193 protein-coding genes and 1 tRNA gene (1 of these 194 only partly in view) are annotated in these 193,667 nt (G+C 52.0%); 95 read left to right on the plus strand and 99 right to left on the minus strand.

All coding sequences use genetic code 11. The annotated features are described in order from the left end of the window. Positions 1 to 732, minus strand: the 5' portion of a protein-coding gene (locus tag V7676_RS05795) for an undecaprenyl-diphosphate phosphatase (protein ID WP_335658691.1). The gene continues 63 nt to the left of window position 1, outside the view; the window shows 732 of its 795 coding nt (coding positions 1-732); the start codon lies at positions 730 to 732; the stop codon falls past the left edge of the window. A 275-nt stretch (positions 733 to 1,007) separates the two neighbouring features. Here V7676_RS05795 and V7676_RS05800 point away from each other — a divergent pair, with 275 nt between their 5' ends. The 5 genes from V7676_RS05800 (at position 1,008) to V7676_RS05820 (ending at position 8,728) form a co-directional block, all read left to right on the plus strand. Then, a complete protein-coding gene (locus V7676_RS05800) occupies positions 1,008 to 2,462 on the plus strand; it encodes an NAD(P)-dependent oxidoreductase (RefSeq protein ID WP_335658692.1) in 1,455 nt (484 codons plus the stop codon). Between the two features lie 36 nt (positions 2,463 to 2,498). Beyond that, the gene (gene gltB, locus V7676_RS05805) at positions 2,499 to 7,025 is read left to right on the plus strand and encodes a glutamate synthase large subunit (protein WP_335658693.1); all 4,527 of its coding nucleotides are present in this window, start codon (positions 2,499 to 2,501) and stop codon (positions 7,023 to 7,025) included. Between the two features lie 39 nt (positions 7,026 to 7,064). Next, a complete protein-coding gene (locus V7676_RS05810) occupies positions 7,065 to 7,394 on the plus strand; it encodes a VOC family protein (RefSeq protein ID WP_335658694.1) in 330 nt (109 codons plus the stop codon). Between the two features lie 124 nt (positions 7,395 to 7,518). After that, positions 7,519 to 7,956: a hypothetical protein gene (locus V7676_RS05815; protein ID WP_335658695.1), complete on the plus strand. Its 438-nt coding sequence runs from the start codon at positions 7,519 to 7,521 to the stop codon at positions 7,954 to 7,956. Between the two features lie 100 nt (positions 7,957 to 8,056). After that, a complete protein-coding gene (locus tag V7676_RS05820) occupies positions 8,057 to 8,728 on the plus strand; it encodes a glutathione S-transferase family protein (protein ID WP_335658696.1) in 672 nt (223 codons plus the stop codon). A 61-nt stretch (positions 8,729 to 8,789) separates the two neighbouring features. Here the strand turns inward: V7676_RS05820 and V7676_RS05825 are convergent, their stop codons facing one another. Further along, positions 8,790 to 9,233, minus strand: coding sequence for a GNAT family N-acetyltransferase (locus V7676_RS05825; protein ID WP_335658697.1), 444 nt, complete (start codon positions 9,231 to 9,233; stop codon positions 8,790 to 8,792). After that, positions 9,233 to 10,006 carry a bifunctional 2-polyprenyl-6-hydroxyphenol methylase/3-demethylubiquinol 3-O-methyltransferase UbiG gene (ubiG, locus tag V7676_RS05830; RefSeq protein ID WP_335658698.1) on the minus strand — a complete coding sequence of 258 codons (774 nt, stop codon included), beginning with the start codon at positions 10,004 to 10,006 and terminating at the stop codon, positions 9,233 to 9,235. The genes V7676_RS05825 and ubiG overlap by 1 nt, the downstream gene beginning before the upstream one ends. Positions 10,007 to 10,077: 71 nt before the next feature. On the opposite strand from ubiG, the gene V7676_RS05835 reads away from it, so the two are divergent. From V7676_RS05835 to V7676_RS05855, 5 genes are all read left to right on the plus strand, one after another. After that, positions 10,078 to 11,343 carry an aspartate kinase gene (locus V7676_RS05835; protein ID WP_335658699.1) on the plus strand — a complete coding sequence of 422 codons (1,266 nt, stop codon included), beginning with the start codon at positions 10,078 to 10,080 and terminating at the stop codon, positions 11,341 to 11,343. 58 nt (positions 11,344 to 11,401) lie between these two features. After that, the gene (locus V7676_RS05840) at positions 11,402 to 12,406 is read left to right on the plus strand and encodes an NAD(P)H-dependent flavin oxidoreductase (RefSeq protein ID WP_335658700.1); all 1,005 of its coding nucleotides are present in this window, start codon (positions 11,402 to 11,404) and stop codon (positions 12,404 to 12,406) included. A gap of 87 nt (positions 12,407 to 12,493) precedes the next feature. Beyond that, on the plus strand, positions 12,494 to 13,042 hold the full coding sequence (locus V7676_RS05845; protein WP_335658701.1) for a PH domain-containing protein: 549 nt from the start codon (positions 12,494 to 12,496) through the stop codon (positions 13,040 to 13,042). Beyond that, on the plus strand, positions 13,039 to 14,565 hold the full coding sequence (locus V7676_RS05850; RefSeq protein ID WP_335658702.1) for a PH domain-containing protein: 1,527 nt from the start codon (positions 13,039 to 13,041) through the stop codon (positions 14,563 to 14,565). Before V7676_RS05845 ends, V7676_RS05850 begins: the two co-directional genes overlap by 4 nt. A gap of 84 nt (positions 14,566 to 14,649) precedes the next feature. Beyond that, positions 14,650 to 16,425, plus strand: coding sequence for a DUF885 domain-containing protein (locus V7676_RS05855; protein WP_335658703.1), 1,776 nt, complete (start codon positions 14,650 to 14,652; stop codon positions 16,423 to 16,425). A gap of 27 nt (positions 16,426 to 16,452) precedes the next feature. On the opposite strand, the gene V7676_RS05860 is transcribed toward V7676_RS05855, so the two are convergent. The 9 genes from V7676_RS05860 to V7676_RS05900 form a co-directional block, all read right to left on the minus strand. After that, complete coding sequence (locus tag V7676_RS05860) at positions 16,453 to 17,106, minus strand: hypothetical protein (protein ID WP_335658704.1); 654 nt, start codon at positions 17,104 to 17,106, stop codon at positions 16,453 to 16,455. Between the two features lie 54 nt (positions 17,107 to 17,160). After that, entirely contained in the window at positions 17,161 to 17,655 is a 495-nt protein-coding gene (locus V7676_RS05865; RefSeq protein ID WP_335658915.1) for a demethoxyubiquinone hydroxylase family protein, read from the minus strand. Positions 17,656 to 17,692: 37 nt separating this feature from the next. Beyond that, entirely contained in the window at positions 17,693 to 18,178 is a 486-nt protein-coding gene (locus V7676_RS05870; protein ID WP_335658705.1) for a disulfide bond formation protein B, read from the minus strand. Positions 18,179 to 18,188: 10 nt separating this feature from the next. After that, entirely contained in the window at positions 18,189 to 19,565 is a 1,377-nt protein-coding gene (locus tag V7676_RS05875) for a S41 family peptidase (protein WP_335658706.1), read from the minus strand. A 114-nt stretch (positions 19,566 to 19,679) separates the two neighbouring features. Beyond that, positions 19,680 to 20,876 carry a murein hydrolase activator EnvC family protein gene (locus V7676_RS05880; RefSeq protein ID WP_335658707.1) on the minus strand — a complete coding sequence of 399 codons (1,197 nt, stop codon included), beginning with the start codon at positions 20,874 to 20,876 and terminating at the stop codon, positions 19,680 to 19,682. A 3-nt stretch (positions 20,877 to 20,879) separates the two neighbouring features. Further along, positions 20,880 to 21,302, minus strand: coding sequence for a 23S rRNA (pseudouridine(1915)-N(3))-methyltransferase RlmH (locus tag V7676_RS05885; protein ID WP_335658708.1), 423 nt, complete (start codon positions 21,300 to 21,302; stop codon positions 20,880 to 20,882). Between the two features lie 21 nt (positions 21,303 to 21,323). After that, on the minus strand, positions 21,324 to 21,650 hold the full coding sequence (gene rsfS / locus V7676_RS05890) for a ribosome silencing factor (protein WP_335658916.1): 327 nt from the start codon (positions 21,648 to 21,650) through the stop codon (positions 21,324 to 21,326). Between the two features lie 95 nt (positions 21,651 to 21,745). Further along, positions 21,746 to 22,387, minus strand: a complete 642-nt coding sequence (locus V7676_RS05895; protein WP_335658709.1) for a nicotinate-nucleotide adenylyltransferase — start codon at positions 22,385 to 22,387, stop codon at positions 21,746 to 21,748. A 10-nt stretch (positions 22,388 to 22,397) separates the two neighbouring features. After that, on the minus strand, positions 22,398 to 23,651 hold the full coding sequence (locus V7676_RS05900; protein ID WP_335658710.1) for a glutamate-5-semialdehyde dehydrogenase: 1,254 nt from the start codon (positions 23,649 to 23,651) through the stop codon (positions 22,398 to 22,400). Positions 23,652 to 23,909: 258 nt separating this feature from the next. On the opposite strand from V7676_RS05900, the gene V7676_RS05905 reads away from it, so the two are divergent. Both V7676_RS05905 and V7676_RS05910 read left to right on the plus strand, forming a co-directional pair. Continuing rightward, entirely contained in the window at positions 23,910 to 25,106 is a 1,197-nt protein-coding gene (locus tag V7676_RS05905) for a M23 family metallopeptidase (RefSeq protein WP_335658711.1), read from the plus strand. After that, positions 25,099 to 25,524 carry a bactofilin family protein gene (locus tag V7676_RS05910; RefSeq protein WP_335658712.1) on the plus strand — a complete coding sequence of 142 codons (426 nt, stop codon included), beginning with the start codon at positions 25,099 to 25,101 and terminating at the stop codon, positions 25,522 to 25,524. The genes V7676_RS05905 and V7676_RS05910 overlap by 8 nt, the downstream gene beginning before the upstream one ends. Positions 25,525 to 25,833: 309 nt before the next feature. Here the strand turns inward: V7676_RS05910 and V7676_RS05915 are convergent, their stop codons facing one another. Then, complete coding sequence (locus V7676_RS05915) at positions 25,834 to 27,342, minus strand: YifB family Mg chelatase-like AAA ATPase (RefSeq protein WP_335658713.1); 1,509 nt, start codon at positions 27,340 to 27,342, stop codon at positions 25,834 to 25,836. 191 nt (positions 27,343 to 27,533) lie between these two features. Between V7676_RS05915 and V7676_RS05920 the strand changes: the two genes are divergently transcribed. The 9 genes from V7676_RS05920 (at position 27,534) to dapE (ending at position 34,367) form a co-directional block, all read left to right on the plus strand. Further along, positions 27,534 to 28,274: a hypothetical protein gene (locus tag V7676_RS05920; protein ID WP_335658714.1), complete on the plus strand. Its 741-nt coding sequence runs from the start codon at positions 27,534 to 27,536 to the stop codon at positions 28,272 to 28,274. 164 nt (positions 28,275 to 28,438) lie between these two features. Beyond that, the gene (locus tag V7676_RS05925; protein ID WP_335658715.1) at positions 28,439 to 28,765 is read left to right on the plus strand and encodes a hypothetical protein; all 327 of its coding nucleotides are present in this window, start codon (positions 28,439 to 28,441) and stop codon (positions 28,763 to 28,765) included. A gap of 127 nt (positions 28,766 to 28,892) precedes the next feature. Beyond that, on the plus strand, positions 28,893 to 29,027 hold the full coding sequence (gene rpmH, locus V7676_RS05930; protein ID WP_335658716.1) for a 50S ribosomal protein L34: 135 nt from the start codon (positions 28,893 to 28,895) through the stop codon (positions 29,025 to 29,027). Between the two features lie 105 nt (positions 29,028 to 29,132). After that, complete coding sequence (gene rnpA, locus V7676_RS05935) at positions 29,133 to 29,471, plus strand: ribonuclease P protein component (protein ID WP_335658717.1); 339 nt, start codon at positions 29,133 to 29,135, stop codon at positions 29,469 to 29,471. Between the two features lie 6 nt (positions 29,472 to 29,477). Further along, the gene (gene yidD, locus V7676_RS05940; RefSeq protein ID WP_335658718.1) at positions 29,478 to 29,690 is read left to right on the plus strand and encodes a membrane protein insertion efficiency factor YidD; all 213 of its coding nucleotides are present in this window, start codon (positions 29,478 to 29,480) and stop codon (positions 29,688 to 29,690) included. 64 nt (positions 29,691 to 29,754) lie between these two features. After that, positions 29,755 to 31,626 (plus strand): membrane protein insertase YidC, encoded by a 1,872-nt coding sequence (gene yidC / locus V7676_RS05945; RefSeq protein WP_335658719.1) that lies wholly within the window; start codon positions 29,755 to 29,757, stop codon positions 31,624 to 31,626. Positions 31,627 to 31,738: 112 nt separating this feature from the next. Then, positions 31,739 to 32,359, plus strand: coding sequence for a ribosome biogenesis GTP-binding protein YihA/YsxC (yihA, locus tag V7676_RS05950; RefSeq protein WP_442955398.1), 621 nt, complete (start codon positions 31,739 to 31,741; stop codon positions 32,357 to 32,359). A gap of 93 nt (positions 32,360 to 32,452) precedes the next feature. Further along, positions 32,453 to 33,118 (plus strand): glutathione S-transferase family protein, encoded by a 666-nt coding sequence (locus tag V7676_RS05955; RefSeq protein ID WP_335658721.1) that lies wholly within the window; start codon positions 32,453 to 32,455, stop codon positions 33,116 to 33,118. 106 nt (positions 33,119 to 33,224) lie between these two features. After that, positions 33,225 to 34,367 (plus strand): succinyl-diaminopimelate desuccinylase, encoded by a 1,143-nt coding sequence (dapE, locus tag V7676_RS05960; protein ID WP_335658722.1) that lies wholly within the window; start codon positions 33,225 to 33,227, stop codon positions 34,365 to 34,367. A gap of 3 nt (positions 34,368 to 34,370) precedes the next feature. On the opposite strand, the gene V7676_RS05965 is transcribed toward dapE, so the two are convergent. From V7676_RS05965 to V7676_RS05980, 4 genes are read right to left on the minus strand one after another with little or no spacing between them, the layout of a single operon-like run. After that, positions 34,371 to 35,081, minus strand: a complete 711-nt coding sequence (locus V7676_RS05965) for a ZIP family metal transporter (RefSeq protein ID WP_335658723.1) — start codon at positions 35,079 to 35,081, stop codon at positions 34,371 to 34,373. Positions 35,082 to 35,101: 20 nt separating this feature from the next. Then, positions 35,102 to 35,662 carry a Smr/MutS family protein gene (locus V7676_RS05970; protein ID WP_335658724.1) on the minus strand — a complete coding sequence of 187 codons (561 nt, stop codon included), beginning with the start codon at positions 35,660 to 35,662 and terminating at the stop codon, positions 35,102 to 35,104. Between the two features lie 5 nt (positions 35,663 to 35,667). Next, the gene (mltA, locus tag V7676_RS05975; protein ID WP_335658725.1) at positions 35,668 to 37,008 is read right to left on the minus strand and encodes a murein transglycosylase A; all 1,341 of its coding nucleotides are present in this window, start codon (positions 37,006 to 37,008) and stop codon (positions 35,668 to 35,670) included. Continuing rightward, positions 36,998 to 37,687, minus strand: coding sequence for a Tim44/TimA family putative adaptor protein (locus V7676_RS05980; protein WP_335658726.1), 690 nt, complete (start codon positions 37,685 to 37,687; stop codon positions 36,998 to 37,000). Before V7676_RS05980 ends, mltA begins: the two co-directional genes overlap by 11 nt. Before the next feature lie 307 nt (positions 37,688 to 37,994). On the opposite strand from V7676_RS05980, the gene secB reads away from it, so the two are divergent. The 4 genes from secB to murA all read left to right on the plus strand — a co-directional run bounded on the left by secB (position 37,995) and on the right by murA (position 42,505). Further along, positions 37,995 to 38,507, plus strand: a complete 513-nt coding sequence (secB, locus tag V7676_RS05985) for a protein-export chaperone SecB (protein WP_335658727.1) — start codon at positions 37,995 to 37,997, stop codon at positions 38,505 to 38,507. Between the two features lie 28 nt (positions 38,508 to 38,535). Then, complete coding sequence (gene murJ, locus V7676_RS05990) at positions 38,536 to 40,128, plus strand: murein biosynthesis integral membrane protein MurJ (RefSeq protein WP_335658728.1); 1,593 nt, start codon at positions 38,536 to 38,538, stop codon at positions 40,126 to 40,128. Between the two features lie 3 nt (positions 40,129 to 40,131). Further along, positions 40,132 to 41,127, plus strand: coding sequence for a tryptophan--tRNA ligase (gene trpS, locus V7676_RS05995; protein ID WP_335658729.1), 996 nt, complete (start codon positions 40,132 to 40,134; stop codon positions 41,125 to 41,127). A gap of 94 nt (positions 41,128 to 41,221) precedes the next feature. Further along, a complete protein-coding gene (murA, locus tag V7676_RS06000) occupies positions 41,222 to 42,505 on the plus strand; it encodes a UDP-N-acetylglucosamine 1-carboxyvinyltransferase (RefSeq protein ID WP_335658730.1) in 1,284 nt (427 codons plus the stop codon). A 103-nt stretch (positions 42,506 to 42,608) separates the two neighbouring features. Here murA and V7676_RS06005 read toward each other — a convergent pair whose 3' ends face one another. The 3 genes from V7676_RS06005 to V7676_RS06015 form a co-directional block, all read right to left on the minus strand. After that, positions 42,609 to 43,367: a hypothetical protein gene (locus tag V7676_RS06005; RefSeq protein ID WP_335658731.1), complete on the minus strand. Its 759-nt coding sequence runs from the start codon at positions 43,365 to 43,367 to the stop codon at positions 42,609 to 42,611. Between the two features lie 114 nt (positions 43,368 to 43,481). Beyond that, entirely contained in the window at positions 43,482 to 43,919 is a 438-nt protein-coding gene (locus V7676_RS06010) for a DUF1330 domain-containing protein (RefSeq protein ID WP_335658732.1), read from the minus strand. Positions 43,920 to 43,956: 37 nt separating this feature from the next. Continuing rightward, positions 43,957 to 44,508, minus strand: a complete 552-nt coding sequence (locus V7676_RS06015) for a GNAT family N-acetyltransferase (RefSeq protein ID WP_335658733.1) — start codon at positions 44,506 to 44,508, stop codon at positions 43,957 to 43,959. A gap of 89 nt (positions 44,509 to 44,597) precedes the next feature. Between V7676_RS06015 and V7676_RS06020 the strand changes: the two genes are divergently transcribed. Further along, positions 44,598 to 44,819 carry a hypothetical protein gene (locus V7676_RS06020; protein WP_335658734.1) on the plus strand — a complete coding sequence of 74 codons (222 nt, stop codon included), beginning with the start codon at positions 44,598 to 44,600 and terminating at the stop codon, positions 44,817 to 44,819. Between the two features lie 116 nt (positions 44,820 to 44,935). Beyond that, positions 44,936 to 45,853, plus strand: a complete 918-nt coding sequence (gene rarD / locus V7676_RS06025) for an EamA family transporter RarD (protein ID WP_335658735.1) — start codon at positions 44,936 to 44,938, stop codon at positions 45,851 to 45,853. A 6-nt stretch (positions 45,854 to 45,859) separates the two neighbouring features. On the opposite strand, the gene pyrC is transcribed toward rarD, so the two are convergent. Continuing rightward, a complete protein-coding gene (pyrC, locus tag V7676_RS06030; protein WP_335658917.1) occupies positions 45,860 to 46,897 on the minus strand; it encodes a dihydroorotase in 1,038 nt (345 codons plus the stop codon). 53 nt (positions 46,898 to 46,950) lie between these two features. Between pyrC and ygfZ the strand changes: the two genes are divergently transcribed. Continuing rightward, the gene (gene ygfZ / locus V7676_RS06035) at positions 46,951 to 47,709 is read left to right on the plus strand and encodes a CAF17-like 4Fe-4S cluster assembly/insertion protein YgfZ (protein ID WP_335658736.1); all 759 of its coding nucleotides are present in this window, start codon (positions 46,951 to 46,953) and stop codon (positions 47,707 to 47,709) included. A gap of 63 nt (positions 47,710 to 47,772) precedes the next feature. Here ygfZ and V7676_RS06040 read toward each other — a convergent pair whose 3' ends face one another. From V7676_RS06040 to hisS, 4 genes are all read right to left on the minus strand, one after another. Continuing rightward, positions 47,773 to 48,549 carry a DUF4167 domain-containing protein gene (locus tag V7676_RS06040; RefSeq protein WP_335658737.1) on the minus strand — a complete coding sequence of 259 codons (777 nt, stop codon included), beginning with the start codon at positions 48,547 to 48,549 and terminating at the stop codon, positions 47,773 to 47,775. A 236-nt stretch (positions 48,550 to 48,785) separates the two neighbouring features. Continuing rightward, positions 48,786 to 49,625 carry a peptide chain release factor N(5)-glutamine methyltransferase gene (gene prmC / locus V7676_RS06045; protein ID WP_442955412.1) on the minus strand — a complete coding sequence of 280 codons (840 nt, stop codon included), beginning with the start codon at positions 49,623 to 49,625 and terminating at the stop codon, positions 48,786 to 48,788. A 1-nt stretch (position 49,626) separates the two neighbouring features. Next, entirely contained in the window at positions 49,627 to 50,703 is a 1,077-nt protein-coding gene (prfA, locus tag V7676_RS06050) for a peptide chain release factor 1 (RefSeq protein WP_335658739.1), read from the minus strand. Then, complete coding sequence (hisS, locus tag V7676_RS06055; RefSeq protein WP_335658740.1) at positions 50,700 to 51,950, minus strand: histidine--tRNA ligase; 1,251 nt, start codon at positions 51,948 to 51,950, stop codon at positions 50,700 to 50,702. The genes prfA and hisS overlap by 4 nt, the downstream gene beginning before the upstream one ends. 161 nt (positions 51,951 to 52,111) lie before the next feature. Here hisS and V7676_RS06060 point away from each other — a divergent pair, with 161 nt between their 5' ends. The 8 genes from V7676_RS06060 (at position 52,112) to V7676_RS06095 (ending at position 59,577) form a co-directional block, all read left to right on the plus strand. Further along, positions 52,112 to 54,103, plus strand: a complete 1,992-nt coding sequence (locus V7676_RS06060) for a M61 family metallopeptidase (protein WP_335658741.1) — start codon at positions 52,112 to 52,114, stop codon at positions 54,101 to 54,103. A gap of 16 nt (positions 54,104 to 54,119) precedes the next feature. Beyond that, positions 54,120 to 54,653, plus strand: a complete 534-nt coding sequence (gene ppa / locus V7676_RS06065; RefSeq protein WP_335658742.1) for an inorganic diphosphatase — start codon at positions 54,120 to 54,122, stop codon at positions 54,651 to 54,653. Next, the gene (locus tag V7676_RS06070) at positions 54,650 to 54,964 is read left to right on the plus strand and encodes a hypothetical protein (RefSeq protein WP_335658743.1); all 315 of its coding nucleotides are present in this window, start codon (positions 54,650 to 54,652) and stop codon (positions 54,962 to 54,964) included. The genes ppa and V7676_RS06070 overlap by 4 nt, the downstream gene beginning before the upstream one ends. A gap of 131 nt (positions 54,965 to 55,095) precedes the next feature. Next, a complete protein-coding gene (sucC, locus tag V7676_RS06075; RefSeq protein WP_335658744.1) occupies positions 55,096 to 56,295 on the plus strand; it encodes an ADP-forming succinate--CoA ligase subunit beta in 1,200 nt (399 codons plus the stop codon). Between the two features lie 132 nt (positions 56,296 to 56,427). Then, complete coding sequence (locus tag V7676_RS06080) at positions 56,428 to 57,174, plus strand: electron transfer flavoprotein subunit beta/FixA family protein (RefSeq protein WP_335658745.1); 747 nt, start codon at positions 56,428 to 56,430, stop codon at positions 57,172 to 57,174. Further along, on the plus strand, positions 57,174 to 58,103 hold the full coding sequence (locus V7676_RS06085) for an electron transfer flavoprotein subunit alpha/FixB family protein (RefSeq protein WP_335658746.1): 930 nt from the start codon (positions 57,174 to 57,176) through the stop codon (positions 58,101 to 58,103). The genes V7676_RS06080 and V7676_RS06085 overlap by 1 nt, the downstream gene beginning before the upstream one ends. A gap of 122 nt (positions 58,104 to 58,225) precedes the next feature. After that, the gene (locus V7676_RS06090) at positions 58,226 to 58,942 is read left to right on the plus strand and encodes a hypothetical protein (RefSeq protein WP_335658747.1); all 717 of its coding nucleotides are present in this window, start codon (positions 58,226 to 58,228) and stop codon (positions 58,940 to 58,942) included. Between the two features lie 8 nt (positions 58,943 to 58,950). Beyond that, on the plus strand, positions 58,951 to 59,577 hold the full coding sequence (locus V7676_RS06095; protein WP_335658918.1) for a DUF5677 domain-containing protein: 627 nt from the start codon (positions 58,951 to 58,953) through the stop codon (positions 59,575 to 59,577). Between the two features lie 38 nt (positions 59,578 to 59,615). Here V7676_RS06095 and V7676_RS06100 read toward each other — a convergent pair whose 3' ends face one another. The 11 genes from V7676_RS06100 to acs all read right to left on the minus strand — a co-directional run bounded on the left by V7676_RS06100 (position 59,616) and on the right by acs (position 69,253). Then, positions 59,616 to 59,978: a HesB/IscA family protein gene (locus tag V7676_RS06100; RefSeq protein WP_335658748.1), complete on the minus strand. Its 363-nt coding sequence runs from the start codon at positions 59,976 to 59,978 to the stop codon at positions 59,616 to 59,618. Positions 59,979 to 59,980: 2 nt separating this feature from the next. Continuing rightward, positions 59,981 to 60,481, minus strand: a complete 501-nt coding sequence (locus V7676_RS06105) for a GNAT family N-acetyltransferase (RefSeq protein WP_335658749.1) — start codon at positions 60,479 to 60,481, stop codon at positions 59,981 to 59,983. Further along, a complete protein-coding gene (locus tag V7676_RS06110; protein ID WP_335658750.1) occupies positions 60,478 to 61,011 on the minus strand; it encodes an SUF system Fe-S cluster assembly protein in 534 nt (177 codons plus the stop codon). Before V7676_RS06110 ends, V7676_RS06105 begins: the two co-directional genes overlap by 4 nt. 9 nt (positions 61,012 to 61,020) lie before the next feature. Then, entirely contained in the window at positions 61,021 to 62,232 is a 1,212-nt protein-coding gene (locus tag V7676_RS06115; RefSeq protein ID WP_335658751.1) for a SufS family cysteine desulfurase, read from the minus strand. Then, positions 62,229 to 62,987, minus strand: coding sequence for a SufD family Fe-S cluster assembly protein (locus tag V7676_RS06120; RefSeq protein WP_335658752.1), 759 nt, complete (start codon positions 62,985 to 62,987; stop codon positions 62,229 to 62,231). The genes V7676_RS06115 and V7676_RS06120 overlap by 4 nt, the downstream gene beginning before the upstream one ends. Continuing rightward, positions 62,984 to 63,136: a hypothetical protein gene (locus tag V7676_RS06125; protein WP_335658753.1), complete on the minus strand. Its 153-nt coding sequence runs from the start codon at positions 63,134 to 63,136 to the stop codon at positions 62,984 to 62,986. Before V7676_RS06125 ends, V7676_RS06120 begins: the two co-directional genes overlap by 4 nt. Beyond that, complete coding sequence (gene sufC, locus V7676_RS06130; RefSeq protein ID WP_335658754.1) at positions 63,136 to 63,885, minus strand: Fe-S cluster assembly ATPase SufC; 750 nt, start codon at positions 63,883 to 63,885, stop codon at positions 63,136 to 63,138. Before sufC ends, V7676_RS06125 begins: the two co-directional genes overlap by 1 nt. A gap of 150 nt (positions 63,886 to 64,035) precedes the next feature. Then, the gene (gene sufB / locus V7676_RS06135) at positions 64,036 to 65,496 is read right to left on the minus strand and encodes a Fe-S cluster assembly protein SufB (protein WP_335658919.1); all 1,461 of its coding nucleotides are present in this window, start codon (positions 65,494 to 65,496) and stop codon (positions 64,036 to 64,038) included. Positions 65,497 to 65,555: 59 nt separating this feature from the next. Further along, the gene (locus V7676_RS06140) at positions 65,556 to 66,014 is read right to left on the minus strand and encodes an RrF2 family transcriptional regulator (protein ID WP_335658755.1); all 459 of its coding nucleotides are present in this window, start codon (positions 66,012 to 66,014) and stop codon (positions 65,556 to 65,558) included. A 95-nt stretch (positions 66,015 to 66,109) separates the two neighbouring features. Beyond that, on the minus strand, positions 66,110 to 66,952 hold the full coding sequence (locus V7676_RS06145; RefSeq protein WP_335658756.1) for a DUF6597 domain-containing transcriptional factor: 843 nt from the start codon (positions 66,950 to 66,952) through the stop codon (positions 66,110 to 66,112). A gap of 363 nt (positions 66,953 to 67,315) precedes the next feature. Beyond that, a complete protein-coding gene (gene acs, locus V7676_RS06150; protein WP_335658757.1) occupies positions 67,316 to 69,253 on the minus strand; it encodes an acetate--CoA ligase in 1,938 nt (645 codons plus the stop codon). A 187-nt stretch (positions 69,254 to 69,440) separates the two neighbouring features. Between acs and V7676_RS06155 the strand changes: the two genes are divergently transcribed. Genes V7676_RS06155 through V7676_RS06165 form a run of 3 tightly spaced genes read left to right on the plus strand, consistent with a single transcriptional unit; the run spans position 69,441 to position 73,222 of the window. After that, positions 69,441 to 71,354: a DUF3604 domain-containing protein gene (locus V7676_RS06155; RefSeq protein ID WP_335658758.1), complete on the plus strand. Its 1,914-nt coding sequence runs from the start codon at positions 69,441 to 69,443 to the stop codon at positions 71,352 to 71,354. Positions 71,355 to 71,402: 48 nt separating this feature from the next. Further along, a complete protein-coding gene (locus V7676_RS06160; RefSeq protein ID WP_335658759.1) occupies positions 71,403 to 72,224 on the plus strand; it encodes a peptidyl-prolyl cis-trans isomerase in 822 nt (273 codons plus the stop codon). Continuing rightward, entirely contained in the window at positions 72,221 to 73,222 is a 1,002-nt protein-coding gene (locus tag V7676_RS06165; protein ID WP_335658760.1) for a HupE/UreJ family protein, read from the plus strand. Before V7676_RS06160 ends, V7676_RS06165 begins: the two co-directional genes overlap by 4 nt. A 141-nt stretch (positions 73,223 to 73,363) precedes the next feature. Here the strand turns inward: V7676_RS06165 and V7676_RS06170 are convergent, their stop codons facing one another. The 3 genes from V7676_RS06170 to V7676_RS06180 form a co-directional block, all read right to left on the minus strand. Then, positions 73,364 to 74,128, minus strand: coding sequence for an SDR family oxidoreductase (locus V7676_RS06170; protein WP_335658761.1), 765 nt, complete (start codon positions 74,126 to 74,128; stop codon positions 73,364 to 73,366). Between the two features lie 159 nt (positions 74,129 to 74,287). After that, entirely contained in the window at positions 74,288 to 75,328 is a 1,041-nt protein-coding gene (locus tag V7676_RS06175) for a phytase (RefSeq protein WP_335658762.1), read from the minus strand. Further along, on the minus strand, positions 75,328 to 78,195 hold the full coding sequence (locus tag V7676_RS06180) for a TonB-dependent receptor (protein ID WP_335658763.1): 2,868 nt from the start codon (positions 78,193 to 78,195) through the stop codon (positions 75,328 to 75,330). Before V7676_RS06180 ends, V7676_RS06175 begins: the two co-directional genes overlap by 1 nt. A gap of 247 nt (positions 78,196 to 78,442) precedes the next feature. Between V7676_RS06180 and V7676_RS06185 the strand changes: the two genes are divergently transcribed. The 3 genes from V7676_RS06185 to V7676_RS06195 all read left to right on the plus strand — a co-directional run bounded on the left by V7676_RS06185 (position 78,443) and on the right by V7676_RS06195 (position 81,175). Then, entirely contained in the window at positions 78,443 to 79,039 is a 597-nt protein-coding gene (locus V7676_RS06185) for a phosphoribosyltransferase (RefSeq protein WP_335658764.1), read from the plus strand. Next, positions 79,036 to 80,070 (plus strand): adenosine deaminase, encoded by a 1,035-nt coding sequence (locus V7676_RS06190; protein ID WP_335658765.1) that lies wholly within the window; start codon positions 79,036 to 79,038, stop codon positions 80,068 to 80,070. Before V7676_RS06185 ends, V7676_RS06190 begins: the two co-directional genes overlap by 4 nt. Positions 80,071 to 80,161: 91 nt before the next feature. Continuing rightward, positions 80,162 to 81,175 carry an SDR family NAD(P)-dependent oxidoreductase gene (locus V7676_RS06195; RefSeq protein WP_335658766.1) on the plus strand — a complete coding sequence of 338 codons (1,014 nt, stop codon included), beginning with the start codon at positions 80,162 to 80,164 and terminating at the stop codon, positions 81,173 to 81,175. 15 nt (positions 81,176 to 81,190) lie between these two features. Here V7676_RS06195 and V7676_RS06200 read toward each other — a convergent pair whose 3' ends face one another. Next, entirely contained in the window at positions 81,191 to 81,760 is a 570-nt protein-coding gene (locus V7676_RS06200) for an NADPH-dependent FMN reductase (protein WP_335658767.1), read from the minus strand. Between the two features lie 182 nt (positions 81,761 to 81,942). Between V7676_RS06200 and V7676_RS06205 the strand changes: the two genes are divergently transcribed. From V7676_RS06205 to V7676_RS06220, 4 genes are all read left to right on the plus strand, one after another. Next, the gene (locus tag V7676_RS06205) at positions 81,943 to 83,103 is read left to right on the plus strand and encodes an acyl-CoA dehydrogenase family protein (RefSeq protein WP_335658768.1); all 1,161 of its coding nucleotides are present in this window, start codon (positions 81,943 to 81,945) and stop codon (positions 83,101 to 83,103) included. A 156-nt stretch (positions 83,104 to 83,259) separates the two neighbouring features. Further along, on the plus strand, positions 83,260 to 84,474 hold the full coding sequence (locus tag V7676_RS06210; RefSeq protein WP_335658769.1) for an acetyl-CoA C-acetyltransferase: 1,215 nt from the start codon (positions 83,260 to 83,262) through the stop codon (positions 84,472 to 84,474). A 49-nt stretch (positions 84,475 to 84,523) separates the two neighbouring features. Then, positions 84,524 to 86,713: a 3-hydroxyacyl-CoA dehydrogenase NAD-binding domain-containing protein gene (locus V7676_RS06215; protein ID WP_335658770.1), complete on the plus strand. Its 2,190-nt coding sequence runs from the start codon at positions 84,524 to 84,526 to the stop codon at positions 86,711 to 86,713. A gap of 189 nt (positions 86,714 to 86,902) precedes the next feature. Next, the gene (locus tag V7676_RS06220) at positions 86,903 to 87,706 is read left to right on the plus strand and encodes a TIGR03084 family metal-binding protein (RefSeq protein ID WP_335658771.1); all 804 of its coding nucleotides are present in this window, start codon (positions 86,903 to 86,905) and stop codon (positions 87,704 to 87,706) included. Between the two features lie 16 nt (positions 87,707 to 87,722). On the opposite strand, the gene V7676_RS06225 is transcribed toward V7676_RS06220, so the two are convergent. Further along, positions 87,723 to 88,814 carry an NAD(P)/FAD-dependent oxidoreductase gene (locus tag V7676_RS06225; protein WP_335658772.1) on the minus strand — a complete coding sequence of 364 codons (1,092 nt, stop codon included), beginning with the start codon at positions 88,812 to 88,814 and terminating at the stop codon, positions 87,723 to 87,725. 92 nt (positions 88,815 to 88,906) lie between these two features. Here V7676_RS06225 and V7676_RS06230 point away from each other — a divergent pair, with 92 nt between their 5' ends. After that, positions 88,907 to 89,815, plus strand: a complete 909-nt coding sequence (locus V7676_RS06230; protein WP_335658920.1) for a diacylglycerol/lipid kinase family protein — start codon at positions 88,907 to 88,909, stop codon at positions 89,813 to 89,815. Positions 89,816 to 89,833: 18 nt separating this feature from the next. Here the strand turns inward: V7676_RS06230 and V7676_RS06235 are convergent, their stop codons facing one another. The 10 genes from V7676_RS06235 to V7676_RS06280 all read right to left on the minus strand — a co-directional run bounded on the left by V7676_RS06235 (position 89,834) and on the right by V7676_RS06280 (position 101,365). Next, positions 89,834 to 90,724 (minus strand): alpha/beta fold hydrolase, encoded by an 891-nt coding sequence (locus V7676_RS06235; RefSeq protein ID WP_335658773.1) that lies wholly within the window; start codon positions 90,722 to 90,724, stop codon positions 89,834 to 89,836. 74 nt (positions 90,725 to 90,798) lie between these two features. Beyond that, positions 90,799 to 93,540 carry a carboxypeptidase-like regulatory domain-containing protein gene (locus V7676_RS06240; protein ID WP_335658774.1) on the minus strand — a complete coding sequence of 914 codons (2,742 nt, stop codon included), beginning with the start codon at positions 93,538 to 93,540 and terminating at the stop codon, positions 90,799 to 90,801. Positions 93,541 to 93,594: 54 nt separating this feature from the next. Then, a complete protein-coding gene (locus tag V7676_RS06245; RefSeq protein WP_335658775.1) occupies positions 93,595 to 94,434 on the minus strand; it encodes a fimbrial biogenesis chaperone in 840 nt (279 codons plus the stop codon). 242 nt (positions 94,435 to 94,676) lie between these two features. After that, positions 94,677 to 95,171: a DUF4402 domain-containing protein gene (locus tag V7676_RS06250; RefSeq protein WP_335658776.1), complete on the minus strand. Its 495-nt coding sequence runs from the start codon at positions 95,169 to 95,171 to the stop codon at positions 94,677 to 94,679. A gap of 266 nt (positions 95,172 to 95,437) precedes the next feature. Further along, complete coding sequence (locus V7676_RS06255; protein WP_335658921.1) at positions 95,438 to 96,394, minus strand: ParB/RepB/Spo0J family partition protein; 957 nt, start codon at positions 96,392 to 96,394, stop codon at positions 95,438 to 95,440. 2 nt (positions 96,395 to 96,396) lie between these two features. Further along, positions 96,397 to 97,179 (minus strand): ParA family protein, encoded by a 783-nt coding sequence (locus V7676_RS06260; protein WP_335658777.1) that lies wholly within the window; start codon positions 97,177 to 97,179, stop codon positions 96,397 to 96,399. Between the two features lie 43 nt (positions 97,180 to 97,222). Further along, positions 97,223 to 97,840: a 16S rRNA (guanine(527)-N(7))-methyltransferase RsmG gene (gene rsmG / locus V7676_RS06265; RefSeq protein ID WP_335658778.1), complete on the minus strand. Its 618-nt coding sequence runs from the start codon at positions 97,838 to 97,840 to the stop codon at positions 97,223 to 97,225. Positions 97,841 to 97,847: 7 nt separating this feature from the next. Then, positions 97,848 to 99,713, minus strand: a complete 1,866-nt coding sequence (gene mnmG, locus V7676_RS06270) for a tRNA uridine-5-carboxymethylaminomethyl(34) synthesis enzyme MnmG (RefSeq protein ID WP_335658779.1) — start codon at positions 99,711 to 99,713, stop codon at positions 97,848 to 97,850. A 74-nt stretch (positions 99,714 to 99,787) separates the two neighbouring features. After that, positions 99,788 to 101,083 carry a tRNA uridine-5-carboxymethylaminomethyl(34) synthesis GTPase MnmE gene (gene mnmE, locus V7676_RS06275; RefSeq protein ID WP_335658780.1) on the minus strand — a complete coding sequence of 432 codons (1,296 nt, stop codon included), beginning with the start codon at positions 101,081 to 101,083 and terminating at the stop codon, positions 99,788 to 99,790. Between the two features lie 18 nt (positions 101,084 to 101,101). Then, positions 101,102 to 101,365, minus strand: coding sequence for a DUF6489 family protein (locus V7676_RS06280; RefSeq protein ID WP_335658781.1), 264 nt, complete (start codon positions 101,363 to 101,365; stop codon positions 101,102 to 101,104). 137 nt (positions 101,366 to 101,502) lie between these two features. Here V7676_RS06280 and V7676_RS06285 point away from each other — a divergent pair, with 137 nt between their 5' ends. Next, positions 101,503 to 102,201 (plus strand): dienelactone hydrolase family protein, encoded by a 699-nt coding sequence (locus V7676_RS06285; RefSeq protein ID WP_335658782.1) that lies wholly within the window; start codon positions 101,503 to 101,505, stop codon positions 102,199 to 102,201. Then, a complete protein-coding gene (locus tag V7676_RS06290) occupies positions 102,198 to 102,599 on the plus strand; it encodes a nuclear transport factor 2 family protein (protein WP_335658783.1) in 402 nt (133 codons plus the stop codon). The genes V7676_RS06285 and V7676_RS06290 overlap by 4 nt, the downstream gene beginning before the upstream one ends. Before the next feature lie 5 nt (positions 102,600 to 102,604). On the opposite strand, the gene V7676_RS06295 is transcribed toward V7676_RS06290, so the two are convergent. The 5 genes from V7676_RS06295 to hemE all read right to left on the minus strand — a co-directional run bounded on the left by V7676_RS06295 (position 102,605) and on the right by hemE (position 106,536). Continuing rightward, complete coding sequence (locus V7676_RS06295) at positions 102,605 to 103,327, minus strand: TerC family protein (RefSeq protein WP_335658784.1); 723 nt, start codon at positions 103,325 to 103,327, stop codon at positions 102,605 to 102,607. Continuing rightward, the gene (locus V7676_RS06300; protein WP_335658785.1) at positions 103,324 to 103,620 is read right to left on the minus strand and encodes an antibiotic biosynthesis monooxygenase family protein; all 297 of its coding nucleotides are present in this window, start codon (positions 103,618 to 103,620) and stop codon (positions 103,324 to 103,326) included. Before V7676_RS06300 ends, V7676_RS06295 begins: the two co-directional genes overlap by 4 nt. 18 nt (positions 103,621 to 103,638) lie before the next feature. Further along, complete coding sequence (rho, locus tag V7676_RS06305) at positions 103,639 to 104,895, minus strand: transcription termination factor Rho (RefSeq protein WP_335658786.1); 1,257 nt, start codon at positions 104,893 to 104,895, stop codon at positions 103,639 to 103,641. Between the two features lie 166 nt (positions 104,896 to 105,061). Next, the gene (locus V7676_RS06310) at positions 105,062 to 105,505 is read right to left on the minus strand and encodes a CopD family protein (RefSeq protein WP_335658787.1); all 444 of its coding nucleotides are present in this window, start codon (positions 105,503 to 105,505) and stop codon (positions 105,062 to 105,064) included. Beyond that, positions 105,502 to 106,536, minus strand: coding sequence for a uroporphyrinogen decarboxylase (gene hemE / locus V7676_RS06315; protein WP_335658788.1), 1,035 nt, complete (start codon positions 106,534 to 106,536; stop codon positions 105,502 to 105,504). Before hemE ends, V7676_RS06310 begins: the two co-directional genes overlap by 4 nt. A 302-nt stretch (positions 106,537 to 106,838) precedes the next feature. Here hemE and V7676_RS06320 point away from each other — a divergent pair, with 302 nt between their 5' ends. The 11 genes from V7676_RS06320 to V7676_RS06370 all read left to right on the plus strand — a co-directional run bounded on the left by V7676_RS06320 (position 106,839) and on the right by V7676_RS06370 (position 113,986). Next, complete coding sequence (locus V7676_RS06320) at positions 106,839 to 107,684, plus strand: pyruvate, water dikinase regulatory protein (protein WP_335658789.1); 846 nt, start codon at positions 106,839 to 106,841, stop codon at positions 107,682 to 107,684. Positions 107,685 to 107,700: 16 nt separating this feature from the next. Continuing rightward, a complete protein-coding gene (locus V7676_RS06325) occupies positions 107,701 to 108,294 on the plus strand; it encodes a Maf family protein (protein ID WP_335658922.1) in 594 nt (197 codons plus the stop codon). Further along, positions 108,291 to 109,109 carry a shikimate dehydrogenase gene (gene aroE, locus V7676_RS06330; RefSeq protein WP_335658790.1) on the plus strand — a complete coding sequence of 273 codons (819 nt, stop codon included), beginning with the start codon at positions 108,291 to 108,293 and terminating at the stop codon, positions 109,107 to 109,109. Before V7676_RS06325 ends, aroE begins: the two co-directional genes overlap by 4 nt. Positions 109,110 to 109,117: 8 nt before the next feature. After that, a complete protein-coding gene (coaE, locus tag V7676_RS06335; protein WP_442955413.1) occupies positions 109,118 to 109,705 on the plus strand; it encodes a dephospho-CoA kinase in 588 nt (195 codons plus the stop codon). A 27-nt stretch (positions 109,706 to 109,732) separates the two neighbouring features. Continuing rightward, a complete protein-coding gene (gene dnaQ, locus V7676_RS06340) occupies positions 109,733 to 110,431 on the plus strand; it encodes a DNA polymerase III subunit epsilon (RefSeq protein WP_335658792.1) in 699 nt (232 codons plus the stop codon). 44 nt (positions 110,432 to 110,475) lie between these two features. Next, a complete protein-coding gene (gene hpf / locus V7676_RS06345; protein ID WP_335658793.1) occupies positions 110,476 to 111,048 on the plus strand; it encodes a ribosome hibernation-promoting factor, HPF/YfiA family in 573 nt (190 codons plus the stop codon). 154 nt (positions 111,049 to 111,202) lie between these two features. After that, positions 111,203 to 111,670 carry a PTS sugar transporter subunit IIA gene (locus V7676_RS06350; protein ID WP_335658794.1) on the plus strand — a complete coding sequence of 156 codons (468 nt, stop codon included), beginning with the start codon at positions 111,203 to 111,205 and terminating at the stop codon, positions 111,668 to 111,670. A 2-nt stretch (positions 111,671 to 111,672) separates the two neighbouring features. Further along, positions 111,673 to 112,152: a PaaI family thioesterase gene (locus tag V7676_RS06355; RefSeq protein WP_335658795.1), complete on the plus strand. Its 480-nt coding sequence runs from the start codon at positions 111,673 to 111,675 to the stop codon at positions 112,150 to 112,152. Between the two features lie 23 nt (positions 112,153 to 112,175). Next, on the plus strand, positions 112,176 to 112,484 hold the full coding sequence (locus V7676_RS06360) for a DUF1491 family protein (RefSeq protein WP_335658796.1): 309 nt from the start codon (positions 112,176 to 112,178) through the stop codon (positions 112,482 to 112,484). A gap of 218 nt (positions 112,485 to 112,702) precedes the next feature. Then, positions 112,703 to 113,365, plus strand: coding sequence for a cell wall hydrolase (locus V7676_RS06365; protein WP_335658797.1), 663 nt, complete (start codon positions 112,703 to 112,705; stop codon positions 113,363 to 113,365). A gap of 78 nt (positions 113,366 to 113,443) precedes the next feature. Further along, positions 113,444 to 113,986, plus strand: coding sequence for an MmcB family DNA repair protein (locus V7676_RS06370; RefSeq protein WP_335658798.1), 543 nt, complete (start codon positions 113,444 to 113,446; stop codon positions 113,984 to 113,986). Positions 113,987 to 114,002: 16 nt separating this feature from the next. Here the strand turns inward: V7676_RS06370 and V7676_RS06375 are convergent, their stop codons facing one another. Then, positions 114,003 to 114,659 carry an ankyrin repeat domain-containing protein gene (locus V7676_RS06375; protein ID WP_335658799.1) on the minus strand — a complete coding sequence of 219 codons (657 nt, stop codon included), beginning with the start codon at positions 114,657 to 114,659 and terminating at the stop codon, positions 114,003 to 114,005. A 91-nt stretch (positions 114,660 to 114,750) separates the two neighbouring features. Between V7676_RS06375 and V7676_RS06380 the strand changes: the two genes are divergently transcribed. From V7676_RS06380 to V7676_RS06390, 3 genes are read left to right on the plus strand one after another with little or no spacing between them, the layout of a single operon-like run. After that, a complete protein-coding gene (locus V7676_RS06380) occupies positions 114,751 to 115,368 on the plus strand; it encodes an SCO family protein (protein ID WP_335658800.1) in 618 nt (205 codons plus the stop codon). An 8-nt stretch (positions 115,369 to 115,376) separates the two neighbouring features. Next, positions 115,377 to 115,802, plus strand: a complete 426-nt coding sequence (locus V7676_RS06385) for a YcgN family cysteine cluster protein (protein ID WP_335658924.1) — start codon at positions 115,377 to 115,379, stop codon at positions 115,800 to 115,802. Continuing rightward, entirely contained in the window at positions 115,789 to 116,538 is a 750-nt protein-coding gene (locus V7676_RS06390) for a M48 family metallopeptidase (protein ID WP_335658801.1), read from the plus strand. The genes V7676_RS06385 and V7676_RS06390 overlap by 14 nt, the downstream gene beginning before the upstream one ends. Before the next feature lie 21 nt (positions 116,539 to 116,559). Here the strand turns inward: V7676_RS06390 and V7676_RS06395 are convergent, their stop codons facing one another. Then, the gene (locus V7676_RS06395; protein WP_335658802.1) at positions 116,560 to 118,683 is read right to left on the minus strand and encodes a transglycosylase domain-containing protein; all 2,124 of its coding nucleotides are present in this window, start codon (positions 118,681 to 118,683) and stop codon (positions 116,560 to 116,562) included. 90 nt (positions 118,684 to 118,773) lie between these two features. Next, on the minus strand, positions 118,774 to 119,172 hold the full coding sequence (msrB, locus tag V7676_RS06400; RefSeq protein WP_335658925.1) for a peptide-methionine (R)-S-oxide reductase MsrB: 399 nt from the start codon (positions 119,170 to 119,172) through the stop codon (positions 118,774 to 118,776). A 356-nt stretch (positions 119,173 to 119,528) separates the two neighbouring features. On the opposite strand from msrB, the gene V7676_RS06405 reads away from it, so the two are divergent. Continuing rightward, on the plus strand, positions 119,529 to 120,077 hold the full coding sequence (locus tag V7676_RS06405; protein ID WP_335658803.1) for a DUF4402 domain-containing protein: 549 nt from the start codon (positions 119,529 to 119,531) through the stop codon (positions 120,075 to 120,077). Positions 120,078 to 120,083: 6 nt separating this feature from the next. Here the strand turns inward: V7676_RS06405 and holA are convergent, their stop codons facing one another. The 4 genes from holA to V7676_RS06425 form a co-directional block, all read right to left on the minus strand. Next, positions 120,084 to 121,112 carry a DNA polymerase III subunit delta gene (gene holA / locus V7676_RS06410; RefSeq protein ID WP_335658804.1) on the minus strand — a complete coding sequence of 343 codons (1,029 nt, stop codon included), beginning with the start codon at positions 121,110 to 121,112 and terminating at the stop codon, positions 120,084 to 120,086. Between the two features lie 38 nt (positions 121,113 to 121,150). Next, entirely contained in the window at positions 121,151 to 121,669 is a 519-nt protein-coding gene (lptE, locus tag V7676_RS06415) for an LPS assembly lipoprotein LptE (protein ID WP_335658805.1), read from the minus strand. Further along, positions 121,666 to 124,224: a leucine--tRNA ligase gene (leuS, locus tag V7676_RS06420; protein WP_335658806.1), complete on the minus strand. Its 2,559-nt coding sequence runs from the start codon at positions 124,222 to 124,224 to the stop codon at positions 121,666 to 121,668. The genes lptE and leuS overlap by 4 nt, the downstream gene beginning before the upstream one ends. A gap of 74 nt (positions 124,225 to 124,298) precedes the next feature. Next, a complete protein-coding gene (locus V7676_RS06425) occupies positions 124,299 to 124,733 on the minus strand; it encodes a DUF3576 domain-containing protein (protein WP_335658926.1) in 435 nt (144 codons plus the stop codon). A gap of 423 nt (positions 124,734 to 125,156) precedes the next feature. Between V7676_RS06425 and V7676_RS06430 the strand changes: the two genes are divergently transcribed. Continuing rightward, a complete protein-coding gene (locus V7676_RS06430; RefSeq protein WP_335658807.1) occupies positions 125,157 to 125,900 on the plus strand; it encodes a hypothetical protein in 744 nt (247 codons plus the stop codon). Positions 125,901 to 125,903: 3 nt separating this feature from the next. On the opposite strand, the gene V7676_RS06435 is transcribed toward V7676_RS06430, so the two are convergent. Further along, complete coding sequence (locus tag V7676_RS06435) at positions 125,904 to 126,461, minus strand: thiamine phosphate synthase (protein WP_335658808.1); 558 nt, start codon at positions 126,459 to 126,461, stop codon at positions 125,904 to 125,906. 61 nt (positions 126,462 to 126,522) lie between these two features. Here V7676_RS06435 and V7676_RS06440 point away from each other — a divergent pair, with 61 nt between their 5' ends. Beyond that, complete coding sequence (locus V7676_RS06440; protein WP_335658809.1) at positions 126,523 to 127,185, plus strand: YggS family pyridoxal phosphate-dependent enzyme; 663 nt, start codon at positions 126,523 to 126,525, stop codon at positions 127,183 to 127,185. Here the strand turns inward: V7676_RS06440 and V7676_RS06445 are convergent. Genes V7676_RS06445 through pdeM form a run of 5 tightly spaced genes read right to left on the minus strand, consistent with a single transcriptional unit; the run spans position 127,182 to position 132,848 of the window. Then, positions 127,182 to 129,038, minus strand: coding sequence for a cation:proton antiporter (locus V7676_RS06445; protein ID WP_335658810.1), 1,857 nt, complete (start codon positions 129,036 to 129,038; stop codon positions 127,182 to 127,184). The genes V7676_RS06440 and V7676_RS06445 overlap by 4 nt on opposite strands. Positions 129,039 to 129,065: 27 nt before the next feature. Further along, on the minus strand, positions 129,066 to 130,325 hold the full coding sequence (locus V7676_RS06450; protein ID WP_335658811.1) for an adenosylmethionine--8-amino-7-oxononanoate transaminase: 1,260 nt from the start codon (positions 130,323 to 130,325) through the stop codon (positions 129,066 to 129,068). Next, entirely contained in the window at positions 130,322 to 130,951 is a 630-nt protein-coding gene (gene bioD, locus V7676_RS06455; RefSeq protein ID WP_335658812.1) for a dethiobiotin synthase, read from the minus strand. The genes V7676_RS06450 and bioD overlap by 4 nt, the downstream gene beginning before the upstream one ends. Further along, positions 130,948 to 132,090 (minus strand): 8-amino-7-oxononanoate synthase, encoded by a 1,143-nt coding sequence (locus V7676_RS06460; RefSeq protein ID WP_335658813.1) that lies wholly within the window; start codon positions 132,088 to 132,090, stop codon positions 130,948 to 130,950. The genes bioD and V7676_RS06460 overlap by 4 nt, the downstream gene beginning before the upstream one ends. A 17-nt stretch (positions 132,091 to 132,107) precedes the next feature. Then, on the minus strand, positions 132,108 to 132,848 hold the full coding sequence (gene pdeM / locus V7676_RS06465) for a ligase-associated DNA damage response endonuclease PdeM (RefSeq protein ID WP_335658814.1): 741 nt from the start codon (positions 132,846 to 132,848) through the stop codon (positions 132,108 to 132,110). Positions 132,849 to 132,908: 60 nt separating this feature from the next. On the opposite strand from pdeM, the gene trhO reads away from it, so the two are divergent. Both trhO and V7676_RS06475 read left to right on the plus strand, forming a co-directional pair. Next, positions 132,909 to 133,868 (plus strand): oxygen-dependent tRNA uridine(34) hydroxylase TrhO, encoded by a 960-nt coding sequence (gene trhO / locus V7676_RS06470; protein ID WP_335658815.1) that lies wholly within the window; start codon positions 132,909 to 132,911, stop codon positions 133,866 to 133,868. A 2-nt stretch (positions 133,869 to 133,870) separates the two neighbouring features. Next, the gene (locus V7676_RS06475; RefSeq protein ID WP_335658927.1) at positions 133,871 to 134,527 is read left to right on the plus strand and encodes a glutathione S-transferase; all 657 of its coding nucleotides are present in this window, start codon (positions 133,871 to 133,873) and stop codon (positions 134,525 to 134,527) included. On the opposite strand, the gene V7676_RS06480 is transcribed toward V7676_RS06475, so the two are convergent. Together V7676_RS06480 and V7676_RS06485 are read right to left on the minus strand one after the other, a co-directional pair. Next, a complete protein-coding gene (locus V7676_RS06480; RefSeq protein WP_335658816.1) occupies positions 134,517 to 135,491 on the minus strand; it encodes a retroviral-like aspartic protease family protein in 975 nt (324 codons plus the stop codon). The two genes, V7676_RS06475 and V7676_RS06480, sit on opposite strands and share 11 nt — an antisense overlap. A gap of 91 nt (positions 135,492 to 135,582) precedes the next feature. Further along, positions 135,583 to 138,018: a ligase-associated DNA damage response DEXH box helicase gene (locus tag V7676_RS06485; RefSeq protein WP_335658817.1), complete on the minus strand. Its 2,436-nt coding sequence runs from the start codon at positions 138,016 to 138,018 to the stop codon at positions 135,583 to 135,585. Positions 138,019 to 138,162: 144 nt separating this feature from the next. Between V7676_RS06485 and V7676_RS06490 the strand changes: the two genes are divergently transcribed. After that, the gene (locus V7676_RS06490) at positions 138,163 to 139,281 is read left to right on the plus strand and encodes an AI-2E family transporter (RefSeq protein WP_335658818.1); all 1,119 of its coding nucleotides are present in this window, start codon (positions 138,163 to 138,165) and stop codon (positions 139,279 to 139,281) included. Between the two features lie 15 nt (positions 139,282 to 139,296). On the opposite strand, the gene V7676_RS06495 is transcribed toward V7676_RS06490, so the two are convergent. From V7676_RS06495 to V7676_RS06515, 5 genes are all read right to left on the minus strand, one after another. Continuing rightward, a complete protein-coding gene (locus tag V7676_RS06495) occupies positions 139,297 to 139,989 on the minus strand; it encodes a pentapeptide repeat-containing protein (RefSeq protein ID WP_335658819.1) in 693 nt (230 codons plus the stop codon). 63 nt (positions 139,990 to 140,052) lie between these two features. Then, positions 140,053 to 141,462, minus strand: coding sequence for a phosphoglucomutase/phosphomannomutase PgmG (gene pgmG, locus V7676_RS06500; protein ID WP_335658820.1), 1,410 nt, complete (start codon positions 141,460 to 141,462; stop codon positions 140,053 to 140,055). Positions 141,463 to 141,570: 108 nt separating this feature from the next. Further along, positions 141,571 to 142,005 (minus strand): J domain-containing protein, encoded by a 435-nt coding sequence (locus V7676_RS06505; protein WP_335658821.1) that lies wholly within the window; start codon positions 142,003 to 142,005, stop codon positions 141,571 to 141,573. 3 nt (positions 142,006 to 142,008) lie between these two features. Continuing rightward, positions 142,009 to 142,821 (minus strand): division plane positioning ATPase MipZ, encoded by an 813-nt coding sequence (locus V7676_RS06510; protein ID WP_335658822.1) that lies wholly within the window; start codon positions 142,819 to 142,821, stop codon positions 142,009 to 142,011. A 164-nt stretch (positions 142,822 to 142,985) separates the two neighbouring features. Continuing rightward, positions 142,986 to 143,168: a DUF1674 domain-containing protein gene (locus V7676_RS06515; RefSeq protein WP_335658823.1), complete on the minus strand. Its 183-nt coding sequence runs from the start codon at positions 143,166 to 143,168 to the stop codon at positions 142,986 to 142,988. Positions 143,169 to 143,251: 83 nt separating this feature from the next. On the opposite strand from V7676_RS06515, the gene V7676_RS06520 reads away from it, so the two are divergent. The 6 genes from V7676_RS06520 to V7676_RS06545 all read left to right on the plus strand — a co-directional run bounded on the left by V7676_RS06520 (position 143,252) and on the right by V7676_RS06545 (position 152,323). After that, positions 143,252 to 144,157, plus strand: coding sequence for a M48 family metalloprotease (locus V7676_RS06520; protein ID WP_335658824.1), 906 nt, complete (start codon positions 143,252 to 143,254; stop codon positions 144,155 to 144,157). Positions 144,158 to 144,255: 98 nt separating this feature from the next. Next, positions 144,256 to 145,539 carry an RsmB/NOP family class I SAM-dependent RNA methyltransferase gene (locus tag V7676_RS06525; protein ID WP_335658825.1) on the plus strand — a complete coding sequence of 428 codons (1,284 nt, stop codon included), beginning with the start codon at positions 144,256 to 144,258 and terminating at the stop codon, positions 145,537 to 145,539. Positions 145,540 to 145,654: 115 nt separating this feature from the next. Beyond that, positions 145,655 to 146,317: a ribulose-phosphate 3-epimerase gene (gene rpe / locus V7676_RS06530; RefSeq protein ID WP_335658826.1), complete on the plus strand. Its 663-nt coding sequence runs from the start codon at positions 145,655 to 145,657 to the stop codon at positions 146,315 to 146,317. After that, positions 146,314 to 148,104, plus strand: a complete 1,791-nt coding sequence (locus V7676_RS06535; protein WP_335658827.1) for a heparinase II/III family protein — start codon at positions 146,314 to 146,316, stop codon at positions 148,102 to 148,104. Before rpe ends, V7676_RS06535 begins: the two co-directional genes overlap by 4 nt. Positions 148,105 to 148,114: 10 nt before the next feature. Beyond that, positions 148,115 to 149,707 (plus strand): bifunctional phosphoribosylaminoimidazolecarboxamide formyltransferase/IMP cyclohydrolase, encoded by a 1,593-nt coding sequence (gene purH, locus V7676_RS06540; protein WP_335658828.1) that lies wholly within the window; start codon positions 148,115 to 148,117, stop codon positions 149,705 to 149,707. Positions 149,708 to 149,947: 240 nt separating this feature from the next. Beyond that, the gene (locus tag V7676_RS06545; RefSeq protein WP_335658829.1) at positions 149,948 to 152,323 is read left to right on the plus strand and encodes a TonB-dependent receptor; all 2,376 of its coding nucleotides are present in this window, start codon (positions 149,948 to 149,950) and stop codon (positions 152,321 to 152,323) included. A 204-nt stretch (positions 152,324 to 152,527) separates the two neighbouring features. Here V7676_RS06545 and V7676_RS06550 read toward each other — a convergent pair whose 3' ends face one another. From V7676_RS06550 to purE, 8 genes are all read right to left on the minus strand, one after another. Next, complete coding sequence (locus V7676_RS06550) at positions 152,528 to 152,935, minus strand: DUF3035 domain-containing protein (protein ID WP_335658830.1); 408 nt, start codon at positions 152,933 to 152,935, stop codon at positions 152,528 to 152,530. A 79-nt stretch (positions 152,936 to 153,014) separates the two neighbouring features. After that, entirely contained in the window at positions 153,015 to 153,515 is a 501-nt protein-coding gene (gene lspA, locus V7676_RS06555; protein ID WP_335658831.1) for a signal peptidase II, read from the minus strand. Positions 153,516 to 153,621: 106 nt separating this feature from the next. Next, positions 153,622 to 156,555 (minus strand): isoleucine--tRNA ligase, encoded by a 2,934-nt coding sequence (ileS, locus tag V7676_RS06560; RefSeq protein ID WP_335658832.1) that lies wholly within the window; start codon positions 156,553 to 156,555, stop codon positions 153,622 to 153,624. A gap of 148 nt (positions 156,556 to 156,703) precedes the next feature. Beyond that, positions 156,704 to 157,624: a bifunctional riboflavin kinase/FAD synthetase gene (locus V7676_RS06565; RefSeq protein WP_442955414.1), complete on the minus strand. Its 921-nt coding sequence runs from the start codon at positions 157,622 to 157,624 to the stop codon at positions 156,704 to 156,706. Positions 157,625 to 157,634: 10 nt separating this feature from the next. After that, positions 157,635 to 157,763: a hypothetical protein gene (locus V7676_RS06570; RefSeq protein WP_335658833.1), complete on the minus strand. Its 129-nt coding sequence runs from the start codon at positions 157,761 to 157,763 to the stop codon at positions 157,635 to 157,637. Between the two features lie 186 nt (positions 157,764 to 157,949). Next, positions 157,950 to 158,444 carry a dihydrofolate reductase gene (locus V7676_RS06575; protein ID WP_335658834.1) on the minus strand — a complete coding sequence of 165 codons (495 nt, stop codon included), beginning with the start codon at positions 158,442 to 158,444 and terminating at the stop codon, positions 157,950 to 157,952. Between the two features lie 35 nt (positions 158,445 to 158,479). Then, entirely contained in the window at positions 158,480 to 159,550 is a 1,071-nt protein-coding gene (locus tag V7676_RS06580) for a 5-(carboxyamino)imidazole ribonucleotide synthase (RefSeq protein WP_335658835.1), read from the minus strand. Positions 159,551 to 159,559: 9 nt separating this feature from the next. Further along, on the minus strand, positions 159,560 to 160,072 hold the full coding sequence (purE, locus tag V7676_RS06585) for a 5-(carboxyamino)imidazole ribonucleotide mutase (RefSeq protein WP_335658836.1): 513 nt from the start codon (positions 160,070 to 160,072) through the stop codon (positions 159,560 to 159,562). Positions 160,073 to 160,400: 328 nt separating this feature from the next. Between purE and V7676_RS06590 the strand changes: the two genes are divergently transcribed. Then, complete coding sequence (locus V7676_RS06590) at positions 160,401 to 160,880, plus strand: GGDEF domain-containing protein (protein ID WP_335658837.1); 480 nt, start codon at positions 160,401 to 160,403, stop codon at positions 160,878 to 160,880. Between the two features lie 12 nt (positions 160,881 to 160,892). Here the strand turns inward: V7676_RS06590 and gpmA are convergent, their stop codons facing one another. Beyond that, positions 160,893 to 161,579, minus strand: coding sequence for a 2,3-diphosphoglycerate-dependent phosphoglycerate mutase (gene gpmA / locus V7676_RS06595; protein ID WP_335658838.1), 687 nt, complete (start codon positions 161,577 to 161,579; stop codon positions 160,893 to 160,895). Positions 161,580 to 161,966: 387 nt separating this feature from the next. On the opposite strand from gpmA, the gene V7676_RS06600 reads away from it, so the two are divergent. From V7676_RS06600 to V7676_RS06620, 5 genes are all read left to right on the plus strand, one after another. Continuing rightward, positions 161,967 to 164,561, plus strand: coding sequence for a TonB-dependent receptor (locus tag V7676_RS06600; RefSeq protein WP_335658839.1), 2,595 nt, complete (start codon positions 161,967 to 161,969; stop codon positions 164,559 to 164,561). A 124-nt stretch (positions 164,562 to 164,685) separates the two neighbouring features. After that, positions 164,686 to 165,846 carry an iron-containing alcohol dehydrogenase gene (locus tag V7676_RS06605; RefSeq protein WP_335658840.1) on the plus strand — a complete coding sequence of 387 codons (1,161 nt, stop codon included), beginning with the start codon at positions 164,686 to 164,688 and terminating at the stop codon, positions 165,844 to 165,846. Continuing rightward, complete coding sequence (locus tag V7676_RS06610; RefSeq protein ID WP_335658841.1) at positions 165,836 to 166,279, plus strand: acyl-CoA thioesterase; 444 nt, start codon at positions 165,836 to 165,838, stop codon at positions 166,277 to 166,279. The genes V7676_RS06605 and V7676_RS06610 overlap by 11 nt, the downstream gene beginning before the upstream one ends. 55 nt (positions 166,280 to 166,334) lie before the next feature. Further along, the gene (locus V7676_RS06615) at positions 166,335 to 167,258 is read left to right on the plus strand and encodes a DMT family transporter (RefSeq protein WP_442955399.1); all 924 of its coding nucleotides are present in this window, start codon (positions 166,335 to 166,337) and stop codon (positions 167,256 to 167,258) included. 7 nt (positions 167,259 to 167,265) lie between these two features. After that, positions 167,266 to 168,432 carry a winged helix-turn-helix domain-containing protein gene (locus tag V7676_RS06620; protein ID WP_335658842.1) on the plus strand — a complete coding sequence of 389 codons (1,167 nt, stop codon included), beginning with the start codon at positions 167,266 to 167,268 and terminating at the stop codon, positions 168,430 to 168,432. A gap of 26 nt (positions 168,433 to 168,458) precedes the next feature. Here the strand turns inward: V7676_RS06620 and V7676_RS06625 are convergent, their stop codons facing one another. Beyond that, positions 168,459 to 169,025: a hypothetical protein gene (locus V7676_RS06625; RefSeq protein ID WP_335658843.1), complete on the minus strand. Its 567-nt coding sequence runs from the start codon at positions 169,023 to 169,025 to the stop codon at positions 168,459 to 168,461. 252 nt (positions 169,026 to 169,277) lie between these two features. Here V7676_RS06625 and V7676_RS06630 point away from each other — a divergent pair, with 252 nt between their 5' ends. The 4 genes from V7676_RS06630 (at position 169,278) to V7676_RS06645 (ending at position 176,997) form a co-directional block, all read left to right on the plus strand. Further along, on the plus strand, positions 169,278 to 171,434 hold the full coding sequence (locus V7676_RS06630) for an autotransporter assembly complex protein TamA (RefSeq protein WP_335658844.1): 2,157 nt from the start codon (positions 169,278 to 169,280) through the stop codon (positions 171,432 to 171,434). Next, the gene (locus V7676_RS06635) at positions 171,434 to 175,624 is read left to right on the plus strand and encodes a translocation/assembly module TamB domain-containing protein (protein ID WP_335658845.1); all 4,191 of its coding nucleotides are present in this window, start codon (positions 171,434 to 171,436) and stop codon (positions 175,622 to 175,624) included. The genes V7676_RS06630 and V7676_RS06635 overlap by 1 nt, the downstream gene beginning before the upstream one ends. Positions 175,625 to 175,687: 63 nt before the next feature. Beyond that, positions 175,688 to 176,527 carry a pantoate--beta-alanine ligase gene (gene panC / locus V7676_RS06640; protein WP_335658846.1) on the plus strand — a complete coding sequence of 280 codons (840 nt, stop codon included), beginning with the start codon at positions 175,688 to 175,690 and terminating at the stop codon, positions 176,525 to 176,527. A 173-nt stretch (positions 176,528 to 176,700) separates the two neighbouring features. Beyond that, positions 176,701 to 176,997 (plus strand): hypothetical protein, encoded by a 297-nt coding sequence (locus V7676_RS06645; RefSeq protein ID WP_335658847.1) that lies wholly within the window; start codon positions 176,701 to 176,703, stop codon positions 176,995 to 176,997. Positions 176,998 to 177,001: 4 nt separating this feature from the next. On the opposite strand, the gene V7676_RS06650 is transcribed toward V7676_RS06645, so the two are convergent. From V7676_RS06650 to V7676_RS06670, 5 genes are read right to left on the minus strand one after another with little or no spacing between them, the layout of a single operon-like run. Continuing rightward, on the minus strand, positions 177,002 to 178,168 hold the full coding sequence (locus tag V7676_RS06650) for a GNAT family N-acetyltransferase (protein WP_335658848.1): 1,167 nt from the start codon (positions 178,166 to 178,168) through the stop codon (positions 177,002 to 177,004). Between the two features lie 14 nt (positions 178,169 to 178,182). Then, positions 178,183 to 178,962 carry a glycerophosphodiester phosphodiesterase family protein gene (locus V7676_RS06655; protein ID WP_335658849.1) on the minus strand — a complete coding sequence of 260 codons (780 nt, stop codon included), beginning with the start codon at positions 178,960 to 178,962 and terminating at the stop codon, positions 178,183 to 178,185. Then, positions 178,934 to 179,401, minus strand: coding sequence for a RidA family protein (locus tag V7676_RS06660; protein WP_335658850.1), 468 nt, complete (start codon positions 179,399 to 179,401; stop codon positions 178,934 to 178,936). The genes V7676_RS06655 and V7676_RS06660 overlap by 29 nt, the downstream gene beginning before the upstream one ends. Before the next feature lie 13 nt (positions 179,402 to 179,414). Next, a complete protein-coding gene (locus tag V7676_RS06665) occupies positions 179,415 to 180,089 on the minus strand; it encodes an HAD family hydrolase (protein ID WP_335658851.1) in 675 nt (224 codons plus the stop codon). Beyond that, positions 180,086 to 180,373 (minus strand): DUF3572 domain-containing protein, encoded by a 288-nt coding sequence (locus V7676_RS06670; protein ID WP_335658852.1) that lies wholly within the window; start codon positions 180,371 to 180,373, stop codon positions 180,086 to 180,088. The genes V7676_RS06665 and V7676_RS06670 overlap by 4 nt, the downstream gene beginning before the upstream one ends. Before the next feature lie 53 nt (positions 180,374 to 180,426). Between V7676_RS06670 and V7676_RS06675 the strand changes: the two genes are divergently transcribed. Then, positions 180,427 to 180,795 carry a response regulator gene (locus V7676_RS06675; protein WP_335658853.1) on the plus strand — a complete coding sequence of 123 codons (369 nt, stop codon included), beginning with the start codon at positions 180,427 to 180,429 and terminating at the stop codon, positions 180,793 to 180,795. Between the two features lie 38 nt (positions 180,796 to 180,833). Here the strand turns inward: V7676_RS06675 and rpmG are convergent, their stop codons facing one another. Next, the gene (rpmG, locus tag V7676_RS06680; RefSeq protein ID WP_066741431.1) at positions 180,834 to 181,001 is read right to left on the minus strand and encodes a 50S ribosomal protein L33; all 168 of its coding nucleotides are present in this window, start codon (positions 180,999 to 181,001) and stop codon (positions 180,834 to 180,836) included. 206 nt (positions 181,002 to 181,207) lie between these two features. On the opposite strand from rpmG, the gene V7676_RS06685 reads away from it, so the two are divergent. The 3 genes from V7676_RS06685 to V7676_RS06695 all read left to right on the plus strand — a co-directional run bounded on the left by V7676_RS06685 (position 181,208) and on the right by V7676_RS06695 (position 182,716). After that, a complete protein-coding gene (locus V7676_RS06685; RefSeq protein WP_335658854.1) occupies positions 181,208 to 181,543 on the plus strand; it encodes a hypothetical protein in 336 nt (111 codons plus the stop codon). Between the two features lie 11 nt (positions 181,544 to 181,554). Next, the gene (locus V7676_RS06690; RefSeq protein WP_335658855.1) at positions 181,555 to 182,121 is read left to right on the plus strand and encodes a TMEM165/GDT1 family protein; all 567 of its coding nucleotides are present in this window, start codon (positions 181,555 to 181,557) and stop codon (positions 182,119 to 182,121) included. A gap of 130 nt (positions 182,122 to 182,251) precedes the next feature. Continuing rightward, positions 182,252 to 182,716: a Dps family protein gene (locus tag V7676_RS06695; protein ID WP_335658856.1), complete on the plus strand. Its 465-nt coding sequence runs from the start codon at positions 182,252 to 182,254 to the stop codon at positions 182,714 to 182,716. Positions 182,717 to 182,864: 148 nt separating this feature from the next. Here V7676_RS06695 and V7676_RS06700 read toward each other — a convergent pair whose 3' ends face one another. Both V7676_RS06700 and V7676_RS06705 read right to left on the minus strand, forming a co-directional pair. Further along, positions 182,865 to 183,545 (minus strand): cold-shock protein, encoded by a 681-nt coding sequence (locus tag V7676_RS06700; RefSeq protein WP_335658857.1) that lies wholly within the window; start codon positions 183,543 to 183,545, stop codon positions 182,865 to 182,867. A gap of 189 nt (positions 183,546 to 183,734) precedes the next feature. Next, entirely contained in the window at positions 183,735 to 184,097 is a 363-nt protein-coding gene (locus V7676_RS06705; protein ID WP_335658858.1) for a DUF4870 family protein, read from the minus strand. Between the two features lie 149 nt (positions 184,098 to 184,246). Here V7676_RS06705 and V7676_RS06710 point away from each other — a divergent pair, with 149 nt between their 5' ends. From V7676_RS06710 to rpoN, 5 genes are all read left to right on the plus strand, one after another. After that, complete coding sequence (locus V7676_RS06710) at positions 184,247 to 184,864, plus strand: ribonuclease D (protein WP_335658859.1); 618 nt, start codon at positions 184,247 to 184,249, stop codon at positions 184,862 to 184,864. Between the two features lie 57 nt (positions 184,865 to 184,921). Further along, positions 184,922 to 185,566 (plus strand): LPS export ABC transporter periplasmic protein LptC, encoded by a 645-nt coding sequence (gene lptC / locus V7676_RS06715; protein WP_335658860.1) that lies wholly within the window; start codon positions 184,922 to 184,924, stop codon positions 185,564 to 185,566. Further along, positions 185,567 to 186,115: an LptA/OstA family protein gene (locus V7676_RS06720; protein WP_335658861.1), complete on the plus strand. Its 549-nt coding sequence runs from the start codon at positions 185,567 to 185,569 to the stop codon at positions 186,113 to 186,115. It begins immediately after the preceding gene. A gap of 212 nt (positions 186,116 to 186,327) precedes the next feature. Beyond that, the gene (gene lptB / locus V7676_RS06725) at positions 186,328 to 187,122 is read left to right on the plus strand and encodes an LPS export ABC transporter ATP-binding protein (protein ID WP_442955400.1); all 795 of its coding nucleotides are present in this window, start codon (positions 186,328 to 186,330) and stop codon (positions 187,120 to 187,122) included. A 19-nt stretch (positions 187,123 to 187,141) separates the two neighbouring features. Beyond that, positions 187,142 to 188,665, plus strand: a complete 1,524-nt coding sequence (gene rpoN / locus V7676_RS06730) for an RNA polymerase factor sigma-54 (protein ID WP_335658862.1) — start codon at positions 187,142 to 187,144, stop codon at positions 188,663 to 188,665. A gap of 5 nt (positions 188,666 to 188,670) precedes the next feature. Here rpoN and V7676_RS06735 read toward each other — a convergent pair whose 3' ends face one another. From V7676_RS06735 to V7676_RS06755, 5 genes are all read right to left on the minus strand, one after another. Then, positions 188,671 to 189,195, minus strand: coding sequence for a GNAT family N-acetyltransferase (locus V7676_RS06735; RefSeq protein WP_335658863.1), 525 nt, complete (start codon positions 189,193 to 189,195; stop codon positions 188,671 to 188,673). 18 nt (positions 189,196 to 189,213) lie between these two features. Beyond that, positions 189,214 to 189,429: a DUF5818 domain-containing protein gene (locus V7676_RS06740; protein WP_335658864.1), complete on the minus strand. Its 216-nt coding sequence runs from the start codon at positions 189,427 to 189,429 to the stop codon at positions 189,214 to 189,216. Continuing rightward, on the minus strand, positions 189,426 to 190,553 hold the full coding sequence (gene ald / locus V7676_RS06745; RefSeq protein WP_335658865.1) for an alanine dehydrogenase: 1,128 nt from the start codon (positions 190,551 to 190,553) through the stop codon (positions 189,426 to 189,428). Before ald ends, V7676_RS06740 begins: the two co-directional genes overlap by 4 nt. An 85-nt stretch (positions 190,554 to 190,638) precedes the next feature. Beyond that, positions 190,639 to 191,604, minus strand: coding sequence for a peptidylprolyl isomerase (locus tag V7676_RS06750; RefSeq protein ID WP_335658866.1), 966 nt, complete (start codon positions 191,602 to 191,604; stop codon positions 190,639 to 190,641). Between the two features lie 118 nt (positions 191,605 to 191,722). Next, on the minus strand, positions 191,723 to 192,694 hold the full coding sequence (locus V7676_RS06755) for a peptidylprolyl isomerase (protein WP_335658867.1): 972 nt from the start codon (positions 192,692 to 192,694) through the stop codon (positions 191,723 to 191,725). A gap of 105 nt (positions 192,695 to 192,799) precedes the next feature. Between V7676_RS06755 and V7676_RS06760 the strand changes: the two genes are divergently transcribed. After that, positions 192,800 to 192,887, plus strand: a tRNA-Ser gene (locus V7676_RS06760). The last annotated feature ends 780 nt before the right edge of the window (positions 192,888 to 193,667 follow it).

Genomic DNA, 193,667 nt, shown 5'->3' on the forward strand with positions numbered 1-193,667 from the left:
TGCGTTTCGCAGGAACTTCATAAGGAAGGTCATTGTTGCGAAAGCCGCGACAAAGGTCAGCGTGCCGGTTATCAATGCTTCTTTCAGCAATTCACTGCTGGCGCCCATTAGATCTGGTATGATCAAAATACCCGCACCGGCGACAGCGGGTATCGACAGCAAAAATGAAAATCGCGCTGATTCTACACGGCTATAACCCAGGAAACGTGCCGCGGACATGGTAATACCGGAACGGCTGGTACCGGGGATGAGCGCAAGCGCCTGAGCCAGACCGACAATTATGCCGTCTTTCAAGCTCATATCTTCAAACGATTTAACCTGCGCCCCAACCCGGTCTGCAATGCCCAAAAGCACGCCGTAGATGATCAGGTTAATGCCTACCAAAGTAGTGCTGCGAAACCCTTCGAGATAGCCGCCGGTTTTCAAGAATAGCCCAAAGATAACGGCAGGAATTGTTCCAATGATAATCCACCAGAGCAGTCGCCGCTCCGCATCTGCTTTGCCAATGCCGATGGTAGCTAAGCCGCCCTTGCCAAGCGCCATCACATCTTTGAAGAAATAGGTGATAATCGCTAATAACGATCCGACATGTACGGCTATGTCGATCATCGGACCTTGATCCGCGTAGCCGGTGAAAACCGGGAGCAAGATCAGGTGTCCGGAGGAAGAAATCGGCAAAAATTCGGTAACGCCTTGCACAATCGCCAGGAGCAGCATTTGAATAAATGTCATGATGGGATCCGGAAAGATTTTAGGAATTTCGCTTATAGAAGCGACATTCTTCTTTGTCGTCGAGAATTTTAGGTCCGATACAATACTATTATTATCGAGTGAGCAGAATGGGGCATCGATATTGACTCGTCATCCCTTCATAAAGGTCATAGTTAATGTCCTTTTAAACTATTTTTGCGTGACTCTTCCCGCCGTTTCGACTATCTCGAACCCATAAGCCCGGTCAAAAGGGCATGGTCACCATAATCGAAAAACACAAGAAGCGAGCAATCTGCATGCCAAAAGGCACGAAAAAATTAGATATGTTGCAATTTGTCGATGTCGGGCAAACTTATCCAGAAAAACGGGCGCCAGGTTTGCGCGCCGAAGATTTTCAGGAAATTGCCGACCGCTATGCGCCCGAAAAAGCTGCGGAACAGGCCGCGCGCTGCTCTCAATGCGGCGTGCCCTATTGCTCGACCCATTGTCCGCTCCATAATCATATTCCGGACTGGCTGCGCTTAACCGCAGAAGGCCGTGTTCGCGAAGCGTATGAAATGTCGAACCTGACATCGACCATGCCCGAAATTTGTGGGCGTATCTGTCCTCAGGACCGCTTATGCGAAGGCAATTGCGTCATTGAATTTTCCGGTCATGGGGCAGTGACCATCGGTGCGGTGGAAAAATATATTACCGATACCGCATGGGAAGAAGGTTGGGTCGAACCGCTGGCCCCCGGAGCATCGCGCGGCCAGTCCGTCGGCATTATCGGCGCAGGCCCAGCGGGCCTCACCGCCGCGGAATATTTGCGGGTCGCGGGATATGATGTGCACATTTATGACCGCCATGACCGTGCTGGCGGATTGCTGACTTATGGTATTCCCGGCTTCAAGCTGGAAAAAGAAGTGATCATGCGGCGGGTTCAACGTCTGAAAGACGGCGGCATCCATTTCCATGAAAATTTCGAAGTCGGCAAAGATGCAACTCTGGACGCACTGCGCACCAAACACGACGCAATATTGATCGCGACCGGCGTTTATAAAGCACGCGAAATTAAGATGCCGGGCGTAGGCGCTACTGGCGTAGAGGAAGCGCTGGAATTTCTCACAGCATCAAACCGGAAAAGCTTTGGTGATGATGTACCGGAGTTTGATAACGGCCGGTACAATGCGAAAGGCAAAAATGTTGTCGTGATAGGCGGCGGCGATACCGCCATGGACTGCGTACGCACCTCCATTCGCCAAGGCGCGAAATCGGTAAAATGCCTTTATCGCCGTGACCGCGCCAATATGCCCGGTTCACAGAATGAAGTGAAAAATGCCGAAGAAGAAGGCGTTGAATTTGTCTGGCTATCGGCCCCGAAGGCGATTGAAGGCACCGAACATGTAACTGCAGTAAAGGCAACCGAGATGCGGCTCGGCGCGCCGGATGCGAGTGGCCGCCGCGCGCCAGAGGTTCAGCCCGACAGCGAGTTTACGCTGGAAGCAGATCTCGTAATCAAGGCCCTTGGCTTTGATGCAGAAGAACTTCCGCACCTGTTTGAATCTCCCGATCTGAGTGTGACTCGTTGGGGAACATTGCGGATCGATCATAAATCCATGATGACCAATCTCGACGGTGTATTTGCCGCTGGTGATATTGTTCGCGGTGCCAGTCTGGTCGTTTGGGGCATTCGTGATGGCCGCGATGTGACAGAGCATATGCACAAATTTCTGCGCGAAAAAGCGCGAGCAGAGAAACAAGCCGCCTAAACCACCGCTGTTTCACAATATTGAAATGAAAATATCATGACTTACTATTATCCAACGCCTGAACATAAACGCATCGCGGAAACCGGCATGTACCGGCCCGAATTTGAATCCGATGCTTGCGGTGTCGGATTAGTCGCAGCGACCGATGGCAAACCATCGCGCCGGGTCGTGTCTTCGGCTATTAATGCGCTGAAAGCAGTATGGCATCGCGGCGCTGTTGATGCGGACGGGAAGACGGGCGATGGTGCCGGACTGCATGTAGATTTGCCTGCACGGTTTTTTGACGATGCGATTGCCGATAGCGGGCATAATGTCCTACCCAATCGCCTCGCCGTCGGTATGATTTTTCTGCCCCGTACAGATTTAAACGCACAGGAAACCTGTCGGACAATCGTTGAAGCGGAAATCATCGAATCCGGTTATAAAATCTATGGTTGGCGGCAAGTCCCCGTTGATGTGTCTGTTATCGGAACGAAAGCACAAAATACCCGGCCCGAAATTGAACAGATCATGATCGCAGGCCCATTGCCAGACCGCCAGAGTATCGAGGAGTTTGAAAAAAATCTCTATCTGATCCGCCGCCGGATCGAGAAAAAGGCCATTGCCGCGCAGATTCAGGATTTTTATATCTGCAGCCTGTCCTGTCGCTCGATCATCTATAAAGGTCTGTTTCTCGCTGAATCCCTTTCGGTATTTTATCCCGATCTGACCGATGAGCGATTTGAAAGCCGCGTTGCGATTTTCCACCAGCGCTATTCGACCAATACATTTCCCCAATGGTGGCTAGCGCAGCCTTTTCGGACCTTAGCCCATAATGGCGAAATCAACACAATCCGGGGCAATAAAAACTGGATGAAAAGCCACGAGATTAAAATGGCTAGTCTCGCCTTTGGTGACCATTCCGAAGATATTAAACCCGTAATCCCGGCGGGTGCATCTGACACGGCTGCCCTTGATGCGGTATTTGAAACAATCTGCCGCTCCGGCCGTGATGCACCGACGGCAAAGCTCATGCTGGTTCCGGAAGCGTGGCAAAATGACGAAGATCTCGATCCGGCGCATAAAGCCATGTATGAATATATGGCCAGCGTTATGGAGCCATGGGATGGCCCCGCTGCTCTTGCCATGACGGACGGGCGCTGGGCCGTGGCTGGGGTGGACCGCAATGCGCTTCGGCCGCTGCGCTATTCGCTAACCAACGACAATCTGCTAATCATCGGATCGGAAACCGGCATGGTCGTGGTTCCCGAAAGCCAGATTATCAAGAAAGGCCGGCTCGGCCCCGGACAGATGATCGCAGTGGACCTTCAGGAAGGCGCCGTCTTCACCGACAAGGAAATCAAAGACAAGATCGCATCAGAGGAACCCTATCCCGATCTGGTCAAAGGTTTCCTTACCGAAGCGGACCTGCCATCTGCGCCGGAAGGTTCAGGCATAAATTTTTCAAAAGAAGAACTGATCCGGCGGCAAACCGCAGCAGGACATACTCTGGAAGATATGGAAGTCATCCTCGCGCCTATGGTTGAAGATGCCAAGGAAGCGATCGGCTCAATGGGCGATGACACACCGCTCGCTGTCATCAGCCTGAAACCGCGACAGATCAGCCATTTTTTCCGGCAAAATTTTTCACAAGTGACCAACCCGCCGATAGACAGCCTGCGCGAGCGCCATGTCATGAGTTTGCGGACGCGCTTTGCTAACCTCGCCAATATTTTGGAAAAAGACAGCCAGAATGAAGATGTCATGGTTCTCGAGAGCCCTGTGCTGAGCTGTGAGTTGTGGGAACAGTTGAAGGCCGGGTTCGGAAATGCGGTTGCAGTAATTGACTGCACCATGTCCAACAGCGGCGGCGCGATCGAGATACGCGATGCCATCAAGCGGATACGCGACGAAGCGGAGCAGGCCGTACGTGAAGGCAAGACAGAAATTTTCCTGACTGACGAAAATATTGATGAAGATCATATGGCGATCAGCATGATCATCGCTACCGCCGCCGTGCACACTCATTTGGTGCGCAAAGGTCTGCGCGCATACGCGTCAATCAATGTCCGAGCGGCTGAATGTCTCGACACCCATTGCTATGCCGTATTAATCGGTGTCGGCGCGACGACAGTAAATGCTTATCTATCCGAAGCCGCGATTGCGGACCGCCATCGGCGCGGCCTTTTCGATGGCCTGTCTCTTGAGGAATGTATCGCGCGCCATAAGAAAGCGGTCGATGATGGCTTGCTGAAAATCATGTCCAAAATGGGCATTGCCGTGATCTCAAGCTATCGTGGCGGCTATAATTTTGAGGCGGTGGGCCTGTCGCGCGCTTTATGCAATGACCTATTCCCCGGCATGCCGACCAAGATTTCCGGCGAAGGCTATGCCTCGCTGTTTATCAACGCACAGGATAAACACGAGGCGGCGTTTGAGCCGGCTGTTGTGCGCTTGCCTGTCGGCGGTTTCTACAAACAGCGCGATGGTGGAGAGGCCCATGCCTATAGCGCCCACCTGATGCATTTGCTCCAAAGCGCAGTTGCGCATGACAGCTATTCCTCTTACCTGCAATTCTCGCAAGGGGTGCGCGAGCTGGAACCTATTTATCTGCGCGACCTGATGGAATTTAACTACGCGCCCGAGCCGATTCCGATCGACGAAGTAGAAGCGATTACTGAAATTCGGAAACGTTTCAATACGCCGGGCATGTCTCTAGGCGCACTCAGCCCAGAGGCCCATGAAACACTGGCCATTGCCATGAACCGGATCGGCGCGAAATCGGTTTCCGGCGAAGGCGGGGAAGAGAAACGCCGCTACACCCCATTTGAAAATGGCGACAATGCGTCGAGCCCAATTAAACAGGTCGCATCCGGCCGCTTTGGCGTGACCGCAGAATATCTCGGTGCCTGTGAAGAGGTCGAAATCAAGGTCGCACAAGGTGCAAAGCCCGGCGAGGGCGGGCAGCTTCCCGGCTTTAAAGTTACCGAATTTATTGCCACACTGCGCCATTCGACGCCGGGTGTCACGTTGATCAGTCCGCCGCCGCATCACGATATCTATTCAATCGAGGATCTGGCACAGCTTATTTACGATCTTAAACAGATCAACCCCCGTGCGCGCGTCTGCGTTAAGCTGGTTTCCGGAGCGGGCATTGGCACTATTGCAGCAGGCGTTGCCAAGGCACATGCAGATGTAATCCTGATTTCCGGCAATACCGGCGGGACTGGCGCATCGCCGCAAACGAGCATTAAATTCGCTGGCACCCCGTGGGAAATGGGTCTGACCGAAGCCAATCAGGTGCTCACCCTCAATGGCCTGCGCCATCGGGTGAAGCTGCGTACTGATGGCGGCCTGAAAACCGGCCGCGATATTGTGATTGCGGCGATTTTGGGCGCAGAGGAATATGGACTAGGTACGCTGAGCCTGGTTGCCATGGGCTGTATCATGGTCCGGCAATGCCATTCCAACACCTGCCCCGTCGGTGTCTGTGTGCAGGATGACAAACTGCGAGAGAAATTTACCGGCACGCCAGAAAAAGTCATCAACCTGATGACCTATATGGCCGAGGAAGTGCGCGAGATCTTGGCACGCCTCGGCTTCCGTTCTCTAGAGGAAATTATCGGACGCACCGAATTGCTGCGTCAGGTCAGCCGGGGAGCCGAGCATCTTGACGATCTCGATCTCAACCCGATCCTTGCCAAAGTGGACGCTCCAGATACGCAGCGGACATTTAACCTGCCAACCCACCGCAATGAAGTACCTGACAGTCTCGATGCACAGATGATCGCGGATGCGCAGCCCGTATTTGAGCGCCGTGAAAAAATGCAGCTCACCTATACGGTCCGCAATACCCACCGCGCCGTTGGCACACGTTTCTCGGCCGAGGTTACAGCCAAATATGGCATGTCCACGCTCAACGAAGATCATGTCCATGTGCGATTGCGCGGGTCCGCCGGGCAATCGCTTGGCGCGTTTCTCTGTCAGGGAATCACGCTGGAAGTATTTGGTGATGCGAATGATTATGTCGGCAAAGGTTTATCCGGCGGCAAGATTGTCGTCCGCCCCATGGTCAGCTCACCCCTCGACAGCAAGTTCAATACGATTATTGGCAACACCGTGCTCTATGGCGCGACGGCGGGTCAACTTTATGCAGCCGGTCAGGCGGGCGAGCGGTTCGCAGTTCGCAACTCGGGCGCCAATGTTGTGGTCGAAGGCTGCGGTGCCAATGGCTGTGAATATATGACCGGCGGCAATGCCGTAATATTGGGCGCGGTCGGTAATAATTTTGGCGCGGGCATGACCGGCGGCATGGCGTTCATCCTCGATCTCGAACGCAATTTTGAAACCCACGCCAATCCCGAAAGCATTGTCTGGCAAAGGCTGGATAGTGACTATTGGGAACAGCATCTCAAATCCCTAGTCGAAGCGCATCATAGGACTACAGATAGCAAATGGTCCGAAACGATTCTGCGCGATTGGGACCGCTGGCGCGAACGGTTCTGGCAAGTCTGTCCGAAAGAGATGGTCCATAGAATCGAATATCCGTTGTCGGATAAGGAAGCGATTGAGGCCGCAGAATAAGCTATCGGCACAGCCGGGCCAAAAGGAAGGCAGAGAAAAATGATCACACCCAATTATCTCGAATTGAAAGCCGGTGATCTCGGCGTTAGCAAAGCCTTTTACGAGAAGGCCTTTGGCTTTCCTTTTACCGACTATGGTCCGGAATATGCCGCTGTTGAAGGCGGACCGGTCCAGATTGGTCTTGCCTCCGGGACCGAACCAGCTGCCCCCATGCCAACCTTTGAAACAGATGATCTAGAGTCTGCACTTACGCAGGTCAAAGCGGCGCAGGGTGAAATCGTCAAAGAAATCTTCGCCTACCCCGGCGGTCGGCGGTTTGAATGTCTCGACCCTTCGGGCAACCGGTTGGCGGTTTATCAAACAGAGTGAACGCGGCCTCATGCGCCCGTTACATCTATTTACCATCCTCTCTGCTAAACTTTGCGGCGGTTCAGCTTTGGCTCAGACCCGCCTTGCTAGATATGTCTTAACGACAAATATCTAGGAGACTTTCATGCGACAATTTCTTGCCCTTCCCCTTTTGGCAATATCGCTAGGCGTCACCACTTCGGCCTCCGCTCAGGACCAAGACGCGAACTCCAAAATTATTGAGAAACTGGATGATCCCGCTTTTCAGGACAGCATGATTGCAATGATGTCCGGTTTCATGACCGCAATGATGGACTTACCTATTGGCCAATTCGCAGCCGTCATAGAGAAATCTATGCCTGAAACAATAGACAAGGGTGACAGCTTTTCTCATATCGATCCCGATTCGACTTTGGGTGATCTTGCGCGTGATAATGATCCCAATTTCGATTCCAATATGGAAGAAAAGATGCGCGCCGGCACGGCAATGATGGGGATTATGGCAAACGAATTTGGTGCATTACTCCCGCAGCTCAAGGCCATGGGCGAGAAGATGAAGCGCCGGATGGGTGACCTCGAATAACCACCACAAATGACCAGCTTCATATCTGCTGATCGTCTATTCACGCTTTAGCGCATCAATCCTCTTCCCCCACAGAGGATTCCCGATTAACAGCAATATTATGTGGCAGTTATTCCAATTTCCTCTTTGTCCGTTTTCGCGCAAAGTCCGCCTTTTGATGGGCGAGAAGTCCGTCGGCTATGAGCTGGTGCGCGAATCGCCATGGGACCAGCGGGATGAATTTTTGGATATGAATCCAGCTGGCCGCACGCCCGTCATGCGTCATGATCAGCGGGATATAATATTGGTCGATAGCGTGGCCATCTGCGAATATATCGAAGAGACAGTCGAAAAAAGCCCGATGATCAACGGCACGGCGACCAACCGCGCAGAGATTCGCCGACTCGTCGCCTGGTTTGACGAACAATTTTACGGTGATGTTACCGCACCGATGCTGTACGAACGGATGCACAAACGGATTGTCCATCGGGCACCACCCGATGCCAAAGTGCTGCGGGAAGCCATGCGGCGCGCCAATGTCCATCTCGATTATATAGATTATCTAATTGATCATCGCAGCTGGCTGGCTGGCGCAACCATGAGCCTTGCCGATTTAACCGCTGCAGCCCAGATTTCAGTCGCAGATTATCTCGGCGGGATTGACTGGACGGGACATGAGCAGACCAAAGCATGGTATGCGATGTTCAAATCGCGGCCTTCTTTCCGGCCCTTATTGTCCGAGCGCATGGAAATCGTTGCTCCGCCGTCGCATTATGAAAAAGTCGATTTCTAGGTAATTTGTCGTAGCGATTCTTATGGTCAGGCATCAGGTTAACAGATCGGCCGCAAGGGCTTTAGTTTAACGACTTGATCATCTGCACCTTGTCCATACCGGGTGCAAAACCGTCTTTTTCAACCTCTACGACAACAAAACCGAGGCGGACAAAAAATGGTGCAACAATCTGGGTGGTGAACAATTCCACTTCCGAGAAACCACGTGCCTCTTCGATCGCCTGTAATCGATATTCGGCAAGCAGGCGCCCCAGGCCTTTGCCGTGACAGGTCTGGTCCACCATGCCCCAAGTAAAACGCGCCTGTCCGCGATCTTCCTTCGAAAAACCACCGCAACCAATCACGGCGCCATCCTCCTCCAGAATAAAATATTCTCCGCCCGGGCTGTCCAGAAAAGTGGCAAAACCGGCGCGTTCGGTGGCATCAAAAAAAACCGGGACATTGCTATCAAATAAGGCAAGACAGGCTTTTTTGTCAGCAACCATATAGGCCCGAACCTCAGCCATCAGGCTTTAACAACCGTCATTAGATAGTTGAGCGAAAGATTGTCGGACAGCGCAAAGCCTTTGGCTGGGCCGTAAGATAAGCCAATTGTATCGATCACTTGCAGACCCGCCTCGTCGAGTAATTTCTCAAGCTCATCGGGTGTAAAAAACTGGTCGTGATGATGCGTTCCCTTGGGAATCTGGCCTGTCATTTCAGCCAGATCAACCAACATCAGTTTCGACATCGCAGTGCGATTCGGGGTAGAAATAATCATCAAGCCGTCATCGGCAAGCGCATGGGCCAAGCCCGCGACAAAGCTCTTCCTATCATCGACATGTTCGATCACTTCAAGCGACGTCACCAAATCAAATCCGGTCCCGTCAAAATTCTCGATTCCGATATTCCGATAATCAATATCCAGCCGCCGAGGTTCGGCATGGGCTTTGGCCACCGCAATATTTTCAGGAGCGGCATCAAGGCCAGTCACACGCGCGCCCATGCGAGCCAAAGGCTCACAAACCAGCCCTGCGCCGCAACCGACATCCAGCGCGCGCTTGCCCGCCAAGGGTTTCAAACTGGCCATGTCGGAACCGAAATGCAGGTCAATGGCATCCCTTATGTAAGTGAGCCGAACCGGATTAAGCTTGTGGAGCATGGCAGATGAGCCATTTGGATCCCACCATTCCGCCGCTAATGCGCCGAAATGCGCTGCTTCTTCGGGATTTATCGTTCCCTTGGCTTCAGATGTAACCGGCTTGGAAGTTTCAATATTGCTGATGCTTGCGTTTGTCATAACGTCTCTTTATCACATCCCACGCGTCGCGTTCAGACCCTTTTTCAACAGAAAGACAGATAACAGACAACATGGCACGAATAGTGATGAAATTTGGCGGCACGTCTATGGCGGGAATCGAGCGTATCCGCAGAGTTGCGCAGATCGTCAAGCAACAGGCCGATGCAGGACATGAAGTCGCCGTCGTGGTGTCTGCCATGGCGGGCGATACGGATCGGCTAGTCAATTTCTGCCGCGAAGCCAGCTCGCTATATGATGCGGCCGAATATGATGTGGTTGTGGCCAGCGGTGAACAGGTGACTTCAGGCCTGCTTGCCATCGCTCTGCAATCGTTGGGCGCCAAAGCACGCAGCTGGCTCGGTTGGCAAATGCCGATCCGCACCGTCGAAGCGCATAGCAAGGCACGGATTGAAACCATTGATGCAGAGGCTCTCACCGCGTCCATGCAAAGCGGTGAAATTGCGATTATTCCCGGCTTTCAGGGCATTAGCGAAGATGGCCGGATCACAACGCTAGGCCGTGGTGGTTCAGACACCAGCGCAGTAGCCATTGCCGCAGCCGTTAAAGCGGATCGCTGTGACATTTATACCGATGTCGACGGCGTATATACGACCGACCCGCGCGTCGTGACCCGTGCGCGCAAACTCAAAACCGTTACTTTTGAGGAAATGCTGGAGCTTGCGAGCGTTGGAGCAAAAGTATTGCAGACCCGCTCGGTTGGTCTCGCAATGAAAGAAAATGTTCGTATTCAGGTGCTGTCATCTTTTACCGAAGATGGTGCGCCCTGTGCTGATGAATTACCCGGAACGATGATTGTCAGCGAAAGTGAAATGGAGAGAAGTGATATGGAGCGTCAGCTAATAACCGGCATTGCCCATGATAAGAATGAATCCAAGATTACCCTCACCCGTGTACCGGACAAACCGGGCGCCGTGGCGAACATATTCGGGCCGCTAGCCGAGGCCGCGATTAATGTCGATATGATCATTCAGAATGTAGGCCGCGAGAAAGGTGAAACCGACGTTACCTTCACCGCGCCGACCAGTGATCTCGACCACATCATGCAGGTTCTTGAAAAAGCGAAAGACAGCATCGGTTATAACCGGGTGATTTCCGATTCAAATGTAGCAAAAATATCCGTAGTCGGCGTCGGTATGAAAAGCCATGCAGGTGTCGCCTCGACTATGTTTAAATCACTCGCCGACCGCGGCGTCAATATTCAGGCAATTACCACTTCAGAAATCAAGGTAAGCGTGCTGATCGAGGAAGACTACACCGAGCTGGCGCTGAGAGTCCTGCACACCGCCTACGGCCTGGATGCAGAGGATGCGGCTTAGACTATTCCTATCGTCGCCCTGAACCTGTTTCGGTAGGGCGAAACATCGAAAGAATTATATGACACAATCCAAACTCTCCGTTCTCATGCAGCGCGGCAAAGATCTTCTGGGCAGCGAAACCGCGATTATGTGCGGCGCAATGAGTTGGGTTTCAGAGCGTAATCTGGTCAGCGCGATTTCCAATGCAGGCGGCTTTGGTGTCATAGCCTGCGGTGCGATGACGCCGGAATTGCTCGACACAGAGATTACCGAGACCAAGAAGCTGACGACAAAGCCATTTGGCGTCAACTTGATCACCATGCATCCTGATCTAATGAAGCTAATCGAAGTTTGCGGCAAACATAACGTCAGCCATGTCGTGCTGGCTGGCGGTCTTCCGCCCAAGGGCAGTTTGGAAGCGATCAAAGAAACGGGCGCGAAAGTAATCTGCTTTGCCCCCGCCATGGCGCTGGCCAAGAAATTCATACGCTCCGGCGTCGATGCAATTGTCATCGAAGGCATGGAAGCGGGCGGCCATATCGGGCCTGTCTCCACCTCTGTCCTCGCGCAAGAAATTCTTCCCGAAATCGCCGATCAATTGCCGGTATTTGTTGCGGGCGGTATTGCCCGCGGCGAAGCCATTGCCAGCTATCTTGAAATGGGTGCCAGCGGTGTCCAGCTGGGCACTCGCTTTGTTTGCGCCCATGAATCTATTGCCCATCCCAATTTCAAAAAGGCCTTTATTCGCGGCAATGCCCGCGATGCCGTGACGAGCGTTCAAGTCGATCCGCGCCTACCGGTCATTCCGGTACGCGCCTTGAAAAACAAAGGCACCGAAGAATTTACCCGCAAGCAGATTGAAGTTGCGAAGCTTCTGGACGCCGGCGAAATTGAAATGGGCGAAGCGCAATTGCTCATCGAACATTTCTGGGCCGGGGCACTGCGCAAGGCTGTGATTGACGGCGATGTCGAAAACGGCTCCGTCATGGCCGGGCAATCAGTCGGTATGGTAAAGGCAGAGGAAAGCGTGGCGGATATTATCAAGACGCTGACCGACGAAGCAGAAGCAGCACTGGCGCGTTAGAATTTACTGCGGACTTGCAAAGGTTTAAACGCAAAGTACGGGCCTATCTGTCTTGCCTAAATAACACAGCCTAGGCATAGTCGGACCATGACAGATACTGCTCCTTCTCTCGATCCGCTTGCCCAGATGGAGCATGACAAGACACGCGGATATAATCAGGGCCTGACGCCGCTTCATCCGCCCCAAAAGTCGTTGATCCGTTTAAATATCGGAATACGAGCGGTCATATTAATTATAGCGGCGATGGTCATTGAGTTCGGTATCCGTAATGAGCTGCCTTTGGCCGCCGGAACCATCATTGGCCCAGTTACAGCGATCGCCCTGTTCCTATTTACGTTTCTACCCGGTCGTATTTACCGCCGCTGGGGTTATGATATCGGTCCCGAAGGACAAGATGACCAATTGCGCGTGTTGCGCGGCTTTATGTGGCGGATGGATACAATCGTTCCGTTTAACCGCATTCAACATATTGATGTTGCCCAAGGACCATTGCAGCGGGTTTTCGGGCTGTCGACCCTGATCGTGCACACAGCGGGAACGCATAATAGTATTGTAGCTTTACCTGGCCTCAGCACCCCGGATGCAGAAGCCATGCGGGAGACGATCAAGGGCCATATCCGTCAAGACATGATATGAACGATACATCCTTGATATCAGCGCGGGCCGAAGATCCTATCGCGAACGATATTGTTCGGTTCCAGCGGCTCCACCCGCTCAGCATCATTTTGAAATCCGTTACGGCTATCGGACAAAATCTGATCGCTATCGGTGTGCTTTATTTTAGCGTTTTTGATCAGAATATCATTTATACCGGTCTGGCGGCCTTTGCGCTGTTGGCATTTATCATAGGCATCACTGCGCTAATATGGTCTCGCTTCACCTACCATATCGGGCCAAAGGAAATCCGCATCAAAAGCGGCGTGCTTCGCCGCAATAATCGCTCGATACCGTTTGACCGGATTCAGGATGTCAGCGTCGAACAAAAACTGATTAGCCGGATATTGGGCCTTGCGACGGTAAAATTGGAAACCGGCGCATCCGTCGGCGAAGATGGCAAACTGGACGCATTGGCTCTCGCCGATGCGGAAGCACTGAGGGATATCGTGCGGGACTTTAAATCCGGCGCAATCCAGAATCAAACGAATAGCCCCGAACCATATCTTCAACATCCCGATCAGGATGAACGCCCCCCGCTATTTGCCATGGACAACCGGCGGATATTTATTGCCGGACTGTTCAACTTCTCCTTCGTGCTGCTAGCGATTTTAGCGGCCATCGCGCAAAATCTCGACTTTCTATTGCCAGATGAGTTTTTCAACCCGTGGTATTGGGCCAAGCAGGTTGGCGAACAGAATATTATCAACGGCCTTAGCTCTTCGGCCCAAATTGCCGGAGCGATCGGGGCGCTGGTATCACTTATTGCAGTCGGCATGAGCAGCGGCATCATCCGTACGTTCATCCGGGAATATGGCTTTCGCCTTGACCGCGTCGATACAGGTCAGGCCGGTTTCCGACGGCGGCGGGGTTTGTTCACACTCACCGACATGGTCATGCCCATCCATCGGGTACAGGCTGCGATCCTCAGTACCGGACCAATCCGCAAGTGGTTCGGCTGGTACCATTTGAAATTCCAGTCGCTTGCCAGTGACGGCAGCGGAGAGAGCGACCATAGCGCCGCACCCTGCGCGCAAATAGAGGAAATCGCGCCGGTATTGGCAGAGACACATATCGCCAATGTCACACCGGATCTAGAATTTCATAGCGTAAGTCCCGCCTTCTGGTGGCGCGATGTGGTTTTCATAGCGCTCTTGCTGGGAGCCGTGGCGGTCGGCACAGGGCTATTTATCTATCCGTCCCTATTTTGGCTGGTAGCGCTGGCGATACCGGTCAGTACGGTGAAATTCCTGAACTGGCGTCATCATCAATATGCGCTAACCAACACTCAGATTTTCGTGCGTGCAGGCTGGTGGCGGCGCAAGCTGACCATCCTACCAATCCGCAAGATTCAAAGCGTCGATATCGGGCAGTCACCGCTGGACCATCCCCTTGAACTTGCGACAATTACCATCGGCATAGCCGGCGGATCAGCAATGGGTCCCCTTAAGATTAATGACATCCCGATAAGCACCGCGATGGCGTTGCGGGCGAAACTGCTTTGATTAGGACTAGCAATCAAGGCGCTTGACAGCAGCGGTTGAATATTCTCGATAGTTGCAACGGATATTTATTTGCAGGAGAGCAATATGCGCCGAGGACATTTTATAACATTGGTTTCATTAACGGCGCTGGTCATCAGCGCTCCCGTCCGCGCGCAAGAAGACACCAACGACACATCATCTGAGCTGCATCAAATTATCGACGATTATTGGGCCTATAATCTGCAACAATATCCTGAATTTGCATCATCGTTAGGCGTCGAAGACCCGGTTGGCCGGATAAGCGATGCCAGTCTTGAGGCCGAGGACAAGCGAGTCGCGAAAGCTTCGATCTGGTTGAAACAACTGGACAAAATTGACCAAAATAGACTGTCTGAAGATGATAAAACCAATTTCGGAATCCTTTATCGCACGCTCGCGGAACAAGTCGAAGCCAACAGCTATGGCCAACGCACGATCAACTTTACCAATCGCAGCGGCTGGCATCAAAATTTCGCTAGCATGCAAAATAACCTTCCGTTTCGAAATGCACAGGATTACCAGACCTACGTCAACCGTCTGAAACAATATGGCAGCATCCATAGCCAATCCATCGCAGTTGCCAATCAGGCGTTGCTAGGCGGCTATGTCCAGCCCTGTGTCTCCATGGTCGGTTATGAGACCAGCATATCGGGACTCATAACCGATGACCCAAAAGAGTCGCGGTTCTTTGAACCGTTTACACGCAACAAACCGGAAGGCATTGACCAAGCAGCTTTCGACAGGCTCGCCGCCGATGCGGCCAAAGCAATTGAAACCGTCATCAAGCCAGCGTTAACACAGCATTTGGATTGGTATACGAAAAAATATGCGCCCAAATGCGCGACTAAGCCGGGTGTTTCCGCTCAGCCCGGTGGCGGCAAATATTATGATTTCCGTATCCGCCAGATGACGACAACCAAAAAGACCGCGGACGAAATTCACAATATCGGATTGTCTGAAGTTGCCCGAATCCGCGCAGAAATGGTTAAGGTCGCCAAGCAGGCAGGGTTCAATTCGCGCGAAGCGTTTATTCAGGACCTGCGTACCAATCCGCAATATTATGCCAAGACTCCGGAAGAGCTAATGGAAAAAGTCGCGCGGGTGACGAAAACCATTGATGGGAAAATGCCGTCCCTCATCGGCAGGCTTGCCCGGCTTCCATATGGGATCAAAGAAATACCCGCGGAAACGGCAGAAGGCACAACGACTGCTTATTATAATCCCGGCTCCCCTGATGTTGGAATTGCCGGTTATTATTATGTGAACACATCAAAACTCGACCAGCGCCCTTTTTGGGAAATACCCGCATTGAGCGTCCATGAAGCGGTACCGGGCCATCATCAGCAAATTGCACTGCAGCAAGAACTGGATATGCCTGATTTCCGCAAATATGGTGCATTTTTCACGGCCTTCGTAGAAGGATGGGGTCTTTATTCGGAACGGCTCGGGACAGAAATGGGGCTCTATGATACCCCTGCAAAAGATATGGGGCGATTATCCTATGAGATGTGGCGGGCCTGCCGCTTGGTAGTCGATACCGGCATCCATTCCAAAGGCTGGAGCAAGCAACGCGCGATCGACTTTATGACCGACAATACCGCACTCAGCCCTGCAAATATCGAGGCAGAAGTGAACCGCTATATCAGCTGGCCGGGTCAAGCATTGGCCTATAAAATGGGCGAGCTTAAAATTCGCGAACTGCGCACCAAAGCTACTGAGACATTAGGTGCAAAATTTAATCTGCGCGAATTTCATGACGTTGTGCTGGGTCAAGGCGCTGTCCCATTGGACATGCTGGAAGCGCAAGTAAACCGCTGGGTTGAGAGCAAAAAAGCGAGCTAGCTTACCCGCCTTTATCGTTATGGTGGGTTATTCGTCATCCTCAGGATCAATGGATGGAACTTCATCCGCCCCCGGAGGCACGGCCAAATTATTTCCAGCGCGCGTTTCCATTTTCTGAGCTTCCAAAGCTTCGATATCGCGCGCTTCCAAACGATCACGCGCTTCAGCTGCTCCGGCTTCGCGGGCTTCGCGCTGGGCTTCGATTTCGCGCAAACGCTCTTCCACCGCTTCGGATTCCCCATCAATCCGGGCGAGCCGTTTCTGACGTTCTTCCTCAATCAACTGGCCCCAATTGACGGTATCGTCCTGCCCTTTCTCGGCGTAGGCCTGCTTCAACAATTGTTGGGTACATCCGGTAAAACCGCCAGCACCAGAGGGTGAACAGCTGTTCGTGCCGCTTTTCCCGACATATTCGTAAGAGCGCACACGCTCTGACCAGGCTTGGTTTTTCGCATCACTGGGGCTGCCACCGCGCAACGTTTCAGGAATCCGATAACGATCAGATTCAGCTTTACGGGCGCAGACTACAATCTCCCCATCAGAGCTTTGCGGGCAGGGATCATCGCCATAAATGACCAGTTGATTGACCCGGTCGCCGGCCTCATCCTGAGCCAAAACTGGTGAAGCGAATAAACCACCTGCGAGAAGCAAGCTTGCGGAGAGTAGAGCAGTCTTTTTCATATTTTTTCCTTTGCCATCGCCAGAATGAACCGGCGCTGAAGGCTGAAACCGGGATTAAATTCGTTTTGAAAGTCCGATGGCCAGCTTGCACCCCAGCCGAATGACGGCACTTAACACAGGATAGCCCGGTACATCTTCCGCACCCGAATCAATTGCTGTTTGCTTATGCTGCAGTTCCTCTTCACGAAACTCCGCAATCTTACTGAGCAAGACAGGTTCATCTTCCGAAGCCAGCTGTTCCAACTGCCCCTGATAATGCAGGTCAATTTCGGTTTCGACAGCCGCAGTACAAGCCATGGCAGCGCGCGGCCCCATCATCGCCGTTCCTGCGCCAAGTGCATAGCCTGCCACTTGCCAAAATGGCTGCAACAGGGTCGGCCTAACATTGCGCTCCACAATCATACGGTCAAACGCGTCAAGATGCCGTTGTTCCTGCTCCGCCATATGGTGAATGGCGCTGCTGTCAGGGCCATCATCACCCATAACGGCGAGCTGACCCTTATAGATTTGCGCCGCGCCATATTCACCGGCCTGATTGACCCGAATCATGGAGGCGATATCCGCTTTGGTTTTTCCTAAAGCTGTTTCAGCCAATGCGCCCATCCTTCCGGCCTTTAGCCATCATACCCAAGATGAGCATCGCCCCGCCGATAGACAAGAGGAAATTAAAGCCCGCCAGTGAAATGCCAAAGAGCGACCAAGGCGCCACATCACAGCGCACCAGCGGCGCATTCATAATTGAATCGAGTATATCACCGCCCGCCGACACCGTCGTCGCACAAGCGGTAAGTCCTTCCCACCAGCCATATTCGACACCGGCGTGGAAACCGCCGATCAAGCCGCTGATAAGAATCGCCAATACGGCATCGAGAACAAGGAATTTTGACAATTTCTGGTTACGCATGGCGATAGCGCCCAGCGCTAAGACAATCGCAGCCAGATGCGGCCAGCGCTGCCACATGCACATTTCGCACGGATATAGGCCGAAGGTATATTGGCTAATTAAAGCCCCGCCTAGCAAGACCGAGGGAACGATCAAGGCCAACCAAAGAGCTGCGCGGGGTAAAGCCATATATGGCGTCCTAATTTTTAGTTGTTGCCGGTTTTACTGGCTTTTTTGCCCCCGATTTGTTTGCAGCCTTGTTCATGGCCACTTTCAAACCCTCTGGCCCCAAACGACCGATAGTTTGCAAGGCATAGTGGAGTTGAAAATCCTCAATGCCCTTTTCTTTCAGTTCTTCGGCCGTCTGCTTGAACCGCGGATCATCCTTGCCATCTTCTTCCAGAACCTCATCTTCCAGATTCACTTCGTTGATCAAATGCTTGCGCAGATCGGATTCGCGAAAGCGCGGACGGGTTTTATAATCAGGGTCAGATAGCTGCGGCACCATGATATCAGGTTCAATGCCGCCTTCCTGCACTGATTTGCCAGATGGCGTATAATAGCGCGCTGTGGTCAGGCGCAAAGCCGATGTATTGGACAATGGCAACAAGGTCTGGACCGACCCCTTACCAAAGCTGCGCTCACCCATCACCAAACCGCGATGATGATCCTGCAAAGCGCCCGCAACAATCTCGGAAGCCGAAGCTGAACCCGCATCAATGAGAACAATGACGGGAAGGCCGTTGGCCGCATCGCCATTTTTGGCAAAATAGCGTTCAATGTCGGATTTACCGCGCCCGCGCTGGGAAACAATTTCACCGCGCGACAGGAACACGTCAGAGACGTTGACCGCTTCATCCAGCAAGCCGCCAGGGTTGGACCGCATATCCAGAATATAGCCTAAAGGTTTTTTGCCCAGGGACTTGTCGATACCAAGTATCGCTGCGGTAACATCCGCGCCGGTGTCGTTGGAGAAGCTAGCGATGCTGATCACACCCACATTGCCTTTCACTTCCCAAGTCACGGGCTTCAGATCAATAATTGCCCGCTTCATCGTTACATCAAACGGCTTGTCGCGGCCCGGCCGGACAATCGTCAGGCTGATCGGCGATCCGGGTTTGCCGCGCATTTCCTCTACCGCTTCATCAAGCGACCCGCCATAGATAAGCGATCCGTTGATATGGGTAATATAATCGCCCGCCTTCACGCCCGCTTGATCAGCCGGCGTATCCTTAAACGGTGCGATCACCTTCACCGCGCCATCTTCCATGGTCACAGAGAGACCGAGGCCGCCATAGTTGCCGTCTGTTTGGGTCCGCATATTTTCAAAATCGCGGGCATCCAAAAAGCTGCTATGCGGATCAAGGCTCGCCAGCATACCGTTAATGGCCCCCTTGATAAGGTCTGCATCATCGACTTGATCGACATAGTCGGTCCGTACCCGGTCGAACACGCTCATAAACTGTTCCATCTCGCGATATGTATCGGCATCGACGGCAGAGATGGCGGCCGTGGTTGCTGGTAAAAGCGCCACGGTCAAAACAAGAGCGGTTGCCTGTAAGAAGGGCTTTTTCATCGGGAATGTCCTGTATGTCTAAATATGTCTCAAATATCAAATATAGGCCTGAATCACCTGTAAAGCCAAGCACCTTAACGAAATATGACGTGCGCTATCGATGAACGTCATATTTCACCCTACTAGGGCGGCGATATCAATCGGTCGGCCATTACGGCGTAATTCTACAGTCACGTGCGGGTCATCTCTGCCCGACCGCCCGACCGGAGCGCCCTGTACCACCATATCACCGACTTCTGCACTGCTGGTCGCCATATTAGTAATCAGACTGGTCCAGGCTGCATCATGCTCGATGATCAGGATATTCCCGTAACCCCGATAGGGTCCGGAGAAAACGATCCGGCCTGCCGCCGGGGCCACAATCTGGGCATCGGGTTCTACCGATATGGTGAGCCCGCGAGAGCGATAGCCGCTGTCGGACAGTTCCCCTAGTCCAGTCACAATATCACCGATAACAGGTAGGCGGTAGGCACTGGCAACATCTCTTTTGCGCGCCCCATTCCGAACTGGCGCATCACCTTTTTGATTGGGCCGCAATAACGGCCCATCCAACATAGCAAGCGATTCGCGGACCGTGCCGCTTTCGCGGATCTGGTCCATCAGGTCCAGTATATCGCGGGTTTCTTCACCCAAGGCCAATGCACGGTCCTGCTCCAAACCGGCGCTGTCGGAAAATTGGCCGGCCTGAATCCGCTCACTGGCTTCCAGACCTGCCAATTGCTTGCGCCGTTGTCCCAAGCGCTGCTGGCTTTCGTTTAACGAGGCAATGGCGCGCCTTGATTGGGCGCGCAGCTTTTCCCCCTGCTGCACCTCTCGCCTCAGACTGGCGGTGCGCCGTTCGATTTCGGGTATCACCGTCGACATGATGGAACGGATATAGATGAGTTCGTTGAGCGATCGTGGTTCGACCAAAGCCAGCGCAGTGGGCTTGCGCGTCATCATCTGCAAAGCTGCGGTCAGACGTACCACCGGACCCTGTTTTTCAGCCAGCCGGGTGCGCTGGCGCTCTTGTAACCGCTCTACTATCGCAATACGTGAGCGCGCGGCTCGGATGTCCGCCTCGGCCGCCTGTATGCGTGCGGCCAAAGACGCAGCCTGACCCGCAATACGGTCGGCTTCATTTGTCGCCGCTTCCGCTTGGCGGCGCAATGCGTCGCCGCGTTGCTGGGCTTTATCGGATTGTTCACGTGCTGAAACCAGCGCCCGCTGTTCTTCTGCTAAAGAAGGCCCGCTCGTTTGCGCCGGTAGCGCGACAGCGTAAAATGCGCCTAGTCCCGCAAGCAAACCAAAGGGGGTAAACCAGCGCAACATCGCCTATCCTTCGCGATGATAAGGATGGTTGGCGATAATCGCCGTGGCCCGAAACAATTGTTCGGCCAGCATCGCGCGGGCCATGAGATGCGGCCAGGTCGCTTTGCCAAAGGAAAAGAAATGGTCAGCGCTGCTGCGCTCTTCGTTCGACAGTCCATCGGCGGCGCCGATCAGGAAACGCGCCTCCCGCACACCATTATCACGCCAATTGCTCAGGACATCAGCAAATGCCTTGCTGGTCCAATTTTCGCCGGTTTCATCGAGAGCGATGATCTTCGTCTGGTCGCTAATCTTCGGACTCTTGCCGCCCTGCTCTGGCAGTTCGCTCAGCTTCACATCCCAATTGATGCGTTTGACATAGCGATCCACCAGCTCCTGCTCAGGACTACGGCCAATTTTTCCGCGAGCGATAATATGGAGCCTCATGTTAGATGAAAGACTCCCGGCTTAGGCTTCTGCAGCCTCGGCATCCGGTGTATCGTCTTCACCGACCGCCCACATGCGCTCCAGATTATAGAAAGTACGCACTTCGGGGCGGAATAGATGAACAATCACATCGCCGGTATCGATCAACACCCAATCGGCATTCGCCAGACCTTCGATCCGCGCTTCACCGCCCGCTTGTTTGACACGTTCTGCCAATTTTTGCGCCATCGACGCAACTTGCCGAGTCGAACGGCCTTCGGCGATCACCATATGGTCGGCAATATTGCTTTTGCCTTCCAGTGCAATCGACACAATATCCTGCGCCTGATCGTCATCGAGCGATTTCATTACCAGCGCATGAAGGGCATCTGATTCGGCTTTTCCTTCTTTGGAAGTAGCGGATGTCAGCGCTTTGGTTTTCGGTTTCGTCAATTCAAATCCTATCAATCTGTCTGGCAAACCAATTTATGTGTCACTGCGTCGCGAACGCAGCGATTAGCATATTGATTGTGCCAATGGGGCCTAGCCATCCGGATCGCGGTGGCTGAGCGGGGGTCGGGACGATAGCGCAAGAATGTCAGCGCTGGCGTACTCCAGTTAGTCCAGTTCATCCGCTGGCTCGCAGGCCGGACGGAGCGCCGGAGCCATGCCATTGCGGGTGCCGCAAAAGCATCATCATCATAGCCGGGACGAGCAATAACTGCAATCGGCAATAAACATGCTATTTTTCGCCAGTCTTTCCAGCGATGAAACTGGGCCAGATTGTCCGCCCCCATGATCCACAGAAACTGCCGTTTCGGATAGCGCCGGACCAGTGCGCGCAGCGTATCATAAGTGTAACTAGTACCCAGTTGCTGCTCAATAGCGGTCGGCCGAATAGGGCTATTTCGCGCCATTTTTTGCGCTGATGCGAGCCGTGCATTTAACGGCGCCATATCTTTCGCCCCCTTTTTCAGAGGATTGCCCGGAGACACCAACCACCATAGTTCTTCCAGCGCCAATTGCTCGATCGCAAACAGGCTGATCGACCGATGCGCGCCGTGGGCGGGGTTAAAAGACCCGCCAAGAAGGCCCGTTGTCTTCAAAATCCCAGACTCAAGGTCGAACTTGTCCGGTTCCGCGCACCACCCATTTATAGGTGGTCAATCCTTCGAGTGCGACAGGACCGCGCGCATGCAAACGGCCCGTAGAAATGCCAATTTCTGCGCCCAGTCCAAATTCACCACCATCTGCAAACTGGCTGGAGGCATTCCACATGACAATCGCGCTATCGGCGCGCTGGATGAACTGATTCGCCAAGGCTTCATCTTCGGTCACCACGACATCCGTATGATGGGATCCATGTTCTGCAATATGTGCAAGCGCCTCATCCACGCCCCCAACCATCCGTACCGAAACGATCGGAGCAAGATATTCCGTATCCCAATCTTCCATTTCTGCGGATACCGTGCGCGGGTCCAATTCCATGATCGCATCATCGCCGCGCACTTCACAGCCCGCTTCAATTAACGCGCGAATCAACGGGCCGGGCGCTGGATAATCCTGATCGATCAGCAGTGTTTCCATTGCACCGCAGACACCGGTGCGCCGCATTTTGGCGTTGACCGCAATGGCCTCTGCTTTGGCGGGATCAGCCGCCTTTCCGATATAGGTATGGTTGATGCCATCAAGGTGCGCGAGCACCGGCACGCGGGCCTCTTCCTGCACCCGTGCGACCAGCGACTTGCCGCCGCGCGGGATAATGATATCGATCAAACCAGAGGCTTTCAGCATTGCACCAACGGCGGAGCGATCCGTCGTCTGGACCAATTGAATCGCATGTTCCGGCAGGCCAACCGTTGCAACACCGGCAACCATCGCCTTATGAATGGCCCGATTGCTTTCAATCGCCTCTGAACCCCCGCGAAGGATCACGGCATTGCCGGACCGAAGTGCCAAGGCCGCTGCGTCGGCCGTCACATTAGGGCGGCTTTCATAGATAATTCCAATGACGCCAAGGGGAACCCGCACCCGTTCCATAATCAGGCCATTGGGTCGCTCCGTCCGGTCGATAATCACGCCAACAGGGTCCGGCAAAGCCGCCACTTGCTCCACTGCAGACGCAATGGCGTCAAGCCGCTGTGCATCAATCATCAACCGGTCGAGCATCGCATCACTCAGGCCATTGGTGCGGCCATTGTCCATATCCTTGGCATTTGCAGCGAGAATTTCGGATTGACTCTCACGTAGTTGAGACGCTGCTGCTGTCAAGGCCATCGCCTTTTGTTCACTCGTCGCTGCCGATAATTGGGAAAAAGCGGCTCTCGCTCGCTGGCCCATTTCTGTCATATTTTTTTCATGTTCATTCATACGGGTCTGCTAGCATGGCTATGGCTTCCCGATAAGCAAAAAACGGACTCGATCCCCCGCAGAAAATAACTTCGCCAAAAGTGATAAATCGCACAAAACGACTCGAAAGACCGGCCTATTGTCAGTTAATTTTACATGAATTTAGCAGTTCATCCCATCTCTGTTTCGATTCGTCACGAGTCGCTGCGACTCGATTCGCGCCACTAGCGCCTCTCTGCTAGCTCCCTTTTTGGGGATTAGTTTCAGAGTAATCGGGTCATGCAAAATCAAAATGCCAAGCTAGGGCTCTTCGCCCGGCTGGATCATATGTTCACAGATCGCGAATTTTTTATGCGTTCCGATGGACAGATTCGGTTTATCACTATTACAAGAAAATCGCAGAAACGCGCCGCGATCATTGCCGGTACCGTAATTGGCCTGTGGCTTGTCGTCACCTTGGCGATGATGGTCAGCCAGTGGACTGTGTCGGGCGAACGGACGGCGCTCGCGGAAAAAGAAGCGGCGGTAAATAGCAGCGAAGGCCGTGTTGCCGCCTATAAAAACTCTATTGACGATGTCGCAAAGGATCTGATCGCGCGGCAAGATGCGATGGAGCAGATTACACAGCAATTTATCGGCGAAGAAACAAGTGACGGCGCCGATATCTTGACCGAGGCAGAGAAGAAACTGTCCGAAAATACCAAGAAAATCAGCGCCGCCTTTCCGGAAGCGGGAATTTTAGCAAAATTGGAAGCCCGCCAGATTGCCTTTGCTCACACATTAACCCGTGCAGCGATGAAGCGCACCGCCCGCGCCGAAGCTGCAATCCGGAAATTCGGCCTGAACCCCGCTACGTTGACAGCAACATCCAACGAGGCGGTCGGTGGTCCCTATATTCCCTTTTTCGGTGATGACGAAACCGAACTTCATCCCACGCTGGAACGGCTCAACAATGCCCTGTTGCGGATGGACCAACTCGAACGGACATTGCTGACGATCCCATCTGCTATGCCAGCCGATACCAGTTCGATGACCAGCAATTATGGCTATCGCCGCGATCCCTTTACGGGTGCCGGGGCGATGCATAGCGGCATTGATTTCAGAGGGTCTTACGGCGAACCTATCCTAGCCGCTGCACGGGGCAAGATTACCCACGCAGGCTGGAAATCAGGCTATGGCAACACCGTCGAAATCACGCATGGCAACGGCCTGATGACGCGTTATGCGCATCTTTCCAAAATTAATGTCACCACTGGCCAAAAGGTAAAACAGGGATTACAAGTCGGGGCAATGGGAAGCACCGGACGTTCGACCGGCACCCATCTTCATTTTGAAGTGCGGCTCAACAATGTCGCAGTCAACCCACGACCCTTTCTGGAGGCGAATACAGATGTTCTCAAGGTCCAAGCCGTCGCCCGTCAGCGAGCCGACACCCCAAAAAAGCGTACCGAAAAGTCAGGCTCCGGCCGTGGCTAGAAGCAACGCCTCAGGCGGATCAAGCTTCTCCATCATCGGAGACGGCATAGTCATTACCGGTAATATCGACGCAAAGGTTGATCTGCATATTGATGGTGAAGTCATTGGCGACATCAGATGCCTGTCATTGGTTCAAGGTCCATCGAGCAAGATTCAAGGCGCGATTATCGCCCAGAATGCCAGCCTGTCCGGCGCAGTAGAAGGTTCGATCGAGGCCGGTGATCTGGTCATCAGCTCAAGCGCCCGTATTGGCGGTGATGTAACTTATGAAAATGTTACCATTGAACAAGGCGGTCATGTGGACGGCAAGTTCAAGCATAAGAGCGCAAAATCACCGAATCTGGCGAAGACAACGGTCGATATGGCGAGAAAATCCTTGCCGCTGGAGCTGACCGCAAACGATCAAGCAGCCTTATAAAGCCTGTTCCCGTCGAATTTTTGCATAAGCACACTCCTCCATTGGAGTGGTAATTAGTCATGTCTGAACGCAAAACTCCTTCGTGTGAAAAGTTTGATGCTTCACATTCTTCACTCCACGGAACCTTTGATTTGCGTCAAAGGCCACACAAACCACACCCCCTCGGTGCAGAGAAATTTAACATTTTCGGCCATACCAAATAGCGGGCCACGGAAGCGCAGATCTTACTAAAAACTGAGAAAGAACGGCGCGAAAATATCATATCGCGCCATCTGTAGGAAAGCGACTTTCCTAGCCCTATCCAGCAACTTAATTGCGCGGCGCTTGCCGCCGATAGCTCAGTGCTTCCGCCACATGCGCCCGTCCGATATTGGACGCACCGGCCAGATCGGCAATGGTGCGAGATACGCGCAATACTCTGGTATAGCCGCGTGCAGAGAGGCGCATGGATGCGGCCGCTTGGCCTAATAACTGCTGTCCCGGCGCATCCGGCGTCGCATATTTTTCCAGTGTATCGCCATCAATCTCGCAATTCGTACGCGCATTGATATCGGCATAGCGTTGGCTCTGCATCCGCCGCGCCTTGGCGACTCGGGCGGCTACGGCGTGGGAGGCTTCCGCCGACGACCGCATCGTAAGATCACTGGCAGACAGGGCCTCAACCTCGATATGCAGATCAATTCGGTCGAGCAGCGGCCCTGATACTTTCGCCTGATAGTCTGCGGCACATCGCGGCGCGCGCGAACAAGCAAGCGCGGCATCGCCCAAATGGCCGCAACGGCACGGGTTCATCGCAGCTACCATCTGCACGCGCGCAGGAAATATGACATGGGCATTGGCCCGCGCCACACTGACCTGTCCGGTTTCCAGCGGTTGGCGCAGGGAATCCAGCACGGCGCGTTGAAATTCCGGCAATTCGTCGAGAAATAATACGCCCATATGGGCCAGACTAACCTCTCCCGGCCGGACTTTCAGCCCGCCGCCGACCAGCGCCGCCATCGATGCGCTGTGATGGGGGGCGCGAAAAGGGCGCTGTCGGCTCATCTGGCCGCCTTCCAACGTCCCGGCCACACTCGCCACCATCGATACTTCCAAGGCCTCCGCCGGTGACAAGGGCGGCAGGATACCCGGCAAACAAGAGGCCAATAGCGACTTTCCCGATCCCGGCGGACCGTTCATCAGCAGATTATGGCCACCCGCCGCCGCCACTTCCAAAGCGCGTTTCGCCGTTTCCTGTCCCTTTACGCTTTTCAGATCAGGCCCATAGACCGGCTCTGGCGCGGCGCCTGTATCGGGCGGTGTCAAAATGGACTGGCCTTTGAAATGGTTGAGCAGCGCGAGCAAATCCGGCGGGGCAAGCACCTCTACATCTCCGGCCCACGCCGCCTCTGGCCCCTGCAAAGCGGGACATATCAGCCCCAGATTTTCCGCCGATGCATGAAGCGCCGCCAGCAAAACGCCGGGAGTCGCGGCCAGCCGCCCATCCAAAGACAGCTCCCCGACAACGACATAGCTGGCCAAGGTTTCGGCATCAATAATCGCCATGGCCCCCAGTAAAGCCAAAGCAATGGGCAGGTCGTAATGCGACCCTATTTTTGGTAAATCCGCTGGCGACAAGTTGATCGTGATCCGCTTGGGCGGCAGTGATAATCCCAGCGACGCTATGGCTGCCCGCACCCGTTCCCGGCTTTCGGCGACCGCTTTGTCAGGCAGGCCTACAATGGTGAAAGCCGGCAGTCCCGGTGCAACTTGGCATTGTACCTCAACCCCGCGCGCTTCCAGCCCCAAAAAGGCCACAGTGGACACCAGTGCTACCATGTACAACGCCCCGAATTGCTATCAAGCCCGCGACAGTGACAAGGCCAATGACCGGAGTCGAGCGGGAAGCACAGCTTGGCCGGAACCGTCAAAAACCGCTAGATTACCGGATTCCACGCCGGTTGTTGGTTAATTTTCTGCCAACCAATCGCTTCTACTATTTGTCAATTGCTGTTTGACATAAGCGTTCGATGGATAGCGGACCTAAACTATATGCAGCGCCCGATCAGCAGCCTGCAGAACAAGGCATAAGCCTTGGCCTTTGGGTCACAATTTTTGCGGCATTCGCGCTGTTTCTTTCGCCGGTAGAACAGGCCAAAGCGTCCGATAGCAGCTATACGGTTACAGAGACCTTCGAATCATTCGAATATGAAATTATCGATCCGGAACAACAGGCCATCTGGTCAGCCCGTCCTGCGCAAGCAAGCTATGGTCCTTTTCGGGTGATTTCGGCCAATATGGTGGAAATGTCCGGCACGGTCGACAGCAATTCACCGGCGCTATTTCAACAGATGCTACGCCATTATCCCGGCATCAAACGAATCGAGATGATCGATTGTGACGGATCGGTGGATGAAGAAGCCAATCTGAACCTCGCTCGCCAAATCCGTAGGGCCGGGATCAGCACCCATGTGCCCGCACGCGGATCGATACGGTCGGGCGCGGTCGAGCTATTTCTTTCGGGCGTACGCCACACAGCAGATAGCGGTGCAGAATTTGTCGTTCATAGCTGGATCGATGAAGACGGGCTGGAGGCCAATGACTATCCGCCCCAAGACCCGGTTCATGCCGAATATCTCAACTATTATGCGGAAATGGGTATCCCCGTTGACAAGGCACGCGATTTTTACGCGCTGACCAACAGCGTGCCCTTTTCCGAGCAGCTAAAGCTGTCCCGCACCGATCTCGCGCGCTTTCAACTGTTGCATTAAACACACGGTGTCGCTGACGACGGGCGCGATTCGCGTCCCGCAAGCGCCTTTCATTCATAATATATCCACAGATTATAAGTTATTCGACCGGAAGAATGATTTCGTCGACGGTCTGACTTGTGAGTCATGCTGCGACGCATCACATAGGGCTTATGAAACCGGATATGGACGATAAACAGGCTAAGAAGCGATGGAGATACACATCGGGGTCGCGATTCGCACTCACGATGCTCGGTTTCCTGCTCATGTTATTATCGCCCATTATTGGCGCGCTGCCCGGTCCGGGTTTCATTATCATGTTTCCGCTGGGGCTGGCACTTGTCCTACAAAATTCCCGCACAGCAAAGAAGCGGTACGTCGATTTCAAGCGGCGTTTCCCGCATTACGGCCAATGGACAGACTGGGCAATGCGGCGGAAGCGTCACAAGAAGCTGCCCGATAATTTTGAGCTGCCGATATTCGGAAAGGTCAAAACCAAATCGGAAAGCTGAAATTATTGCTTCTACCCTCGGGCTAACGCTTGACTTTCTGCGGCTGCACACTTATCCGCAGCAACAACGAGGTGGCCGCAGCTTTTAGCGGCCTTTTTTATCGAAATTTTTACGTAGGATAAACGCGATGAAGCGCACATTTCAACCTAGCTGTCTGGTCCGTAAACGGCGCCACGGTTTCCGCGCCCGCAAAGCAACTGTCGGAGGCCGCAAAGTATTGGCTGCCCGCCGTTCGCGTGGCCGCAAGAAGCTTTCTGCCTAAACCACGACTTGCGCTCACCCCGAGCGTGTCGACGGGTGAACAGTGACGGAATCAACTGTCCCTTCGGCTGACTCACAGCGAGCACAGTCGATTTCTTCTATAGAAGTGATTCGGAAACGACCGGATTTTCTGGCAGCGAATCGCGGCAAGCGATTCGTAAGCCCTAGCTTCATTCTGCTCGCCCATAAACGCCGAGCAGAGCATCCCATCAATCCCGACACCGCTCGCTTTGGCATTACCGTGACCAAGAAAATCGGCAATGCCGTCACGCGCAATCGAATGAAGCGCCGGTTTCGTGCATTATTGGCCGAACTGCTCCCGCAATATGGGATAGAGGGCGCGGACCATATCATGATCGGCCGCAAAGAACCCAAGGAACGGGATTTCGCCGTGATGAAAGCAGAACTTGAAAAAGCGCTGAAATATCTGGCTAAAAAGCTATGATATCCCATGCTTAAAGCCGTTTTCATATTTATCGCACGATGCTGGCAATGGGGCCCGTCAAAAATTTTACCGCCGACCTGCCGCTATGCCCCGACCTGTTCTGCTTACGCAATCGAAGCGATAGAAAAACACGGTGCAATTAAGGGTGGCTGGCTGGCTGTTAAACGGCTATTGCGCTGTCATCCTTGGGGGGGCTCGGGCTATGATCCGGTTCCCTGACCTCTCAAACACCTGTTTCAACCGGTGTAGCACCGATCTTTAAGACCAGATTTTAGGAATTATTGTGGACGACAAGCGTAATATCATCATGGCGGTCCTGCTCACCGGCATCATCCTTTTTGGCTGGCCTTTGGTGATGGAAACATTTTTCCCTGATATGGTGAACAAGAATGAAGCGGTGGAGCAGTCTGAAAAGACCGCTGCCGGCAAGGCTGATGCTCAAACCGGTGGCCTTGCGCCCACCGCCGCAACGTCTGCAGGCTCGGCCACGATCGGCGCGGATGCCGCAACCGGCAAAATCCGCAAACTGCCCGTTGTTCTGGCTGAAAATCCCCGCATCGCGATTGAAACGCCGCGGCTCAAGGGTTCGATCAACCTTAAGGGCGCACGGCTCGATGACCTGACGCTCACCGATCATACAACGGAACTGGCCAAAGACAGCCCGCCCGTGCGGCTCTTTGCACCCTCCGGTACGGAACATGCCTATTTCAGCCGCTTTGGCTGGGCCGGAGACGGCGTGAAATTGCCTGATGACAACACGGTATGGAATGCCGACCAGGGCAAGCTGACGCCCGAAACGCCTTTGACATTAAGCTGGTCCAATGAAACCGGACAGACTTTTGCCATCACGCTTTCCATCGATAAAGATTATCTGATCACCGCTGAACAAAGCATCACCAATCGCGGCCAAAACCCGGTTGCGCTAAAACCCTATAGCTTGATTAACCGGACCCGCGATCTCAAAAATGTTCCGCACGGCGAAGCGAGTAGCTTCACGATCCATATCGGCCCTGTTGGTGTTTTCGACGGCGCTGCCAATTATGATATCGATTATAAAAATCTAGCCGGTGAAGAGCCGGGCTTTTTTTCCAGCATGTTTGGAGCCACGGCAGAGGCCGGAACCAATAGCTTCCATAAAGATGTGAGCTGGCTTGGCTTTAGCGACAAATATTGGCTCGGCGCGATTATTCCTGTGAATAACCCCAAAGTCGTCGGCAAATTCCGCAGCGGCGCTAACGATGTTTTCCAGGCAGAATTTGCCCGCGAAGATGCGCAGGTCATTGCCCCCGGCAAAGTTCTAAAAACAACCACCCGCTTGTTCGCAGGCGCCAAGGAAACCGCGTTACTCGATACCTATAAAGAGCAATATAATATCACGCTGCTCGACCGTGCCATCGACTGGGGCTGGTTCTACTGGTTTGAAAAACCTCTATTCTATCTGCTAAACTGGCTGTTCAAACTATTCGGCAATTTCGGTGTCGCGATCATCGTGATGACCTTCATCGTACGCGGCGTCATGTACCCGATTGCGCAGAAGCAATTTAAGTCCATGGCCCAGATGCGCGCCGTGCAGCCGAAAATGAAGAAAATTCAGGAAAAGCACAAAGAAGACAAGCAAAAGCAGCAGCAAGAAATTATGAAGCTGTATAAGGACGAGAAGGTCAATCCACTGGCCGGTTGTCTGCCGATCTTCCTGCAAATCCCGATCTTCTTCGCACTTTATAAAGTGCTCATGCTGTCGATTGAAATGCGGCACCAGCCCTTTATATTCTGGATTAAAGATTTGTCCGCACCGGACCCGATGACGCCGATCAATCTTTTCGGTATGATCCCGTTCGATCCGCCAAGCTTCCTTGCGGTTGGTATTTTGCCAATCCTGATGGGCATCACCATGCATTTCCAGTTCAAACTGAATCCGCAACAAATGGACCCGATGCAGCAACAGATTTTCGGTCTGATGCCGTGGATATTGGTGTTTATCATGGCGCCGTTTGCCGCTGGTCTGCAACTATATTGGACCGTGTCCAACGTCCTGACCATTGCACAGCAGAAATGGCTCTATTCACGTCATCCACAGCTGAAAGAGCAGATGGCCAAGGATGCCGAGGACAAGGCGAAAAAGGCCGCAGACGACAAAGCAGCCGAAACAAATTAGGCGAGGCAGACGCTCTGGTTTCGTCATCCTGCACTTGATTCAGGATCCAGAGCGGCTGTCACAGCCAAAACCATGATGCTGAATCAAGTTCGGCATGACGAGCTATAATATTATGAAACCATTGCATCCCAAATTATTCTCCGGCCCGATTTCTTTTCTGAAATCGGCACCGCACCTTGAATTTTTGCCCAATCCAACCGTGCCGGAAATCGCCTTTGTGGGCCGGTCCAATGTCGGCAAGTCATCGCTGATCAATGCGTTGACGAACCGCAATGGCTTGGCGCGGACATCCAATACGCCGGGGCGGACGCAAGAGCTGAACTTTTTCGATATTGGCGACCCCCTGATTTTCCGGATTTGCGATATGCCGGGCTATGGCTTTGCGAAAGCACCGCCCAAAATCGTGCAGAAATGGCGCTATCTGATCAACGATTATCTGCGCGGAAGGCAAGTGTTGAAACGCACTTTTGTTCTGATCGACAGCCGGCATGGGATCAAGACGACCGATGAAGAATTCCTGACCATGCTCGACAAAGCGGCTGTCAGTTACCGGATCGTGATGACCAAGACGGATAAGGTGAAGGCCACCGAATTGGAAGCGACGATGGAAAAAGTGCTCGCCGCTGCCAAGAAGCATCCGGCGGCCCACCCCGAATTAATCTTGACGTCTTCGGAGAAAAAACAAGGCATAGACGAGCTTCGCATGGCAGTTCTCGAGGCCGTTCAGATATAGCTATTCGTCCCTATTCGCTCCCTCTTCATGGGCCTGCGCACTTTACGAAAATTCCGGCTTTCACTGCCATGGCGATGAAGCTAAGGTGTTTTGATGAAACTGATAATCGGAAACAAAGCCTATTCCAGCTGGTCCATGCGTGGATGGCTTGCCTGCAAACAATCCGGCCTTTCTTTCGAAGAGCTGACTGTCCCGCTTTTTGGCGAAGATTGGGACGATATGCGGGTGACGGAAAATTTTGCCCCCTCGGGCGGTAAGGTTCCGATATTATGGGATGGCGAAACCGTGATCTGGGACAGTTTGGCTATTATCGACTGGCTGGCGGACAAAACCCATCGCGACCGATTCTGGCCCAAAGACGAAACCGCACGCGGGATGGCCCGTTCCATGGCCGCGGAAATGCACAGCGGTTTCATGGCGCTGCGCAAACAATGCCCGATGAACACGCGCAAGCGTTACGAAGGCTTGCAGCTATCACCGGAAGTGCTGCATGATGCAGCGCGTATCATGCAGCTATGGGCACAGGCACGCGCGCGTTTTGGACGCGGCGGGCCATATCTATTCGGTACATTTGGCGCGGTCGATATCATGTACGCGCCGGTCATATCGCGTTTTCAAACCTATGGCATTCACGTCCCCGGCTTTGCCCAATCCTATATGGAAACAATGCTTGGCCATGAGTGGATGGTCGAATGGATGGAAGCGGCCGAAGAAGAACCTTGGGTGATTGAACGGTTGGAACAGCCCTTTACGGAGTGAGGGTTGTCCCCTTCCCTTCGTCATCCTGAACTTGTTTCAGGATCTAAATTCCCATAGGCATGTTCCAAGAGATCCTGAAACAAGTTCAGGATGACGAGTATTTATAATGACCGATACTAGCCCCCTTGCACTAGCCAAACGCCTGATCGCCTGCCCCAGCATAACACCCGCGACCGGCGCTGTGTTTGATGCAATGGAAGCCATGCTGGAGCCGCTAGGTTTTGAAGTGTCGCGTTTTATCGCAGGCGACAGCGCCGAAGACGAAGGAAAAGGCGGAGCCGTTGAAAATCTCTTCGCGATTCGCAAGGGCAAGGAAGGCGCCCGCCATTTTTCCTTTGCGGGTCATCTTGACGTCGTGCCGCCGGGCGAAGGCTGGGCCAGCGATCCGTTTGTGCCTGAAGTGAAAGGCGATTTGCTCCACGGACGCGGGGCGGTCGATATGAAGGGCAGCATCGCCGCCTTTGTGAGCGCACTGCACAGCCTGCCAAGCGACCTCGGCACGATTAGCCTGATCATCACCGGCGATGAAGAAGGCCCCGCCTATTTCGGCACGGTCGCAATCATGGACCTGATGGCCGAACGCGGCATTACGCCAGATCTGTGTCTTGTCGGGGAACCTACATCGGTCAACCGGCTAGGCGATATGATGAAAATCGGGCGGCGTGGTTCGGTCAACATGTGGATTACGGTCAACGGCACACAGGGCCATGTCGCTTATCCCCATCTCGCCGACAATCCAATTACCAAATTGGGCAAAATCCTTAGCGAAATTGACGCATTGCAACTCGATGAAGGGACCGACTGGTTTCAGCCGAGCAATATCGAATTTACCGATCTTAGCGTCGGCAATCCCGCGCATAATGTGATTCCGTCCAAAGCAGAAGGGCGCTTGTCCATCCGCTTTAACGACCAACATAGCGGCGACAGCCTCAGCGCGATGGTTCGCGATATTGTCGAGCGTAATGGCGGGGAACTGAATCCGATTATTTCCGGTGAGCCGTTTCTGACGCCTCCGGGTCTATTATCCGGATATATTGCAGAGGCGATTACCGAAGTGACAGGCGTGGAGCCAGAGCTATCAACGACCGGCGGTACTTCTGATGCGCGGTTCCTGTCCCGTATCGTGCCAGTGGTCGAATTTGGTCTGTGCAATGCGACGATGCACAAGCTGGACGAAGCCGTAGCGGTCGAGGACTTAAACCAGCTTTCCGAAATTTATGCCAGGGTGGTGTTGAAAGCGCTAAGCTGAATTTCAGCCGGTCAGACCAAAACCGATAAGCGCCACCGCAAAACCCGTGACGGCACCGAAAGCCGGTTTCCAGTCTCCATCCTTATGGGCTTCCGGCGCGACATCCTCAAAAACGAGATATAAAATTCCGCCTGCGCAAAAGGTCATGAGTGACCCCAGAAGCAAACTATCAAGCGTGAATAGCGAATAACCGAGCAAGGCAGCGAACGGGCCTAGCACGATGCATAAAGCCATGATCTGCAGAACATGTTTGCTTAAAAATCCGTCATGCGAATGGCGAATTTCGCGATAGGCATTATAGCCTTCCGGCAGATTTTGCGCCGCTATGATGACCGCAAGAAACAAGGCCATGTTATAATCGCTGGTAATAACAGCGCCCAGCACAATGGATTCCGGCACGAAGTCGAGATTGAGGGCGATCAACTGGCTAACCGGCGTGCCGCGCCGCGCCAATGCCCGGTCAATCAATAGAAAGGTCGCGCCGCCGCCTAAAAATGTTAGCAACGCCAGCCATAAAGGCTGACTTTCCATGCCGTGGGGAACCAGCACCAGACCGACTGCGCCGATCAGCGCGCCGCCGCCAAATGCGATGATGGTGCGACGAAATTTCTCGCTCAACCAGCTTTTATTGGACTCATCAAACCAACCAAAGAGCGATCCCGAAAAAGCGGCAAATCCGGCCGCAGCCGACATGATGATTATATCCAATACCACTGGCTAAACTCCCCCTTACGTCACCGCCGTCGGCGCAAAATTATATAAAGCGCCCCTGCCCCGCCATGCCGGGGATGGGCGCCCCGAACAGCGGCTATATGGGAGGCGTGGCGCGATGCAGCCAACCAATCCGAAATCGCCGCGCGAATTGCCCCGCGGCCACCATCGCGGCGGCGCTCTTCATCGGTTCGCGCCTTGCCGGTAATCAGCAGGATCGCCCGATGACCAGCAGCAATGCTAAGTTCCAACGCACTGTCCAGCCGTCCGTGCGCAGATGATAACGTATAACCATGGAGATCAATGGTCACATCGGGGCGCACAACCCCCTTGTTCAGGCGGCGGTCCCAATGACCGTCAAGTCCCGCTTTATCCGAAACGGCAACCTGTTCCCGCAATGGAATAGCTTTGGAGGAAATGCCGCCGAATGTTTCTGCTGTGATTGGCCCGCGTTGCGGCGGTAGTTTCTTTGCCACGGGGAGGGCCTTCACGCGGCTCACACGCTCTTGATCGAGCGGTTTCACCGTTTCGATGACTTTCTGCCACAGCGCCTTTTCACCGGCAGTAAGGGGCCGGTCTGCCATGCGATCTAGTTGCCCCGAAGTAAGCGCGCGACACTGCCTTTGGGCAAGAAAATCGATGCCTGTCCGCGCGATGACATGCCGCCGGCAATTTGTGCTGCTTCTTCACCCGCGCCCCAGAATGTATCAAACCGGTTCGCGCCCTTTATCGCGCCGCCGGTATCCTGCGCGACCCAGAGGCCGTCAGCGATATTATGTTCCAGATCGAGGAAAACCGGTGCGCCCAAGGGCACAAAATTGCGATCCGCCGCTACAGAGGTACGACCGACAACCGGATGGCCCATCGCGCCCAATGGACCGGGACCGGTGATTTCACGAAAGAATATATAGCTTTTATTCTCGCGCATGATCTTGCGCCCCTCTTCGGGGTGGGCGCGCAGCCATTCGATAATGCCCTGCATATTGGTCTTACCATCGGCGAGCAGCCCGCGTTCGCGCATCACCCGTCCGATGCCGGTATAATCGCGGCCATTTTGCCCGTCATAACCGATACGCATCACCGAACCATCGGACATGGCGACACGGCCGGAGCCCTGCACTTGCAGGAAGAAAAATTCGATATAATCGGATGCCCATGCGATTTCGAGGCCCTTGCCCTGCAATGCGCCATCGTCAATTTGGGCGCGCTCTTCAAACGGGACCAGCTTGGTGCCATCGACCTTGCCCCTGATCCGCTTGTCTTTCAGTTCGTCGGAAAACTGGCCGAGATCAACGTCGAGCAAATTAGCGGGCCGCCGATAAATCGGAACCTGACTGCTATTGGTACGAACACGAGAGCCTTTAATCTGCGGTTCAAAATATCCGGTGGCAAAGGCTTTGCCATCACCGACCTGCACCGCTTCAAACTGGGTTTCAAAGAACCGCCGCGCGTCATTATCAGACCAGCTTTTGGAGGCATCACAAGATTGCCGCCAGTCTTCGCCCTGCGTCAGGCCGCTATTATCTGTCCGACGCACCAGAGAGGAACAGCTTGTGCGAAAGGCTTGCAGAGCTGCGATGGCTTTATCGCGCTGCAAATTGAGTGATGCGATATTGGGGCCCAAAGCAACGCCTGCCCCGATTGCCCGTGTTTCGTCATCGGACAGGGATTGAATCTGGCCGGGGGTGACCGCAGCCACTGTTCCCGCCGTCTGCTTCACTGGAGTTTGCCATACGGAAGGAGATTGGGATTGAGGGGACTGGGACGAGCCATCACCCGTCACCCGTTCGCCTTGCTCGACAGGAGCACCGCGCGCCGTGCCTTCGGGAATGATCGACATTGAACAGCCGCTAACCAGCGCCACGACGCCGATAAGTCCCGCGATTTTAAAAATAGTAATGCCTTGCGCCAGCCGCAATCTAGGCTTCATCGGTCTCGTCAAGAATCCAGTTGGGATCCGAACTGGAAAGGTCACGCACGAACGTCCAGACGTCATGGGTTTCAACCGCATCGGTTAGCGATCCGCCAATTAACGTACCTTCCTTGTCCTTTACGACCGTCGCAATATCGGCATCGAAACGCATCGTGATCCGCGCTATCCGGCGATCATAATCGGCATCGGCAATCCGCGCCTCTTCGATCCGGACGAGCCGGTTTTCGAGAACTTCGCCATTTTTCTCCCGCGCATCAATTGCGGAAACGAAACTTTCATAGACGTCATCGTCGCACAATTCTTTCAATTGTTCGCGATCGCCGTTCCAAAAAGCCTCTAAAATCATGCCATAAGCCGCTTTGGCGCCTTCGACAAAACGTCCGGCATCAAAATTACGGTCCGCGCCGATGATAGAGCGCATGCCCGATTCGGCAGCAGCATCATAAATCATCGTCGGTTGCGGTGCTGGATTAGATGAAGCAGGCACGATATCAGGAATCGGGCTATCCCGGTTTTCATCCCGCGCATTCCGGTCCTTAGGACGCTTATCCAAGCCATTTTCTATATTTCGGGGGGTATGCTCCTGCTCATGGCCGGTGCGCTTTCCCAAAACGGAATAGAGGCGCAAGCCCAAAAAAGCAGCCACCATCGCTAATAAAACAATCTCGATAGTCACAATTTCTCCAATATCTCAGTTCCCCCTACATAGGCAGGAACTGCACCAGTTTCAAATGGCTTTCCATTCTTTTGCATAGCATCCACCAGATATAGAGGCCAATACATCTCCAATATTGCACGGTTTAGCCGTTTGATTATGAATAACCGCATACGAAATAAAGTCGCCGCCGGTTACTATACCGGACGGGAGGCAGAGCTATTTCCAGCATTGCCCTGCCCCCAATCCCCTGCTAGGCGCGCTGCAAACGGGGCGTGGTGACATGCTCCGTATCTAAAATATTCAATTTCCCGAAAGGACGCGCCAAATGGCTGAAGAAAATGGTAATGTGACAACTCCCGATCCGGCAGCCAATGGAGCAGATACCCAGCCGCAAATTGGTGTTATTTCGCAATATGTGAAAGATTTATCGGTAGAAAATCCGAACGCACCGGATGTGTATCAATGGGAAGCCCAACCGCAAATTGATGTTCAATTTAATATCGGTTCCAAGCCTGTGTCTGACGAAGTCCATGAAGTCGAACTGAAAATCGACGTTGTCGCCAAGGCAGACCAGGGCGTCGCGTTTCAGGTCGAACTGCTGTATTGCGGACTTTTCGGAATGCGCAACGTATCCGAAGATCAAGCGCATCCGTTCCTGTTTGCTGAAGCCCCCCGTTTGCTGTTCCCCTTTGCACGGGCGATTATTTCCGATGCTGTGCGGGATGCCGGTTTCCAGCCGCTAATGCTAGAGCCGATTGATTTCACTGCGCTCTACATGCAGCAACGCGAACAACAGGCAGCAACGCAGGCTGCCGAACAACCCGTCGGCAGCGCCTGAACGTCCGGGCGTCCGATCGGGGCAAGCCATGAGCCTGATCAAAAATACCGGAACGATTGCCGGTTTCACCATCATCAGCCGGATATTCGGTTTCGTCCGTGACATGTTACTGGCGCGGGTACTGGGCGCAGGACTCGCGGCAGATGCCTATCAACTGGCTTTCACCCTGCCCAATACATTCCGGCGGCTTTTTGCCGAAGGTGCTTTTTCTGTAGCGTTTGTTCCCATGTACAGCCGCCGCCTTGCCGACGAAGATGGCGAAGCGAGAGCAAAGGAATTTGCCGACGACGTATTGTCGATATTCATTTGGATTTTGCTAGCCTTTTCGGCCCTAGCCATGCTCGCCATGCCTTTGATCGTCTATGGTCTGGCATCGGAATTCCAATCCCAGCCGGGCAAATTCGAACTGGCTGTTTTCCTCAGCCGGATGACGTTTCCCTATCTGTTTTTCATCAGTTTGGTGGCGATGCTGTCGGGCCTGTTAAACGCCCGATCCCGTTTTGCACCGGGCGCTATTGCGCCGGTCTTGTTCAACATCACGCTGATTAGCGCGATACTGATCGGATATTATGTTCGCGGCGACACTGATAATGACGTGATAGTTGTCGAAATTCTAAGTGCCGGAGTAGCGCTATCGGGTCTCGTCCAACTCATTTATCTGTGGTGGGCGGTGCGGCGCGCCGATGTAAAGCTGCAGATCAAACGTCCACGCCTGACACCGCAAATCAAGAGGCTAGGCATGGTTATCCTGCCAGCGACATTCGGTGCCGGAATTTACCAGATCAGCCAATTTGTCGATACGTTTTTTGCGACGTCTTTGCCGCAAGGATCGTTGACGCTTTTGAAAATGGCCGACCGCCTGAACCAAATGCCTTTGGGTATTGTCGGTATCGCGCTGGGCACTGCGATCCTGCCGATGCTGTCCCGCCACATCCAGAATGAAAATCAGGAACTCGCGCAGCGCCTGCAAGCCGATGCTTTCGAGATGGCGACCTTGCTGACCCTGCCCGCAGCGGCGGCGCTTGCGATCTGCGCTCCGGCTTTTACCAGTGCCTTTTTCGTGGGCGGCAAATTTACCGCTGCTGATGGCGCATTAATGTCCAACATTGTTGTCGCGCTGGTCGCTGGCTTGCCGGCCTATGTCGTGATTAAAATCCTGATCCCCGGATTTTTTGCGCGATCCGATACAAAAACGCCGGTATTGACGGCGCTTGCTGCCCTAATTGTCAATATCGCGCTCAATATCTATGTCGTCATGTATGCTGGTTACGGCATTGTCGGACTGGCCGCAGCGACAGCGGTATCGGCCACTCTCAACTGCGTTTTGCTCTATACAATTCTCCATAAGCGCGGCTTTTTCCACTTCACCGCCGCATTAGCATCACGGATATTTCGCCAGCTTATCGCAACCGCTGCGATGGCGCTCATATTATGGTTTTTAATGGGCTGGCTGAGCCCTTATTTCTCGGCCGATGTCTGGTCGCGAATATGGTCATTGGCTGTACTTGTGACAGTTGGCGGAGCCGTCTATGCTGTCATCGGCTTCGCGGTCGGGGCCGTCGATAAGCAGCGGATCGTGGCGCTAATCAGACGAAAACCAATTTCGACAGAGGACAAATAAATCATGCGTACGGTTTCGGGCATTCAGCCCACAGGTAATCTCCATCTCGGCAATTATCTGGGCGCGATTAAAAACTGGGTAAAGCTCCAGAAAGAATCGGAATGTCTGTTCTTCCTCGCCGATTTGCATGCAATTACAGTGCCCAATGATCCGGCGACATTATCGTCCAATTGCCGCGACATGACGGCGGCCTTGGTCGCCGCTGGTGTCGATACCAAAAAGTCGATCCTGTTTAATCAGGCCCGCGTGCCGCAGCATGTCGAACTGGCATGGTTGTTAATCTGCAACACGCCCATGGGGTGGCTCGACCGGATGACCCAGTTTAAGGAAAAATCCGGCAAGCATAAACAGCGTTCGACGCTGGGATTATATGGCTATCCGGTGTTACAGGCCGCAGATGTGCTCATCTATCAAGCCACCCATGTTCCGGTGGGTGAAGATCAGAAACAGCATTTGGAGCTGGCCCGCGACATTGCCACCAAGTTTAACAGCGATACCGGCAAAGATGTATTCACGCTGCCCGAACCCTATATTTCTGGCCCAGCTGCACGCGTCATGTCGCTCCGCGACGGCAATGCCAAAATGTCAAAATCCGATCCATCCGATTTAAGCCGGATCAATATGACCGATAATGACGATACCATTTCCAAGAAGATTAAAAAGGCCCGCACTGATGCGGAACCTTTGCCCGAAAAATGGGAAGATCTGGAAGGACGGAGCGAAGCCAAAAACCTGCTCGGCATCTATGCTGCGCTGGAAGACACCACACCCGAGGCTGTTTTGAGCCAATATGCCGGACAAGGCTTTGGTGCGTTCAAACCGGCGCTCGCCGATCTTGCCGTGTCGAAGCTTTCCCCGATCCGTGAGCGGTTTGAGGAATTGCGCAAGGACGAAAGCGCCATTGATGCGATTTTACGCGACGGCGCCGAGCGTGCACGAGCAGCCGCGCAACCCACAACGGACGATGCCTATGCGGCTTTGGGTTTATTGAGGGATTGAATTCCACGAGAAGCATAATTGCCGAGTATGTAACTTTACGGGGGTAAAACACGCTCCTGCTTGCGCGGCGACATTATTTCGCTAAACCATCGCGATGGATATTATCTCGATACGCGGCGGCAAAAAGCTGTCTGGCCCTATTCCGATCTCTGGCGCAAAAAACAGCGCCTTGACCTTGCTGCCTTGTGCATTGCTAACCGACGAACCGGTGACGCTGCGCAACCTGCCAAGGCTCGCAGACGTCGACAGTTTCGGGCATTTGCTCAACCAGCTTGGCGTATCAACCACGATTGAGGGCGCGCGGCCCGAAGATTTCGGACGGGTGATGACGCTGAAAGCCGGCAAGATCACATCGACCGAAGCGCCTTATGACATTGTCCGCAAGATGCGCGCCTCTATCTTGGTGCTGGGGCCTTTACTCGCCCGTGCTGGGGAATGCCGCGTGTCGCTACCCGGTGGCTGTGCCATTGGTAACCGGCCGATTGACCTGCATCTCAAAGCGATCGAAGCGCTTGGTGCCACGATTGAGACCACTAGCGGCTATGTCACCGCACGGCAGCCCGATGGCGGCCTGCCCGGCGGTGAGTTTACCTTTCCGGTCGTATCCGTCGGCGCTACCGAAAATGCGTTAATGGCCGCTGTCTTGGCTAATGGAGAAAGCCGCCTCAGAAATGCGGCACGCGAACCGGAAATTATTGATCTATGCAATATGCTCGTCGCCATGGGCGCAGAGATTGAAGGCATCGGATCGTCCGATCTGATCATCCACGGCGTCAAGCGCCTGCACGGTTGTACGTACCGCGTTATGTCCGACCGGATTGAAGCGGGCAGCTATGCCTGCGCCGTTGGCATAACGGGAGGTGAGGTCGATCTGATCGGGGCAAAAGCCGATGAAATGGAAGCGACTCTGGCGGCCTTAGCCTCCGCCGGATTGCATATCGAACCCTATAACAAGGGCATTAAAGTAGCCTCCAATGGAGTCCTGAAACCCCTGACGTTGGCAACAGCCCCTTATCCCGGGCTCGCCACCGATATGCAGGCGCAGCTTATGGCAATGCTGTGCATGGCCGATGGCGCCAGCGTGCTGACCGAAACGATTTTCGAAAACCGCTATATGCATGTGCCCGAACTAAACCGGATGGGAGCGGACATAGAAACCAAAGGCCGCACCGCCGTGGTGCGCGGCGTCAAAAAATTGACGGGTGCACCGGTCATGGCCACCGATTTACGCGCATCGATGAGTCTGGTGATTGCCGCTCTCGCAGCAGAAGGGGAAACCCAGTTGCAACGCATCTATCATCTGGATCGCGGCTATGAGCGGCTGGAAGAAAAACTGGCCGCCGTCGGCGCAGATATCGAGCGCATCAGCGGCGACTAGGAACAACAAAAAGGGGCCGCAAAAGCGACCCCTTTTCGTCTGCCAGATGTGTGAAATGCGGAAATCTGGCTTCGGTAAACTCTGGTTTAAACTCTAAAGCATTTTAGCGCCCATTGCTGGCCACAATATCAACTACTGTGCCGCCGCTGGGCCGCTTGTTCAACGTAACAACATAGGCGCCGTCATCAGAATCGCGGGTCCCACCCAAAACATGCTCGCTGCCGCGCAGCAGATATTCTGCGCTATAGCCGCCACGTTTGGCCTGGGTGTAATAATAGTCTACGACATTTTTTATCGAACTTGCTGTGTAAAAGCTAACGACGCGAATGTCGCATAAACCGCCTTCAACGCCGGCCGCTTCCTTGATATTGGCTTTGGGATAGACTGGGAATTCCGGTGGCATACGATTGGCCCAACCCATATCATAGCTGAGCTTCTGGTCGCATGTGCCTTTGCCACGCTTGGCGCTCTGGGCTTCGGCTTTCGCGCCCAGTGTAATCCCTTCGGAACCGGCACAGCTGGTGCATTCATCATCCGATGTCATGTTGCGCGGTTTGGGCGCGCTGAGCATCTTGCCTTTAAGCTGGGCTGTCGTCGCGGCCTTCCCGCCCTCGGGTGGCACTTGACCGTCAATCGGGCCATTAGCGCCGCGGATCGCATTGCTATTGGCTTGGTCGGTCAAATTGGGATCAACTAATATCTGGCCTTCAAGCGCATCTTTCATCGCCGGGTCGGCAGTCAGATTATCGTCTAGTTCCGCCAGTTCCGCTTCGTTACTGTCATTGCTTCCACAGGCAGCCAATGTCAGCGGCAAGGTAAATGCCGTCGCTGCGAGCAAGAGGGAACGGGATAGATTTTTCATGCGATATGCTCCTGAATATGCACGAACAATTGCACCAAAAAGCGTTAATATTCTATTAGGGAATATGGTTAAGCCGGCAATCTCTCGTTAACCACTTGTCCCATTTTGGGATTCTCATCCAAAAGCATCGGGGCCGTCCAGTTGACCATATCGAATCAATCGAGAGGTCAAAACCGCAGCCTGCCGGTTGACCACGGCCTTTGTATATTCCGGGTCGGTGATCATTTCCATAAACGCACCGCTATTGGGGTAGCGAGCGATGAAGGAACTGTCCCATTGCGTGTCATCCGGTCCGATTACCATGGCTTCCATTTTACCGCGCCAGATAATCATCCCGCCGACCCGTTTAAATATCGGCCCGCTGGTTTTGCCATATTCTTCATATGCACGGGCTCCGCTCCAACTCAGGGCGCCATTTGGATGATCATCCGGATATTGTGCCTGGTCATGAAATTGAATTAAGTTGAGCATGTTAATCGGAACATCGCGGGGCAATGCCTTGAACGCGTCGAAACTTTCGCGGGTCGGGTCGAGATATAGCTTTTCTGCCATGCTCGTCTTCTCCTGATATCTGCCCATTGGTTCGGACCTATTGAAATTGCTTTCTATTCTCTGACCATTGGTCGCGCGATTGGCCCCAGTCGTCAACCCGTGCATCCTGATAAGGCTCCGGCAATCTTGTGGGTCCGCGATTTGTCGAACCAACACGTTCCGCCAATTTAATCGATGCGCGATTTTCCGGATCAATTGTGTGGCATATATCAGTCCAGCCAAGCGTATCGATGGCATAGTTCATGCTCGCCACCGCCGCTTCCAGAGCATAGCCTTTTCCCGCAAATTCCGAAGCCACCCCCCAGCCCACTTCGGTACCGGGCCAGCCATCGGGATACCAAGGGCCAATGCGGCCAATCCATTGACCGCTATCTTTGAGAATGAGCGAGAACATCGCATAACCGCGCACATGCCACGCCCCCACCATGCAGCACAGGTCTCGCCACGATTCCGCGCGGCTTTTTACCCCGCCGAGATAGGTCATTGTTTTCTCATCTGCCTGAAAATCGGCCCAACCGTCAAAGTCGCTCGCATTGGGCCGCCGCAATATTAAACGCTCGGTTTCAATATGAATATCTTCCAAACCCATGATCTTCCTCCCATCAGCTTTCTAGCTAATATGATCGCATTGATTTGCAAATACTTGCAAAAAAGGTGCGCTATATCTATAATACAGTTATGGCTAATGTAATTTCTATTCTCATCGGCGTCATCGCCCTCATTCTCGCTTTTGTCGGACTGGTCCCGCTACTCGGTTGGACCAACTGGCTGATAATCCCGATCGCTGGTGTCGGCGCCCTGTTCGGTCTGATATCTTCGCGCAGCAGCGGCATGTATTTCTGCGTTATCGTTATGTGCATTTGCGCCCTGCGTCTGTGGATGGGTGGCGGGATTATTTGATTCCCAGATCGCAAAACTCAGGATATTAAATTCGCGCGATTGAAAACAGCAAACTTATCGGCAGCCCAAGCTAAATTATATTGCTACCCAATCGGTCGGGGCCTAATCGCCGTTATATGGCAGACCCGAGTTCCAGCAACCGAATCGGCTTTATACAAGCGCTGCTAGCCTGCGCTTTCTGGGGCTTTTTGCCAATTTATTTCAAGCTTCTGCAAAGCGTTGCACCGCTAGAAATCGTCGCCCACCGGATTTTCTGGTCGGTACCTTTGCTACTGGTCATACTCTATTTCCGTAAAAACCTCTCCGGATTGCGCAATTCCTGGGCAGACCCAAAGGTGCGCGGCGCGCTACTTGCAAGCTCTATATTGATCGCTGGCAACTGGCTGACTTATGTCTGGGCCGTCCATGAAGATCATATTCTTGCCGCCAGCCTAGGTTATTTTATCAACCCGCTGATCAGTGTTTTTCTGGCCATGATTTTTTTGAAAGAAAAGCTGAGGCGAAACCAGTGGATTGCAGTTGGTATTGCCGCAATTGGCGTGTCTATTCTGGCAATCGAAGCATGGGATACCTTGTGGATCAGCTTGGCGCTTGCGGGTTCATGGAGCTTATATGGACTGGTACGCAAAATTGCTGTGGTTGGCCCGATTGTCGGTCTTACCATCGAAACGACATATTTGTTCGTGCCGGTTCTTTTGTTTCTAATCTGGCTCACGTTCGGCAGCGCGCCGCCAACATCAACGACCCATTTTGGCGATCACTTATCGATTGATATATTGTTGTTCGGCGGTGCTGCTATCAGCGCAATTCCATTGATGCTCTTTGCTGCAGCGGTCAAGAAAATGAGCTTCAGCACTATTGGTCTGATGCAATATCTAGCACCGACCCTGCAATTTCTAATCGGTGTATTCCTCTATCGGGAGCCGCTTACAACATCCCACATCATTTGCTTTATACTGATCTGGATCAGCCTTGCGATATTTTCCGCGGATGCCATTTTCGGTGCTCCGGCCAAAAAAGCCGCGGCGACCTAATCAATGCTATTCGGCAATATGCCATTCCAGTTCCTGTCCGGCATGGAAAGGAACGATTGTCGCTCCGCCTGCTTCAATAGTTTCTGGTACCGTGGATTTCATACGCCGCAACGTAACCGTTCCCTCATTCAGCGGTAGGCCGTAAAAATTGGGGCCATGGACCGAAGCAAAACCCTCCAGCTTATCGAGCGCGCCTTCTTGGTCAAATATAGCAGCATAGCTTTCAAGTGCATATGGGGCGTTGAAAATACCCGCGCAGCCACAGGCCGATTCCTTGGCGTGAATTTCATGCGGCGCGCTATCCGTACCGAGAAAATATTTGGTCGATCCCGATGTCGCCGCCTTGCGCAGCGCAAGCCGGTGCCGTTCGCGTTTGGCGACAGGCAAGCAATAAGCATGGGGCCGAAGACCGCCCTGAAACATCGCATTGCGATTGATATGCAAATGTTGCGGCGTGATGGTGGCGCCCACATTGGGGCCTGTTCCATTCACGAAATCGACAGCATCGGCGGTGGTGATATGTTCAAAGACGACCTTCAAGCCCGGCAGTTGATCCACGATTTTAGACAGGGTCCGATCAATAAACACCGCTTCCCGATCAAATATATCCACATCGCCGTCCGTCACTTCGCCGTGCACTAATAAGGGCATGCCTATTTCCTGCATCTGCTCCAGCACCGGCATGATATTGGCAATATCTGTTACGCCATGGGCGCTGTTGGTTGTGGCATTAGCAGGGTAAAGCTTGGCGGCCGTGAATATTCCGCTTTCAAAACCAGCCGCCATATCCTGCGCATCCGCCGTATCCGTCAGATAGCAAGTCATCAGCGGCGTGAAGCCCGCATCCTGTGGCACAGCCGCCAATATCCGGTCCCGATAAGCCTGCGCACTCGCCGCATCGCAGATGGGCGGAGACAGATTGGGCATGACGATCGCGCGGGCAAATTGCCGCGCCGTATAGCCCGCCACCGACCGTAACATATCACCATCGCGCAGGTGGACATGCCAGTCATCCGGCTGTCTTATCGTAATATGATCGGGCAATTGATTCATGGTTCGGGCTTTCTTTTGGCGCTCAGCGTCCCTACCTAATCATCATGACCGAAACCAGACTTATTCAGCGCGCGCTGATCCGCCTTTCCGCCAATGACACCGGGGAAGCCGCCGAGGATTGTCGCGATTTCCTGCAAGGACTAGTGACGCAGGATATGCTTAGCGTTCAGCCCGATGCGCCGCAATGGTCCGCCTTGCTGAGCGCGCAAGGCAAAGCGCTATTTGATTTTTTCCTTTGGGCGGACGGCAATGACATATTGATCGATTGCGAAACGGCACAAGCCGAAGCCTTGGCAAAACGGCTGAAGATCTACCGGCTTCGCCGCAAAATCAGCATTGAAATGGACGAAATCCTCTCTGTACATTGGGCGCTCGATGCTGGAGGAAAACCCGCTGATCCCCGGCTTGCCGCTCTCGGCCATCGCTGGTTGGAACACGGTCAGTCAGGCGAAACTGCCGATGCCGCCTATCAGGCGCACCGTCTTTCGCTGGGTGTGACCGAAGGACAGGACGAATTGGGCAACGACAAAACCCTATGGCTGGAATGCAATGCAGCCGAGTTAAACGGCGTGAGCTTTGCCAAGGGCTGCTATGTGGGTCAGGAAAATACCGCACGGATGAACTATCGGCAAAAGGTCAACCGCCGCCTGGTCGTCGTTCCTCTGGGCCAAGCCGACGAAAAACGTCAGCGGGTGGCCTATCCCGATCTTGGTTTGTCGGTCGAACATCGCCGGGTAGACGATATTACGAATCTCGACAATCCAAATTGGCTAAAGGCTGCCCTTAACGCGCCGTCCGAATGATCAGGCGACGAATTATTAGGCTTCCGAAAGATTAAGTGGTCCCGAAATTAAACGGCCCAAAAATTAAACAGCGTCGCCTTCTTTAACGACCTTTGGTTTGACCGCGCGAGGTTTGCGAACAGGTTTCTTTTTAACTTCCACCGGCTCATCATCCGGTTTGATCGAAATTGCCGGCGGCAACGCGCTAGCATCCAATTTGCTCGCTTCACCATTGGCTTCTGCGATCTCGGCAACCGGCTTACGCGGGCGACGGGCCCGAACCGGTTTTTTCTCGGCCGGTGCCTGCACTATTTTATCGCCGTCATTATCACTGTCTGACGCAGAATTTTCATCCCGTTGATCATCATGGGATTGATCGCTCGATTGCGATTGCGGGCGACGATTTTGCTGTGGGCGCGCGCGTGGAGTGCGTTCCTGAGCGCGCTCCTGACGATCATCGTCTTCCTGCTCGTCGTTATCGTTCCGGTTATCACTACGATTATCATTGCGATTATCATTACGATTGTCGTTCCGATCCGGATTTTGGCTACGCTGTTGCTCTTCGCGGGCAAGGCGCTGCTCTTCACGGCGCGCCTGTGTGTCTGCATTGACCCGGAAATAATGGTCCGCAAACTGCAGATAATATTCAGCATTGACGCGGTCATCATTAACCTGAGCATCCTGCGCCATTTTCTTGTATTTCTCAAGCATTTGGGCCGCATTGCCGCGCGCGCGGTTGTCGATCCGGTTATCCCGATCAGCACCACCGCTACCGCCGCGATTATTCTGGTTGCGGTTCATGTTATTATTATTGCTATTGTTCCGGCCACGGCGACGGCCGGGCTGACGATTGTTAATCAAATTCTGGGTGTCCTTATACCGTTAATAAACTCGGTCTTTCCTATCATTTAACCGCCATAAGGGCAGCAACTGCGCCGTAGATAAAATATGCTACAGCAACCCAAAAAGATAAAGATTCGCCGGACATCAGCGCTATTATCTATATGGGGGTAGGCCAGCGATTTTAGGGATATTGCCAGAAATCATCTGGGCCTGAAACATCCTTAGCGCCTTCAAATGCCAAAACCAAGCAAATTCTAAATAATCACTGCTTTACGTAACAAAACCATCCGGTCATTGCCGCCCAGATCACGCTTGGATTCAACCACATAACCATATTTCATGGCCAATTGCGTCACCGCATCGGCTTGATCATATCCTATTTCCAAGAGCGCTACGCCCTTGTCGGCCAACAAGCTGTCCAGCGCCGGAATGATGATATGATAATCATCCATGCCTTGTGGCCCTGCAAACAGGGCTTCATGCGGTTCAAAATCAGCCACCTCACGCGACAATGTCACTTGCGTCGATACATAGGGCGGATTGGCGAGAACCAAATCAAACGGCCCGCCCAAAAATTTCGTCCAGTCGGCGACGTTCCAATCCTGCAACAGAAAACGCACCCGGCCGCTCATCCCCAAACGGTCCGCATTATTATGCGCGATGGCAAGCGCCGGTGCGCTAGCATCTATGCCGACACCGTGCGCCTGTGGAAATTCGGACAGGGCAGCCAATAAAAGTGCGCCACTGCCGGTGCCGAGGTCTATAATGCTCTGCGGCGCATGTTCGGCACCCAATTGCACGGCGGTTTCGATTAAAATCTCGCTATCGGGGCGCGGAATAAGGACATCGGCGGAAACCTGAAACGGCAGGCTCCAAAATTCCCGTTCGCCAATGATATGGGCCACCGGCTCATGCGTTTTGCGCCGCTCCAACAGGGCAAGAAAGCCCTCTGGAACATCAAGCTTGGGCAGATCGAGGAGAAGCTGCTCACGGCTAATTTCCAAAACATGGGCCATGATCAATTCCGCATCGAGCCGCGGCGTTTCGCTAATCGTCGTCAAAGCTTGCGCCGCCTCGCGCAGGGTAGCCGCCATATCACCCATTCAGATTAGCGAGCCGGCTAGCCTCATCCTCCGAGATCAAGGCGTCAATCATCTCGCCTAGCGCGCCGCCTTCGATAATTTCGGGCAGCTTATGTAGTGTCAGATTAATGCGGTGATCCGTGACGCGGCCTTGCGGATAATTATAGGTGCGGATGCGTTCAGACCGGTCGCCGGAGCCGACCATAGATTTACGCGCATCGGCCTCTTCACTCGCCACCATGGCGCGTTCCCGCTCATAGAGCCGCGCACTCAATACTTTTAGCGCCTGCGCTTTATTTTTGTGCTGTGATTTGCCGTCCTGACATTGGACCACCAGACCGGTGGGCAAATGGGTGATGCGAATCGCACTGTCGGTCTTGTTAACATGCTGTCCGCCTGCGCCGCTGGCCCGATAGGTGTCGATACGCAAATCTTCGGTACGGATGTCGATATCGACTTCTTCCGGTTCCGGCAGAATCGCAACCGTGGCGGCAGAAGTGTGAATCCGCCCACCGCTTTCGGTTTCTGGAACCCGCTGCACCCGGTGGACGCCAGATTCGAATTTCAGCTTGGCAAACACGCCCTTGCCCTGAATATTGGCAACGACTTCCTTGAACCCGCCAACTTCTGAGGCATTGGCTGAAATCATTTCGATTTTCCAACCCTGATCATCGGCAAAGCGGCTGTACATACGGTATAGATCACCGGCGAACAGCGCCGCTTCATCACCGCCGGTACCCGCACGAATTTCGATCATCGCCGGACGCTCGTCGGCTGCATCCTTGGGCAATAATTGCAGGGCCAACGCATGTTGCGCTTTTTCCAGCGCTTTCTTGACTTCATCTACTTCATCGGCCGCCATTGCCTTCATCTCGGCATCATCACCGACCAACATTTCGTCCAGCCCGACCTGCTCATCGCGCAGCCGCGCCACTTCCGCAGCGGCGATTGCGACCGGTTCGATTTCGGCATATTCTTTGGATGTCGCAACGAATTTATCGCCGTCGAGATTGCCCGAGGCCATCATCGCCTGAAGTTCGGCAAAACGCGCCTGGATTTGCGCGATACGTTGGGGAGAGATGTTGGTCATTTTTTCGCCAATGCCGCAACCAAACCGGTCAACACAATCTCGCGCTGATCGCCGGTTTCGAGATTTTTCACAGCCGCGACACCATTGGCCAGTTCATTTTCTCCGATGATCACAACATGTGCCGCACCGACTGCATTCGCCTTTTGCATACGCTTTTTCATATTGCCTTTATAAGCCATTTCACAGCTAATATTTGCACGGCGCAATTCGTTCATCAGACGCTGGGCGGCCGCTTCACAGCCTTCACCCAGCGGAACAAAAACAGCATCCGGTCCAATAGACTTTGGCTCCTCCAACAACATCCCCAACCGTTCAATACCAGCGGCCCAGCCGACAGCAGGCGTTGCAGGTCCGCCAAGCGACTCAATCAACCCGTCATAGCGGCCACCGGCCAGCACAGTCCCCTGAGCACCTAAGCGGTCGGTAACAAATTCAAACGCCGTGTGGCGGTAATAATCCAGCCCGCGCACTAGCCGACTGTCACGCGTCCAACTGACGCCGCAAGCATCCAGCCCTTCAGTCACTTGCGCAAAAAAGCCCGATGCTTCGCTCGACAAATAGGCATCGATATCCGGCGCGCTGTCGGCAATCGGGCGGTCCTGCCGCTCTTTACTGTCGAGAATGCGCAGCGGATTGCGTTCCAGCCTGTCCTGACTGTCTTTGGACAGATCTGCCTTATGCGCCTGAAAATGCTCGACCAGCGCGTCACGCCATGCATCGCGGCTTTCCGCATCCCCCAAAGTGTTGAGCTGTAAGGTCACGCCATCGGCTATGCCGAGTTCATGCAAAAGCTGATCGGCAAAACAGAGCAATTCCACATCGGCGGCCGCTTCCCCCGCACCGATAATTTCGGCGTCCAGTTGATGAAACTGGCGATAGCGCCCTTTTTGCGGGCGTTCATAACGGAAAAGCGGGCCGTGCGTAGAAAGTTTGAGCGGCACATGCTGCTGCCAGCCGTTGCTCAGAAAGGCGCGGGATATGCCTGCGGTAAATTCGGGACGCAGGGTCAGGCTGTCGCCGCCGCGATCCTCGAACGAATACATTTCCTTGGACACGACATCGGTGGTTTCGCCCAAGGAGCGCGCAAATACGGCCGTTGGTTCAAAGACCGGCATTTCGACGCCCTTGAACCCGTAAAGCCGCCGCACGCGTTCAAATGTCTCAACCACATGGCTGAAACGCTCTTGATCTTCACCAAATATGTCTTGCGTGCCGCGCACCGGCTGCGGCGTTTGTATTTTTGCCATAATATGCTTTCTATTTGCAGGCGCTTTAGCCGGTGACGGGCAAAAGCGGAAGTGGGGTAATTTCCATAGCGCCTGCCAGCGCTTTTCTAATCCACCCACTGGACGCAGCCATTAAAACCCGCCAATCAGGACTAATATAGAATACAGGGAATAAAGTTACTATGCGTCCGGTTGCATTTTTAGGCCTTTTGTCGATTATTTTCTTCGCATCGCCCAGTATTTCCGCAGCGATGCCCGATGCTCTGAGCAAACCAACTTATGTCGCGCCCGAAGATATGATTCCGAAAGCACAGGACATTCCCTATCCCGGTACGATGCGGTTGGAAGTGGACGCCCGCGACAATGAGCAGGGTATTTTTCGCATCACGCAAGTCATTCCAGTTGCGAAAGCTGGCAGATTGACGTTGCTTTACCCCGAATGGCTGCCCGGCAATCATGCCCCTCGCGGAGAGATTGAGAAACTGGCGGGACTGGAATTTACCGCTAACGGCCAAAAGCTAGACTGGACCCGCGATGATGTGGATGTCTATGCCTTTCATCTGGTCGTGCCAGAGGGCGTTTCGGAAATTACCGCCAAATTCCAGTTTACGTCGGCAAACAGCTCAACTCAGGGGCGTATCGTCATGGCACCCGCCATGCTGAATCTACGCTGGCATCAGGTTTCCCTCTATCCCGCCGGCTATTATGTCCGCCAGATTCCGGTGCAGGCCACTGCCATCTATCCCGCCGGCTGGAAAGCCGCTAGTGCGATACAGCCAAAAGCAGGACAAGGGCATTCCGCCGGTATAAACCGCTTGGTTTATGAAGAAACCGATTATGACACGTTAGTCGATAGTCCGGTTTTTGCCGGAAAATATTTCCAGACCCATCGGCTCAGCCGCCGCGTGTATTTAAATATTGTTGCCGATGATGCGAAATATCTCAAACCTACTAAATCCCAGATTGCCCAGCATGGCAAATTGGTGGGTGAAGCGGAGGCATTATTTGGCAGTCAGCCCTATGACCGTTATGATTTTCTGTTGGCTCTGACCGAGGAGATGGGCGGCATCGGCGTTGAACATCATCGCAGTTCGGAAAATGGTGTGGACCGGGAATATTTTACAGCGTGGGATGACGGCCCGGGGCGCCGCAACCTGCTTCCCCATGAAATCACCCATAGCTGGAACGGCAAATATCGACGCCCTGCCGGTATGTGGACGCCGGACTTTCGGGAACCCATGATCGGCAATCTACTTTGGGTCTATGAAGGCCAGACCCAATTTTGGGGTTATGTGCTTGGTGCACGATCGGGGCTTTATTCCAAGCAAGACACGCTAGATGCCTTTGCCGCCATCACGGCGGATATGGACCAGCGCGTGGGCCGTCAATGGCGCGCTCTGGTTGATACAACCCATGACCCTGTCATCGCCGCGCGCCGTCCCAAACCGTGGAGCAGCTGGCAGCGGCAGGAAGATTATTATAATGAAGGTCTGCTGATCTGGCTGGAAGCGGACGGGATTATCCGCCGCGAATCAGATGGCAAAAAATCACTCGAAGACTTTGCTTATCGTTTTTTCAAAAGCAAGAACGGCGACTATGGTGTGGTGACTTATGAACTGGCCGACGTAATCGAAACATTAAACACTGTGCAACCCTATGACTGGGCCGCTTTCATTAACAACAGAGTCTATCACCCGACAAGCGAATCACCCAAAGCTGGCCTTGAACTAGGCGGGTACACACTCGTTTTTGATGCCATTCCGAGCGCCTATATCCGTGCCAATGACAAACGCCGCAAACAACAGGACCTGAGCTATAGTATCGGGCTGGTAATGAGTGACAAGGCAGCCATCAAAGACGTCATGTGGGACAGTCCGGCTTTTAAAGCCGGACTAAAATCCGGGCTCACCATCACGGCTGTCAATGGCAAGGCTTATAGCACAGCCATATTGAAGCAGGCGATAGAGGATAATCGCGGCAAAAATAACAAAATCGAGATTTTTGCGAAAAGTGGTGATCAGTATAGCAATTTTTTAGTCGATTATTCCGGCGGGCTTCGCTATCCGCACTTGGAAAAATTACCGGGCACAAAAATAGGCGCGGAAGAGGGCACCGGAGAGGGTGGCGACATTGAAACGGGCATTGACCGGCTATTACAGCCAAAAACCAGATAATCAGGACCAATAGTCTATGGACATCACCAAAATCCCGATCGGCGATAATCCGCCGGAAAGCCTTAATGTCGTGATCGAAGTTCCCGTTGGCGGTGAACCGGTCAAATATGAATTTGATAAAGCATCGGGCGCGCTATTCGTGGACCGTATTTTGCATACCCCTATGCGCTATCCTGCTAATTATGGATTTGTTCCGCACACTTTATCGCCCGATGGAGACCCGCTAGACGCTCTCGTCGTGGCACGCTCACCATTCATGCCGGGCTGTGTTGTCCGTTGCCGCCCGATTGCAGTACTCAATCTCGAAGACGAACATGGCGGCGATGAAAAATTGCTCTGCGTTCCGATCGATGCAACCTTCCCTTATTACCGTGCAATAGGCGAAGGGGTCGATCTTCCTGAAATCGTCATGCAGCAAATCGAACATTTCTTTACTCATTATAAAGATCTGGAACCTGAAAAATGGGTTCGCGTCGGCAAATGGGGCGATGCCGAAGAAGCACGCCGGGTCGTGCTCGAGGCTATCGAGCTAGCGAAAACCAAGAAGTGAAGCGGACGCATCATTTGGCTGGATTGGTGATGATCACCAGTCTGGCCGCTTGCGCCACACCGGAAACCAGGGTGCGTAACGGGCTTATCAGCGCGGGGCTCTCCAAACCGGTATCGGCCTGCATGGCCGACCGGATGGTTGACCGCCTGTCGTTAATGCAGCTCAACAAGCTTAACGGGCTGAGCAAGCTGCAAAAGAGTGATGCCGGTGATATTAGCGTCAAAGAATTTGTAAAGCGGACCAAGGCTTTGCAAGATCCCGAAATACTAGGCGTTGTGACTTCATCGGGCGTTGTGTGCGCCATAAAATGAACCGGCTGTCAGTATCGTCAGTATGAATCGTCATTGTTCCGCGCCGAAGGGCTGGAAATCCCAACCAGACTGTGCTTTAGCCATCGGCAAGATTAACGAAACCAATAATCAAGAAAGGCTTTGCCCCTCCCATGAACATCCATGAATATCAGGCCAAAGAACAACTCGCCAAATATGGCATTGGCATTCCAGCCGGCCACGCAGCGCTGACCGTTGAAGAAGCAGTTGCAGCAGCAGAGAAATTGCCCGGACCACTTTATGTCGTTAAAGCGCAGATTCACGCTGGTGGACGCGGCAAAGGCAAGTTCAAGGAATTGGGAGCAGATGCCAGCGGCGGTGTACGCCTCTCCAAATCCATCGATGCAGTACGCGAAAACGCGACCGAGATGCTTGGCAATACGCTCGTAACCATTCAGACGGGTGATGAGGGCAAGCAAGTTAATCGGCTGTATGTCACTGATGGTGTCGATATTGCGGAGGAATATTATCTCTCTATGCTCGTCGACCGGGCTTCTGGCCGGATCGCCATGATCGTCTCCACTGAAGGCGGCATGGACATTGAAGATGTGGCGCATAACACACCTGAAAAAATCAAGACGATCACGATAGATCCGGCGCAAGGCTTTATGCCGCATCATGGCCGCTCAATGGCCTTTGCTCTTGGCCTTTCCGGTGACCTCAACAAGCAGGCGCAGAAACTCGGCAAACAGCTTTATGCCGCGTTTACCGACATGGACTGCGAAATGTTGGAAATTAACCCGCTGGTCGAAACCAAAGACGGTCAGCTGCTAGTGCTCGATACAAAGATGAGCTTTGACGGCAACGCATTGATGCGTCACCCGAATCTGGTGGAACTTCGCGATGTAACCGAAGAAGATCCTGCCGAAGTCGAAGCGTCCAAATATGACCTCGCCTATATCAAGCTCGACGGCAATATTGGCTGCATGGTCAATGGTGCAGGTCTGGCCATGGCGACCATGGACATCATCAAGCTGAACGGCGCATTCCCAGCCAACTTCCTGGATGTAGGCGGCGGGGCAACCACCGAAAAAGTGACCGCGGCGTTTAAACTCATCCTCGCAGATCCGGCTGTAGAAGGCATTTTGGTCAATATTTTCGGCGGCATCATGAAATGCGATATCATTGCCGACGGCATTGTTTCAGCTGCCAAAGAAGTGAACCTTTCGGTTCCACTCGTGGTCCGTCTGGAAGGCACAAATGTCGCCGAAGGTAAGGCAATATTGGCAAATAGCGGTCTGCCTATCGTCTCTGCCGATGACCTTGGCGATGCTGCGAAGAAAATCGTCGCGCAAGTGAAAAACGCGGCCTAAATCGTTGTCTAATTCTTGCGGCGCAGCTTTCGATCACGGTTGTGATAGAGAAAGCTGCGCCGCAACAGAGATTTGACGTTTACGTGAACGTAAGCTAAAGCGTTCTCAGAAATTTTAATGAAGGAAACAGCAATGAAAATCCTGGTGCCCGTCAAACGGGTAATAGATTATAATGTAAAGCCGCGGGTTAAGTCCGACGGCAGCGGTGTTGATCTCGCCAATGTCAAAATGTCGATGAACCCATTTGACGAAATATCCGTCGAAGAAGCGATTCGCTTGAAAGAAGCTGGCAAGGCAGAAGAAATTATCGTTGTTTCCGTGGGTCCGCAAAAGGCGCAGGAAACATTGCGTACTGCGCTCGCCATGGGCGCAGACCGCGCCATTCTGGTAATGACCGACGACGAAGTTGAGCCGCTCGGCGTAGCAAAGATTCTCGCGAAAATCGTTGAAGAAGAAGCACCGAAGCTGGTCATCTGCGGTAAACAAGCGATTGACGATGACAGCAACCAAACCGGTCAGATGCTCGCAGCATTGCTCGGATGGGGTCAAGGTACGTTCGCCAATGAAGTCGATATTGATGGCGATAGCATCACTGTAAAACGTGAAATTGATGGCGGCCTGCAAACGGTTAAATTGAACCTGCCCGCTGTGGTCACCACCGACCTTCGCCTGAATGAGCCGCGCTATGCGTCACTGCCGAACATCATGAAGGCAAAGAAAAAGCCGATGGATGAGAAAACCCCGGCCGATTATGGCGTCGATATTACGCCGCGCCTCACCACCATCACTGTGACCGAGCCTCCTGTACGTCAGGCTGGCGAAAAGGTTGAAGATGTGGATGCGCTGGTCGCGAAACTTAAAGCTGTAGGAGCCATATAATGAAAACGCTCGTGCTCGTTGAACATGACAACACAAACATGAAAGACGCAACGCTGGCCGTTGTCACTGCCGCGTCACAACTTGGTGAAGTCCATGCGCTTGTCGTCGGCTGCGGCTGTGCCAGTGTCGGTGAACAAGTGGCCAAGGTCGCTGGCATTGCCACCGTACATGTCGCAGATGACGCGGCGCTAGCGAACCAGCTTGCTGAAAATGTTGCGCCATTGGTGGCCAGCCTGATGGACAGCCATGATGCTTTCCTCGCGCCTGCCACCACCACCGGCAAGAATATCGCACCGCGCGTCGCAGCTTTGCTCGACGTCATGCAGATTTCCGACATTCTCTCGGTGGAAAGCGAAGACACGTTCACCCGCCCGATCTATGCAGGCAACGCCATTGCTACGGTCAAATCATCGGATGCCAAGAAAGTCATCACCGTACGCGGTACGGCTTTTGACAAGGCAGCGACCGAAGGCGGCTCCGCTAAAATCGAAGGCGTCACCGGCGCAGGCGAATCCGGCCTCTCCACCTTCGTCAGCGACGAAATCGCCAAGTCCGAACGGCCTGAACTGACCAGTGCAAAAATCATCGTTTCCGGTGGCCGCGCATTGGGTTCTGCTGAAAAATTCGAAGAAGTCATCACGCCGCTGGCCGACAAGCTTGGCGCAGGTATCGGTGCTTCGCGTGCAGCTGTTGACGCAGGCTATGTCCCCAACGATTATCAGGTCGGTCAAACCGGCAAAATCGTCGCACCGGAAGTCTATATCGCCATCGGCATTTCCGGCGCGATCCAGCATCTTGCGGGCATGAAAGATTCGAAAATCATCGTTGCGATCAACAAAGACGAAGACGCACCGATTTTCCAGGTCGCCGATATCGGACTGGTTGCGGATCTGTTCAACGCAGTGCCGGAATTGACTGGTAAGGTTTAAGCCAAACTCAGCGCCCCTCTCCTTCGTCATGCTGAACTCGTTTACCTTCGGTGGCCTGACGGCTCAGCATCCATCGAGAGATCAGCGTGGCACTTAGAAATAGATCCTGAACCAAGTTCAGGATGACGAAATTAGAAAACCCCGGCGTGAAAGCGCTGGGGTTTTTTGTTGCCGATAGTTTGAATAGATGGTGTTATCTATATTCTAGAAAAGCGGGGGTTTTGGATATGTCTTTCGTAAACATGTTTTTGAGTGCGACCGAGCAGTTTCCCGAAATCATGCTCGAACAGTTGCTTCGACGAAAAATGAAAGAATCAGGAGTCCAAGCATGGCGCGCAGGTGCAAAGGCGATGGCGTCTCATTTAGTCCACAAAAAAGACGAAGAGTTTCATTGGGAAGATTATCCAAATACTAAAAAGGATATCACGGTCATTTTCACTGAGGAAGATGGCAAGGAACTCGAGAACATTTTTGATAATTTGGAAGGAACGCTTGAAGAAGTCTGCAAGGAAATGCTTAAGTCAACCTCGCGGCTGATGACCGAAAAGTATAAAGAAGACTGGCACAGACATCAAAGGAGTCAAGAACGCTTTGTCGCCAACTTCAAAAATAACCTCGAAGATAGGTGGTCGGAAGGATTGGACGGACTGAGGCTGCTACTCGATTTGTGTCGGGACGAGGGAACGAAGTTCCACGATCGCATCGAAAAATCAAAACCTGCCTCTTTCCCTCATCGAAGGATTGCACTCAGCAAGATGCATATCAGGGCGTGCCAAGTCACATCTGAAATAATCTGCCTATTAGAATCGGGTTTTGCCAATGGGGCACTATTGAAGTAGTTTCAACGATTCTCTCAGACGGAGGAAATCGCGTAGCCGAAAGGTTTCTGGCCCACGAGATCGTAGATACCAAAAAGGCCATGGAACAATATGAGAAAAATTGCTCTGCAATGGGTGATCAGCCTTTAACCAAAAAAGCTAAAAAAGAAATCATATTAGAATACAACAAAACACTCGCTCGTTTTGGTCAACATTTTGGACGCTCTTATGGTTGGGCAATTGAATATCTTAAAAACCTGAGTCCTCGTTTCGTGAATCTAGAAGATGCTGCGGAAACTGCTTGGATGAGATCGCACTACAAGTTTGCGAGCTACAACGTCCATGCATCGTCCAAATCACTGTCAATAAATATGGATACGTTTGGAGGTTTTGGATGGCCAATCGCTGGTGCAAGCAATGCGGGATTGAGGGAACCTGGCCAGAACGCAGCAACTACAATTCTTAAAATCACATATCTGTTAATGAAGAACCTGCGTAGTCTCGATAACGTTATTCTGATGGATGGGCTAATTAACCTCAGAGACGAGGCGATAGAAAAGTTCGACGATGCTGATTATATGTTAGCTGAAGACGAAGCAGGAATTCGTGACGCTGTGACCGATTTTGAAATCGAAGTGGATACTAGAATGATATGATTGGCCCTCGACCAAAGTACCCCTTTGGTTGAAACCAGTTATACCGTAAAGCTCTCGCCGCACCCGCAATCGCCCTTGGAATTGGGGTTTTGGAACACGAAGCCAGCGGTGAAATCATCTTCCTGCCAGTCCATGGTGGAACCGATGAGATAAAGCACGCTGGGGCCGTCGACATAAAATACGCCGCCAGGGGTTACGATTTTTTCGTCAAACTTCACTTCTTCGGTCACATAATCGACCGAATAGGCGAGGCCCGAACAGCCTCTGCGCGGGGTGGAGAGCTTGACGCCGATCACGTCATCTGGCGCCTTGACCATCAGGTCAGCGATGCGTTGTTCCGCCGCTGGCGTCAGGATGATTGCCGCCGGAATTTCTCTGGTTTTGGTTTGTGTGTCGGTCATATCTAAAGCCTTTTCTGCCAAAACAATGCTTTGCCCATTTCCGGGTCCAGCAAATAGTCACCATAGCCCAGCGACGCATAAAGCGCCTTGGCCGGGGCATTGCCCTCAAGCACTTCCAAAGTCACTTTACAGGCCCCCGCTTCGTGCGCGATGGTTTCAATTTCTGCGAACAGGGCCCGTCCAACACCGGCCCCGCGATGGTCCTTGGCAACCACGATATCATGAATATTGATCAACGGTTTTGCGCCAAAGGTTGAAAATGTCGTCATCAAATTCGCTAGGCCCGCCACCTCATCACCAACATAAGCCAATATAGAGGACGCCGCCGGTGTCGCTGCCAATCCAGGGACTAGATCGGCCTGCACCTGCGGTGATAAATCTTCGCCGCCGCCCATTGGATCCATCGCATAGACGCGCAGCATCTTTACGATCGCTGCGGCATGATCCGCATTGGAATAATCCGCGCGAACAATAGTTGCTGATAGGGTCGCGGTTGCCGTCATAGCATCCCCAGTTCCAACTTCGCCTCATCGCTCATTTTCTGGGGGTCCCATGGCGGGTCCCAGACGAGATTAACTTCAGCATGACCGACGCCCGGAACGCTGCCGACCTGCATTTCAATTTCACCGGGCATGGATTCGGCCACCGGACAATGCGGCGTGGTCAGCGTCATGGTTACAATCGCATGATTGTCCGGGGTAATATCAACGCCGTAAATCAGGCCAAGATCATAGATATTCACCGGAATTTCGGGATCATAGATAGATTTTAACGTATCAACGACCGCTTCGTAAAGATCTCCGCCCGCTTCGCCGGCGGGTGTTTCGGTGGGCTTCTGCTCCAAAAATCCTTCGAGATAATCACGCTTGCGATTCAGCTTGCTGGCATCGCTTTCCGCTTCATAGGGAGAAGGCGCCATAACCGGTGCCGGCTTTTCAGCAGGCGCGTCATCAACCGCATCCTCGACTTTCGCCAAAGGCGGCTTTGCGACACTATCGACTTCTTCTACCAATATTTTGCGTTCTTCGTTCATAGCTAATTCCTAACCGAAAATCTTTCTTACCCGTTCGATACCCTTGACCAAGGCCGCGACATCATCTGCGTCACTATAAATTCCAAAACTTGCCCGCGCCGTCGCTGGCACGCCGAGATGATCCATCAACGGCTGCGCACAATGATGCCCGGCCCGAATGGCGACACCGCCTTCATCCAATATAGTAGCGACATCATGCGGATGCACGTCACCAACCGCAAAACTTAATATACCCATGCTTGTATCTGGCCCGAATACCCGCACGCTGTTAATGCCCGACAGCGCTTCACGCGCCATGGCCAGCGTTGCATTTTCATGCGCGGAAATCACGTCCAGACCGATGCCTTCGACATATTGGATCGCGGCATCCAGCCCGACAACACCGGCGATATGCGGTGTCCCTGCTTCAAACCGGCCCGGCGGCGGTGCATAGGTTGTGCCTGCAAAGCTCACACGGTCAATCATCGACCCGCCGCCCTTCCACGGGGGCATGGCGTCTAATATTGCATAAGGCGCCCACAGCACACCGATGCCCGTCGGGCCGTAAATTTTATGGCCCGAAAAGACATAAAAATCGCAACCGATATCCTGCATATCCAGCGGCACACGGGGCGCCGCTTGACAGCCATCAATTAATATCTTCGCGCCTGCTTTATGCGCAATCGCCGCCGCCCGCTTTGCATCGAGTAACGAACCGAGCACATTGGACACATGCGCCAGCGCCACCAACTTATGGCGGTCGGTCAGCATAGCTTCCATCGCATCGAGATCAATCTGGCCATCCTCGGTCAAAGGCGCGACATCGATGTGCGCGCCAACCCGCTCGGCCAGCATTTGCCATGGCACGATATTGCTGTGATGCTCCAGCTGTGACAACATGATGCGGTCATCTTTACCGACATTGGCATTGCCCCAGCTTTCGGCGACCAGATTGATGCTGTCGGTTGCGCCGCTAGTGAAGACAATTTCATTCTCACTCGCTGCGTTCAGAAATCCCGCAACCCGTTTGCGCGCGCCTTCATAGGCCAAGGTCATATTGGCCGAGCGTTCATATACCCCGCGATGGACGGTCGCATAATCCGGACCATAAGCACGGGTGATGGCATCCAGTACCGGCTTTGCTTTTTGCGCCGTAGCTGCCGTGTCGAGATAATGCCAATCGTCAGCAATGCCGGGAAAATCGGCGCGGTGGCTTTTCTGGATGGCGGCCATGTCGTTCATGACAGCGCGCCCAAAACCTCAAGTGCCCTGCCCTCAAGCACCTCCCGTGAGGCATCATCATCAATGCTGACAAATGCATCGGCAATAAAAGCCTGCAACATTAATTTCTGTGCCAATTCCGGCGGCAATCCGCGCGAAGCCATATAGAATAGCGCCTGTTTATCGAGTTCACCGACCGTTGCGCCGTGCGCGCATTTCACATCATCAGCGAAAATTTCCAGCTCCGGCTTCGCATTGGCGGTCGCGGTGCGGTCGAGCAGCATGGCTTTAACCGATTGTGCCGCATCGGTTTTTTGCGCATCGCGCGCGACATTCACTTTGCCCAGAAAACTACCCGTGGATTTTCCGGCCAGTACCGAACGCACAACCTGATTGGATGTGCCGTTGGGCTCTGCGTGAACAACTTCTGTGACGATTTCCAGTGTCTGTGAGCCCTTACCCAATATCGCGCCGCCCATTTCAAAATGCGCGCCTTTGCCGAGCGTGGCTTTGACCTGAACGCGGCCATAATCGGCTCCGCTCACCAGCACGTGCAGGGCGAAAGTCGCATTGTCGCCGATGGTAATGTCCAGATCCACGATGCCCACGCCATCAATAATGGGGAGCTCAGCAATTTGGCGAGACGCCGTTTCACCGGCAGGCACGTTGACCTGTTCCGGCCCGTCAAGCTTGGGCCAGACGGTCTCAAGCGCCTTCAGGTCGGCATAGCGCCAGGCTTCATCACGCTTGGTTGGAAGGGGGGCGGCCAAATTCATAGCCCCACCTCGTCACCCTGAACTTGATTACCTTCGGTGGCCTGACGGCTCAGGGTCCATTTCTCCAATTGCTCCAACTGTGTCTGATGAGCGATGGATGCTGAATCAAGTTCAGCATGACGGAGAAGAAATTGACGAGAACCTTTCATCACGCGGCCTCCGCAATGGCCTCATAGCCCTGCTCTTCCAGTTGCAATGCCAGTTCCGGTCCGCCGGTTTTAACGATCCGGCCATTTGCGAGCACATGGACAAAGTCCGGTTTCACCAGATCGAGCAGGCGTTGATAATGGGTGATCAGCAGCACAGCCTTATCAGACTTGCGCATGATGCTATTAATACCCGCACCAACTGTCCGCAGCGCGTCGATATCAAGGCCGCTATCCGTCTCGTCGAGAATGGCCAACTTAGGATCGATGATACCCATCTGGACCATTTCATTGCGCTTCTTCTCACCGCCGGAAAATCCGACATTGACGGCGCGTTTCAGCATATCCATGTCCATCTTCAACAAGGCGGCCTTTTCCTTGGCCAGCTTGATAAATTCCGCACCGGATAAAGGCTCTTCGCCGCGCTGCTTGCGCTGGCTGTTCAGGCTTTCGCGCAGAAATTGCAGATTGGACACACCAGGAATTTCGACCGGATATTGAAAGCCGAGGAACAGGCCCGCGGCGGCGCGTTCATGTGGATCGAGCGCGAGCAGATCCTGTCCGTCAAAATTCACACTTCCAGACGTGATTTCATAGCCGGGCCGTCCGCCGAGCGCATAAGCCAGCGTCGATTTACCCGCGCCATTGGGGCCCATGATCGCATGGATTTCACCCGCGTTTAGTTCGAGAGTGAGACCTTTAAGGATTTCTGTATCGCCAACTTGGGCGTGGAGGTTTTCAATTTTTAGCATGAATTTAAGCGGCCTTGTAATTTGTATTAATAAAGCTGTCGTCACCCTGAACTTGATTCAGGGTCCATTTCTCGAAACGCCCCGTCGGCGATTGAAGTGCGACGGATGGTGAACCAAGTTCAGCATGACGAAGGTGGGTGTGGTAACGCATCACCCCACACTTCCCTCAAGCGAAATCGCCAGCAATTTCTGTGCTTCGACCGCAAATTCCATCGGCAATTGCTTCAACACATCCTTGGCAAAGCCATTGACGATCAGAGACACAGCTTCTTCCTCATCCAGCCCGCGTTGCTGGGCATAGAACATCTGGTCGTCGCTGATCTTTGACGTCGTGGCTTCATGCTCAATCTGCGCGGTCGGATTTTTCACCTCGATATAGGGCACAGTATGCGCGCCGCTTTTATCACCGAGCAGCAAGCTATCGCACTGGGTGAAGTTGCGGACATTTTCTGCATTTGCGCCCACTCGGACAAGCCCGCGATAGGTGTTGTCGCTATGGCCGGCACTAATCCCTTTTGAGATGATCGTTGAACGGGTATTTTTGCCATTGTGGATCATCTTGGTGCCGGTATCAGCCTGCTGATAATTATTGGTCAGCGCGACCGAGTAGAATTCACCGACGCTGCCTTCACCGTTTAATACACAGCTAGGGTATTTCCATGTCACGGCACTGCCGGTCTCGACTTGGGTCCAGCTGATCTTACTATTTTTGCCCTGACAAAGCCCGCGCTTGGTAACGAAATTATAGATGCCGCCCTTGCCATTTTCATCGCCAGGATACCAGTTTTGCACGGTAGAATATTTAATCTCTGCATCGTCCATCGCGACCAGTTCAACCACTGCGGCATGCAGCTGATTTTCATCACGCATCGGCGCAGTGCAGCCTTCCAGATAGGAAACATAGCTGCCTTCTTCGGCAATGATCAACGTGCGCTCAAACTGTCCGGTATTTTCGGCATTAATCCGAAAATAGGTGCTGAGTTCCATCGGGCATTTGACGCCTTTGGGGATATAAACAAAGGTTCCGTCGCTAAACACGGCGCAATTGAGCGTGGCAAAATAATTGTCGCGCATCGGCACGACCTTGCCGAGATATTTTTTCACCAGTTCGGGATATTGCTTGATCGCTTCCGAGATCGAGCGGAAAATCACGCCCGCCTCTTCCAGCTCTTCACGGAAAGTTGTGGCGACCGAAACACTATCAAACACCGCATCTACCGCAACCTTGCGCGCACCCTCAACACCGGCGAGAACCTTTTGCTCCTCGATCGGTATGCCAAGCTTCTCATAGACCCGCAGGATTTCCGGATCGACCTCATCGAGGCTACCGAGCTTTTCCTTCGGCTTGGGTTCGGCGTAATAATAAGCGTCTTGATAATCGATCATCGGAATATCAAGCTTGGCCCAATCGGGGCTTTCCATTGTTTCCCAAATCCGAAACGCTTTCAAACGCCATTCGAGCATCCATTCCGGCTCGCCCTTTTTATCGGAAATGAAGCGCACCGTATCTTCATTCAAACCCTTGGGCGCAAAATCCTGTTCGATGTCGGATGACCAGCCAAATTCATAGCTGCTGGCGCTGTCGACAGCGGCCTGCGCTTCGGCATTCATAGCCGTCCGGTCCGTCTGGCGCTCATCCTGTTCCTGGATATCTGTTTTTAGTTCTTCGCTCATAACGCTTGTTCCATAGTAATATTTTTTTGTGCGACAGGGGAATCTGCCAAGCTCGCCAAACTTACTTCACCCAGCGCCTTGCGAATCGTATGATTCACGGCCCCCCAATGCGGTTTGACGGTACAATTATCTTCGAGCGCGCAATCGTGATTGCCTTCGATCGTGCAGCACGTAATGGCCAGCGGTCCTTCGACAGCCTCAACGATATCGGCAAGACTGATAGAGGCGGGTGGCCGGGCCAACCGGATTCCACCACCAATCCCGCGAGTCGATTCAATCAATCCCGCCGCAGACAAGCGACTAACCAATTTTTGAGCGGTGGGAAGCGGGACGCCCGTTTCGCGAGACAATGTCGATGCGTTCAACTTGCCGTCAGCCAAAAGCGCAGTACCACAATGCCGCGAAGCAGCGGACATCAGTACAACAGCATAGTCGGCAAGGCTGGATAGCCGCATAAAATCTCTCAAAAATCCTGTGATTCTCTAAATACGACTTATTTAGTCGCATTTAATCGAGATTGCAACTCTAGCCTAAATTACTAGCCATTGCCTTATGTGTCAGAAGTTAGTGGTGGGATATGCCCCTTTAGCAAACTGCGCTTATCAATCAACTTGGCTGTTTCGCCCTCTGCTACCCGCAATTTGGTTGGCGTCGTACCGGCGAAAAACTTAACCTCACGAATCATATGAGACTGGTCATAAAAAGCATCTTCCAGCGCCAGTAACTCGTCTTCATTATGCTCGGCATAGGCCCTTGCAGCCCGTAATGCCCGATATTTGCGGGCCAGATATTTTGGCGCCATGCCATATAGCTTATTCACCGTGCGGAGCACTTGACGAGAACTTTGGTCAGATCGCTCCATCAATGCACTTACTGGCGGAGAAGGCTCGGACGATAGCCATTCATCGACCATTTTGGTGAATTGTTCGACCTCTGGTTTAACCCGGTGCCGCAAATCACGAAAAATCCGGTCTGCCCAAGCGATCATCCCCTCTGCGCCGTCGCAGCTCCGCAATAGCTCAAGGCTCTTGTCGACCTCATCCGTGAATATTTTGTTTGCCGATACGGCTTTGTCAGTGAAATCGGACGCTGATTTATTGGTGAGCGCCGCCCAACCTGCTGGTAACAGGCCAACACCGAACATCCGAAAAGGCCCCTTGATATTAAAATGCATCGAACCGGTAGATGGACCCATCAACATCGCATCTTTGGCAGGATAGGTTTGCCCGTCGGCAAAACTGAGATCTGCCGTTCCTTCCAAAAGGAAGCGTAACTGCGCAATCGCTGCGCGCTCATTGTCTGAGAATTCGGGATGTTCAACCTCAAAAAGATAGTAGACGGAAACCAAATTCCGGACATCTTCTGCTGGCGCAAAATATCTCAAACTAACCAAAACGAACCCCTCCATCCGATCTAAGAGCGACCGGAATTCCATTGGTTGCACGCTTATAGCCTAAAAAAATAGGAAAAAAAACTGGCCTGGCCAAATATTCAGCCAGGCCAATAGGAAAAGAACTCCTATCCGCAGAAGCCTGCGGTCGGATTTCTTTGGGTCGCACCGCTGTCAATGGACCCTAACACTCCATAAGAATTGGACAAAAAGGACATAGTTGGAATTGATTTTTGACAATTCCGGACAAACCCTCCTAAAACTTCCTGTTCAGCGAATTGAAAAAATATAATTATTCATCCTTTCTTCCATAAAGTTCGGAAGAACTTAAGTCGCTGTGCAAGATTATTATATAGTCCTATAATCTTATCGGTTTTTTCGTCCCTCAACCAATCCGTCAACTAACGCCGGATCAGCGAGAGTGCTCGTGTCACCCAGATTGGAAAAATCATTTTCCGCAATTTTACGCAGAATGCGCCGCATAATTTTGCCGGAGCGCGTTTTGGGTAGGCCCGGCGTAAAATGAAGATGATCGGGAGTCGCTATCGGGCCAATTTCCTTACGAACATGGACCTTAAGCTCAGCAGCAAGCACGTCATCGGCTACCTCACCAGCGTTGATCGTGACATAACAATATATGCCTTGCCCTTTAATATCGTGAGGATAACCAACTACCGCAGCTTCGGCCACCAATGGATGGGATACGAGTGCGCTTTCCACTTCGGCAGTACCCATGCGGTGGCCCGATACGTTAATCACATCATCCACCCGACCCGTAATCCAGTAATAATCATCGGCATCGCGGCGGCAGCCGTCACCGGTAAAATATTTACCTTTATAGGTGGAGAAATAGGTCTGAATGAAGCGCTCATGATCGCCATAAACCGAGCGTGCCTGACCCGGCCAACTGGCGGTGATACAGAGATTCCCGTCCGCCGCGCCATCAAGGATATTGCCGTCGCCATCGACCAGCTCGGGCTGGATTCCAAAAAACGGTTTGCCCGCGCTACCCGGCTTCATGCCATGGGCGCCCGGTAAAGTGGTAATCATTACACCGCCAGTTTCTGTCTGCCACCACGTATCAACAATCGGTGATTTGCCTTCGCCGACTACGTCATAATACCATCGCCAAGCCTCCGGATTAATCGGTTCACCAACCGTACCGAGCAAGCGGATAGAGCTGCGGTCATGCGCCTTTACCGGTTCGTCGCCTTCGCGCATCAGCGCACGGATGGCCGTTGGGGCAGTATAGAAAATATTGACCTGATGCTTGTCTATCACTTCCCAGAAACGGCCGTGGTCAGGATAGTTGGGCACGCCTTCAAACATTACTTCGGTAGCGCCGTTGATCAGTGGTCCATAAACAATATAGCTATGGCCGGTTACCCAACCGATATCGGCAGAACACCAGAAGACTTCCCCCGGCTTATAGTCGAAGACATAATGAAAGGTGGTGGCCACCCATACCGCATAGCCGCCGGTTGTATGCAGAACGCCCTTGGGCTGACCGGTGGAACCGGACGTATAAAGGATGAACAAAGGATCTTCAGCATTCATCAGCTCGCATGGACAATCGGCAGGCACATCAGCCGCGACCTCATGATACCAGTGATCGCGCCCTTCGGTCATCGCGATATCGCTGCTCGTATGATTGACCACCAACACAGCATCGACGTCCGCTCCGTCTTTCTCTAACGCCGCATCAACATTGCTTTTTAACGGTACAGTTTTTCCGCCGCGAAGCCCTGCGTCAGCACAGACCACGAAGCGGCTTTTACAATCCTCTATCCGCCCGGCCAGCGCCTCTGGCGAAAAGCCTCCAAATACCACGCTATGAATGGCACCGATCCGCGCACAAGCCAGCATCGCCACCGCGCCCTCCACGATCATCGGCATATAGATGGTTACCCGATCACCTTTTTGAACACCCAGTTTTTTAAGGGCGCCAGCCATGCGAACGACCTCCGCCAGCAGTTCGGCATAGGTCAGCGTCCGGCCCGTACCGTTCGGATCATCCGGTTCAAAGATCAAAGCCGTTACATCGCCGCGGCCCGCCGCGACATGGCGGTCCACCGCATTGTGGCAGATATTCAGCACACCATCTTCAAACCACTTGATATCGACAGGGTCATAAGACCAATTAGATATGACACTCGGCGCCTGCACCCAATCCAGACGATCAGACTGCCGCGACCAGAACATGTCAGGTTCTGCGATACTTTCCGCGTATAGCCGCTGGTAATCCTCAGAACTGCAGTGGGTATTGCCCGTAGCTTTGCTATCCGGCTGAATCATCTCGCTCATTGACTGCTCTCCTAAGGAATTCCTTGCGCTGACCACTAGCAAACGCTCTGCAGCGTTTAAATGCAATTTTTGACTAAGGTCATCTGATGATGGTGATTTTAAGTCCAATCAGGAACAACTGCTAATCATGAAGCCCTTGCCTATTAAGGATATGACCGATAGTTTTCGGCCATAGGATGAGGGAAATATGATGCGCAAAGCACTTTTACTCGCGGCCTGCTTCGCGGCATTGGCCATTTCAGGATGCAGCAAAGACAGTGGGTCGAATGACTCCGGCTCCAATGTCACCAACACCGAATATCCCGAACAGGTTTTCTGGGGCGACACCCATCTCCACACTAATAATAGCGTTGATGCTTTTGGCTTTGGCAACCGGCTCGACGCAGAGGCTGCATTACGCTTTGCTCGCGGCGAAGAGGTCACGGCGACCAAAGGCGAAAAGGCGAAGCTGTCCCGTCCGCTCGATTTCTTGGTGATTGCCGATCACAGCGATGCCATCGGCGCAACAAAAGCCATATATGAAGCGCCGCGTATTGCGCTGCTAGGGGACAAATTCCTGCTGCGTTGGTATGACATGATGCACGAAAGCGAAGAAGGCAGCCTGCGCGTAACGGCGGAGCTGATTGACGGAGCAGCCCAAGGGACGCTTCCGGCCGTGCTAACCGATCCCGAACAGCAGAAAGAACGCACCAGCGATCTGTGGATCAGCCATGGTAAAACGGTCGAGCAATATAATGAACCCGGCAAGTTCACAGCCTTCATGGGCTTTGAATATACACCAATGCCGCAGGGCGATAATCTCCACCGCGTGGTCATGTACCGCGACGGGCCGGATAAAACCGACAAGACACTGCCTTTTGGTGCGCTAGCCTCACAGGATCCCGAAAAACTCTGGGCCTATATGGACGCCTATGAAAAAGATACCGGCGGTAAAATACTGGCCATCCCGCATAATAGTAATGTGTCCAATGGCCGCATGTTCGCGATGAGCAAATTTGACGGCAGTCCGATTGACACCGCCTATATCAAGACCCGCGCGCTGCGCGAACCGATTGTCGAAGTGACCCAGATAAAAGGCGACAGCGAGGCACATCCGTTTCTTTCCCCCAATGACGAATTTGCGAGCTTTGGCGTCGCCGGCTGGGACAAATGCAATTTAAGCTGTACCCGCGATATGGCCCCTGACAGTTATGGTGGTAGCTATGTTCGGGAGGCGTTGAAACGCGGACTGGAACTGACTGTCGCCTTGGGGTCCAACCCCTTTAAATTCGGCATGATCGGTTCAACCGATAGTCATACGTCCTTAGCGACTGCAGACGAAAATAGCTTCTTCGGCAAACACAGCGCCAACGAAGCCAATGTCAAAGACCGCGCGCTGTCACCGCAAAATCTCGGGACGCGCAAAGGCCGTTTTGGCTGGCATTATCTATCGAGTGGATATGCCGCTGTCTGGGCGACCAGTAATACCCGCGAAGCAATTTTCGACGCGATGATGCGCCGCGAGGTTTATGCGACCACCGGGCCGCGCATGCAGGTGCGGTTCTTTGGCGGATTTGATTTTACGGAAGCGGATACTAGCGACCTGGTGAAAACCGGTTATGGTAAAGGGGTCCCTATGGGCGGTGATCTGACTGCCAAAGCTATGGGCCCCAATGGCAAAGCGCCGACCTTCCTGGTCTCCGCTCTTATGGACCCCGAAAGCGCTAATCTCGACCGGATTCAGATCATCAAAGGTTGGGTCAATGCCAACGGAAAAAGCCAAGAAAAAGTCTATAATGTGAGCTGGAGCAGTCCGGATAGCCGCACGGTCGGCGCTGACGGAAAACTGGCTGCGGTCGGGAATACCGTCGATCTCACCAAAGGCACTTGGGAGAATAATATTGGCGCGCCAGAATTGACGGCATGGTGGCAAGATCCAGATTTCGATGCGAAACAAAATGCATTTTACTATGTCCGCGTGCTGGAGATTCCGACACCGACATGGCCGATCTATGACGCCCTGAAATTCGGCCTGACGCTGCCGGACGATGTAATCAAAATCCAGCAGGAGCGGGCTTATTCATCGCCAATCTGGTACATGCCAGCCGCCGCAACAAGCTGATCCTATAGATGATCAACCTGCGCGGATAATCAGGAGTATCGTGCAGAGATGAAATTGCTGAAAGAACCTTTGGTCCATTTTCTGGGCGGGGCGCTATTGGTATTCGGGTTTTTCTGGGCCACGGGCACGAACCGCGATCCGGCTGATTATGAGATCACCATAGGTGAAACCGATATTAAACGCTTAAAGACCGGGTGGGTGCAAAATTTCCGCCGTGCGCCCACGCAAGCCGAGCTGAATGGGCTGATCGATCAAGAAATCAAAGAGGAAATCTATTATCGCGAGGCTTTGCGTCTGGGGCTCGACCGTAATGATCCGCTGATCCGTCGACGCCTTTTTACCAAGATGCGATTCCTCGACAACCAAGAGGCATCCGATGATAATCCGTCCGATGCAGTTCTTCAAAAATGGCTGGATGACCATCCCGAAAAATATGCCCAATCATCACTCTATGATCTGGAACAGGTTTATCTTGGCCAGAGCCCCGCGACGGACAAACAGTCGATTTCGACAATATTGGACGGTCTGAATCAGGGGACTATTGAACCGAATGCCATCCAACAGGCGATTTCGCTGCCAGCGCAATTGAACCAAACCGATAGTTTCAAAATAGCGCTCCAGTTCGGGGAGACATTTGCCGCAGGACTGAGCGCCATCCCCACCGGTCAGTGGCAGGGCCCGATACAATCAGGCTTTGGACAGCATCTCGTGAAAATCACTGCCAAAACACCGGGCAAGGCAGCAGTACTGGATAGCGTGCGACAGGCAGTGACTAACGATTGGCGCGCAGCACAGACTGCCCGTTTGGAAGAAGCCGCTTTCAACAATTATCGTTCCCAATATGATATTAAAGTCGCTGACCGAGAATGAGGGCCTGCATCCTTGCGATTGCTTGTTTCATCGGCGTGCTGTTTGGGGCAACAGAGGCCCATGCCGACGAGCTGCGGCCCGCTTATGTGGAGTTGAACCAGATATCGCAAAGCGAGTGGGCATTGCTCTGGAAAGCATCTGCCCAGTCCAGACTCGGCAGATTCGGGGAAATCATAATACCTGAAATCTGCCGTCCGCTTAATGAGCCTGAACGGCGTTTTTCGGGGTCCGCCATTTTAACCCGTCAAACGCTTAAATGTACCGGCTCCATTGCTGGTCAATCTATCGGCCTCAAGGGACTGGAACTTTCTACAACAGATGCACTGGTGCGGATTGCCCCGCTCGAAGAGGAAACACAAACGCTGCGGCTAACGCCCGATACGCCGGTCGCTATGATCGCGAAAAAAGACGCCATCGCCAATGTCGCATGGACCTATACCATCATCGGCGTCGAACATATCATGCTCGGTTTTGACCATCTATTATTCGTACTCGCGCTTGTCCTATTGCTCAAAGGCGGCTGGCTCATCGCCAAAACAGTGACCGCTTTCACGGTTGCGCATAGCATCACCCTGATCGGTTCGACGCTCGACTATCTGTCCCTGCCATCGCAGCCAGTGGAAGCCGTTATAGCTCTGTCGATTATTTTTCTAGCAGTCGAAATTGTCAAAACTCAAAGAGATAAAGAAACGGAAGAGCCGAGACTGTCAGAACGCTTCCCGTGGATCGTCGCCTTCCTGTTCGGCCTGCTCCACGGCTTTAGTTTTGCCGGTGCTCTAGCTGAAATCGGATTGCCGCAGGATGATATTCCAATGGCGCTGCTGACCTTCAACCTCGGTGTCGAAATCGGGCAATTGATGATCGTCACGATTGCCCTTGCTCTATTGGCTCTGATCCGCCGCTATACGCAATCATGGTTGCAACCTGCCAAGACGTCAGTATCCTATATCATTGGAATCACAGCTACTTATTGGTTTATCGAGCGAATGATCGCCTGACCGGTTTTAAGCTGCACGAGTCAATTACGTACATTGCTCGATCGGGCTAACCGCAATTGAATTTTTCAGCCCGCCAACAATGGTCAGCATATTTATCCGATCGCAAACCATCTATTCAACAGTCCGCGTACATCTTACAAGCTAACTCTTCAGATGCGCCTGCCAGCGCTGCATACCGGTAATCCAGCGTTCCGGATCGGCACCTTTTTGTTTGATATAATCGGCCACTTGGGGATGCGGCAAGACGAGGAATCGTTCTTCCTCAATCGCGTCCAGCGCAATTTGCGCAACCACTTCAGCGGTGAGTAGGCCATCTTTGGCAACCGTCGCGGTATCAATATCGACAATCATTGCCGTTTCCACACCTTGCGGACAAAGTACCGACACTTTCAGCCCCTCGTCCCCATGCGTGATAGCCAGCCATTCAGCGAAACTGACCGCCGCATGTTTGGTCACCGAATAGGGCGCCGAACCTATCTGCGCGAGCAAGCCAGCGGCAGAAGCTGTGCTGAAAATATAGCCGCCTCCACGCGCCAACATTATCGGGACCATAATACGCGCCGCGCGAATATGCGCGAGAACATTGATGTCCCACATATTCTGCCAACTCTCGTCCGAAACTTCGATGCCGCCCTCCATGATGATACCGGCGTTGGAAACGAACAGGTCGATGGGGCCAATATCGTTTTCAACTGTTTCGATAAGGGATGTAATATCCGCTTCCAAAGATACATCGGTTCGTATCGCGGTACCGCCAATATCTGCCGCAACAGCCTGTGCCCCGGCTAAATCCCGATCAGCACAAACGATATGTTTTGCACCTTTTACGGCAAAGCGCCGCGCCATGGCGGCACCAATCCCGCTGCCAGCGCCAGTAATGACGATGATCTTATCTTTGAGATTCATTTCGGAAATATCCTGCAATTGCCTTGTTTGATCGGATGTTAGGGCAAACAGGATGAAATAAACAGATCGGTGTCAGTCGGTGGGATTAATGCGCCAAAGCTGCGCAATGCCCTAGGGATATTTCGGCTATGAGCCGTAAGGCATTATCATAATTTTAAATTAGAGATTCAAAGATTTGCGGATGGCATCCCACGATAAAAATTTAAAATTCTGCGTGCCTCCCCCATTATCACCATCTTGCGCGACAAAGATTCCGCTTGGATAATCGGATCCAAAATCACCCAGCATCAACTCAATTCCATCCGTATCAGAAGTCGTGTCAATAACACCCTCTTCGACCATGAAACGTGTCCGAAAAGCTCCCGTTTCGAGATCATATACCGCATAGCTATTATCGCCTTGGCTTGATGCCAGCAAATAGCCGCCCTTATTGCCCTCAGCGGCCAGCGCCAATCCTTCCACGTCTGCAACCAGTTCGCCTTTTTTCAGGACAGCAAAACGGGTCGATTTCGGATCGTTCTGAGTCAGGTCAAAGGACCAGATGCCTACATTTTCTTCGCCCACATAAAGCTTGCCCGTACGATCATCGACCACGCAGCCTTCGGTCTGAGTTTCCAGCTTATACGTATGGTTCACCTCTATAGATGGCGCGCCGTCTGAGAGGGTTACCGACATATCAATAATGCTGCCCTCTTTGGTCACGATAAACGCGCGCAAGTCATCGCCGCCCAGCAGGCCCATGCAGAAACCATAAGCCTCTCCCGTACCAACGGGAATATTAGCGAGCGGGCTGAGCTTAGCATTTACACTATCGAGCGTGTAGAGTGCCAGCCTTGGTTGCGTGCGTTCACTGCGATCACTTGCCCCCACCAAAATAATGTCACCGGTAGCATTGGTTATCGTTCTGAGGTCAACATTGTTCACGGCTGCCGCGGCAAGAAAGGATTTTTGCTTGCCTAGCAAATCATAGATATAAATACCGGCCTTTTTATCCGTACCGATGACCAGACTTTGCGAAGGGTCTGCCGCGTTCCGCCAAATGGCCGGATCATCGGCGGCATCATCACCTACCGTTCCGACACTATCGGTTTCGGACACCGCAGGGACCGCAATTAGTTCCGGAAGCGGGACCGCTTGTTTACTGCAACCCGCGACTAGAAACAACCCGGCCAACAACGAAAGTCGAAGAGGAGCACCCATCAGAAATTCACCTTCGCACCAAATTTAAACGTCGAGCCATATTCTTCATATTGCAGCAACCGCTTGCGCGTATCGAAATTCTGATAAGCAAAATATTTGGCATTGTTGATGTTCACCCACTCGCCGAACAGCCGGATATTCTTGGTCAGCTTGAACTTGACGCTGGCATCCAGTTGGAAGTGATTATCCACATAACGGTCTTCACTCACGTCCCCGCCCAGTTCATCAAGATAACGGTCACGATACGTCCCCGCGAGCCGGAAATCGAACGGCCCTTTTTCATAGCCAAGTACCGCATTAATTGTATGTTTCGCGCTACTAGGTAGCGGAATATTCCGTGTTTCCAGGCTGTTGCTGTCAGTGAAAACCGAACCCGATGCATCGGTAAACGTATAGTTGAAATTGACCAGCAAGCCATCAAATGGATCTGGCAGGAAAGTAAAAGCCTGAGAAAAGCCAAATTCAAAGCCAAATACTTCTGCGCTCGGGCCGTTAACCGGGATAACAGCCTCGGTATAGGCGATACCTTGATAAAATAGCGGGATTAGATCGCCATTAATGTCTTCCTCAGATTCACTGTAGCTATCAACGATAAAATTCCTGATGTCTTTATAGAACACATTGGCCGTTATCGCGCCGTTGGAACTGAAATAATATTCTGCCGAAGCATCGAAATTCCAGGCCTCATAAGGAAGCAGGTCGGGATTGCCGAATTCGCCTTCGCGTTCATCATCGTCATTTTGTTCCACTGCAAAACGTGGCGCCAAGTCCGATAGATTCGGTCGAACCACGCTGCGATATCCAGCGGCACGGAACACAAGGTTACGTTGCGGCTCAAACCGGATATTAAGGCTTGGCAACCAATCATCATAGCTGCGGGTAAAATTATTGGGTGCCACCAAAACCGTGTCTTCGGTGAACACGACACCATCAACTGTCGCATCTTCCTCAACCAAGGTTACCGTATTGGCCGAGATATTATTCTCGGTCCTTTCATAACGGACACCCGCAATGATACGCAGTTTCTCACTGTCCCAACGACCCAACAGATAGCCCGCATATATATCTTCCTGATTGATATAGTCGGAAACGGCAGAATCAAACTGGCTGTCTATTCCCTGCAACTCGAAATCGGCGAAATTGGCGCGAAAATATTCCGTTGGCCCTTTGCGGCTGGAAACGGGGCCGAGATCAGCTAGGCGATAAGTTTGCGCGCCGAGAACATCGGCCAACGTGTAGTTTCCGGTTCCGTCCTCATAGAACTCAACATTATTATCGTAGCTTTTTTCGCGCCACCGCCCCTTAAAACCGCCTTGCACAGTGAATTCGCCGCTATCCATCGCAAAGACATGTGACACATCAAGACGGGTCGAAAATTCCTCATCCTGTGCGGCTGAAAGAGCGGTTAGCTCAACATCATCCAATTCATAGCTGCTTGCATCATTGGCCAGAGCAGCGCCGTTGGGATAGCTAAAAAACGGTGTCCGGTCGTCGCTATAATCAAATAGCACACCTAGACCATCATTCTCGAATTTATTGGAAAATGTCGTTGGATCAAGCGATCCATTTTCGGACTCGCTCGATTTTGACCAGCTACCGGAATATTCTATTTTCCAAGGCCCGGTTTCGGTTTTTCCGCCGACAACAATCGACCGGATTTTCTGACTTTCGAAACGATCTTTAACGTCGCGTTCAATTTCAATTTCGCCATCATCATCATTAAATAATGCACTATTTGCGTCGCCGCTACTGGCCTCTTCGTCCAACTTAAACGTCGTCCGACGACGGGATTCCTGATCATCAAACTGACTATAGACACCGCGTGCATATAGCTCTGTGCTATCGCTGGCGCGGAAGTCGAAAGAGAGCGATGCGCTGATCCGTTCGCGCTCTATATCATAGTCGCGGTACTGCACTTCGTCGGCATATACGACACCATCCTCATTAATATCCCAGCCTTCAGCTTCAACATTATCGGTCTCGAATTTGCGCTTATAATAAGAAATTCCGCCTGCAATTCCGATATCATCGGTTAGCTTTGTGGAGAAATCAACGCTGGCTTTTGGCGAAACCGAACCAGCATAGTCATTGTAGCTGCCTTCCACTTTCGCGGTAAGCAGATCCTTTTTGCGGTCAAAGGCGCTAACCGTATTAATCTCGATCGAAGCGCCAATAGTATCCGCATCCATATCGGGCGTTAGTGACTTCTTGACTTCAATCGATTCGATCAAGTCACTGGAAACCACGTCCAATGCCACCGAACGGACATCGCTCTCTGGCGAAGGAATACGAACACCATTGAGGGACGAACTATTCAAATTCGGATCAAGGCCGCGTACCGAAACAAAGCGGCCTTCGCCCTGATCATTGAGAATATTAATGCCCGGCAGACGGCGAAGCGATTCGGCGACATTTTGATCCGGAAATTGCCCGATGGCATCACGGGTCAAGACCGATGAGACCCCATCCGCTTCACGTTTACGGGACAGAGCACTGGCTTGGTTGGCACCTTGACCAATCACCAAAATCTCACTGTTATGGCCCGATTTCAGGATTATATTTGCTGATGTCAGACCGGTTTCTGTAACGGTGACGCTGGTCTGGACAGTGTCCGCCCCGATATAGCGCGTTTCAAGCGTATAAACTCCAGCGGGGACATCCGGAAAACGATAGCTGCCATCACGACCAGTCGTAGCTACTCGGTCCAGTTCAACAATTCGCACCTGCGCCGATTGCAGCCCGCGCGTTTCGCTGGGATCACTAATCGTTCCGACAATCGTCCCGGCCCAAGCTGACACCGGCATAGCTGCCGTAGCAAGCAAGGCGGAATAAACGGCAAGGCGGCGGATATTTCGTGGTGCAGTCATGTTTCAAAGGCTCCCTATGTTTGAGGGTGCCCTAGGGATGACTTGTTCCAAAAATATGCGTTGTCGATGACTTTTAGGTGACAATTTGGTTGCAGTTTTTATGCCTGCCGCCCTGCTTTGCCGAGATAGTGGGTTTAACATGTTTGCAACAGCGGCTACCTATCTCCCTACATAATGCTAATGTGATTATATCTTATAATCTTGGGCATGCTGGCATTGATATTAAAGGCCGGAGATAGTGACCACCATGACGATAGAAAAAAGCTATATCACTGCGGACGCTTTATTGTCGGACAGCTTTCGCCTTGGCATGCAGATTTTGCGCAGTGACTTTTGTCCGACCCATATTGTCGGCATATGGAGGGGCGGCGCACCAGTTGGTATTGCCGTGCAGGAAATCCTCGAGTTTCATGACGTCAAGACCGACCATATCGCTATCCGGACATCCTCTTATTCTGGCATTGATAAACAGGAACGGTCGGTGCGGGTTTATGCGCTGGGATATCTAGTCGACACACTCAATCCCGACGATAGCTTGTTGATTGTCGATGATGTATTTGACAGCGGCCGAAGCATAGAGGCTTTCCTGACCGAACTCGGTGCGCGATGTCGCCATAATATGCCAAAGGACGTGCGTGTCGCCACCATCTATAGCAAGCCGTCTCGTAATCAGACCGATTTGAAACCCGATTTCTTCATTCACGAAACCGAAGATTGGCTCATCTTTCCACATGAACTGAACGGACTCACCAAAGAAGAAATTTGCCAGAATAAATCCGATGCGGCGATTATTTTCAATGACGAAGTCGCACCCACTCCTATAGAAAAAAAGAGCGATACATGACTTTTTCATCCTCCGAACAGCGCCGGGAATTTATTGCCGGCATCCCCAAAGCAGAGTTGCATTTGCATATCGAGGGTTCCCTCGAACCGGAAATGATGTTTGCTTTGGCGCGGCGCAACGCAATTGAAATTCCCTTTGCTTCAGCGGATGAAGTGCGGGCGGCTTATAATTTTTCTAACCTTCAGGATTTTCTCGATATCTATTATCAGGGAATGAATGTCCTGCGCACCGAGCAGGATTTTTACGATCTGACCATGGCCTATTTCCAGCGCCTGCAAGCAGACAATGTAATTCACGCAGAGATATTTTTCGATCCGCAAGGGCATACCGGGCGTGGTATAGCATTTGCGACGGCCATTGATGGCATATTGCGGGCAATGGATGATGCGCAGTCGCAGCTCGATATATCGTCGCAGCTCATCATGTGTTTCCTGCGGCACCTGAGCGAAGAAGATGCCTTCGCGACGCTGGCTGAAGCGACACCCTATCTCGATAGAATATCTGCTGTGGGTCTCGACTCTTCGGAACTGGGGCATCCACCGTCCAAATTTGCGGAAGTCTTTGCCAAGGCGAAAAGCCTGGGCTTGAAAGCCGTTGCCCATGCAGGGGAGGAAGGTCCGCCGGAATATATTTGGGAGGCGCTTGATCTGCTGAAAGTAGATCGTATCGATCATGGCAACCGGTCCTTGGAAGATAGCCGTTTGATTGAAAGGCTGCGTGAAAATCAAATGGCGCTGACGGTCTGTCCATTATCCAATCTCTCACTATGTGTTGTAGACAAGCTAGAAGGTCATCCGCTCAAAGCAATGCTTGAGCTTGGATTACGCGCAACCATAAATTCTGATGATCCCGCATATTTTGGTGGATATCTGAATGATAATTATGATGCCATGGCGGCAGCATTAAATCTTGATAAAGAGGCTATTATCACATTGGCCAAAAATAGCTTCACGGGTTCGTTTCTCAACGAAAAGGCTATAAAAAAATCACTAAAAAACATTGATGATTATGTTTCTGGATTTAACCGGTAAATAAGCTGAGGCCGTATTTCATAATTGAAGATATTCATGTTTTATTGCTACCGCGTAGTTCACTGAAATCCGCTGACAAAGGACGAAACCAATGACCCAACGGGATGATGATAGCTTAGTTGATCCGATATTGGTGACCGGCGCTGCGGGATTTATTGGCCACGCCGTTTCCCGGCGGCTTATCGAACGCGGGGAACATGTCATCGGGATTGATAATCTGAATGACTATTATGATCCAAAGTTAAAAGGCGCACGACTTAGAAATTTAGAAATATTGCCTCAATTTCAATTTGAGGAAATGGATGTCTCCGATTCCGATAACGTCAGGCAATTGGTACAGGACAAGGGTGTAAAACGCATCATCCATCTCGCCGCCCAGGCCGGGGTGCGGTATAGCATCGAAAACCCGTTCGCCTATCAAAAGTCGAATCTGCAAGGCCATTTGAGTCTGCTGGAAGCAAGCCGTCATGCCGAAGATTTCCAGCATCTCGTTTATGCCTCCTCCAGTTCGGTCTATGGGGACAAACCAATGGGCGGCGCGGGCTTTGTTGAGGAAGAACCCGCCATTGATCCGGTATCGCTTTATGCCGCCACCAAACGCTCCTGCGAATTGATGAGTGCATCCTACGCCAAACTTTATGGTTTTCCTCAGACGGGCTTGCGATTTTTTACTGTCTATGGCCCGTGGGGTCGGCCTGATATGGCCTATTTCGGTTTCACGAAAAAGATACTCGCTGGCGAAGCCATCGAAGTTTATGGCGAAGGAAAAATGGCGCGGGACTTCACCTATATTGACGATATTGTCGATGGCATATTGGGTTCGTTGGACAATCCTCCGGCATCCGGCGAGCACCGCCTGCTCAACATTGGTGACAGTCGGCCAGTGGGTCTGATGGAAATGATCAAGGCCTTGGAGCAAGCACTTGGTATAGAAGCCGAGAAAATCATGCGGCCCATGCAGCCCGGTGATGTTACTGCCACCTATGCCGATATATCCAAGCTACATGCGCTGACTGGCTATGAACCAAAAGTCATGCTGGAAGATGGACTGAAACGCTTTGTCAGCTGGTATCGGGAATTTTACGGAAATGCCCCGCCAGCATAATCGCTGGTTCCGCCGCTAGCGGCGGTGAGAACCGCGCATTACCTGTTCGGCAACAAGACGAAGCTGGTCGTTAACGCCATTATCTGCACAGATACCATTTTTAAAAATGCCGCCAGATGAATTGATGCCGACGCCCAAGGGGGTTGGCCAGCCGCGCAGCGCGTGCACGATTGAGCGCATCGCCGCCAGCGTCGAACCAGTCGCCTGCCACCCATAGGCAGTTGCAATCAATCCAACCGGTAGACCGTCGAGATATACCCGCCCGTCACTAGCCGTCTCTTCGATATAATCGACGGCGTTTTTTACCAGACCTGAGATAGTACCGTGATACCCAGGACTAGCCAGAATTATGCCGTCCGCGCGCCGAACTGCGTCCACCAGCGCCTTGCCGGTCTCATTCAGCCCGACGGGATCAGAGCGATAATGCGGCAGTGCGCAAAGCTCCGTGGCCCCGAAAAGTGCTGTTTCCGCTCCCGCATCCGAGGCAGTCTTCAGCGCTATCGCCAACGCCTGTTCGGTAGAGGAATTAGGGCTTGTTGTACCGCCAAGGCCCAATATAAATGGTCTGTCTTTAATTTTTGTCATTGTCGCTCTTAGCAACTATTTCCTATAAATTGCAACCATCAACTATGCTGACAAGCGCTATTCAATAGCACGCGTTTAGCAGCAGCTTCCCTCTATGTTTTAATTGACCGGTTAAGAGATTTTCGATATCGCTGCCAACAATTATATTTCCGCTTATCAGATAATTTTGAAGGATACCTCCCATGCGCAAATTTACCGAAGAACAGCATATGTTTCGCGACGCCTATCGCCGTTTTCTAGCCGATGAGGTAGCGCCGCGTATGGATGAATTTCGTGAAGCAGGCATTGTCGATCGCGAAATCTTCAAAAAGGCGGGTGATCAGGGCTTCCTGATGATTTGGCCAGATGAAAAATATGGCGGAATGGGTGACGATGATTTCCGCTATGAACAGATCATCATCGAAGAAACCGCCCGGGCAGGATGCGGGGAATGGTATAATACGCTCCACAGCCGTCTGGTCGGCACCTATTTTAAAAATATCGGCAACGAAGAGCAGCGTGAACGCCTGCTGCCCAAATGTGTCAGCGGGGAAACGATATTGGCGGTAGCGATGACCGAACCGGGTGCCGGCAGCGATCTATCGGGCATGAAAACAACGGCGACCGATATGGGCGATCACTGGCAATTAAACGGGTCCAAAACCTATATCTCAAACGGCATTAATGCTGATATCGTGATTGTGGCCGCCAAAATCGCCGGTGTGGATGACAAACATGCCATGGTATTGTTAATTGTCGAACGCGGTATGGAAGGATTTGAACGGGGAACAAATCTCGAAAAAATCGGTCTGCACGCCCAAGATACCGCGGAGCTATTCTTCAATAATGTCAAAATTCCCAAAGCAAACGAGTTAGGCACACCGGGCAAAGGCTTTATCCATCTGATGGAAGGGCTGGCTGAGGAACGACTGATCGCGATGGTCGGATATTCCGCGACCGCTCGTCGTGCGTTTGATGTCACGCGGGAATTTGTCATGGAGCGTGATGTGTTTGGCAAGAAACTGTCGGATATGCAGAATACCCAGTTTAAAATGGCTGAAATGGATGCCAAAATTGACATGCTACAAGTCTATGTCGATCATTGTGTCGATGTACATAATCAAGGCGGCCTTACCGCCAATATGGCGGCCAAAGGCAAGATGTTGGGCAGCGAGATCGAATGGGAAATGGCGGATCTCGGGCTGCAGATGCATGGCGGCGCTGGCTATATGAAGGAATATGAGATTAGCCGCATCTTTACCGACGCACGAATGAGCCGGATTTACGCCGGAAGCAGCGAAATCATGCGCTATATTGTTGGACGCGATGTATTCAGCCAGAAATATCAAAGCATCCTTGAATAAGCCTCAGGCTCGAATAGATTAGGTTCAGCGCAGAAACGGGAGCAGGCGATTCGCCTGCCCCCTTCTTGACGTTTACGTAAACTGCTTGACTGTGCTGCGGTGCAGCATTAACTATGCAATTAATCGTTCACACTTAATCTAATTGAGGAATTTCGCATGACCGAAGCCTATATTTATGACGCTGTACGCAGCCCGCGTGGCAAAGGCCGCAGCGACGGCAGCTTGCACGAAATAACAGCGCTCGATCTGGCATCCCAAGTGCTAGCTTCGGTGAATGACCGCAACGAACTGGACGGACATGAAGTCGAAGATATTGCTTATGGCTGTGTCACCCCGGTGGGTGAGCAAGGCGCTGTTATTAGCCGCATGGCGGCCCTCAAAGCTGGCTATGCCGACACGACATCCGCAATTCAGGTCAACCGTTTCTGCGGTTCCGGTCTGGAAGCGGTCAATATAGCAGCGGGCAAAATCTGCTCCGGTGAAGCGGATCTCGCCATTGGCGGCGGCGTGGAATCCATGAGCCGTATTCCCATGGGCAGCGACGGATTGGGCGGCATGGCCGATCCCTCTCTCGTTTTTCAGGAATATTTCGTGCCACAGGGAATTTCAGCCGATCTGATCGCCACCAAATATGGATATAGCCGCGATGATGTCGATGCCTATGCCGTAGAAAGCCAAAAGCGCGCTGCGAAAAGCTGGGAAGAAAAACGTTTCGCAAAATCCGTTCTGCCGATCAAGGATGTAATTGGCGAAATCATTTTAGACCATGACGAACTCATGCGTCCCGAAACAAATATGCAGTCTTTGGGGGCGCTGAACCCCGCCTTCCAGATGATGGGCGAGCATATGCCCGGCTTTGACGATGTCGCGATTCTAAAACATCCTGAGATTGAAAAAATGAATCATGTCCATCACGCCGGTAACAGCTCCGGCATCGTTGATGGGGCAGCCGCCATATTGGTCGGCAATGAGGAAGCAGGGACGAAATATGGCCTTAAGCCACGTGCGCGAATTATTTCTATGGCTGCAATCGGATCAGAGCCAACTATCATGCTCACCGGTCCCGAATTTGCCGCACAAAAAGCGCTCAAGCGGGCGGGAATGAACGCCAGCGATATTGATCTGTGGGAATTGAACGAGGCATTTGCAGCCGTTGTACTGCGCTTCATGGACGCAATGAACGTTGATCATAGTGTCATGAATGTAAACGGCGGCGCCATCGCCATGGGCCACCCATTGGGTGCAACCGGCGCGATGATCCTCGGCACGGTGCTGGACGAGTTGGAACGTTCGGGCAAACAGACCGCGTTAGCCACGCTATGCATTGGCGGCGGCATGGGCATTGCCACTATTATTGAGCGAGTGAACTGAGCGCAGCAAGCCTCAACCACCCAATCCCATATTTAGCAGGACAAAATTTATGACCTACAAAACTCTCACCGTCGATATTGACAGCGACGGCATTGCCCTTGTTACCATCGACCTTCCCGGGCAGTCGATGAACGTCTGGAACGAAGACCTTATGGCCGACTTTCCAAAATTTGTTGATGATCTGATTTCCAATGATGCCATAAAGAGCGCGGTTATCACATCCGGCAAAAAATCCGGCTTTCTGGCGGGTGCCGACCTAAATATGCTCGGTTCTTCTAAAGCCGAAACGATGAAAGAAATCTTTGACCAAGCCTGGGTGCTGAACAGCGTCTTGCGGAAAATGGAAACCGGCGGCCATAGCGCCAAAGAGCTGTTGAAAGGCACTGCCCATGCCAAACCGGTCGCTTGCGCGCTAAATGGACTTGCACTTGGGGGCGGGCTCGAACTTGCGCTAGCTTGCCATTACCGAGTTTGTGCCGACAATCCGAAACTACAACTCGGTCTACCCGAAGTGCAGGTTGGCCTATTGCCCGGTGGCGGCGGAACGCAGCGTCTACCCCGTCTTGCAGGATTGCAAGCCGCTGGCATGGCCATCATGATGGGTCAGCCAATGAATCCGCAGGCAGCACTGGCACAGAAAATTGTTGATGAAGTTGTTCCTGCCGACAAAGTAGTCGCCAAAGCCAAAGCATGGGTTAAAGCCAATCCGAAAGCATCTGCGCCTTGGGACAAGAAGGGCTGGAAATTCCCGGGCGGTGCTGGTTCCATGGACCCCCGCGCGGTTCCGCTTTACCTCGGTTCGTCCGCCATGGCTCTAAAACAGAGTAAAGGCAATTATGAAGCGGTCAAAGCGATCCTGTCCTGCCTTTACGAAGGTTCGATGTTGCCGATTGATACGGCGTTGCGCGTGGAAAGCAAATATTTCACCAAGCTGCTTAGTGGTCCGCAATCTAAAAATATGATCCGCACTTTGTTCATCAATAAGCAGGCGGCCGACAAAGGTGCCATGCGCCCTAAAGCTGTTCCACCAACCGAACTCAAAACCGTTGGCGTATTGGGTGCAGGGCTGATGGGCTCAGGTATCACCCATGTCACGGCAAAGGGCGGCATGAATGTCATCGTCCTCGACAGGAATATGGAAGAAGCGCAAAAAGCGATCGCTTATAGCCAGAAAATTGTCGATAAAGGCGTGAAGCGCGGCAAAATGACCCAAGAGAAAGCAGATGCTTTCATGGCGCGGATCACCCCCACCGATAATTATGATGATCTGAAAAATGTCGACCTGATCATCGAAGCGGTGTTTGAACGCCCCGACGTTAAAGCCGATGTGATCAAGAAAACCGAAGCGGTCATTGGGAAGGATGTAATTTTCGCATCCAATACTTCGACCCTGCCGATTACCGGTCTCGCCAAAAATAGCGAGCGGCCGGAACAATTTATCGGCATGCACTTTTTCTCACCGGTTGAAAAAATGCCCTTGCTGGAAATTATTCCCGGCGAGAAAACCGGTGACAAGGCTCTGGCCGTCGCGCTGGATTACAACGCGAAAATCCGCAAAACTCCTATTGTAGTAAAAGATGTTCGCGGCTTCTTTACCAATCGCGTCTTCCCGCCTTATGCGAATGAAGCAACAATGATGGTGGCGGAAGGTGTGAACCCCGTGCTGATCGAAAATGCAGCGGTCGCGATGGGCATGCCTATTGGTCCATTGGCAATTGTCGATGAAACCACCCTGCAACTGGGTTATGATATTATGACCTCGACCAAGGAAGAAATGGGAGACGCTTATGTGCCCAGCGGAACAGAGGATCTGATGGAATTGATGGTCAAGAAAATCGACCGTCGCGGACGGCGCTTTGGCGGCGGCTTCTATGAATATGCCGATGACGGTTCGAAAAAGCTATGGCCCGGCCTGAAAGAGCATTTTCCGATTGCTGAAAATCAGCCAACGGTCGAGGAAGTCAAACAGCGTCTAATGTATATTCAGCTTATCGCCACAGCTCAATGTTTTGATGAAGGCGTTGTTCCCGATCCGCAATCTGCGGATCTTGGCGCAATATTCGGTTGGGGTTTTGCGCCATGGACCGGTGGCCCAATGAGCCATATCGACACAATCGGTCTGGATAATTTTGTACGCACAGCCGACATGCTGGCGCAGAAATATGGCGAACGGTTCAAACCGCCGATGAGTTTCCGCGCGAAAGCGGATGCGGGTGAGACTTTCTACAAAGCGGCCTAAATCGTTTGAGAAATTAAAAGGAAAGGGCTCCTGCGGGGGCTCTTTTTTTGCCTATCGGAAAAGCCTTTTATCCCATGGCCGCAACCTGTGTTTCGCGCTAGTAAAGCGAGCGCTATCAGTCGCTGAAATGGCTGGCCTAACTGCGCTGGAAGATTTTGACGGAAATTGGAAGCAAGGAATGATGAACCGATGATCGACCAAGCACAGGACTTTCTTGACGAAAGCGAAGCCATTTATGCATTGCTTGAAAATCTCTCGGATAAGCAGATGGAGCAGGAAACCGACTTCAAGGGCTGGACAATCAATGCCATTATGCGCCATCTTCATATCTGGAATATGGCGGCCTATTGGTCCCTAACCGAACCCGCAAAATTTCACGATTTTTTCAAGGAAGCCATGTCCGGAATGAAGGGCCAGACATCGATGCGTTTTTTCGAGGCCAACTATCTCGACAATTTGGCTGGAGCGGATCTCCTCAAGACGTGGCGTGATTTCTATCAGAAAATAGCTCCGGAATTTGGCGCAGCGGATCCTGCAATGCGTGTCGAATGGGCAGGACCGTCGATGAGTGTCCGCTCCTCCATCACCGCACGGCTTATGGAAAACTGGTCCCATGCGCAGGCAATTTATGATGTCCTCGGGATTAAACGGCACAATGAAGATCGCATCCGTAATATCGTAATGATCGGCCTCAACACCTATGGCTGGACCTTCAAAGTCAATCGTGAGGAAGCCCCGCAACCGGTACCCTATCTGAAACTCACAGCCCCCTCCGGTGCGATCTGGAAGTATGGCGATGAGAGCACAGAGGAACGGATCGAAGGACTAGCCGAGGAATTTTGTCAGGTTGTAACCCAGACCCGCAATATAGCAGATACCGATCTGCAAGTGACAGGGCCGAACGCAACCCGCTGGATGGCAATTGCACAATGTTTTGCGGGCGGTGCAGAAACTCCGCCCGCGCCCGGAGTGCGTTCCATCAAAACAGGGTGATTAAACCTATCACCACTTAAGACTTCCAGCCAAATTCCCGCTGATAACGCGGAATGAACAGCTTTTTTCCTTTTATGGCAGAGGTTAGCAACGGCCCGGTCACACCGAAAGGCAAGGCACTTGCTCCTTTATCTGGTCCCAAGGGCAATAATATCAATGGCTTGGACCATGGCTTATAGGGTCTTATATCCTTCATCGCCTTACCACGCAGATTCGCTTTAATGGCTTTCGTGAGCCAATTAACCTGACGCGTCAGTCCCACTATAGTCATCGTATCACCGGTGCTGGCAATATCACCAACGGCAAACAGATCGGGATTTTCCGTGGGCCGGAACCAGCCATCAACGCACGCGCGTCCGTTCTCGTCAAATATGACACCGCCCAAACTCTGCAATAAGTCCGTTACCGGCTTTGACCCAATGACCGGAATTACCAGATCGGCATCGATGGGAAATCCATCAGACAGCTTGATCATATTTTTAGACGGTATAAATGGTTCGTCCGTTCGTTTGAGCTTTTTTATCCGCTCCCCCAGCCGCAGCTTCACACCCAAATCGCCCAACTGGCGCTGCATCATACGTCCAAGCTTTGCCGGGTAGGATGGGAAAAGGCTATCATCTGGAGAAATGAGCGTGATCCGCTTTTCTGGCCGTGCAAAAGCCAATTCCCCGGCCAACTCGCTACCAACCGCGCCAGCCCCGACAATGACGATGTTTTGGGCTTTGTCGATTTGGACTATGACCTTTTTGGCCTTGCTAAGGAAATGCGTGCTATCTTCACCCTGCATCTTAAACGGTGCGGCATAAGTGGAACCGGTGGCAATAACTATCATGTCGCTATCAATCGGTGTTCCATCGCCCAGCATCGCAATATTGCCGTCTATCGCAGTCACACGGCTACGCACGACCCTCCCGTTCTTTAGCAAATTCTTATAAGGGATGACAATCTCATCCAAAAGCTCCGGCCGCGCCATCGCACGGATCATCGCCACATTATGAACCCATTTTTCTCGCGCTTCGATCAAAGTGATATCAGCATAACCGTCCAGCGCTTTAGCTAGCATGGTTCCAGCATAACCCCCACCGACAATAGTGATTTTTTTGTTCATAGCCTGCTCAATAAGATGGATCGACCACGATGGACAACTCTATTTGCTGTTCGCCATTGACGCATTGACCAGTTTGTCGCCATGTCCTTTTGATGATTGTCCAACTGATCCACAATCCGGCTTCCGGCACCCATCATGAATTGCGACTGGGCGTGCTTGCGCAGGCCTTTAAAGCCTGCGGTGCCAAAGTCATCATGGGCACCACGGAAATCGACGGCAATTTGGTGATCGCAAAAAGCTGCAATTTAATATGCGTTTCGGGCGGCGATGGCACTTTGCGCTTGGTCATCGCTGCCATGAAACAAAACGGTTCAAAAGTGCCGGTTTGCATTTTTCCCGCTGGCACAGTGAATCTGGTCGCCCGCGAGATCGGCTATGCGTCCGATCCCGAGCAATTTGCCGGCGAGGTCATGCGCGGCTATCTGGCCGGCGCCGATGCGCGGCTTAAAGAACCGGTCGTTACAAGTGACCATGGCGCTTTTGCCGCCTGTTTAAGCGCCGGTCCGGATGGTGTTGCAGTCGCCAATCATAACCCGCAGTTGAAAAAGAAAATCGGCCGCACAGCATATGCCTTGTCTTTTATAAAACTCTTCTTCCATTGGCCACGACACCGATTTTCAATGGATGTCGTCGCCGCTAATGGATCCAAAAGCCATTTCCACTGTGAGGCTTTCTATATTGCCAAGGGGCGATATTTTGCCGGACCATGGTCGCTATCTCCAGACGCTAGACTCGGCGGCGATAATTTTCAGCTGATCGCTCTGTCCCGCGCCAACCGTTGGAATTTTATCAGATTCATATTGGAAGTCACGCGCGGCCGTGATCCCAAATCACTGCCATTTGTTCGCTCGTTCCGCGCGCGGTCTGTCGCTATCGCATATGGAAACATCCATAAGAATAGCCAATTTTTTCAAGTGGATGGTGACATGATGATGCATCCTCCCAGCCATATTATGATGACCGATTATGTCATGGAATATTGCCTGCCGCTGGACGATTAGATCAGCAATAACTCTATATCAGGCTGCACGACAATGGCCCGCTATCATTTCCACCATCAGCGGTAATTTGCTCGGCGGCAGATCATGCCCCATACCATCGACAAGCTCTAGGCGGGCATTATTCACATTAGCGGCAATATCTTCACCGCAGGCATGCGGAATAAGCGGATCGTCCGTTCCGTGTATAACCATGGTCGGAACAGATATTGTTCGCGCCTTTGGTCGTAAATTTCCGGTTTCAATAATGGCCGCCATTTGCCTCTGCCGGCCAGCAGGATAAAAGCTACGTTCTAGAGCAATTTTCATCATCTCTTTACGCTCCCCTTCGCGTGCCCGTCCTTCTTCGGATGCAATGATGGATGAAAAAGCCATGCCTGCGATCAACGCTTCCTCAACCGTCGTTGCTTTGGCGCGTGCGGACTGGATCAGGCCCCTGCGCACTGCAGGACCGGCACTCGGCAAACCAGGGGCATTGGTTGAAGACATGATCGGCGTAAGCGATAGGACACGATCGGCATGATCTGCGGCCACTAATTGTCCAATCATGCCGCCCATCGACGCGCCAACAATATGCGCATTTTCTATAGCGAGAGCATCCAACACGCCAATTGCGTCGTTCGCCATATCGCTGAGATTATAAGGCGCCAAATTGCGGCTTGGGAAAAACCGTTTGGTAATAACTTGCCGTATCGGTCCGGGGGCTGAAATCCCCTCACATCTATAGGAAAGGCCAACATCGCGATTATCAAATGTAACGACACGAAACCCGGATTCAATCAGTCCATTGATAAAATCCATGGGCCAGGCAATCAACTGCGTTCCATATCCCATGATGAGAAGTATCGCCGGATCATCGGTTTTGCCATGATCTTCGACTTCAATGTTAATCCCGTTAGCGATAATTTGCATATTCTGATCCCGTTTCCGAATTCGCTCGCGCAGCGGAAAACTCTAGCATAACCACAAAACCGCACAAGCCGGGATCAGGGGGCTTGCAGTCCTGCAGGTACCCCAGTGGGAATATCACCAAGTTTTGCCATTACAGCATCGGAAGCAGCGACAACCACGCCAAGCTTGGCGATCTGGTTATCATCATCCACAACCGTGCGAATATTCAGTATCGCCGATACCCCCACGGCTTGCGCGGACAGGGCCTGGATCCGAAGATCATAGGCACCATAAGGCACTCCTTCGAACAGAAAAAATCCGTCGAACTCGCTTTGTGTTTCATGGGTGACGCGGCCCTCCATATCCAGCAGTTCCAGACCAACGCCAGCCAGCGGCGCACCGCCTTTACGCATCAAACTACCCTCCACTTCACCAGCGCTTACCAACGGCAATTCAATGATCGCGGCAACGCCCGGTCGCGGCGTTATAACGACGCCGGGAAGTGAGGGCTGCACGTAGGGATCCGGTAAACTGCTGGTATCGATGCCTATTAAAACCGCTCGGAACGGTTCAAGATTATCTATTATTGATCGTCCATTGATATCCGTCGGCGTCAACGCTATCGACTGCCCAGCAGTCAACTCAACATTTTCAACCAATAACTCATCCGCCTGCCGCTTACCATCGCGGTTTTTGTCACGATAGACGATCGCAAGGGCCTGACCGCTATTGGCAAGCTTGTTATTCGAAAATCGGAATTTTCCATTTCGGGGGTCCGGCCCCAGACTGAATGCAAGATTCAATCCCGCTGCCACCGAACCATCGGTTGCAGCTTCTGCACTGGCGGTCATTGAAAATTTATCGAAGCGGCGAATTATTCCAATTCCTGCCCTGCCGCGATCAATACCTACATCATAACCAAGCTCCGCCCGCCAGTCCGCCCGATCACCAGCGCGCCATTCCCCGGTGAAATTAACCCGTTCGAAACGTTTCTCCGGCGCGACTCGATATGTCGCTTCACCGCGCAATCGCACACCCGCAATCCGCCCATTGGCGAGCATCCGGGCTTCAATACGATCCGAATCATCCCCTGCATTGCTGTATTGTTTTTCCCAGTTCAGTTCGCCGGTTAACGAGAAATGTCGAAGATTCAAAGAGGTCCGGCCAGTCAGATCAAGCGATGACTGGCCATCCGTACGTGTTTCATACTGCGCATCGATATGAAACGGAACAATCTTCCCTCCCAATGTAAAATTATGATCTACGGATAGCGTATGCTTGGCGTTCATGTTTTGTTTAATACGGTCTGACTGAAAGCCGCCTCGTGCCCAGATTGTCTCAGCAGTAATATAGCTATTGCCTAATTCTCCAAGTACTTGCCCCCGAACAGCCGTCCCATTTTTCAAATCTGACGAGGCGGTCATTTCCACGATTGCCGGTCCAACGGCTCGGCGTACTGATCCTTCCGCATAGTTGCGTCGCTGACCATGTATCTGGAGGCTAAAAAGCGAGGCCGCTACAGATGTTTTGGTATTCAATCCACGTTCCACACCAAAACCGCCACGCCAACCCGCCTGCAGGAAATTTTCTATGCTGTTTAAGCTAATGAGATCTTTTCCAGCCTCTTGCGCACCCGCCCAATAATAGGTTTTGCGTGGTGGAATTGAATCCAAACCTACCGGGACCGAAACATTCTCTCTTCTTATCTGGCCCTGCGGGCCATAAAGCGTCACCTCGAAACGGTTCTGTCCATAGAGCAATGGTACGTCGATAAATTCATAGCGGCCATCCGTTCTGGTTTCCGCAAAAGCTAGTAACTGACCATTGCGATAAAGCTCCGCGTCCCAGCCCTCTGGTAATTCCCCGCGAAAACTAGTCCGGTCAAAATTATCGGGACGATCCACCGGCCGGTTGGTAATTATGGCGCCTCGTCCTGCCGCGCTTTGCGAAACGAGAGGCGTGGAAAAGGTAGAAACATCACCAATAGCAAAATGCGTGGCTTTTAATGGCCCCAATAGTTCCGCTTTCGGATCGGTGCGATAGGCACGCAGCCGTAGGTTTTCGGGTAAGCCATTATTATCGGAGGACAGCCGGGCATCAAACGACGCCTTACCTACTTCACCAGAGGCAAATAGCTCGTAACGAACATCAAATTGCTGTCCGGACCGTTTATCACGAAGCCCGCCGGCTGAAACCACAGAATCGACCGAAGGTGTACGCCATAATTTATACGGCTGCGTAGATTGCGGAAGGCTAGCCAGATCAAATTTCTGGCGCGGACGGATTTTTGCTGCCCGTTCTTTGCGCTCCAACGCCAGTTGAAAGGGTAATTTTTTATCGGTTTCCACAACCAAGAGTGCATTGGACAGATCCGGTTTTAAATCAACATCAAGCCAATCCGACAGCTTTTCAACGTCGACGCACCAACCTTCCGGCGTGTCGTAAATCTCGCCGGGTGCCAGTTTTCTCTTCCCGCTTACTTTTTGCACCGAATTGGTATCGCGCTCGATTGTCAATGTTTCGCGCTCGGCAAATATCCAGCCAGTTGCGCGGCGCGACTTTTTATCTAACCGTATTGGTACGTCGAATGCCATGATGACATCGGCCAAGTCGACACAAATGCCATTAGCTGTTTGATAGCCCCTAATGCCATCACCAAGACGATATTTTCCTGATCGTAGATCAAAAAGCAGCGCATCATCGTCATTCGCCGTCCAAGCGCTTTGGGCATGAGCGCTCGGAACCATAAACGGCGCAGCCGCAGAAATCATGGTGATCCCTGCGGCGAGTGTCAGCGCCTTTAGCCTCTGACGATATATGGTGAGTGTCTGTCTCATTGCCATTTCGACTGCTTAACGGATTGAAGTCAGTCGAAATCGTTGATAAATATATTATCTAAGGACCAATTCGGTTTTTGTGATCAGTCCTCCGCCCACATTTTCAGGTTCATAATATTCTATCGAAAGCGGCCCTTTTAGTTGGGCGACCATTTCAGGCGGAACTGGAAGCGACACTTTCCGGCTCGCTATTTCGGGATAGACGGCAATTCCGCGGACCATTAAAATCGGTTCGGCCTGCCCGTGCTTCACAACACGGATTTCACCATAGGTGGAGCGATCGCCTGTACGGCTTAGGTCAAAAGCAAGGGCTGGGCCTTCCTCGCCTGGCTCCATCCGGGCATTGGCGATGGCTGCCGTTGCATTTAACTTACCTTGGCGGATAATAACCGGTATGGTTACGCCGTAAATCGGAGTGAGGGCAATCGAAAAGCCTTCTTTTTGCGTCTCCTGTTCGGTAACCGATATCGCCTCTGGAACAGCACGAAACAGAAGATGTACCCGATACTCGCCGTCAGCCAAACCTTGAGGCGCTCTTACGCCAAGCCGGATCGCTTGCGGCTGATTCGGCGGCAATGTCACACGGCGCGGTGCATAGCGGATCATTTCCTTGGCCGCTTGTTCCAGCTCATTTTCTTCTTCAGGCCCGACCTCTACCAGACGTCCTTCAGCCGTCATTCGACGAAGTTCCAGAGATATTCTGTAAGTCGCTGTTTCTGAGCCAATATTATTTAGAATTACTTCGGTACCGCGTTGCCCATCCAATATGATGCGGGTCGGAGCGACCAATAAGTCGCCCGCCGCCTGTGCGGCTTGTCCCGGGATCATTAATATAGATAAAACTACCCCCAAACCTGCTATTATTTTATTCAGTCGTTTCAGACTCCTGGTCATTTTTGTAATCTCCGGTATTAACACTGGTCATCCGGACAGACGGTTTCCCGCGCAATCCCCACATAATGACAATATCAAATTAGAGTTACCAAAGCGCTAACCACGCTACGAAGTTGTTCAGAATGCCAGAGTTGCAGTACGTTTGGATCTGTCATGCGCAAAAAACCCGCCCGCAACACATATTGCGGACGGGTTTCGAAACTGATGAAGTTTACAGCCCGTCAGGAAAGGCCGTTATTTATTCAAGGATATTCTACGGTCACCGTAAAGGTACCAATATAAGCACCATCAGCCTGCGTAGCATTGACTGCCAGGCTGCCACCGACGGAAAATGCACCGTTACCGCTGCCATCGAGCGCAGCTAATGACGTGGAAGACAATGTCGCGACCATTGCAGTGCCGGGGCCGGCCAGGCTGACAGTCGTAGGCACGGTAAGCGTAACCGCTTCAGAATTCGAACCTGTAACGTTAAAGTCAGCGGCATCGGTTGTTCCCGAACAGATCAGCGTACATGTCCCACGAACGCCATTTGTACCGATAACCACGTTACCAGCCGATCCGTTCGTGATGATGGTTCCGAAATCCAGATTCGTACCAACGACTTTGGTTACCGTAATTTCTTGAAGGATATTTGCGCGTGCATCAGCATTAGCCGTTGCAGCATTGGCAACATTGGCGCCCATAACCGAAGCCACAAGCACAGAAGAAGCCAAAGCGGCTTTGATATATTTAGACATAGTTTTCTGGTCCCTATATTTCACTACTAGATCGAAAGGGCGCCCACGGTGCGTTTAGCCAAACCCACTGGCCAAACGTCGCTATACGCCAACATTCGAGATTGCTTATCCATAGGAAAGGATAAAGCTTTGCTGCTAGTCATGGTTAAAATTATATTAATGAGATAACCTACTGAAAAACAATAGTTTCATTAGAATAATTTTTCAATTTTATATGATTTGAGATCCGCGATAAGCCCGTTAAATTAGCTAAACGAAACAAAAATTTAGATATGTTCACCGGTTAAACGCTGACATATCAAATCCAGCTGATCTAGATTACTATAACTTATCGTCATCGCGCCAGCGCCGGTATTTCCTTTAGATTGAATTGATACGTTGAGGCCCAGAAGATCACCCAAATGATTTTCAACAGCCCTGATGTCCGCATCACTTTCGCTGATGCTGGATGTTGTAATCTTCCCTCGGCGTTCAGTACCGCCGAGCGTTTTGCGAACAAGCTTCTCTGTATCGCGAACTGAGAGCCCCTGTTTAACAACCTGTTCGGCCAATTCCAGAGAATTTGGTGCATTAATCAGCGCACGGGCATGCCCCATAGTTAGCTTTTCTTCTGCGACCAACGTGCGAACTGCCTCAGGAAGATCCAATAAACGCATTAGATTCGCAATATGACTGCGGGACTTGCCGACTAATTCTGCTAATTTTGCTTGGCTATGACCGAAATCATCTTTCAGCTTCACATAGGCTTCGGCTTCTTCCACGGCATTCAGGTCACGGCGCTGAACATTCTCAACAATTGCTATCTCGAGCGTTTCGGCATCATTCAAGCTACGGACAATGGCGGGGATGCGATGGAGCCGCGCCCGCTGTGCTGCACGCCACCGACGTTCACCGGCGACAATTTGAAAATTCTTGCCATGCGGCCGGACAACAATGGGCTGTATCACGCCGCGCAGCTTCATACTGTCGGCAAGTTCATCAAGCGCATCGGTGTCAAAAGTCTGCCGCGGCTGATCCGGATTGGGACGAATATCCGATATAGCTATGGAGCGCAGACCGTCTGTACGGTTTTCAGGGCCATCCTGATCCAAATCGGAATCAACGGACTGAACCAGTGGCTCTTCCCGCTGTATGTCCCCAAAAAGGGAGTTTAGCCCCCTACCCAATCCAGTGGCTTTCTTCATGGTAACCTTTTTCGGCAATGCGGTATCCTCTCCCTTCATGATCACGCAGCCGCCTTCCGTTCTGGGAGCCGCGAAATTAATTCACGGGCCAGATTGATATAGGCTTCCGATCCGCTGCACCGATGATCGTAGATTAACGCTGGCAAACCATGACTTGGGGCCTCAGAAAGTCTTACATTTCGGGGGATAACCGTATCGAATACGACATTCCCAAGACAGGCCCGTACATCGTCGGACACTTGCTCGGTAAGCTTGTTACGACGATCATACATGGTGAGAACAACGCCCATGACAGATAATTGACGATTGAAACGGGCGCGGATTCGTTCGACCGTTTGTAGTAATTGACTAAGACCTTCCAACGCAAAAAACTCGCATTGCAACGGAACCAACAAGGATTCGACGGCAACCATCGCGTTTAGCGTCAGCAGGCCAAGGGACGGCGGGCAATCAATCAGACAAATGTCCCATTGCCCGTTATCCCCCGCATCGAGGGCTTTTTTTAACCGATGAGTCCGTTCTTCCAATCCGACCAGCTCAACTTCGGCTCCCGATAAATCGACCGTCGCAGGAACGATATCCAATCCCGGGACCCGAGTCGGTATTACGCATTGAGCCAAGGGCACATCCGCAATTAATAAGTCATAACTGCTGTGAACACGCACCGCCTGATTGAGGCCAAGCCCGGTGGATGCGTTTCCTTGGGGATCAAGGTCAATCAGCAAAACCTTCCAGCCACTTGCAGCAAGCGCAGTAGCCATATTAATCGCGGTGGTAGTTTTACCAACACCGCCTTTTTGATTTGCTATCGCCATCCGGACCATTTTTACGCTGAACCCTTCGCTAAGCTGAGATAATAAAATATTTTCAACCGATTCCTACCAAAATTCCCGCTTCCGGGTCGGTCAAACTCTGTTCCACGTGGAACATTTTTTGCCGCTTTGGGGATAGACCCTTCAGCTCTCTTACCGCATTTTTGCCTTTTGGTAAGAGCCAAACGGTTTTTTCTGTGGAAAACCGGTGCGAAAGTGAAAGCAATTTCGGTAATGGTGCGAATGCTCTCGCACTTATAACATCCACAGCATGGCTTTCTACATTCTCTAACCGATCACCATAAATCATGGCCTTTTCGGTTAAACCCAGTTTATTTACGACGGTTTCCAGGAATGCACTTCTACGGCCTCGCGATTCCACCATTTGCACAACATAGTCACTCAATATCGCGACCACGATCCCCGGAAAGCCCGCGCCGGTACCGAGGTCCATCCATATCTCATTGCCTTCCGCCTTCGGAGCAAAGAGAAGAAGTTGCGCGCTATCCACGACGTGGCGCTCCCAGATATGTTCAGCGCTCAATTTTGAAATGAGATTTTGGTGGACCATTTCATCAGCCAACAAGGCCAAAAAATCTTCTAGCTGTTGCCATGTTTCACGTGAAACATCAATATTTGTCCGCAACCAATCCTGCGCTTCTTTTTCTGTCATAAACTTATCAAGCCGCCAAATTCTTGGTATCGCGTCGTCGCGCATGGACTAATATTGCCGCCAGAGCGGCAGGTGTAATTCCCCGAACCCGCGATGCTGCAGCCAATGTTTCCGGCCGTGCACTTTTCAACCGTTCGACCATTTCATTAGAAAGACCGGCGATTACGGCATAATCCAAATCACTATCGAGGCCTATTTGCTCATTCGCCCGTAAGTCTTTAAGCTCTGCCTCCTGCCGCTGTAAGTAAGGTGCATATCGCGCATCTTCCGCCACTTCGGCCAACAGACCAGCGTCTATTTCCGCGCAGGCAATTCCCAAGCCTTCTAATGACGGGATCGAGATATTCGGAAAACGTAACCAATCAAACAAAGACTGTTTAGTCCCATCCCGGCGCACTTCGATTCCTTGGGCCGCAATTGCTTCGCAGCTATGGATGGACTGTAATTGCTCGATGATCTCATCACGCTCTGACTTGCGTTTAGTAAACCACGCCTTTCTTTCCTCGCCGAGACAACCAATGGTTTCCGCTACAGCACTTAAACGGGTAGTCGCATTATCTGCCCGTAGACGGAGGCGATATTCCGCGCGTGCTGTAAGCATCCGATAAGGTTCGGTGACACCCTGTAACACTAGATCGTCTATCATTACTGCAATATAGCTTGTTCCGCGATCAAGTTCCGGCGGGCCTTTTCCCTGTATCGCACATGCTGCTCCTATACCGGCGATCAATCCTTGCGCCGCCGCTTCTTCATATCCGGTAGTGCCATTTATCTGACCGGCACAATAGAGTCCTTCCAGATCACGGACTTTCAATGAACGGTCCAAAGCACGGGGATCAATATGATCATATTCTACCGCATAGCCCGGTACGATAATCTCGGCGTTGGAAAGCCCGTCCATTGATCGGACAAATGCCTCCTGCACGTCGGCAGGCAGAGAGGTGCTGATGCCGTTTGGATAAACCAAGTTGGTAGAGAGCCCTTCGGGTTCTAAAAATACCTGATGGGAGTCCCGATCCGCAAAGCGATGTATTTTATCTTCTATCGAAGGACAATAGCGCGGGCCCTGCGCACCAATAGCGCCGCTGAATAATGGAGAACGATCTAGATTATCACGAATGATGTCATGGGTAGCGGCGTTAGTCCGGCTGACCGCACAAAATATCTGGGGCACTTGGCGCCCTGAAGATAGCGGTGACATCGTCCAACCATCATCATCTGAAGGTTGCTCTGGCAGCGCTGCCCAATCTATCGTGCGTCCATCAATACGTGGAGGCGTCCCTGTCTTAAGCCGTGCGATAGGAAGATTCGCAGCGCGGATCTGCTGCCCCAGAGTAACCGCGCTGGCTTCGCCCGTCCGCCCTCCCGCTACTATTTCTTCACCGCGGAATAATTTTCCGTTCAAAAAGGTTCCGGTCGCCAATATCACTGCAGATGCCGTTATCTGGCTATCATCCGCTAAGTTGATGCCCCGAACCGTCTGACCATCAAAAATCAGAGATCCAACTTCGCCTTCGACGATGGTTAGGTTTTCCTGAGCCTCCAGCATTCGGTGTATCGCGGCTTTGTATAGTTTGCGGTCCGCCTGAACTCTTGGTCCCTGAACCGCAGCACCCTTGGACAGGTTGAGCATCCGATAATGGATGGCAGCCGCATCGGCAGCCCGGCCGATCAAGCCGTCAAATGCATCAACCTCACGAACCAGATGGCCCTTCCCCAGCCCGCCAATCGCGGGATTGCAGGACATCGCGCCGATGCTGTCTTTTGTAAAACTGACCAGGGCCGTCGATACGCCCATGCGTGCGGCCACTGCGGCAGCTTCACAACCTGCGTGGCCACCGCCCACGACGATAAGATCAAAATTGCTGTTCATGCTTGGCCCATAGCGGAACCTCAGTTTCAGGTCAAAATGATCCGGCGCAGAAAAACTGTTCCACGTGGAACAGTCTATTTCCCGATGCAGAATTTTCCGAAGAGACTGTCCAGCATATCTTCTGTGCTCGCCCTGCCGGTTAACGCGTCTAACGCCTTACGGGCCATCCGCAACTGCTCCGCTATTATCAGATAATCTTCTAATCCTGCAATATCGGCAAACGCAGAATACGCGCGCGTTAAATGATCCGCCTGACGTCTGTTGACACTAATTTCGTCACCGCATGGTACAATCTCTTTTGCCCTATCCACTAACAATGCCGACAGTTGATCCATGCCCGTTCCTGCCAGTGGAGAGACCGCCAGTACGCCGGACGATTTTGGCTGATATTCAGGATGATCCTGACGCGACGCTATTTCGACGAGATCGGAACTTTGCGGTCCCTCGCCCTCCGGGCCAAGCCACAATATCAAATCGGCCATTTCAAATTGTTGACGTGCCCGATCAATCCCGATGCGTTCTATTTCCTCCGCCCCTTCGTCGCGGACTCCGGCTGTATCGATAAACAAAAAAGGTATGCCGCGTATAGCGATCGGCACTTCAATAACGTCACGTGTTGTACCCGCAATTTCTGATACAATGGCAGCCTCTCTTTCGACCAGCGCATTGAGCAAAGTAGACTTTCCACTATTAGGTGGTCCGCCCATTACCACCCGAACACCTTCGCGTAATTTTTCTGCGCGGGGCCGGTCGAGCATATTCACCATTTCAGATGCCAGTTTACCAACTGCAGATTGCACCACTTCTAACTGTGCAGGTGTAACGTCGTCTTCATCGGAAAAATCCAGTTCAGCCTCTACCATCGCGGAAAGACCAAGGATCGTATTTTGCCAGCCTTCCACTTTCCGAGACAAAGCACCTCCAGCAGCCTTAATCGCCGAACGGCGCTGCAATTCCGTTTCTGCAAAAAGCAGATCGGATAGTCCCTCTGCCTCGGCCAAATCCATCCGGCCATGTGTAAAGGCCCGTCGGGTAAACTCGCCCGGCTCTGCGCGGCGCAGACCATCCATATTCTCCAGCGCCGATTCCAAAGCCCGAACAACCGCCCGCCCGCCATGACAGTGGATTTCCGCAAGGTCTTCACCGCTCGCGCTATTCGGACCCGGAAACCATAATATCAACGCATTGTCGAGCACATCACCACTTTCAGGATCGGTCAGTCGCACCAAACTGGCGCGTCGTTCTACCGGCACAAATCCACTTAAAGCACATAAAGCATCAGACGCTTTTGCCCCGCTTATACGGATGATACCGATCGCTGCCGGTGGCTGGCCACTCGACAACGCGAAGATTGTATCTGCAGTAGACATGATGTATCTAATTGATATCTAATCTTTTTTCTTATCCGCGGATGATTTTCCACTGGCCGCGCCCATCGCACCGCTGACAAAGGACGAGAACATTTTAATGCCCGCCTCCCCCATAGGGGCGATAATCTTAGTGAAACTTTGCAATTGCTCGACCGAGCTCGCGCCCTGAAGGAATTTCGACAATTCTTTCACGTAAGTTTCGTTAAGTTTCCCAACATCCGGCAATCCCATCATACGGCGCGCTTCTTCGGGTGTGCAATCCAGCTCTACGGTTACTTTCATATATGCTTCCTTATAAACTTATGGTTGAAGCGAAAAGCTCCCCCCTCACCGCAACAGATGATGTTCCACCTTGCCAGGACAGGATATGGGGATATTGTACACCAATAATCAAGTGATGATGCAAAGGAGCTAAGAAAATGGGCGAAATGAAACCGGTTAAAACACTAAGCGGAGATACTGAATTTCCTTGTTATATCGCTAAGCCTAACGGCCCAGCCAAAGCCGCTATCATTGTGATTCAAGAAATTTTCGGCGTAAACGCTGGTATAAAGGCGAAATGTGACCATTGGGCCAAGGCGGGTTATCTCGCCATCGCACCTGATTTATTCTGGCGAGTCAATGCGGACACTGATCTGGATGCGGATGTACCGGAAGAGTTTCAGACTGCACTCGATCTTATGAATAAATTTGATCAGGACCAAGGCATTCGCGATATCGAAGCGACAATCCATTTTGCGCGCAATAGCGTAAACGGCGGCAAAGTTGGTTGTGTCGGCTATTGTCTGGGCGGACGACTTGCGTTCATGACAGCAGCACGGACCGACATAAATGCCTCGGTTGCTTATTATGGTGTCGGTATTGACAGTCTTTTGCGCGAGAGCCATGCCATAGCCCATGATATGATGTTGCATATACCCACCACAGACGGATTTGTGCCAGCAGACGCACAGGCAGCTATGCATGAGGGATTGGATGATCATCCCAAAATCACATTATATGATTATGAGGGCCTTGATCATGGATTCGCAGCGGAATTCGGAAATCGCCGTGATGAAACCGCCGCAAGCCTGGCAGACAGCCGCACAGAAGAATTTTTTAAGGCGCATTTAGAATGAGCGCGCGAAAGAATGTAAAAGCCTGGCACGCCCGAATGATTGATAAAAGTCCTGCGGCGCTCAGCGCTCAGCTCGCTGATGACGCGGTCTTCCACTCCCCAGTTGTCCATACACCCCAAGCAGGCAAACCGATCGTCATGGCCTATTTGACCGCTGCGGACAGCGTGCTTGGTAATGACAGTTTTCGTTATGTGCGGGAAATTGTCGATGACGAAGCCAATATGGCAATGCTGGAGTTCGAGCTGGAACTGGATGATATTAAAGTAAACGGCGTAGATATCATCACCTGGAATGATGACGGACTAATCCAGGATTTTAAAGTGATGGTCCGCCCACTTAAAGCCATCAACAAAGTTTGGGAAGAAATGGGTAAAATGCTTGAGAAGGTGAAAGGCTAAACACTCTAAAAAAGCGTCATCATCCCCAATTGCGGATCAATAATACCGTCATAAATCATCCGCCCGGCAACCCAGACGATAACCGCCAGACCAATATAGGCAATCCACTTATACCGCTCGATATATTTGGCGATCACATTGGCTGCGAGACCCATAAGCGCGACAGATAATAGCAATCCTACGATTAATATGCCGGGGTGCTCACGGGCTGCGCCAGCAACGCCCAGAACATTGTCTAGGCTCATAGAGATATCAGCGGCTGTAACTGCCCAAACGGCTCCCCAGAAGCTTTTTTGTGGTTTGATGCCGCTATGCTCATCGCCTTCAATCTCGGGAGAACCAGCTGATTCCCCTTCGTGGAAAATTTCGCGCCAGAAATTCCATGCAACCCATAAAAGCAGCAAACCACCAGCGAAAATCAACCCGACAACCGATAAGAGTAAGCTCACTCCCAGCGCGAATATGATCCGCATAATCAATGCGACACTGATACCGATCATGATCACTTTACGGCGCTGATCCGCTGGCAAACTACCCGCAAGCGCGCCAACAACAATCGCATTATCCGCGGCAAAGACCAGATCTATCAATACGACCTGACCAAAAGCAGCAAGTGCTTCAGGAGATCCGATATTGGAAAAATCATGCGCAATCGCCGCCCACATTTCCGATAAGGAACCGAGGCCGGAAGTTGCAGCTGCAGATAAAATGAAAAGAAGATCAATCATGATAAAATCGAAGGTCCAAAATAACTAATAGTCGGCATAGGATCATAGAATTCGTGAAGCAAGACGCTCCATTTTTTATATTCTGGTGAATGGCGAAAACCATCACGGTGGGATTCCACATTCGCCCACGAAACTAGTAACAGATATTGATCGGGAACATCGATAGAAGGATGAACCTCTATCGATAGAAAACCTGGCTGCAACGCAATAAGCTGCCTCGCCTCAATCATGGCTTTAGAAAAATACTCTGATTGCCCCGGCTTTACCTGCAACAATGCCTGTTCGATAATCATTGCAGTGACAGGATAGACCTATTGATTCATGCTATCAAAGAAATCATCGTTGGTTTTCGAATCTTTCATCTTATCGAGCAAGAATTCCATCGCGTCGATCGTACCCATTTGCATGAGGATACGGCGCAGCACCCACATTTTCTTGAGCTTGTCATCCTCGACCAGCAATTCTTCCTTACGCGTACCGGATTTACCAACGTCAAGCGCCGGGAAGATACGTTTATCGGCCACTTTGCGATCAAGGACAATTTCCGAGTTACCGGTGCCCTTAAATTCTTCAAAGATAACCTCATCCATCCGGCTACCGGTATCAATGAGGGCGGTGGCAATGATAGAAAGCGAACCGCCTTCCTCGATATTACGCGCAGCACCGAAAAAGCGTTTTGGACGTTGTAGCGCATTGGCATCCACACCGCCGGTCAGAACTTTACCGGAGCTAGGAACAACCGTATTATAGGCGCGGCCCAAACGCGTAATCGAGTCAAGCAGGATAACAACATCATGCTTATGCTCAACCAGACGCTTCGCTTTTTCAATAACCATTTCAGCAACTTGCACGTGGCGTGTCGCAGGCTCGTCAAAGGTGGAGCTGATCACTTCACCTTTCACAGAACGCTGCATATCGGTCACTTCTTCTGGCCGTTCGTCGATCAGCAAGACCATCAAATAAACTTCCGGATGGTTATCGGTAATTGCTTTTGCAATATTTTGGAGCAATACGGTTTTACCGGTTCGTGGCGGCGCAACGATCAAAGCACGCTGGCCTTTACCTTGCGGCGAAATAATGTCGATAACCCGTGCAGACTTATCTTTCACCGTGGGATCAGGACTATCCAAAGTTAGTTTTTCATCGGGATATAACGGGGTGAGGTTATCGAAATTCACCCGGTGCCGAACGGCATCCGGCTCGTCAAAATTAATTGCGGTAAGTTTGGTCAGCGCGAAATAACGCTCGCCATCACGGGGTGCACGAATTTCGCCCTCAACCGTATCACCGGTACGCAAACCATATTTACGAACCTGATTAGGGGAAACATAAATATCGTCCGGTCCAGCGAGATAATTCGCTTCGGAAGAACGCAAAAAACCAAATCCATCAGCCAGCACTTCAATCGTGCCAACGCCCATGATTTGCTCGTCCTGATCCGCTAATTCTTTGAGAATTGCGAACATCAGGTCCTGTTTGCGCAAAGTAGATGCGCTTTCAACGCCCAGTTCTTCCGCCATAGAGACGAGACCTGCGGGCGATTTTTCTTTTAATTCTTTTAAATGCATGGAGGTTTATCCAAAAATATTAGGAGTTTATAATCTATTCTGCATGTGTGCGGCATGGTCGCCGATTGACTGTCACATGAGAGATCGCCCGGACGGGCTTTGAAGCTCAATTACGCCTTTGCCATGTTGCTGTCAATAAGCGCCGAACGCAAAAAGAAAAACTGGATTAGAAAGGCTTCACAATCACCAAGATCACAATGACTGCCGCTGCGATGCCAGGCACTTCATTCACCAACCGCAACTTCTTGTCCGTCAGTGTCCGCTCACCCCGCGCGAGTTTTTTAACGTAGCCCATCATCCAGCCATGATAGCCAGATAATAACAGCACTATCAGCAATTTAGCATGGAACCAGCCCTGCGAAAAAGCGCCAATATTATAAGCTAAAGCCAATCCCAGTACCCATGTGATGATCAGCGCGGGATTTAAGATAATCTTGCGCAGCTTCGCTTCACGCTCGATCCATTTGCTATCTTCTTCAGATCCGACTGTCGTTTCCTGATGATAGACAAAGAAACGCGGCATCATGAACAAGCCCGCCATCCAGAAGATAACAAAAATAACATGAGCTGATTTTAACCAGAGATAGAGCATGGACAAAATTTCATTCATTGCCGGACAAGTGTAAGCAGCTTTTCAACATGTTCAATGGGTGTGTCCGGTAAAATTCCGTGACCCAGATTGAAAATATGCGGGCGGTCTTCAAATATCTGAAGAATATGTTTCACCGATTTTTCCAGTGCTTCTCCACCAGAAATCAATGCCAATGGATCAAGATTCCCTTGCAGGGGTAGATCAACCGGCAGATTTTTATGCGCCCAGAGTGGATCAACAGTCTCATCCAGACCAATAGCATCCGCTCCAGTTTCATTGGCATAGGCGGTCAATTTTGCGCCTGCGCCTTTCGGGAAACCGATTATCGGCAGATCGGGATGGACCGCTTTTAACCGCGATATGATTTCCGCATTTGGGGCAATTACCCATTTTTCAAATTGTGCCGGGGAAAGCGATCCCGCCCAGCTATCGAAAAGCTGCACCGCATCGACGCCCGCAGCAATCTGTCCCAACAAATATTCGACCGTATTTTCGATAATAGCTGCGATTAATTCGGAAAAAGCTGATTCATCCTGATAAGCATAGCGACGAGCCACGCCCTGATCCTTACTGCCTTGCCCATGCACCATATAAGTTGCGACGGTCCATGGGCTTCCGGCAAAGCCCATGAAGGTTGTTTTATCATCCAACTGCGAAGCAACTGCACGAACAGTCTTATAAATAGCCTCAAAATGCTCAGGAACGGCCTCTAGAGAGGATAAAGCTGCATCGACGAGCTTTGGTGCCAAGCGAGGTCCTTCTCCTGTCTCAAACCATAGTTTCTGACCCATGGCATGTGGCACGATCAAAATATCGGAAAACAGGATCGCTCCATCAAAACCAAAACGCTTAATCGGCTGTAATGTGACTTCGGCTGCGGCTTCACTATCATAGCAAAGTTCTAAAAAACCGCCTTTTTTCGCCCGTAATTCACGATATTCTGGTAAATAGCGGCCTGCCTGACGCATCAACCATATCGGCGGCTGGACCAGTTTTTTGCCGCGTAGGGTTTGGAGTAAAGGTTTCTGGGAGTCGGTAGCTTGAGACATGAGATAAGGGTCACCCAATATAATATATAAGTATATTTATAGAATCTAGTTGTTGATGATAGAGCGTGGATATTGGCGGTAACGTGCCTGTGCCGTGATTACAAACAGATTGACAGACAGCTGTTAACGAAAAATTTACCGATTCCCAAATTTCATCCCCACTATCCACAATCTGTGGATGAAAATATCAAAACTTGATGGCTTGTGGATAGAAATTGGGATGATGGGGATGGAATGAGCAAGTCTAAATATCCCGCATTCATCCCTTGCTTTATCCACAGTGAAATCACAGGGTTGCGGGCATGAACAGACTCCATTTGCATATGCTATCAGACTCGACCGGTGAGACGCTGGAAAATATCGCAAAAGCGGCGCTGGCGCAATTTGACGGGGTCGAGATTATCAAGCATTTCTGGCCCATGGTTCGTTCGGAAACCCATTTGAACCGGATATTGGTTGAAGTAGCGGATAATCCGGGCCTTGTCATATTTACCTTGGTTAACAGTGATATAAGGGCTCGGCTAGAACGTGAATGCCGTCATTTGGGGCTGCCGGTCGTGCCAGCGCTAGATGCAGTAACAGATGCGCTATCCAATATGCTGGGACAAGAAGCAAAAGCACGGCCCGGTCGCCAACATATATTGGATGCGGCCTATTTTGAACGGGTCGAGGCGATACAATTCACTATCGCCCATGATGACGGTATCGGTTGGGAAAATTGGGAAAAAGCGGATATTGTTCTCGCTGGCGTTTCTCGTACGTCCAAAACACCGACGTCCATCTATTTAGCTAATCGGGGTTATAAGACGGCAAATATTCCCATTGTCCCTGAATCCCCGCCACCTGAATCGCTTTATCATCTAAAAAATCCGTTGGTAGTTGGCTTGATTGCAGGCGCTAGCCGATTGGTGCAGGTGCGTCGCAATCGGCTTTTATCCCTAAATCAGGCGCCGGAAACTGATTATGTGGACGAAGAAAAGGTCAAAGCTGAAACCCAATATGCTCGGCGAATGTTTGCCGATAATGGTTGGCCGATGATTGACGTTACACGGCGTTCAATTGAAGAATCCGCTGCGGCTATCATCAATTTTTATAACGACCGTCATACAGGCATGGCAGATAGTAGGAAAGCTAAGGACGATGGATGAGTCCAAGCCCGAGCCGATGCTCATATTGGCTTCGAAAAGCAAAGCACGGCGGGCAATGCTCGAAGCGGCAGGCGTGGTGATTGAATCATTGGCGCCTAATGTTGATGAAGAGGCATTGAAGGATGGTTTACAGGCGGAGGGGATAACCGCACGTAACCTGGCTGATGCATTGGCCGAAGCCAAAGCGGTTCGCTTGTCCCGGCGTATTGGTCCTACACTCGTACTGGGCGGAGATCAGGTTCTGGCTATGGAAGATGGCACAATGCTCGACAAACCGGTCGACCAAGCGGATGCGAAAGCGCATTTGCGGCTACTATCCGGTAAAAAGCATAAGCTGTTCAGCGCCGCAGTGATTGCGGACCAAGGGTCTCCGATATGGCGTCATATCGATATCGCCACGTTAACAATGCGATCATTAAGTGATGCTTATATCGATAGCTATGTTGATGCCGAATGGGATGATATCCGCCATTGTGTGGGCTGCTATGAAATTGAAGGCCGCGGGGCGCAGCTTTTTTCAAACATTAACGGGAGTCAATTTACGATCATGGGTTTACCTCTACTTCATCTGCTTGATTATTTGCGGGTCAGAGGCGTTATGCCGTCATGACCGGAAAACTTCCTTATGCTGAGGTTATTGGTGACCCAATCGCCCATAGCAAATCGCCCGTTATTCATGGTTTTTGGCTTAAAAAGCTTAAAATTAAGGCCGACTATAAAATGTTCCACGTGAAACCGGATCAACTGGGTGACTATATTGACAGTCGTCGCGTCGATCCCGATTGGCGGGGTTGCAATGTGACGATTCCCCATAAACTCGCCATAATGGATCATGTATCTGATCCCGGTGATATACGCGCTTCTATTGGCGCGATGAATACAATCGCGAGATCTGAAAATGGGGAACTTTTTGGGACTAACACGGATGCCGGTGGGTTTTTTGCCCCTATCGCGGACGTGCCGTTAAGCGGCCAAGAGGTAATTGTCATCGGCGCTGGCGGTGCTGCCCAGGCAGTCTTGTTCGCCTTATCGCGTATCAATGTCGGGTCGGTCACGATCATCAATCGCAATGTTCTGAAAGCGTCCGCGTTGCTCGCTCGTTTTGGGTTGAAGGGGCAAGCGCTGGAACATGGTTCAGCGCTTCCGCCCGCAAGACTTCTGGTGAATGCTAGTGCGCTGGGGATGAAGGGACAGGATGAACTAATCATCAATCTCGATAGCCAACCTGATGACGCGATTGTCTATGACCTTGTCTACGCGCCGATAAAAACCAAATTGCTCGTTGCGGCGAAGGCGCGCAATATGGAAACCATTGACGGATTGTCGATGCTGATTGGCCAAGCGGCTGTGGCTTTTGAAATTTTCTTTGGTCAAGCGCCGCCATTGGAACATGATGAGGAACTTAGAAAGCTGCTCCTCGCATGACGGGGCCAATGATTATAGGCCTGACAGGTTCCATAGGGATGGGGAAGTCAACCGTTGCCCAGATGTTCGTGGATGAGGGGGTGCCGGTATTCGATGCCGATGCAGCGGTCCATGTTTTGCAGGGGCCAGGCGGTGCGCTTGTTGAAGAAATTGAAGCATTATTTCCGGGAACCACAGACAAAAAGGGTGTGAATCGCCAAATACTTGGTCCCGCAGTATTCGGCAACCCAGACGCATTACAGAAGCTAGAGGCAGTGATTCATCCAGCGGTTGGAAAGATGCGAGGGGAATTTCTGAAAAAGCACCAGAATGCACCGATGATTCTGTTCGATATCCCGCTGTTATTTGAAAAAACTGGCGCTAACGGTGTTGATTTTATCATCGTGGCGTCGGCATCAGAACAGGATCAGCAGAAACGGGTTTTGGCGCGTCCCAGTATGACGGTGAATAAGTTTGAAAAGATTAAGTCCCTGCAAATGCCGGACGATGAAAAGCGCAAACGGGCTGATTTTATCATCAACACATCACAGTCATTGGAAGAAACACGGCAAGAGGTGAAAAATACTATCGAAAAATTAAAAGCTTCCCTTGCGTAACCGGTATTTGAGTCCGATATTAATCTTATGCGCGAAATAATTTTTGATACTGAAACCACCGGCTTTGACCCGCAAACCGGCGACCGTATGGTTGAGATTGGCTGTATCGAAATGGTTGATCGGGTGGAAACCGGAACCAGCTTTCATTGCTATTATAATCCCCAACGCTTGATGCCCAAAGCGGCGGAGGAAGTGCACGGACTTTCCGATGTATTTCTATCCGATAAAATGCTTTTCGCTCATGGTGCGGACGAACTGCTGGAATTTCTTGGCGATGCCAATTTGGTCGCCCATAATGCGCAATTTGATTTTAAATTCCTTAATGCCGAACTGGTGTTGTGCGGTAAAACACCGATTTCCCAGTTTAGGATGATTGATACGCTGGCGATCGCGAAGGTCAAACACCCCGGCGCCAAATTGTCGCTGGATGCGCTGTGCAGCCGTTATGGCATTGATCGCAGCCATCGTGTCAAACATGGAGCATTGCTTGATGCGGAGTTGCTGACGCAATTGTACATAGAGCTGACAGGGGGGCGTCAAATCGGCCTCGGTCTGGCGGATGACAAGATTTCAACTACAACTAATCAGCGGCAGATATCGGGGAAAGAGGCAGCGCTGCGTCGGCAGTTTATCGCGCCGCGCCCCCATAGCGCTACTGCTGAAGAACTTACCCGCCACGCCGCCTTTATGGAAAATATAAAGGACCCGTTGTGGGCCGATATTTAATAGTTATTACCTAAATTTCCGCGTAACAATAATGGAGAAATAATATGGAAATTCGTGTTTCAGGCCACCAAGTCAATACTGGCGATGCGCTTCAAAGCCATGTCGATGATAGAATGAAAGCAATAGCGGATAAATATTTCCCTAAAGCTATCTCCACGCACGCTACCGTTAGTAAAGCTCCCCACAACCAATTTCAGTGCGATATCGTATCCCATATTATGCAGGGATTGATGTTAAAGTCGGAAGCGCGGGCAGCAGATGCCCATCAGGCATTCGAACAGGCTGCAGACAAGATTGAAAAGCAGCTGCGCCGTTATATGCGCCGTCTGAATGATCATCATGTCCAGGCACAATATGCAGCGAAGCAGGAAGATGCTGCTTATCGCGTATTTAATATAGTTGAGGAGGATGAGGGATCAGACGTCGAGGGTGACGCTCCGCCTATTATTGCTGAAACGAGCACCGATATTCCCGAGGCGACCGTTTCTGATGCTGTTATGATGATGGATTTGCGAAACACCAACGCGCTCATGTTTAAAAATGCTGGAACTGGGTCCCATAATATGGTTTACCACCGCTCTGACGGCACGATCGGTTGGGTTGAACCTAAAAAATAGCACCATATTTTGCTTCTAAATCACCGCGGTTTGTCGGATTTCCCATCATTTTGGTGGAATCTATTTTGTGATCAAAAATATCGCGTGAAGGCCATTCTTCCAGAATAGATGCTTTGCTGATCAAAATTCAAACCGTGGGGTTTATGAGGATCGAATGAAATATTTGTCAGTTCATATGGATGTCGCCGCCGTGATGGTGAGCGCAGCCTCCATGTCTAAGCGTGATATTTTCGCGACTTTTTCTCAAAAGGCGCATCAATTTTATGGATTGGATGCCACTACGGTTATGGATCGTCTGCAGGATCGAGAAACACTCGGTTCGACTGGTTTTGGCGGATCGGTTGCTATTCCACACGCTCGAGTGAAAGAGTTAGACCGATCCGTGGGTTTATTCATTCGTTTGGATCAGCCCATTGGATTCGACGCTCATGACGGACAGGATGTCGATCTGATATTTTGCTTATTGTCACCCGAACAAGGCAGCGCTGATCACCTAAAGGCCTTGGCAGAAGTTTCGCGCTTCCTGCGTGATGAATCCGTGACCGCAAAATTGCGGGGTGCGGCCTCTAAAGATGCTCTTTACGCGTTGCTCATGGGGCAGCGGGATCAGCAAGCAGCTTGATAATGACTGGAGACAATGGTCCAGAACAGGAATCAAATGGGTCACTCGAGCATTTTCGGGCGTTAGAGCGGCTATATAAAGAAGCGCCGATCAATAAATTATTTCAATCTGATCTTGAAATTACGGCTCGTGGTTTTGCACGCATTACCTTTGCGGTGGATGAGCGCCATTATCATGCGGCCGGTGCTGTGCACGGCACGAGCTATTTTAAAATGCTCGATGATGCCGCCTTTTACGCAGCTAACAGTCTTGTCACCGAACGTTTTTTGCTGACCACTGCTTTCAACGTTCTGTTTACCCGACCGTTAAAATCTAGCACCGTGACAGCAGAGGGTCGGTGGGTTAGCGGAAAAAGGCGCGTTTTTGTCGCGGATTCCCGTCTGATAGATCAGGATGGAGAGGAAATCGCGCGTGGTACTGGAACATTCATGCGTTCTCATATCCCTCTGGCGTCGCTACCAGGATATAAGCCTACTTCATGATAGAACCGCGACTATCAGCCGAGATGACGGTGCAGTCTTTGCTGCGCAAAGTGAACCAAGAAGGCGGATTTGGAACAGTGATTCGAAAGGGAGACCGGATCTCTGGATCAATCCTGATAATCTGCTTGGAAAAAGGTAAAGATCCGCGACTTTTAGAAAAAATGCAAAGTCTGGATGGCTCCTCCTCTTGGCACAAAATATGGCCACAAACCTTTGATAAAAAACAGAATTTAGATGAATATATAAGCCGGAGAAGCGGCTTTGATCCCGATATATGGTTAATTGAACTGGACATCCCAGATGCGGAACGGCTCATCGCTCAAATGACCTGATCGCGTTGACTTTGTTGCGCTGCAACGTATTTGCCAATCAACTTTGATGCGAAGGTTGCTCCTCGGGATTGTCGTTGGTGACAGGGAGTAAACACGCAGACGGAGGGAACAGAAATAAGCTGTTGGTTGGTTTTTTGCTTATTTATGCGGGTTTTTCTCGTACTGGACTCACCGCATAAAATAATAGGTTTATGAGAAAATTTTTTAAAGCAACGAGCATGATGTCGCTTGCCCTTACTATGGCTGCGGCGTTTGCTATGACCGATGTATCATTCGCGTTCGAAGCCAGTGATGATATGCCGGAAACGGAGATCATGATTGATCCCGATATGCTGGAATCCGCTGACGAAGCAGCACCGATAATTTTCGGAGAGAAGCAGGAAGTTGTTTCCGAAATTCTTCCAGAGACGATAAAAGAAGATAAGCTGGCCAATGAAGAGCAGACAGCTGATTTTGCGGATGAAGATGCCAGCTCTTTGAGTGAGCTGGTTAGTCAACAGTCAGTTGATGGATCCTTGAGCGAAGAAATGCAGTGTCTGGCCGGAACGGTCTATTTTGAATCTAAGGGTGAAAGATTGGCTGGCCAACTTGCCGTTGCCCGTGTTGTGCTGGCTCGTGCCGCTTCATCACGCTTTCCCGATAGTGTTTGCGGAGTTGTCTATCAGCGCAAACAATTTTCTTTCATTCGCGGCGGCAAAATGCCGCGTATCAATAAAACGAACCATCACTGGCAAAATGCTGTGGCAATTTCCAAAATTGCGATGAACGATGCTTGGAAAAGCCCGGTTGAAGGTGCTTTGTTTTTCCATGCGCGCTATGTATCACCGGGTTGGCGGTTACAGCGTATGGCAACAATCGATAATCATGTTTTCTATCAATAAACATTGATAATATATATTTTTTAGAGGCTCCCTATTGGGGGCCTTTATTTTGTTCTGTTTATGTTCTATCTCTTAGCTATGATGATAAAAATTGACGATTCGCCGCTATCTGTTGCTGATTCAATCTCCAGTTTTGATTCGATAGCAGAGTCCGCCGCGCCTTTGACCGGGGCTGCTGCTGTTGCACGTGGTGTGGCACGGCTTTTCGCCCGCCATGATATCATGGTCTTATCTGAAGTGAGTTTGCCCAATAAAAGGCGTGCAGACCTGATGGGTGTGGATGCAAAGGGGCAGATTGTAATCGTCGAAATTAAGGTTGCCCGCAGTGATTTGCTCGGTGACAATAAATGGACGGAATATCTCGAATATTGTGATCGTTTCTACTGGGCATTGCCGAGTGATTTTGATGTGGCACCATTGAACCGGCCGGACTTTATGCCTGAGCGCGCCGGACTGATTATCGCTGATGCTTATGATGCAGAAATGGTTCGCTCTGCGGCAACCCATGCGCTAGCTCCAGCGCGCCGGAAAACCGAAACAATGCGGCTGGCGCGCCGATCAATGCAGCGCCTATCGGCCGTTAATGGTTGGATTAAGCCCGTAGCACAGGATTTTTATTAAATCATGGAAGTGATGTTTAGCCCTCGGGGCCAAAAAACTTTCCAGTAGATTTGGGCTTCTTCTCTTTATCGGCCTTTTGAATTTCCGCCAATATGGCAGCTGCGCGCCGGTTACGCGTCGCATAGTCACGGGCGGAAAGGCCGGCCAAAGTGTCGGTCCGGTCTGGATCTGCGCCGTTTTCCAATAAGAGGCGTGTCATCTCGATATCGAGTAACTGGACAGCGCGTATCAAAGCTGTTTCGCCTTGATTATTCGCCTGATTGGCATCGGCATTTTGGTTTAACAGGACTCTTGCACCTTCCACGAACCGCAGTTGCACGGCGACCATCAACGGAGAGATCCCGTTTTTATCCTGAATATTGGGATTGGCACCCTTTTGCAGCAGAAAACCAGTCCAAGCCGAATCCCGGCGGGCCACCACAATATGTAGTGCGGTTTCGCCCGTTGAATTATCCTTCGTATTGACGATAACCGTACCGGGTTCATTTAGAAACTTTGTCGCTTCAGCGCCGTCCCGGTCTTTTACAGCTTTAAGGAAATTATAGCTGTCCGAAAATTGTGCATTGGCAACGCCCGGCAGGACCAGTGAAAAAGTGAAAAATACCGCTGCCAATAAACGCAGGATACTGAGCCGTCTGCCAAACGGTGAAAAATTAGTGCTGCCCCGGTGCATGATTAACGATCCCATTTATATATCTGACGACTTCGCAAATTTTACGATAGAGTGCGTCAATTACCTGTTGAATATTCATCTCTAGCAGACCATGTCTGGCCGCATGATGAACAAATTGCTATCTGTTTTTTCCGCTGCGCTTTTAATGTCGCTTCTTGCTGCCTGTAACCCAGCGGCTTCCGACAATGGGAAGGCTGAAGCACCGCTTGCTGGCGCAAAAATTGGCGGTAGCTTTACCTTGACCAATCAGGATGGGGGCAAAACATCTGAGACAGATTTTGCCGGAAAATACCAGATTATCTATTTTGGATATAGCTATTGTCCGGATGTGTGCCCGGTCGATCTCCAGCGATTGATGCAAGGATTAGCGCTCGCCGAGAAACATGACCCCAGCCTTGTCGAGAAAGTTCAGCCGATTTTCATCACGATAGACCCTGAACGCGATCAGCCTGAACAGTTGAAACAATATGTTTCTGCTTTCCATCCCCGCTTAATCGGATTGACTGGCAGTGTTAGCGAGATTGCCGAGGTCGCGAAGAAATATCTCATCATCTACGGAAAGCGTCAGGATGACGGCGCAAGCGAATATCTCATGGATCATAGCCGACAAGCTTATTTGTTCGGACCAACGGGTGAACCAATTGCCTTGTTGTCCTATGACGGGACGCCGCAGCAGATTGCCGACGAAATCAAACAGTGGGTAAAATAGACCAAGATATTCCTTTTTGGGAAATGCCGCTCGAAAAGTTGGACCGCGCGCAATGGGAAGCCTTGTGTGATGGTTGCGGCAAATGTTGTTTGCTGAAGGCCGAAGACGAGGATGACGGTCAGATCTATATGACCAACATTGCCTGTAAGCTTTTGGACACACAAAGCGGCCAGTGTAGCGATTATCGACGGCGGCGCTATTTTGTGCCGGATTGTGTCCGGTTGACTCGTGATAAGTTGGACCAATTTACTTGGCTTCCTGATAGCTGCGCTTATAAAATGCGGGCACGGGATTTGCCGTTGCCGGAATGGCATTATCTGGTTTCGGGTGATCGGGAGACGATCCATGAAACAGGAAACTCTATTCGTGGAAAAGTGATAACGGAGGTGAAGGCTGGGCCGCTTGAGCAGCATATTCTCGATGGACCGCTCTAGAACCCCATCCGTCCCTACTCATAGGGACGAATTGGAAATCGAACTAGGCGACCGCTTCTATCTTTTGCGGGTTCGCAAATTGAGGCAGGCGCGTTCTATTGCTGTTTCCGCTGACACGGTGAAGGGCGAAGTCCGGCTTACGATGCCGCTGCACGTGAGCACGGCGCAGGCGCTGCGTTTCGTCCAATCTAAATCGGATTGGCTGGTTGATCGCTTTGCGGAGGCCTTACCGCCAGTTCCGATAGTCAATGGCGCGGAGATTGCATTTGCAGGTGAAAGTCATTTTATAAGCTGGTCTCGGGACTTCAGCCGAAAACCGTTAAAAATAGGCGATGAAATTCGCGTTGGCGGGCCGGAAGATCGGATACAAAGCCGGGTTTTGGACTGGATGAAAGCCCAGGCGCGCGATGCTTATGTTGATGATCTCGCCTATTACTGCGTACGGGCGGGATCGGATTTACCAACGCTGTCGGTGGGCGATGCACGCCGCCGCTGGGGGAGCTGTTCCGGTCGTCAGGCGATAAGGATGAACTGGCGGCTGATCATGGCCCCGCCCATGGTACGGCGATCAGTAGTCGCCCATGAAGTCGCCCATTTGCGGCATATGAATCATAGTCCGGCCTTCTATGCTTTGCTGGACGAAATTTTTGAAGGAAAACGGCGTGACGCGGATCGCTGGCTTAAACAGCATGGATCTGCTCTGCATCTTATTGGTGCCCCGGCTCGAACAGCTTAACAACGAACTAAGTCTAAACTTCTATTCGTCGCCTACTCTTGGTAATATGGATACTGGCGCAGCCGGTTGTTTTATCGGCACTTGCGGTTTGTCTACCGGCGGCCTGTTCTGGTTTGGTGACGGTGCTTTAGCGGCCGGTTTTTCACCGCGGCCCAATACGGAATCAATCCATTCCTGATCCAGTTGTGGTGAGCCATCGTCCGCCTGCCCCCCTTCCAGATCATATTCCAAACCCTTACCGGTTTCGATAGGCATGCCATTTTCATCGACATAAATTCCGTCCTCAGGCGCACCGTAAAGCTCGTCCTCATCGGGTTCCAACTGCCAGTCCGGTAGGACGAGTTCAGTCTCAAACTGCTCCACTTTGCGGTTAGCGACGGCGACCTTCATAAAGGCAGCGAAAGCAGCGGCCGGCGCGCGTCCGCCTTGTAATCCACTAACAGGCTTCGCATCGTCACGTCCCATCCAGACACCGGTGGTGAGCCCGCTTGAAAAGCCCAGAAACCAGCCATCTTTATTGCTGCTGGTGGTTCCGGTTTTCCCGGCAACCGGCCGGCCAATTTGGGCGGCTTTACCGGTACCGGCATTAACTGCAGTCTGCATCAAATCGGTAATGCCTGCGGCGACCCAAGGATCAACCAAGACCCGGCTACCGTCAAATTTGCTTTGATACAGAACGTCTCCCTTCATCGTCACCACTTTGTTAATGGCATAGGGTGTGACCGAAATACCTTTCGCATTGATCGATGCAAACGCCCGTGTCATGTCGAGCACCCGAACGTCGGATGTCCCCAAGACCATCGACGGGTTGGTATCAATTGGCGTGGTAATGCCGAAACGGCGCGCCATATTGGCAATAGTCGACGTTCCAATATCATTACCAATGGCTGCTGCGACCGTGTTTTTAGAATAAGCAAAAGCACTACGTACGCTCATATCACCGGCATAGCGGCCACCGCTGTTGCGAGGGGTCCAATTGCCGATCTTTATCGGTTCATCGGTGACTATATCGTCGGGTGTATAGCCCGCTTCCAGCGCAGCCATATAGACAAAGACTTTCCACGCGGAACCGGGTTGCCGCATGGCCTGTGTCGCCCGGTTGTAGTTGGAGGTGACATAGTCGGTACCTCCGACCATAGCACGAACGGCGCCGTCACGGTCCATTGCGACCAGAGCGCCTTGTGCGCCCGCCGGCGTTCCTTTTTGGATCGCGGTAGTCGCCGCGCGTTGCATGCCGAGATCTAGCGTCGTCCAGACTTCAATCGGCTCCACCGTCTCGTCAATTAGCAAATCAAGCTGTGGCAGTGCCCAATCGGTGAAATAGCGCACACTATTCTGTCGGGGTTCGGGGGCCAGTTTGACGGCGGTCGGATTTGTTTCCGCAGCTTGAGCCGCCGTAATGGCACCCGCGTCCTGCATGACTGTCAATACAACGCCCGCCCGGTCAATCGCGGCCTGGGCGTCCGCAGTGGGAGAATAGCGTGAGGGGGCTTTCACTAGCCCGGCAATAATCGCGGCCTCGGCGAGGCTTAAATCCTTGGCACTATGCGCGAAGAACCGGCGAGAGGCGGCGTCGATACCATAAGCACCACCGCCGAAATAAACTTTGTTGAGATAGAGCGAGAGTATTTGTTCCTTCGAAAACTTGCTCTCCATCGCCAAGGCGATCAGTATCTCGCGGCCTTTCCGGCCAAACGTACGATTATTGTTGAGAAAGATGTTCCGCGCCAATTGCTGGGTAATGGTCGATCCGCCTTGGGCAAAGTGGCCCCGTTGTAGACGGACTTGCAGCGACCGTGCGATCCCGATCGGATCAACGCCCAAATGGCTTCTAAAGCGGCGATCTTCGACAGCAACCATTGCGTCGACCATGACGTCCGGAATAGCGTCATATTCCAGCCATTGCCCATAGCTGGGGCCCATCGAGAATAATTCTTTTCCGCTGACATCCAGAACCCGGATCATCTGTCCGTTGGGGGACGATTTCAGGTCTTCATAGCCCGGAATGGATGACCGGATGACCGTGACAGCAACGACAAGCGCAATGATACCGAGAAGGCCAACGACCAATCCCGTTTTTACGAGCCGGAAAAACCATTTGCGAACTGGCCCCGGTTGTTTGTTGCCTTTTTTGCCCCGCGCCATATTGTCCCATTCACCATACGCTTACTAAGCGTGTTTTGTAGCGTGTTACCGCCTTACTGCAGGCTGAACGCTATTGGACAGCGAAATCTTTCAACCGTCTTTCGGTTCAAATTCAAGCGCGGCGCTGTTCATGCAATAGCGCAAACCATTTGCTGCTGGCCCATCCGGAAAAACATGGCCCAAATGCCCGTCACAGTTGCTGCAGCGGACTTCGATACGGCGCATGCCAAGGCTGATATCTTCGATTTCAGTAACGGCTTCCGCCTCTGCTGGTTCGGTAAAGCTTGGCCATCCGCAGCCACTATCAAATTTTTTCGTAGCATCGAATAATTTGGTCCCGCATCCGGCGCAATAAAACTCTCCGTCGCGTTTTTCGGCGTTTAGCTTGCCGGTAAAGGCGCGTTCTGTTCCAGCTTCACGCAGGACGTGATATTGTTCGGGGGTCAGTTTATCGCGCCATTCTTCGGCGCTTAATATGATTTTTTCCATAGCGGTAAAATGGGGTGAATTGGGGCTGACGTCAAGCAGTGCTTGGGTGAAGTTTACGAAGCGCATCAATTATCGGCCGGCAGCTTTCCGGATGGGTTTTCGATTCTATTCTCCACATTAAGCAACCTTGGTTTTTCCTCGATTCTTAAAAAGGGACGTTGAAATTGCAAATAGCCGTTTAACATTTTCGGCCAAGCACAACAGGCACATATCATTTTTCAAGCTGAGAAAGAGAAAATCGATATTTAGCATAATTGCAATTATGTAGGAAAGCCCGATATTCATGCGCTACTCGGGCGCCATCATAAAAAGTTAACCATTTTTTCAGCGACTTTCGATATGATCGACCCGTGGTGATGATTGATATAAAATCCAGACCGGCTTTTGCGGTTCTGATGCTGATGCTTGGTTGGATGAACATCCTTCCCGACGGCGCAGCCGCGCAATGCCGATTATGCGCCGCGCAGATTGGAAGCATTTCATCCCTTGGACCCACCTCGCAGGTGGAAATACCGCTGAATATTCAGATCACCGCCAATCTCGATTTTTCCCGGCTGGCTTTGCTCAATCGGGCGGGCGGAGAGGTGGAGCTCGACCCTAAAACGGGGCAGCGCCGGATTACAGGCAGTCTAACCGATCTTGGCGGCCTGTCACTAAATGGACAGGGACGTCTGACCGGGGAACCGGGGCGGCTGGTACGGGTCCAATTGCCGGAACGGATCACGTTAAGCGCACCCAATGGTTCGACCGCAGACTTGGTGAAGCTCGACACGGATTTGCCCCCGCAGGCGCGGCTTGACCGCGATGGACGGCTTAGTTTTTCCTTTGGCGGAAAACTTCGGGTAAATGGAAATGCCAACGGGCAGTTTCGCGGCAGAATTGCGATTACCGCCGACTATGAATGACGATATTTAACGCAGACGAGAGGCTTTTCTCGCGATAGTCAGCAATTCCTGCTCGACCAGTACATGCTCCGGTTGGCCGCTGCTTTTTAAGGCTATTTCCAGCGCCAATATGCGTTCGATTAATCGTCCAATATTACCAGAAGACCAAAGGTTAAGTTGCCGGGAATAATTATCGCGGTCTTTCCAGAAGACGCTGGGATGATTGACCAGCTTGCCAATATTGCCGCCTTGATCCACTTTCGTTCGCAATTCTGCGAGTTTGATTAAGTGGCGCAACATTAAACGGACCAAGCCAACCTCGCTAAAGCCGGTGGTGCTGACTGCGGCCAATTCATTACTGAGCTTTTTGGTATCGCCGCTGACCGCCGCATTGATCAGCAGACCAAGATCTTCCTCGTCATTTTCGGCCCCCAAAACCGCTAAAAGTTCGGCTTCCGCTTCTTGGGGATTATCCGGCGTGGCATCCAGATAAAGCGCAATTTTTTCCACTTCCAGCTTGGCAAGGACCAGATCGTTGCTGGTTAAGGCAGCTATAGCTGCGGCGGTATCGCGAGTGATTTTTACACCTTCATCACGGGCCATGCCTGATATGGCCGGAATAGCGTCGCCCTGTGATGTCTCATAGCAAGTAGCGATAAGGGCATCGGGCGCGGCGGCAATTTTTTTGGCCAAGGCGGTCTTATCCGCCATGCCCGCTGCGACAATGAATACCGGATCGCCTTTCGTATCGCTTTCCAGCAGGTTTTCAATCGCTGCGGTTGCGCGCACGGCTTCTCCGCTGTTGAGGCGCACCATGATGAAACGTTTGTCGCCAAATAGAGACGCTGAGGTAGCTTCGTCATTTAGGCGGGCGGTGCTTTCGGTGAGGTCGGCGATGGTGAGGTCGACCCGTTCTGCCGTTGCTGCTAACGGGGCCGCCAGTTCATTTGCCAAAGCCTGACAGCGCGTGGCATTGGGGCCGCATAAAATGGCTAGTTTGATACCATCGGGGGCCGCATGAAAGTGGTGCACGATTTCATTGTCTTTGACTTTCACAACGTTGCTTTCAAGGATGGGCTTTCATAGCGCACCGATTAATTGCCGCTGCCGCTCGCCTGTTCGCGTGCAAATAGGGAGAGTCTTTTAACAATCTGGTCCGCAACCCGTGTGGACAGATTCTCTAGCGCTGTTTCTTCGGCGGCGACGGTGGCATATTCAGAAGATACGACATCGATACCGGCGTCTGACCCGGCAGTCGCATCCAGCACAACAACGCTATCGGATAAGCGGACCAACTGATAGCGTGCACGCAAAGTGCGGCGTTCGCGGGTAATCCGGTCGTTGCTGCGGACACCAAAGCCGGCGATTTTATCATCCAGCTCAACAATCAAACGATATTTGACCTCACTGCCTTCGAATGTGGAGAGTTGGTCGCTCAGCGCGTTGCGCATCAGCCAACCCGCCTTGCCCTTTATGGGTTCAATTTCAACATCACCGAGCTGGTTTGCGACAACACCGTTGGTGCCGCCCGAATAAAGTGGTTGCAGGCCGCAAGAAGCCAGCAGGATACTCGCCGCAGCAAGCAAGCTGATGTTGCTCAGCAGTTTCGTCATATCACGATATTGACCAGCCGGTCGGGCACCACGATCACTTTCTTTATATCTGCACCATCAATGGTACGCTGCACCTTCTCGGATGCAAGTGCAAGTTCCTCTAGCGCCGTTTTGTCAGTGCCCTTGGCCACGGTAATCGTGTCGCGCAATTTCCCGCGTACTTGAATCGCGATGGTAACTTCATCTTCGACGAGCAGCTTTTCGTCAAACTCCGGCCATGGCGCATTGGCTATTAAATCACTCTCGCCAAACAATGCCCATGCCTCTTCGGCAATATGGGGAACCATCGGCCCAACGATTCTGGCAAGCGTCCGAATGGCCTCATGACGGGTGACCGACGGCGCGGCTTTCTCGATCATATTGATCAATTCAAATATTTTCGCGACGGCTTTGTTGAACGACAGCGCTTCCACATCTTCGGCGACACCTGCGATGGTTTGATGTAACTTGCGCTTAAGGGCTTTATCTTCACCGCTTGCCGGATCAGGCTGGCCAGTCGCTGAAATAAATAACCGCCAAAGCCGTTGAACGAAGCGCCAGCTGCCTTCAATTCCGGCTTCGGACCATGGCAGGTCGCGTTCGGGCGGGCTATCGGACAGCATGAAGAAACGCACCGCATCTGCGCCATATTGTTCGATAATCGGATCAGGATCGACGACGTTTTTCTTCGACTTCGACATTTTCTCGATGCGGCCGATTTCGATGGGCGCACCGCCGGATTTTTTGAACACTCCGCCCTCACGATGATCAATTTCATCAGGATTATAATAGACAATCCGGTCAGAACCCGTCTCGTCGGAGCGGATTTTCTCGAAATAGGTCTCGTGGGTCACCATACCCTGCGTGAACAGGCTTTCAAACGGCTCCGCGAAATCAAGCTTGCCGATCGATGCCAGCGCCCGTGTCCAGAACCGGGCATAGAGCAAGTGCAAAATGGCATGCTCGATACCGCCGATATATTGCGATACAGGCATCCATTTTTTGACGGTTTCGGCGTCGAAAGGTTGGTCATCTGGTTGGCTTGCAAAGCGCAGGAAATACCAGCTTGAATTGACAAATGTGTCCAGCGTGTCGGTTTCACGTCGCGCTGCCTTGCCGCAATTCGGGCAATCGACATGTTTCCACGTCTTATGCCGTTCCAGCGGATTGCCGGGAACATCAAAGCTGACATCGTTGGGCAGAGTCACGGGCAATTGATCTTTGGGAACCGGAACCGCGCCGCAATCATCACAATGGATGATCGGGATGGGCGTGCCCCAATAGCGCTGGCGTGATACGCCCCAGTCGCGCAGCCGCCATGTTGTCTGGGCCTTGCCCCAACCTTCGGATTCAGCTTGACCCATGACGGTTTTTTGGGCGGTTTCGATGTCCATCCCGTCCAAGATCCGGCTGTTCACCAGCTTTCCGGCACCGGTATAGGCTTCATTTTCTATGGGCGCGGCTTCGTCGCCTTCGGCTGCCACCACGCGGGTCACGGGAAGCGCATATTTGCGAGCGAAATCAAGATCGCGCTGGTCATGGGCCGGAACGCCGAATACCGCACCAGTTCCATAATCCATCAACACGAAATTGGCGACAAACACCGGTAATTCCCAAGAAGGATCGAGCGGATGGGTGGCTTTCAGGCCGGTATCAAAGCCCTTTTTCTCCATCGTTTCGAGTTCCGCCGCCGTCGTCCCGCTTTTCTTGCACTCTTCGCAAAAGGTAGCGAGCATGGCATTATCTTGCGCTAATTGCTGCGTCAGCGCATGATCAGCCGCTAGAGCGACAAAACTTGCACCGAAAATCGTATCCGGGCGGGTAGAGAAAACTTCAATAGTTTCAATATCTTGCTGCTTTTCAGCGAGCGCAAAATGAAATTGCAGGCCCTGTGATTTCCCGATCCAGTTTTCCTGCATCGTGCGGACTTTTTCCGGCCAGCCTTTGAGATCATCCAGCCCGTCGAGCAATTCATCAGCAAAATCGGTGATCTTCAAAAACCATTGGCTCAGCTTACGTTTTTCAACCGGCGCGCCGGAACGCCAGCCTTTACCGTCGATGACTTGCTCATTGGCAAGGACGGTCATATCTACCGGATCCCAGTTGACCGCAGATTCTTTGCGATAGACAAGGCCGCCTTCGAACATGTCGATGAACAAGGCTTGTTCCTGGCCATAATAGTCCGGTTCGCAGGTCGCGATCTCGCGGCTCCAGTCGAGCGCGAACCCCAACCGTTTTATCTGGTCGCGCATGGAAGCGATATTGGCCCGTGTCCATTCACCGGGATGGACTTTCTTTTCCATCGCGGCATTTTCCGCCGGCATGCCAAATGCGTCCCAGCCCATGGGGTGGAGCACTTCAAAGCCTTGCATCCGCCGGAAACGCGCTAAAACATCGCCCATTGTGTAGTTGCGGACGTGGCCCATATGGATGCGGCCGGAGGGATAGGGAAACATTTCCAAAACAAAGCTGCGCGGTTTTGTCGAATTATCATCCGCTTCGAAGGTTCCCGCCTCGGACCAACGGGCTTGCCAGCGTTTGTCCGCCGATAAAGGGTTAAAACGCTGATCGGTCATGCTGGTCCTATAATATTTTATTTGTATAAGCAGGTTCGCCGTTTAATTAGTCGGTCGCCCGCTTAATTGCCTGTTTAGTTAGTCGTCATTGCACCGCGCCGCAGATCGCGTGCTTTGGTGAGGATGATCTGTTCAAGCTTTTGCGTTGTCGCTGCCTTAACCGGAGCATCAACCCATGTATTGCCATTGAGCACTTGGCGTGAAGCGGCCACGCGCAGAGCATCCGCACGCAAATCCTGATCAAGGATCGAAATATTAAGCTTCATCCGCTCTTGAGGGTTTTGTGGATTCACATACCAATCTGTCAGGATCACGCCGCCATTGCTGTCGGTTTGTGTGAGCGGCATGAAGGACAGGCTATCAAGCGTCGCGCGCCACAAATAGCTGTTCACACCGATGGTGGTGATTTTCGAAGCGGCGAGATCGGCCTTTGGCCGTTCTTTGCTGCCACAGGCGGATAGGCCAGCTATTAATGCCACGGCCGAAAGGCCCAATACCAAAGGACGCATTTTAGCGGTGGATAAAGAAAGGCGTGACATGGACAAGCTCCTCATTGGCAGTTTGGCGCCCCTATTGCGGTGGTGCCGTGTGCCGGTAAATCTGATTTCAACGCTCTCTATAATTGCTTTGCCGCAAGGGGCAAGCCAAAGCGCAACATTTCGTTCATGATAAGCCTTGCGTGAATAGCAGTTGAATAACGACCGGGCAAAGGGCTGCAATGGAAACTATGGGATGATTTTGGCTAATCCGTTGAGCACCCTTGGTTAAGCTCGAAGTCTTTATAAGGAGTTGATGAGGAAAAATGAAACCGTCACCCATCTGCAACATAAATGCCCTAGTTCAGAAAAATCAGAAAGAATCAGCATGTTGACTCGTGTCATGGAAAAAAATTTGATATAGATAATGCTGAGCAAAGGGGAAATTGCGTCGTCATGAAGAAAAATGGCAATATTTTGGGGTGGTTAGCGGCGGGACTCGCTGCGTCCGGTCTTGCCATGACTCCTGCATTGGCACGGGTTCTTTCAGAGAAAACTGACGCAGTTTCGATTCCTTCGCTGAACACTATAAGCTCTTTTACAACTGCTGGCGCTGATCCTGAGCTTGCGGCAAGCTTCAAACGTACCCAGCTCGGCGGTAAAACCCAATTTAGATTTACGCCTGCTGGCGGTAATACAAACGGTGACCGTGCGGTTACTGTCGTGGTTCGTCAGGACGCATCCAGCAAAGCAATTTCTATTCGTGAGAATGTCCTTGCTGCGGCGCCGGGTGCAGGCGTGTTCACTCCTGCCAAAATAACACCGACGTCTTTCAGTCTTGGCACTGCAAAAGGTCTAAAGAGTTTCGCCATTCCAGTGAAGAAATTGGGTAATAATCTACCGGATCTTTCTGAAATTGGTGCCGGTATGGATGATAGCGACAAGATTACTGGCAAGAAGAGCCGGTTTAGTCCGCGTCTCTCCCTTGATGCAAAAGAGCCTATAGGTTCTTCACCGGGTGCGCTCGATGCAAGTGAAAAAGACTATTTGCTTGACGTAGGCGGCAGCTATTCGTTGACACGCAACCTTGCCTTTACAGCGGGTGTTCGTTTGAAAAATGAACGGGACCGGATGGCGCCATTGACCGATTCGCGTCAGGATAGCCAAGCTGTATATGTGGGAACGCAATTCCGTTTCTGATTGTTATTGCGCGCTTAGGCTATCAATAGCGGCCCAACCATGAGCTCCTAAATCTTCGTATTTTTGAAATCGCTGCGCATCCATGCCGCCGAGCAATATTACCGGCTTTCTGCATAGCCCTATAAGACGCCGTAATTGTATATGGTTGAGCGGCTTTTGTTCGGGATGGGACCGTGTCGTGTGGGCGGGCGATAGGAAAATCACATCTGCGCCATGATGATTGGCTAGCCATATTTCTCTGGTATCATGAACCGGCGCACTATGAAGCAAACCAGCCGTCTGATGCCGCTTCCACTGCCGTCCATGTACGCCATCCGCACCCCAACGGCGCGCCAAGGAAGGCGGTCCAGCGAGCAACAGGATATGACCATAGCGTCTTGCGCAGGCTCTGATAGCTTGAAACCGATTGCGCCGCTCTTTGGGTGGCAGGTGATAATGACGGAAAATAATCCCGCTGCCACGCGGTAATGCGGCGATTGATGATTCTAGTATTTCGTCATTGCGCGCATCGGTGATGAGCCAGATGGGCGGGTAGAGATCGGAAAACCAGGACTGGTGCATCAGACTGGCCTGCCATATAGGCGGGCATTAGCCAATTGAGAATTTTAAGAAAAAGATGCCCATGACAATATCTAGCGACATGTTGAACATAGTTCAGGATAAAATGGCCAAGGCTGCAAAGCTAGCCCAGCGCAATGCTGCAGATGTGCAGCTTATTGCGATCTCGAAAACCCGCTCAGCGGATGAGGTACGGCCTTTGCTTGACGCTGGCCAAAGAATTTTCGGCGAAAACCGGGTACAAGAAGCCGCGACTAAATGGCCAGCGCTGCGCGTAGAATATACAGATGCCCAAGTGCATCTTGTTGGCCAGTTACAATCCAATAAGGCGGAAGAGGCGGTAGAGTTGTTTGATGCGATCCATTCGCTCGACCGCATTTCGCTGGTTAAGGCGCTGTCGAAAGCCATGGACAAATTGGATCGGCGGATAGCGTGCTTTATTCAGGTGAATATTGGCGAGGAATCACAAAAAGGCGGTTGCGCCATCGTTGATTTGCTAAGCTTATTGGAATCAGCGCGGGCGGAGGGAATTGAAGTGGCGGGGCTGATGTGTGTGCCCCCGTCCCATGTTCATCCGGCACCCTATTTTGCGTTGCTAGCGAAACTGGCGAAAGATCACGGCCTTGAAAAGCTGAGCATGGGCATGTCCGGGGACTATGAAACTGCGATTAAGCTGGGGGCAACGCATATCCGAGTGGGAACAGCTTTATTCGGCGCGCGGCCCTAGCTAACGCTTTTTGGCTCTCCAGTTTTTTCGGCTTCTTTCGCGGCACGGTCGGCCTTACGCTCTTCTGGCGTGTCGGGTGCAACAAAGCTGATCACAATATCGCCGTTCTCCATCACTGGCCGCGTTTTTGTGGAGAAGAATAATAAGCGCCGGTCTTCTTTAAATATCACCAGTGGTTCTTCGTCTTTTTCCAGATTCTTGCGATATTCTTCGGCAGAAAATTTCTCGGTAATTTTGGTTTTGCTGAAGCGCCATCCATCGCGCTCCCGATCGAGCAATGTGTTGAAATCCGTGCCTGATTCAAATAATATCCGTCCGTTACCGATCTTGCTTTTGCTTTGTTCGCGACTTTCATTGGACAGGCGGCTCATCTGGTCAAAGCCCATCTCGGGTCCAAGATCGGCGGTGATGAGTTGGTTCTGGCTGTCATTATCGGTGGCGACAATCATATGTTGGAACTGGCCCAGTTCGATATTATCATTATGGGCTTCGTCCAATATATCGCCCTGATGTACCTCTAACTCCTCGCCGCGAGCCCGGCGTAGCGCGAATGGACTAGTGTCTGCTATCAACACTTTAATGTCTAGAGACTTCAGTATTTTACCCAAGGCCACCGTCCACCGTGTCGCCCCTACAATCAAAACGCCTTCGCCCTTGCCTTCATTGATGCCAAGGCGTTCGGCAACCCAGGCTGCGGAAAAGCCATGGGCAAAAATTGTGGCGATCACAACGGCGAAGCTCAGCGGAACCAATGCTTCTGCACCGGGGAAACCATAGTCGACCAGCCGGATAGCAAATAGACCCGTAATCGCTACGGCCACAATACCGCGCGGGGCAATCCAGGCGATGAACAGGCGCTCTCGCCACGGCAAGGAGCTGAACAATAAGGCGACGAGGACCGATATGGGCCGGACGACGAATAATAATAAGACGAGGAATATGACAAATTGCGGCCGGAATTGCTGGACAGTTTCCCAGTCCAGTGTCGCGGACAATATGATGAAGACACCGGAGATCAGCAAGACCGCCAAATCTTCCTTGAACCGGTGGAGCGCCTGACTCGAATAAATCTGTCGATTGGCCAGAACTACACCCATCACGGTGACAGTGATTAAACCGGTTTCATGCTTGATCAGATCAGCAACAACGAAACCGCCAATCACGGTAATTAAAAGAAACGGGGCTTTTAGATATTCCGGCACATGGCCTCTGGGAAACAACCAGGTAATTGCATAGCCCAAGGCTGCACCCAATGTCCCGGCAACAAAACTGGCCGCGAGCACATCCATGCTAATTACTGCGATATTGGCGTCAGCACCTTCATAGGTAATATAGGCATAAATCCCGACAGCTAGCAGCGCGCCGATCGGGTCATTGACAATGCCTTCCCATTTCAAGACGCTGCGGACCCGTGAAGGCACCCGCAAGGTGCGGAGCATCGGTCCGATAACGGTTGGTCCTGTAACGATCATTATGCCGCCCAAAAGCGCCGAAATTTCCCACGACAAGCCCGCACCATAATGGGCAGCGGCCGTTCCCAATATCCACGCAATCGGTCCGGCTATCAGCACCATCATGATAACCGCACCGCCCGCTTGCCGGAGCTCGCGGAAGTTGAGGCTTAGTCCGCCCTCAAACAAGATGACAGCGACGGCCAGTTTAATGATCGGCTCCTGAAGCGCGCCAAAATCTCGTTCGGGGTCAATAATCCCGAGCACGGGGCCAGCGATAATCCCGACAATCAGCATAAGGGCGATGGCCGGACGACCGGTGCGCCAAGCGACCCATTGTGCGCCAATGCCCAAAACGCCAATCAGCGCAATTTTCACCATCAACGAATCAACAATAATCATTTGTAATCTATGCCGTTTTTTTGAGCTTTATGCAAAATGATCGATCGCCTCTTGTATAATCTTGTAAACTGAAAACAGTTGATCATCTGTGATACAATAAGGCGGCATTATATAAACTACGTTTCCGAGTGGCCGTAACAGCACGTCATGATCTGTAAAAAAACGAAGCAATTCAGGGCCTAAGGCCGACATATAGTTACCGCCGGCATCGTCTATTTCGAAAGCCAATATTGTTCCGCATTGGCGAACAGCCGATATATTATGTTGTTGGCGAAGCTGATCGGCAAAGTCGCTATGGCATTGGATGATATGATCAATGCGCTGCTGAACTGGCTCGTCGCGCCAAATCTGCAAATTGGCATTGGCTGCGGCGCAGGCAATGGGATTCGCGGTGAAGCTACTGGAGTGAAAAAAGGTTTTGGCGCGATCTTGCGAAAAATGCGCATCATATATCGGCGCGCTCGCGGCCGTAACTGCCAAGGGGATGACGCCGCCGGTCAATCCCTTTGCCATGCACATGATATCGGGCGTGATCCCGGCTTGCTCGCTGGCAAAGACCGTTCCGGTGCGCCCCCAACCGGTCATGACTTCATCAGCTATGAATAGGACATCATGCTGCGCGCAGATTCGGTGCATCTCGGCCAGAATATCGGGGGAATAGACCTTCATGCCCCCTGCCCCAAGGATTAGCGGCTCAACGATAAGCGCGGCTGGCGGATCGTCTGGATCTGCGCAAAAGACAGTCAGGGCGTCTAGCGTGGCTTGCTCCGACCCTTGCTCGGGAAAGGGAATGGAACCCACATCAAAAAGCAGCGGGGCATAGGCGTTGTTAAACACGCCGCGGGCACCAATCGACATCGCGCCAATAGTGTCGCCATGATAGCTATGATCCATCACCAATATGCGATTTCGGGAATGGCCCTCGTTATGCCAAAAACCCAGTGCCATTTTGAGAGCGACTTCCACGGCCGTCGATCCGCTATCGGAAAAGAATATATGATCCAGTCCGCTAGGCAGAAACTCCGATAGGCCCTCGGCTAGCTGCTGCGCTGGCTCATGCGTCCATCCGGCAAAGATGATCTGATCCAGCCGGGCGCTTTGCTCCTGTATCGCAGCAACAATTTTGGGATTGCAATGGCCATGGGTCTGCACCCACCAACTGGAAATAGCATCGATTATTTCGCGGCCAGCCTCTGTATATAATAGGGCGCCCTCGGCTTTCGCGATTTGGGGAATGGGTTCGCCAAGGCCGTGTTGCGTAAAGGGATGCCAGATTTTCGTGGTCATATGCCGAAATCCGATATGGTGAAATGCGCGCGAAAAGCTGTTGAAAGCGTTTGGGCGGACAGGTTATCTATGATCGGTAAACGGCCCAATTGCGGAACACCACCGATGCGGCAGATCGTATCCTGACTATCTGCAATTTCACCCCCTATGAAGGCCATGCCAAATACCGGAACGCCGCGGCTACGCAGCGCTTCTATGGTCATCAGGCTGTGATTAATCGTGCCCAGCTTGGTCGATGCAACGATGATGACCGGTAATTTCCAAAGCGCAAACAGATCGGCAAACAGCAATTCGTCATTAATCGGAACTAATGCGCCGCCTGCCCCTTCGATTACTAAATGCCCCTCGACTTGCGGAACGGCTAAATCGCCTGCGGCTATGGTGACGCCATCTTTGGCGGCCGCAAAATGGGGAGAGGCTGGCGTGTTAAGCCGAAATTTTTCCGGAAGGACTTTATCGGCTCCGACCCCGCTCAACCTTAAGACCGCCTGACTATCTGTTTCGCCCTCGAGACCAGCTTGTACCGGTTTCCAGTAATAGGCATCCAGCGCTGCGGTCAGGGCAGCCGCAAAGACCGTTTTGCCAATATCGGTGTCGGTTCCGGTAATAACGTAACGCTGATTCACGCTGCATGCTCAACGCGGCGCGCTTCGTTCAAAGCCTCCGCAAGCAATATAATATCTTCCTGCGACACATTTAACGTTAGCGACAGTCGTAGCCGCGCGGTGCCGGCAGCCACGGTCGGCGGTCTGATTGCGCGGACGTCAAAACCCACTTGTTGTAAATTGGTGGCGACTTGCACGGCCAACCTGTCTTCTCCGAGAATTACGGGGAAAATCTGGCTACCGGACCGGGATGCGGGGCATAATGGCCCCAACTGTTGCTCCGCTACCTGGATATGGTCCTGCAATTGCCTTTGTAGTGATGGATTATCCGCAACATATGCAATTGCCTGATGCACCATATGGGCGGTGAGCGGACTAGGGGCGGTCGAGAAAATGAAGGCGCGGGCCCGGTTGATGAAAAAATTGCGCAGGACATCGGGCATGGTGATCAGTCCGCCCTCGACGCCTAAAGCCTTGCCGCATGTGCGCAGGACGATCATATTATCCTGATTTTTGAGCACACCGGATAAGCCCACACCGCGCTCGCCAAACACGCCTACGGCATGGGCTTCATCAATGATCATCACCGCATCATGGCGTTCCGCTATTTGGGCAATATCAAGCAACGGGGCCTGATCACCGTCCATGCTATATAGGCTTTCCACGGCAATCCAGACTGTTCCGGTCCCGCCTCTTTCACGATAGGCGGCGATCTGCCCCGCTAAGTCTTCCAGATCATTATGGCGGAAGCTTTGCGTTTCGGCTCGGCCCAATTTCATACCATCATGGCTACTGGCATGAATTAATGCATCATAGAGAACCAGATCACCGGTTTGCGGCAATGTCGAGAATAGAGCCAGATTAGCAGCATAGCCCGTGCTAAAAAATAAAGCGGCTTCTGCGCCATAATGCTTTGCGGTAAAAGCCTCTAGCGCCTCATGCTCTACGTGATTGCCGCCCAATAGCCGTGATCCGCCAGAGCCATGCGGGATCCCGCTGTCGAGTGCGGCGTGGGCGGTCTCGCTAAGAAATGTGCTGCGCGCTAGCCCGAGATAATCGTTGGATGCAAAATCCTTGCCCGGCGGAATGATAAGAGCACGCTTACGGCCCGCCCGGTCAAGGGCGTCCAGCTGCTGTTGAAATGGTTCGAATAGAGACATTGCGAAGCTGTTAGCAGTCAATTATCGGCTATGGCTAGCGGTAATGCGAGTTGCGATTTTTTCATCAAATCTCCGGACGATTTTGGAGGTGATGTTGTAAAGCCCAGATCGAAACGCACGAGCTTTTCTTTGAGCGGGATGACGGCTTCTGCCGGACCAGCAACGGCTTGTTCTATCGCGGGGTGATTAGCCGCAAGTCCGCCGGTTAAGGCGCCAAAGGCGGGCATGATGAGATGTTTTTCACCTCTGACAAAACAGCGCCGCGAAACATGCCTTCCGCGAACGGGCACGCGTAGCTTGGGATGAAAATGACCCGAAATTTCGGGCAATTTGGTATTTGCTGTTGCTTGGTGGCGCAGGGCAATGCCCTCGCCCATCCATCCAGCCATGACTTCGCCGCCCCATATACCGCTGACATCCCGGTCATGATTGCCGCTTATCCATATCCACCGTGTATCTTTTGTCAGTTTTTTCAGCCGATCGGCGGCATTTTTCTCCAACCGCGCCTCACCCTCATCATCGTGATAATTATCGCCCAGACAAAAGATTTTTTCTGCTTTCGATTTCGCGATAAGTTCGGCCAGTTCATCAAGCGTCGCGCGGCTGTCATAGGGAGGTAACATCTGTCCCTGACGGGCGTAAAAGCTTGCTTTTTCAAGATGCAAGTCGGCCACAAGCAAAGCCTTTTGCGCTGGCCAATAGAGCGCGGCTGGGGCGACCACATAAAACCGGTGATGGGCGAACGAAAGGGGAACCATGCTCCCGCTATGCGATGATCGGTGGGCCTATGCAAGCCGGAAGGGTTGGAATTTCATTCCATGCACGACTATATGCGCGCTATGACGGAAACAAATTCACCCTATAAAGTCGCTGCGCTCTATCATTTTGCTGTGGTCGATGATCCGGCGGCGTTAAAGCCAGAAATCTTGGCTGCCTGTGAAGCCAATGGGCTAAAAGGCACGATCTTGCTCGCGGCGGAAGGCATTAACGGCACGATTGCAGGCGAAGATAAGGGTATAGATGCTACTATCGCCTTCCTGAAAAATCTTCCCCAATTTACCGGACTGGAAGTCAAATATTCAGCCGCCGATGACATGCCCTTTTTGCGCATGAAGGTGCGTTTGAAAAAAGAAATTGTGACCATGGGCGTGGACGGCATTGATGCGGCGCGGGCCAAGGGCGATTATGTCGATCCCTTGGATTGGAACGCCATGATTGCGGACCCCGATACGATCGTTATCGATACGCGCAATGCCTATGAAGTGGCGATTGGCAGTTTTGAAGGTGCGATTAATCCGGACACAGAGACATTTCGGGATTTTCCGACATGGTTTGATGATTTCGCTACCGAATTGCGCGCGAAATCAGAGAAATCACCTAAAATCGCGATGTTCTGTACCGGTGGTATCAGATGCGAAAAGGCCACGGCCTATGTGAAAGCACAAGGCTTTGACGATGTGCACCATCTGAAAGGCGGTATCCTCAAATATCTGGAAAATGTGCCAGAGGAAAATAGCAGTTGGAACGGCGATTGCTTTCTTTTCGACCAGCGGGTTGCGGTCGGCCATGGCTTGAAAGAGAGCGATTATGATCAATGTCATGCTTGCCGGATGCCATTGAATGCCGAAGAACGCGCGTCTAACCAATATATTCCCGGTGAAGCCTGCCCGCATTGTTACGATACACGGTCCGAAGAGCAGCGGGAACGCTATCGGGAGCGTCAGCGGCAAGTGGACAAAGCCGCGCAAGAAGGCCGCCAGCATCTCGGTAGCCCATGATCATGCTGCCCGTCTTCTATAGTTTTCGGCGCTGCCCTTATGCAATGCGCGCGCGCATGGCGCTATTGATCAGCGAAACACCCGTGCGCTTGCGCGAGGTTGTGCTGCGCGACAAGCCGGAAGAGATGATCGCAGCTTCACCCAAGGCGACCGTGCCGGTATTGGTGCTGGATGACGGAACCGTCATTGATGAAAGTCTCGCGATCATGCACTGGGCGCTGGAGCGCGCTGATCCTTGCGGCTGGCTGGAAGAGCAGGAAGCTAGCGCCGAGCTGATCGCAGAAGCCGATAGCGATTTTAAGGATAATCTCGACCGCTATAAATATCCGACGCGCTATGATGACGTCGATCCGATCGCGCATCGCAGTGCGGGTCTGGATTTTTTGTTGAAACTGGACAAGCGGATCGCTGACAACGGACAGTTGCTTGGAAAACAGCCACGTTTGGCGGACCATGCGATTTTCCCGTTTGTTCGCCAATTTGCCAATAATGACCGCGACTGGTTTGATATTCAGCCATTGCAGATGCTCCATAAATGGTTGGATGGGCATTTGGGTTCGGCACTCTTCAGTACTACGATGACAAAATTTCCACAGTGGAAAACGGATGATCTGGAGCCGGTATTCGCGCTAGAAGCGGCGAATATGTCTATGATTTGACCCGGGTGAACTTCGGCGGTTCGTAACGATGTTTTGCATCTTTCGGCAGCAGAAAATGGATTTTTCTCTCTTTAAAGTCGATTGCAACCTGATCAAATTTACGCAGTACATCCATCCCCAGTAAAAGCGCGGGCTTTTTGCCCATACCCAAGCGTTTAAACGGCGGGGCATCGGCAAAGGCTATGGGTAAAGTGGCAAATTGCGCGCGGCCGATCCGGAAATCGCGGGCCTCACCAAATGTGACGCCCAGCCGTTCTCCGGTCACCGCAATCAGGCTATTTTCTTCACCAAGCTCTTTGGCGCGTTGAATCAGGCGTTTTTGCAGGACGGGGTTGGCGATTGAAATTTGCGCCCCTGTGTCGATGATGACATTCACTCTGACCCCGGAAATGGTCGCTTCGGTAAAAATCAGTTGCCCCGAGCGCCGTTTCGCCGTCACCACAATTTCACGCGCAGTGACCATAGGGCGAGGATCAGCGGTATCCTCAATGGATATTTGGTTGGCGACAAAATCGAATAATATGCGTTGATCTTGAAGGCCGTCGAGACCCAATATTCCGTCAGCACCGATATGGTGCCCCAGCAAAACGGGTGAGATCAGGCTGTCGTAGCTTTTTGTGCCCAAAGTTAATCGCGGCACAAAGACCATATCGACCATGCTGCTGCCGGCGATGCTCATCAATTGCGCGGGTTCTTCGGCATCCAGCGCCAGCTTTGTGGCAATGTCACGTGAGAGAACGGTCCGTTCAGCCCCAGTATCAATTACAAAGGAAAACGGACCCAGACCTTTGATACTCACGGGAACCGTCATGCGCTGGGCGCGATCTTCATCTATAGCGACGATTTCGCTATCTGGTTTGGTCAAGATTCCTGGCTCAATTGATTGCCCCATCGGGACCGGATAAGCAAAGGGGAGCACCGATGCTGCGATAGCTGGCAACAAACTCAAAGAAAAAATCGGCATCAGACTCTCCGTTTATATTTTTCACGTCATGATACCACCAAACGACCCAATCACCAAAAATATGCTCATATTGCGTTTGCTGGGAGCCGCCCTAATCGCCGCGCATCGCTTCCTCGATCAGGCTTTCCGCCTCGATTAATAACGCATCGTCCGTGGCCCCTTGCGCCACATGTTCGCGGCCAATCATGACCAGAACCGGAACCGCCAGCGGACTGACGCGGTCCAGGTCGACATGCACCATTGATCCGGCAGCGCGGTCGAGCAGATCGCCCAGCCGCGCAACATCGGTCATCCGCGCCCGTGCGTCGGCCCACGCGGCCTGCATCAGCAGATGATCCGGTTCATATTTGCGCAAAACATCGAAAATCAGATCGGTGGAGAAGGTCACTTGCTTGCCGGTCTTGCGTTTGCCGGGATGTTGACGGTCCACTAGTCCGCTGATCACTGCCACTTCGCGGAAAGCGCGTTTCAGCAAATAGCTTCCCTCGACCCAGTCAAAAAACTCATCTTCCAATATATCGGCGCTAAAAAGGGATGCGGGATCGCTGACCGGTTCCACGCTCCAGCAGGCCAGCGCATAGTCATTGGCGACAAAGCCGACGGGTTTCAGCCCCCTACTCTCCATACGCCGCGTCAGCAGCATGCCGAGTGATTGATGCGCGTTCCAGCCTTCAAAACTATAGGCCACCATATAGTGCATCCCCTGATGCGGGAATGTTTCCACGAGCAGCTCGCCCGATTCTGGTAAGCGCGAACGATGGTCCTGCATTTCCAGCCACTCACGCACGTCATCGGGGAAGCGCGCCCAACCGGCGCGATCGGTTAAAAGGTCGCGCACCCGATCAGATAAATGCGTCGTGAGCGGCAGGCGCAGGCCGGTATAGCTCGGGATCATCGCTGCCTTCTTGGTGGCGCGCACGACAACGTCGGATGTGTCCAGCTTGACGAGTTCGAGACTCATACCGGCAAAGAAAAATGTATCACCGGGGCTCAGCATGGCGGCAAAGCTTTCTTCGACCTTGCCCAGATTTCGCCCGTTTTTGAACCGGACGGTCATCATCGCTGAATCGACTATGATGCCGGCATTTAACCGATGCTGTGTCGCAAAGCGCGGGTGGACAAGATGCCAAACTCCCTTGGCGTCACGCCGAAGCCGTTTGAATTTATCATAGGCTTTCAAGGCATAGCCGCCATCTTGGGTAAAGCCGAGCACGCGATTAAATGTGTCCTTGTCGAGCGCGCTATAAGGCAGAGAAGATTGCAACTCGTCGAGCAAATCATCTTCCTGAAACGGCGCGGCGCAAGCACAGGCCATGATATGCTGTGCGAGGACATCCAGACCGCCGGGGCGAAATGGCTCACCGTCACGCTTGCCTTCATTGACGGCATCTAACGCGGCCTGTGCTTCCAGATATTCGAACCGGTTTCCGGGAACCAGTAACGCCTTGGACGAGACATCCAGCCGGTGATTGGCGCGGCCAATGCGCTGGAGCAACCGTGAACTGCCCTTTGGCGCACCCATCTGGATTACGCAGTCAATATCGCCCCAATCCACTCCGAGGTCGAGCGATGCGGTACAGACCAAAGCGCGCATCTTGCCCGATGCCATCGCATTTTCAACCTTACGCCGTGCTTCTTTCGACAGGCTGCCATGATGGACGCCGATGGGCAGCGTTTCTTCGTTAATGTCCCATAATTTCTGAAAGATGAACTCGGCCAGAAAACGCGTATTGGTAAAGATCAGCGTCATGCGGTTGGCTTTAATCTGTTCCATCACCTGCGGTATGGCATAGACTCCGGCATGACCGGCCCATGGCACACGGATTTTGTCACCTGCGGGCGTTTCAGGGATCATGATTGACACATCTGCTGGTGCACCCTCTTCGCCCAGCACGTGCGTGACAGTGTCAATATCACCATAAGGCGCAAGCCATGCGCGGAAATCATCGGGTTCAGCGACGGTCGCTGATAAGGCGGCGCGGCGCATATCCGGTGCTATCTTTTGTAATCGGGCCAGAGACAGTGACAAAAGGTCACCGCGTTTGCCGCTTGCAAAGGCATGGACTTCATCAATGATTACATGTTTTAAACCGGCAAATAACGTGAAGCTTTCTTCCTTACTGAGCAGAAGACTGAGCGATTCCGGCGTGGTGAGTAAGATTTGCGGCGGTTTGACGCGCTGGCGAGCCTTGCGATTGGCCGGGGTATCGCCGCTGCGGGTTTCTACTGTGACCGGCAAGTTCATTTCCTCGATCGGGGTCAATAAATTGCGCTGCACGTCGACCGCTAAGGCCTTGAGAGGAGAGATATAAAGCGTATGGAGGCCTTTAAAAGCGGGATTCTCGATTAAATCCACCAGCGTCGGCAGAAAACCCGCCAGCGTTTTGCCTGCCCCGGTCGGTGCGGTGAGCAAGGCATGCCGCCCTGCCCTTGCGGCCTGCAACATTTCCATCTGATGTCGCCTCACGCGCCATCCGCGTGCGGCAAACCATTGAGCGAGAGGGTCAGGAAGCTTTGGTTGTTTCACAAGATTAGTCTAGGCTATTTTTTCGGCTCTGCCACTAATCCAATTGCTGCGCATTGCTCTTTTATAAGATACAAATTCCATTGCCCGTTTCATTCCAGCCGTTAAGAAAGAACAGAGTTCCCATGCTAATGCGGTTGAAAATATATGGATGAATCAGAGCGCCCTCAATTTGGAATAGAACGGCTTTTCGTGCTGGCGCTGCTAGTGATCATCTCACTGGCATTTGCGCTGCTGATCGAGCCTTTTTTTGGTGCGATTGTTTGGGGCGTTGTGGTCGCGGTTCTATTTCAGCCGGTCTATCAGAAAATGTCAATCTGGCTGTCGCCCCGGGTCAATCTTGCCGCTTTTTTGACGTTGATCCTTGTCATCCTGCTAGTCATCGTGCCCGCAATATTGCTCGGTATGGCTTTGGTGCAAGAGGCGACCAACGCCTATGTCAGCATTCAGGCAGGGGAATTTGATTTTGGCGGGGTTTTTGTTTCTTTTCAAAATAGTTTGCCATCGTGGGTGCAAAACCAACTTGCCGCTTGGGGATATGGTGACCTGACCACGGTGCGCCCCCGGATTGAAGAGGCGGTGGGCAACACTTTAGAATTTCTGATCGGCCAAGCTTTTAGCGTGGGCCAAGGGGCGTTTCGTTTCATGCTTGCGCTGGGGGTCATGCTCTATCTGACGTTTTTCCTGTTACGGGATGGACGTGATCTGGCGGCGCAGATTGAAAATGTTGTCCCCTTGTCGCAAAGCAAAAGCCGTATCCTCATCGATAAATTTTTTATCGTCATCATTGCGACAATTAAAGGCAGCTTTGTCATCGCGCTGCTTCAGGGGGCTGTCGGCGGTTTGATTTTCTGGGCACTGGATATTCGCGGGGCGTTGCTTTGGGCAGTATCCATGGCTATTTTCTCGCTTATTCCTGCGATTGGCACTGGCTTCGTCTGGCTGCCGGTCGGGATATATCTGTTAGTCACCGGATCAGTTTGGCAAGGAATCGTGCTGATTCTGGCTGGAATATTCATTATCTCCATGATTGACAATCTGGTCCGCCCGACGCTGGTCGGCCGGGATACGCGGATGCCGGATTATGTCGTTTTAATCTCCACCCTTGGTGGGCTGGAGCTATTCGGCTTCAACGGCATTGTTATCGGCCCGCTTCTGGCCGCCTTGTTTATCGCAGTTTGGCGGATTTTCGCGGAAATGAACAAGACGGAACGCGCGCGCCAGGTCAGAGCCCGGGCTGCTAATGCCAAGTCAAAGCCGAAGTGAAAATAGCGCGTGCGTTTACAGGACGTTGAGACCAAGCTCACTCAGCAATTGCGTGGCTTGCTCTCTGGAAATCGTTGCGCCGCGGAATAAAGCAGCGTCGACCAGTCTCAGGCCGCCAAGGTCCGCCCCGCGAAGGTCTGCCCCCACAAAGCGTGATCCGCCCATATTCGCATCGCGCAGGCTACAATCTTCAAAAATGGCTGCGCGGAAATCGGACTTATGCAGGTCGGCATTGCTGAAATCGATTTTGCGGAGGGTTTGTTTATGGAAACTATAGCCGGGTATTTTTGCGTTGATGAGGAGGGTTTCATCAAAAGTTGCGCCCATTGCTCTGGTTTCTGATAGGTCAGCGCCGGTTAGCTTGCAGCTTCGGAATGAGGCAGAAACGAGCGTTGACCGCCGCAATATGGCGTTATTAAAGTCGCTTGATTCAAACAATGCCTCGGTCAAATCGGCATCAACAAATGTCGCGAAAGCACCCCGGCAAGATCGCCATATCGTGCCTTCGAGGTTGGTCCCGGAAAAGTCGGCCCGACGCAAATTACATCGCTCAAATTCCCATCCTGTGAGATCGAGATCGGCAAGATTAACGTCTTCCAGATCGCAGTCGATCAAATGGGCTGGCGAAGAATTTGAGGCTAATCCGTCTATATCAGCTCGCGAAAGCTTCTGCTCCCGCACGGAGCTATCGGAAAACAGATCATTCATCTTACCACTCAAAATTATCAGGTTTCAACATCAACTATGTGCAAAAAGCGCCGGCTGTAGCGGTTAATGCCCGACAGTCTCGCCGCGTTCCAATCCCGATAATTTCAACTGCTCATCAATTTGTGCCATTAATCGCCCCAATCCTTCTTCGGATTTCGCTTCCGCGCGCGCTACCAGCACATCCTGTGTATTGCTCGCCCGCAGGAGCCACCAGCCATCGTCGGTATTCACACGCGCGCCGTCGGTATTATTCACATCGGCTCCGCTGGCGGCAAGCCGTTCGAGTATCTCGTCTATAACGGCGAATTTACGGCTTTCATCGACTTGAAAACGCATTTCGGGAGTGTTGATCATCTCGACCATATCGCTGCGCAGCTGGGTCACGCTTTTGCCGATATTGGTGGCGGCTTGAATCAGGCGAATCGCAGCATAGGGGGCATCATCAAAGCCGTAATAATCATGTTTGAAAAATATATGGCCGCTCATTTCGCCTGCCAGCGGTGAGGAAACTTCCTTCATTTTGGATTTGATCAAGCTATGGCCTGTTTTCCACATAAGCGGTTTCCCGCCAAGTGCGGCGATCCGGTCATAAAGGGCCTGTGATGCCTTTACATCTGCGATAATCGTCGCGCCGGGTTCAGATTTCAGCACGTCTTCGGCGTAGATTTGCAGAAGCTGATCACCCCAGATGACACGGCCTTCGCCGTCAATCGCGCCGATGCGGTCGCCGTCGCCATCAAACGCCACTCCGAAATCGAGCTTCTTGTCTGCAACAAGCGCTTTGAGATCCGCCAGATTCTTTTCCTCGGTAGGATCGGGATGATGATTGGGGAAATTGCCGTCGACATCGGTGAAAAGAAGATGATGCTCACCCGGCAGGTTGGCGGTGAGCTTTTCGATGACGGGTCCGGCGGCACCATTGCCTGCATCCCAGCCGATTTTCATCGCTTTTCCGGTAAAATTCTTGGTTAGCCGCGCGACATATTCATCTATGATATCAATACGTTCTATGCTTCCCGTGGCGTCATCCTCCGGCGTATCCCAATCACCGCTGGCCGCCATCACACCGAGCTTTTGAATATCCGCTCCAAAAAACGGACGTCCCTGAAATACCATTTTGAAGCCATTATAATTGGCGGGATTATGGCTGCCGGTTATCTCGATGCCGCCTTGCACCTGCTCTAAGACACATTCGGCATAATAGAGCATGGGTGTCGGGCCCATGCCAATGGAAATAGCGTTCACCCCCGCGTCGTTCAGTCCCTCGATCAGCGCATCTTCAAGCCCCGGGGAACTGATCCGGCCATCATAGCCGGTCACGACTGCCGTTCCCCCTGCCCGCGCGATTAGCGTGCCAAATCCGCGACCAATGGCATAAGCATCATCATTGCCGAGCGTTTCTCCAATAATCCCGCGAATATCATATTCGCGCAGGCTGGTGGAATGAAATTCATGGGATTGTAATGAGGTCATGGGGTGTTTTCCTTCGGGGAGATGATCTTATTCTGGATCCGGGTAACGACACGACAATAGAAAGCCTAATTTATAAATACTAGCCCCGTATTGCGCCAGATTTACGCATTATTTGTGACGAATCGCCTCCATTTCCTCCAGCAAAATGTCTCGGGCCCGGTTTATTTGGCGGGCGAGCTCTTCATCGCCGCCCCGGTCGGGGTGATGTTCGCTTAGGCGGGATCGCCAGGCTGATTTGATTTTCGCTGCGTTTGCCCCTTCGCTCACGCCCAATAACGAACGTGCTTGATCCAGTTCAAGGTTACGCGGCTTGCCTTTTTCCGCAGTGGTGGTTTTACGATCCCCAAACAGTTTAAACCCGCTCCACGCTGCGGCGCCGGCAATAAGTCCGCTGCCAAAGATCAAATTTCCACCGCGGAGAAAATTAACGCCGAGAAGGGCAATAGCAAGCGCCAGCCAGTCATTCGGGCGCATGTTTTTAGCGCGGCCCGAAAGGATCAGGATGGCGATAACCGTGATGCTGAGAATCAGCATGAATGTCATGGTTTATGCAACCAGTTTGGGTTTGCCAAAATCCGGTCGCTCGCCTTCCGGTTGCGGCAAGGCGAGGTGTTTGATCAATTCGCGTAATTCTTGCCGCGCCGCTATATGACTGGTGGCAAGGCGGCCAAGCTGCCCTTTATCGAGCATGGTGAGACCGGCGGGGAAAAGTTCTCGGTAAATAACCCGCTCACTAAGCCCCGGAATTACCCGAAACCCGACACGCTGCGATAGCTCGGTCAGCGCGGAGACGATCCGTTTCATATTATGTGCTTCGATGTGCTGGGTCCGGTTGCGCAGCACAACCCAGTCTATGGTTGTCCCGTCCGCCTTTGCCCGCGCCTTGCGCGCTTCCCATATTAATTCGGCATAGAAGCTGAGCTTGCGGACTTTGTACGTTTCGGGATCGACTTGTCCGATGAGATCAAAGTCGACAAAACTGTCATTTATCGGCGTCACCAATGTATTGGCCCGTGTTGCTACAAAACGGGCAAATTTGTCATCACGGCCCGGTGTATCGTAAAGCAGATAATCGACACCGTGGCTCATACGCTCGATCAATTGTTCCAACCGGGCGAGATTGTCATGTTCGAACACTTCAAAATGGGGCTGGGGAATATCGATATCGAGCCGCCCCATCGTCGCGTGGCGGTTTTCGAGATAGCGGTAAAGCGTCCGTTGGCGCGGGTCGAGATCGATGACCGCAACTTTGTGCCCCTGATAGGCAAGGGCCACAGCAATATGAACGGCGGTGGTGGACTTGCCCGTTCCGCCCTTTTCATTGGCAAAGACGATATGATGCGCTTGGCTGTCGGTCACTGGCTCTGCTACCCCCTATTTTGATACCCAAATTTCAAATCCGGGGCAGAGTCTTTTACGCGGCTGTCCCAGATGGACTGCTAACCTAAACCACGTTTGAATAAAAGCACCGGAAACAAAAACTTGCGATTGGCTTCCGATCGGATCGCGGTCTTGACTACGTCTCAGAAATCGATCGCCAGCCCTTTATGTTCCCAATCGCCATAGCGGGTCGGTCCGTTTCTTTCCAAAATCTCGTCGGCTTTTTCAAGTGGGTCAGGTTTTGGAATGGGCGGGCTTTTAGAAAGATGGGCAGGCGGTTTAGCATGGGCAGGGCGTTCACCCGCTTTTCTATCGTTTTGCGTCATTTTTCTATACTCCGCAGGTTTGAAACAGCGCGCCTGAATCACTATATTCACCGTATATTGTTCATAATCAAGTGAGTGAGCCGATGAATTTTCTGAAAACAACAATGCTATTGGCGGCGCTGACGGCCTTGTTCATGGTCATGGGCTTTTCACTCGGTGGGCCGCGCGGAGCGATTTTGGCGCTATTGGTCGCGGCAGGGATGAACCTGTTCACCTATTGGAACGCGGATAAGATCGTACTGAAAATGCATAAAGCCGTTGAGGTTGATGCAGCTAGCCATCCCGAATTTTATGGGATGGTGCAGAGACTCGCGCAACGCGCCGGGTTGCCCATGCCGAAGGTCTATGTTGTTGATCAGCCGCAGCCTAATGCCTTTGCCACGGGCCGTGATCCAGAACATTCGGCAGTCGCGGCGACGACGGGTTTGCTTAACATGTTGAGTTATGACGAGATTGAAGGGGTGATGGCTCATGAGCTTGGCCATGTGAAAAACCGTGACACTTTGATCATGACCATGGTGGCGACAATTGCCGGCGCGGTGTCGATGCTAGCCAATTTCGGCCTGTTCTTTCGCGATAATCGCGGCATTGCCGGTATCATGGCGGTGATCATCGCGCCCTTTGCCGCGATGATTGTACAAATGGCGATTAGCCGAACCCGTGAATTTGGCGCGGATCGTGCGGCAGCAGAAATTAGCGGGAAACCGCTTGCGCTGGCCTCCGCACTTCACAAGATTTCCGGGCAAGCACAGCGCATCCCCAATCCGGTAGCGCAACGCAATCCAGCTGCCGCCCAGTTATATATCGTTCCTGCCGGTGTGAAACAGATGTTCTCTACTCATCCCGCTACCGAAGACCGTATTGCAGCTCTGCAAGATATGGCACAGGGCGGCGGGTCGGATCGTTGGTCCACCTCGCCCGATGAAATTGGCGATATGGGCCGATTAAAAAGGCGGCGTAGCGCGCTGAATCCCACAAGAGAGCGTTGAGCCTAAACTGTTCCGTACTTGATCCGCAGCCTAGGGCGTCTATGGAAGGTTTCGCGTGATCCAGTCCGGGTGTCGCATCAAGTGCGGAACGCAATATCATGAATACAGAAAACTTTTCCAAAATTCCCGGCCTGCCTGCGCGGACTGCCGCTATACGTATGCTCGATGCGGTGTGCCGGCGCGGCGAAACACTGGATCAGGCTCTTCCTATAGCCACTGCCAAATTGGCCAATCCGTCTGACCGCTCACTGGCCCATAATATCGCGGCGAATGCGCTTCGCTGGATGACGGCGCTCGATACGATGATCGACAGCGCGACCAAGAAGCGCCTTCCTGATGATTCGAAGGCGCGGATGGCGCTGCGCATTGCGCTGGTGCAAGTGCTGATTCTGGAAACACCACAACATGCGGCGATTGCGACCGCGTTGCCGCTGGTCCATGGCGGACCAAGACGGCTGGTTCATGGCGTGTTTTCGACCGTAATGCGCGGTCTGGAATCAGGTGAATTGGCGTTACCCGCCTATCCTGAAATTCCCGGTGAAACGCTTGATCGCTGGACCCATAACTGGGGAGAGGGCGTTGCAAACGCAGCCGGACAAGCATGGGCCAAATCCCCGCCGCTTGATCTGAGTTTCAAAACGGATGATGCAGGAGAGCTAGAGGGCGAGAAGCTTGCCCCCAAACATATAAGAATGGAGCAGGGCGTTCCGGTTACTGAATTACCCGGCTTTGCGGATGGAGCATTTTGGGTTCAAGATCTTGCAGCTTCTTTGCCTGCGCGATTGCTAGGCGAAGGAAATGGGAAAACCGTACTCGACCTATGCGCCGCACCGGGCGGGAAAACCATGCAATTGGCTGCCGCTGGTTGGAAAATCATATCTGTCGATAATAGTGAAAAACGCATGGAGCGGTTTAAGGATAATCTGGCCCGTACCAAGCTGGATGCGGATATTGTAATTGCGGACCTGATGAAATGGGAGCCATCGGGACCTGCTGACGCTATTTTGCTCGATGCGCCGTGTAGCGCGACCGGCATTTTCCGCCGTCATCCCGATGTTCTACATTGTATCGGGTCGCGCCAAATTTCGGAACGGGCGGAAGTGCAAAAGGCGCTGCTCGACCGGGCTGCTGGATGGGTTAAGCCGGGCGGAATATTAGTATATGCAGTTTGTTCGCTGGAGCCTGAAGAGGGTGAAGAACAGATAGAACAGTTTCTGGAAAGCCATAGCGAATATGAAATTGCTCCCGTGGAGCATGATGCGCTTCCTGGCGACATTGCTCCGTTGGAAAATGGCTGCGTTCGTACGCTTCCCAATATGCTAGCCGATAAAGGATATCTCGACGGATTCTTCATCGCACGATTGCAACGAAAGGGTGAATAAGGCTGTAAATTTCAGCCTGTCCCCAAATTGTCCACAGGCCATTGCGACTCGCGCCGAATCGTGCCTTGCAGGGCAGATGTAAAATCCCTAGACGCTGACTATCAAAGGAACCCCCATGTCTAGTCCGATCCGTATCGCCCCCTCCATTCTTTCTGCTGACTTTGCGCGTTTGGGTGAGGAGGTTCGTGCAATTGATGCTGCTGGCTGTGACTGGGTGCATGTCGATGTCATGGACGGCCATTTTGTGCCCAATATCACAATCGGGCCTGCCGTTGTCAAAGCGCTGCGCCCTCATAGTGCGAAGCCGTTTGATGTCCATTTGATGATTTCACCGGTCGACCAGTTTCTGGAAGATTTTGCGGAAGCTGGCGCGGATATTATTTCCTTCCATCCGGAAGCCGGCCCACATCCACATCGGACGGTACAGACGATTAAATCGCTCGGCAAACAGGCTGGACTGGTTTTAAATCCTGCAACGCCTTTGGATGTGCTGGACTATCTCATTGATGATCTTGATCTCATATTGGTGATGAGCGTCAATCCCGGTTTTGGCGGGCAGAGCTTCATTGATACGCAGCTTCGCAAGGTGGAGGAAATCCGTAAGCGGATTGACGCGACCGGCAAGGATATCCGTTTGGAAGTAGATGGCGGAATAGATCTCAAGACGGCGCCCAAAGCCATTGCAGCGGGCGCAGATACTTTAGTGGCTGGAACGGCGACATTCCGGGGCGGACCTGATCACTATGCCGCTAATATTAGCGGCTTGAGGGGTGAATGAGCGCGGAACGGCCTGACCAAATCGATCCTGCCGATGATCCCGGTAGCGGGTTGGAACGCTATAGCGGGGAAGAAAGTCAGGCGCCAGACGGACGCAGCCTGACTATTCGTTCCGACAGCCATCGCGGCCAATCACTGGCGGAACAAACCGCCTTGCTCTATTACCGGATGACCTGGCGGATGCCTTTACACCGGTTGCGCTTGTCGGGTAAATTGCCTCTCCGTTTGCTCGCCGTACCTGTTGATCCGGTTGAGGGTGATAGGGTTCAGGGAACAGCGGTTCGCGCGGGTCATTTCCTGTTCCGCGGTCTCAAAAAGAAACTTGTAGATATTGATTTTGCGGAACTGAAGCTCCCGCCAGCCTTCGAAGATTACGTCCATCGTTTTCAGTGGTTACGTGATCTGGATACAGCAGCATCCCGCGATCAGGCCATGCCGGTGGCTGAGAAACTCATGGAAGAATGGCTGGATGCCAATGGCAAGAAAATCCGGCAACCTGCATGGCGCCCCGATAATTGCGGCTGGCGCCTCCTCATTTGGGCCAGCCATGCCCCGCTTATATTATCTTCCAGAGATCTGATTTACCGTTCCAAGGTTTTGAACAATATTGCGCGCACTGCAAGGCATCTTGATCGGACGGCCGACAAAGCCACTTCCAGTCTTGGCCGGTTGGTCGCCTGGAGCGGGGTTGTGGCGGCGTCTTTGTTAATTCCTGAGGGCCGCGTGCGGCAGATTGTCGGAGAGGCCGGCCTTGAAAAGGCGATGGGCGAATTTTTCTTTGCCGATGGCGGGTCTGTATCGCGTTCGCCGCTTAACCAGATGGATGCTGTGATCCTGCTGTCGATGCTCAAACAAGTCTATTTGGCGCGCGACGAAGATATACCCGAGTTTCTTGAAAATGCCCTTGCGTTGGCGGTGCCGCCTTTGACCGGCTTAACCCATTTTGATGGCAGCATGGGCAATTGGCAGGGCGGCGGCGCGACTTCTGCCGAGCAGGTTGAGCAGGTAATCGAAGCCAGCGGTGTTCGTGCCCGCCCCTTACGGCAAGCGCGTGACTGGGGTTATCAACGCGTGTCTTCTGGACGTTCGGTGCTCATTCTCGATGCTGCCCCGCCCCCGATTGCGAGGATGGCAGTCGCCGGTTGTGCGTCGACATTGGCGTTTGAATTTTCTAACGGCGATAGTCGGATCATTGCAAATTGCGGCGGTGCGGGGCTGGTTGGTGGGACTATTCCTGCATCTCTAGCACGTGGGCTACGATCAACAGCGGCGCACAGCACACTTTGCATCGATAATAGCAACAGCACTTCTATCCTGCCCGATGGCAAACTTGGTCGCGGGGTTAGCGAGGTGGAGCTATTCCGCCGTGATGTCGAAAATGCCACCCGTTTGGAGGCGAGCCATGACGGCTATGTCCGGCGTTTCGGTTTGGTCCATAAGCGGCTATTATTGCTGCGCTCCGACGGGCTGGAATTGCGCGGGGAGGATATGTTGATCCCTCAGGGCAGAAAGCTTCGTCGGAAGAAAAAAGACGTCGAATATGCGCTGCGCTTTCATTTGGGGCCCGATATCGAAAGCGATTTAATATCGGAAGGTAAGGGTGTCTTGCTACGTCTCAAAGACGGTAATTTATGGCAATTCCGCGCTACTAGCGGACAGGTTATTTTGGAAGATAGCGTCTGGGTCGATGGCATGGGCATTCCCCATCCTGTGATGCAGATGGTGATAACGGATAAAGTGGGTAGCGGCGGTGGTGCGACCGGTTGGCTACTCAAACATATGGGATAAAACGAGTATCATGACGGAAAATATTACAATTAAAAGGGCGTTGCTTTCAGTGTCTGACAAAAGCGGTCTGGCTGAGTTGGGTAAAGAACTTTCCGCCATGGGCGTTGCTTTGATCTCGACCGGTGGCACAGCCAAGGCGTTGCGCGATGCTGGTTTGGATGTTGCCGATATTTCCGACGTGACCGATTTTCCGGAAATGATGGATGGCCGCGTGAAAACGCTGCACCCCAAAGTGCACGGCGGCTTACTGGCGCGGCGCGATGATGCGGGGCATGTCGCGTCTATGAAGGAGCATGACATTGCCGGTATCGATCTGGTCATCGTCAATCTCTACCCGTTTGCGCAGACGGTCGCCAAAGGTGCAGAACGCGACGAGATTATCGAAAATATTGATATCGGCGGCCCCAGCATGGTGCGTAGTGCGGCCAAAAACCATGATTTCGTGACTATTGTCACTGATCCTTCCGATTACGATACACTGCTCGTGGAATTGAAAGAAAGTAACGGTGCCACCAGCATAGATTTTCGTAAGAAAATGGCAGCGAAGGCATTTGCTGCTACGGCCGCTTACGACGGTATGATTGCGCAGTGGTTTGGTTTTTCCGATCAGGGCCAGATGTTCCCACCGACGCTGCCTCTCACCATGAGCCAGCCGACGGAGCTACGTTATGGCGAAAACCCGCATCAAAGCGCGGCTCTCTATTTGCCAGATGGTCCGTCGACCAAAGGCATTGCACAGGCCCAGCAGCTTCAGGGTAAGGCGCTGAGCTATAATAATTATAATGACGCCGACGCGGCGTTGGAATTGGTGAGCGAGTTTCGCGATGGGCCGCCCACCGTGGTTATCGTCAAACATGCCAATCCTTGCGGCGTAGCCAGCGGTGACAGCATATTGGAAGCCTATAAAGAAGCGCTTGCTTGCGACAGCGTATCTGCCTTTGGCGGGATCATCGCGGTGAACCGGCCTCTTGACGGAGCGGCGGCCGAAGCGATGACGGGCATTTTCACTGAAGTTGTATGCGCACCCGATGCCGATGCCGATGCGCGGGCGATTTTTGCGAAGAAGAAAAACCTGCGTCTCTTGTTGACCGGCCATCTGCCCGATCCGGCACGGACCGGCATGGGCGTGAAATCAATTGCTGGTGGTTATTTGCTCCAATCGCGCGACAATGGCCAAATTGTGCAGAGCGATCTGAAATGCGTCACAAAGCGCGAACCGACTGAGCAGGAAATGGCCGATTGTCTATTTGCCTGGACCGTCGCGAAGCATGTGAAATCTAACGCGATTGTTTATGCCAAAGGCGGCTCCACCGCTGGTGTTGGTGCAGGGCAAATGAATCGGTTGGAATCGGCACGCATTGCCGCTTGGAAAGCCAAGGATGCGGCTGAGAAAGCCGGCTGGAGTGAAGCACGGACAATTGGTTCAGCGGTCGCTTCCGATGCGTTCTTCCCGTTTGCCGACGGCTTGATGGCAGCTGTGGAAGCGGGGGCAACGGCGGTTATTCAGCCCGGCGGCTCGATTCGTGATGACGAGGTTATTGCGGCTGCGGACGAAGCTGGCCTGGCGATGCTATTTACCGGCATGCGTCATTTCCGGCATTAAGATTTTATCGCTCAGTTAAACGGCTCTGTTACCCGCAGTTAAGGGAGCCAAGGCACGCACGCGCTGCAGATGACCTTGGCTCTCGCCGCGATCTAAAATCGTCACAGATCTTCAAACATATCACGAATAGCATGATTATGTTGCAATGCAGCAACACCTGATAAAGCGCACGATTGCGCAGTTTCTGGGCCGGTTTGCTCTGTTGTAAAATATCGTTCAAATCACTGTCACATAACCGACATGATTCTCAACCTAGCGCGTCACAGACGCCCCCTAATTGGCCAGCGCTCATCCGATGTTGCGGGCGTGGAAATTCCTGACAGCTCAAAAGCTAAACAGGTTCTGACGCAGGACATTATTTCTCGCTCTGGCGCGGGACAAACAATTCTTGATACTATTAACATCATTCCAGGTGTTAGTTTCCAGAATAACGATCCTTATGGGTCTGCCGGTGGTACAATTTCTATCCGTGGGTTCGGCGGAGACCGGGTAAGCCTGACGTTTGACGGCGTTCCTTTGAATGATTCCGGTGGCTATGCGATTTATTCCAACCAGCAGCTTTCGCCTGAGTTGATTGATCAGGTCAATGTGAACCTTGGCACGACGGATGTGGATAGCCCGACAGCATCGTCAACCGGCGGCACCATCAACTATCTTACCCGCAAGCCTTTTGATGATTTTGGTGTGCGTTTTTCTGGTTCAGTTGGCGAATATGGTTTCATGCGGATTTTTGCTTCGGTTGACACCGGTGAAATAACCTCATTTGGAACAAAGGCATTTCTCGCTTTTGAAAAGTCGGACAATGACAATATTTACGGCATCGGCAAGATTGATAAACAGCAATATAACGCGCGTCTCTACCAACCCATTGGCGACAATGGCGACTTCGTATCTTTAGCCGGTCATTATAACATCAACCGTAATAATTTTTTCGGTTCCGTTGCCCTGCGCGATGACCGTGCCGTCCCTAGTGGATTTCCGCAGACCAAGGATGATCGCTTTTATTCGCTCGGCTGTTCGGTTGCTGTAGCAACCCCTGGTGTTGCAGACACATCCAACCGTTGCGGCAGTGCATTTGATTATCGCTTCAATCCATCTGACACGGGCAATATCCGCGGTGCTTCCAAGTTCACCTTGATGGACGGTTTGGTGCTTTCGGTTGATCCAAGCTATCAGGTTGTCAAAGCCAATGGCGGCGGAACAACGCGCGGATATGAATATGCCCGGAATGGCTTTTTGGGATATATTGGAGGCCGTCCATATACTGGCATTGATCTTAATGGCGACGGTGATCTGCTTGACGAAGTTGAAATTCACCAGCCGAGCCAGACTAAAACCCGCAGAATTGGCGTAATTTCATCGCTGCGCTATGATTTGGATGAAAGCAACTCGGTTCGTCTGGCCTATACCTATGACCGTGCGCGCCACCGTCAAACTGGCCAAATTGGATTGTTAAATCCAAATGGTTTTGCGCAAGACGTTTATCCGATTGATGATCCATTGTTCGACATCACCGGAACCGAGATCAATAAGCGCAACCGTCTTTCTTATGCTACTTTGCATCAGATTTCGGGTGAATATCGCGGTCAGTTCTTCAATGATGCACTAACAGTCAATCTCGGCGTTCGTGCACCATTTTTCAAACGTGAGCTAAATCAGTTCTGTTTCACCACCAGCGCTTCGGGCTTTGTCGATTGTTTGGGACGCGATGATGAGCAGAATGCGGCTTATGCGGCTGCCAATCCGGGTTTTGCCTTGCCGCAGGCTCGCACTTATAACTACAATAAGATATTACCGAATGTCGGATTTGTTTATGATATTTCTCCGGCAATCAGCTTGGCAGCAAATTATGCGAAAGGTCTTTCCGTTCCTGCGACCGACCCGCTTTATGACTCGTTGTTTTTTGCGGACAATACAGCTGGTGTAGAGCCGGTTCCCGAAACAACAGACTCATTCGATCTGAGTTTGCGGTATAAATCCAGCCGGGTCCAAGCCCAGATCACTGGATGGTTTACCAAATATAATAATCGCCTCGCCAGCGCTTATGATCCGGTACTGGAAGAGTCTATATTCCGGAACCTGGGTCAAGTTGACAAATATGGTCTGGATGCCAGTGTATCTTACGCTGCAACGGACAATCTGTCGCTTTATGTCTTTGGTTCGCTGAACGAATCGGAAATTAAAGACGATGTCGTGGTTGATACGGTGGGTGGAGTGCCCGTCTTTGCAGAAACCGCAGGCAAAAGGGAATCGGGGGCGCCAGTAGCAAGCTTTGGTGGACGGGCTCAATATTCAATCGGACCGGTTGATTTTGGGGCACAGGCCAAATGGACAGGAAAGCGTTACATTAATGACACGAATTTGCCGGTCGTTAGTGGCGGAAATCAGGTTTTTGGCAGCACGGCTCCGTCCTACACATTGGTCAATCTTGATGCCCGTGTGAACCTGGAATGGATTGGCCTTAACGACAAAACTTACTTTCAGTTCAACGTTTATAACCTATTCGACGAACTTTATGTTGGCGGTTTCGGTGGTAGCTTGGAATCGAGCAGCGTACCATTCGTAAATATCGGTGCACCGCGCACATTTAGCGGTACCTTCTCTATGGCGTTCTAAACGCAAACAAAAAAAGCGGGTGAGGCTCTCTATGCTTCACCCGGACATTTGCAGCCGGTGGCGCCTTCAAGCGTTGCCGGCTGTATTTATCAGCGCGGTGCCGTGAGCCCGTTTGAAAAGCCCTGATTGTGCAAAAATATTGCGACCACAGAGATACAGCGCCAGCAGAACCAGCGGAGCTTAAGCCTCAAACAAAAGCTTTATCTATTCTGGAGTAGCAGCCTGTGCGTGTTGACCATCGCCTTCGGGTGCGGCGATAATGTCGCGGGTCACACTGCCTTTATCGACCGTAAATGTATCTGCATCTCCGACGGAAGAACGAATGCCGGCATCGGCATCACCGGCTTGGCCGACAATTGCGCTTTCGGTAATGCTGCGGGCTTGTACACCGCCAAACATGGCTTCCAAAGTCTGCTGCTGAACACCGCCGGTTTGGGGGCGAGGTTGACCGGGCTGTGGAGGAGTAAGCGCGAAATCGGGCGGGATCACCAATGGTGCCTGACGCGATACTGCAAATTCGTCAGGACGGTCGCGGTTAAGTAGGCCGCTTGATCCGCAAGCAGACAGTCCGACTAACGAAACCAGGCTGATAGCTATGATTGATTTACGCATATTCACTTCCCTCAATTGTCTTGATGAGCGTTTGACCGGCTCTTTGCCATGGGTCAACTGTCATCAAGCTGAACACCTCTTAATCTTGTTTCGGCTTCTCGCGCAATAACAGCGCGCGCGCAAGCAGGATTACGACTCCGATAGAAATGCACGCATCGGCCACGTTAAAAATAAGAAACGGGCGGAAATCACCGATATGCAGATCGGCAAAATCCGCGACATAGCCGAGGCGGGCCCGATCCAATATATTGCCCATCGCACCGCCAAGGACGAGCGACAATGCGATAATATCCCATTTCGCTTTTTCCCGCCACATCCAGACCAAAACCGCTACGCCGATTAATCCGGTCAGTGCGACCAGCGCCCAGCGCTGAAAATCACTCGACGCGGTAAGAAATCCCATGGAAACCCCGTAATTTTCTGCCCAAGTCAGGTTGAAAAAGGGTAGCAATTCGATCTGGCCCTTCGCTTTTAGGTCCAATGGATGCATCACCATATATTTGGTGAACTGATCAACAAAGAATATCAGGACGGCGACGCACAGGCCGGTAATCCGGTTTTTCTTAATAGTGTCGGTCATGCATTGATTCCAAAATAGCCTGCGTCATCCTGAACTTGTTTCAGGATCTTCGGCGCAACTTGAATGAGATCCTGAAACAAGTTCAGGATGACGAATTTTGGGTTGGTCATGCGTTCAAAACCTTGTCACAGCGATCACACAGCGCGCCGTCTTCTTCGACTTCAGGCAGCAGACGCCAGCAGCGCCCACATTTGTGATTGTCTGTTTTGGTAACGGTGATTTCGCTACCGTCTTTTATATCCGCCACAATGCATAATTCGGCAAATTCGCTGCTATCCATGGGGAGATCGCCCATAGGATAGGTGACTTCTGCTTCCAGACTGGAACGGATGGTTTTTTCACGGCGCAGTGGTTCAATGGCTTCGGTGACATTAATCCGTGCGGTGCGAATATTTTCCCACTTCCCGGCTAGTTCAGCATCTGTCCAAGCGCTGTCGACTTCTGGCCATAGTTTCAAATGGATGCTGTCATTTTCATCCGGGAACCGGCTCTGCCAGATTTCCTCGGCCGTAAAGACCAACACCGGCGCGATATAGCGGGTGAGGGCATGGAACAAAATGTCCATGACCGTCCGATATGCCATGCGCTTGGGATCATCCGGGGCATCGCAATAGAGGCAATCTTTACGGATATCGAAGAAAAACGCGCTCAGGTCTTCTTGAGCAAAAGCGTTCAGCGCCCGCATATAAGGGCCGAACGCAAAATCATTCACATGCTGTTTCAGCTCCGCATCCACCTCTGCCAGACGGTGCAGAATATAGCGCTCCAGTTCCGGCATATCAGCCACGGCAACGCGGTCGCTATCCTGAAAATCGGAAAGTCCGCCGAGCATATAACGGAATGTGTTGCGCAATTTGCGGTAGCTGTCCGAAACCCCTTTCAGGATTTCGTCACCAATCCGGTGATCTTCGGTGAAATCGACGCTGGCGGCCCACAGCCGCAGGATATCCGCGCCTTGCACATCGATGATCTTTTTCGGATCAAGCGTGTTGCCGAGCGATTTCGACATTTTCTTGCCGTTTTTGTCGAGCGTCATGCCGTGGGTGAGCACGGCTTTATAAGGTGCGTGGCCTCTGGTGCCGCAGGATTCGAGCAGGCTCGACTGGAACCAGCCGCGATGCTGGTCGCTACCTTCGAGATAGAGGTCGGCAGGTTTTTTGCCATCCGTCCGCACATGGTCCGGCCATTTGCCGCTTTCCAGCACGAATGCGTGGGTGCAGCCGCTGTCGAACCAGACATCGAGAATATCGGTGATCACTTCATAATCATCGAGTACATGGTCGCTGCCGAGAAAATCCTGATGATCGGCGTTGAACCACGCATCCGCGCCGCCGGTCTTGAAGGCGGCGATGATCCGCGCGTTGACCGCCGGATCGTTGAGATACTCACCGCTCTTGCGATCGACATAGAGCGCAATTGGCACGCCCCAAGCGCGTTGGCGGGACAGCACCCAGTCGGGGCGGCCTTCGACCATCGATTCCAGACGGCGTCTTCCGCGCTCCGGTACGAAGCGGACTTCGTCACGAATTTCATGCAAAGCCGTTTCGCGGAGCGTTTTACCGCCAGCTGCTGCCATGTCTGTATCCATCGGTACAAACCATTGCGGCGTGCAGCGATAGATGATTTTTGCTTTGGAGCGCCAGCTATGCGGATAGCTATGCTGAAAATCATCGTTGGCCGAAAGCAGAGCACCTGCTTCGCGCAGATCTTCGCAGATCGGGCCAGCGCTGCTGACAAATTTCTTGTTGATCACACCGCCCGCGCGCTCATCGCCGCGTGGCAGCCAAGCCCAATCGTCGCGATAGACACCGTCCGCATCGACGGCAAATACCGGATTAATACCGTTTTTCTTGCACAGGTCGAAATCATCTTCGCCGTGGTCGGGTGCCATGTGGACAAGGCCGGTACCCGCATCGGTGGTAACGAAGCTTGAGCCGTCAAGGAAGGGCCGGGGCTTGGTGTAGAATTCACTGTCCGGGAACTTGTCAGCCATCGGGTGTTTGGCGGTGGCTCCGGCGAGTTCGGAGCCTTTCAATGCATAAACTTTTTTGATTTGAGTAGCCAAGCTGACTTCTCGACCTAATTCCTTGGAAACGGCTAGATCTAAGCGATCAAAAAACTGACCACGAAGCTTAGAAGCAATTAGCAATGTTTTGTTTTTGAGCACTTTCCAAGTTGGAGAAGCCTTGTCCTCGGGCATATTCATTGATGGAACTATGTCACGAGCAAAATGACCACCTTGTAGCTCCACAACATCGTATTCAACATCAGCCCCATAAGCCAAAGCCTGATTAACCGGAATCGTCCAAGGCGTCGTCGTCCAGATCACCGCATGAGCGCCAACCAGCTCCGGCGCATTCGGCGCCTCCACAATCTCGAACGCCACATCAATCTGTGTCGAGACAATATCCTCATATTCCACTTCGGCCTCGGCCAGCGCGGTTTTCTCGACCGGCGACCACATCACCGGCTTGGCGCCGCGATAGAGTTGTCCGGCTTCGGCGAACTTTAGAAGTTCGGTGACAATCGCCGCTTCGGCGTCATAATCCATCGTCAGATAGGGCTTGTCCCACTGCGCCAGGACGCCGAGCCGCTTGAATTCCTCGCGCTGCACATTGACCCAATTGTCGGCATAAGTCCGGCATTCGGCGCGGAATTCACTGGCCGGAACCTCGTCCTTGTTCAGCTTTTTCTTGCGATATTGTTCCTCGATTTTCCATTCAATCGGCAGGCCATGGCAATCCCACCCGGGAACAAACGGCGCGTCCTTGCCGAGCAGATTTTGAGACCTTACGACGAGATCTTTCAACGTCTTGTTAAGACTATGCCCTATGTGAATGTTTCCATTGGCATAAGGTGGCCCATCGTGAAAAATGAACTTTTCCTGCCCTGCACGGGACTTTCGCAACTTTTCATAAAGCCGGATATTCTGCCAACGCTCCAAAATTCCCGGTTCCTTGTTCGCAAGGCCGGCTTTCATCGGGAAGTCGGTTTTCGGCAAGAAAACCGTATCTTTATAATCTGGTGTTTTATCGGTCATGATTGCGGGGGATTAGGCGAGGTAGAGCGGGGACGCAAGCATGGTTTTTACCGGTACATGGCGTGCTTATTTGTGGATCGCCCAAAGCTGATCTGCGTTCCCGTTCGGATCAACCCGATGACATTCAGTATCTAATGGATTTGGCGTTTTAACCGAGCAGCTCTCGCGCCTTGTCGCAATCTTTCTTAATCTGTTCCATCAACGCATCGAGATCGTCATATTTCTCTTCGCCGCGCAGGAAATGATGCAGTTCGACTTCGATGATCTGCCCGTAAAGATCTTCGGAAAAATCAAAGAAATTGGGCTCGAGCAATTCTTTAGGCGGGTCAAAAGTCGGGCGGATGCCGAGATTGGCCGCGCCATTGACGACCCGTCCGTCGGGCATACGACCTTTGACTGCGTAAATGCCATATTTGGGGCGCAGATATTGGCCGACATCAATATTGGCAGTAGGAAAACCCAGCTTACGGCCATTTTTGTCGCCATGAATGACTGGGCCTTCAATAGCGAATGGACGGGTCAGCAGTTCGGTTGCCGTTTCGCAGTCACCGGCGATTAACGCATCACGGATGCGGCTGGAGGATATAATTTCTCCGCCGTCGCTGACTGGCCCGACCGTTTTGGTAGATAGGCCCAGCGGCGCACCGAGTTTCTTCATCACAGCAACATTGCCGGTGCGATCTTTGCCAAAGGTGAAATCGTCTCCCGTGACGATACCCGCTGCGCCATAGCGTTCCACGAGCAGTTTTTGGACGAAGTCCTCCGCCGTGGTTCCGGCGAGTTCTGCCCCAAATTCAAATACCAGCATGGCATCTGCCCCCGCAGCGGTAAACAAACGTTCTCGCTGATCCAAATTGGTGAGGCGAAAGGGAGGGGCATCGGGCCGAAAATGGCGGACGGGGTGCGGATCAAAAGTTGCTATAATTGCGGGCCGGCCTTCGGACTTTGCCCAATCGATCGCTTCTTGGGCCACGGCCTGATGGCCCTTGTGAAAGCCATCAAAATTGCCGAGCGCAATAATTGCACCACGTAAACTTTCTGGAATGTTATTTTTACCGCTTAACCGCATAATATTTGGGCTATTGGCGAGTTTCGGTTTTTTGTTCAACATTTTGTTTGGGCAAATCTTTCAAAGCCATCATCACTGCCTTGATAACACGCAGCGCATTAAGGCTCATCACGGCACGAATCTCGTCTTCCGTTTCCATAATAATGTGCCGCTACGGAGATCGAAAATCATCAAGCTGTCGTGCAGTTTTTGTATCTTAGCCGTAATTTTGGGCAGCGGTTTACCGTCAATCAGGTTCGTCTGTTTTTCAAAATGCTGGGCGCTAGTGTGAAAAAGCCAATAGCTGCAAGAACCACCAAGGTGAGCATAGCCAAAGAAAGTTTCTTTATCCGGACTGCCGCTTTAAAGTGACAAAGGAAAAGCTTGGTTTGCCGTCTTTAGCTTCGTGGTCTTCCCGTTCGGCTTCTTGCCAGATTTCGGGATCAAATGCCTCCATAGCCGTGTCACCTTCGGCGTCAATATGCACTTCGGTTAGTGCAATTCTATCCGCTTTGGGCAGGAACAACCGGTAAATTTCAGCACCGCCAATGACCGCGATATGTGGGGCATTGGCTATTTTAAGGGCTTCCTCGAAACTGTTAGCAATTTCCGCGCCATCGCCTTCCCAACTTTGGTCGCGGGTCAGCACGATGTGCCGGCGGCCCGTCAAAAGGCTGGGCAGGCTGTCAAAAGTCTTGCGCCCCATGATCATGGGCTTTCCTTGTGTCAGTGATTTAAAATGGCGCAGGTCAGCGGGCAAATGCCAAGGTAACATGCCATCCTTGCCAATCACGCCATTATTGGCACGCGCAAGGATTAAAATTATTTCGGGATGGTTCATAAGTTGCGCCTAGCCCAGATCAAATCATGTGCAAATCATAAAAATAATTTCGTGACATGGCCCATTTTACGGCCCGGCCGGCTTTCGCCTTTTCCGTAGAGATGGAGGCGATTTGCGGAGTCCAAAAGCAGGGCCTGCCATTCATCAGCATTGCCGCCAATAATATTGGTCATTTCAATCTTTTTGGCAGCCAATCCTGTATCACCGAGCGGCAATCTGCATATTGCCCGGATATGGTTATCAAACTGGCTGGTGACAGCACCTTCGATTGTCCAGTGCCCGCTATTATGGACGCGCGGAGCCATTTCGTTAAATATGGGGCCATTGTTTGTGGCGAAAAATTCACAGGTCAGTACACCGACATAGTTCATTGCCTGTGCCATTTTGGCGGCGAGGGCGCGGGCGGCCTCTTCCTGTTTCAGAATATTGGCAGGGGCGGGGATTAACGATTTCGCCAATATGCCATCTTCGTGGATATTATGCGGTGTATCCCAATAACGGATCGCTCCGTCTTGGCCGCGCACCAGAATGACTGAAAATTCCTGCGTGAATGTAACAAAGCCTTCTGCCACACAAGGTTGATGTCCGACCGCATCCCAATGGTCTGCGAGATTGTCGTCTTGTTTGATCCGCGCTTGACCCTTGCCATCATAGCCCATGCGGATGGTTTTCAATATGGCAGGACAGCCGACCTCTTTAATGGCCGTGTTTAACGAGGCCATGTCGATGACCTCTGCGAAAGGGGCCGTCGTGCCGCCTTGAGCGCGGGCAAAGTTTTTTTCAGCGACCCTGTTTTGCGCGATGTCTAGCGCGCCAATGGGCGGGTGGAGCGCTGAGCGACCTGCGATGGCGGCCAACGGTGCAACGGGCACATTTTCAAATTCAAAGGTGATGACGTCGCAGGCATCGGCAAATCTTCCCAGCGCTTCGATATCGTCATACGGCGCGTAGGTGAATTCTACGGCCACCTCGGCAGCCACGCTGAATTTATCCGGCGCATAGATATGACAGCGATATCCAAGCTGCGCCGCCGCGACCGCCAGCATACGGCCTAATTGACCGCCACCTAATATGCCGATAGTTGAACCAGGAGGAAGCGGTTTCATCGGGGCCAATTACTCCGGCTGTTCAGCGACAGCCGCGCTTTGGGCGGTGCGCCATGCATCCAGTCGACCGGCAAGTGAATCATCTTCATTGGCCAAAATGGCTGCGGCCAGCAAAGCAGCATTTTTTGCGCCTGCATCGCCAATTGCCAAAGTACCCACTGGAATTCCCGCTGGCATCTGCGCGATCGACAACAGACTATCGACCCCGTTTAACGTGCGGGATTGGATGGGGACTCCCAAAACCGGAACCCGCGTCATGGCGGCAACCATGCCAGGCAAATGCGCCGCGCCACCCGCGCCGGCAATTATTACTTTTAAATTCCGAGAGGTTGCCGCCTTGGCATAATCATAGAGCCGATCCGGTGTCCGGTGGGCGGAAATGATTTTGACTTCATGGGCAACATCAAGTTGTTCAAGGATTTCTGCCGCAAGGCGCATCGTGGTCCAGTCGGATTGACTGCCCATGATTATTCCAATTTGTGGAGGCGTTTGTGCTCCAATTTTCGGAGTTACTTCGGTCATGTCTGCACCTGAATAGTGTCGCGGAAGCAAAGTCGTTTAGCTGTGAAATGTCGTCCAGGCAATGCAGCAATGGAGATCGATGCTTTTTTCTGAATGTAACGGGACGTTATCGGAGCTTGGCCAGTAAATATTGACCAAGGTTGTTGACTAAATAGGTAATAACAAACTAAAGAATAATAAATCGCAAATACTTAGTTAAAAATATTTCCCTATCTAGGATAACAGGTTGACGAGCGAAGTCATCAGCAGAAAAGAAATCAGAGGAGGATGTACCAGTTGTGCGGCACTCCAGTCAGAAAATTTGCAATTAAAGGAGGCGCTGGCTGAAATGGAGCAGCGGGCAAATCATGATATTCTTACGGGATTGTCTAATCGCCGGTTTTTTATCGAAAGCTTAGAAAAGCGGATCGTACGTTGTCAGCGCTATGGTGACAATACGGCCCTGCTCTTTCTTGACGTCGACAATTTAAAGTCTGTTAATGATCGTTATGGCCATGGTGCCGGGGATCGCTTGTTGATCCGTTTTGCCGAGATTTTGAAGGGTAATGTCCGCGCCAGTGACTTGGTAGCGCGGATTGGTGGTGATGAATTTGCGTTGTTACTGGATAATCTTGACGGTGATGAAGTCGAACAGAAAATCCTGTCTCTGATACGGCGCATCAAATTGGCTAATCTGGAATATAATGGCCAGAAACTGAAACTAGGCGCTGCGATTGGTTACAGTTTTATAGGGCCGAAAGATACGGTTCTTGCGCTAATGTCGCGAGTGGATGAAGCGATGTACCGATCAAAAACTACCGGTACTTAGACAGTTTCTCTACTATCGCTCTGACAGATAATAGCGCTCGACTTCATTGAGATCATCATCAAGATTATAGATGATCGGTTGACCGGTCGGAATTTCCAGCCCAGTAATTTCATCATTGGAGATACCCGATAGATGCTTGACTAGGGCGCGAAGACTGTTGCCATGAGCAGAGATTAACACCCGTTTGCCCGATTTCAGTTCTGGAGCGATTCTGGTCTTCCAATAAGGTAGAACGCGGGCAATAGTGTCTTTCAAACTCTCTGTCGCTGGTACTTCTATGCCAGCATAGCGTGGATCGGACGACATCTGATATTTGCTGTCCGCTGCCATGGGCGGCGGCGGGGTATCAAAGCTGCGGCGCCAGATATGCACTTGATCATCGCCATGTTTTTCGCGGGTCTCCTGTTTATTGAGACCAGTTAGCCCGCCATAGTGGCGTTCGTTCAGCCGGTAATTTTTTTCCACCGGCAACCACAACCGGTCCATTTCTTCTAGTGCCAGGTTGAGCGTTTTGATCGCACGCGTTTGCAAGCTGGTGAAGCAGAGATCCGCGTCAATGCCCTTAGCTTTCATCAGACGCCCTGCTTCGCGCGCTTCTTCAATGCCTTTTTCGGTCACATCAACATCCCACCAACCCGTGAAGCGGTTTTCCAGATTCCATTGTGACTGGCCATGACGGAGAAGGATAAGTTGAGGCATGTGGTGTCCTTATTTTTACTGTTGTGGCTTCTCTAGCGGCGAAGGCTTTCAACGCCAAGCGGGTTATTTTTTCATATTTGGGACAGAAAGCTATATTTTTATCCAGTTGGCTCGGACAAAATGGAAAAATGTCGAGCTGCCCGCGACAGCGACATCAGTGGAACCGACCAGTCCGAATGAATCAAGCCCGCTACCAATCTAGCCTTCCAAAGTGTCTCTTTTTTGCAACGGCTATCCTTTTTATTAACATTGATGTGAATATCTCCTTGATCTAATTGGCCGATTAACCGAACCTGTGCGCCTAACCATCGTTAAAAGATCATAACCCTTCCCCGTTTTTCAGGGGCAAATGACAAGCGACGGTAAAAGTAAACGGGAGAGAATGTTATGAAGAATTTGAATCGCGTCCTTATGGCTGCGTTATGTACCAGTGCGATGACAGCACCTGCTTTTGCGCAAGATACTGGCACCGAAGACATTGATGACAGCATCATTATCGTTACGGCTACCCGGCGTGCGCAAGATGTCCAAGATATTCCTTTAGCAGTGACCGCGGTAAGTTCGGCTCAGTTGGAACAGCAAGGTGTTGTAAACGTTCAAAATATTGGCAGCGTTTCTCCTAGCTTTTCGACCTCTAATGCTCAAACCGCATCAGGTACGGTCGTTTTGCGAATCAGGGGTGTTGGCACGACGTCCAATAACATCGGATTTGAATCTGCCGTCGGTATTTTCGTCGATGGTGCCTATCAATCACGCCCCGGTGTTGCTCTTGGCGAATTTGTCGACGTCGAACGCGTCGAAGTTCTACGCGGTCCACAAGGGACTTTGTTCGGACGGAATACGTCTGCTGGTGCATTGAATATCACCAATACAAGCCCGGATCTGAATGAATTTGGTGGTTTTGTGAATGCTACTTATGGCAATTTTGACCATATGAGTGTTCAAGGTGCAATCAATGCTCCAATTATTGAAGACGCGCTGGCACTGCGCGTAACCGGTGCTTATCGTAAGCGTGATGGCTATGTGAATATTATCGACCGCAACGGCGACAAGGTGGGCGATTCCAATAATGTCGATCAATATCTTGTTCGCGGGCAGTTGGCTTATGAGAGTGACGGGGGAGTTCAGGCCCGTTTGATTGTCGACTATTCTAAGAGTAATGCCAGCTGCTGTGCGGCGATTGAGGTTCAGCAATCTGGTGTGGAAACGGCGGGCCTTTTCGGCGCCGTCGGCTTAGGCGCGCGGGGCGGAATGTCGGCTCCGCACGTTGCAATTTCTGCATTTGATACGGTAGCTGCGCAGCGCGCGGTGGATAATCGCATCGCAACATCCGATCAACGGGCAGATCCGTCCAGTGATCAATGGGGTGTGACCGGCGAAATCGAATTTCCACTCGGCGACAATGCCGACATTATTTATATCGGTTCATACCGCGAATATCGGGCAGAAGAAGCCTATGATTCAGATTTCTCGGGTTTGGACGTTTTCAACGTTTTGCCGGGCGGTGGCACCGCCATCGACACGATGACGCACGAACTGCGCGTTCAGGGTGAAGCGTTTGATGGTGCTCTGGATTGGCTAGTTGGTGGCTATTATTCCGATGAAAGCATTAATCAGACCGTTAATTTTGGTCTGGGTCAGGATTATGATCGTTTAGTGGGCGCTCTGCTGGCTGCAAGTTCAGGCGGAGCTACACTGAATCCGGCAGACGCTTTGTATGCTGGTGGTGCAACATTCTTGGGCGCAACACCACTACAGAATTTGACGGGTGTTGACCCCGCGACGGTGCGTACGACCAATGCTTATACACAGAGCAGTAAAAGCTGGTCGATTTTCACGCATAACACACTGGAAGTCGCCGATGGTCTTAAGTTGACAGTCGGCTTGCGCTATTCGGATGAAAGTAAGGATGGGTCATTCACCCAGCCAGCTATCACCAACAATGTTTGCCCAGCGACTTTGGGGCAGTTTGCGGCAGGAAATATTGTACCAAGCGCAACTCTTATCCCGACTGTACTCGGCCTCGGTTGCTTTGCTTTTGTGGCGCCGGCTATTGGTACGGATGCTATTGCATTCCCGTTGCCGCGTCCGTTCGTCAGCAAGTTTAATGACGAAGAGCTAATCTACACCGGTAAAGTGAGCTATGAATTCGCTGCACCGGTCACCGTCTATGGCAGCTTTACGCATGGTTATAAATCGGGTGGCTTTAACCTTGATTCCACAGCGGCTGCAGGCGGCGCTGATCCACGCTTTGCTTCTGAAGAAGTGGATGCTTATGAAGTTGGCTTAAAAGCGAAATTTCTGGATAATGCGGTGACCCTGAACGTTGCTGGATTTCATGAGGAGTTCTCTAACTTTCAGGTACTTGAATTCACTGGTGCGCAGTTCCAGACGTTTAACGTTCCCGTTGCAAAATCGACTGGTTTAGAAATTGAGATGGTAGCGCGTCCCAGTGATAATCTAACGTTCAATGGCGGCCTGACCTATACGGATGCCAGATATCCCAATAATTGTGCTGGTACGCAAACAAATGTTGCAAATGTGGTAAGCCTATGCGGAAATTCGCTGACTAACGCTCCGAAATGGGTGGCTATCATGGGTGCGACCTATGATCGCAATATTGGAGAAAATCTGAAATTTTTCGTCAATGGCCAGTTGCGGATGGAAAGTGATCGCCGGACGTCAACGCAAGCCACGGAAGTTCCTTCGGCTCAGCAAATTGCAGCTGCTGGAAGTGTTCAGGCTGCGGTTGACGCAGCTCCATTGGTTCCGTTCGATGTTCAGGATGGTAATATCAAGATCAATATGCGTGCCGGTATCGGTGATATTGATGGCGCATGGGGTATTGAAGCCTGGGTTACCAACCTGACCAATGAAATTACGCGGGGCGTAACCTTCAACACGGTGCTACGCTCTGGTTCACGGTCGGCCTTTATTCAGGAACCACGTATGTTTGGTGTGACTCTTCGCGGGAAATTTTAAACAAAGCAGAAAATTTGGGGCATTTCGTCACCACTGAAAAGGGGGCCGGTATTTCCGGCCCCCTTTTTTGGGCTTTTAATTGATGCTGGTTGCGCGGCTAAAGGATCGGTGCAAAAACTAGTCTATGAAAAATTATAGTTTTCAAACCGTCCCCATCCTCCATTTTGGCGAGGGATGTATCTCGATACTGCCCGAACAAGTTGCTGCGTTAAATACTAACCGGCCACTTATTGTCACCGATAAAGGCATTGTTAGCGCCGGTCTTATCGCTCCGGTGGAAGAGGCGCTTGCCGCCGCTGGAATAACTGCTCGGATTTTCGACGCAGTGGTTGCCGACCCTCCTGAAGTGGTAATCCAGCAAGCCATTGCAGTGGCAAAGGCGGCTAGGGTCGATATTATCATCGGCCTTGGCGGCGGTAGCTCTTTAGATACAGCCAAGGTTGTAGCTGCGCTGGCGGTGGACGGCGCGCAACCGCTTTCTGAGATTTACGGCGTGGGCCAATTGGCCCGTAAAGGCCTACCGACCATATTGATTCCAACAACATCGGGCACCGGTTCGGAAGTAACAGCAGTTTCAATCCTGACCACGGGTGAAACGACGAAGGCGGGTATTGTTTCCCCGCATTTATTTGCAGATGTCGCGATTCTTGATCCTTTACTAACTCTCGGCCTTCCTACCGATGTGACTGCAGCGACAGGTATTGATGCGATGGTTCATGCGATAGAGGCCTATACTGGCCGCAATGCCAAAAACCCGACATCCGACATGTTAGCGATTGAAGCGCTGAAATTGCTGACAGCCCATATCGAAACGGTCTGTTTTGACGGCGGTAATTTGGCTGCGCGCGAGGCTATGTTGCGCGGGTCTATGCTGGCGGGACAGGCATTTGCAAATTCGCCGGTGGCGGCGATCCACGCTCTCGCCTATCCATTAGGGGGAATTTATCATATTCCTCATGGTCTTTCCAATGCGCTGGTCATGCCGCATATTATGCGATTTAATCTCAGCGCTGCGGCGGTGCATTATGCTGAGCTAGCAGATGCGCTGAATATACCCAAAACCGGTCCCAATAGCGCCGAAGCTCGGGCGCAAGAATTAATAGATTGTCTGGAGAATCTGGCGGTGACAGTCAAAGCACCGCGGCGCCTGCGTGACTTGGGTATTGGCGAGGACGCGGTTGACGAACTGGCAGAGGCGGCGATGTTGCAAACCCGTTTGTTGGTAAATAATCCAAGAGAGTTGAACCTCGCTGATGCAAAAAGGATTTACGTCAATGCCTGGTAATGCCCGGACGCAGCCGCCTTTATGGAACGACTATCGTGCTGGTTCCGCGATCACCACACGTTGGAATGACAATGATCCTTATGGCCATGTCAATAATGCGGTCTATTATTTCTGGTTTGATTCTGCGGTAAACCGCTATCTGATCGAGCAGGGTGCGCTTGATATTAAAAAAAGCGACGTGATTGGTTTGGTGGTGAAGACAAGATGTGAATATTTTGCTCCAATTGCTTTTCCCGATCTCGTCGAGGTACGTATAAGAGTTGAAAAATTAGGCCGTACCAGCGTTACTTATGGTGTCGGCTTGTTTCGGGGCGAGGAAAAAACCGCATCGGCAGCGGGGAGTTTTACGCATGTCTATGTCGACCGGCAGAGCAGACGGCCTACACCTTTGCCCACCCTGTTGCGTAACGTGCTGGAGTCGATATCGATTTAATCGAAATCATTTGAAACATGCCCTTCCACAGGTTTAGGGCTCACGGAATTTTATCATGATTTCTAACGGCCCGAAAATAACTAAGTCCGTGCAAGGCACCCCATTCCTCCCGATAGGTTCAGTGCTGTCTGGGCTGGCTTTTTTCTGCCTAATGGACGTAACGATGAAAAGTCTCGGCATGGCGATGGGGGCTTATAATGCGATATTTTGGCGGGTATTATTGGCACTGTTATTGGTCGCTATGCTCTATTTCGCGCGTCGCCCCAAAATGCCGGCGAGACCGACGCTTATCATCCATCTTCAACGGGGCGCTATTACGGTTTTCATGGCTTTCTTATTCTTTTGGGCGTTGGTTCGTGTGCCGATAGCCGAAGCTATCGCAATTTCTTTCATTGCACCGATTATAGCCCTTTATCTGGCGGTGGTTTTCTTAGGGGAGACTGTTCACCGCAACGCGATCTTTGCTTCCATCCTTGGACTAGCGGGAGTTGTGGTTATTGGCTGGGGCAGAATAAGCGGTGATTATACTACTGACGAACTGCTGGGCTTTGGTGCGATCCTATTGTCAGCGCTGCTTTATGCCGCCAATCTCGTTATCCAACGCAGCCAGGCCTTGCTTGCCGATCCCATAGAAATTAGTTTTTTTCAAAATCTCATAATGGGTGTCAGCTATCTATTGGTTGCGCCATTTTGGGCGGTACTTCCCAAAATACAATATGCACCGGAAATTTTGGCGGCAGCCTTACTTTCGATTATCTCGGCGTTGTTCATGGCCTGGGGTTATGCCCGGGCACAGGCACAGGTTCTGATTAATCTGGAATATAGCACCTTTATCTGGGCCGCGATTTTTGGGTGGGTGTTCTTTTCGGAACCCGTCACTTTGCCAACAATTTTGGGCACGGTGCTGATTGTTGTCGGTTGTATATTGGCTACCCGCCGCGGTCGACAAGTCGCGCATGTTGAACCGACAATGGTTTGATGTTTCGATGACTCTGAAAATCAAAAACCGTGATGCGCGCCGATTATGGCTTAATCGGCAAGGCTTGTCACGCACACCGACCGGACCGCTAGACCTATTGCAGACCATAAAAAATTTGGGATTTGTCCAGCTCGACACGATCCGCAATGTTACCCGCGCCCATCACCATATTTTGTGGAGCCGCAACCAGAATTATCGGGAACCGATGCTGAACAAGCTGCTGAGGAAAGACCGGTCCGTGTTCGAACATTTTACCCATGACGCATCCATACTACCGATGGAATATTACCCGGTTTGGCAGCGCCAGTTTCGCCGGCTTGGAGCACGCGGAGGTAGGCATAAAGCCATGGATGCGGCGAGCATTGCGGCGATTAGGGCGCGTATTTTCACGGAAGGGCCGTTATCGACACATGCGTTTGATACGAAGATTATAGGCAAGAAGGAAATGTGGGCCCGCCCACCGCATAAACGAGTTTTGGATCAGCTATGGTATGCCGGGGAACTCGCAACGTCGCATCGCGAGAATTTCATAAAATATTACGATTTGAGCGAACGGGTGGTTCCGGCCGTTTATCGGGACATCGCACATAGTGACGAATATCAGATGGACTGGTTGTGCAAGGCCGCGCTGGATCGACTCGGTTGTGCTACATTAGGAGAGATTCAGAGGTTTTGGGCCGCGCTCGATGCAGCGGAGGTTAAATCATGGGCAGGCAAGGCGGTAGATTACTTGGTACCAGTTGAAATAGAAACTATGACTGGTGACTGGGTTAGTATGGTTGCTGCGCCAGATATCGAGGCGCTGTTAGCAGAGGCTGGAGCACCAACATCACGGTTACGAATATTGAGCCCTTTTGACCCGGCGGTGCGGGATCGCACCCGGCTCGCGCGGCTATTTGGTTTTGACTACCGTATCGAGATTTTTGTCCCTGCCGCCCAGCGGCGTTGGGGCTATTATGTCTATCCACTGCTGGAGCGAGATCGATTTGTCGGCCGTATTGAATTGAAGGCAGACCGAAAGGCGGGAATACTGAAAGTGATCCAGATTTGGCCAGAATCCTATGTGAAATGGAACGGTGATCGCACGGACAAGCTTGACGCTGAGCTGGCTCGGCTTGCCTGGTTGATTGGGGCGGATACAGTTGACTGGCAATGCGGACGCTTGATCAGTTAAGGTAAGGTTCGAGTTGACCCTTAACTCTATTTAACAACGGCGCTAAAGCGCAACTCACCAGATGCACCGGCTGCAATAGCCTTGGCAAAGGTCCAACGGATATGGGTGACGTCGCTGGGCTGCGCAGCGCGGGTGATAATGGTGCTTTTTAATTCTGCGTTTTCATCCGCTGCTTCCGTAACGGATAGATCAGTTAGTTTACCGAAATTCTGCCCCCCATCGACGGAAATCAAGGCCCAATCTTCGCTGACGTTTATAAAGGTGACCGCTGTATGGACAGGATTGTTAACGACGAAACCGGTTACTGATGTGCTGCCCGTATTGCGATAGCTATTCACGAAAATCAGCTTGTCGCCGGGAGTGACTTTGACATCGCTTGGCGTGTAAAGTTTAACGACAGTTTGACCAGCCGTGTCCTGTTCGGTGCGTTCCACCAGAACTTTGCTCTCTATTTTCACATTAGCCTGCGGATCATCCGCCTGAACAGCTGGTTGTAGCGGGGCGGCAGGCGCGGCTTGTGCCGCAGTCACTCCAGCAGCCAATATGCCAACCACGATCACTGCTTCGATCAATATGGCGCCAATTTTCGACATAATTTCACATTCCCACTTTTTGTAAACCCGGTTAGATCGGCCCGTCCGTATCATCCGACAAAATATGCGCAAACTTAGTTAACGAGTGATTAAGATAGGCGATATGGGTGCGGGCTGTATGCGGATTGCGCGCCAACAGTTTGTGCGGAATGTCTTGATACATAATGACAGACTGTCTGGCTAATTAATGCACCTGTCAGAAACGACTCTATTTCATTAGCTTCCGGCAGAACCAGCGGTTAAAGAAACAGCATGGGTCTGTCCGCGTTTCGCATTCGCTATTTCACGTTGCCGGTAGGGGTAGTCCTTGCGGCCTCATCCTTCATTATTTCGCCGCCCGCTGCATCGCAAAATAGTGAAATTGAGAGCGAAGATGTGGGTAATGAGCCAGATTTGGAACTGCTCGACCCCGACAAGCCATTAACGGAATTCTCTGATTTTGGTGTGGATTGGCCCAATCTTGATGCGCAAGCTGCCGATATTTCTGAAACACAGCAAGAAGTTGAGGAAACCAGTCGCGATCTCGAAATGGATCGACGCCTTTCGGATGACGGAGAGATTGCTCCCATTGATAACGAAATAGTCGATCTCGAAATGGTACCGAATGATAGCAGTTTGGAGCCGGAACAACCAGCTTCTGCTAATTATCAACCGGCCGACGGGCTAACGGAACGGGACTATGAAATCCGCTTTTCCGGCCTGCCAGATAATTTAGATGCGATGTTCAATGAACGCTTTCAAACATTATCCGCCCTGAAGGAGTATAAGGGGACAGAAGCCAATTTTGCGCAAATCAAGCGACGTGCGGAAACGGACCGTGAACTGGTTGAGCGGTTATTACGTATTGAAGGCTATTATGATGCGATTGTTCGTAGCCGCTTTGCAGCCGGGAAGGGCACCGATGTTGCGGTTACAATAGCAGTGACTGCTGGTCCGCAATATAAACTTGATGAAATTACGTTGGATGGCATTGATAGCGCCGAAGGCGACGATCCCCAATTATTCCGCAAGGCATTTGGACTACAATCGGGCGGCATTATCAACAGTGATGCGATTGTCGTTGCGCGCGCCAACCTTGACCAAGAAATGGCGGAAACTGGTTATGCCTTCGCCGAAACTGGAGAGCCTGAGCTAGTCATTGACCATGCAGAGCGCGCGGGCGATTTGGACATCGTTGTTACGCCCGGCAGCAAATATGTCTTTGGTTCGATACTGATGCAAAATACCGAGCTTTTCGGGCCTGACCACACCGCATTGATAGCGCGCTTTGATGAAGGTGACCTTTATAAGCAGTCCGACGTTGAAGATCTTCGTCGAGCCCTGATCGCGACCGGACTGATATCTACCGTGACTCTGAAGCCGATTGCGTCTGGGGATGAGCCGGGTGTCGTAAACCTTGCTGCTAATATCACGCCTGCACCGTTGCGAACAATATCCGGTGAGCTTGGCTATGGGACGGGGGAGGGATTGCGTTCCGCGGTCAGCTGGGAACATCGTAACTTCTTCCCACCAGAGGGGTTGATCAGGCTGACAGGGGTTTTGGCAACACAGGAACAATCGGGTAGCGTAACTTTCCGGCGCAACAATTATCGGCGGCGGGATAATGTGCTGAACGGTCAAGTGGCGCTCAGCAACATTACTAATTCGGCATATGAAGCACGAACATTTGCTGTCTCCGCTAGTCTGGCGCGGCAAAGTAATCTCATTTTCCAGAAGAAATGGAACTGGTCAGCCGGGATTGAACTGCTCGCATCGCAGGAACTGGATATTAACGGCAATAACCAGACAACCTCGAGGGATATCTTCTTCATCGGAGCATTGCCCGTGACATTGGCTTATGATGGAAGTGATAATCTGTTGGACCCGACTACCGGGTTTCGCCTCAGTGCAAGACTATCGCCCGAGGCATCGCTACAGTCCGGCAGCTTCTATTACGCGCGCAGTCAGCTTGATGGCAGCGCCTATTATCCCGTGTCCGATAAAATTGTCATAGCGGGACGGGCACGGTTTGGATCCATCGTCGGCGCCGGTAGTAACCGGATTGCGCCATCACGGCGTCTCTATTCCGGCGGCGGCGGTTCTGTTCGCGGGTTCGGCTTTCAGCGTATTGGTCCGCGCGACGTGAATAATGATCCTGCAGGCGGCCGTTCGCTGGTTGAATTTTCACTTGAAGCGCGGGTCCGGCTAGATGCGTTCGGGGGCAATTTCGGCGTGGTGCCGTTTATTGACGCCGGTAATGTTTACGTGAATTCACTACCGGATTTTACCGGCCTGCGTTTCGGCACCGGTTTGGGCATGCGCTATTATAGCGATTTTGGCCCTATTCGTGTTGATGTTGGTACGCCGATTAATCCGCAGCCGGGCGATTCCCCGATTGCCGTCTATGTATCGCTTGGTCAGGCATTTTGATGGTAGAAGAACAGCCTGTACCAGACATACCGGAATTGGTGGAGGTCAAGCACCGCCGCCTGATCCCGCGCGCGATCATGGTTTTATTGGCTGTGGTCTTGTTGGTTGTCGTTACTGCGCTAGCCGCAGCAGCTTATTGGCTGGATAGTGATAGCGGACATGTATTCCTAATCGATAAGGTTGAGGGGCTAGAGCGCGACGATGGCCTGCGTATCGGTATCGGTGGGATTAATGGATCGATATATAACGAGATGGAGATTGTAGATCTCGAGATCGCGGATCCCACAGGTGTCTTTTTTCAAGCGGGGAGCGTCGCGATTGATTGGAATCCGCTGGCGTGGATTTTTAACGAACTGAATATTTCAAATGCGGTGGTTGCTAAGGCGCGTTTGGACCGTTTGCCTAAACTGATAGATACGCAAGAAGATAAGCCGTTGCTGCCCGACTTTGATATTTATCTGGGCGCATTTCGAGCCGATAATCTGGCCTTGGGCAAAGTCATTACAGGCGAAGAACAGCGCGCTGATTTGTCTGGCGCCATTGATATCCGGTCCGGGCGCGCCATGGTCGTGCTGGATGCTGCGACGACCCGGAGCGGCGACAAGATCAACGTGATGCTGAACGCTGAACCAGAGCGAGGAAAACTCGACCTGAATGCAGATATCACGGCACCGGCCGGTGGAGCGATATCTGCTTATCTGGGGGTTAAGCAAGATTATAATATGACAATTTCCGGTAAGGGGGATTGGGCCAAATGGATTGGCGAGCTTTCGGTGAAAAGTGACGACGAGCAACTTGCCCAAATCAAATTGGATGCGCGTAAGGGGCTGTTCGGATTTGATGGCAGCATATCACCGGCGTTAATGCCGCGGGGAATTGGACAAAAGCTGACCGCGCCTAATCTCGCCGTAAATGGAAATGCTTCTATAGAAAACCGGCTCGTTGCGATTGACTTGGCGGCGCGATCTAATGCTGCGATTTTAACCGTGAAAGGCGGTATCGATCTTGCCCGCAATGCACTGGATGCGCTACGTGTCGAACTTGATATGCGCAATCCCGGAGCATTGGTCGCTAATATGAAAGCGCAGGATCTGGAACTAAAAGCGCTGCTCAATGGCAAATTTGCCGAGCTGCGTTATCAATATTTGCTGACCGCGCCGCAATTGGCTTTTGACAAAACTTTGCTCAGCAATGTCAAAGCGTCGGGAGAAGGACAGCGCGATTCAAAGGGATTTGATATTCCGGTAGATTTGGCAGTTAGTTCGCTAATTGGTAAAGGCGATTTGCTCAAACAACTTTTGTCCGGCTTCAAGGGAAAAGCTTTTTTGCGCTTGGAAGACGGCAGAATTGCCGGAGAGAATGCCGTTATTACAACGAACACGGTCAGGGCAACTGCGGATATTAAAGTACAATTGGCAACCGGCGTATATCAGATCGATATAGATGCGCAGGCCGCAGGATTTGCGGTGCAAGGCGTTGGCCTGGCAGACATAACCGCCACGCTTGAATTGGCTCCGGGTGCAGGAGGGATAAAGTTGACTGGCGATGTTGTGGCCAGATCGCGGCGATTTGATAATGGATTCCTTCGCGAATTAGGCGGCGGATTACCGGTAGTGAAGACCGGAATTTTACTGGGTGATGACAAGAAGTTGCGCTTCCCTAATTTGAATATTCAGGCACCAAAGCTCAGTCTTTCGGGCGATGGTGTGCAGCAAACTGCGACCATATTTCAATTTAAAGGACGCGGACAGCATGACCGATATGGCCGGTTTAATTTGGCGCTTGATGGGCCGCTCGCCCGGCCAAAAATCGCAATTTTGCTTGAAAGTCCACTACCTGCGGCTGGCGTGACTGCGGTGCAACTGGATCTTGACCCGGCCACAAACGGGTTTAACTTTACGGCGAAAGGCGGTTCGACCTTGGGGCCGTTTAGCGGCGATGGTGTAATTATCACGGTGGCAGGGCAAGAAGCACGGGTGCGGATTGACCGGCTTTTGGTATCTGACACTTTGGCTACAGGGACAATCACCCCGACTAGCGATGGCCTTGCTGGTAATTTGGTGATTAGCGGCGGCGGAGTAAACGGCAATGTTTTGTTCGTGCCCAGCGCAAACCGACAGCTTATCCGCACGAATCTGAAGGCTGAAAATGCGCGCTTTGAAGGCCCGCAGCCGATACTTATTCGGATCGGTGTTTTGGAAGCGGATATCGTTCTGATCGAAGGCCGGTCCGATGTAACCGCAACTTTACGTGCGCAAGGGATTAGCAGAGGGAAGCTCATGATTGGCCGGATCGCTGGTAATGCCAAGCTGACCAATGGTACGGGCACCGCCACCTTTTCTGTCGCAGGGACGCGCGGCAGTACGTTTAATTTTCAGGCGAAAGCCGAAATAACGCCTGATCGCTATATGATGACCGGCAGCGGCCTGTTCGAAGGCCGTAGGCTGCAACTGGCACGCCCCTTAGAGCTGCGCCGGGTCGATGGCGGCTGGGCTGCATCTTCGACGACGTTGAGCTATGGCAGCGGCTCAGCCCGTTTTTCCGGCCAATGGGCGAGCGGAACATCACGACTTGATCTGACGTTATCGAAAATTCCACTGGCGTTAGTGGACATCGTGGCCAATGACCTTGGTTTGGGCGGACAGGTTAACGGTACCGTTAAATTGACCCAGACGCGGTCGCAAATGCCAGTCGGTGAAGCAAAGCTGAACATTAAGGGGCTTACACGCTCTGGACTGATACTGACATCCGTACCGGTTGACGTGGGTTTAAATATCGCCATCTCGAACCGCAATGCCGCCGCGCGCGGAATTATAAAGTCGCAAGCGAAGACGATCGGTCGTTTTCAGGGTCGGATCACCGGTTTAGGCGGCGGCAACTGGAAAGATGAATTGCTTCGCAGTCCACTATTCGCTCAGGCGCGGTTTAACGGCGCGGCTGATGCCCTGTGGCGGCTCACCGGGGTTGAGACTTTCGATTTGACCGGCCCGCTCGCGGTGAGCGCTGATGTTAGCGGAACACTCGCGAATCCGCAGATCAGCGGACTGTTGCGCACCAGCAACGCACGGTTAGAAAGTGGACTAACCGGCACGGTCATCTCTGATATTAAAGCACAAGGCCGGTTTGATGGTTCGCGGCTCGTGATGCCCAATATTACCGGCACTACGCGGGGTGGTGGATCAATAAGCGGCAGCGGCAATTTCAATTTCGCGGTCGGTCCTGGAGAAGGTATTGGTATCATACTTGATCTCACTGCCCAAAATGCCCGGCTTATTGCCCGCGATGATTTTTCTGCGACTGTGACGGGGCCGATCCAGATTCGCAGTTCTGTAGATGGAGGCCTGATATCCGGCGACGTGACGCTGAACCGCAGCTTTTTTCAATTTGGTAATGCAAGCGAAACGGTCGCGCTGCCGCAGATTAAAGTGCGTGAGATAAACCGCCGGGCTGATGAACGTCCCCGCGCCGTGCGCGACCGTCCATGGCGTTTTGCGCTCAATGCTGATGCCCCCAATCGCTTGCAAGTCGAGGGGCTTGGCCTAGACAGCGAATGGCGCGCGAATTTCAAGGTGACTGGCCCGGTTGATAATTTCGCGATGATCGGCAGTGCGGACCTCATTCGCGGAAATTATACTTTTGCAGGGCGCCGTTTTCAGCTTCAACGTGGGAATATTCGTTTCACTGGGAATCGGCCACCAAATCCGGTGCTGGATATTGAAGCAGAAGCAGCTTTGACCGGACTTAATGCCACAATCAATGTGACGGGCTCCGGCAATAGCCCTGAAATTGCGTTTAATAGTGTTCCAGCACTGCCTCAGGATGAGCTATTGTCCCGCATATTATTTGGCGCATCCATTTCTGACCTTTCTGCGCCAGAGGCTGTGCAGCTGGCTGCCGCCGTCGCATCGCTCAATAGTGGAGGCGGACTTGATCCGATCAATCAGCTTAGGAAAGCTGTTGGGCTCGACCGTTTACGTATCTTGCCGTCCGACATAGATAGCGGTCAGGGCACGTCCATTGCTGCCGGAAAATACATTACCCGTCGCGCTTATGTCGAATTGATCACGGATGGCAAAGGTTATAGCGCAACAACGCTGGAATTCCAGATAACCCGTTGGCTATCAATATTGTCGAGCATATCCACGATCGGTCGGCAGAGTGCGAACGTACGGGTTTCTAAAGACTATTGAGTAAAGTTGTGAAGTGTGCGGTCATTGCATGACTGCGCAAATTTATTGATTATATGAGGTTGCATGCAAATTATAAGAGAGTTCGGGCCGCTTCGCGACGCCCTGAAAAATGTACGGCAAACAAAGAATATCCTAGGATTGGTTCCGACCATGGGTGCCTTGCACGCAGGCCATATGCATTTGGTGGAGACCGCAATGTCACGCTGCGATGCTGTTATAGTGTCGATCTTTGTTAATCCGACACAATTTGGCGCAGGCGAAGATCTTGATGCTTATCCTCGCAAGGAAGCCGAAGATGCGGCGCTTTTGGAAGCCGCCGGAGTAGACCTGCTCTGGGCACCGACAGTTGATCAGATCTATCCTGAAGGTTTTGCCACTAATGTGAGTGTGAGCGGGGTCAGCGCAGGGCTATGCGGTGGATCACGGCCCGGACATTTTGACGGTGTGGCAACGGTAGTTGCAAAATTGTTCAATCAGGTACGGCCCGAGGCCGCTTTTTTTGGTGAGAAAGATTATCAGCAACTGGCGGTGATCCGGCGGATGGCCCGGGACCTTGATTTTACGCATGATATTATTGGTGTTCCGACTGTGCGAGATACGGATGGCTTGGCGCTATCCTCTCGCAACGCTTATTTGACGCCGCAGCAGCGTGGGCAGGCAGTTGCATTGCCTGAAACCATGCAGGCGGCGGCTGGCGCAATCGGCAATGGCGGTGATATCGCTGCCATTCTTGACGCCGCAAAGGCAAAATTGCTGGTATCGGGTTTTCATAAAGTTGATTATTTGGAACTGAGGAATGCCGATACGCTGGAAAATATGACGGTTTTTGCCAATCCGGCGCGATTATTGGCCGCAGCCCATATTGGTAGCACCAGATTGATCGATAATATCGCTGTAGCTTAGGGACCGCGCGGGTTTCATTAACCTTGAAAAATTATGTAAAATATCGGTTTTTCGACGTTTTGAAGGATCATTTGTCCAGTTTCCGTCGGACTTGTTAACCATTTTTTTATTAAATTTCTGCGAAAGTCCGATTGTCGCCAAATTTGGTACAACAAAACAGGGACTTGAAGACTATGGGCAACAGCATGAAAAGCGCAGCTTTCTTGATTGAAAGCCGACTTGCAGAAGCAGCAAACGGTAGTAGTAATGCTTATTTTGACTTGGGCGTAATTTACTCGACCGGTTCAGACGGTATTGATGTTGATCTAATCGAAGCACATAAATGGTTTAATCTGGCATCACTATCCGGTCATGATGAGAGCAAAACTTGTCGCGCCGAAATTTCACTGGAAATGACTGCTCGAGAAATTGCCGAAGCGCAGCGCGAAGCGCGCAGCTGGCTGCAGGCAACCGCACGCCGCGCCGCTTAAAAAACTAACAGGATTTCTTAAACGGACCCATTTCGGCAAGAAATTCGATATCAGCGGCAACTGCTCGCCGCTCCCGATCCAGATAGTCGGCTATGGCCGTTCGAAATCCTGGATCGACAATATAATGCGCCGACCATGTCGGCACGGGTTGATAGCCACGCGCTAGCTTATGGCTCCCCTGCGCACCCGCTTCCACATATTTCAGTCCGCGCGTGATGGCCGCATCAATCGCCTGATAATAACAAATCTCGAAATGCAGAAATGGCACATCGCGGGTACAGCCCCAATAACGGCCGTAGAGAGTGTCTTCCCCGATAATGTTGAGCGCGCCCGCAATCGGTATGTCATCGTCCAACGCTAAAATCAGTAATAGTTTTTCGCCCATTTTCTCGTGCAGCAGATTAAATGCTGCGCGGGTCAAATAGGGAGTGCCCCATTTGCGGGCACCCGTGTCCTGATAAAATTCCCAAAAATAGTCCCAATGCTCAGCAGTGATCTGATCGCCGGAGACATGGATGATTTCCACTGCTTCTTGCGCCTTTTTGCGTTCACGCTTTATGGCTTTCCGTTTACGGGATGAAAGCGCGGCCAGAAAGTCGTCGAAATCGGCATAATTATCATTTCGCCAGTGAAACTGGCTGTCTGAACGGATCATCCACCCGGCGTCTCGGAAGTGATGGAGCTGATTTTCCTCCACAAAAGTAGCATGTACTGAAGAGATGCCATTATTGGCCGCGAGCTGTTCGGCAGCGCGTAATATCGGTACCGCAAATGTTTCATCCTGCAGTAACAGCCGCGGACCCGGTACTGGTGAGAATGGTGCGGCAATCTGGATTTTCGGATAATATTGGCCACCCGCACTTTCAAAAGCATGGGCCCATTGTTGGTCAAAAATATACTCGCCCTGGCTGTGGGATTTGAGATAACTGGGTAGGCAAGCGGCAATTTGGCCGTCTTCATCTTCGATAATGATCGGGAGAGATTTCCATCCCGTACCCGGCCCGACACTCCCAGATTCCTCCATCGCAGATAGGAAAGCATGTGAGACAAACGGGTTGGCCGACCCGGCACAAGCATCCCATTGGGTAGGCGATAAGCTGGCAATATCATCCGCTACCCGGGCGATAATGCCCGTCAGACTGTCTGCTGGTGGTGGCGGGGGCTGAGACATGTGTCGTGATCCTATCAGGACTGAGGCATCTCATAAACCGGTTCGTCAGCATGAACCGCTGCTATTTTTTCTTGCGCGGCGGTGCGGACGGTCCATGTGACTATTGGCAAGCCCCTTGCCCGGTTTGAGGCAGCAAATTTGGATGGAAAATCACGAATATCATAAGCCAGAAAATCAGGCTTTGCCGCCCATAAGTTCCGATGCCGTGCGAGCCGTCCTCTAAGATTTTTGCTGCCTTCTTCGGTTACCACTAATCCGCGCACAATATGGTTCGCGTTTTTGCGGAACCAGGCGCCGACCAAGGGATTAAAAGACATGACAGCCGCTTTGCCGGTATAGCCCTCTAACGCCCGGCGTACTGACAGGCATAGTGGTCCAACGCGCATATTATGGGATTTAACCTCGATTAATATCGGCACTTGTCCAGCGACTTGGGCCAATGTCGCGCGCAGCCTTGGAATTTTGCCATTCCCGTCTTTAAGGTCTATCTGGTCAATATCGCTGGCGCGCAAATGGGCGATATTACCCTGCTGTGTCGTTAACCGATCAAGCTCAAAATCGTGGAAAACAAAGGCGGTGCCGTCTTCGGCTGCCTGAACATCGCATTCAATGCCATGGCCCAGTTTTATCGCCGCTTCAAAAGCGGCGGGACTATTTTCCAATACCGTTCCGTTTTCTGAAGCACCGTGCAGTCCGCGATGGGCATAAGGTTGGCCTTTCAGAAAGGCGACCCGCGCCGGCTCAGGAGCCGGTGCTAGCAGCGAATCAAGCTGGCTTGATAGCGACAATAGCATCTACCTCTACCGCGACGCCAAGCGGAAGCGCTGCAACGCCCACAGCACTACGGGCATGTTTTCCTGCCGCACCGAAAATCACTTCCATCATGTCCGAGCAGCCATTGGCCACTTTGGGATGATCGGTATAATCGGGGGTGCTATTGACGAAAACACCCAATTTGACGATCCGGTCTACCCGGTCGAGCGAACCCGCGGCCTGTTTTATCTGGGCCGCAATCATCAGGGCACAGGCTTTGGCCGCTTGCTGCCCCTCTTCAAGGGTCATGTTATCACCGAGCCGGCCAGCAATAAGCTTCCCGTCAGCCATTGATACTTGGCCGCTAATATGGAGAAGTCCGTTAATCTCGACCGCCGGAACATAGGACGCGACTGGCGCTGCGGCTTTGGGCAGTTCTATGCCTTTGGCGTTCAACGCTTTTTCGATATTATCTGTCATAGTTTTGAATCAATCATGTCTTGGTGAACCGGTCAAGTTTTTCTGATAACGAATCTATTGCCGGAGCGGGCTTTCCAGATATAAACTTGTCAGTGATCCACACAAGCGCATCGGACCAAAGGTCTATTCTGTCATGAGCTGCCGGAGTGGGTTTAATATGCTGGGCCAAAAGGGGCTCTCCAACCATATGGAGCCGCCAGACATCCGGGGTATGTTTGGCAACGCTGCCATGTTGGTGTCCCAGATCATCGACGAAAACGGTTACGCTGGGGTTGTGATCGGCAACAATTTTAGCCAAGCGCTCACCTTTGCCGCCTTGATTGCAATAGACCGGAAAATCAATGCCGACGGCCCGCAATTGTTCTGCCCGCGCCTTACGGCGATCGTCTAACAAATTGGTGAGAATCACGACATCTGCTATTTCTGCTAGCTTGTTTATCGCCTCTACCGCGTTATCAATTGCGCCTTGCCGGTGCATTTCCGTGTCAAAAAAATCTTTGAGCATTACCCAGATATCTTCGCGCGGGACCAAAGTGCCATCATGCTTGTGCCGCAGCGCATCGACAAAATCGCCGGATTCTAGGTCAAAATGAATATGCTTTTCACTATCCAACCATTCGCGGAACGGCACAACCATATGCAGCAAAACTTCATCGCAATCGCTGATCAGAAGTGGCTTCTGATTCATGTGAAATCTCCCGGATTATTCAGATAATGGGCAGCGGCGGCCAGTTTTTCGGGTGGAACGCCGATCGCTTCAGCGCAAGCGACCAGATCTGGCTCATGATTCGCAAGGAAACCTAATAGCGAGGATAAAACGGCCGGATCTTCGAGGCCAGAGCGTAAATCGGCGGGGTCTAGTCCGGTCAATGCCAGCAAGCGCTGGGCACGATCTTCGTCCTGCAAGACCCAGCCGAGAGCCTGAAGGGCCAATATTTCGATTTCTGCTGAGATATTGCTGTTTGTTTCCATTTGGGCTTTCGCCTAAAGGGTTCACAAGGCGTTTGGAAGGGGCAAGTCGCACGGTGGCAAAAAGAGTTTTAGTGGTTGAGGATAATGAGCTGAACCTGAAACTGTTCTGTGATTTGTTGCGCGCGCATGGATTTGTTGTGGAACCAGTGAAAGATGGACGAGAAGTGCTCGATAAAGCACGTAGTTTCGTACCCAATCTCGTTATCATGGATATCCAGCTGCCCCATATTAGTGGGCTGGAGCTTATCGAGCAGATTAAAAAGGACGTTCAGCTTAAAACCATCCCGATCATGGCGGTGACAGCCTATGCAGGTAAGGGTGATGAAGACCGGATTTTAAGCGCAGGCGCAGAAGCCTATGTTTCAAAGCCGATATCGATGGCGAAATTTATCGAATCGGTACAGAGCGTACTGCACCGCTAATCGCTCGTCGCTTCTTTAGATTTTCGGCAAAAAGCGGTTTACTTAATTTTCGCTTCTTTGAACTCGACATGCTTGCGCACGACAGGATCATATTTACGCTGCACCATTTTTTCGGTGAGATTGCGCGGATTTTTACGGGTTACGTAGAAAAAGCCGGTATCCGCGGTGCTGACGAGTTTGATTTTTACATTGGCTGGTTTCGCCATAGCGCATTCCTTAAAAGCAATTTTCTGAAAAAGCAGCTTGGCCGAAAGGTCCGGTGCAATCTGCTGTAATTGAGCGCGCTAATGCTAAAGCTGGCGGTGATTGTCAAGAAAAAGCGGTTCTGCTCCATTTTTGAAACGATTTGGCTCTCGTTTACTAGGATTTAACCATATTTTTGCATGATGTGCTGGTTAATGAGGCAATCTGTATGGATCATGATCGGAATCTATTTATTTTAGCAGAAATGCTGGCTTTGCTGGAGGGCATACCATCCTCCTTGATTGAAAAGCATCCAGTGCAATTTTTGATGCATCTGGATCAAATCCGTCAAAAGGCCGCCCAGCATCATTTGTCAGCCGTACATGACCTCAGTTGTGCGTTTGAATCCGCCCTTCAGCAGGCGCTGCAAAGCGGGAGCGGTGTGGTTGTGGCAGAATCATATCTTGGGGCGATGCGAGATGCTTTGCAATGCGGACCGATTGATAGCGCTATGGCCGAATCGCTAATGGCCAGTGTAGCATTGCGGCTGGGCGGTCAGCCTTAACGGGCGATCTCGTGGATGCATTCCTCACCTCGTTATTTGCTCTACTAATAGCGGAAATCGGCGACCGACCACAGATATTATGTGCAGTACTTGTCATTCGCTATGGCCGCGCCGCGCCGATTATCTGGGGCTTAGGGCTAGCGACCTTACTGAACTGCCTGATTTCGGCAATTGGCGGATCCATGGTGAATCAATGGATTAGCGAGGATCCGTTACAGCTATTTTATGCTTTGTCCTTGCTGTTCGCCGGCGTTGGTATGGTCGCGTGGCGTCGGTCGGTTGATTTACTAGAAAAATGGACGTTAGGACCGTTTTGGACGTCATTTCTTGGAATTTTCATCCTGCAATTTGGAGATAAGGGGCAGTTTATATTGGCGGCAACGTCTGCGCGGACAGACGCGTGGGCTTTTGCGGCGAGTGGCGGCTGGATTGGCATCATGCTGGCTTGTATCCCGGCTGTAATCTTTCAAGAAAAGCTGGTGCAGATGCTACCGATGAAGGCCCTCCGCTACACAGGGGGCGTTTTATTCTTAATCATTGGCACGATATTGGCATTGAGTGCGTGGGGTATCTTCTAAGATATAAAATCGATTTTATTGCTAAGTAAACATCGAGAAAATAGGTCACTAACATTGATGTTTTGCATTGGCCGAATCTGACTCAGCACCCTATCTTATTTTTCATCAACTTAACAAGATGGAGATAAACATGACAACTGGCGACAACGCACGAAAAGCTCTGGCCGATTCGTTAAATGGTGTGCTGGCGGACAGTTTTGCGCTCTATTTGAAAACGAAAAATTTCCACTGGCACGTGTCGGGCCCGCATTTCCGCAACTATCATTTGATGTTTGATGAACAGGCAGCGCAAATATTGCTTACGACTGATGCAATCGCGGAGCGTGTGCGCAAAAACGGGCAAGGGACTTTGACGTCTATTGGCGATATTTCAAAACGCCAGACTATTGCAGATAATGACGCAGCCAGCGTATCCGCTCAGGACATGCTGAAAGAGTTACGAAAAGATAATCTGGCGCTGGTGGCAAATTTGCGCGCGGCCAAAGAGTTGGCCGGTGAAGCGGGAGATAATGCGACCGACGGTATGTTGGATGATTGGACCGACCAAGCAGAAGAGAGGGCATGGTTCCTGCTGGAAAGCACTGAGAGCGCCTGATTTCGCATCGCTGAACAATCGAGGCCGGCTGAAATATCTTCCGTCGGCCTTTTTTCGTATTCCGAATATCACAGGCAAAAAAATAGCGGACTTTCGCCCGCTAGATTTTGTTATATCAGCCAGAAACAAGCCGCCTGTAGATTAGAGTCTATTTTGAAACCAGATTTACCGCTGCAGTCTTGCCGCGCTTATCAACTTCCAGTTCAAATTCCAGCTTATCGCCTTCTTCCAGTCCGCTCATACCAGCGCGTTCTACCGCCGAGATATGGACAAACGCATCAGGCTCGCCGTCATCACGCTGGATGAAGCCAAAGCCTTTCATGCTATTGAAGAATTTAACAGTGCCGGTTGCTTTCTCGCCGGTTAGCTCGCGTGTTTGTGGGGCGCTGCGTTCTTCACGAGGCGCTGCTTCTGCAACTTCTATCAAATCGCCTTCAACTTGAATATCGGATGCCGAGACTTTTCCGCCACGGTCGACCAAAGAGAATCGCAAACCTTGCCCTTCGGCAAGGCCTTTTAAGCCGGCGCGTTCAACTTGACTGATATGTACGAAGACATCTTCGCCGCCAGTATCTTGCACGATAAAGCCAAAGCCTTTTTGCGCATTGAAGAATTTTACCTTGCCGGTACTTTCGCCGACGACCTGGTCTGGCATTCCGCCGCCTTGACCGCCGCCGCCGCGTTGTCCGCCGCCACCAAATCCGCTATCCGGTCGTGTATATCGCTCTACCGGAGGGGCGCTTTCGCCTTGATATCCATCAAAATTCTCATCGCCAAAGCTATCACGCTTGTCCCGGCCTCTGCCACGCCGGTTTCTATCAAAACCCATTCTCGAATCGTCTTTCAATTCGCCCTAGAAACTAAATCCAATGCCGAAGCGGACGATGGCCCAAGCATTTTCTTACGCGAATCTCTATATCGCGCGACGTAACTATATAGAAAAACCATGAGTTAAGCGAATAAAAATCTACATCAAGGTTATTTCTGGCTATATTGGGGATATAGCGGAACTAACGATTTAGACAAGCCAGGTTTTTGCGTCAGCTATCGGTTCGTGTTTCTGGGCCTTTAAAAGTGCAAGAATCGACCGTATCAGAACCCAAATTGCCAAAGCGATAAGGATCGGTATGCCAATGAGCACAACCGATAATATAATTCCGATCACACTGCCAATCAAACCGATGACAAAAGTTCTGATATGAAACTCCAAATGACTTTCTTCCCACGTGCCAGCCACCTCACCCTTCCAAACAAAAGCAAGAATGACGCCGACAAGGCCGGTAATGCCAACAACGAAACTGGCAATGTAAAGCAAAGATATAATCGTAGCCTTATTCATATCAAAACCGCCCGAAACTGGCTGTGGTGATTGATCAGTCATCTTGGTCTTCCCCTTTTTACCGCTCCAATATCCGTGGTTTAACAGCAATCTAATTCTTGCTGTTTATCGCATGCTGCGGCACATGCTATATCTTAATCGAACTTATTTCCGAAATATTTTGAAATCCAGAGATTTGGAGCGAATCATTAATGGCCGTATTTTTTCACGAGGAAGACCTGCCTGCTGGCGTGCTGGCGGATGGACCGGTTGCTGTCGATACGGAGACAATGGGCCTGCAAACATTGCGCGACCGGCTCTGTTTGCTCCAGATATCCGACGGTCAGGGCGATGAACATCTGGTGCGTTTCAATCCCGACAGTGATTATGCTGCACCGAATTTGAAACAGGTTCTGGCCGACCCTGCCCGAACCAAATTTTACCATTTTGCGCGCTTCGATCTTGCCGCGATCGAATATTATATGGGCGTAATGGCAGAGCCGGTATTCTGTACAAAAATAGCATCGCGATTGATCCGTACTTATACCGACCGCCATGGACTGAAAGAACTGGTTCGCGAATTGCTCGGTCAGGATATTTCCAAACAACAACAATCAAGTGATTGGGGCGGCCCGGTGCTGAGCGAAGCACAGCGTGATTATGCGGCATCCGATGTCCGTTTTTTGCACCGTTTGAAAGACGAGTTGGAAGTCCGCCTGGAACGCGAAGGCCGCACTGCAATGGCGCAGGCTTGTTTCGACTTTTTGCCGCATCGTGCGCGGCTTGACATTGCTGGCTGGCCGGAAACAGATATTTTCGCCCATGCCTGAATTGGTTTCCAGTTCAGCAGTCCTAAATTTTGACGGGTGCACCAGGTCCACAGAAAAATGACTATCACAACCGAACATATCAAGACCAAGCGTCAGCAATTTGCTTCCCCCGGAGGAAGCCATGACCGCAATGTTCGGTTTTTGCGGGTTATATTGCCACTGGGCGTCGGTATCTTGGCTGCTGTTCTGGCGCTTGCACCGTTTACAATGAGCGGCGAACTCAGCTTTGTTCTGGATAAGAATAAGGTTGATGTTGCAAAGGAACGGATGCGGGTAACCGAGGCGCTTTATCGCGGTGAAGACAGCGAAGGTCGGCCTTTTTCTATCAAAGCGGGTTCGGCAGTGCAGAAAAGTTCACGCGAAGCCGTCGTGGAATTAACGGATCTTTCGGCGCGGATATTATTGGCCGATGGTCCGGCGCAAATCCGTGCCAACGAAGGCCGCTATGATATGGAAAATGAAGATGTAAAGGTTCCTGGCACTTTGCAGCTGGAAAGTGCGGGCGGATATCGGCTGAGCACCGACAACGTTACTGTAGATTTGAAGCGGCGGACATTGACAAGTGATGCCCCTGTAGAAGGGCGGACCAATATTGGGACATTCCGCAGCGATCGGCTGAAAGCAGATATGACAGAACGAACTGTCACACTGGATGGCAACGCAAAGTTGCGAATCGTGCAAAACGGACTAAGAGGGCGATAGATGAAACAGCGTTCTTTCCTTACAGCCGCCGCTGGTGCGCTGATCGCCACTGCGACCGTGCTGACATTTGCCGGCCCCGCACCCGCTCAAGTATTTGGCGGCCACAACAGCAACGCCCCGGTTAATTTCGATGCCGGTCGGATTGAAGTGCAAGACCGTGCCGATCGTGTCGTGCTTTCCGGTGCGGTTCGGGTTGAACAGGCCGGGCTGGTGTTGAATTCTTCGCGGATGACCGTCGCCTATCGCAATACCGGCGGTATCGAGGTTGACCGTATTGATGCCTCTGGCGGCGTCACTATCCGTAAAGGCGGTGATACGGCGAAAGGAAATGTGGCCATTTATGACCTTAATCGGCGGCTCATCACTTTGATTGGTAATGTAACATTGACGCAGGGCACGAACAGATTGTCAGGTGGGCGTGTGATTATCGATCTGGCGTCAGGCCGATCGACCATAGATGGGCGCTCCGCTGGCGGTGCTGCTTCGGGCGGTCAAAATTCTAATGGCCGGGTCACGGGTACGTTCACGGTCCCCCAACGCACCAATTAATTTTCTCCCATTTGGCGATAAATTAGATTTTTCAATGATTGTCCGATTGCCTTGCTCGTTGATCATCGACGAATCTCGGTACAATCGCGCTAGAAACAAGCATTTCCGACTTATCATGCATAAAGCTTGCCAATTTCGAGTAAATTGGGCCATGCTGTTAACCATTGCACAATCTTATGGGGTGCAAATATCCCCAGAGCCAAAGGACTGAGATGAACGACGCAACGATTCTTGATATGCCAGCCATGGCCGATCCCGGTTCCGCCATGGCGAGCGATGCTATGGAACATGGCCTTGCGGTTGTGTCGATTGCTAAAAGCTATGACAAACGCGCCGTATTGTCGGATGTATCGTTGTCCGTGGGACGCGGTGAAGTGGTCGGTCTGCTTGGCCCCAACGGCGCTGGTAAGACGACCTGTTTCTATTCCGTCATGGGGCTTGTGCGTCCCGATGCCGGACGCATCATGCTGGATGGTGAAGATATTACACAGCTTCCCATGTATCGCCGCGCGATTTTGGGCCTTGGTTATTTACCGCAAGAAACCTCAATTTTTCGCGGCATGACGGTAGAGCAAAATATTCTTGCCGTTCTGGAAATGGTTGAGAGTGATAAAGCTGTTCGCGCTGAAACGCTGGACCGGTTACTCGACGAATTCGGACTTACAAAATTACGCAGCTCTCCTGCTATGGCGCTCTCGGGCGGTGAACGCCGCCGCTGTGAAATCGCCCGCGCTTTGGCGGCCGACCCGTCGATCATCTTACTGGACGAGCCTTTTGCAGGGATTGATCCGATTTCCATTTCCGATATTCGCGATCTCGTGGTGCAATTGAAAAATCGCGGCATTGGCGTATTGATTACTGACCATAATGTTCGTGAGACGCTGGATATTGTCGACCGTGCCTGCATCATTTATGATGGCCAAGTCTTGTTTGCAGGTAGCCCGGAGGCGCTGGTTAAAGATGAAAATGTCCGTCGGCTTTATCTGGGCGAGGGATTTTCCCTGTGATTAGGTGGCAACCAGAATAATGGCTCTTGGCCCCCGTCTCGACCTAAGGCAAAGCCAATCGCTGATAATGACGCCGCAATTGCAGCAGGCGATCAAGCTATTGGCTTTGTCTAATCTCGAACTTGAAACTTATATCGCTGAAGAAATCGAAAAAAACCCGTTGCTAGAAACGGGTGATCTCGGCGCAGAATCAAAAGGGGATGAAGGCGGCGAAGGTGAAATTGACCGTTCGCCGGAGCCAGGGACGCAGGGCAGCGACGAAATATTATCATCTGGGCCTGCCGACGCGGAAGCCTCTTTGGATATGGCAGGTGATGCCGACCAGTTTACCAATAACAGTATCAGTGACAGTGATGGCGCCTTGGATGGTGGGCTCGGTCTCAATGGTTCGTCCTCGTCTGGTAGCGGCGCTGTTGGCGGTGAGGCACCTGACTTTGAAAATATGCTGGTCGCCGAAACGACACTGGCGGATTATCTAATGGAACAGGCGGGCGCGATATTATCGGGTCGGGACCTGTTCATTGCTCAGCATCTTATCGATCAGATTGATGAATGCGGCTATTTGCAAGGTGACCTACTGGAGTTCGCGCATCGGCTGGGTGTGCAGCTTGACGAAGTAAAGCGGATATTGGTGGAAGTGCAAAGCCTTGATCCCGTTGGCGTTGGCGCGCGGGACTTGGCGGAATGTCTAGCGCTTCAGGCGAAGGAAGCGGATCGCTATGATCCGGCGATGGAACGGCTGATAGATAATCTGGATTTGCTCGCCAAAGGGGCTTTGCCGCAGCTTAAACGCATCTGCGGCGTGGATGATGAAGACCTGATGGACATGATATCAGAGATTCGCGCCTATGATCCCAAGCCGGGCTGCAAGATTGGCGGCGGCGATGTGCAGGTTGTGGTGCCCGATATATTCATTGCCGAACGAGCTGGTAAATGGCTGATCGAAATTAACAGCGCAACGCTGCCCAAGGTGCTGGTCAACCGTACCTATTTTGCGGAACTGAAAGATGGCGCGCAGGATAAGGCATCGAAAGAATGGCTGAGTGACTGTTTGGCCGATGCTAGTTGGCTGGTTAAAGCGCTCGACCAGCGGCAGCGCACGATTATCAAGGTTGCGACCGAAATCGTGAAGCAGCAGGAGAATTTCTTCCGCGACGGTGTCGCCCATTTGCGCCCGTTGACGCTGAAAAATGTGGCTGAAAAGATCGAGATGCACGAATCGACGGTGAGCCGGGTGACATCGAACAAATATCTATCCTGTTCGCGGGGCACCTTTGAACTGAAATATTTCTTCACCAGCGGTATCCAATCATCAACCGGCGGAGAGGCGGCATCGGCAGAAGCGGTGAAGAGCCATATCAAGTCGCTAATCGATAATGAGGATCCGAAGAAAATCCTGTCCGATGATAAGTTGGTGGTGTTGTTAAAAGATAAAGGCTTTGATATTGCCCGCCGGACGGTAGCGAAATATCGTGAGGCTTTGGGGCTGGGTAGTTCGGTCCAACGCCGCCGGCAGAAAGCTCTGGAAGGCAAGGCGGCTTAAGCGATTTACGCTGTAAGCACTTTCCGTAAAACCACAAATTCCAGATCCTGCGTCTTGGGCAGGCCATAGCGCGGATTATCAAGAGGGAACGGACGCCGTTCCCCCGTTGGGGCATATCCCCGCCTTTCATAATAAGCGATTAAATCGGTGCGTTGGCGGATAACTGTCATTTCAACCGCTTTGGTTTGCCATTTTTCGGTTCCATAAAGCTCTGCTGCGTTCAGCAGCATCTTGCCAAGGCCACCTGCTTGACGGTGCGGGTCAACAGTCAGCAGGCCCAGATAGACAAGACCGTCTTGGACCCGCGCTAACTGGACACAGCCGGCAATCTTTTCTCCGTCCATGGCGAGCAATATGATCTGGTTCTTGTCCCGAATATTGTCTCGCAAAGCCACTTGATCGGTGCGCTGACCGCCCAGTAGATCGGCTTCATGCGTCCATCCACGTGTGGCACTCTCTCCGCGATAGGCGCTTTCTACCAGCATGTGCAGGGCTGGAATATCCTGTTCCTGCGCTACTCCTATAAACATGTCCTGCGGCTTCACGGGTCAGTTTCCGTCTGATAGCCGCACGCCATCGGCCTCGATTTGATGGTCATCGATTAATTGTCCGGTGACGATGACGTGCTTCTCCACTTCGTCAATCGGCGTCCGCAACAATATAAGTCGATAGCGCACACCATCATCGGATTGCAGGACAAAACAGCCACCATCGCGTACCAACAGCCCGCTATATTCCAAGGGGGATGGCGCATTTTCGGTCATGCGACAGCGGTAAGACCCACAATTTCTGACACCGGCATATAATCATATCCCAAGTCTTCCGCCACGGCGCGGTAGGTGACATGGCCGTTCCACACGTTCAGCCCCTCGGCGAGATGCGCATCATCGCGCAAGGCGGCTTCCCAGCCCTTGTCGGCAATGGCCAGCGTATGGGGCAGGGTGACGTTGTTGAGTGCATAGGTAGATGTCCGCGATACCGCGCCCGGCATATTTGCCACGCAATAATGGACAATATCATCGACCACATAAGTGGGGTCTTGGTGGGTTGTGGGCCGCGACGTTTCAAAACAGCCACCCTGATCAATCGCGACATCGGCCAATACAGAGCCGGGCCGCATGGTCGACAGCATGTCACGGCTCACCAGCTTGGGTGCCTCTGCGCCAGGGATCAGCACCGCGCCGATGACCAGATCAGCCTCGGCCACACATTCGGCAAGATTGGCCTTGTTCGAGAAACGGGTTTTTGCCCGTGCTTCAAAATAATTGCCTAAACTTTCCAGCACATCGGGATCGCGGTCCAATATGGTGACATCGGCGCCCAGTCCTGCAGCCATTTGCGCCGCGTTAAAGCCGACCACGCCGCCGCCGATGATAGTCACTTTACCGGGGGCAACGCCCGGAACACCGCCTAATAATATACCGCGTCCACCATGGGCTTTTTCCAGCGCCGTCGCACCAGCCTGTATCGACATGCGTCCGGCCACCTGACTCATCGGTTTGAGCAAGGGCAGACCGCCAGACCCGGTAACGGTTTCATAAGCTATGCAGATGGCTTTGGATTTGACCAGATCGGCGGTTTGCTCCGGATCGGGGGCGAGGTGGAGATAGGTGAATAAAATCTGTCCTTCGCGCAGCATGGCGCGCTCGGCCGGTTGAGGCTCTTTCACTTTCACGACCATATCGCATTTTTCGAATATTTCGGATGCAGTGCTGGCAATGGTCGCGCCTGCCGCGATATATTCATCGTCTCCGGCACCAATGCCCAGACCAGCACCGGTTTCGACCAGTATATCATGGCCATGGGCCGACAATTCCCGCACTGATTCCGGGGTCAGGCCAACGCGATATTCGTGGTTTTTGATTTCTTTCGGGGTTCCGACGCGCATGGGGAGGTTCCTTTTTTCGAGTCTTGTTCCAGAACAATATCAGTAAAATATGACATGCGCGAGCGAGTGACGCAATTAAATTACATTATTCGGTAATTTTCCTAATCGGCACTGGCACTGAACAGATATTGCCATAGCCCCCATGGGCCGCAATATATTGTAGCAGCGAAGGGCTGTAGCTCGCCAGATACTCATAGCGCGGTTGCTCGGCGAGGGGCAACTCGCTGGCTAAGCGGACCGAACTGATCCGGATATGCTGGGACTTATCCTCATAAAAGCCACCCGCGTGTGTGCCGAGCGGCAGGTTGGTAACATGCTCTAACCCGTCAATCACGCGCCCGACCATGCCGAACGTCATGTCGAGACTGCGCGCTGCTTCGCCCGTTACAATGGAAATTTCCGCGCCGCTGCCCGCATCTGGCGGATCATAATGGGCGGGCGAAAGCGCCCCGCGACAGGTGAGCGGAAAGGCGTTGCCATCCTTCGACCCAATCGGCCATCCGCCGCCAAAGCCAACTTTTGCGCCATAGGTTTCATAGATGATTTTCATCAGCGGCCGGATTTCCGTGCCCTGATATGTGTTGCTATACTCGACCGCTGCATCCAGCGCCGCCATATCGGTATCGCGCTTTGCCCCCAAAGCCGCGTTGAAATAATCGCTTTCCGGCACGGTTTCCAGATTCTTCGGAAGGTTCTTATTGTCGGGGTTGCCGCCAAATTGCGTCACAAAATCTTTGGCAACGCGATAAATTTTTGTGCCATCCCACCAGCGCGCAGCCGCAAATTTTCGGACGTTGCGCACATGCGCGCCAGACAGTTCCGTAGGGATCAGTTGAATCACCGTTTGGCGTTTCTGTCCATCAGCGCCATCGGGAAGGGTAAAGATGATAAGATCGCTCACCGGAATCGGCAGCCAGTGATCAGCCGGGGCTGCGGCAAGTATTTGCTCAGGCGTCGGGGCAGGCGCTTCTTCTTGCGCATAAGCGGGCGTGGATAATAGGGCTAATACTGCCCCCAGAAATGAAAAGTTTCTGATACCGTTTATGCGCATATTCTTATCCTTTCCCTTGGGCAAAGTTAACACAAACCACACCCTTTTATAGCCGCAGGCCGCCATTTTCGAATTTGGCACCACGCTAATATTTTTGCCGCATGTAGGAAAGGGAAATTCACTTTGTCATTACCCGCCGTACGGGCACCGGAATATTGCAAATATCTGCGCCACCTGCTGGTTTGATAAAAAACGGATCGCGGCGATTGGCGCGGGCGTCGGCATATTCGAAAAAGGTACCGCTGACGGTGCTGAGATATTCAAATTTCGGCTGATCTTCCGGTGGTAGGTTGCTGCCTATACGAATAGACTGGATCGGTACCCGCTTACTGGCATCGGCATAGAAACCCAATTGACCCTTTCCGCGTGGCAGGCTGGACAGATGCTCCATCCCCTCGATAATCCGTCCGACCACTGCAATATTGCGATCCAGATGACGCGGCGCATGGCCGATGACGGTATAAAGCTCTGCACCGCTTCCTGTATCGGGGGAGAGATTACGACCCACGCCAACGGCACCGTAGCAGTGAACGGGCCATTTCGAGACAGTGTCGCTTGCGATCGGCCATCCTTGGTCAAAATATCCCCAACTGGCATAAGCATCAGCAGGACTCTCCAGTTGCAAATTGTGCGAGAGATGGATTTTTTCTTCCATATGCATGTGCACGTCATATTCGCTCTCTGGCACTTCTACCAAATCGTCCGGCAAAGCCTTCTGCTCCGTCTCGCCCGATTCCGGATTGTCGTAACCGGCATCCCCCCATTGCACGACATAATTATCCTGCACCCGGTTAATGCTGGTCCCGTCCCAGAATTTCGCTGCCGCGAGTTTGCGGATATTGCCGACCCACCCTTGGGAAAAAGGCGGCGGTATCAACTGGATGATCACGCGCCGCGCCTCACCTTTTGCATCTGACGCCAGATCCATGACCAGCAAATCACTGGCCGCTATAGATGTCCAGTCATCCGCCGGAGCAGCATCAACAATTGCATTAGGGCTGGGATATTCCTTCTTCTCCGGCTCTTGCGCAGAGAGAGGAGCAAGCGCGAGAAGCGCAGCAAACGGTGCCATCAGTATCTTTTTTTTCATAGAGGGACCCTAACCGCAAGCAAGTCCTTGCGAAAGAGCGTTTTGCGCACTAGGGAAGCGGCGCTGTCAGAGTTTCGAACCACTTATGATTCTGGCTAGCAGTGCGGAGCCGTGGCAGAGTGGTCGATCGCGCACGCTTGGAAAGCGTGTATAGGGCAACCTATCGAGGGTTCGAATCCCTCCGGCTCCGCCATTTTTATCATTTAAAATCAGTAGCTTATTTGTTTGGCACGCCCAGCTCACATAGTGTCTGTCTTTATAGGGCAGGATAGTGGAGCGACTTCGCCGTCTTGCGCAGTATGGCTAGTTTGCTCGGGTGCAAATGGGTCACTGGCTATCGTTGGGCTTTTGGTCACCGCAGCTATGGATATGCAAAGACTGACCGGCTAGCTGGTTCCTGCCTCGGGGGAACTGAACGATCAGACATATATTATAGGCCAATATCTTGTAAAAGGAGCGATGAGTAAGTGGCGTGTAGATAGCCTTTTAATATCGGCTGAGTGGATAGCATCAAATAGCTGCTTAATTTAAAACTCCGAATAGTCATCAAATTATCTGATGATGGTCTATTAAGCGTTACGGCTTTTAATTTGCAGATTTACGAAAAAAGGGTGTTGACGGAATCGGTTGGTCTGCTTAGAGACGTTTTCACCGGCACGACGTGGCTCACATGGGCCCCACGGTGTTGGTCGTCAAAATTTGAATACAACGGTTCTCCCCGGTAGTGATAGCGGGAAAAATCGTTGTCTTTGTTTTGTACGGGCTCTTTGACATTGTAATAATAGATGAAGGGACATGTGGGCGGCGGCTCCGGGTTCTACGGTTTTAAGGCGTAGATACTCGTAGTAAATTTAAGTCGTTCCATAGGTTTCGTATTAAGGCTCACGCTTTGATATGTTACCGAACATGTCCTTTATATGTATCCATATACGTAAAAAAGATTTGTGCAGGAACGGCTCCTTGAAATGAAGCT

The sequence above is a fragment of the Parasphingorhabdus sp. genome, from assembly GCF_036963805.1.
Taxonomy (GTDB): Bacteria; Pseudomonadota; Alphaproteobacteria; order Sphingomonadales; family Sphingomonadaceae; genus Parasphingorhabdus.

What these genes read in the sequence shown, in the direction of transcription:
- V7676_RS05850 (WP_335658702.1), top strand. Translation starts at nt 13,039, where the DNA reads ATGAACGATACATCCTTGATATCAGCGCGGGCCGAAGATCCTATCGCG.
- V7676_RS06575 (WP_335658834.1), bottom strand. Translation starts at nt 158,444, where the DNA reads ATGAACCATCCCGAAATAATTTTAATCCTTGCGCGTGCCAATAATGGC.
- mnmE (WP_335658780.1), bottom strand. Translation starts at nt 101,083, where the DNA reads ATGTCTACTGCAGATACAATCTTCGCGTTGTCGAGTGGCCAGCCACCG.
- V7676_RS05855 (WP_335658703.1), top strand. Translation starts at nt 14,650, where the DNA reads ATGCGCCGAGGACATTTTATAACATTGGTTTCATTAACGGCGCTGGTC.
- trpS (WP_335658729.1), top strand. Translation starts at nt 40,132, where the DNA reads ATGCGTACGGTTTCGGGCATTCAGCCCACAGGTAATCTCCATCTCGGC.
- V7676_RS06250 (WP_335658776.1), bottom strand. Translation starts at nt 95,171, where the DNA reads ATGTCTAAATATATCAAAGCCGCTTTGGCTTCTTCTGTGCTTGTGGCT.
- V7676_RS06205 (WP_335658768.1), top strand. Translation starts at nt 81,943, where the DNA reads ATGCGCAAATTTACCGAAGAACAGCATATGTTTCGCGACGCCTATCGC.
- mltA (WP_335658725.1), bottom strand. Translation starts at nt 37,008, where the DNA reads ATGAAGCCTAGATTGCGGCTGGCGCAAGGCATTACTATTTTTAAAATC.
- purE (WP_335658836.1), bottom strand. Translation starts at nt 160,072, where the DNA reads ATGACCGAAGTAACTCCGAAAATTGGAGCACAAACGCCTCCACAAATT.
- V7676_RS06720 (WP_335658861.1), top strand. Translation starts at nt 185,567, where the DNA reads ATGAAACAGCGTTCTTTCCTTACAGCCGCCGCTGGTGCGCTGATCGCC.
- V7676_RS05970 (WP_335658724.1), bottom strand. Translation starts at nt 35,662, where the DNA reads ATGGCAGACCGGCCCCTTACTGCCGGTGAAAAGGCGCTGTGGCAGAAA.
- V7676_RS05840 (WP_335658700.1), top strand. Translation starts at nt 11,402, where the DNA reads ATGACACAATCCAAACTCTCCGTTCTCATGCAGCGCGGCAAAGATCTT.
- leuS (WP_335658806.1), bottom strand. Translation starts at nt 124,224, where the DNA reads ATGACCGATCAGCGTTTTAACCCTTTATCGGCGGACAAACGCTGGCAA.
- V7676_RS06235 (WP_335658773.1), bottom strand. Translation starts at nt 90,724, where the DNA reads ATGCAAATTATCGCTAACGGGATTAACATTGAAGTCGAAGATCATGGC.
- yidD (WP_335658718.1), top strand. Translation starts at nt 29,478, where the DNA reads ATGCTTAAAGCCGTTTTCATATTTATCGCACGATGCTGGCAATGGGGC.
- rho (WP_335658786.1), bottom strand. Translation starts at nt 104,895, where the DNA reads ATGCATTTAAAAGAATTAAAAGAAAAATCGCCCGCAGGTCTCGTCTCT.
- V7676_RS06100 (WP_335658748.1), bottom strand. Translation starts at nt 59,978, where the DNA reads ATGACCGACACACAAACCAAAACCAGAGAAATTCCGGCGGCAATCATC.
- V7676_RS06245 (WP_335658775.1), bottom strand. Translation starts at nt 94,434, where the DNA reads ATGACCAGGAGTCTGAAACGACTGAATAAAATAATAGCAGGTTTGGGG.
- ald (WP_335658865.1), bottom strand. Translation starts at nt 190,553, where the DNA reads ATGCGCGTCGGAACCCCGAAAGAAATCAAAAACCACGAATATCGCGTT.
- V7676_RS05880 (WP_335658707.1), bottom strand. Translation starts at nt 20,876, where the DNA reads ATGTTGCGCTGGTTTACCCCCTTTGGTTTGCTTGCGGGACTAGGCGCA.
- prfA (WP_335658739.1), bottom strand. Translation starts at nt 50,703, where the DNA reads ATGACCAACATCTCTCCCCAACGTATCGCGCAAATCCAGGCGCGTTTT.
- V7676_RS06285 (WP_335658782.1), top strand. Translation starts at nt 101,503, where the DNA reads ATGGGCGAAATGAAACCGGTTAAAACACTAAGCGGAGATACTGAATTT.
- V7676_RS06635 (WP_335658845.1), top strand. Translation starts at nt 171,434, where the DNA reads ATGGTAGAAGAACAGCCTGTACCAGACATACCGGAATTGGTGGAGGTC.
- V7676_RS06755 (WP_335658867.1), bottom strand. Translation starts at nt 192,694, where the DNA reads ATGAAAAAAAAGATACTGATGGCACCGTTTGCTGCGCTTCTCGCGCTT.
- V7676_RS06735 (WP_335658863.1), bottom strand. Translation starts at nt 189,195, where the DNA reads ATGTTTATAGGAGTAGCGCAGGAACAGGATATTCCAGCCCTGCACATG.
- prmC (WP_442955412.1), bottom strand. Translation starts at nt 49,625, where the DNA reads ATGGCGGCTACCCTGCGCGAGGCGGCGCAAGCTTTGACGACGATTAGC.
- V7676_RS06610 (WP_335658841.1), top strand. Translation starts at nt 165,836, where the DNA reads ATGCCTGGTAATGCCCGGACGCAGCCGCCTTTATGGAACGACTATCGT.
- V7676_RS06615 (WP_442955399.1), top strand. Translation starts at nt 166,335, where the DNA reads ATGATTTCTAACGGCCCGAAAATAACTAAGTCCGTGCAAGGCACCCCA.
- ileS (WP_335658832.1), bottom strand. Translation starts at nt 156,555, where the DNA reads ATGACCGATAAAACACCAGATTATAAAGATACGGTTTTCTTGCCGAAA.
- aroE (WP_335658790.1), top strand. Translation starts at nt 108,291, where the DNA reads ATGACCGGAAAACTTCCTTATGCTGAGGTTATTGGTGACCCAATCGCC.
- V7676_RS06490 (WP_335658818.1), top strand. Translation starts at nt 138,163, where the DNA reads ATGGATGAATCAGAGCGCCCTCAATTTGGAATAGAACGGCTTTTCGTG.
- V7676_RS06085 (WP_335658746.1), top strand. Translation starts at nt 57,174, where the DNA reads ATGAAAACGCTCGTGCTCGTTGAACATGACAACACAAACATGAAAGAC.
- V7676_RS05900 (WP_335658710.1), bottom strand. Translation starts at nt 23,651, where the DNA reads ATGAATGAACATGAAAAAAATATGACAGAAATGGGCCAGCGAGCGAGA.
- lptE (WP_335658805.1), bottom strand. Translation starts at nt 121,669, where the DNA reads ATGACGAAACTGCTGAGCAACATCAGCTTGCTTGCTGCGGCGAGTATC.
- V7676_RS06020 (WP_335658734.1), top strand. Translation starts at nt 44,598, where the DNA reads ATGGCTAATGTAATTTCTATTCTCATCGGCGTCATCGCCCTCATTCTC.
- V7676_RS05885 (WP_335658708.1), bottom strand. Translation starts at nt 21,302, where the DNA reads ATGAGGCTCCATATTATCGCTCGCGGAAAAATTGGCCGTAGTCCTGAG.
- V7676_RS06705 (WP_335658858.1), bottom strand. Translation starts at nt 184,097, where the DNA reads ATGACTGATCAATCACCACAGCCAGTTTCGGGCGGTTTTGATATGAAT.
- V7676_RS06570 (WP_335658833.1), bottom strand. Translation starts at nt 157,763, where the DNA reads ATGGAAACGGAAGACGAGATTCGTGCCGTGATGAGCCTTAATGCGCTG.
- V7676_RS06255 (WP_335658921.1), bottom strand. Translation starts at nt 96,394, where the DNA reads ATGAAGGGAGAGGATACCGCATTGCCGAAAAAGGTTACCATGAAGAAA.
- V7676_RS06645 (WP_335658847.1), top strand. Translation starts at nt 176,701, where the DNA reads ATGGGCAACAGCATGAAAAGCGCAGCTTTCTTGATTGAAAGCCGACTT.
- hpf (WP_335658793.1), top strand. Translation starts at nt 110,476, where the DNA reads ATGGAAATTCGTGTTTCAGGCCACCAAGTCAATACTGGCGATGCGCTT.
- sucC (WP_335658744.1), top strand. Translation starts at nt 55,096, where the DNA reads ATGAACATCCATGAATATCAGGCCAAAGAACAACTCGCCAAATATGGC.
- V7676_RS06520 (WP_335658824.1), top strand. Translation starts at nt 143,252, where the DNA reads ATGAATTTTCTGAAAACAACAATGCTATTGGCGGCGCTGACGGCCTTG.
- rpe (WP_335658826.1), top strand. Translation starts at nt 145,655, where the DNA reads ATGTCTAGTCCGATCCGTATCGCCCCCTCCATTCTTTCTGCTGACTTT.
- V7676_RS06395 (WP_335658802.1), bottom strand. Translation starts at nt 118,683, where the DNA reads ATGGCGCGGGGCAAAAAAGGCAACAAACAACCGGGGCCAGTTCGCAAA.
- V7676_RS06115 (WP_335658751.1), bottom strand. Translation starts at nt 62,232, where the DNA reads ATGAACGACATGGCCGCCATCCAGAAAAGCCACCGCGCCGATTTTCCC.
- V7676_RS06370 (WP_335658798.1), top strand. Translation starts at nt 113,444, where the DNA reads ATGATGATAAAAATTGACGATTCGCCGCTATCTGTTGCTGATTCAATC.
- V7676_RS05860 (WP_335658704.1), bottom strand. Translation starts at nt 17,106, where the DNA reads ATGAAAAAGACTGCTCTACTCTCCGCAAGCTTGCTTCTCGCAGGTGGT.
- V7676_RS06280 (WP_335658781.1), bottom strand. Translation starts at nt 101,365, where the DNA reads ATGAAAGTAACCGTAGAGCTGGATTGCACACCCGAAGAAGCGCGCCGT.
- lptB (WP_442955400.1), top strand. Translation starts at nt 186,328, where the DNA reads ATGAACGACGCAACGATTCTTGATATGCCAGCCATGGCCGATCCCGGT.
- V7676_RS06650 (WP_335658848.1), bottom strand. Translation starts at nt 178,168, where the DNA reads ATGTCTCAGCCCCCGCCACCACCAGCAGACAGTCTGACGGGCATTATC.
- V7676_RS06290 (WP_335658783.1), top strand. Translation starts at nt 102,198, where the DNA reads ATGAGCGCGCGAAAGAATGTAAAAGCCTGGCACGCCCGAATGATTGAT.
- trhO (WP_335658815.1), top strand. Translation starts at nt 132,909, where the DNA reads ATGCACGACTATATGCGCGCTATGACGGAAACAAATTCACCCTATAAA.
- V7676_RS06590 (WP_335658837.1), top strand. Translation starts at nt 160,401, where the DNA reads ATGGAGCAGCGGGCAAATCATGATATTCTTACGGGATTGTCTAATCGC.
- V7676_RS06425 (WP_335658926.1), bottom strand. Translation starts at nt 124,733, where the DNA reads ATGCGTCCTTTGGTATTGGGCCTTTCGGCCGTGGCATTAATAGCTGGC.
- V7676_RS06310 (WP_335658787.1), bottom strand. Translation starts at nt 105,505, where the DNA reads ATGAATGAAATTTTGTCCATGCTCTATCTCTGGTTAAAATCAGCTCAT.
- V7676_RS06260 (WP_335658777.1), bottom strand. Translation starts at nt 97,179, where the DNA reads ATGGTCCGGATGGCGATAGCAAATCAAAAAGGCGGTGTTGGTAAAACT.
- pgmG (WP_335658820.1), bottom strand. Translation starts at nt 141,462, where the DNA reads ATGACCTCATTACAATCCCATGAATTTCATTCCACCAGCCTGCGCGAA.
- V7676_RS06325 (WP_335658922.1), top strand. Translation starts at nt 107,701, where the DNA reads ATGCTCATATTGGCTTCGAAAAGCAAAGCACGGCGGGCAATGCTCGAA.
- V7676_RS06300 (WP_335658785.1), bottom strand. Translation starts at nt 103,620, where the DNA reads ATGATTATCGAACAGGCATTGTTGCAGGTAAAGCCGGGGCAATCAGAG.
- murJ (WP_335658728.1), top strand. Translation starts at nt 38,536, where the DNA reads ATGAGCCTGATCAAAAATACCGGAACGATTGCCGGTTTCACCATCATC.
- V7676_RS06625 (WP_335658843.1), bottom strand. Translation starts at nt 169,025, where the DNA reads ATGTCGAAAATTGGCGCCATATTGATCGAAGCAGTGATCGTGGTTGGC.
- V7676_RS05915 (WP_335658713.1), bottom strand. Translation starts at nt 27,342, where the DNA reads ATGGTAGCACTGGTGTCCACTGTGGCCTTTTTGGGGCTGGAAGCGCGC.
- V7676_RS06175 (WP_335658762.1), bottom strand. Translation starts at nt 75,328, where the DNA reads ATGGGTGCTCCTCTTCGACTTTCGTTGTTGGCCGGGTTGTTTCTAGTC.
- V7676_RS06190 (WP_335658765.1), top strand. Translation starts at nt 79,036, where the DNA reads ATGACTTTTTCATCCTCCGAACAGCGCCGGGAATTTATTGCCGGCATC.
- rsfS (WP_335658916.1), bottom strand. Translation starts at nt 21,650, where the DNA reads ATGAAATCGCTCGATGACGATCAGGCGCAGGATATTGTGTCGATTGCA.
- V7676_RS06665 (WP_335658851.1), bottom strand. Translation starts at nt 180,089, where the DNA reads ATGAATCAGAAGCCACTTCTGATCAGCGATTGCGATGAAGTTTTGCTG.
- V7676_RS06090 (WP_335658747.1), top strand. Translation starts at nt 58,226, where the DNA reads ATGACGAAATTAGAAAACCCCGGCGTGAAAGCGCTGGGGTTTTTTGTT.
- V7676_RS06060 (WP_335658741.1), top strand. Translation starts at nt 52,112, where the DNA reads ATGCGTCCGGTTGCATTTTTAGGCCTTTTGTCGATTATTTTCTTCGCA.
- purH (WP_335658828.1), top strand. Translation starts at nt 148,115, where the DNA reads ATGACGGAAAATATTACAATTAAAAGGGCGTTGCTTTCAGTGTCTGAC.
- V7676_RS05815 (WP_335658695.1), top strand. Translation starts at nt 7,519, where the DNA reads ATGCGACAATTTCTTGCCCTTCCCCTTTTGGCAATATCGCTAGGCGTC.
- gpmA (WP_335658838.1), bottom strand. Translation starts at nt 161,579, where the DNA reads ATGCCTCAACTTATCCTTCTCCGTCATGGCCAGTCACAATGGAATCTG.
- V7676_RS05870 (WP_335658705.1), bottom strand. Translation starts at nt 18,178, where the DNA reads ATGGCTTTACCCCGCGCAGCTCTTTGGTTGGCCTTGATCGTTCCCTCG.
- ygfZ (WP_335658736.1), top strand. Translation starts at nt 46,951, where the DNA reads ATGACCGAAACCAGACTTATTCAGCGCGCGCTGATCCGCCTTTCCGCC.
- lptC (WP_335658860.1), top strand. Translation starts at nt 184,922, where the DNA reads ATGACTATCACAACCGAACATATCAAGACCAAGCGTCAGCAATTTGCT.
- ppa (WP_335658742.1), top strand. Translation starts at nt 54,120, where the DNA reads ATGGACATCACCAAAATCCCGATCGGCGATAATCCGCCGGAAAGCCTT.
- hemE (WP_335658788.1), bottom strand. Translation starts at nt 106,536, where the DNA reads ATGTCTCAAGCTACCGACTCCCAGAAACCTTTACTCCAAACCCTACGC.
- V7676_RS06225 (WP_335658772.1), bottom strand. Translation starts at nt 88,814, where the DNA reads ATGAACAAAAAAATCACTATTGTCGGTGGGGGTTATGCTGGAACCATG.
- panC (WP_335658846.1), top strand. Translation starts at nt 175,688, where the DNA reads ATGCAAATTATAAGAGAGTTCGGGCCGCTTCGCGACGCCCTGAAAAAT.
- V7676_RS06750 (WP_335658866.1), bottom strand. Translation starts at nt 191,604, where the DNA reads ATGCGCATAAACGGTATCAGAAACTTTTCATTTCTGGGGGCAGTATTA.
- V7676_RS06295 (WP_335658784.1), bottom strand. Translation starts at nt 103,327, where the DNA reads ATGATTGATCTTCTTTTCATTTTATCTGCAGCTGCAACTTCCGGCCTC.
- V7676_RS06525 (WP_335658825.1), top strand. Translation starts at nt 144,256, where the DNA reads ATGAATACAGAAAACTTTTCCAAAATTCCCGGCCTGCCTGCGCGGACT.
- rpoN (WP_335658862.1), top strand. Translation starts at nt 187,142, where the DNA reads ATGGCTCTTGGCCCCCGTCTCGACCTAAGGCAAAGCCAATCGCTGATA.
- V7676_RS06005 (WP_335658731.1), bottom strand. Translation starts at nt 43,367, where the DNA reads ATGAAAAATCTATCCCGTTCCCTCTTGCTCGCAGCGACGGCATTTACC.
- rpmG (WP_066741431.1), bottom strand. Translation starts at nt 181,001, where the DNA reads ATGGCGAAACCAGCCAATGTAAAAATCAAACTCGTCAGCACCGCGGAT.
- V7676_RS06165 (WP_335658760.1), top strand. Translation starts at nt 72,221, where the DNA reads ATGAGGGCCTGCATCCTTGCGATTGCTTGTTTCATCGGCGTGCTGTTT.
- V7676_RS06155 (WP_335658758.1), top strand. Translation starts at nt 69,441, where the DNA reads ATGATGCGCAAAGCACTTTTACTCGCGGCCTGCTTCGCGGCATTGGCC.
- V7676_RS05820 (WP_335658696.1), top strand. Translation starts at nt 8,057, where the DNA reads ATGTGGCAGTTATTCCAATTTCCTCTTTGTCCGTTTTCGCGCAAAGTC.
- V7676_RS06320 (WP_335658789.1), top strand. Translation starts at nt 106,839, where the DNA reads ATGAACAGACTCCATTTGCATATGCTATCAGACTCGACCGGTGAGACG.
- V7676_RS06110 (WP_335658750.1), bottom strand. Translation starts at nt 61,011, where the DNA reads ATGAACGAAGAACGCAAAATATTGGTAGAAGAAGTCGATAGTGTCGCA.
- V7676_RS06515 (WP_335658823.1), bottom strand. Translation starts at nt 143,168, where the DNA reads ATGACGCAAAACGATAGAAAAGCGGGTGAACGCCCTGCCCATGCTAAA.
- gltB (WP_335658693.1), top strand. Translation starts at nt 2,499, where the DNA reads ATGACTTACTATTATCCAACGCCTGAACATAAACGCATCGCGGAAACC.
- V7676_RS06140 (WP_335658755.1), bottom strand. Translation starts at nt 66,014, where the DNA reads ATGCGGCTATCCAGCCTTGCCGACTATGCTGTTGTACTGATGTCCGCT.
- V7676_RS06105 (WP_335658749.1), bottom strand. Translation starts at nt 60,481, where the DNA reads ATGACGGCAACCGCGACCCTATCAGCAACTATTGTTCGCGCGGATTAT.
- V7676_RS06655 (WP_335658849.1), bottom strand. Translation starts at nt 178,962, where the DNA reads ATGCTATTGTCGCTATCAAGCCAGCTTGATTCGCTGCTAGCACCGGCT.
- V7676_RS06125 (WP_335658753.1), bottom strand. Translation starts at nt 63,136, where the DNA reads ATGAAAGGTTCTCGTCAATTTCTTCTCCGTCATGCTGAACTTGATTCA.
- V7676_RS06195 (WP_335658766.1), top strand. Translation starts at nt 80,162, where the DNA reads ATGACCCAACGGGATGATGATAGCTTAGTTGATCCGATATTGGTGACC.
- V7676_RS06660 (WP_335658850.1), bottom strand. Translation starts at nt 179,401, where the DNA reads ATGACAGATAATATCGAAAAAGCGTTGAACGCCAAAGGCATAGAACTG.
- V7676_RS06405 (WP_335658803.1), top strand. Translation starts at nt 119,529, where the DNA reads ATGATTGATATAAAATCCAGACCGGCTTTTGCGGTTCTGATGCTGATG.
- V7676_RS05920 (WP_335658714.1), top strand. Translation starts at nt 27,534, where the DNA reads ATGGATAGCGGACCTAAACTATATGCAGCGCCCGATCAGCAGCCTGCA.
- dapE (WP_335658722.1), top strand. Translation starts at nt 33,225, where the DNA reads ATGACCGATACTAGCCCCCTTGCACTAGCCAAACGCCTGATCGCCTGC.
- V7676_RS06430 (WP_335658807.1), top strand. Translation starts at nt 125,157, where the DNA reads ATGAAGAAAAATGGCAATATTTTGGGGTGGTTAGCGGCGGGACTCGCT.
- V7676_RS05955 (WP_335658721.1), top strand. Translation starts at nt 32,453, where the DNA reads ATGAAACTGATAATCGGAAACAAAGCCTATTCCAGCTGGTCCATGCGT.
- V7676_RS06380 (WP_335658800.1), top strand. Translation starts at nt 114,751, where the DNA reads ATGTCTGGCCGCATGATGAACAAATTGCTATCTGTTTTTTCCGCTGCG.
- V7676_RS06365 (WP_335658797.1), top strand. Translation starts at nt 112,703, where the DNA reads ATGATGTCGCTTGCCCTTACTATGGCTGCGGCGTTTGCTATGACCGAT.
- V7676_RS05835 (WP_335658699.1), top strand. Translation starts at nt 10,078, where the DNA reads ATGGCACGAATAGTGATGAAATTTGGCGGCACGTCTATGGCGGGAATC.
- V7676_RS06185 (WP_335658764.1), top strand. Translation starts at nt 78,443, where the DNA reads ATGACGATAGAAAAAAGCTATATCACTGCGGACGCTTTATTGTCGGAC.
- acs (WP_335658757.1), bottom strand. Translation starts at nt 69,253, where the DNA reads ATGAGCGAGATGATTCAGCCGGATAGCAAAGCTACGGGCAATACCCAC.
- V7676_RS06505 (WP_335658821.1), bottom strand. Translation starts at nt 142,005, where the DNA reads ATGACATTCATGCTGATTCTCAGCATCACGGTTATCGCCATCCTGATC.
- V7676_RS06120 (WP_335658752.1), bottom strand. Translation starts at nt 62,987, where the DNA reads ATGAATTTGGCCGCCCCCCTTCCAACCAAGCGTGATGAAGCCTGGCGC.
- msrB (WP_335658925.1), bottom strand. Translation starts at nt 119,172, where the DNA reads ATGGAAAAAATCATATTAAGCGCCGAAGAATGGCGCGATAAACTGACC.
- V7676_RS06360 (WP_335658796.1), top strand. Translation starts at nt 112,176, where the DNA reads ATGACGGTGCAGTCTTTGCTGCGCAAAGTGAACCAAGAAGGCGGATTT.
- V7676_RS06670 (WP_335658852.1), bottom strand. Translation starts at nt 180,373, where the DNA reads ATGGAAACAAACAGCAATATCTCAGCAGAAATCGAAATATTGGCCCTT.
- V7676_RS06215 (WP_335658770.1), top strand. Translation starts at nt 84,524, where the DNA reads ATGACCTACAAAACTCTCACCGTCGATATTGACAGCGACGGCATTGCC.
- V7676_RS06180 (WP_335658763.1), bottom strand. Translation starts at nt 78,195, where the DNA reads ATGACTGCACCACGAAATATCCGCCGCCTTGCCGTTTATTCCGCCTTG.
- V7676_RS06565 (WP_442955414.1), bottom strand. Translation starts at nt 157,624, where the DNA reads ATGCGGTTAAGCGGTAAAAATAACATTCCAGAAAGTTTACGTGGTGCA.
- V7676_RS06390 (WP_335658801.1), top strand. Translation starts at nt 115,789, where the DNA reads ATGGACCGCTCTAGAACCCCATCCGTCCCTACTCATAGGGACGAATTG.
- V7676_RS05845 (WP_335658701.1), top strand. Translation starts at nt 12,494, where the DNA reads ATGACAGATACTGCTCCTTCTCTCGATCCGCTTGCCCAGATGGAGCAT.
- rsmG (WP_335658778.1), bottom strand. Translation starts at nt 97,840, where the DNA reads ATGACAGAAAAAGAAGCGCAGGATTGGTTGCGGACAAATATTGATGTT.
- V7676_RS05925 (WP_335658715.1), top strand. Translation starts at nt 28,439, where the DNA reads ATGGACGATAAACAGGCTAAGAAGCGATGGAGATACACATCGGGGTCG.
- V7676_RS06685 (WP_335658854.1), top strand. Translation starts at nt 181,208, where the DNA reads ATGGATCATGATCGGAATCTATTTATTTTAGCAGAAATGCTGGCTTTG.
- V7676_RS06355 (WP_335658795.1), top strand. Translation starts at nt 111,673, where the DNA reads ATGACTGGAGACAATGGTCCAGAACAGGAATCAAATGGGTCACTCGAG.
- V7676_RS06445 (WP_335658810.1), bottom strand. Translation starts at nt 129,038, where the DNA reads ATGATTATTGTTGATTCGTTGATGGTGAAAATTGCGCTGATTGGCGTT.
- V7676_RS06435 (WP_335658808.1), bottom strand. Translation starts at nt 126,461, where the DNA reads ATGCACCAGTCCTGGTTTTCCGATCTCTACCCGCCCATCTGGCTCATC.
- sufB (WP_335658919.1), bottom strand. Translation starts at nt 65,496, where the DNA reads ATGAATGCCGAAGCGCAGGCCGCTGTCGACAGCGCCAGCAGCTATGAA.
- ubiG (WP_335658698.1), bottom strand. Translation starts at nt 10,006, where the DNA reads ATGACAAACGCAAGCATCAGCAATATTGAAACTTCCAAGCCGGTTACA.
- V7676_RS06450 (WP_335658811.1), bottom strand. Translation starts at nt 130,325, where the DNA reads ATGACCACGAAAATCTGGCATCCCTTTACGCAACACGGCCTTGGCGAA.
- murA (WP_335658730.1), top strand. Translation starts at nt 41,222, where the DNA reads ATGGATATTATCTCGATACGCGGCGGCAAAAAGCTGTCTGGCCCTATT.
- V7676_RS05905 (WP_335658711.1), top strand. Translation starts at nt 23,910, where the DNA reads ATGCAAAATCAAAATGCCAAGCTAGGGCTCTTCGCCCGGCTGGATCAT.
- V7676_RS05800 (WP_335658692.1), top strand. Translation starts at nt 1,008, where the DNA reads ATGCCAAAAGGCACGAAAAAATTAGATATGTTGCAATTTGTCGATGTC.
- hisS (WP_335658740.1), bottom strand. Translation starts at nt 51,950, where the DNA reads ATGGCAAAAATACAAACGCCGCAGCCGGTGCGCGGCACGCAAGACATA.
- V7676_RS06350 (WP_335658794.1), top strand. Translation starts at nt 111,203, where the DNA reads ATGAAATATTTGTCAGTTCATATGGATGTCGCCGCCGTGATGGTGAGC.
- V7676_RS06015 (WP_335658733.1), bottom strand. Translation starts at nt 44,508, where the DNA reads ATGGGTTTGGAAGATATTCATATTGAAACCGAGCGTTTAATATTGCGG.
- V7676_RS06230 (WP_335658920.1), top strand. Translation starts at nt 88,907, where the DNA reads ATGATTGTCCAACTGATCCACAATCCGGCTTCCGGCACCCATCATGAA.
- V7676_RS06210 (WP_335658769.1), top strand. Translation starts at nt 83,260, where the DNA reads ATGACCGAAGCCTATATTTATGACGCTGTACGCAGCCCGCGTGGCAAA.
- rpmH (WP_335658716.1), top strand. Translation starts at nt 28,893, where the DNA reads ATGAAGCGCACATTTCAACCTAGCTGTCTGGTCCGTAAACGGCGCCAC.
- V7676_RS06080 (WP_335658745.1), top strand. Translation starts at nt 56,428, where the DNA reads ATGAAAATCCTGGTGCCCGTCAAACGGGTAATAGATTATAATGTAAAG.
- rarD (WP_335658735.1), top strand. Translation starts at nt 44,936, where the DNA reads ATGGCAGACCCGAGTTCCAGCAACCGAATCGGCTTTATACAAGCGCTG.
- V7676_RS06710 (WP_335658859.1), top strand. Translation starts at nt 184,247, where the DNA reads ATGGCCGTATTTTTTCACGAGGAAGACCTGCCTGCTGGCGTGCTGGCG.
- V7676_RS06440 (WP_335658809.1), top strand. Translation starts at nt 126,523, where the DNA reads ATGACAATATCTAGCGACATGTTGAACATAGTTCAGGATAAAATGGCC.
- V7676_RS06620 (WP_335658842.1), top strand. Translation starts at nt 167,266, where the DNA reads ATGACTCTGAAAATCAAAAACCGTGATGCGCGCCGATTATGGCTTAAT.
- V7676_RS05875 (WP_335658706.1), bottom strand. Translation starts at nt 19,565, where the DNA reads ATGAAAAAGCCCTTCTTACAGGCAACCGCTCTTGTTTTGACCGTGGCG.
- dnaQ (WP_335658792.1), top strand. Translation starts at nt 109,733, where the DNA reads ATGCGCGAAATAATTTTTGATACTGAAACCACCGGCTTTGACCCGCAA.
- V7676_RS06535 (WP_335658827.1), top strand. Translation starts at nt 146,314, where the DNA reads ATGAGCGCGGAACGGCCTGACCAAATCGATCCTGCCGATGATCCCGGT.
- V7676_RS06200 (WP_335658767.1), bottom strand. Translation starts at nt 81,760, where the DNA reads ATGACAAAAATTAAAGACAGACCATTTATATTGGGCCTTGGCGGTACA.
- V7676_RS06480 (WP_335658816.1), bottom strand. Translation starts at nt 135,491, where the DNA reads ATGCCGATTTTTTCTTTGAGTTTGTTGCCAGCTATCGCAGCATCGGTG.
- V7676_RS06010 (WP_335658732.1), bottom strand. Translation starts at nt 43,919, where the DNA reads ATGGCAGAAAAGCTATATCTCGACCCGACCCGCGAAAGTTTCGACGCG.
- V7676_RS06740 (WP_335658864.1), bottom strand. Translation starts at nt 189,429, where the DNA reads ATGACCGAAAATGCGCCATCCCCCTTGGAATATAGCGGGCTGTTGGTA.
- V7676_RS06475 (WP_335658927.1), top strand. Translation starts at nt 133,871, where the DNA reads ATGCTGCCCGTCTTCTATAGTTTTCGGCGCTGCCCTTATGCAATGCGC.
- sufC (WP_335658754.1), bottom strand. Translation starts at nt 63,885, where the DNA reads ATGCTAAAAATTGAAAACCTCCACGCCCAAGTTGGCGATACAGAAATC.
- V7676_RS06460 (WP_335658813.1), bottom strand. Translation starts at nt 132,090, where the DNA reads ATGTCTCTATTCGAACCATTTCAACAGCAGCTGGACGCCCTTGACCGG.
- V7676_RS06240 (WP_335658774.1), bottom strand. Translation starts at nt 93,540, where the DNA reads ATGAGACAGACACTCACCATATATCGTCAGAGGCTAAAGGCGCTGACA.
- mnmG (WP_335658779.1), bottom strand. Translation starts at nt 99,713, where the DNA reads ATGAACAGCAATTTTGATCTTATCGTCGTGGGCGGTGGCCACGCAGGT.
- V7676_RS06545 (WP_335658829.1), top strand. Translation starts at nt 149,948, where the DNA reads ATGATTCTCAACCTAGCGCGTCACAGACGCCCCCTAATTGGCCAGCGC.
- V7676_RS06160 (WP_335658759.1), top strand. Translation starts at nt 71,403, where the DNA reads ATGAAATTGCTGAAAGAACCTTTGGTCCATTTTCTGGGCGGGGCGCTA.
- V7676_RS06605 (WP_335658840.1), top strand. Translation starts at nt 164,686, where the DNA reads ATGAAAAATTATAGTTTTCAAACCGTCCCCATCCTCCATTTTGGCGAG.
- pdeM (WP_335658814.1), bottom strand. Translation starts at nt 132,848, where the DNA reads ATGGTTCCCCTTTCGTTCGCCCATCACCGGTTTTATGTGGTCGCCCCA.
- V7676_RS05865 (WP_335658915.1), bottom strand. Translation starts at nt 17,655, where the DNA reads ATGATTCGGGTCAATCAGGCCGGTGAATATGGCGCGGCGCAAATCTAT.
- V7676_RS06580 (WP_335658835.1), bottom strand. Translation starts at nt 159,550, where the DNA reads ATGAAACCGCTTCCTCCTGGTTCAACTATCGGCATATTAGGTGGCGGT.
- V7676_RS06695 (WP_335658856.1), top strand. Translation starts at nt 182,252, where the DNA reads ATGACAACTGGCGACAACGCACGAAAAGCTCTGGCCGATTCGTTAAAT.
- V7676_RS06495 (WP_335658819.1), bottom strand. Translation starts at nt 139,989, where the DNA reads ATGAATGATCTGTTTTCCGATAGCTCCGTGCGGGAGCAGAAGCTTTCG.
- V7676_RS05825 (WP_335658697.1), bottom strand. Translation starts at nt 9,233, where the DNA reads ATGGCTGAGGTTCGGGCCTATATGGTTGCTGACAAAAAAGCCTGTCTT.
- coaE (WP_442955413.1), top strand. Translation starts at nt 109,118, where the DNA reads ATGATTATAGGCCTGACAGGTTCCATAGGGATGGGGAAGTCAACCGTT.
- V7676_RS05810 (WP_335658694.1), top strand. Translation starts at nt 7,065, where the DNA reads ATGATCACACCCAATTATCTCGAATTGAAAGCCGGTGATCTCGGCGTT.
- V7676_RS06600 (WP_335658839.1), top strand. Translation starts at nt 161,967, where the DNA reads ATGAAGAATTTGAATCGCGTCCTTATGGCTGCGTTATGTACCAGTGCG.
- V7676_RS06170 (WP_335658761.1), bottom strand. Translation starts at nt 74,128, where the DNA reads ATGAATCTCAAAGATAAGATCATCGTCATTACTGGCGCTGGCAGCGGG.
- V7676_RS06220 (WP_335658771.1), top strand. Translation starts at nt 86,903, where the DNA reads ATGATCGACCAAGCACAGGACTTTCTTGACGAAAGCGAAGCCATTTAT.
- V7676_RS06630 (WP_335658844.1), top strand. Translation starts at nt 169,278, where the DNA reads ATGGGTCTGTCCGCGTTTCGCATTCGCTATTTCACGTTGCCGGTAGGG.
- V7676_RS06700 (WP_335658857.1), bottom strand. Translation starts at nt 183,545, where the DNA reads ATGGGTTTTGATAGAAACCGGCGTGGCAGAGGCCGGGACAAGCGTGAT.
- V7676_RS06550 (WP_335658830.1), bottom strand. Translation starts at nt 152,935, where the DNA reads ATGCGTAAATCAATCATAGCTATCAGCCTGGTTTCGTTAGTCGGACTG.
- V7676_RS06375 (WP_335658799.1), bottom strand. Translation starts at nt 114,659, where the DNA reads ATGCACCGGGGCAGCACTAATTTTTCACCGTTTGGCAGACGGCTCAGT.
- lspA (WP_335658831.1), bottom strand. Translation starts at nt 153,515, where the DNA reads ATGACCGACACTATTAAGAAAAACCGGATTACCGGCCTGTGCGTCGCC.
- secB (WP_335658727.1), top strand. Translation starts at nt 37,995, where the DNA reads ATGGCTGAAGAAAATGGTAATGTGACAACTCCCGATCCGGCAGCCAAT.
- yihA (WP_442955398.1), top strand. Translation starts at nt 31,739, where the DNA reads ATGAAACCATTGCATCCCAAATTATTCTCCGGCCCGATTTCTTTTCTG.